Origin of the sequence: Promicromonospora sp. NPDC023987 (assembly GCF_040639055.1) — a bacterium.
Taxonomy (GTDB): domain Bacteria; phylum Actinomycetota; class Actinomycetes; order Actinomycetales; family Cellulomonadaceae; genus Promicromonospora.
Genome location: NZ_JBEZZF010000001.1, coordinates 57277 through 287962 on the forward strand (window position 1 = coordinate 57277; position 230686 = coordinate 287962).

The window sequence follows — 230686 nt, forward strand, 5'->3', positions numbered from 1 at the left end:
TACGCCGAGTCCGAGTCGGCAAAGATCATCAGCCCGAACCCCTGACCATGACACCCTCACGGCCTCCGGCTGGCCCGCCTGCGAGCGAACGAAAGGTGCCCGGGCGCCACCCGCGCGACGAGCGGGGTTCGCTCACGCTGGAGATGGTCGTCGCCATGCCCGCTCTGCTCGGCCTGTTCTTCATCTGTGTGCAGGCCGGGCTGACCTACCACGCCCGACAGGTCGTGATCGCCGCCGCCAACCAGGGCGCGTTCGCCGCCGCAGCCGAATTCGGCACAGGTCCCGATGGCGCGGCGACGGCGACCTCGTTCCTCGACCAGGTCGGCGACAGTGCACTGACCGGATGGACGGTCAACGCGACCCGGGACGCCACGACCGTGAGCGTCCAGATCTCGGCGCAGTCGTACTCCATCGTCCCGGGGTTCGAGCCCGAGGTCTCCGCGGTTGCCTCGGTACCCGCGGAGACCATCACGGGAAGCGTGACGCCATGAACCACATCGAGGCCACGCCCGCTACCAAGAACCGCACTGATGCCGTCCGATCCCGCACGCAGAACGTCGAGGCCGGCTCTGTATCGCTCGAGATGGCCGTGAACGTGGTCGGTTTCGGGCTGCTGCTGGCCCTGATCCTCCTAGCCGGCCGCGTGGTCACGGCACGACAAGTGGTCGAGACCGCCGCCTACGACGCTGCCCGCACCGCCTCCATCACCCGCGACATCGCACTCGCCCCCATTCGCGCCCAAGAGGCCGCAGCAGCCAGCCTGTCCAACCAAGACCTGCGGTGTGTCTCGACCAGCACGCGCGTGGACACCTCTCGCTACTCACAGACGCCGGGCGAGCCGTCACAGATCACCGTCACGGTGTCGTGCGAGGTCAACCTCGCCGACCTCACCCTCGGACCGGTCACTCACACCGTGACCAGGACAGCGACGTCGCCGGTGGACTCGTGGAGGTCGACCTCATGACCAGCACCGAGCAGCATGCATACCCGGCCACGCCAGACCGCCGTGCGCTCCGCGACCAGGCCGGTGAGCAAACGGGGTCGGTGTCGGTGTGGATGGTCACGGCCTGCATCGGCTTGATCCTGATCGTGGGCGTCGTCCTGGACCTCGGCTCCCAGCTACACGCCCAACAGCGCGCCTACACCGTGGCGGCCCAAGCAGCCCGGACCGGCGGGCAGCAGCTCGACGCGGCAAGCGTGCTCGCCGGCGGCGACTTCGCGGTCGACTCAGCCGCAGCTGTCGACGCCGCAAGCGCCTTCCTTGCCGAGTCAGACATGCCCGGCACCGCCTGGGTGGAGGGCGACCAGGTTCGCGTCACCGTGCACGACACGTATACGCCTCAGGTGTTGGGCCGGATTGGTCTGGGTCCGTTCCCTGTCGAGGTCACGGCCTCGGCTCGACTGATCCGTGTCGTGGGAGGAGCAGAACAATGAATCGCGCTATCAGGGCCCAAGCCCCACACACCACGCCCTACCCAGCCGGGCATAGTTCCCGTGTCACCGCCACAGACCGGCTGCGCGGCCTGGCCGCGCTCCTTGGCATCCTGGCCCTCGTCATCGGGCTTCCTGCCGGGCTCTTGGTGGTACAGCCGTTGGTGCTGCCAGCTTGGCTCGATCTGGACACCGCACGCATCGTGCTGCTCGGGGGCGATGTCTCCCGCGTGCTGTTGCTGCTCGGGTACGCCGCGGCGTGGCTCGTGTGGGCGTGGCTGACGTGGAAGGTGCTGGTCGAGGTCGCGCGGCAGTCACGGCGTCTGCGCCGCCCGCACCTGGCACCGTTGCCTGTGGGGGTGGTGGGTCGGGCGATTGCGACAGCGTCTGTGCTGTTCGTGTCGCTGCCTCTGACCCCGGCTCTGGCCGCGCCCTCGGTGGCGGTCAGCGCCCCCTATGCCCCGGACGCTTCCTTTGGGCCCGCTGACGATCGCGCGGTCGAGCGGACCACGGACATGCGGGCCGGAGCGCAGGCGCCGGCGGAAACGCTGCGCGACGAACGGCAGGCCGAGGACCCGGCAGCGGCGGGTTCGGGGCCGCGGGCCGTGCCGTACGTCGTGCGGCGCGGCGACACCCTGTGGGGTCTGGCCGAGTCACGGCTGGGTGATGGGCGCCGCTACACGGAGATCTACGCCCTGAACCGGGACGCCCTCGGACCCAACCCTGGGCTCCTGCCAGCAGGGGCCACGATCATGCTTCCGGCACCCGAACCAGACACACGCGGCGATCAGGCCGAGGTCGCTGACGACACGACGCATACGGTGCGGCCGGGCGAGACGCTGACGGGTATCGCGCAGGAGCACTACGGGGATCCGGCGAAGTACCGCGCTGTCGCTCAGGCGTCCAAGGACACGGAGCAGCCCGGCGGGGGCCGGCTGCTCGACCCGGACCACATCAAGCCCGGCTGGATCCTCACGCTGCCCCATCCTGCACAGCAGCCCGGGGCTGACTTCGCTGCGCACCAGGAGGCCGCCGAAAGCTCGCACGCGACGGAGCCACAGCCGTCTTCGGAGCCACCGAACGATCTGGCGCCCGCTTCTGGCTCAGGGGACGAACCCACTGATCGTGTCGAGGGCGACGCCACGATGCCCGGGTCCACCGGTGTGCGTCCGGACTCTCCGTGGACCACCCTGTCACCGCAGGACAAAGTACAGAGTTTCATCGAGCCGAACGGGGACGGTGCAGGCCAGGCGGATGTGCCGTCGCAGGAAACTAACCAGGACGCGCCAGCGTGGTTGTTGCCTGGTGTCGCGGCCGGCGGCGCACTCCTGGCCGCAGGCCTGCATATGACATTGACGCGCGCACGCAGCCGGCAGGCGCGTCTGCGTCGACCAGGTCGGATGGTTGCGCAGACCCCGCGCGACCTGGTGCCTGTCATCGCGACCGCGAGGTTCGTCGGCGGCGACCGTACGGCGGATGTGCAGCGCCTGGACCGTCTCCTGCGCGCCCTTGCCGGTCCACATCTGACTTCCGGGGATCCACGCCCCCAGCTCGCCGCCGTCGAGCTTGCTGACGACCAGGCGGTGTTGCATCTGGCGGCACCCGCCACTCTGCCTGAGCCGTGGTCCGGGGACGCCACACGGTGGACGGCACCCTTGGCTGCGGCTCCGGACGAGTGCCGAGATCTGGTGCCCTACCCGGTGCTGGTCACCATCGGTACCGACCAGGCCGGCCACGTCTGGCTGCTCGACCTCGAAAATCTGCGGACCGTCGCCGTGACCGGTCAGAGCGAGGACGTGGTCGCGTTCGGCCGGCACGTGGTCGCCGAGCTCGCCGTGAACCCCTGGACGGTCAACCTCACCACTCACACCGTTGGCGTCGGGAAGGGCGCCGCAGGGTTGTCGCAGTACCGCGTCGAGGAGCACGAGGACACCGGGTTCCTCGGCCCGATCACCACCTACGTGCGCCACAGTGCCGACGAGGCGCCCGAGGGCGAGGACCACGAGTGGTTCCACGCCGTCGTAACCACCACAGCAAATGAGGAGCTAAGCGCCCTCAGCGCGGCGATCCATGCCCACCCGGGCCGGCCCAGCACCGTCATCGTCACACTCGGCGTCGCGCCGCGACCTGACGACATCGTCCTGGCGATCCAGGACGGGCGGCTCCGGGTTGAGGTGCCGGAAGCGGGACTGGCCCTGGACCTCGTGCCTGTCGCGATGAGCGCCGAGGAACTGGCGGACTGCGGTCGTCTGGTCGAGCTCACGCGAGATACGGCAGATGTCGCCAACCCGCTTGCCGACGCCATCGCCGGACGAGCACCATTGGCCGACGACCTCAAGCCGGCGATTCAGGTCACGCATCGCCCGGACGACCCCGAAACCCCGGGCGGTCCTGGGTCGATCCTGCCGGGGGCCGACGCGGAGTACCTCACCAAGACCGCGAACACCGCCGAAGACCTCGCCCGACTCGCGCCCATCGTTCAACCAGCAGTCGCCGAGCCCGCCGCCCAGCCCGCCAACGGTGACCGTGACGAGCCAGCCCGCGACCAGGCCACCACGGACGCAACCTTGGACCAGGACCTGGCCGACTGGTGGAACCAGGACACACCCCGGCCCCGCATCGAGGTCCTGGGCCCGGTCTCGATGTGGGGCGCAGGACCGACGATCACGAATCCAAAGCCGTCCGTGGATCAAGCTGTCAAGGCCGTCGCCGAACGTCGGCCGATGTTCGTCCTTCTGGCGGCGTTCATCGCGATGCACCCCCAGGGCGTGACGCTGGAACAGATTGAGCTGGTCAACGGCGGGTACGCCAACGATGCCCGCTTCCGCATCACCACACTGCGCGCCTACTTCGGAGACCGGCCAAACGGGGGGCCCTTTATCCCGCTCGGGAAGCCGGGCAGGCCCAAGGCAGACGCCCCTCCCCGCCGGCACCGGATCGAGGGCGCCCTGGTCGATGCCCATCTGTTCCGCCGCCTGTACCAGCGCGCCATCCAACGCGGTGCCGACGGCCTGCCCGACCTGGTCGCTGCCCTGGAATTGGTCAGCGGGCGCCCGTTTACCTTGCCCAAGGACGACCCCCGCTGGCTATGGGCCACCGGAGACGAGGGCCTGGCCGACCAGTACACCGCCCTCATCGGCGACGTCGCCCACCTGGTCATCACTCGCGCCATCCTCGACAAGGACCTGCCATTAGCACGCCGCGCCTGCCAAACCTGGCGCGCCTGCGACCCTGCCAGCGAAGCGCTCGCCGCCGACGACCGCCTCGTCACCCTCGCCGAAGGGCATCCCGACCAGGCTCAGCAGATCGCTGCCGAGCTCTGGACCCGCAACGACGACGAAACCGGACCCACGGGGCCTGGCGAACGCACGCTGCAGATCCTCGACGCTCACGACCACGGCACCCTGCACGCCACCGCTCGCCAGACCGAAACAGATGCCGACTGAGCCGGGATCAACCGCCGAACCGAAAGCCGTCGCCCGGAGGTCTGGGAACCCAAGTCGCCCACGCGGACAGTTCGCATTACCAAGATCCTCGCCCTGCAGAGGCCACTCCCAGACGGAGCCGGCCCGGACCACACACCGATGCTCACCACGCCACTCGCCCTGCCGTCGAACACGTCGGAGTGACCTGCGCAGCTCATCCGGCAAAACCGCGACGAGAAGGTGTACGGCGGGGACGTTGACGTGCCGCTCCGCCTCGCCTGGACTACGACTACCCACGCCGAGCATGGTGGCGTGCCCGCGGCATTGGCTCGTCGGGAGGTTTCGGTCCGCGAGAAGGCTCGGCGGGCACAGCCCGGGCGACGTCAGTCCGGTGCAGCCATAAGCCTTCTTCGGTCCGGCGGTCGTTCTCGTTCGGCGTGACGTAGACCAGCACGAAGTTCTTGTTCCATCGGTTGGCATGCCCGGGTACCCAGATGGCACGGTCGGGCCAGCACAGCCGCGCCAGCACGGCCACCGGGTCCCAGGAGTAGGACGGCCGCACGGGCACGCCGCCAACCCGGGACGCCGGCCAGTTGTTGATCAGGCCCTCGAGGTCGTACACGACCGCTTCACCCAGCTCGGCGACGGGCCGCGGCGCGGGTAGCGAGCGTGGTAGGTGCGGTGGTGCCGTACCGGGCGACGTCGAAGCGAGAGCCAGCGCCGTCTGCCCGCGAGCGGCGCACCACGCCCAGGTGGGCCTCGCGCAGCCAGTGGTTCCCGCGGTCGGGGCCGCTCCAACTGGTCTGCTCGACGGCGAGCACCAGCGCCGCGTCCTCCCACCGCGCCGGCGACAGGATCGTGGTGGCGCGCTGGCGGGCCCGGGCCAGGAGCCGGCGCCGCTCGCTCGCCGTCGTCGCTGTCCGCGGGCCCACCACGACGATCTCGACGCCGTCCAGAAGCGCGGCCAGGACTGCGGCCGCGTGGCCGCGGACGTCGGGCACGACGACGACGTGCTCCAGGTCGACGCCGGCTTCGGTCAGCGCGACCGGGCTGAGCTCGGGCCAGCCGACCAGTGCCACCCACCGGTCGCGCTGGACGGCGCCCAGCAGCCAGACCATCAGGCTCGCCGAGTCCCGGACGGTCATCGCTGCGCCGATGGGTAGGTCGCCGTCGGGCAGCAGCTCGATCAGCGGAGAAGGCTCCGCCGGGGCGAGCGTGACGATCTGGTCGCGGTGCTCGACCCCGACGCGACGCTCCACCGTCTGGAGCGCGGCACGGGCCCGATCCAACGCCGTCGAAACCGCAATAGAATCGAACATACGTTCTATTGTATGCGTGAACACTGCGGAATCCGCTCGACGGATGTCGGGGGAGGGCCTACTGGGTCAGGGGCGCCGCGGCTGGTAGGTGTCGGCCCGGTCGGGCACCCCGAATCCGCCGACGATCGTCCAGCCCTCAGGGATCTGTTCGACCAGCTCGTCGCGAGCTTGCTCGTAGGTCGGGGCCTCGGCCTCCAGCTCACGCTTCTGGGATTCCTCTTCGCCGCGAGCGGCGGCCTGGGTGTCGATCGTGACCACGACTCTGGTGCTCATGCTGGCGCCCTTTCTGGCTATCTCGCTGAGTCCCATGATGCGGCCGACCACTGACGCCCCGCGGACGGAGCACGCGAAGGGGAGTGGTGATCTGCGCGACACAGAGGATCGGCCGGCATGAGATCACCACTCCCCAGGTGCTGCGACTAGGCGACGCGCGCCTCACGCTCAGCGTCGCCGAGCAGCTGCGCGAGGTCGTCACCGGCGACCATTCGCCACTCGTCGTACCCGGTCAGGTCGTGGTCGCGCGAGCTGGGCGTCGCGAGCCGGGGCACGTCGACGAACGTGACCTCGGCACCGGGGTGGGCGACCTGCGTGATGCGCATCAGGCCGCACATGGCGTGCCGAGGCAGTTCCTGCTTGCTCCACCGCGGGTAAAGCACCTCGAGCGCGTCAGACCTTCACTCCGCGCTCCTGCAGCCAGCGCACGTTGGAGTAGTCGCGCAGGAGCCCGCCGCGCTCCGGCTCGAGCGGGCCGGTCGGTGCGCTAGTGAGCACACCATGAGCGGGGCACGCACTCCGGCACGTTCGATGGCACTGGAAAGAGCGGCTCGTCCAGACAGTCGCCCAGGGGCGGCGGCGAATCATCTGCGGGCGTCCGGCTCGGCGGGCGGTCGGGAGCCTGCCACTCGACGAGGACGCTGATGCTCTGCTCCACCTCATCCGGCGCACGGAAGGCGAACCACAGAGAAACCGCTGCCACGAGAAGAGCCAACCACGTGGCGACTTCCACCCTGACCGCGGATGCCCGACCCCGGGACCCGTCGGCGCGCTGCCCGTCGAGAACCTCCCTGATCGCTGCCAGGTGCCGGTTCATCTCCGCCTGGCCGGCGGCGGTGGCCGCGCCGACGGCCGGCACGTTCCGGTTCGCCGCCGCCGGGCGGGCGGCGGTGTCCGGGCCCCGGGGCGCCTGGGCGACCAGGCTGTCGCTTCCTGCGAGCAGGTCGGGAGCGGGCCGGGTGAGCCCGAAGCACTCGCTCGGCGCGCCCCCGATCCGCGCGGATGGGATAGCCGGCGGCGGCCTCATGGCGGCCACCTTCTTCGCCAGCGCAGCATTGCGCTGAGCAAGGCTTGTGGACCGCGCCAGGTCCGCGGCGAGGCGCTGACAAAGCATGTCGAGGCCGGGCGCCAGCTCGCGCCCGGCCACCTCGACATCGGACAGCACCGTGTAGACGTTCGCCCCCACCACTGCGGCGGCGTACTTCAGGACGATCCCCATGGACCGCTTCATGTCTGCGGCCGCCGGCGACCCCATGAAGCCCTCCAACGCCTGAGACACGCGCTCGACCATCGGGCGCAGTGCCAGGTCCAGGAGCCGGCGGTGCTCGACGGCGGTCGCGTGCAGGGGGTGGTCGACGTCGCGCAGGATGGCCTCTACCTCGCTGCGGGGCAACTGGCCGATGGCGTTGACCCTGGGGTCGTCGCTGCGCGGCTCGGCGTGCAGCCTGTCCATCACAACGTCGCCGATGGTCGGCCGTCCCATTTCTTTCACTTCTTTCATAATGCCTCCTTAGAGCGATAAATAAATGCATTTACTGCACATCCATTATACCATTAAATATCGGCAGGATAGCGCTACTAGGCTTTGTGGTCTGGTCAACGCAATGGTGGGGGTGGAAGCACTCCGCTGGCGGCGCGCCCAGAGCGTGGTCGACGCGAGTCCGAGTAGCCGGTCGGGTAGCCGGCGACGCGGACCCAAGCGCGAGAGAGGGAGCGGTGATCCCTGGAACGGCCGGCCAGCCGTAGTGAGATCACCACTCCCTCACGTGTTGCTGCTACGCGGCGTGGGCCTGGTCCTGGCCGGTGGTGAGCAGCTTCGCGAGGTCGTTGCCTGCCTCCGTGAGCCACGCGTCGTAGACGGTCAGGTCCCGGCCCTTGGAGGTGTGCACCGCGCCGCGGCGCACGTCGACGAAGGTGATCGTCGCCTCGGGGTGGGCCAGCTGCACGATCCGCATGACGCCGAAGGTCGCGTACAGGGGAAGGTCGGCCTTGTTGAACCGGACGTAGAGCACCTCGAGCTCGCCGCCCGGGTGGCGTTCGGCGCACAGCCGGGGCACGACGACGGTCAGGTCACCGACCTGGACGCGCTGGTTATGCAGCCGCTCGTGCTGCAGCCCGTCCCACCACGGAGCGAGCCGGGCCCACCCCTCGGCGGCCAGGGTGTAGTTGGCCTTCCGGCTCGCCGAGGCGCTCTCGGCAAGCTCGGCCAGCTCCTGGCCGTCACGACTGCCGCGCCGGTCACGCAGCAGCCGGTTCTGCACCGGCAGGTACGGGTCCTTCCAGAACTCGTACGGGGTGGCCAGCTGGGTGCGGATCTTCGCGACGGCCCGGTCGGCCGCGCGTGCGGTCGTGGCCGCCAGGTAGTGGGTGAGTTGAGATACGTAGATCTCGGGGGCCTCGGTCACTAGGTTCTTCTCCTTCGGAGAGATCGGGTGACCGTGCGTCTGCCGCTGCGATTATCTTCACAGCACCGGAGAACCGGCCCAGTTCCCCGGGCCGGTTCAGACGTGCGATAGTGACAGAGTTCCTAGCAGAACTACTGACGGCTCGACAGCACGGTCTTCGGTTGTTGAGTTGTTGCACTCGGCCCGGGCGTTGGCGCGCTCGGGCTTTGTGCTACCCGGCTAGTGGCGACCGAAGTCACCGCCAGCCGGGGCCTTGCGAGTCACAGTAACCGCAACCACCGACATCCGCTGCTCTAGTGGTCTAGGTGACCTTGAGCGGGGTGGGCAGAACCGGAAGTGACCGGTTGGTTGGACGAAGTCGTCGCTCTCACCTGGGACTTCGCCTGCCACCAATCAAGATAACCCGGTCGACCGACACCGCCCCGGTCACCCCACGAACTGTGTGGACGACTCACCGGGAAAGTAGGGGTGGCTGTTGCCGCTTGCCCACCCCAGCCGCACCCTGGGCAGGGCGTAGAGAAGCCCCAAACCCGCACTACGCCTTGGGTTGAGCGGTGTCGACGACCGGGCACCCGCCGCCCCTGTGGACAAATCAGCAGTTGGCGACAGATTTCTCACACCTGAAACGGCGTCATAGTAGGTACGGCCTGGTTGTCCATATTCTCGACGAGGTAGTCGCCCGGAGCGACGCCCCGATGATCTTCCTCAGATGCAGGTAATCCCCCGGGCAGTCGGTGGCACACACCGGAGAGCGCCCACTTTTTGTAGCCCAGCCGGAGAGGCCGGCGACGTAAGAGTAGTGACGCCGAGGCAGTTCGCCTGAGGGCCGACAGCGGCTCGCACCACGTGGAACCGAAGCGCGTCGATCACCCACCGCTCCATCTGTGCAGTACACCACCGACTCCCGGACGTTCACGAGCAGGTATGTGGCCAGGGCGCCGACCGCTGCTCGCCGGGCAACCCGTCTTCGTGTCCGTGGACAGCGAGGCCCGCCGAGAGCGAGAAAGTTGGGCGAGCTCGTGCGAGCAAAACTGCGAACCCGAATAATCCAAGCGGGTGCGCACCGAGCGACGAGTACCCCGGAATCCCAGGGCGTGCGACGCCGTCGATGACGTCGGCCGGCACACGCGGAGGTGTGCCGGCCGGGCGGGATGAGCACATGGTGAGCCGAGACGGGCAGAAACGGCCTCGTGCCGTGTGCCTCTCGGGTCGTGGTCGTGCCGGGTAGGGTCGTCCGGGTCAGAACGGCAGGACCTTGCTCAGAGCGCGATCACGATTGCGAGGACCGCAGCGACGGCACCGACGATGCCGCACACGGGACCCACGACGTAGGTCATCCACCACTGGAAACGCTCGAGCCTGCGGGCCCGCACCGCCACGGCGTTGGCCGTCTGGCCAGCGTTCTCGTCGACGCGGATCTCGTGCTGCCGAGGAAAGCGCACCGGCCGGGCGGCGGGGGCCAACGGCAGCACTTGCTTTCGTCGCTCCCTCCTGCGCGCCTCCCAGGCGTGAACCGCCGCGTGGTCGGAGTGGCTCGGGTCGGCCCAGATCTTGTAGCGCCGTGCATCGGTCAGCCGCGCGACCCGCTCGATGTCAGCCTTGCTGGGCGAGGTTGTGGACGGGTCCTGCTGTCGACGGGCCGGCCAGCCGTCGTTCTCGTCGGGGGTGGCGCTCTGCGGCGCACCGGTGGTCATGGCCCCAACGGTACAAAGTGCCACGGACAACGGCGGCAAGGCCCCGTGTGGCCTACTCGTCCGGGAGCCTGAGCGGCCCTGGGCCGGCTCATGATGCGCGCCGCACGAAGCTGAGCGACGGTTGAAGTGACCAGGAGGTCGAACATGGCCGACGGCGACATCGAGGTCTACTACGAGGGCAAGCCGTGGCACGTCCGACGACAGGGCGAAAACGAGCCGCTTTCAGACCATGCCACGAAGGAAGCCGCTCTGAAGATGGGACGCCTGCGCGCTGAGGCCGAGGGCGTCGAGTTCTATGTCAGGAACCGCGACGGGACGATTGCCGAGAAGGACAGTCACGGCAACGACCCCCCTGAGAAACCGGGCTGAGATGGAACTACCCGCCGAGCTAGGGGGACCGGTGGAGGTGGCACTGGCCCGTGCCGTCGAGCAGATACCTGATGCAGGTGCACTGCCCGGCGGGAGCCGGTTCGAGCCGAAGTGGGACGGCTTCCGGACGGTCATTACCCGCGACCAGAGCGGGGCGCGGCTGTGGTCGCGGCGTGGCACGGACCTGACGGCGACGTTCCCCGAGATAGCGGGGACGGCGGAGCGGCAGCTCGGGCCGGGGACGGTGCTCGACGGTGAGCTCGTAGCGTGGGTCGATGGCCGTCTGGCCTTCGCCGTCCTCCAGACGCGCATGGGCCGCGGGCCGCGTGGAGCGGCCAGGCTGGCTCGCACGAGCCCCGCGTCCTACGCCGCGTTCGACGTGCTCGCCGACGACGGGCAGGACGTGCGCCCCTGGGCGTTCGACGACCGACGTCGGCTTCTGGAGCAGCTGGCCACCGGGTGGCGCCCGCCGCTGAATCTCTCGCCGGTCACCGACGACCACGCGACCGCGCTTGAGTGGTTCGAGGCCTACGCCGCGGTGGGCATGGAAGGCCTCGTCGTCAAGGGCGGGGCCGAGCCCTACCCGGCCGGTCGTCGTGCGTGGGTAAAGGTCAAACGGCGCACGTCGGTAGACGTCGTGTGTGGCGCGGTCATCGGCCCGCGGTCAGCCCCGCAGCAGGTAGTGGCCGGCCTACCGATCAACGGGCGGCTCCACGTCGTCGGGCGCACCGGCCCGCTGTCGCAGGCCGCTCGACGAGCCCTGACGCCCTGGCTTGTCTCTCCGGCCGGAGAGCACCCGTGGCCGCAGCGGCTGCCCGCGGCCGCGCTGGGGCGGTTCAGCTCTTCGCGGGATGACGTCGATCTGACACTGGTCGAGCCGCTGGTCGTCGAGGTCAGCGCCGACACCGGTTGGGACGGCTCTGCATTCAGGCACCTCCTGCGCTTCTCTCGGGTACGTCCCGAAATGGACCCCATGGAGATCTCGACATCTTGACCAGCGAGAAGGCGCTGGTGCCCGGATGGCTCTCTCGGGAATGCTCCCTGACGAGGCGCACCGTTGGAAGCTAGAAGAAGGCCGTCCAGAGGGCAACGGCACCAGCGACGAGACCGGTGCCGAGGGCGGTGGCGAGGGTCGCGACGATGATCTGGCCGAGCACGCCGATCGCGCCAGCAGCGGTGCGTTGGGCTTGATTGTCGGGGCCGACAGCTTCTCGTAGGTCCGACGGCCATCTCACGAATGCCGCTACGAGTCCGGTCAGTCCGCGTTCACGCTGTTGCGCTTCCGCAGCTTCTTGGCGAGCTGCACCGATCGCGCCCTCGACAGAACTGACAACCATCTCTGGGGAGAGTTCTTCAGGGCTGCGCAAACTCATCTCCCAGTTCACGACCGGGTTGACGTCACGGCGGATGACGGCGGCGTTGCGCAAGGTGTAGGTGCCGCCGTAGCGCGAGTAGGCGGCGGCAGCAGGCCCGGAGGCGAGAGCGACGTCGCGCCGCAGGATCTGGTACTCCGGCTGCGGAACGGCCGGCACCAGGGTGCTGTACAGCCCGTCGCTTGATGCGCGCGAACTGTTGATGAGGTCGACGTATGCGGAGCGGAACGCAAGGAGTATCTCGGCGTCCGCGGTGCATCGCTTGCTGGGCTTCACGCGTTGAGTATCCCGAACCTGTCCAACGATCTGGGCCTCCGTCAATCACTGGCCACCCCGACGGCGCGGGCTCGTCGCATGGTCGGTACTGCTGGCATTTCGCGCCCGTCGGCGGGACAAGCTGAATGTCGCACTTTGCAGAAGCCAGGCTAGACCCCGCGTCCCCAGGCTGGCCTGGGCAGATGCCGTCCAGCCTGCTGCCCATGACCGGTGTCCAGCGCTTCCGTGCAGCTAATAGTTCTGTAGCTAGATCTCGTTGAGTCGGTCTTCCCAGTACGCCTCCGCATCGGCTTCCATGACGTCGGAGACGTCTGGCATGTCCTCCAGGTCCAGGGCCTCGAGCTGCTCGCCGTCGAGCTGGAGCTCGCACACGGGGCACCACAGCCCGTCCAGGATCGTGTAGGCGTAGTAGGTGAGCTCGCCGTGATCGTCCTCGGCCTCGCCCTCGACGTCCCAGCCAACCGTCGCGGTGTGAGAGCACGCAGGGCAGTCGACTGACGCCTTTAGCTCGCTGGTGATCGGCAATTCTCGGGCCAGGAGCAGTGCCAAGACCTTTGCCCACGTCTCGGGATCACTGAAGGATCTTTGGCGCCCCTCGTACTTCCTACGTGCGGCGTCGACGGCGGCCTTCGCTGCAACAGAGGTTTCCGCCTCGAAGTCACTGATCCGCTGGGCGACATCGCCCGCACGAGTTCCCCAGAAGTCAGCCCGCGACTGTTTCAGAGCGTCGATCACGGCGCCCGCGAAGGCAGTCATGGCCACCACGACGTCGGTGAGCGGCCGCTGGTGAAGAGCGACCGCGAGGTGCACCGCGTCATTGCGTGCGGCGATCACCTTCTTCGCACCGTCCGCACGTGCGTCGATGGAACTGTCCAGCCTTCGCACCAGCTCGACGGCGACGCCGGCTGCGACGGTCTGTTTGCGGACTGCCTTCTTGCCCTCCGAGGCCCGTCCGTCGGGTCGCTCCACGATCGCGTCCATCAGGTGCTGGTGAACAGTAGAGGGGTCCGCGATAAGCCGTTCATCATGGTTGAGCAGGAGCGCCTTCGAGAGCAGCTCGATGGTCGCTCCGGCGCGGTTCGCTACGTCGAGCGCGGCATGCTCGTTCCAGGGCTGATCCAGGAGTTCAAGGGCGGCTCGTGCGTGGTACCTGGCGGCAGCGTATAGCCGCTCCCAGTCCGCCACTGAGGCTGTTAAACGCGTCATGCGTCACACGGTACGAGTACTCCCTGCACCCGCCAGGTCTGGCACTCCCGACCGGTCGTCGAGCAAGCCCTGAGCAGCTAACGATCCCACCACCGGCGGCATCGCCCCTGAGCACGCCCCATCGTGCCCGAACTGCGGCGGGGAGACCTGCCTCAACGTCAACGCAGGTGCCAACTACATCGGCGTCATCGGACACCCCGACGAGCACTTCACCCGCCACCTCCTGCACGCCAGGCTCATCCGCGCCAACCCCCAAGCCCTCGGCGTCCCGAAGGACATCGCCAAGCGCGCTGCGTCGGTACGGCTCGACGCCGCCGCAGTCGTGACGAAGGCGCTGGAGCAAGTCGGATCGAACGCACCGTGACTGACAAGAAGTGCGCCCCAGCGGGAAGGCCGCAGGGCTCCCCGACCTTGACGCCCGTTCCTTGCCGGGAGGAATAGTGACGGTGTCGAGGCGGTGCCAGGTCCCCGCCCCGACACGGAAGTCGGGAGCGTCACTGCGCCGCACAATGTGGGCTGAGGACCACGGCAGCTCACACCGGACTCCCCAATCCTGACGCGCAAGCTAGCGACGATCACGCCTCTGCTATCCCCCGCGCGTTGACCACGCCAGCGCGTTTCTGACCTGCGGGTACTTATCGCGCCAGCAGTCGACGCGATTCGCGCTGGTCGCATTTGACGCCAATCTCGGGTGTCAGCGTGGCTGGCATGAACACGCACCAGCCCACGGTTCTTGACCAACGCACCCGCGCCGTGGTCGAGGCGTTCCGTGCGCCGTCGACCGCGGACGTGGCGCATGCGCTGGCGCGAGCTGGCGTCCCCGTCTTCCCATGTGTCCCGGGCGCCAAGTGCCCCAGGACCAAGCGCGGCTTCCAGGACGCCACGACCGATCCCGGGACGGTGGCGCGCATGTGGCGCCAGCGGCCGGATGCGAACGTGGCCATCCCCACGGGCAGGGTCTCGGGGTTCGATGTCGTGGACGTCGACGCGCATGAAGCTGGCTCCGGGCAGGCTGCATTCGACAACGCGCTACACCACGGCCTCGCCAGCGGATGGGCGTTCACCGTCCACACCCCGCATGCCGGCCTCCACGCCTACTACCCGAACCCCGGTATCGAGCAGCGGTCATGGGCGTTGTCGAAGGTGCATGTCGACTTCCGGTCCGACGGCGGATACATCGTCGTGCCCCCCTCCTACGTCGAGTACGAGGACGGCACGTCCGGGACCTACCGGCTCGCCGCGTTCGCCACGGCCCCGGCGTTTCCGGTCGACGGCGTCGCGCTGCGCGACTTCCTGCAGCCGCCGCGTCCTGACCCGGCCTTCGCCCCGAACCCGAGCGGTGACCCGCGGGCTGCTGCTGAGCGGTTGGCGCGCTATCTGCTGTCCGAGCCGGGGTACCGGCATGCGCGGTTGTTTTGGGCTGCGTGCCGCCTGGCAGAGGCGAGCCACGACTACGAGGTCGCGCTGAGCACGCTCGGCTCGGCGGCGGTCCAGCTCGGTCTGTCGGCCCGGGAGGCCGAACGCACGATCCGGAACGCGTACCGACATGCGCACCCGCATGCCGCACACCCGGCACCGAGCCCGGGTACCAACACGTTCGAGCCGGGCGTGCGGCACCGCGCCGCCCCTCCTTCCCAGGCGGTGATTTCATGAACGCGCAGCACCAGCAGGATCCCTTTCAGCAGCACGTCAAACACGGCACCCGGCAACCCGCTCAGCCGCAACAGTCCCCGCCGGCCGGGCCGAGTCCGTTCGCGGTGCACGGTGACCCTTCTCAGCACCAAGACGAGGCCGCCCACCAGGACGTCGCGGCGTCCCGGCGACTGCAGTGGACGCGACTGGCGGACCTGTACGCCGACCCGCGGGTCGCCCGGCTCGCGGTGCGCGGAGTCGACCTCCACGCGCACCTGCTGCGCGCCATCCGTAACGCCCCGCTCCAGGCCGCTAAGGCCACGCGACGGCACCTGGCCACCCCGAAGTCGGAGCCGGCCCGTCGGCCGGGAGCCGGCCCCGAAGGAATGGAGCTGTCATGACCCTCACCAACACCATGGAAGCACCGACCACAGTCCACCCCGACACCTCCGTCAGCTGGCGTCGCCGCTTCCCGGACCCGGTGGCAACCACGGACGCGAAGCACTCTGTCCGTCACCGGCCGGGGTTCGCGGATTCGCAAGGGCTTCGGCGGCTGCTGGTCGCCGTGTACCGCAACGGCAGTGCTGGGTGGCGGTCCCATCCGGAGGTGTCCGCGCTGCTGGCGTACTGCCAGGACAAGTACGCCGCGCTGGCTCGCCGAAACGGGCAGACCCCGCAGGATGCGGTGACGGCGGCGTTCGAGGTGCTGGCGGTCCCGTCGATCCTGGACGCGGACGACCCGTGGGCCGTGGTCACCACTGCGGTCCAACGAACCCTGCAGGCCCAGGACCGTGCTCATCGGCTGCTGTGCTCCACCGACCAGGCCCGCCGGCTGATGCACTCCGACGACCACGACATCGCAAGGTTCTGCGACCTCGACCCCGAGGTCAACATCCCCGAAACCGTCGAGCGAGCCGCATCAACGAACCCTGCCGACGTGCCGGCGCCGTCGTCCGGTTCCGCGGCTTCCGAGACGGAGGTGGGAGCCTTGGATGTGCGGGTGGGGCTGATCACGGTCCGCACTGTTCTGACCGCGACCGGTTGGGCACCGGAGATCAGCCGGGTAGGTCTGGACTACGTGTGCGAGCGGCTGCGTATCGCTGGCAACCAGGTAACCGCGTTCGAGTACCTGCGCCGCGAGACGACGCCCCTGCAGTTGCTCGGGATGGATCAGCGCAGCTGGGTCCGGCTGTGCCGGGTCCTGCTCGGCGAGCCAGGGCGGCCAGGTCTGCTGGCCCGCGCAGTCCTCGGTGAGCGCCCGGTGGATCTGCTGGCCGACACCAGCCTGGTGGCTGCCCTGAGCAAGCCGCCCATCGAGCCGGGGGTGCGTCATGGGTGAACAGCCGGGCGCGCTGGAGGTAGCGCTGAGCGCGATCACGGTCGGCGTCCGGCACCGCAAGGACGTCGGCGACCTGGAACCGTTGATGGACTCGATCGCCAAGCGCGGGCTGCTGCAGCCCATCACGCTGACGCCCGAGCTGGTGCTGGTGTGCGGGTGGCGGCGGCTGGAGGCGATGCGTCGCCTCGGCTGGACGCACACCCGCCCCTGGTGGCGGCCGGGTCTGTCCGAGGGCGCCACCCAGGTCTTGGCCGAGCACGACGAGAACTTCCTCCAGCAGGCCTACAGCAAGTCCGAGCAGGCCACCCTGTTCCGGGAGCTGAAGTCCGTGCTGCAGCAGGAAGCCGCACGACGCCGGTCCGCGCACTGGTTCACCAGCAACCGCTCTGACGAGCCTTCGGAGCGCCAGCCTGACCCGGGCGGAGCGGACCGGGAGGGCGCTGACGGACCGGTCGAAGCGGACGAATACGGTTCCGGCTCCGGGCCGGGACCGGAGGAACTAGGCAAGTCGGGCGACGCACGCGAACAGGCCGCGCAGCTCGTCGCGGGACGCAAGAGCTATCACGCGCTCGAGCGGATCGGGACGCTGATGGACCTGGCCGTCGACCCCGAACAGCCCGAACCTGTCCGGGTCCTGGCCGCCGATGCCGTCGCCCGGATCGACGAAGGGCACCCGCTCAAGCCCGAGTGGGCACGCATCCAAGCGGCACTGGCCGCACATGCTCCAGACGATGTGTCTGCTGAGCATTCGGCGGGAGCGGCAGGCGGGCCGCGGATCGCTCAGACTCGGTCGTCTGGGCCGGCGGTCTCTCGGGCGGTGCTGCGGGCTTGGGTCATGACGTGGCGCGGCGCCGCGGCTTTGCTGGACGAGCACGACCCGACGGTTCTGGGTCCGGCCCTGCCCGAGGCGGACTGGCACGCGGTCAGTGCCCTGTCCCGGGACCTGACCACCTTCCTGAGCCAGGCGGACACCGCGCGCCACACGGCCGGCCTGCCCACGACCGATGCCGACACCCACAGCCCGTCGGGAGAGCAGCCAGGAGGAGGACTCGACCTGGCGGCCCCCGCTCCCGAGATGAACATGTCCCAGCCCGAAGCGGGATCCAAGCTGGCGTCGGTGATCCCGATCGGAGCGCGATCATGATCCGCGCCTGGATCGCCGGCCACCGGATGCTGGCTGGGTCGTTGCTCGCCCTGGCACTGATCGGCATCGCAGTGACACTCCATCTGTCGACCGATGCGGGCCCGACCAGGTCAGTCCCATCGACCGCGCCCAGCAGCTCTGGCGGTCAACGACCTACGGCAGATCCGCAGCCGGACGAGATCTCGTCGGATCGTGAGGCCGCGGACTTCGCCCGGCACGTTGCCGACCTCATGTTCACCTGGGACACCGCCACCGACGACCGTGACCAGATCGTCGAGCAGGTCCTGGCCTTCGCTGACCCAACCGGCGTCGAGACACCCGGCCTGGTGATCGACCTGGAGGCATACCTTCCCGACGAGCTCTGGTGGGACCAGCTCCGCCAGTATCGAGCCGCACAGTGGTTCGACGTCGACGACGCTGCAGTGCCTCGAGCGTGGACCGCGGCGGAAGCGCGCGGCGACACCGACGACCTGGCGCCTGGTACGACGGCGGTCACCCTTAGCGGCACGCTCCACCGCGCTGGGTACGTCGCCGGCGAGCTGGAAACGGTGACCTCTCCGCTGGAGCTGACGATGTTCGTCGCATGCACAGGCAGAACCTGTGCGGTGTTGCGTCTGGGCAGCCCGGGCAAGGTCCTGGACCACGAACGACTGCTGTGAACCCGGGGGAACGATGCGCAAAGTCCTGCTGCTCCTGACGGTCCTGGCACTGTTGTCCGGACCGGTCCTGATCACGGTCGTCGGCGTGGTCGTGGTGGCCTCGGCAACGGGAAGCTCCGGCTGCGGCCCAACCGTGACCACGGTCCCCGCCGCGCTCACCGCGACCACCGCCGACTCGGCCATAGTCCACCTGGACCGCGTCCAGCTCACCCACGCGGCCACGATCATCAACACGGGCGGACAGATCCAAGGCGTGGGGCACGACGGAATCCTGGTCGCGTTGATGGCAGCGCTGACCGAGTCGCGGATGCGCATGCTGGCCAACACCGGCGCCTACCCGACCTCGGCGAACTACCCGAACGACGGCGATGCCAGTGACCACGACAGCCTAGGTCTGTTCCAGATGCGACCGGCCGCCGGCTGGGGCACCGTCGAGCAGCTCATGGACCCTCGGTACCAAGCCCGCGCCTTCTTCGGCGGCGCGGATGGGCCCAACACAGGGTCACCCCGTGGTCTGCTCGACATACCGAACTGGCAGAACCTGCCCAAGGGCGCGGCAGCCCAAGCCGTCGAAGTCAGCGCCTTCCCCGACCGGTACGCGGCCTACGAACCCGTCGCCCGGACGATCCTGACCAACCTGACCCAGAACACACCGGACGCGCCCACGCCCGACGCCGAAAAGGCGCTCTCCGCCGGGCTGGTGGTATTTCCGCTGCCCGACGGCGTCGGCACGCGGCTGAGCGGGTTCGGGTACCGCATCCACCCGATCTTCGGCGTCGGGCGGCTGCATGCGGGGACCGACTACGCCGCACCGCCGGGGACACCCGTCCTGGCGGTCGCCAGCGGCGTCGTGTCCTTCGCCGGCCCGTACCCCGGTGCCGGCAACATGATCGTCCTCGACCACCGCATCAACGGCCAAGTCATCTCGACCGCGTACTTCCACCTACTGGACGACTCCTTCGCCGTCGCTGATGGCGACCCCGTGCAAGCAGGCCAGCAGATCGCGGGCGTCGGATCCACCGGCGACTCCACAGGACCACACCTGCACCTGGAGGTCCACCCCGGCGGGTTCACGAAGCCAGCCATCGATCCCGAGCCATGGCTAACCCGGCAGGCCGCCAAGTCACTCACCGAGGCCGCTGTAGGTTCTCATCCAACCTGTCGGTTTCTCAATGATTTGTCGGAGTAGTTGTCATTTCCGACATTTCGTTGAGAATCTGCGGCGTGCCTGCCGACGGCGGGAGGACTTGCTGAGGATGATCGTAGGCGTGTCGATGGCCTCCGATCGGTTTGACTCGCTGCAGCTGACGTACTGCGCCGCGAGCGGGGAGCGAGTTGGGACCAGCCTGGGGCGGGTGGCTGTGGAGGAGCTGGTGGCGGCGGGGCCGGTTCGGCAGTTCCGTTGGTACAAGGGCCGCACGTTCTACTCGGGCTGGTACTGGTCGTCCACGACGGGCGCGATGGTCGTCTACGAGAGCCGGCTGGAGCTGGCGCGGATCTTGCTGGCCGACTTCGATCCGAGCGTGCGGGGCATCGTCGCGCAGCCGTTCCTGATGCGAGGACAGGTCGGTGGCCGGGAACGCAGCCACGTCCCTGACCTGCTGCTGTCGCACGCCGACGGCTCTGTGACGGTGGTGGATGTGAAGCCGGCGCACCGGCTGTCGGACCCGAAGGTGGTTGAGGTCTTCGACTGGACGGCGGCAGCGGTCGGTGTGCGCGGCTGGGCGTTCGAGACGTGGTCCGGGACCGACCCGGTGCTGTTGGAGAACATTCGATTCTTGGCGGGGTACCGGCGCCGGAGCGTCATCGATCATCGGCTCAGCGATGCGGTGGTGGGCCTGGTCGGCGAGCAATCCACCCTGGGCGGGGTTGAACGCGCGGTCGAGCCCGCCGGACCGCCGCAGCGAGTTCGGCCGCTGCTGTTGCATCTGCTGTGGGCGGGTGTGCTGGCGACCGACCTGTCGCTGCCGTTGGGAGCCGGCTCGCCGGTCTGGCGGGCGCAGGTGGAGGTCGGCTGATGGGCGGGCCGAGCGGGAATGTGATCGACCTGCGGGTCGGTGCACAGGTGGTGTTCGACGGCGACGTGGTGCAGCTGATGGAGCTGGACGGCGCGGCGGCGCTGATCCGTAACGAGCGCACGGGCCAGTTCACGTCGGTGACCCTGGGGCGGCTCGTGGCCGGCTGCGTCGCCGCGGCGGACCCCTCGAGCGGGACGGTCGCGGCGGTCAGTGTCGGAACGACCTTGGCTGGGCTGTCCGGGCCGCAGCGCGAGCAGGTCAGGCAGCGCGCCGGGCACATTCGGCAGGTGCTGGCCGGCGACGGGTCCTCGCTGCAGGAGCGGATCGGAGCCAAGGCCACCGAGCTTGCGGTCACGACCAGGACTCTCGAAAGGTGGGTCGCTGCGTATCGTCGCGACGGCGAGGCCGGGCTGGTCGATGCCCGCCTGATCCGCGGCCGGGGCAGCAGGGTCGATCCACGCTGGGATGACGCGGCCCGCGCGGTGATGGCCGCGATGGTGGGCGATTCGACGCCGAGTCGGGCTGCGTTGCTGGCCCGCGTGTCGGCTCGCCTGTTGGATGAGCACGGCCAGGGTGTGGTTCCCGAGCCGTCTCGGGCGACCGCGTACCGCCGCCTGGGCGAGCTGGCCAAGGGTACGAACGCGGTCGCGGGCAGTGCGAAGGGCCGCCGGTCGATCGCGGACCGGCCCACCGGGGTCTACGGGCGGCTGCGGGCGACCCGCCCGGGTGAGTACGTGGTGCTCGATACCCAGGACCTGGACGTGTTCGCGATGGAGCCGGTGACCTGTCGGTGGGTGCGGGCCCAGCTCACGGTCGCCCAGGATCTGTTCACGCGGTGCATCGTGGGCCTGCGGGTCACCGCGGTGTCCACGAAAGCAGTCGACGTCGCCGGCGTCCTCTACGAGGCGGTCGCGGGGCGAGAGGCACCGTCGTCCTGGCCGAAAGAGGCGACCTGGCCCTACCACGGGGTCCCGTCCTACGTCATGCTCGACGAGGACGGGCCGGCAATGACCGGCCCGGTCTGCGCGCCGGAGACCTTGGTCGTCGATCACGGCAAGGTGTTCTTGTCGACGCACGTGATCTCGGTCTGCACCCGGTTGGGGATCTCGATCCAGCCCGCCCAGCCGCACAAGCCGACCGACAAGCCGACGGTCGAACGGTTCTTCCGCACCCTGCGCGAGGGCTTGATCCAGCACCTGCCCGCCTACAAGGGGCCTGACGTCCACTCACGCGGGCAGCGTGTCCAGGACGATGCGTTCTTGTTCCTGGACGAGCTGGAGGACGTGATCAGGGAGTGGATCGCGAGCGTCTACCACCTGGCCAAGCACGACGGGCTGACGGTGGCACGCGCTCCGCAGGTGAAGCTGTCCCCGGCGGAGATGTTCGCCATCGGGGTCGCCACCGCCGGAGTGCTCCGCATCCCGTCGACCCCTGACCTGGCGTTGGACTTCCTGCCGGTGGCGGCCCGGACCATCCAACACTACGGGGTCGAGGTGGGCGGGTTGCGCTACAACGGACCGGCACTGGACGGCTACCGCAACGCCACCAGCCCCTACGGTGGTGCCCTGGCCGGCAAGTGGCCGATCCGCGTCAACCCGCAGGACGTGCGTCACGCCTGGTTCCAGGACCCCGGCGACGGTGTCTGGCACCGGCTGGACTGGGAGCACGTTCCGCTGCTTAACACCCCGTTCTCCGCCGACGCCGCCGCGCACGCCCGCCGCCTGGCCACCGCCGACCGGCTCGACCCCGCAAGCGCCCTGGCGAGCCTGCTGCAGCGGTGGGACCGCGGGCTGGTCGCCGATCGCCGGGAACGCCACCTGGCCGTGTGCCTGTCGGCCGAGTATGCGGCGCTGCCGGTTCACGGCGATGCGCCCGTCGGCGACACGCCCGGAGCCGGCCTATCACCCGACGCTCTCGCAATAGTGGACGTCGCTGCGCCGGACGGGTCGGCTGTCGTGGTCGGTGATGACGACGACCTGGACGGGTCGGCGGTCGAGGGGTTCTACGAGGACGCGTTCGAGGTGCTCCCGTGAACGGCCTCTACACCCTTTCCCGCAAGGAGGGTTGGCGGCGGTGGGTCGACGCGCCTGCCCGGGTCCGGCCCGACGCACTGACCAGGGAGCAGATCGGGCGTCTTGGCGCCGGGGCACGGGCGGACTACGAGGAGGTCCGGCATGACTGGCACGCGAACTTCGGCACGATCAAGACCCCGCAGTTGGCCGCGATCCATGACGAGCTGGACCAGGTTGTGGCGACCAACCGGCAGGATCCCGACCGGGTCCGGGGCGCGGTGGTCATCGACGCGTTGCCGGGCCTGGGCAAGACGACGATCGCGAACACGTTCGCGCGGGACTTCGACCGCACCCAGAGGGGCCGGCACGGCGTGCTGACCGACGAGGGCCACGAACACGTCCCCGTGTTCCGGGTCGGGCTGACCTCGCGGACTACGCTGCGCACGCTGAACCGGATGATCTGCGAGTTCTACGGGCACCCCGGCACCGAGCGTGCCAGCGCCGCCGAGCTGACCAGCTTCGCCGTCGACTGCGTGCTGTCCTGCCATACCCGGATCGGGGTGATCGACGACCTGCACTTCGTCGACCCGCACCGCCGCGACGGGATCGACGTGGCCAACCACCTCAAGTGGCTGGCCAACGAGCTGCCGGTCACGTTCCTGTTCGCCGGGGTCGGGCTGTCCGAACGGCGGCTGTTCGCCGAAGGACTGTCCGGTAACAGCGCCGTGATGGCACAGACCGCCCGGCGGTGGACCCGTCTGGAGCTGCCGCCGTTCACCGTGACCGACGAGACCAGCAGACGCCAGTGGCACAGCCTGCTCAAGGCCACCGAACGCCAGCTCGTGCTCGGTGCCGCCCGGCCGGGAATGCTCACCGACCTGAGCGACTACCTGTTCGCGCGCACCAGCGGCCACATCGGCTCGTTCATCACCCTGATCACCCGAGGCTGCTACCGCGCCATCCGCACCGGCACCGAGACACTCACCCAGGACCTGTTCGACGCTGTCCGGATCGATGAGGCATCCGAAACGGCCCGAGCCCAGCTCCACGCCGCATTCACCGGCGGACGGCTGACCTCCCGGCCACGCCAGCCAGTTCCATGACACGTCCCGGACCCGCACAGTTCGATCCGCGGACCCTGCCGCTGCGGGTCCCTCTCGCCGACGGCGAGGCACTGGACTCCTGGCTGCTGCGCCTGGCCTACCGCAACGAGGTTCCCCTGCGTCGGCTCGCGCACCGCCTCGGCCTGGGCGACCGGCTGAGGATCTGGCGCAACTACGCCCTGACCAAGAACCTCCCGCACCAGCTGATGCGCCGCATCGAGACACAGACCGGGCTGGCCCCGGGAAGGCTTGACGCGGCGGTGCTCGACCAGTTCGACGTCCTGGGCTGGACGCCGATCCGCGGGTCCCGGTACTGCCCGCAGTGCCTGACCGAGAACGGCGGCTGGTGGCCGCTGCGCTGGCAGCTGCCGCACTCGTTCGCCTGCCCGACCCACCGGTGCCTGCTGGCGGTGGTCTGCCCCTCCTGCGGGCGCATGCCGCACAGCCGGATCTCACAACGGTCCGGGCTTGAAGGGCCGACGGCCTGCGCGCTGGGCGCCACCCGGCACGCCCGGGCCTGCGCCGCCGACCTGCTGGCCACCGCCCGGCCCGCACCGCTGCCCGGGCGTGATCCCCGGCTGGTAGCGCAGGCCTGGATCGACCAGCGGCTGGACCGTATGGATCCGGCCGCAGTCACCGACCTGCGCGACCTGGACGCCATCACCAGGTGGCTTCCATGGCGTGTCGCTTCGACCGATCTGGAGTACCTGGGCTCGGCGACGGTCACGGCGATCGCTGCCTACCGCGAGAACAACAACGCGCTACGGCAGCACAACCCCGCCGCCGCCCTGGTCGCCGCAGCGATGGCCTGCCACGCCATCGACATCATCAGCCCCGAAACCGTGTGCGCACTGGCCGGCGTCCCTGGTAGCCAGGGCGTCTCGGACCACGAGCGTCGTCGGACGCGGCTGGCGCCATTCACCCGGGGCATCGACAGTTTCTTCCACGACCGAAACGAGCCCGAGACGAGCACGGGCGCGGTGAGGATTCTGTCGGCCAGGAGGCTGACCAGCGTGTCATCGGTGCTGCAACGCACCGTTCTGCACGGGATCGACAAGGACCTGTCGGCCACCGAACGCCTGCGCTACCGCACCCGCACCCCGATGCCACGCCCGCCCGCCCCGGGCCCGGACGCCGCCGACCGTGCTCGACGGGTCCCGCAGTACCTCTGGCCGGACTGGCTCGTCCGGTTTCATCCGCCGGACCCGACCCGTGCTGCCGACGTCGCGGTCACGCTCGCAGCCGCCCTGCTCATCCCGGGCAACCCCACGCGCAACTCCGGCGCCACCGACGAGCTCACCCGGTGGCGGACCGACATGGGTAACACCCTCAGCAGGCTGGCACGATCCCACCCCGACGTCCTGACCGCGATCTGCGAACTGGCCGACTACGTCGACCGTCACGCCCCGCCGATCGACTACCGCAGGCGGCGAACGGTGTTCCCCACCATCGATCTCACGGAGGATCAGTGGCGGGCCATCTGCACCGCTGCAGGACACGTCCGCCTCGGCACCGGTACGAAGGCGCTGCATGCCCGCCGGCACCTGTTCGTCCTGCTCACTGGCGCCAACCTCGCTGATCCCCGACACTCGCTCGCACCCGCGACACCACAGGAACGCAGCCGGCATCAGGGACTCGAGCTGCGCATGCCCGCCGCGCTACGGGCGGCCTTGCACGACCACGCTGCCGAGCTGCTCAGCGCGGCCGGGATCGACGAGCCGGTGACCTGGAGCCCGCCCTCCGGCCTTGCGGCCGGGCTCGAGCTACCCGGCCACGAACCAGACGACATCGACACCACCGCGCTGCGCAAGCTCGTCCTGGACGAACGCGCCCGCCCCGGCACCGCTGCCCGCATCCTCCAGGTCAGCACCCATCACGTCCGCTACACGATCACCCAGCTCGATCTGCCTATGCCCACGCCCCCACCCCGAGATGCGCACCGGGATCCACATCGTCGAACCGAGGTCCGCGCCCGCGCCGAACAGCTCCTCACCGCCGAGTTCTTCGCCCGCGAGCACACCCGAGGCGGCAAGAACATCATCACCATCGCCGCCGAGACCAGCGTGTCGCCCGGCATGGTCCGTGACTATGCCAAGCGCGCGGGCATCCAGCTGCTCACCCGCCCCCTGGGGGATCGGATCGCCAATCCCGAAGCGGTTCGCGACGGTCACATCGACCACGACTGGCTGCGCGAGCAGGTCGGAACGCTGCGCCGCACCAACACCGACGTCGCGGAAGAACTTGGTATCTCTCCAGAGACAATCCGCAAGCTCCGAAGAAAGCTCGGGATCTCACCGATCCGCCAGGGTGCCTACAACGACCGGCGCTACCCCGACCTGCCCGTCGAGATCCGCCGCGCAGTCGAAAGCAGACGCGGCGGCTGGCAGCGGCTACGCCGATTCGAAGAAACCTCTACCCACCACAGCATCAACCTTGCCGCGGCTGTCCTCGGGCACCACACCTCGAACCTCAACCTGCAGATCCAGCGCCTCGAAACCGACATGGGCGGCCCGCTACTGGTCCGCGGGACCAACCGCTACCATCCGATCGCACCCACCGCGCTGGGCCGGCGAGTCCTGAACCAGCTCCGTCAGCCCGAGGTCCGCGCCCTGCTCGACGAACATGCCGCTCCAGGAGCGCACCAGCATCGCGACTCCTCCCGACGCACGCACCAGCCGACCCGCTGACCCTGCCGACCGACCACGCACCCGGGCCACGATCCGGGCCCGGGGCGAACCCGCACGGACGGCGTGGCGACCGACGGCGGCGAGGTTTGCTGAGGATGATTGTGGCGTGTCGACGGCCCCTGGTCGGTTTGGCTCGCTGCAGCTGACGTACCGCGCGGCGAGTGGGGAGCGCATCGTTGCAGCTCCACCACTCGCGTATGGGGTACGGGGGCGTACTGGTGCGCAGGGCCTGGTCCGCGTCAGGTCAGCGGGATAACCGTGCGGTATTTCCCGCCCGTGGTCTGCTGTGGTGGTTCGTCGGCTCGGGTGATGGTGACGTGGTCGAGTCGGTGGTCGGTGAGCAGCCGGGTGAGCTCGGTGTGCACCGCCTGCCAGACCTGTTCGGTGTCGGCGCCGGTGGCGGGGCTCAGGCGAATGCTGAGGCTGGCCGGGGCGGTCTGCACGATCTGGAAGAGCTCGACGCCGGGCAGGCGCTCGAGGGCCAGGCCGATGGCCAGCGGCGCGATCGTGACCGGCTGGCTGCTGCGGCCCGGGAAGGTGAGCAGGTCGGCGGCGCGGCCTTGGGCCTGGAGGGCGGGCAGCGGGTCGCCGCACGGGCAGGGGTCGGGTCGCAGCAGGACGGCGTCGCCGAGGTCGTAGCGCAGGATCGGCTGGGTGCGGTTGGCGAGGTTCGTCAGTAGCGCGGTGTGGGAGCGCTGGCCGGGCGGGACGGGTTGGTGGTCGGCGTCGACCGGTTCGAGGATGGCCCAGTCGCTGTTGAGGTGGAGCCAGCCCTGCGCACAGCTTTGGCTGAGGAAGGGGCATTCGTTCGCCGCGTAGCTGTGGCGCACCTTGGCGCCGAACGCTGTGGCGATGCGGTCGTACTCGCCCGTGGGCAGGCCCTCGGCGGACAGGACCACCAGGGCCGGGTCGATGTGCAGGCGGCCGGCTTCCTGTTCGGTGGCCAGCAACGCGCCCATGCTGGCGTAGGGGGTCAGGAGGGCCGGGCGGAAAACGTTGAGCGCCTCGACCAGCTCAGGCACCGGCGTATCCACCGCGAAGACCCCGATCCGGTTCCGGCGCAACCGGTTCTTGCGCAGCGCGGCGGCGGCAGTGGTGGAGGCGAAGTGGCCGCCGGTGGCGATCACCATGGCGGTGCGCCCGCCGCGAGCCACGATGCGGGCGACGTCGGTGGCGGTGAGCCAGGAGCTGAGCGTGCGCGCACCGATCGCGGCGGTGACGGCGAGGAGACGCTGGTCGGTGAGGAAAATTCCGGGCGTGCCGGTGGTCCCCGAGGTCGTGGAGACCGTGTAGCGGTCCAGGAACTTCTCTCCGATCAGCGCGGGGTCCTGGACAAACGCACGTACTGCGGCGAGCGTGACGGACGGGTCGGTGATCCAGTCGTCGAACCGCGGCATGAGCTCGGCCTTGCTGGTGACCGGCAAGAGCGTCGGGTCGGTGACGCGGCCGGGCAGGCCGCGGTAGTGCTGACGGTAGTAGGGCGAGCGGGCGCGGGCGAAGGTGACCAGGTCGGCGAGCCGGTCACGCTGCCGTCGCGCGATCGCGTCCTTGCCTTGCTTGCGGGCGGTGCGGGCGTCACGTAGTAGCCAGAAGCGGCGTTCCATCGTCATAGCCGGTCCTCAGTCATGCTCGGCAGTGGTACTTGGGTGGTTCCTGTGCAAGCGCGGTCGCTGTGGGCTTGACCGCGAACGGACGAGGCAGATCTCGGACGCTGTTCGCGCCGGCCACCGCGGCTCGGAGGCGCAACGTCTCCTGCTGAGCGGCCAGGCGGACATGACCCGGTGCGACACGTTCGACTCGAAGGTGCACGCCGGCGCGGGTCCGGGTTGGTCTCACCCGGGCGTGAGCCCGGCCTACCCGAACACGGGACGATGTCTTGATCGGGTAGGCGCGGGCCTTGTTACAGCAGGGATGTGATGTGGGTGAGGGTGCCGGACTCGAGCAGGATGAACACGCCCAGCCCGATGAAGACCAAGGGCACGAGCCAGTGCTCGACCTTCTCCAGCGCTTCGGTCACCTTCTCGTTGGTGCCGATCACCTTGGCGAGAAGGCACCACCCAGCGAGCAGGACGAGAAACACCACGATCGTGACCAGAGCATCGGTGGTGGACATGGTGCGGAACACCGGGGTGTAGATCGCGATGTTGTCCCCGCCGTTGGCGATCGTGATCCCGGCGACGCCGAGCAGCCCGACGGCCTTCAGCGCGGACTCGGCCTCATCGTCGTCGTCCTGTCCGCGCAGCGTGCGCACCAGGGCCAGGACACCGATCGCCAGCGGGATCAGGCCGAGCAGCCCGACCCACTCGTCCGGCACGATCGTCAGGCCCAGGGCAGCCAGGAAGCTGACCGCGATCAGGGTGATCAGGCCGAGGTACTGACCGGCCACGATCTGCCACCCGCGTAGCCGGGAGGACCGGGCCGAGGCGGCGAACAGGACCGTCAGGATCACGATGTCGTCGAGGTTGGTCGCGACGAACAACCCGGCCGCGGCCGCGATCGTGCTCAGCATGCCGAGCTCTGCGCGTCCGCGCCGTACGTCGGGCACAGCGCCACGACGCTGCCGGTGGCCGCGAGCAGCGTCTCGGCCGCGGCGAGCAGGTCCAGCAGCTCCGGGCGCGCCAGGGAGTAGAACACCCGCCGCCCGTCCATCCGCCCGGTCACCAGCCCGCAGTCCTTCAAGCACGCCACATGGGCGGACACCGTCGACTGCGCCAGGCCCAGGTCGGTCGTCAGCTCCGCGACCCGCGCTTCACCCGAAGCGAGCCGGCGCATGATCGCCAGTCGCGCGGGATCGCCCAATGATCGGAACAGCGCGACCGCCGGCTCGATGTCCACCGTGCTCGCCGCACGCACTTCCGTCTCGATGATCGTCATAGGGCGATAATACCCGGTCGCAGGCGATCATCAACCGGCAGCATCGCGGCTGAGTCGAGAACGCTTCGTATCGCGGCCGACAGCGGCCGGGCTCGACACGGACTGGCGGCGTCACGGACGCCGCCGCACACCTAAGGCACGACGCAGCAGGCCCCGCTACAGCCAGGCCAGCCAAGGCGCGGAGTCCGAGGGAAGCGACAGATCAGTGAGACGTGATGGCCGACAAGACATTGAGAAAACCCTTCGGGACTCGCGCCACCCGGCCCGTCGACCGGCAGGTGCGACGAGAACCTACAGCCGCGCCGGCGGCCTGCCCAACGGGAGACGCGCCATGACCTCCGCGATGCGATCCGGCGCCCTGACACCCCTAAGCGCTGTACTCGTGGCCCCGGACTTCTCGGCTGTGACTGGCACATCGTTCCCAGAAGTCCTTGGTGCCCTGCTGCCCATCGCACTGATCACCGCAGTCGCGGTACTGGTGGTCTCCGCGTTCGCCTGGGGCGTCGCCGCGGGCCTGGGCAACTGGCAGACCGTGGCCAAGGCCCGCATCGGGGTGCTGGTCGCAATGGGCGGAGCCTTCCTATCGGGGGCGGGGCTCGCATGGCTGAACTGGCTGCTGGAGACCGGCGCACATTTCTGACCCGCACGTCGACTGGCTGCGCGCACAGCCAGCCGGACGGACTGCTACTGGTGACTTTATGGGCATCCCGTCAAACCTGCGATCGCGGCTCTACTCACTAGCAGTATCCGTCAGAAAGGGGGCCTACCAAGCGGAAACCAGGAATGGCCGTGCTCGAGGGCCACATCCCATGTCGCGGGATCGAATTCGGACGGGCGGGTGGGAGGCACGCCGTCGGGATTCCAGAAGCCGCCGGTCGCCGGGGGCCACCTGCGGTGGTCAACCACGACGCCGTGGCCCTTCACTTCTAGACCACGTTCGGTGAGCGCCCATCCGTCAGCAAGTACCTCCAGCAAGGAAGCACCCGAAAGCCAAGCACCATCCTCACTTCGCCTGGCCGCGACCGCGGACTTCAGTGCGTAGCTTAGATTCCGGAGCGCTACGGCAGGCTCGAGCACCTTGGCATCCGGCCCGAATCCTTGACGGATCATCTCCTTATCGAGCCGGACGAATGCCTCACTGGGCGAGTCTTCCGGCGACCAATTGGCAGCCGGAGAATTCCAGACGTCACCCGTTTCAAGCCCGAGCAGGATCGAATAGCGCTCGCTGCCCTGACCGTCAATAAGGTCCCGAGAATCATTTGAAACAGGCGTCCTCTGCCTCGAGAAACTCAGTCGTGGCCCGTCCAACGATCCGGAAGCCGGAACAACAACACCTCGAGCAATAATCGCCCCCATTTCCTCCGCGACGGTGATCGCTTCAAAGACCTTCTCGTATGACACCTCGTCGCCGATGGAAAGTCTCTCATCCTGATCCGCCGCGGCTTGGGAGCGATGAACATCTAGCTGATGCTCCAGTTCGCTGAGCCGTTCGACGAGTGAAGCAGTGGCGGCTTGCGTCTGCGCTGCAGCATCACGTGCTGCGTTGGCGACCGCAGCTGATGTTGCCTCCTGAACCACTTTGCCGGTCTCGCTGACGAACCGGCGCTCGAGGAGGAACAGGAACCCTGCGAGAAGTACGGATGTGCCGAGATTCGCCAGCACGCCTGGCCAGTATTCTGGCTGACCGCCGCGAACAGACAGCCACCAGCCCCACCCAATTGCCGCGCCGCCGACTAACGCGGCGAGCGCGATCCAGCCCCAACGTAGTCTCTGCTTCTCGGACTCGTCCGTGCTCACGCGGGCAACTGTAGAACGTCGACCAACGCTGCTCGACGAAATTGTGGACCTCGCCTTGCGTATCCGGATCAGAGTGACTCTCGTCGGCGCCTGTCGAGCCTCTCGCCGCTTGCGTCACTGCCACTGCAGGGATCTCCGGAGACCTCGCGCGCCGACCTTGCATGTGTCCGGTCAACCGGGGTTACTTGCGCCCCTGCCCTCAGACAGCCGATCTGAGGGAGACCGCCATGTTGCACCACCTCACCACTGCTGGCATGGCCACGGGCCTGATCGGTGGGATCTCGATCGACCCGAACACCAGCGGTTTGCCGGGCATCGACCAACTCAAGAGCATCGTCGGTGCCCTGATGACCGTGGGTCTGATCTGTGCCGTGCTTGGCGTGATTGTCTCGGCGATCGTGTGGGCGCTGGGTGCGAACTCGTCCAACCCGCAGCTCGCCGGGCGCGGCAAGACCGGGGTGCTCGTTGCCCTGGGGGCGGCGATCATCTGCGGGGCGTCGGTCACGGCCGTGAACTTCTTCTGGGACGTCGGCCAGGCCGTCGCGGCCGGGTGAGCCATGTAGGGATCCATCGAAGATGTCGGTCTGACCGGTGTTGTTGTCGGCCAGATGTCGGTTGACCAGGTTCTTGTCGGTTCTCGGCGCGGCTTTCGTTGGTAATTGCCCTGGTTTCGGTACGTTGAGGATTCCGCCGTATCGGCGGTCTCTCGACGGAAGGCCTGGCTATGGGTGCCGGCAGTTCGGTCAGCTTCAGGGACGGCTCCGGCAGGGAGTCGACGACGGATCTCGGGACGGTTGCGGCGAGCGTCCTGGCCGTGGCCGCGCCGTGGCGGGTGTTCCGGTGGCGGCACGGCCAGGCGCACTATTCGGGGTGGTACTGGTCGGCGACCACTGGCGGGCATGTCGTCTATGAGAGCCGGCTGGAGCTGGCTCGCCTGTTGCTGGCCGACTTCGATCCTCGGGTCGTGGCGATCGCGGCGCAGCCGTTCTGCGTGAGCGCTCAGGTCGAGGGTGTGCGTCGTCGGCACGTGCCGGACTTCCTGCTGCTGGACGCCGGGGGCGTCGTGACGATTGTCAATGTCAAGCCGGCCGATCAGCTCGCCAGGCCGAAGGTGGCCGCGGCGCTGGCGTGGGCCGGGGAGGTGTTCGCCGGGCGGGGCTGGCGCCATGAGGTGTGGTCGGAGGCTTCGGCGTCGGTGCTGGCGAACGTCCGGTTCCTGGCCGCGTACCGGTACCCGGATCGTGTCGATACCGCGACGGTGTCGTGGCTGGAGGAACGGGCCGGCACGGACATGTCGCTCGGTGGCCTCGAGGGCAGCAGCGGGCTGGCGGCGGGTGATGTGCGTGCCGCGGCGTTGCATCTGGTCTGGCGGGGCGTGTTTCGGGTCGATCTGGAGGCGCCGCTGTCGGGCGCGACGGTGCTGGAGCGTGCCGCGTGAGCGCGCCTGGCTCGCGGGGCGCAGTGGTCACGGTCGGGACCCGGGTGAGCACCGACGGCGCCTGGTTCACGGTGCTGGGGATCGAGGCCGAACGGTTGCGTCTGCGCGGCTCGGGCGGCCAGACGGTGCTGGTGCACACCGCGACGCTGCTGGCCGACCCGTCGACCACTATCGTGGGCGCGGACACCGAGCCGGTCGAGGCGCTGGGGCCGGCGCTGGCGAACCTCACCCCGGCGCAGCAGGCGCAGCTGGACGAGCGGTTGGCGCAGGTTCGCGAGCTGCTCACCGGCTACACCTCGGGGTCCGCTGATTCTGCGATGGACGGCGAGCCGCGGTCGCAGTACGACCCGACATTGCCGGTGGCCGACCGGTACGCCGCGAAGGCGACCGAGCTGGGTGTCACGATGCGCACCCTGGAGCGGTGGGTCGCGGCGTTCCGTGAGACCGGGCCGGCGGGCCTGCTGGACGGGCGGGGTCTGCGCGTGACCGATCCGCTGGGTGGGGTGGACGAGCGCTGGCTGGCGATGTGCCGGACGGTGCTGGCCGAGCACACCGATGCCGCCCGGCCCACCCAGAACCTTCTCCTGCAGCGGGTCGCCGCGCGCCTGGCCGCGGAGCACGGTCAGGGTGTGGTGCCCGAGCCCGGGCGGCGCAAGGCCCGTGCTGTGCTGGGCGAGATCAGCCGGGGCACGAACGCGTTCACCGGCAGCACGAAGGGGAAGCGGTCGATCGCCAACCGTCCGGGCGGCGCCTATGGGCGGCTGCGTCCGACCCGGCCGGGTGAGTACCTGTTGCTGGACACCACGCCGCTGGACGTGTTCGCGATGGAGCCGGTGACGCTGCGTTGGGTGCGGGTGGAGCTGACGATCGCGATGGATCTGTACTCCCGGTCGATCACCGGATTGCGGCTGTCGCCGATGTCGACCAAGGCGGTGGACGCTGCGCTCGTGTTGTTCGAGTCGCTGCGCCCAGACTCGAGGGCGCGCACCGGCGGCGGCCTGCTGCCCTATGCGGGCCTGCCCGACCTGGTCGTCGTGGCCGACGATCCGCCGACTGACGGCACCGGGAAGGGGCTGGCTGGGGTCGCAGCGGAGACTGTGGTGGTCGATCACGGCAGGATCTACCTGTCGCATCATCTGCTGGGGGTGTGCGCCCGGCTGGGGATCTCGGTGCAGCCGGCCCGCCCGCTGACCCCGACGGACAAGGCCGCGGTCGAGCGGTTCTTCCGCACGGTGCGCGAGCAGCTGCTGGCGGCGCTGCCCGGCTACACCGGCCCGGACGTGCACTCCCGCGGCGCCGACCCCGAGGGCTGCGCCTACTTCTTCATCGACGAGCTGGAGTCGATCCTGCGGGAGTGGGTCGGCGGCGTCTATCACCAGCGCCCGCACGGCGGGCTGGCCGACCCGCACGTGCCTGGCCTGGACCTGTCCCCGGCGGAGATGTTCGCCGGTGGCGTCTCCCGCACGGGCCGGTTGCGGGTCCCGGCCCGGGCTGACCTGGTCTTCGACTTCCTGCCAGTGGCGTGGCGCACGATCCAGCACTACGGGGTCGAGCTGGGCGGGCTGCGCTACAACGGGCCCGTACTGACCCCCTACCGCAACCGCACCAGCGGCTTCACCGGCCCGCACACCGGGAAATGGCCGGTGCGCTACGACAGCGACGACGTATCGCGGATCTACTTCCAGGACCCGGCCGACCAGAGGTGGCACGTCCTGGCCTGGGAGCACCGCGCCGAGGTTGATGCACCGTTCTCGGCCGAGGCGCTGGCCTACGCCCGCCGCCTGGCGCTGGCCTCGGGCCGTCACGTCGACGCGCGGGTGGCGCTGGCCGATCTGCTGGACCGGTGGGATGCCGGGCTGACGCGGCACCCGGCCGAACGGCGGATGGCGGTCCGCGCAAGTCAGCAGCGTCAGGCTCGCCTGGCCGTGGCTGAACCCGATCCCCAGGTCGCGCAGCTTCCCACGGTCCGCGCGATCACCGACCCCGCGCCGGGGAACGACGACCCGACGCCGGGCGGCGCCGCTGGTGACGACGACACCGACGACGAGCTCGACGTCGGTGATGAGGAGTTCTACGCCGACGCGTTCGAGATGCTGACGTGACCCGCCTCGCCGATGTCTCGGCGCCCGATGATGACGAGCGGGACTGGGACCTGTCGACCAAGGCCGGCTGGTTCGCCATGGTCGACGTGGCGCCGCGAGAGCGTCCCGTGACGCGCTGCCTCGAGGAGATCGAGGCCATGGGAGCGGGCGAGCGGCGGCGTTACGACCACGACCGCGGCGTCTGGCACGCGAACCTCGGCCCGATCCGCACCCCGGCGCTGGACGCGGTGTTCGACGGGCTGGACGAGATTGTGGGCTCCAACCTCCAGGACGGGGACAAGGTCAAGCCCGCCGCGGTGCTGGACGCTCTTCCCGGGCTGGGCAAGACCACCGCGGCGGTCGCGTTCGCCCGCAGGTTCCACCGCGACCAGATCGACCTGCACGGGGCCCGCGCCCGCGTCGCAGATGGGTCGTGGCAGCGGATCCCGGTCGCCTACCTCCCGCTGACGTCGAACACCACGATGCGTTCCCTGAACTCGATGCTGTGCCGGTTCTACGGTCTGCCGGGCGCGCACCGGGGCACCGCCACGAGCCTGGCGTATCGGGCCGCTGAGGCCGTCGCGGCCTGCAAGACCCGTTTGATCGTCGTGGACGACGTGCACTTCCTGGACATGAACAGCCGTGACGGGCGCGAGGTCGCCAACCACTTCAAGTGGCTGGCCAACACGTTCCCCGTCACGTTCGTGTTCGTCGGCGTCGGGCTGCGTGCCCGTGGCCTGCTCAACGAGGGCCTGACCGGCGCGGACGCCGCGTTCTCCCAGACCGCGCGCCGTTGGACCGTGCTGGGGCTGGACACGTTCGAGATCGGCACCGAGCAGGGGCGGCGCACCTGGCGGCAGCTGCTGCTGGCGATCGAGCACAACCTCGCCCTCGCCGACGCGCACCGGGGAATGCTGAGCGAGGACTTGTCGGACTACCTGTTCGCCCGCAGCAGCGGGCACTTCGCCTCGCTCATGTCGCTGATCGGCCGCGGCTGCTACCGGGCGATCAAGACCGGCACCGAGACACTGACGGTCGACCTGCTGGACGCCGTACGCATCGACCAGGCCGCCGAGACTGCCCGCAGCCACCTTTCCGCCACGATCGACGCCGGCCTGTTGACGACCGGGGTCCCCACCCCACGGCAACAGCCGGAACCAGGACTCGCGACACGATGACGGTCGGCAGGCTGCCGTTCACCCTGGATCCATTGCCCGGCGAGGCGTTCGAGACCTGGCTGCACACCTACGCCGCCCGCCTGGACGTCACCACCGGCCAGCTGATCGAGTCCCTGGACCTGCCCGGCCTGCGGGCCGACCTGCTCCGCGGGCGGTGGCAGCGTCCCGACCCGACCGAGAACACCATCGCCGCCCTCGGCGCCGCGACCGGGCTGGCCACGCAGGCCGTCCGCGCGATGTTCGACGCGCCCGGTCACACGCCACCGCACGGCACCCTGATCGCGTGGGCGCCGCAACCGGTCAGCCGGTTCTGCCCGGCCTGCCTGGCCGACGGACGCTGGAGACCGGACTGGCGGCTGCGTCTGCAGTTCTTCTGCCACCGCCACCACGCGCCGCTGACCGAACGCTGCCCGGGCTGCCGACGCCCGCCGCCGGCCCTGCCGGTCCGGCCGAGCCTGTGGCCTGGCAGCACACCGCAAGGGGCGAGCCCGTCCGCGGCCAGCGCCGACTGCCGCTGCGGGCACGACCTCGCGGTGATCGCATCGCCGGGCTGTCGAGACCCGGACGCCGCCGCGGCCGCGCAACAGTTCATCGACGATCTCCTGACCGGGATCCGGGATCCGGACCGGACTCCCGGCGCGCGGCAGGACGCCCTGGACACGCTGGGCGACCTCAGCCTGATCGCCGCACACGTTGCCGCCGCCAGGCCCGACAAGCAGATCGCGGTGACCACGACGGTGCTGCGTGCCGACACCCTCATCCCCGCGGTCACCGTCCTGGGCCGCCGTGACGAGACGACACCCGACCCGCTCATCGACCTCGTCGCCACCTGCACCCCCAGCCGCCGGGCCCACAAAGCGGTCCCGCACACCTGGGGCAACGGCAGTCCGACGCTACGCACCCGCATCGCCTACGGCCGCTCCGGCTCCCTGACGGCGATCGACCGGCTCCGCCACGCCACCGCCCTGCCCACCACGCTACGACTTCCGCACCGCGCTCCTGGCCGGGTCGACCCCGCCGTCGAACGAGCGGCCCGGCTGCCCGACCAGATCTGGCCGACCTGGGCGATCCGGCTCGGGCCGGACACCGCCGCCCTACAAGCCACGACCTTCCGCACCTCGGCGTTGGTCGCGCTGCTGCTCCCGCACAGCAACCTGCCACTCAAGAAGCAGATCATCGGACTGGTCAACCCTGAGATCAAGGCGAACACCGTGGCCCACCACATGGTCCGTCTGCTGAGCATGCCCGCCGGTGAGACGGCGCTACGGATCCTCACCGAGCTCGCGTTCGCCATCGATGACCACGACATCCCGATCGACTACCCGCGCCGCCGACGACTGGTCACCAGCACCGAGCTGATCAACGACGGCACCTGGAAGGACATCGCCCGCCCGCGGTCCGGGCGGGGGCGGCACACCGTCAACGCCCGCCGCTACCTCTACGAGCTGCTCACCGGCGGGAACCTCTCCATCGCGCCGCCCCCGCACCAGCACACCAGCGCCGCCATCAAGTCCGACCAGTACCGCACCTTCGTCACCTTGATGACCGCCGACATCCACGACGCGCTCCAGCAGCACGCCCTCCGCCTCCTGGAATCCGCCGGGATCACCGACGAACCCCTCACCTGGGAACCACCGGCCAGCTGGATCACCACCACCGACTGGCCCGGCACCGACCCCGACCACACCGACCCCGCCGCCATCCACCACGCGATCCTCGAGGGCCGCATGCCAGTCCATCAGGTCGCCGCCGACCTCGGCGTCTGCATCGAGCACGTGCATACCGTCCTGCACCGGCACCCCCTGCCCCGGCCAGGCAACCCGCTGCCCACCCAGCTGCGCACCGTCCTCCCGCCCGATACCACCAGCAGCAAGCCCGCCAAAGCGTTCCGCGTCGACCCCGACTGGCTCCGCGAGGAATACCTCACCTGGCGACGCAGCCTGCCCGACATCGCCGACGAGATCGGCTGCGGCCTCTCCACGCTCAGAGCATTCGCGCACGCCCACGACATCCACATCCGCCCCGGCATCGACACACACGACTTCATCGACCGGCACGCAACCGGCGGGCGCCACCCATCGCAGTTCCCGCAACCACTGCGCGACGCGCTCCGCGGATTAGGCGCCCGGCGGCGACTCGAACGCTTCGTGACCCTCGCCAACCAGCCCAGCATCAACCAGGCCGCCCGAGCCCACGGCTGCAGCTCGGCAAACCTGACCACTCAGCTGGCCACGCTCGAGCGCGCCAGCGGAGGACCGCTCATCCAACGACGCCCGAGGCCCCTTCCCGTCGGGCCGCTCACACCTCTCGGACAGGACCTATGCCGTCAAGCACAGGAACACCTCGGGATCTCACCGATCCTCCCGAGCACATGAGAAGAACCGCCCACGATCGAGGAAAAGGACAACTTCGATGCTCGCTCTGCTGCAGCAGTCGTACCAGGGCTGGGCCATCAGCGGCCCGCCGTGGGGACTCGTCCCGGACGTCTCCCACGGGAATTACGCGGTAGCAGGCGGGATCTGACTCCGGTTCGGTAACCAGCCCGCTTGTCCTGGTCGTCGCGCGCCAGCCCGGATTCCGCTGTGGACGTGGCCGGCGGGGACGTCGAGGACGGCGCACCGGGTGCGCGGCTATCGCGGCGGGTTCGGCTCGCCGCTGGCGTGGGCTTACAGGTAGCGGCACACCTGGTCGGGGGAGCACGTGTCGGGTTCGGGGTGCGCGGCCTGGTCGCGGAGCGTGGTGAGGGTGTTTCGGAGCGTGGTGAGTTGTGTGAGCTGGGTGTCCAGGTCGGCGATCCGTTCGGTGAGGAGGTCGCGGACGTGCCCGCAGGGGGCGGCGCCGGTGTCACGGATGGTGAGGATCTGCTTGATCTGGGCCAGCGTCAGGCCGGCGGCCTGACCCCGGTGGATGAAGTCGAGCCGGCCCAGGGCGTTGGGGGTGTAGTCCCGGTAGCCCGCCTGGGTGCGGTCGGCGGGCGGCAGAAGTCCTTGTTCCTCGTAGAACCGCAGTGTCTTGGTGGTGGTGCCGGTCGCGTGCGCGAGCTCACCGATCCTCATGGAGACCGACCCTCCTTAGAACTTGACCTTCCCCTGTACTGGAACCTCCAGTATGGGCTTGTCGGTAGCTCGAACCAAGCCCGGGAGGCTCGCATGCCCAACATTCAGGTCGACCTCGCGATCGTGGGGTCCGGCGGCGCGGCGTTCGCCGCGGCCATCCGCGCGACGAAGCTTGGCAGGTCGGTTGTCATGATCGAGCGCTCGACGATCGGCGGGACGTGCGTGAACACGGGTTGTGTGCCGTCCAAGGCGTTGATCGCGGCCGCCGAGGCCCGGCATACCGCACTGGACGCGGACCGGTTCCCCGGCATCGCCGCCTCCGCCGACGCGGTGGACATGCCCGCCCTTGTCGCGGGCAAGGGCGCGCTGGTCGAGCAGCTGCGGGCCGAGAAGTACGTCGAGGTGGCCGACTCGGTCGGGTGGCGGACCGTGCAGGGCGACGCGGCCTTCGCCGGGACCGCGAATGCCCCGGTCCTGGAGGTGACGTTCCCGGACGGGACCACCGAGGTCGTCCAGGCCGCCCAGTACCTGGTCGCGACCGGGTCGCAGCCCTGGATCCCTCCGGTCGACGGACTGGCCGGCCCGGACGGTGCCGGTGGCGTGGAGTACCTGACCTCGACCACCGCGATGGAGCTCGAGGAAGTGCCCGAGTCACTGCTGGTGCTCGGCGGCGGGTACGTCGCCCTGGAGCAGGCGCAGCTGTTCGCCCGGCTGGGCTCGAAGGTGACAATGCTGGTGCGCTCCCGGCTGGCCTCTCGTGAGGAGCCCGAGGCATCCAAGGCACTGCTGGGAGTGTTCGCGGACGAGGGGATCCGGGTGGTGCGCCGCGCCACCGTCACCGCCGTCACCCAGGACCCTGCGACCGGTGAGGTGGTCGCGAACGCCACCGTCTCCGGCGGGAACCAGGAGTTCCGCGCGGCGCGGCTGTTGGTCGCGCTAGGGCGCCGACCGGTCACCGACGGGCTGAACCTGGACGCGGTCGAGGTCAAGACGGGCGAGGCGGGCGAGATCGTCGTCGACGGGACGCTTGCCACTTCCAACCCGCGGGTCTGGGCCGCCGGGGACGTCACCGGGCATCCGGAGTTCGTCTACGTCGCCGCCGCGCACGGCGCGATGGTGGTCGACAACGCGTTCGCCGACGCCGACCGGGAGGTGGACTACCGGCACCTGCCCCGGGTCACGTTCACCAGCCCCGCGCTCGGGGCGGTGGGGATGACCGACGCCGAGGCGGTGGCCGCCGGCTACCGCTGCGAATGCCGGGTGCTGCCCCTGGAGTACGTGCCACGCGCGCTGGTCAACCGCGACACCCGCGGGTTCATCAAGATCGTCGCGGACGCCGACACCGGCCGGATCCTGGGCCTGACCGCCCTCGCCAAGGACGCCGGCGAGCTCGCAGCGGCCGGGGTCTACCTGCTCGAGGCGGGCATGACGGTGGATCAGGTCGCCCACCAGTGGGCGCCCTATCTGACCATGGCCGAGGGCATCAAGATCGCCTGCCAGTCCTTCACCACCGACGTCTCCCAGCTCTCCTGCTGCGCGTCCTGACCCCACCCCGTATCGACCCCGAAACCCCGTATCGAAACCCCGTATCGACAAGGAGCGAACTGATGACCACTGTCAGCCAAGATCTCGGCAACCGCCTGGTCTCCCCGAAGGAGTCCGGGCTCGACCCAGCCCTGTTCGTGCCGCTGCTGCGGCTACTGGCCGAGGGCGAGCCGGTCGCGCTCGGCGACCTGGCCGTCGCGTCCGGGCACACGATCGAGCAGGTCCGGCTGGCGCTGGCCGCGGTGCCGGACACCGAGTACGACGAGGCCGGTCGGATCGTCGGCCAGGGCCTGACCCTGCGTCCCACCAGGCACCGGTTCACCGTGGACGGTCAGGAGCTGTACACCTGGTGCGCGCTGGACACCCTGATCTTCCCCGCGCTCATCGAGACGACCGCCACCATCGAGTCCGTCTCGCCCGCCAGCGGTGAGACCGTGCGCGTCACCGCGACCCCGACCGCGGTCACGTCGGTCGAGCCGGCCGGTGCCGTGGTCTCCCTGATCAACCCCGAGGACCTGACCTCGATCCGCTCCGCGTTCTGCAACCAGGTCCACTACTTCACCTCGCCCGAGGACGCCCAGGCATGGCTCGCCGACCACCCCGGCGGCGAGGTCGTTCCGGTCGCCGAGGCCTACCGGCTCGCCGCGGACCTGGTCAAGCAGATGCCCGGCAACCTGCGGGTCGGCGCCGCCGCGGGGACCGCGGACGACACTGCTGCGTGCGCGACCCCGCAAAGTGCAGAGCCCTCCGGGACGGCCGGGAGGGCTCACGGGTGCTGCTGACCGAGACCACCGCGGCCGAGGGAACATCGCACGGCAGCCGACAAGGGACCTGATCATGAGCGACGACAAGCAACCCCAACCCCGCCGCCCGGCCGACTCGGGCCCACCCGCGGCGCTCGTCGCGGCCGGCGCGGTCCTGCTCGCGGTGGTCTGCTGCGCCGGGCCCGTGCTCCTGGCGGCCGGAGCGCTCGGCGCTCTCGGCGCCTGGCTGGCCAACCCCTGGATGATCGGCGCCGGCATCACTGTGCTCATGGGGGCGGTGGCCTGGACGATGCAACGTCGCAGCCGCAACCGTGCCGGCACCGGCACCGGCTCTTCCTCAGCGGACTGCTGTGACCCCGACCAGCTTCGCCGGCCTAACCTGCCCCAGCCCGACCGAGAGGACCACTGACGTGCCGCTTCGCCCCACAACCCCCCGTTCGCGACCTGCCCGCCGTGTCCGACGCAACCGGACCGGCGGCGTCGTGGCCGCCGTCTCGATGGCGCTGGCGCTGACGCTGAGCGGCTGTTCCCTGTCAAAGGACCAGCCGCCCGCGCCGGCGGGCCAGGCCGATCCAGGCCCGACGAACCCTGGTACCGCCGCCGGGTTCACCGCCGAGACCATCTCCGGTGATGCGGTCACGATCCCCGACGGCCGGCCCTCGGTGGTGCTGTTCTTCTCCGTCGAGTGCGGCGGCTGCGGACCCACCGCGAACGCACTTGCCCAGGCCCAGGCCGACAACCCGGACGCGGCCGACTACGCCGTGGTCGATGTGGCGGGCTACGAGACCGTGCAGGACATCCAAGGATTCCTCGAGGCCTACGATGCGGGCGCCCTCGGCTACGCCATCGACGCCGAGGGTGACCTGGTCGCCGAATATCAGGTCACCCAGCTCAGCACCGTGCTGATCCTGGACGCCGACAACCAGGTCACCTTCCGCGCGATCGAACCGTCCGCCGACCAGATCCGCGCCGAGCTGGCCAAGGTGACCGGCTCATGAGCGGGCTGCTCGCCCTGGCGTTCGCCGCCGGCCTGCTCGCCCCGGTCAACCCCTGCGGCTTCGCGCTGCTACCAGCCTGGTTTACCTACACGATCGGCGATCCGGACGAGTCACCGGTACCGGTCCGGCTCGCCCGCTCGCTACGCGCCGGCCTAGCCCTGACACTCGGGTTCGCCGGTACGCTCACGGCCGTCGGGATCACGGTCAGCGCCGGAGCCCGCGCCCTGATCGGCGCCGCGCCCTGGCTCGGGCTGGCCATCGGCGTAGCTCTGGTGCTCATCGGTGCGGTCATGCTCGGCGGCCGTACCCTCGGGCTGCGGCTCCCCACGGCACGACAACCCACCAAAGGCAGTGCGCACGGCACCGGCCGCATGATCGCCTTCGGGGCCGGGTACGCCGCCGCGTCGCTGTCGTGCACCTTCGGGGTCCTGCTCGCGGTGATCGCCCAGGCCCAGGCGACCGCGACCTTCACGGGACTGCTCGCCGTGTTCGCCGCCTACGCGCTCGGATCCGCAACGATCCTGCTGCTCGTGGCGATCACCAGCGCCGCGGCGGGAGCCGTCCTCGTCCGGCGAGTGACCGCCCTGGCCCGACACAGCAACCAGATCACCGCCGTGGTCTTGCTCGTCACCGGCACCTACCTGGCCTGGTACTGGTACCCCGCCGCAACCGGCGACCGCAGCCGCACCACGGGGCTGGCCGATGCCACCGCCACCGCCGCCACCTGGCTCCAGGAACACACCACCGCAGTCACACTGTTCGCCGGCGCGGTGGTCCTCACCGTCGCCGTCGTGGCCCTCGCCCACCACCTTCGCGCGCCAGGCCGCCAGGCCGCCCGAACCAGGCCGGCACCCTCCGACGCGGCGCCCTCCCACGCGGTGCCAGCGGACTGCTGCACCCCGGACACAGACCCCGACGACCCGCCAGCCCAACACCAGACCGGCGCACCGGGCACCGGGCACCCCTGAACGCACCGACGCACGCCGGTCTCGCCACACCGACCACGCGTGCGGCGAGACCGGGGCGCACCGGTGCTCGACGGCCAGACATGCTTCCGCGCCCGGGCCGAGGTGGTCGTCAGCGCGACGGCCGTCAGAGCATGGAGCCCAGGTCGGACCCGACCGTCGGGTACGCCGCTGTCGTGGACTTGAGCTGCCGGGTGGTCAGGCCGAGCTTCATCGCCATCCCGAAGGTGTTGATCAGCTCGCCGTACTCCGGTCCGAGCAGGTGCGCGCCCACGATCTGGTCGGTAGCGCGGTCCACGAGGATCTTGCTCGCGGCGGTGGTCTCCCCGGTCCGGTAGTTGGAGTACCAGCCGCTGGTATCGGTGTAGCGGACCTCGAGGTCCAGGCCGCTCGCCCGGGCCTCGTGCTCGAGTAGGCCGACCCGGACCAGCTCGGGAATCGTGAACACGGCGGTCGGGATCCCGGTGTAGTCGGGCACTGTCGTGGCGTTCTTCAGCATGTTCGAGGCCGCGACCTTGCCCTCGATCACCGCGACCGGGGTCAGCGGCATGCCCGGCGTGTCCGCCGAGTCACCGGCCGCGTAGACGGCGGGGTTGGTGGCGCTCCGTAGGTCGCCGGTCACGGTGACGCCGCGTTCGCCCCACGCGACACCGGCCGTGTCCAGACCAAGCCGGGACAGCTCGGGAATGCGCCCAGCGCCGTGCACCACGAGGTCGTACTCGCCCGTCTCTAGGGTGCCGGAGCGCTCAAGCTCGACCTGGTAGCCGGTCAGCGTCTTGTCGATGCGCTTGATCGTGGTGGAGCGCCGTACCTCGACGCCAGCGGTAGCGCCGCGGGTGATGAGGAGCTCGACGAGGTCGGGATCGAAGCCCTTCAACGGGCGTGGCCCGCGGTCGATGATCACCGGACGGCCGCCGGCGCGCGCCACGAGGTGGGCGAACTCGAACGAGACGAACCCGCCCCCGACGAACAGGATCCGTTCCGGCAGCGCCTTGAGGTCCATGAAGCCGGTGCTGTCGACCAGATGTTCCTGGCCGGGGAAGTCGAGCGGTCGCGGCCGGGCCCCGGAAGCGATCAAAAAGCGGGTCGCGTCGTAGGGCCGACCGTCGACCTCGATCCGGTTCCGGTCGACGAACCTGGTCGGGCCGTGCAGCGTGGCCACGCCGTTGCCCGCCAGACCGTCCTCCGCCTTCCGCGGGGCGGGGTCGGTGAACCCGTGCTTGTGCGCCATCAGGTCGCCCCAGTTGATCGCCAGGCCGTCGGCGTCGATGCCCTTGCCGCGCATCAGGCGGGCAGCGTCGATGATCTCGGCGCCGCGCCGCAGGATCTTCTTCGGGTCACAGCCCCGCAGCGCGCAGGTGCCGCCGTAGGGCAGCTCGTCGACGATCGCCACGCTCCAGCCCTGCGACGCGCACTTGTTCGCCGCACCGATCCCGGCCATACCAGCACCGATCACCATCAAGTCGAACTGCGGGCTCATCACATCTCCTTGCCCCAAAGGCTTGCCCCGCGGATCGAGTCGCCCAACGCTCCACGAGCCGAGCCGACCGGGATGGTCGAACACATCTGCCAGACCACGGCTCACGGTGATAACGGGCCATCCAGCGGCAAGATCATGTCAAGCGGCTCCCGCACGACCCACCAGATCCGGTGTCCATCGAAGTACACCAGCCCGGACTTCATGTCGCGACCCCATGCCTCCCCCGCCGACGACATCGGCTGCGGCCCGTTCACGCTCCGAACGTTCACACACACCCACGACATCCCCATCCGCAAGACACCGACTCGCACGACTTCATCGATCGACACACCGCCGACGGGCGCCACCCCTCACAGTTCCCGCAACCGCTACGCGACGCGCCGCTCGAAACCAGCACCCGGCAACACCTCGAACGCTTCGCCACTCTCACCTACCAGCCCAGCATCGACCAGGCCGACCGAGCCCTCGGCTGCAACCCGCCCAACCTGCACACCTAGCTACCCACGCTCGAACGCGCGGTCGGTGGACCGCTCATCCACCAACACCCCGGAGCCCGTCCCGGCGGGCCCCTCACACCTCTCGGACAGGACCGATGCCGCCAAGCCCAAGAACACCTCCGGGGGCTCACCCATCCCCCCGACCACATGAAGAGAAACGCACATGACCGAGGAAAGCGACAACTTCGATGCACGCTCTGCTACAGCAGGCATATCAGAGCTGGGCCATCAGTGGTCACTCACCTAGCAGCCTGCCGACAACTACGCTGCCCGACCGACAACTTGGGGGGATCCCTACAAGCCAGATGGGACTGTGCTCCAACCCCGTCACCGCTGGGGTGTGCCAGCAGGCCGCCGAGGAGGCCACCACCCAGGCAGGCGTCGTTGTCGGGGACCTGATCAACACGTTCGCCGAGGGCATCGGCGAGCTGGCCTCGTTCTTACTGGTCCAGTTGTGGAACCTGATGGCTACCACCACCCTCGTGGACGTCACCCGAGGCGAGTTCACGACCGTCTACAACCTGGTCTTCGGTATCGCAGTGTTCCTCATGCTGGGCTTCTTCCTCCTGCAGCTCACCACCGGGATGCTGCGTCGCGAGCCCGGTGCGCTTGCTCGGGCCGTGTTCGGGCTGGCCAAGAGCGTACTGGGCTCTTTCGTCGTGATCACGCTGACCGCGACCCTGCTGGAGATCACCGACCAGGTCTGCCTCGGAATCGTGCGCGCGTCCGGCACCACCATGGAAGCGATGGGCGCCCAGTTCGCCACCGTCGGTGCCGTCGCAACGACCGGGTCGGTCCTGGCGCCCCTGCCCGGAGCGCTCCTATCCCTGTTCCTCGCTGGCCTGACGGTCGCCGCGGTGGTGATTGTGTGGTTCTCGCTGTTGATCCGCAAAGCGTTGCTGCTGGTCGCGATCGCGCTCGCGCCGCTGGCGCTGGCGGGCGCGTCCTGGGACGCGACCCGTGGGTGGGTCGGCAAGTGGGCGCAGTTCGTGGTCGCGCTGATCGTGTCCAAGCTGGTCCTGGTCGTCGTATTCCTGCTGGCCGTGTCCTTCACGGGGACCCCCGTGGCGGCCGACCTGGCGACGTGGTCAGAGAAGCTCGCCGGGATCGTGCTGCTCCTGGTGGCCAGCTTCGCCCCGTACATGACGTACAAGGCGATCTCGTTCATGGGCTTCGACATGTACCACGCGATGTCCGTCGAACAGGAAGCCAAGTCCGCGCTCAACCGACCGATGCCCGTCACGGCGGGTGGCGCAGCGGCCGGCGGGTTCATGGGCCGCAAGCCACAGAACGTCCTGGGCGCCGACGGGCGACCGACCGGCAACGGCGGCGGGCAGGGCGGTGGCCCGGGGGCGACCGGTGCAGGTACGGGCGGGCCGGGCATTGGCGGCTCGTCGGGTGGTGGTTCGGCCGCTGGAGCCGCTGCACCGAAGGTCATCTCCGCCGGTGCGGGGTCCTCGAGCGGGGCTGCCGCCGGTGCGGGGGCAGCAGGCGCGGGAGCCGCTGCCGCCGGGGTGGCGGCACCGGTGGTGATCGGTGCCCAGCTGGCCAAGGCCGCCGCAACTGCCGGTCCCAAGGCCGGTGCAGCCGTAGCCGGCGCAGCCGGGCAGCAGACCGACGCAGCATCGCCCGGGGCGACAGGCTCCGCTGCCGGTGCTGCCCGTGCGCGTCCGCAGGCCGACGCCGGGTCAGCGTCCGCGCCGGTGCGGGATGTGCCTACAGTGCTCGGCAAGGAGCAGCGATGACCGCCCCGAGCACCACACCGTCGGGTCCGGTGCGGGCAGTGAAGTTCTCCCGGCTGCCCAAGCATGCGCTGCTGTTGGGCCTGACCGCGGCGCAGCTCGCCGCGATCACAGCGGGTGCGCTGCCGCTGATCGTGGCCCTCTACATCGGCGGCACCGCGATCATCTTCGCGGTCCCGTTCACGGTGGTCGGTGTCGGCGTCGCTGTCGTGCCGGTGGGTGGGCGGGCCGTGGTCGACTGGCTGCCTGTCACGGTCGCGTGGGCGTGGCGGTCGCTCACTGGGCAGCTCACCTTCCGGGCACGGGTGGACCGGCCGCGCCCTGCCGGGACGCTCGCCCTGCCCGGACGAGCCGCCGCACTGCGGCGATTCGTCGATCCGGTCACGGGCGCAGCCCTGGTTCACGACCCGCACGCCAGCACGCTGAGCATGTCGATCCCAGTGACCTCCGCCGGGTTCGAGCTTCTCGACCCGGGTGACCAGTCCCGGCGCGTTACCGGGTGGGGGCGAGTCCTGGCGACGGTGTGCCGGTCCGGACGGATCAAGGCGGTGCAGGTCACCCAGCGGACTCTGCCCGGGTCCGGCGCGAGCCTGGTCGAGTGGTGGAACGAGCGCCAGGCTGGTGACAGCGAGTTCGCCTCTCGGATCTACGCGGAGCTGATCGAACGAGCGGGCCCCACGGCCGAGCGCCACCAGAGCGTGATCAGCCTCGCGCTGGACATGCAGGCAGCGGGTCGGGCGATCCGGGCCGCAGGTGGGGGCATGACCGGAGCTGCGGCGGTCCTGCGGCAGGAGGCCGAGACGTTGACCACCGCGCTGCGCTCGGCCGACCTGACCCCAGCAGCACCGCTCGACCCGGCCGGGCTGGCCCTATGGTTGCGCACCGGCTACGACCCGCCGGGCGCCCCGGTTCTGGAGCAGCACGCGGCCACTGGCCGGGACCTTGCTACGGCGGGTCCCGTCGCGGTGGCTGAGTCGTGGGGTGCGCTGCGCTCGGACTCCTCATGGCACGCGGTGCTGTGGATCTCGCAGTGGCCGCAAACCGCTGTCGACCCCGGGTTCCTCGCACCGCTGCTGCTCACCTCCGGTCTCCAGCGCGCGTTGACGATCCGGTACGAGCCCCTACGTGCCGACGTCGCGGCGCGTGACCTGCGGCGCAAGAAGACCGGGCACATCACGGAAGCCGCTCAACGCGCCCGGTTGGGTCAGATCGAGGACGTCACCCAGGTCAATGAGTACGACGACGTCCTGACCCAGGAGGCAGAGCTCGCCGCCGGGCACGGTGTCCTGCGCACCACCGGCTTGATCACAGTCAGCGCCCCCGACCTGGACGCGCTCGAGCACGACGTCGCCGCGATCGAGCAGGCCGCGATCCAGGCCGGGTGCGAGACCCGACGCCTGTGGGGACAGCAATCACTCGCGCTGGCCCGGACCCTGACCGCCTGACACCGGAGGATCATGATGTCCAACTCGCCCACCGAGAAGCGCACCGCACCCGCTCGTGCGTACGCCGAAGACGATCCTGACGTCGACAACGCAGCGCGCGAGCCTTCCCCGGTCGACGTGGCCGGGGCGCTGGAGTCCCCGACCCAGGAAGCGCTCAACGCCTTTCAGGCGCGCTGGGGCCTTCTCCCCGGCAGCGAGCGCTTCGAGCTGCGCGAACCGCAGGCCAGCCGGGACGTGGCCTCGGTCGGGATCGCCCGACCCGGAGCACCGAGCACCCAGGTGGTGCGGGTCTCCGCCCAGGAACACACGACCTGGATCCGGTTGGCGGTCGCCAAGAGCAAGCTGCCCGTGGACATGACCGCCGCATCACGAGTCCTGCAGCTCTCCCTCGACGAGACGAACCATCTCTTGCTGGCAGCGTCGGATGCGCTGTGGCACATGCGGAACGTGGCGCGCTTGGCGACCCAGCTGTATGCCCTCCGCAGCAGCGTCGAGGTCCTGGAGCACAGCCTTGACCTGGAGGCACGCACCGCGGGAGTCGACGCCACCCGGTTGAAGGACACCGTGGCACAGCGTTCCGATGTCACCCGGTGGGAAAGCGAGCGGGACCGCTTCGTGACCAAGCACTGGCCGATGGTGGTTGTCCCGTCCGGAATCCGGGCCAGGAGCGACCTGGCCTTGCGGATCTCGAACCTAATCGTCGAGCAGGACGCCCTGTGGACGGCCCAGGTGACGACGTGGCTCACTGGCGCCGGCACGCCGCACCGCCGCATCAGTGGCGCTGGACGGGTCTTGCGTGCGGTGCCCAGCGCCGTCGTGAACGTCGCAGCGCACGTGAGACGAATTGGACAGGTCAGCCGGGACCTGCGCATCGCGCACGAGTGCGCACGGATCGCGGATGGCCTCGAGGATGCCCGCGAGCGCTGGGCGAATGCCGCGACGCTCCATCGGGCGCAGACCGAGGAGCACCGGCTGGCCGCCCTGGTCGTGGCGGCCGTCCGGGAAGCGTCCACGCCCAAGAACCACCGGGCTCCGCACGCGCCGTACACCACGCGTCCTTCTCGCCAGAGCGCCCGAACGGTCCAGCCGCCCGCCCCTCCAGGCCCGGGTCACGCCCCGCGGCCAGAACCGGGGTCACCGGTCCTTTGACCGCAGGGCCGGGCAGCGACACCGGCCGTCCCGAGCGGCCGGTGTCCGGGCGGGTCCAGACACCTGATGTCCATGGGCATCCCAGGTACGACAGCACAGGAAACGGTTGAGGCCGCCGACACGGTCGGGTCTCCGTTCGAGGAGACGGCCATCGCTTTCGAGGCCCGGTGGGATCTGATCGCTCCCAGGGACGACATCGAGGTGTGGGGACCGGCGGGGTCTGGTGGGGTCTCGATCGGTCTCGCGCTGCGCGGGGCGGCAGAAGAGTCGGTGGTGGACGTCGCTCTCGACGGTCGCCGGGTCCGGTTGTCGGACGCGTTGACCGACGCGCCGCTCGATCTGGCAGCGGTGTCGAGGGTGTTGCAGCTGCCGGCTTTCGAGGTCCGCCGGGTGCTCCAGGCTGCGGTCGAGGCCCTGCATTACGCGCGTGAGGCCTACCGCCTCGTCGACGAGCTCGAACACGCTCTGGCGGCAGTGCGATTTCGGGAACGAGAGCTTGACCGGTCCGCCCGTGCGGGCGGGCATGGCGCGGCCTGGTTGAAGGACGCCCAGGCTCAGTACGAACGCGTGGTCGACCTGGAAGCTCGGCGGGACCGGTTCGCGGTCCGACACGGTCTGGGCGGGGTGACCGCGTCGGACCTGGAGGACCACTACGGCTTGGCCCAGGACGTCAGGCTGCTCACCCAGGAGCGCGAGGACCTGGCCGACGCCGGTCTCATGGGCTGGCTCCAGGCAGCAGACCCGCCCTTCTCACCGGTCCGGGGCCTGCTGCGGCCCGTGACCACGTTGTGGCAGCTCGCGCATGGCATCGCGACGTACCTCCGCTACACCCGGCTCATCTCCCGCGACCTTGCCGTCGCCCAAGAGCGCCGTCAGATCGCCGGTGAGCTCTACGTGGCGTATGAGGCCCTGGCCGACGCTCAGGAACTGCAGGCGGCCCTCGCCGAAGTGACCCGCCTGCGGGAGCAGGTCGCCGCGAACCTGCGGGCCGCGTCCACACCGGTCCACAAGCCCACGGTGCCAACCCCGTACGGCACCCAGCCCACGCTTGGCCCAGCACGCAGCCTCGAGCCTCCCGCCGAACCCCATCAGCCAGGTTCGCCGGGGCGACGCCCCGGGCGGGGCGCGCCGGGCTTGTGATCGTAGTCCGGCTGGTGCTGGTGGCGCCCCTGACCTTCATGGACAACTCACGACCGGACGTGATGACCCGGACCTGCGGCGCTCTTAGGCTCATGGTGCGGTACGACGGGCCCACGCAGGCCGGGCAGTTCGGGTTGCGCCACCAGTGGGCCTACCGGATCCAGGATGCCTCCGACCCGGGTCGTCCTCCTGCCGCGGGCGTGGACCTGTATCCCGCACGCCGCAGTCCGGCCAACGCGCGGGAGGCACTCGCCGCGCTCGTCACGGTCCTGACTGCCGCAGGGCGGGCGTACTCCAGCGCGACTGGAGCGCTGACCGCGGGGGCGGTGAGTCTGGTCCGGTTCCCCGCATGGGTACCCGAAGCCGCGCACCGGAACATACCCGAGCTGACAGTCCTGGGCCGCGAGCTGGCAACGCCAGACCCGCAAGACGTTGATGTGCCCGTCGAGACGGCCCCGACCGACCAGGCACTGTGGCCGCCGGGACAGTGGTACGACATCGTCTTCCTGCAGGACGAGGAGGGCCACCGGCTCGCCAGTCTGATCGACGCACGAGGACCGGAGCGTGCGGTCGACCATCTGTCCGGCTGGGACTACGGAAGCGAGACACGAGACGTGTCGGTATTCCATGACCGCACCTATACCGAGCTCCCGACCGAGCCTGGCGGCCACCATTTCGAGCTCGCGCCGTACGTCCTGGTCTGGCACACAGGCATGGGCCACGTGAAGCTGCTGCGTCAGTTCGAACCGGACCACGAACCACCCATCTGGTGGCTCGACCGCGCGGGACTGCTCAAGCCCGAACCGCCCGTGCCGGACCCCGCACCGACCACCAGACTGTCCGCGGGCGATACGCATCGGCCCTCGCTGTAGCCACGGCACACAGGTCGCCACGCTCACCATTCTCAGAACCGCTGTCCGAGGAGGACTCATGCCGAACGACGCCGACAAGTCTGCGCTGAGCGACGGAGCCCAGGCCGTTCAAGCTCTGCAGGCGCTGGTTGAGTCCACGCGGCAGCTCGACCCCGTAGACAGCTACTACGCGATCCGGGATCTGCTGGCCTGCGCCCGACACCTGTCTCAGGCCGCTCAGCACATCGCCATGGCCCACCGCGACAACGCTGCGCATGCCATCGCCGTGGGCGACCTGATTCCCGACGAACATCGCTTCGACGGATACGGCCTCGCCGGGGCCGTGGGCGCCCAGCTGGACGGGACCCGCCAGCACCTCGACCAGGCACGCACCACCCTGCAGCACGCGGCTGACCGGTCCGTCCACATCGACTGGATCACGCCGTCACGTCCCGCAGCTGCAGAGCCACGGGTCGCCGAGCCTCCACGAGCAACCGGTCATGAGCTGCCGCAGGATGCTGCCGCGCCGGGTTCATCGGCACGCGGGCACCAGCGAGGGCGGTCGCTGTGACCCGCGAGGCGGAGCGCGTGCACGTCACCACTCTGGCCACGCCGCAGCACGAGAGCTGGTCAGTCCGGCGCACCCGTCGACGCGAGCTGCGCGCAGCCCACGCCCAGGCCACAGACCGCACGACGAGCAGAGCCGCAGGTACCAGGGATCGCCGCCTCGGCGGGTCCCGGTACCTGCCCCGCTCGGGCGAGCCGGGGCCAGCCATGCTGCGGTCCCCGATCGGGCTGCGGGTGCCACGCCACCAGGACACCAGCGCGACATGGGCGGGGGCGTACCCGTTCCTGACCGACGCCGGCCCGGACGCCGGCGGGGTGTTCGTCGGCCAGACGCTGCCGTCAGGGTCCTCGTTCGTGTACGACCCGTGGGAGCTATACGCCCGCGGCCACATCACTGCACCGAACGTCTTAGTCGCAGGGATCCTCGGGGCCGGCAAGTCCGCCCTGGCCAAGTCGCTCTACGTGCGCAGCCTCGCGTTCGGGCGCCGGGTCTATGTGGCGTGCGACCCCAAGGGGGAACACACCGTCGTCGCCGAAGCGGTCGGAGGCAAAGCCATCGGCCTCGGCCCCGGGATGCCGACGCGCCTGAACCCGTTGGACGAGGGATATCGCCCCGCGTCGGTGCCTGATGACGTCTGGACCGGCCAGGTCCGCAACCGGCGCCGCACCCTGCTCGGCGCCCTCGCAGAAACCGTGCTCGACCGGCCATTGTCACCGGTGGAGCACACCGCGATCGACGTCGCTCTGACCGGCGCGGTACGCGCCGCCGACGGGGCACCGATCCTGCCCCAGGTCGTCGACCATCTCCTGACCCCGCACCGCGACGACGATCCCGACGGCCGGCTCGCCGAGGACGGCCGGCCCGTAGCCCACGCCCTGCGCCGCCTGGTGGCCGGCGACCTGAGCGGGATGTTCGACGGGCCCAGCACCGTGGCATTTGACCCGTCACTGCCGATGCTCTCCCTGGACCTGTCCCGGGTCGGAGAGAACTCCACCGCGATGAACGTCCTGATGACGTGCAGCTCGGCGTGGATGGAAGCCGCCCTGTCCGATCCTGACGGCGGGCAACGCTGGGTCGTGTACGACGAGGCCTGGCGGCTGATGAGCCAACCCGCACTACTACGCCGCATGGACGCCCAGTGGCGCCTGGCGCGCTACTACGGCATCGCGAACCTGTTCATCATCCACAAGCTCAGCGACCTGGACAATGTCGGAGACTCCGGGTCCGCGGCCCGCGCGATCGCAACCTCACTGCTCGCTTTGGCCGAGACACGAATCATCTACCGCCAGGAAACCGACCAGCTCGGCACGACAGCAGCGGCACTCGGGCTGACCGACACCGAACGCGCTCGGCTCCCCATGCTCGGCCTCGGCCAAGCCCTGTGGCGGATCCGCGAACGCGCCACGCTGGTACAACACCAACTACACGACGCAGAGGCGGCGCTCTACGACAGCACGAGCCGGATGCGCACGAATTCTCCGAAGTTCCCGTGATTTCTGACCGTTCTGCCGGGAACTTGAGCGCAGTCGCCTACCAGGTGTCCTGTGCACGCTCAGGTTCGCGAGATCTGAGCCTTCCACCGCATGGAGGATCCCGACACATGCCATTTCCCCGCGGTCACCTTTGCGCAGTTGCCTCGGTTCGGGCGGTGGTGGGCGCCCGGTTCCCGAGTCGGGTGCGTGCGATGGTCCAGATGATGCCGGCCAGGAGCAGGATGCCGCCGGCGGTGTTCCAAGCGATGTCGTACGGCAGGACCTCGACGCGGTAGCGGATCTGGTGCAGTCGCAGGAGCTTATGGTCGGCGATGCCGTCCCACGGCTGGAACAGTCCGAGACCGACGAGGAACCCGGCCCAGGCTGCGGCGGTCCAGAAGGTGCGTCGTCGTCGCGCGTCGAGCATGAGGAAGAACCTGAAAGAGAAGAAGAGCAGCTCGCCCGCGTTCAGTAGGCCCGTCCGAGACCAGCGCGCTGTCTGGTGTGGCGTAGTCATAGAAGTGGTGCCAGGCGAGGATCCGGTGGAACGCGATCTCGTCGATGGCCGCCATCCTCGAGATCCCGAGCAGGACGCTGCCCAGTACGACCGGTTCGCAACGGTGAGACGCCGTACGGTTCGAATCACCCGTCAGGGTGGTCTTTCCGTTCGTCAGTCCGATCCGTCCGGCCGATTACTCGATCCCGGCTTCACAGCTGTGCCGTTGTCGGCGCAGTGGGCAGTTGTCATCCGTTGGCGCGCTACCACGTGCCCATAACAACAAGATCAACACGAAGTCGGCCAAGTCGCCCGTGGTGAGCCACCAACTGAGCGCCAGTGTGCGCGTCCACGGTGATGACGCCCTGCGGTGTGGAGGTGTTGATCAGCTTCGCCGGCACACCGTACGCAGCCAGCGATGTGACCAGCAGTACCGCGCACGCGGCGAACCCGCCTTCCTTGGCGACCGCCCACAACGAGCCGATCACTTGGTCCGGGCTCGCCAGAGGGCGAACTGGTCGCCGGGCCGGACCGAGAGCGCCGTGTCGTCAAGGCCTGGTCGCAGCCGCTTTCGCTGTTGCTAGCGGCGCCATGGAAGGCTTTCATACGGCGTTAGGTTGGAACGACCATGCACAAGCGCGCTCCGGGACACCCGGGTGCTCGATCGGGTTCAGGGCGCCGTGACTGGTCTGAGTCCGATGAACTTCATGCGGTCCTGGCCGTACTGGCAGGTCTGCAATGCGAGGTCGCCGTCGAGGCCGACGAGATCATCGGTCGTGGCCCAGATCTTCGAGGTGTGACGGATGTCGACGACTTCGTAGACCTGATCGCTGCCTGCGATGCGGATCTGTTCTCCGGTGTCCCACGGCAGGAGGACGTCACCTCCGCAGTTGTTGTGTGCGGCCCACACGGTCGGTACGTCCGCGTGCTCGTAGGAGAGCATCTCGGTGAAAGTGCCGTCGCACTCGTCGAGTTCCGACACACCACCTGCTGCCCCGAGATGCACGGTGGGTATCTGACCGGTGAGTCGCTCGCGTGCCGTGCTGATCACTTCGTTGGTGGTGGTCTTGAGCGTCCCGTAGGAGCGCTCGACGTCCTGCGGCGCAAGAATGTTCCACGCGCCGAGCGTGCCAGCCGCTATGAGCAGCAGGTTCGCGGCAAGATTGACCAGCCGTCCTGACCGGCGGTGATCGCTGGGACGTACATGGCGCGCACCGGTGATTTTGCTGTCCTTGTATCCCGCCTTCATCGGCAGTTCCCCATCTTCGTCAATGTCTGTGGTCAGGCTCTGCCGGGCACACGCAACCTGTGGTCGTGTGAAGTCATGCGCACCCGGTGGCGGCGGCGATGAGGTACGGAACGTGCACCGTGGTGGCCAGGACCATGAGGACAGTGAGGTATGACGTAGCGACGAGTGCGGGCAGCACGCCGGTGATCCCCTTGCGAGGCTGCACGAGGTGACGGATCCGGTCGGGACCGAGCATGTGGAGGGCACCGTCCAGGTGTGCACTGTGCTTGCCGTCGTCATGGGCGTGTTCCCCGAGAGTGAGCAGCGCGGCGGCCAGGGCTGGAGTTCCGACGCGGCGACGGGCGACGTCGTCGGCAGCGATCTCGAGGTAGTGCGCGAGCGCGGTCTCCGCCGCAGCGATCAAAGGTACCCAGCGCAGATGCCGCGCGACGCTGCTGATCGCGGTGGTGATGAGGTGATGACGCTGGTGCAGGTGGGCTTGCTCGTGTGCGAGCACCGCTGTGAGCTCATCGCCGGCCAGGACCTGCAGTGCGCCGGTGGAGACGACGATCCCGCCGTATCGTGTCGGCAGGGTCAGTGCGAACGGGTGAGGGTCGAGGGTGACGAGCACTCGTTGCCCGAGCACTACCCGGGAATCGGCGGTCCGCTGAAGGCGTCGTGCCGTGTCGGCGGTCGAGCGGTGGCGACGCAACGCTTCGACGGTGATCGATGCGGCCAGCAGCCCCGCACCGACAGTAGACGGGATGAGTAACGCCAGGACCGGGACAGCGGTGTCGACGGGTGTGGTGCCGAACGGGTTTGCCGCGGCCAGGCACCGTTGGCAGACCTGGGCAGCGTGGTCAGGTAGCACAGCCGGCCCGGAGATCGCCCAGGCCAGCAGCGGACCAAGCGCTAGCGTGGTCAGCACCCAGGCCAGGACGCTACCCATGAGCAGCGCGACCGCAACCCGTGGGAAGCGGACCAGGGCAGGAGCAGCATGCCGCAGCAGCCATGGACCGGCCAGCGCCGAGACTACTAGTGTCGCGATCAGCAGGACGGCGAAGATCTCCACGGTCACGATGCGTCTCCGGTGCCGCGGCGTGAAAGATAGTCACGCAGCAGGGCGAGGTCGGTGGGCGGGATCGTCTCGACGAAGTGCAGGATGGACGCGGCACGATCTCGGCTGGTCCCCAGGGCGTGCCGCATCACAGCAGCCACGTGCTCCTCGCGGCGAGCACGAGCCTGGTACCACGTGGAGTGGTGCTCCTTGCGCGCCGCGACCATCCCCTTGCGATCGAGGTTGGTCAGCACGGTGGCGATCGTGGTGTAAGCAGGGTCGTGCGGAAGCCGGTCGATGATGCCGCGGACGGTCGCCGGCCCTTGGTCCCACAGGACATCCATGACCTGGGCTTCCAGCGCCCCCAGGCGTGGCGGCTCCTGCGAGGCGCTCGTCGCGGTCATCGAACCATCTCCTGAAGGTGAGGGCGTGCTGGGGACGGGCAAGCGACCTGGCCACGCAGCCGCACGGCAAGCGCGGTGCCTGTCAGGAGCAGCCCACCAACAGCGAGGAACGGCTGCACCGGGGCGAACCACGTGATGGCCCCGGAGTACCCCAGGGCCAGCAGAGCGAGCTTGTTGCACACCGGACACCCCACGGCGAACCAGGCCAGGGCACCTCCTGCGATGCCGAAGCGACTCGTCCGCAGTTCCGGCTCGAGTCCTTCCCCGCCACCCGTTGCGCTGCCGTCCGCGTCGCTCCCAGGCGCGCTGCTGTGCCCGGTCGCGTAGGTGGCCACCAGCATCCCGGAGAACGCCGACGTCAGCAGCCACACCGGATAGTTCCACCACACCGGCGGTATCTCGCGGGCGAACAACGAGTTCGGGATGAGCACCGTCGCGACACCCAACATCAGCCCGAACGCGACGGACGCCCCGACGGCGACCCATACCTGCCGGACCGTCCAGGTGCGCAGCCCGCGCGCCGCCCACACGCCGGCCTGCGGCCATGTGGACGTCAACCGTGTTGCCATCTTGCCCTCCATAAGATTCCAGGTCGACTATTACGCATAGTCGACTATGTGGCATGGTAAACGCCTAGCACGGCGTACTTCTACCCCACAAGCACACTGCCTCGCACAACAAGCCCCGAGGGAGCGATATGACCGACAGCACGATCGGGCCACGCAACGACGTCGTCCTGCATGCCTCCGATGATCCCGAGGACGTAGATCGCGCCACCGCCGCAGGCGCGGCACTCATCCGTGCCGATCCGGCGCTACGGGTGCGGGTCATCGTCAACGGCCCTGCACTGGACAGGCTCATCAGCACCGCCGAACGAGTCGCCCCCGTCGATGGCGTGACTGTCCAGGCCTGTCAGGTCGGGATGCGACGACGCGGCATCGAAGATGGCCTTCAGCCTGGCATCCAGACCGTGGCCTCCGCGGTGGTGTCGATCGTCCAGGCACAGCGCGAGGGTGCGTCATACGTCCGGATCTGACCCGCGCTGCGGCTGCTCTTCCAGCTCGCCGTGTTCGGTGATGGGGAGCGGGACGTCGGCAGGAATGCTGACGAGTCGAGCAAAATGCAGAGACGCCCTTCGCTGGCCGGTCGTCCTCACGAGCCGGGCCTGCCTTCTGCACGACCTCCGGTGGTCGCCAGGAGGTAGCCACGGCCATCTTCGAGCAGGGCGGCCCCCTCAGCGGTGATATCCACCGGCACCGTGATGCGTCCCTGGCCGTCCGGGGCGTAGGCCTGAGCGACGTCGCCCGTGATGACGTTGTGGACCCGGAGCTTGTCTCCGTCACGCAGGTAGAGAAAGACGCCGCCGACGGCGGCGATCGTGGTCCGAGGGCTGACGGTGAGCGACCACAGAGACTGCCTGCGAGCGTCGAACGCGTGCAAGCCGGCCTCGTCAAGGACGACCATGGTGTTGGTTGTCGGGTCGATGGCCGCGTCGTGCACGGTGTTGTTCAGCACCGTCCCGTCGTTCAGGTCGATGAGCGCCCCGGTGGAGTCTGAGGTGCTGATCAGGACGAGTCCGTCGGCCGGCGGGGTCTGCACCGAGGGGCCGAGCGATCTCGGGTCCCAGCCGTGCTTGTCGAGCGGTATGCGCCAGAGTTCTTGCGTGGTGGCCGTGTCCCGCGCGATCAACGAGGTCTGGTCGGCGATCAGCAAGGTGCCGTCGTACTCGCCGATGATCTGCTCGCCCGTTGTTCTGTCCTCCGTGTGGACAAGGTTGCCGGTGGCCGGGTCCAGGGCGGCGCGTGGTCCGGTCTCACCCATGGCGGCCTCTGCCGGTTCGGCGAAGACCAGTCCTGGCCCCTGGTGCGGGCCGGGAAGATCAACCGGGCCCCAGACGTGCTCGCCGGTGGTCAGGTCGTAGGCGGTGGCGGTGGGGTCAGCCAGCGCGTCCGTGGTCGTCTGGACGTCGGTGAGGATCGCGAGTGCCCGTCCGTCGGCGCCGGTGCTGAGGGTGAACCCGGCGCAGCTGATGGGACGCTGCGCAGCCCAGAGGACGTCGCCCTGGAGGTCGACCGCGGTGAACTCCAGCATGCCGTCACGCTCCCCACCGGCGAGAAAGACTCCGTCCGCGTACTGAGGGGTGGTGTCCCAGTCGGGGTCAACCACGCGCGCGTTCTCGTACGGGGCTGGCAGGCGGATCGTGCTGCTGTCGACCTGCGACAACGACGACTCGGGCGGGTGAGGCTCCCGGTCCGGCTCCGGACCGGCTGGCCCGCACCCCGTCACCACGAGGAGCACCGCCGCCACCAAGCCGGGAGCCGTGCGAAGAGCACGCTGGTGGCTCATGGCTTCCCGCTTCCGCGGAGCTCGCCCGGCCGGGCCGCTGTCGCTCCGGCCCGGCGTCGGCGGGCCCAGATCAGTAGCAGCAGGACCGCCAGGACCAGTATGGCGGCGACGTCGAGGACTGGGTTGGCCAGGACCGCGCTGCGTTCCTGCAACCAGGCCTGGGCGTCGACGGGCAAGAGCTCCGGGGCGCCGACGAGTCCGTTGGTGGTCCAGAACACCATTCCGACGCCGACGATCAGCAGACCCGTCAGCACGGTGGTGGTGTGCAGTTCGCGGCCCAGTACGGTGAATGCTCGGCCGCGCAACATCCCTCTGCCTGTGGCGCCGAGCCGGCCCCACAGCGCAGCGATCAACAACAACGGCGCGACCATACCTGCCCCGTAGACCGCGAGGAGCCCGCCTGCAGAGACCATGTCACCCTCCGCGGCGGCGAGCGTGAGCACGGCACCGAGGATCGGACCGGCGCAGAAGCCCGCGACACCGCTGGCCGAGCCCAGCAGCAGTGTCTTGAGCCATCCGGTCGCGGTGGTGGCGCGTGTCTGAAGCCCGGCAGCACCGGGCAGCAGGCGGGCGGGATCGAAACCGAACCCGAGCGCCTGCGCCACCCCGAGGATCACGAGCAGCACCGACGCGACGAGCACGATCGCCTGACGGTGGGTGGCGAACAGCGCCCCGACCGCACCGGCACCGATGCCAAGAGGCACCAGCACCAGCACCAGTCCGACGTAGAAGATGGCGCCGTGCGTCAGCAGGCGAGGGCCTGCGCCGACCGTGGAGGCGAAGAACGCCGGCATGAGCAAGGCGGCGCACGGGCTGAGCAGCGCAAGGACGCCACCGAGGAAGGCACTGAGGAGTCCGATGTCCATCAGGTCACTCGGCCTGGGCAAGAGCTTGCTCGAAGGCGTCGAGGAACACCTGCGACGGTTGCGCACCGACGATCGACTGTCCGCCCATCACGAACACCGGGGTGGAGTAGGCGCCCAGGTCTAGACCGAGCTGAGCGTTCTTCGCGATCTGGTCAGCGGTCTCGGGCGAATCCATGTCGGTGACGAACTGCTCGGTGTCCAGGCCAAGACCTTCGGCCAGCTCCACCAGCGCCTCGTCGCTCAGCTGTGCCTCGGATCGCTTCTCCCCGTCGGCGAACAGCGTGTCGTGGTACTCCCAGAACGCTCCCTGGCGGGCGGCGGCGTACGAGGCGCGGGCGGCGCGTTCGGACGCCGGCCCGAAGACATTCACGTCTCGCCACTCGATGCGAAGGTCACCGGCCTGGACGTGCTCCATCATCAACGGCAGGGTCTCGTGGCTCCAGCGCGCACAGAACGGGCACTGGTAGTCAGAGAAGGCCACAAGCGTCACCGGTGCGTCCACGGGTCCAGCCGCCTGCAAGTCGTCCGGATCGTGCCGTTCGGCCGAGGACAGGTCCGGCTGAGCGGGGCCCTCGACCTCCGTGGGCGCCTCCTCCACCGCGGCGCCCAGCTCCGTCCCTCTCCCCGGGTCCGCCTGCCCCCGGTTGACCATGATCACCAGGCTGATCAGCAAGGCACCGACCACCACGATGAGGACAGGCACCACCCACGTTCGACGTGCTGCTCGGCCGTTGTGCACACCCATGACGCACTGCTCCTTCTCTTGCCCGACATTCAACAGGCCCGACTATCGCACATAGTCGACTATGAGTGATAGTCGATCCCGTGATGGGGCCGTCACAGCGCACTAGGACGCTTCTATGTCTGTCAAGTAGAAGCGTCCTAGTACCCGTGATGGTCGAGTCGATGCGCAGGACGAGTACGGCCACGGAGGACCAGCGGCCAACGCGGCCGCAGTTCCACGCCGGCCGGAAATGCGCTCGCGCCTTCCGGGATGCTGCGGCGCACGCTCGCTCAGGGGTCGGCTCGCCGACAGCGCCGAACCGACCACGTTCACGAACGTCCGGTCGAGACCGAGCAGCATCGGCAAGACCACGGTCGCGGCCGAGGCGCCGTCCGAGCACGCCGGCGACGAGCGAGGCCGTCAGGATCAAGAGGTCGACCAGCTACGGCATCTGGCCTTTCGCACCCGTGCCCGCGATTAGCGAGAGCCGATCTGGCTACGGCCCGGATGCGGACCGACGCCGCAATGCGCGGTCGCAAGGTTGCGACAAAGACAGGCCCGAACCGGAGCCGCGACCGGCCAGGGGCAACGGGTCCCGCCAGCCGCCGCGTGCCGGGACGGGCACCGCCACGTTTCTCCGCGGCCAGGATCGCGCACCGGACCCACAGCTGATAGACAAGGTGCGCAGCACCAGGAGCGTGGAACCGCGCCCCACTCCATCGAGCGGAGGGCCTTCACAGGCCTGCCGGTGGTGACAGGCTCCGGCCAGATCGGCGAACGCCGTGGTGGACAGCCCCGGGGGTAGTGACAGTCGGGGCAATCGGTCCAGCCTGGGGCGAGAGCGCCTACCGCGATACCAGGGGCCTGCCTGGACCTGTCCGACCTGGCCCACCATGGCTCGCGCAGCGCCCCGAGCGCCCACCTTCCGCACATACCCCTGGGAGTATAGTGATGCCTGGAAGGGAGCCTGAGACGAGTGCACCACGCCAAGCACCGCCCTCTTCGCGAGCCGGCGCAGCGAGGAATACGCCGCCCGACACGGGCGTCGGTCCGGCACGCCCGACCGGTACCCCAGTGGCGCCCCCTGTTGCATCCGGTGGAACGCTTTCGCGCACCGTCGGCCGCATTCGCGGAGACATGAGCCCGCAGCATCGCCGCCTGAACGAGCGCTTCGACAGACCAGCTACGGCGCCGTGCGGTTGCTTGAACTTGTCTCGTGCCCCACACCGACCCCCAACCTTCGCGAAGGACTGCCATGCCCACCGAGCCCACCATGCCCACCGATGGCCCCCGGTTGGACTCCACGCCGGACGTGAGGTCTATCCGCGACGACCGTGCCGATCGAGCGTTGCCACATTTCTCCATGCCTGCCGCCGGCGCCCGTTGGCCGCGGCGCCGCATCGCGACTGCGACGCTGCTGGCACCGGCGCTGTTCGCCGGACTCGTGGCCGTCGGTGGCGGTTGGCCGCCTGCACCGGCCCCGGTCTGGGTGACACTCGTCGCGCTCACTGCGGCGGGTAGCGCAGCCACGCTTTCCACCTTCCTGGCAGCATCCGGTGCTGGCTGGCGCGTCGACCTCGGCTGCGCACCGTGCGCCGCGATGCCCGCTCTGAGCGTCCTGGCTGCGTCCTGGCTGCTATCGACAGCCCCGCACCAGTGGTCGATGGCGCTGACCGCGGCAGTCGTGGTCGGGCTCGGCCTCGCGATACGTCTGGTCCAGGCTGGTGCCTCCTGCTCCACCTGATACGTCAGGCGACAGGCAGCGGCGGGAATACGCTAGCTTTGACCGCGTTGTATACCCTGGAGGGTATTTTCTACGAACAGGAGACGACATGGCTACCGTGAACCTGACTGCTGAGACGTTCGCTGACACGATCCACAAGGACGGCATCGTGCTGGTCGACTGGTGGGCCGCGTGGTGCGGCCCGTGTCGGATGTTCGCCCCGGTCTTCGAGCAGGCGTCTACGCAGCACAAGGACATCGCCTTCGCCAAGGTGGATACCGAGACCGAGCAGCAGCTCGCTGCCCAAGCGGCCATCAGTTCGATCCCCACGCTGATGGCATTCCGTGACGGCATTCTGGTGTTCTCCCAGCCTGGCTCCCTGCCTGCCCCAGCTCTCGAACAGGTCATCACCGCGGTGCGGGGCCTGGATATGGACATGGTCCGCACCGAGCTCGCCACCCAACAGTCGTAGGCGACCCATGACGTACGGCATCCCAGTGGCCCGTCGTGCTCCTTCGACCCGGCGGATGCCGCGTCCTGACCAGGACTTCGGGCGTGTGGTCTCAGACCGGGCAGCCCAGGTGTAACCCAGCCGCGGCCCTATCGGTCACCGAGCGTTCGAGCCGACGCTGGGCCAACCGGATCGCCCGTACTTGCCCGGGCGGGTGACCTTCGCCCGAAATATGGTCGCAAGATGACACCGGACCCCCTGAGCGCAGTGGCTGCAGATCCGGCCGGCCTGCTGCCCGCCCGCCCTCAGATGGCGTTCACGTTCGGGTGGCACATCATCCTGGCGTCGTTCGGCGTGGCCTTCCCGGCGATGATCTTCGTGGCGCACTGACGGGACCTGGTGCGCAAGGACGCCGTGGCGGAAACCTTGGCGCAACGGTGGGCCAAAGGTGTCCGCCGTACTGTTCGCGATCGGCGCGGTATCGGGCACGGTGCTCAGCTTCGAGATGGGGCTGTTGTGGCCGGGGCTGATGGGCACGTTCGGCAGCGTCCTCGGACTGCCGTTCGTTCTGGAGGGGCTGTCGTTCTTCGTCGAGGCCATCTCCCTGGGCATCTACCTCTACGGCTGGGGGCGTATGCCGCCACGTCGCCACTTGCTCATGGTGGTGCCGATGGCGATCGCCGGGATCGTCGGCACGTTCTGCGTCATCTCCGTCAACGCGTGGATGAACACCCCTGCCGGGTTTCGCCTCGTCGATGGCGAGGTCACCGACGTCGACCCCTGGGCCGCGATGTTCAACCCCATCGCCGGGCTGCAGTTCGCGCACATGTGGGTCGCGGCATACATGCTCGTCGGCTTCACGATCGCGGGCGTCTACGCCGTCGGCATGCTGCGCGGACGCCGCGATGCCCACCACCGGCTCGGATTCCTCATACCGTTCTCCTTCGCCAGCGTGGCGGCGGTCGTCCAGCCGGTCATCGGGCACCTGCTCGGCGGCGGCCTCGGCGACCGGCAGCCCGCCAAGCTCGCCGCGTTCGAGCTCGCCACGACCACGGAGAGCCCCTCACCGCTGCGCATCGGCGGTCTGCTGATCGACGGCGAAGTGCACTCGGCCCTCGACATCCCGGTCCTCGGCTCGCTCATCGCGCAAAATTCCTTCACCGCGCCCGTTCGCGGACTGGACACCATCTCGCTGCCGGACCAGCCCACGGTGAACATCACCCACTGGGCGTTCCAGACGATGATCGGGATCGGCACGCTCCTGGCACTCGCCGTCGTCGTCTACTGGGCGCTTCGCTGGTGGCGCAAGCACGACCTCCTGGAGCACACCTGGTTCCTCAGGTTCTGCGCCGTGAACGGGCCCCTGGCCGTCATCGCCGTCGAGACAGGCTGGATCGCGACCGAGGTAGGCCGCCAGCCATGGGTGATTTACGACATCATGCGCACCACCGAGGCAGCCGGAAACCACTCCGGCCTGTGGTGGCTGCTGGCCACCACCGTTGTGGTCTACACCAGCATGACCGTCGGCGCGGCGCTCGTGCTGGGGTCCATGGCCGGCCGCTGGCGGCAAGGCCAGCAGGACCTCCCCAGCCCCTACGGGCCGCAGTCCAGACTCCACGACGAGGACCCCGCGAGGGACGCGCCGTGACCGTCGAGCTCGCGGTCGCGATGGCCATGTTCGTCGGCCTGGTGGCCTACGCCGTCTTCGGAGGCGCGGACTTCGGCTCCGGCTTCTACGACCTCACCGCGGGAGGCGACCGCCGAGGCGCGGAGCTGCGCACAGAGATCGACCACAGCATCGGCCCGGTGGGGAGGCCAACCACGTCTGGCTGATCTACGTGCTCGTCATGTGGTGGACCAGCTTCCCGACCGCGTTCGCCGCCGCGATGTCCACCCTGATCCTGCCATTGCTGCTTGCAATGCTCGGCATCGTGCTGCGCGGCGCGGGCTTCGCGTTCCGCAAGTACTCCCCGACGCTCTCGCAGGCGCGTCTCTACGGCGCCCTGTTCGCCGGCTCGTCGCTCGTCGCACCGTTCTTCCTGGGCACGGTCGCCGGTGCGATCGCCTCGGGGCGTGTGCCGGCCGACGGTCAGGGCGACCGCTGGTCGTCCTGGCTGAACCCGACCTCGCTCCTGGTCGGGGCGATCACGGTCGCCTGCTGCGCGTTCCTCGCCGGCATGTTCCTGACCGCCGACGCGACCCGCGCCGGCCACGACGCGCTCGCTGCTCGGCTGCGTCGTCGCACACTGTCGGTCGGGATGGTCTCGGGTGTCCTGGTGCTCGGCTCACTGCCGCCGATCATGCAGGACGCACCCACGTTGGCCGAGGGCCTGACCGGCCGAGCAGCACCCCTCATCGTTACCTCGGTGCTCGGCGAGATCGTTGCGTTGGCGCTTCTGCTGCGGCGCAGGCCTGCCGCCGCACGGGTCAGCGCCGTCGTCGCGGTCGCCTCCGTCATCGTCGGGTGGGGCGCCGCCCAGTACCCCTGGCTGCTCGTCGACCAGGTCACCATCGCCGACGCGGCGGGAGCCCCCGCCACCCTCCGGGCGCTCCTGCTCGTTGCCGCGCTCGCCGGGATCACCGTGATTCCGCCCCTGGTCTAGCTGTTCCGGCTCACCCAGAGCGAGGAATGGGCTCACCACCAGGAGCAAAACTGGCCTCGGTTGCTGATCACCAGCCGCCGGGGGCCGGGCCACTCCGCGCGCGGATTGCTATCGGCGATCACCTTGAGCCCGGATGGTGAGGCGACGTACGGAACGCTCACCGACACGACTCGTCCTGTGGTGGTTCCACCACAGAGGACTTGCGACAGCCTTCTCAGCATCCTTGCGCGGGCGCCCCGGTGGGACAAGCCTGGGCCCTGCGGTCGACTGGATCGATGTAGCCCTCACCGAACGGTTTCCGACACCCCAACTACCGAGCGCCTGCGAGCGAACCACGAGGCATGTACAGCGCAAACCGCCGTGTCCCACGCCCCGACGGACTGCAGGACCGGGGTATCCGATGCGGTGACAGGCTGGCCGTTCGGTGAGGCGCTCGTCGCAGTCAGGGATCGGCTCCAGTCCTGGACACATCCCGGCACGATCAGCTCGCGCCAGGCTGCGCGACCCAGGGGCAGCGGACCCGGGTGAGCCGGCACGTGATTCCGACAGCAGCCACCACCACGGCGACCGCCACCACGACCAGAGCGGCCGCTCCAGGCAGTTCTTGGACCAGCACCACCACGGCCATGACGAGCACGAAGTAGCCGAAGCCTCGTCGCAGCGATTCTTCGGACACTCGGGTCGTGAGACGGGCTCCGAGCAGGGAGCCAGCGACCGCGGCTGCGGTGACAGCGGCTACGAGTACCCAGTCCAGCGACACCGTCGTGAGCCGTCCCGCAAGCCCTGCGAACGAGTTCATGGTGATCACCAGCAGGGACGTCCCCACGGCCGCAGGCATGGGCAGCCCTGCGAGCAGGGCGAGCGCTGGAACGACGAGAAAGCCGCCCCCCGCACCGACCAGACCGGTCACCAGACCGACACCGAGCCCGAACAGGACGATCCGCACCCACGGGCGCGCGCTGGCGTGGACAGCGCGAGACGTGCTGGCGCGGCGACCGCGGATCATGGCGCCTGCCGTGGCGACCATCATGACCGCGAAGGCGATCATCAGGACCGTGCCGGGGATGTGCCCGCCGACCAGACCGCCCGCGAAAGCGCCTGCTGTTCCGGCAGTCCCGAAGATCAGACCGGTCCGCCACTGCACGTTTCCACGTCGGGCGTGGGCGAGCATGCTTGAGATCGATGTCACGCCGACCACCAGGAGGGAAGATGCGATCGCCTCCTTGGGCGGGAACCCGGCCACGTAGGTGAGCAGCGGGACGGTGAGGATGGAGCCACCTCCCCCGAGCAGTCCGAGGGATATGCCCACCGCCACCGCGAGCACCAGCACGGTGATCATGGTGATGTACATGGTCGTCCCGTCTGCTCAGGCGGTCTGTGCCACGACGGCCTGGGGCGTGACTGGGATGAAACGGATGGACCTCTCGTAGGTCGGGCTGGCCGACGTGCGGTTCCACGGCATCCTGGACAGCACCGCGGCCATGACACAAGAGTTCGACAGGGCAGAGTAGGTCAGTCCGGCTCCGATCGCACCGGTGAGGTAGCCAAGGCGGGGATGGATCAGCGTGCTTCCGAGAAACCCGACCAGGACGAGCGACCCGGCGACCATCCGAACCTGGCGGTCCATGGCCCAGCGCTGCGCGCCGCGCACCACAGGGCCGCCTGCGGACTCGAACGCGGTGATCCCGCCGGCGAGCACCTCGCCGCTGGGCAGCCCAACCGACGACAGCCGGACTTGTGCCTGGCCGGCGCGGACTCCGGAGTGGCAGACCAGTACCACGCGGCCGCCGAGCCGATCGGCCAGATCGTGGGTGTGCTCGGACAGCAGCGGCAGGGGGACGTTGTACGAGCCGCGGATGTGGACCGATTCGAACTCTGCGGGTGTCCGGACGTCGATGATGGTCAGCGCGTCGTCAACCAGGCGCTGTTTCAGCTCGTCGGGCTCGATGGTCGTGACGGTGGCGGTGGCGGCCATGCGTGAAGGAGTGCCTTTCGTCGGTGGGATGGGACGTGTCACGCGGAGGTGGCGATGGGCTGGGAGTGCTTCCAGGTGCTCCAGCCGGCGTAGCTGCCCTCGAGCTCGACGACGTCGTAGCCGGCCCGGCGCAGAGCACTGGCGGTCACGGAGTTGCGCACCCCGGACTGGCAGTAGGTCGCGATCGTGCCGTCATCGGGCAGCTGGTCCAGGTGCCACAGCACCCGGCCGCCGCTGAGCTGCTCCGAACCCGGAATGTGGCCCGCGGTGTGCTCGGTCCTGTTGCGGACATCGAGCAGCATCGCGACATCGACGCCCTCGAGCTCGGCCGGAGGGACGACGGCTGGAACCGTGGTCGGCAGGCCGTCGAGATCGGTCGTGTAACCGGCCACGTGGTCGACGCCTACGCGGACCAGGTGATCACGCATCGCCTGGGCGAACCCCTGATCCGGGGCCAGCAGCACTAGCGGACGGGTCTCGGTCTCCGGGTCGTAGACCCAGGCACCATAGCTGGCCGCCTTCGCAAGTCCGGGAACGTTGAGACTGCGGACGACAGTCCCTGCGTGCACGGCGTGCTGGTCGCGGGTGTCGACGAAGATCACCTCGTCCGCCTCGAGGCGGCGTGCAAGGTCGTCGTTCGCCATCTGGACGATCGGGGGCAGCGAGCCAAGCAGCTGAGGCCCGTCCCTGTTCTCCCGCTTCATCCGCCCGAAGTAGGCATGCGCGTCAGGCTGCCCATCAAGCAGCTCATCGACGAAGCCCTGCTCATCGCCGTCGCGCAGGTACGTTGCCCACCAGGCGTTGAGCCGCTCATAGCCGACCGTGGTGGACGGCAGCGCACCCAGAGCCTTGCCGCAGGCGCTCCCGGAACCATGCGCGGGAAAGACCTGAATGTGGTCGTCGAGGCTGAGGAACTCGTCGCGCAGCGAGGCGAAGAGCTGGCGGGCGCCCTCGAACCGGGTGTCGGCACCGCCAGCGGCCTCGTCGAGCAGGTCCGGGCGGCCGAGGTCGCCGGCGAAGACGAAGTCGCCGGTGAGCGCGTACCCAGGCGCGCTGCTGAAGGCGCCGTCGGTCACGAGTAGTACGAGGTGCTCGGGAGTGTGCCCGGGGGTGTGGCGCGCCTCGACAGTGATGTTCCCGATCGTGATCGTGTCACCGTGGCGAAGACGATTCGCCTCAAACCCGTACTGCCAGTGCTGACCACCCTCACCCGAGACATAGATCTGGGCACCGGTAGTGGCAGCGAGCTCCCGCGTGCCGGACAAGTAGTCGGCATGGATGTGGGTTTCGGTGGCCGCCACGATGCGCATACCGTGCCGCCGGGCGAGTTCGAGGTACTCGGCGACGTCGCGCCGGGCATCGACGACGAGTGCCTCACCCGTGGCCTGGCAACCGATGAAATAGCTCGCCTGAGCGAGGTCCTCGTCGTAGATCCGTTCGAGCAGCATGGGTCTCTCCTTGAGGTCGTTCCATGAGGCGTTACAACAGTCTCACCGATACCCCCTGGGGTATGCAAGTCGGGCGTGTGCGGGCGTGCATCAGATTTGCGCAGAGAGCAACTCATGCCACGCGGACGGCATCACGACGCGGGGCAGCTCAGCAGCGGGAAACACCCGCCAGAGAGGCCCGATGCCGACCGTGCTCGAGCGGCGTCGGCCCGGCAGGCCGCTCGAACCTGACCGTCAGAGGACCAGCACGGACGCTCAGGTCGTCGGTCGTTCGCCGCCGGCAGGGTTGGCGGCACCACTCGGTTCCCACCGCCGGTCCAGCGGCGGGAAGATCCCTCGGCCTGCGGTCGGTTGAGAACCGGCACGGATCTAGCATCCGATGACATCTACAGGCGGGCGTGTTTGCCGCCTGGCAGGTCCAGCGTTGCCATCAGCACGATGCCACGATGTCCGCGACGGCCGTTCGTGCGGAGAACCGACTCAGACAGCCTCCCGCGCACCCGCGGAGACCTACACGGGGGAACTTGACACCCGTTCGCCGTCCGGTGAGGCGGTATCACTGTGCGCATAACAGCAAGATGAGCACGAAGTCGACCAGGTCGCCGCCGTAGAACATCAGCTGCGCGCCTGTGTGTGCGTCCGTTGGGGTGGCGCCCGGCGATGGGTAGGCGTAGAGCAGCTTCGCCAGCACACCGTGCGCGGCCAGAGATACCACCAGCACGATCGGGCGCAGGACGAACCCGGTGCGATGCGGAGACGGGTCGACCGGCACCAAGGCGACGGTGGACAGGTAGCCGGCGAGCAGGAAGTGCACCCTCACCAGCACGTGCACCAGCATCCCCTGCTGCATAAGCCCATACAGGGGGCTGCGGTAGAGCGCACACAGGCCACCCACGTTCAACAGCGGCGCCACGACCGGATTGGTCAGTGCTTGCCGACCGGGCCGTGCACCGCCCGGCTCAGCGCCCGCGCCGGCTTCACGTTTTATGACCCGCAGCGCAAGCATGACGGGAGCGTCCAGCACCAGCGGCGCCACCGTCCCCACCAGCAGGTGCTCCCCCATGTGTGCCGCGAAACTGCCGTGGGCAGCCGTCGCGAGGGGCCGAAGAATACCGCCGCAGCGGCCATCACGCCGAGCACCCACACCAGGGGGCGGCGCCACGGCCAGGCGTGTCCGTGGCGGATGTCGCTGGCCACTGCGGCCAGGTAGACATCGGCGGCTAGCAGGAACGGCACGAGGAGGACCCACTACCCGCTGGCCCCGCTCGTGCTACCGCCGTGCAGGTGCTCGTCGACACCGATCAGCACGGGCGCTCCGCACTCTCGACCTAGAGACCATCCGTTGCTCCGATGGCAGCCACTCGCCATCGACAAGCCCGTGGACCCACCGCACCCGCCTCCTGCGCGAGCACAGTCCAGCCCCCTCACGACGCAACTGCGCACCCGCGGCGCACGCCGACCGACACGACAGGCGGAAAATCCACCAGGCTCAACTTGCACCTAATACCCCCTGGGGTATAGTAGGCTCATGCCCAGCGTGTCAAGGATCGAACATGACCATGCCGCGGCGCACCGTCGTGGCGATTGATGTCGCTGGCGGCACGGGCGCGGTTGGCTACATCCGCCGCACAGACAAGAGCGTGGGGATCGCCGTCCTTGAGTAGTCCGAGCACGTACCCGCGTTCTGATACACGCGCGGCTCGGATGCGCACAACCTGTCCGACTACCGACTCAGCCTGCGCGCCACCCGCTTCGGCCCCACCCCGCACCATCGAAGGAGCCCACCCGTGAGCCTGCTCGACACCCTGCGTCGCATCCTCGGGCGCACCGACGACGGAACCCTGCCCTCGACGGTCAACGGACCCACCGCCGTCCAGCTCGTTCGCGACGGAGCGAGCCTCCTGGACGTGCGCGAGCGCGCCGAGTGGAACCAGGGCCACGCACCCCAGGCCGTGCACGTCCCGCTCTCGAACACCTCACAGGCACCGCGCCGCCTCGACCAGGACAAGCCCGTCGTGGTGATGTGCGCCTCCGGGGTGCGCTCCCGCAGCGCAGCCAAGACGCTGCGGACCCTCGGCATGCAGGCCACCAGCCTCTCCGGCGGCATCCGCGCCTGGCAGGCCGCCGGCGGCTCCGTGCGCCGCTGACCCCACCCCCGCCCGCAAGACCCGTAAGGAGAACCACCATGTGTAGCCCCGCCCGTTGCAGCACCTGCGGCAAGGTCACCTGGACCGGCTGCGGCATGCACGTCGACGCCGTCATGGCCGACGTGCCCAAGGACCAGCAGTGCACCTGCCCGTGAGGAGCACCACGAACCACCACCGCCCCTGACCACACCCGGCGATACTGTCAAAGACACCCATACGCTGTCCGTCGACCTGCGGAGCACCCCGCCACCGGTCACACGGTGTGTCCGTCCCGTGCTCGACTGTGGACCCCCACCGGCCGGTGACCCGGCCGGCCCGATACAAGGAGACCGTTATGACCTACGCGATCAGCACCACCGTCGACAACTCCTTCGACGCGACCGTCGATGCGGTCCGCGCCGCCCTCGCCGAGCAGGGCTTCGGCATCCTGACTGAGTTCGACCTGGCCGCGACCCTCAAGAAGAAGCTCGACGTGGACGTCCCCCGCCAGGTTGTCCTGGGCGCGTGCAACCCGCCCCTGGCCCACGCAGCGCTCCAGGTCGAGGACAGCATCGGGCTGCTCCTGCCGTGCAACGTCGTCGTCCGCGAGGACACCAGCAACAGGATCGTCGTGGAGGCGATCGACCCCGCCGTCATGGTCGAGGTCACCACCAACGACGCCCTCCAGGCCGTTGCCGACGACGCCGGCACCCGCCTGCGAACGGCTCTTTCCACGCTCCGCAGCGCCTGAACCACCAGCTGCGCTCACCGACGGTGAGCCGACACCGAAGGAGGACCTGGTGGAACTCGATCCCCAGGAGATGACCAAGGTCAGCAACCGACTCAAAAGGGCACAAGGTCAACTCACCGCCGTCATCCGCATGCTCGACGCAGGCGAGGACTGTGAGGACGTCGTCACACAACTGGCCGCTGTCTCACGAGCGCTCGACCGGGCGGGCTTCGCGATCATCGCGTCCGGCATGAAGCAATGCCTGACCGAGCCGACCACACCCAGCGGGGAACCTGCGCTCGATGTCGCGAAGCTCGAGAAGCTGTTCCTGTCCCTCGCCTGACCATCTCCGCTCTACACAGCGCAAGCTGCCCGCAGGACTGGCTACGGAGGTGAGAACGAGCAGCGTTTGGAGCGCTGTTTGAGCAGCGGTCGCCCGGTGCGGTGTCGCGCCGTGGAGCCGAGTCTCAGCAGCGGCTGTTGGGGCTCCGGGATCCGCCGTGGTTGTCGATGATGGTTCCGTCGCTGCCGGCGTCAAGGCCCTACGGCCCCTGCGGGGTGGCCTGCGGCCAGCCGGGACTCCGCCCGCGCCGTCACAGCTCGCAGGGAGCGGCGAAATCCCTCGCTGAGCGGGTCCGGTCCGGTGCTGCCGGGAGTCATCTCCACAGACTTCCCCAACGAGCTGGTGCCGCTCGCACTCATCTCCAAACGCTGCTCGTTCTCACCTCCGTAGCCACAGGACGCCATTGCGAAGGCTCTGAACTCTGCTCGACCGCTCTGGTGGATGCGTGGCGGCGACTGCCGCGCTCGGACGTCTCCCGCCACTCGAACCCGACGAGCCGCCCGACAGATTCAGCGGGACTCGGGTTCGTGCCCGTGGTTCAGTGGCGCGATCGGCGATGCCTGCGTGACGGTATAGCGGCTGGCGCCCTCCACGCTCATCCCGAACAGGTCGCACAGCCGGCGCACGTCCCCGCCGCTGGCGTGCGCCTCAGCCAGGATGCGGTCCTCCCGAAGAGCTTGCGGACGCAGGGTGGTCCTGTTCCACGGGAACTGCGTGCCCGGGTGGACCAGGCGCGGTGCGCTGCGCTGGGTGACGAACAGGTACGGGTTGATCGTGCTCGGCCACGTCTTCGCACGGTGGTCGAGCCAAGCACGTAGCCGGGGTCGGACCAGGTCGGCCAGGGGGATGCTGCGGTCGCCGACCTGGAGGCGACCGTCGGCGATGTCGGTGAGCTGAACGCGTCGAACCTGGAGGTTGGTCAGGGCATGGAAGACCACCAGGGCCACCGCCAGTGCCACCGCGGGGTCGGACGAAGCCAGCGCGGCGCGGACCGCCGCAGTGTCCAGCGGCAGCGGTGTGCTGCCTGCGGTGCCGGGGTTGGCCAGGGCGCGGGCGGGGTTCTGGAACGTGACCTTGCGGGACTTCAGGATCGAGAAGAGCGACCGCATGCCGGTCACTGTTGTGGCGCGTCGGTGTCCGAAGGCTGGCAGGGCATCGGTGACCATTCCGGGTGTGACGGCGGCCAGGGAGTCGGTGCCCTGGGCGGCCCAGTCGGTGAGGATCGGCGTGAGGGCGTGGATCTGCTGGCGGATGTTGACCGGGGCTCGCCGACGGCGGCGCGGAGCGGTGCTCGACCCGTCGATCATGACGCTCAACCAAGTCTCGAGCTGGGCGCGCATGGGCTGGGGCAGGTGTCGGGTCTTGGTGGTGAAGTAGGTCTGGATGCGTGGGATGCGGTCCTCGACCAGGAGGCCGGCCGCTTCCAGGACGTCCATGGTGGAGACGATGTTGCCGGCGTAGGTCGGCAGGGTTAGCACGTCGGTGACGCGGATCCGCTCCTCGGGGCGGCTGCGGTAGGTCTGCAGCAGTCGGAGCGAGCGGACCACGTCGTTGCGCTGCCGGGTCGACCAGCCGTGCTTGGCCGCGTGCTCGCGCACGATCTGGTGGCAGTGCCGGGTCAGCTCTCCGTCCTCCCACCGGGCGCGCTCGGTCACGATCTGCGGGTCGAGCGTCATGGCGAACAGCGCGCCCTGGATGCCGTCGACCGGGGCGAACGATCGGGTCGGTGCGCTGGGGCGTCGCCTGGGTCGCCGTGGTGGCGGCGGTGGGCGCAGCACCTGCGTGGGCGTGGGCATGTTCGCGAGGAACATCTGCTGGCCGTGCTTGTTCGCTCCGGCCAGGTCGATGCCGTGGCCGGGTTCGTGGAGCATGCGGGCCTGCTCCAGGCACAACCGGCAGGCACCGGCGTCTCCCACCGGGCTGATGCGCCCGCAGTAGTCACACGCGCTGGTCGGGAAATGGGTGGCCCACCACCGGCAGGTCCAGCACATCCAGTTGTGCTGCCGGAACACGCCCCAGGCCAGGCAGCTGGTGCAGGAGGACAGAAACCTCGGCCCGCCGGGATGACACGCCTCGCACAGGCCCTGGCTGAAGTACGCCGTCGAACCGCAGGCCCGGCACGGAGGTGGGGTGAACGGGCCACCGGGCAAGCACGCGTAGCAGTAGTCGACCCGCGGCTTGGACCAGGCGACCTTCGCCGTCTGGCACCCGTTGCACTTAGGTGGCGGGCGCAACGGCGCGCCCGGACCCGGCCTCACCGAATCCGCTTCACAGCGGCGGCTGCGAACGTGGTTTGCCGAACCGCGGGGTCACCACCGTGGCTGCCGGCTGTTCCCCGCCGACCGCCTCGGCCTGGGCCGGGCGCCGTGCAGCGACCTTCTCCGGCTCCGGGATGAGCAGGTCGCCGGGAACGCACTCCAGCACCGCGCACAGCACATCGAGCTCTTCCAGCCGGATCACCGGCGGGCTGGTCGCCCACCAGGAGGACATCTTCCCGGCGCTGATCTCCAGCCCGGCCTCGGCGAGCATGCGCCGCATCTGCGCGGACTTCCAGATTCCGCGTTCGGCTGCGGTCAGCCGCAGGTTCCACTTCATCCTCAGACCTCCCCGAAGCGGGCCGCGACCCGCTGGTTGGCGTTCTTCCATGCCTGCTCGACGTGCTCGCTGCGCACGTGGATGTATCCCGACGTCGTCGCGAGCCACTGGTGCCCCAGCAGTTCCTGCAGCGCCTTGAGGTCCATCCCGGCTCCGTACAGGGACGAGGCGCAGTAGTGCCGCAGCACATGCGGGGTCAACCGACCCGACCACGACGGCAGCCACAGGCCGGTCTGGATGCCGAGCGTGCGGCGCAAGGCGTTCGACCCGACCCGCCCGCATCTGCCCAGCTCGTCATCGAACCGCTCGGACGGCAGCATCGGCGCATCCGGGTTCGACCAGTCGTCGCCGAACTGGTGGCGCACCTCGGCCAGCCACCAGTCGATGAGCTCGTCAGCGCCGTTGATCGCCGGGACCAGTCGCTGCTTCGGTCCACGGCCGCGTGACCCCTTGCCGAACCGGACATGGAGCTTGCCCATCCCACCAAGATCCGGGCGCCAGTCACGGATGTCGAGCATCACCGTCTCGTTGATCCGCAGCCCCAGCCGGCGCCACAACGACGCTGCGAAATAGTCCCTCGCCGCCGGCAGATACTTCCGCGCCTCACCGACCGATGTGCGCCACCCCGCGAACAGCTTGTCGACCTCCACCTCCGACGGCGGGACCCGCACCTTGCCCAGCGACGCCCCGGACTGCCGGTTGAACTCGTCCACCGGCTGCTCGACCACGACACCGGTCAGCCGGTGGACCTGCCCCAGATAACGCCCGATGACGAACTCGTAGAACCGCGCCAGGACACCAGCCTTGCCCGCGCGCGTGGACACGCTTAACCCCCGCCGGCGCTGCTCGGCCAGGAACCGGTCAGCGTCCTGGCACGAAGCCGCCCACAACGGAACGGTCAACGACCGGGCGAACTCCACCACGACCGACCGTGACGAGGCCACGTGCTGATCGCTCAGTCCAGCCGCACTCATGGCCAGCGCGTGCTGGTCCACGATCTCCTGCTCGAAGTCCTCGACATCCTGCGCCGAGCGCAGCGCCTCGTCCATGCCGCTGCCTCCACGCAGCGCGACGAGCGTCACAGAGCACTCAGTTCACCCGGATCGACCATCCGTCGACCCTACGGCGAAACCGTCACTCCTGCTGACCAATGGTCGAAGCCACAGCTCCTGGCAGGCAACCGCGGAAACTCACGGCTCCCAGCCACTCAACGCTCCGGCGTCTCAAACGAACCTGAGCGCCTGGAGATTGCACCTGGTTCCTGACCACCACGCAGGGAACCAGCGCGCTGATTCGGTCGTGCGGCAGGCCAGCCCCAGCAGTCAGGCAGGCCGTGGCGCGTACATGATCACGGCGACCCCGGCCAGGCAGAGCAGGGCGCCGGTCACGTCCCACCGGTCGGGGCGGAAGCCGTCCACGAGCATGCCCCACGCGAGGGACCCGGCGACGAACACGCCACCGTACGCGGCCAGGATGCGCCCGAAGTTCGCGTCGGGTTGCAGGCTGGCGAAGACGCCGTAGATGCCCAGGGCGATGACTCCGGCGCCGATCCAGACCCAGCCCTTGTGTTCGCGGATGCCTTGCCAGACCAGCCAGGCACCGCCGATCTCGAAGAAGGCCGCGGCTGCGAACAGCAGGATGGAACGGACCAGATCGTTCATCGGGGCAGGGTCTCCGTTGGTGTCGCGTGGTGGGTGGGTAGGAGGTCGGCCAGTAGAGGAGCGGCCTCGGGCGGGGCGGTGATCGTCAGGTCGAAGGTTGGTCCGTGCAGGTCGAGTCGGAAGCTGAAGAATGCGCAGCACTCTTGCTCAGCGGCAGCCAGGCTCGTGGTGCGTTCCAGGTCGGCCGTGGGCAGGGTGACCCGCACCCCGCCGGTGACCTCGACGAGGTCTGCTGTACGCAGCAGGTCGTGCCAGTCGGCAACCCGCTTCGCGTAGTCTCCGGCGCCGAGGGTGCACGCCACCGGTGCGGGCGTGGCCTCGACGAGCGGCAGCGGCCGGCGGGGCGGGTCCAGGAACGCACATGATGCGTCGCAGGGTGCATCTCGGTCGGGCAGGGCATCGAGGTAGTCGATCGCCGCGGTGAGTGTCTCGTGCAGACCCTGCAGTGCGGTGAGGCGTTGCGTGGTCTGCTGGATGCGTTCGGCGAGCATGGGCCGGTAGGTCGAGCGCACGCTGTGGCACGATTCGGACTCCCACACGGTGGCCAGCTCGCGGATGTCGGTCAGGGGCAGGTCGAGGTGCTTGGCCTGGGTGATGAACGCCAGCCGGTCCAGCGCCTGCTGCCCGTAGAGCCGATACCCGTTACCTGCCCGTGTGGCGGGCAGCAGGCCCTCAGCCTCGTAGTACCGCAGCGTCGACGCCGGTACCCCGCTGCGTTCGGCCAGCTCGCCGATCTTCAACTCGTCCACGCCACGACGGTAAACCTGCGAGTCAGGTTGAAGGTCAAGACACAGTCGCCGCCATGCGTTCCGCGATGGTCCGCAGACGACGCCTCGCGTTGTGTGGCTACCGGGAAGCGCGGGCAGAGGAAGGGCCGTTCCCCCGAAGGGAACGGCCCTTCTGGACAGCAACCCGGAAACATGATTGGCACGGTTGTGCCTACTGCCCGGCGCCACATTAGTCCGTCTGGGTATGTCATTGCGTTGCGCGCTTCGACGCAGCGGGACCGGCGAACGGAGCCCGCATGGCGACCGGGTGCCCGGCCCTACCTCCCCTGCAGCGGCGGCATACCAAGTGCACGCCACGATCGGGAGGAACTGAGCGATGCCCACTGACGATGAATTGGACCGTGCAGACACCGCGGCCATGAAGCTCCATGACGCGCTCGACACCCGCCCGGCGCATCGCATGCTGGCCCGCCAGATCTGGACCGCGTTGCGCGGCCTGGGCCTGGACCACGGGTGGGTGACATGCATCGGGATGGACGCCGCGACGTTCACCGGCCACATCACACCGCAGGAGTATGGCGATGCCGGTAGCTACGCGGAGTGGACCGGTCCGATCCGCCCTGCGGGCGACGTCTACGACGCCGTGCTGATGCCGCAACTCGACACCGACCCACCGCCGGACGCCATCATCGCCAACCTGCCCTACGCCAATCTCCACATGCGCAGCCCGCGCAGCGCCAAGAGCGTGGACACGGTCCACGAGGAACTGCTGACGGACACGACCGGGCACATTGCCCCGGGCGGATTCCTCGTCGCTCTGACCAGTCGACAACTGATGGATGGCGAACACACCGGTGTCCGTCAGACGTTGGCCCAGGCGATGGACTTGGTCGGTGCGCTGCGGCTGCCCGGGACGGTCTACCACCCCGCCCTGTCGACCGGACAGACCGCACCTACCGATCTGTTGGTGCTACGCCGTCGCCAGCCCGGCGAGCCGAACGGCTCTGCCGTGTGGGCCGCTTCCGGCCCCGTCGTCTTCCCGGGTGGTCAGGCCAGAGTCAACTCGTACTTCACCAACCACTACCCGCACTACGTGCTCGGGGAGGTCGGGTTCATCGACGACCCGGACGGGGACAGCCGCCGGATCGCCGTCCTACCTTCCAGCACACCGCTGGAACCGGCCGTGCGACTGGGGCTGGCCCAGATCGTGCACCAAGCTCGGGCCAACGGACTCACAGCCCGGCCGCTGGCGGCCGGCCCGGAGCCGGCGCCCCCCGGTGGTGGTGAGATCGCCCGGACTCATCGTCGTCTCGGCCGAGGACCCAGCGCAGTCGTGGGCGGGTGACGAGCGGCGGTCGTGACGAGCTTCGACGCGGACGGCCTGAGCCGGACCCGATCGGCACCACCGGGTTCGCCCAACGCTCGGGCTGTGTCGATCGGCTGCACATGTAGTCGTACGGTCACCGGCTGGCTGGTGATGGTACGTCGCATGAGAGGCGTGAATTCTGATGGCACAGGAGTTGCCCGACGCGGCATTGCTGGTCCAGAGCATGCGGGTGCTCAGCGATGGGCTCATGCGGATCGCGCGCACGTACGAGCGCTACGTATACCTGCAAGACGAAGGCGACCCTGAGACGTTTTCGCCGGGGCACTTCGTGCTGTACTCCGAAAGGAGCAACGACGAACTGTTCGCGATCGAGGAGCAGTACACGGGCACCGACTGGTCCGACCCCGATCGCCTGCCGACGTCGTGGGCCTGGCACACCCGACGAGTCGAGCGCCGTGATGGTCAGTATCGGTGGGCGCTCGACTGCGAGGGCGAGGTGACCTCCGCCGACGTTGTGCAGCTGCTTGAGCGCGCCGAGGCATGGGCTCGTCAGCAGAGCGAGATCGCACGCCAGGCCACCGCGCACGAGGGACCTCGCCACTCGGACGGGCCGCACGGCCCGTCCTTGTAGGGCAGTGCGCGAGTGGGTCGAAGCGATAGCGACGCCACGCCATCACGCCCAGCCCGGCCGCCTAGCCCGGGCTCTCGGACGGAGACCCTCACCTGTTTCTCGACCGCCTCTCCCGGCAGGCGGCAGAGGAAAGGGCGGTGACGTCGTGCCGACAGAAGAGGTCTTGAACGTCCTGGACGCGGCAGCGATCTACCGGCACGACCGGTATGCCTCACCGACGGCGCACGCCATCCTGGCCGAGAAGATCTGGGGCGCGCTGCGCGATCTGGGTGTCGCACGCGGGCGGATGCTGGTGACCGGGCCTTACGCGGGAACGCTCGCGGGTGTCCCGGCGCCTCGCCTTGGCGCACCTGGTCGACGGGCTGATGCCGGCTACCGCGAGCTGACCGCGGCGATCCCGCCCGCGCGGTGGCCGCACCAGGCTCTGAGCCCGGCGGAGTACACCACGTATGACCCTGCCCAGCACGACGTCGTCATCGCGAACATCCCGATGGCCGGTCTGCAGCCCCGGTCCGTGCACAGCGCGCGCCGGATCGAGCAGGCGCACCGGGCCCTGTTGGCCCAGGCCGTGGCGCGTACGTTCCCTGGAGGTGTGGCCGTGGCTGTCACCGCCCACCAGATCCTGGATCACCCGGCCTCCGCGACTCGACACTTCTTGTCCACCAGGAAGGCCCGGCTGCTGGGCGCGGTTCGGCTGCCGGGAACAGTGCTGCACCACCACCACCCCGAACAGGCGTCACCGGTCGATCTCCTTGTCCTGCGTCGCCCGCTGCCCCACGAAACCCACGCGCCGGCCAACTATCTGGGTGCTGTGCCGGTCAACCTGCCCGGCGGCGTCGAGCTCGTCAACGAGTGGTACGCCCTGCACCACCCGGATCACGTCATCGGCCGGCCCCGCGCGGTCCCCGACCCAGACCGGGACGGCACCCGGTACACCGTGGAGCACGGCGAGATCCCGTGGGACAACGCCCTGGAAACAGCGCTGGCCAGAATCACCAGCACGGCCCGTGACCAGGGACTGACGGCGGTGTCTGCGTCGTGGAACCCGCCCGTCTCCAGGCTCGCACCGGAAGCGGACTGGTCCGCCCGAGCCACCAGCCCGAACCTCGCCGCAGGACAGCACCCTGACCCGGGTGCGCACGCACGGAACCACCGCCCCGGCCTGTGAATCTCCGCACCGACAGGAGCTGACTGTGAGCCCGTTTGACCTGGACGTCGACACGGTCGACGAGCGCACCGCTCGCGCGCTGCTGACCGTCATCAGCCCGCCCGGCCCCGCTGCCGTGACGGGCGCCTGGGTCTCTGCCCGCGGCCCGATCGAGGCTCTACGGCTCGCCCTGGGGAGCGAGCGCGTCGATATGCACGAGCTCTGGGAAGTGGACTACTGGCGCACCACGATCAGGGAACGCGTGACCCAGCTCGGCGTCGCCGACGCGTTCTCCGCCGCGTGCGAGCCCGACGCCCGAGTGCTGATCCCGTCTGATCCGCAGTGGCCGACCGGGCTGGACGATCTGGGTCACTGGGCTCCCGTGGCGTTGTGGGCCGAGGGCTCCACTGACCTGCTGGCAGCGCCCTACACCGACCGGGTCGCCATCGTGGGTCGTCAGGCCGCGACCGAGTACGGCCTGGTCGTAGCTCAGCAGCTGGCAGGCAAACTGTCCGACCGCGGGCTTCAGGTGGTCTCCGGAGGCGCGCACGGCATCGACACCGAAGCACACCGCGGAGCGTTCGTCGCCGGAGGAGCCACGATCATCGTCATGGCCGGCAGCCTGGAGACCCCGTTTCCGCCGTCGAACATGGACCTCTTCCACCGCATCCGGGACAACGGGGGTGTCCTGCTCACCGAGACACCTCCCGGGATCCTGGCGTCCAATACCGGTGCGCGAGCTCGGCACCGGATCACCGCAGCGCTGTCCGGGGGCGTCGTCGCGATCGAGGCTCGTGACCGCTCCGACATCCCCGACGCATGCGAGGAAGCTCTCGCACTGGGTCGTCCCCTGGGCGCGGTCCCAGGTCCGGTCACCAGCGCGACCTCAGCCGCGTCGAACGGACTGGTCGCCCGCGGGCAGGCGGTCTTGGTCGCGAACGCCGACGACGTCACCCGCATGCTGCGCCATAGTGCTCGAAGCGAGGCACAACACGACGCCTCGGCACGGTCGCAGCGCCCGTCGCCTCCGCACGACCCACCGCTGTGAACGGCGAGCGACAGCGATGGACCTGGTCAACGAGCTCGACCTGCTCGCCTCCCCGGTCCCCGATGCCGCCACCGACGCATGCGTCTTGACCACGTTGCACTGCGGGTGCGGTCGGCTGGCGTTGCACGACGTCGACGACCGGCCCGACTGGGATACACCCGTGCCACCCTACCTGGACGGCACCCCTAAGGCGCGGCGGTCCGCTCGTCCCGTACACCACGACGCCCACCAGCACGGACCGACACACGGATGGCGTGGCGCACAACGCCCCAGCCAGCCCGGACTGCGACCGAGAACGCGGCCCCGGATCCGTATCCCCAGGACCAGCCCAGCCTCCTGCCCACACCTGCAACCGCTGGACGCCGCCAGCCCTGGAGTAGCCGCGGCCTGCGGCTCGGTCCGCGGGCGTGTGCGTGCCCCTGCCTTCCAGACACGTCTGGGAGGCAGAGATGCGCAAGGACAACCGCACCCTCGAACAGAAGATCGCCGACCGCAAGGCCAAAGTCGACGCGCTGCACGAGAAGCTGACCGGCGCCGTCGAGCAGCTCGTCACCGGTGACGACTGGCGTCGGGCGATCCAGTTCGCGGCCCGGTTCCGTAGCCGCTCGTTCAACAACACGCTGTTGATCTGGGTCCAGCACTCCATCGCGCACGCCGAGGGCCGCGTCCCGGATCCGTTTCCGTCGTTCGTGGCCGGCTTCAAGCAGTGGCACGCCCTGGGGCGCCACGTCGACAAGGGCCAGGCCGGGTACCAGATCTTCGCGCCCGTCACGGCGCGGATGGCTGGCCGCGACGACGACCCCATCTCCTGGCATCGCCTCGAACGTGACGAGAAGCCCGCGCCCGGTGAGGTTGTCCGGTCCCGGATGGTCGGCGTCCGACCCACCTACGTGTGGCCGCTTTCGATGACCTCGGGCAAGGACATCCCGTTGCCGCCGGCCCCGCAGCTCCTGCGCGGCCAGGCACCGGGCGGGCTGTGGGACGGAGTCGTCGAGATCATCCAGGCCAAGGGATTCCGTGTCCTGGATGCTCCCGACGCCGCTTACCTGGACGGCGCCAACGGCATGACCCACTGGATCAAGAAGACCGTCCACGTGCGCGCCGACATGGAGCCGGCAGCCCGGGCAAAAACGCTCCTGCACGAGGCCGGCCATGTGCTGCTCCACGACCGTGAAAACGCGGATGCCGTCGTCCACCGTGGCGTCGCCGAGGTGGAGGCGGAGTCGGTGGCTCTCATGGTCGCCGACGCGCACGGTATGGACACCACGGACTACACGATCCCGTACGTCTCCACATGGGCGTCGCGCGTCCAGGGCCAGGACCCGGTGACCACCGTCCAGCAGACAGCCGCCCGCGTCCGCTCCGCGGCGCTGACGATTCTGGACCAGCTCGACACCCAGACGGTGACCGACGGCGCCCTGCCGAGCATCGACCGTGCGCACGGTCTACCCGAGCACAACGAACAGGCCCGGCAGGCCAGCGAGCTCGCCGCCGGCGTCGCCGACACGACCGCCCCGCCCGGTGATCGTGTCGGCGAGCCGGGCCAGCGGGTGGCCGTCGGCACACGCACCGCGCCGACGACGGATGGAGTCGCCCGATGAGCGCGCGGCTGCGCGACGAGGACCGCGCCGACGTCGTCCTCGACATCGACCACGACGGCCACGTCACCGTCACGCTCGACGGCCGGCCCTGGGCACCACCGCCCGGCGGTGCCGGCGGGCTGGGACTCGGCCGCGCCGACGTCCCGTGGATCCTGCAGCAGCTCGTGGTCGACCGCGACACCCCGCTGTGGGTCATCGCCAAGACACGCGGGCGAGTACTCAAGGGCATCGTCGTGCCCGAGCACCTCAAAGAACCCGACCTGCCGTTCCCGGCCGACCCACCAGAACCGCCACGACGACCCGCACACAGCGGCCGGACGCACGGGCTGGGGGCGGCATGACGCCCGCCGCGGGTCGCCCGATGGGCGACGAACTGACCAACCTGGCCCTCGGCGCCCTGGTCGCGCTGCTGACGTTGTCGGCAGCACTGCGGTTCGCCGCGAACCTGGCCGCCCTCGTGACCGGTCACCCGATGCCCGACGGCGGTCCTGCCACGGGGCTGCGCGTCCTGACCGACCCGACCGATCCCGGCCAGGTTGTCGGCGCCGCCGGCCTGAACCCGTTCGTGTACTGGCTGGCCGTCGCTGTCCTGCTCGGTGGGTGCGGGGCGCTGGCCTGGGTCGTGTGGCGTACGGCGGCCAGCTTGCGCACACCGTCGGTGCACTCAGGTCAGCAGGGCTTGGCGACCAAGCGTGACCTGGCGCGTACGGCTTCCCGGCGTGCCCTGCTGAAGCGGTCAAGGACGCTGCGTCCGTCGGTAACCAAGGCCGAGCCGTCCGACGTCGGCTACCTGCTGGGCTCGGCGCACGGGCAGGAGCTGTGGGCGTCGGTGGAGGACTCCATGCTGGTGCTCGGTCCGCCGCGGTCCGGCAAGGGCCTGCATCTGGTCATCAGTGCGGTCCTGGACGCACCGGGTGCTGTCGTCACGACCGCGACCCGGCCGGACACGCTCGCGGTGACGATGGCCGCCCGGTCGCAGGTCGGGCCGGTGATGGTGTTCGACCCGCAGCGTCTGGCCGGGCATCTCCCGGCCGGGGTGCGGTGGTCGCCGATCCGCGGGTGCGAGACCCCACGCCGAGCGATGGTGCGTGCCGCCGGGCTCGCCAAGGAGACCGGGCTCGGTGGTAAGGGTGTGGACAACGGTGGCTTCTGGGAGAACACCACCCGTGGTGCCCTCCAGGCCCTGCTGCATGCCGCGGCCCTGGCAGGTCGCGCTCCGAAAGACCTGTACGTCTGGTCCCTCTCGCCGGCCGCCGCGGCGGACGCCGTGGCGATCCTGCGCGCTCACCCTGGTGCCGCGCACGGGTGGGGCGAGGGATTGGACGGGATGCTCAACGGCGACCCCCGCACCCGGGACAACCTCTGGACTGGCGTCGCCCAGGCCCTGTCCTGCCTGGCCGACCCCGACGTGCTGGACGCTGTCAGCCCTGGCCCGGACGAAGTCTTGGACCCCGAGGCTTTCCTGCGCGAACGCGGCACCCTCTACTTGCTGGCTACCGGGGCCGGAGCGTCGGCATCCGGCGCGCTGATCGCCGCCTTGATCGAGGACATCACCGAGACCGCCCGCCGGCTGGCCGCCGTCTCGCCGCGGCAGCGCCTGGACCCGCCGCTGCTGCTGGCCCTGGACGAGATCGGGAACATTGCCGCTCTGCCGTCGCTGCGGTTCCTGATGGCCGACGGCGGAGGCACCGGCCTGACCACCGTCCCCGTGTTCCAGTCCCTGGCGCAGGCCCGTGATCAGTGGGGTCCGGAGACTGCGGCAGCGATGTGGGACTCCGCGATCGTGAAGATCGTCCTGGGCGGGATCTCCGCCTCCACCGACCTGCGTGACCTGTCCACCCTGATCGGCGAGAAGGACGAGGTCACCGACTCGATCACCATCGGCGCGAACGGCGACCGGAGCATCCAGCGGTCCTTGCGCCGCGTCCCTGTGCTGCCACCTGAGGCGATCCGGACCCTGCCGTTCGGCACCGACTTGGTCCTGCTGCGCTCTGCACCACCGATCATCGCCACCCTGCGCCCCTGGACCAAACGGGCCGACGCTGCCCAGCTCGTAGCGGGCCGAGACGCCTTCGAAGCCGCCGTAGGTGGCAACGCGGACGACGCCGGGGCCAAGGACGTCGACGTCACTGCCAGTGAAGGAGGTGCGGTGACCGATGAGCACGCCGAAGATGCTGACGCCTGAGGTGCTAGTGGAGAACGCCTTCGCGCAGGCCGCGGCCGTGAGCCAGAACATCGCCACGGACCTGGCAACGTTCTGGCACCTGAGCGACTGGGCTGACACGGACTACGCCGAGCACGAAGAGGCGACGGAGAACGCGGTCCGTGCCCTGCGCCTGCTGGAGGAATGGCACGAAACCAACACACCCCAGTGGAGCGAGGTCCTAGCCCAGCTCGTGGTTGCCGACAGCCGCCTGCACACCGTCGCTGAGCTGCGTACCCCCATCCTTGAGCAGTGGGACAAGGTGCGTGCCCATCTGGACGGCTACCGGCCTGTGCTGGATGCGTCAGCTGTGGTTGGCGGGCGACGCGGTATGTACGCGTGGCTCGCCTTTCAGGCCACGTTGGCGGCACGACCTGCCGAGGTCACCGCGATGACTCCGGGGCAGCGGGCCGATCGGTTCAGTCGCACGGCCGACCAGTTGATCGAGCAGATGGGCCAGGGGTGGTCCCGGGACCGGGAAGCACACGACTGGTGGAACATCGACGGAGGTTCGGACCCGGAGAACGAGCCCCGGCTGCGCGCCGAATGGGAGGTCGAGTCCGACGTCCTGCTGTCCGCGCTGCCCAATCAGTTTCAGGACGGCACATTGCCCACCAGCCCCGTGGACCAGTACCTGGTCGCTCGTCATCTGGCGGACTGCGCCCGTCATGTGCCCACGGGCGGCGAGGTCACCCGGGTCGTGGGGTCCGAGTGGCGGATGGTCGCAGAGATGCTGCGTCTGGTAGCCGACAGGCCGGATCGCGCGAGCAGCCGATCGATGACGCGTCTGCGCGGGGAACTCAACGATCTGGCCGTCGACCTGGGCCGTTACCAGCGGCACGTTGAGGACACTCACGGGCCAGGTGGCGTGGTGTCGAACCTGACGCTGACTACGGAGCAGGTCCGGGACATCGTCGAGGAACAGAATCGGCGCCGCCTGACGGCAGAGCCGGGGCCTCGGCGCGACCAGCCTCGGCTCGCACCGCTACGGCTCTGAAACGACCCGAACGGCGAGAGCTGGTCGCGTCTCGGGTGAGCCTCGATGGTTGCGTCGACGGCGGAACCATCCCGCGTCAGGAGTCTGGCTCAATGCCCTGACGGGGAACGCGGTCGGTGCGAGGTGAGGCCCGTCGGGACCAGCGGTGCACCTGTCATTCAGCGCCCCGTCGCACCGGTGGGGTTTGACCGACAGGGAGCCCTCCATGACATCCCCCGCCACACCTTCTTCGTCGATCCCGACGTCCGTCAGCTTGGAAGGTCGTCTGACTGCCGACCCCGTCCTGCAGCACACCCGGAACGGCCGGTCGTTCGTCCGGGTGCGGGTACAGGCCGACCCCGTCCCGGTTCGACTGGACGACGGCCAGTTCGCGGACCTCCCAACGGTGTCGTGCGATCTGGTCGTGTTCGGCACGGCCGCCGACCGAATGACCAGCCAGTTCCGGGTAGGTGACCGGTTCGTCGCTTCCGGCCGTGTGAGGACCACCGCCGACGGGACCTGGTTCGTCGCCCGCCGCATCGGGCACGACGCTGCCCGCACCACCTACCGCGTCACCCGCGCCCGCCGCACAGCACGTCGAGGCACGAGCAGCCGCTCGACCAGCGAGGGTACGGGCGCGGCTCAGCTGGCCGGGCAGAACCAGGCGATCGTCGCCGGCCGCATCGTGCCCACGACCAGGACCGCGTGAAGGGACCCAGCCACGATGGACGAGAACCGCACCACGACACCGGACGACAGCCAGGACCACGACCCGGACACCTCCAGCAGAATCGGAGCGGTAGACGAGGCGATGCTCGATGAGTTCCTGAACAGCGCGTTCGCGCTGCCCAGCGATGTCGAGGCCCTGGACGAGGACTTCGACAGCCCCGACGAGGGCACCGGATCTGACCAGGACAATGGCCTCGCCGACGACGTGGATCCCCTCGCGTTGCCAGCGGGCATTGGCAGTGCACCCGCGTACCGTCCGGGACGGTCGCCTGTGCCGAGCCTGCCGCTGAAGCCGATGAACCTGAACCTCCTGTCCGCGCTGGAAGCGAGCCTGTACTGGCGGGACCTGGACGCCTGGGTGACCTGGCTGCGTCGCGACTACGGCCTCAGCGTCACCGTGATCCCGCCGCTGTGGCACCGGCACGCCGAGCTGCGATGGGAGCTGTCCGCCCTGCACACCGCGTGGCTGTCCGCCTTCGACCCGAAGTCTTCTGCGTCTGCGCCGATCACGTGGCATCGCGAGCTGGTCGAGGCGCAGGTTCGGCTGGCCGACTGGGTCTCCCACAGCGGTACCGGGCTGACCGAGGACCGGCCGACGCCGGTCACGTTGTGGCCTGGCGAAACCGGGTTTGGTTCCCAGGCGACCTGGGATTCCGAGGCTGTCCGCCCTCGCGCCTTCTCGGACCGAGCCGCGGACTTCGAGGCTTGGGTCGCGCAGGACATCGCTGCCCGCCGCGCGGTCGAGGACCAGGTCCGATCGGAGACTCGCCGCCCGGTGCCCGGCAGCACGACATCGCTTCGGACCGGTTCGGGGAGGTCATGATGTTCGACGACGGCGCCGAGCAGTTCCTCGACGACGCGTACGGCGATGACGAGCACGCCAAGGCCGCCGCTCGTGCGGACATCGCGGCGATGCATGATCACGTCGGCGCGGACGCGACCGCCGCCCACGATCTGATCGCGCTCCAGGTCTGGAAGACGCTGCGCGCTCTGGGTATCTCCGAAGGCCGGTTCCTGGCGCTCGGACCGTACCCGGAGGTGCTGGCAGGATTGCCACCTTCCGAACGGCGTCTTGAGCCGGGGCAGGCGAGCGGTTTCACCGGGCAGATCCCCTCCGGGCGCGACCTGTCCACGACCTGGCCGCACCACGGGACCGTCCTGCGGGCCATGGACGAGGACACCTTCCACGACGAGCACGACGTCGTCCTCAGCGTCGCACCCTACGTCGATGTCGCGCTGCACCGCCCGGGCATCACGGACCAGCGTCGACTGGTCCAGACTGTCGGCGTGGTCTCGATGCTCGAGGCCACCGAGCCTGGTGGGTTCGCGGTGGCCTTGGTCTCTCAGGAACTCCTCGACGACCCCGACCCTCAGTTCCGTCAGTACATCGCGCACCTGGGCGAGCTCGCCGGCGCGGTGCGCCTGCCCGCCGGCGCCCTGCGCACCGATCCAGGTAACGACCGCTGCGTCGACCTGCTGGTCCTGCGCCGCCACCTCGGAGCCCCGCACCACCCGCACACCTTCCTGCGGTCCTCGACCTACGAACGTGACGGGCTCCAGACGCATCTCAACGCGTACTACCAGGAGTACCCCGAGCAGATGCTCGGCCAGCCCACCATCCAGCGGACCATCTGGTCACCCGCAGAGCTGACCGTCCGCCCGTCCGACGCCGGGCTGGAACATGATCTGGCCGTGGGCATGGATGCCATCGTCACCTTCGCGCGGGAGATGGGCCTCACCGCGGACACTCTCGAATCACCGCGCGAGGCCTACGAGGTCGACCTCGACGCCCCGATTCCGCTCGTGCCAACGGACCTGCCCCAGGAGGCGTACATCGTCGACCCCGACACGGCCCGGGAGCGTATTGCTGAGCTCCGCGCCGACCGTCGTCCGCCAGACCCTGACGGGCCACCCCGACCGCGTGGCCCCGGGGCCGGTCCAGGCATGTAACTGCTGGCAGGCTGGGGTCGCCGGTCTTCGGCGCGGCTTGGAGACTTGGCTCATGATTCCGTCGGCGAGGGTAGTTCTGCCTGCTCCGTCGTCGCTCGAGGGCCTGACCGATCACTGCACGCCTGACCAAGCCAGGCGGCTTCAGCGTCCGATACTGCAGACCATCATCTCGGCCACATGGCCCCTAGTACTTGCAGCACTGCTGCTGATCGTGGCCACTTTCGTCTACTCAGCCGAGTGGCCGACGGCGATCGTCCTCGGTGTCGTCTACAGCATGCTGGTAGCCGCCTTGTACACACGGATCGTGCAGACCGCAGTCCCGGTACGGCCGCAGCGGCCTCATCCGCGCCGCGCGACGTATGTGCTTGAGGGTGGGTCAGCGGTCATCGGAGCCAGTATCACCGACCGGGCCCAGGGCCTTGTCGAGCTGGTCAACCATGCCAAGGTGCCCGGGACCTCCCCGGACACAGTCCGGGCGATGCGACGAACCGTGATCACCGCGATCCTTCACGCCAACCCACTGGTCACCCTGCGGATCACGACCCGGGTCCCCGCTCTCGCGCGGCTGTACGCACTGGACTTCGACGCCTGCGCCGAGATGCTCGACCTGAACCAGCGCAGCGTCACCCGGCCAGTGCGACTCCGGCAGCGCGTGACCGGGCTGCGGACCGAGGTGCTACTGCTTCCCAGCGAGCAGTCAAGGGCAACCGAGCGACGACGGTAGGTGCTGATCGCGGTGCTGGGTGGACACCTGTCAGTGTCACGTTCACGCCGACACCCAGGAGCCGGTCATGCTGACCATCACCCAGCCGCAGCACACCGCGGAAGATGCCGCAGAGGCCATGCGTAACCTGGTCTTCGCGACCCGCAGCTTCACCGACCCCTGCGACACGTACTGGGTGGTGTCCGACCTGGCAGCCACAGCCCGCCGGATGGGTCAGGTCGTGGTCCAGGTCGCCTCCGCACACCGCGAGAACCTGCACCTGGCCCACGACCACAACGGCTCTGCCGCCGTAGGTGGCGTCAAGGCGCTGACTGCGGCGGCCCACCTGCGGCGAGTCGCCGATCTGCTGCGGCAAGCGCACACGAGCCTGGACCTGGCCGCGAAGCACTCCGCCGCCATCGCTTGGTACGACGGGCAATCGAGTGGGCAAGCCGCTCCTGCGGCCAACGGCAGGCGAGCAACTCACTTTTCGACATCGCCCGACTGATCCGATCAAGCTCAACACTGACAGTGAGACGAGCCGTCACCTCGGGATGAGCTTGGCCTCTCTCCGGGTGTAGGCCGTCGGCCGACGTGGTTCACGATGGCGCCGTCCGTCCAAGTGCGTGGCGGCCTCTCGATGTCGGTGTCGGCGGCCATACTGGCTGAGTTGAACGAACCGCCTAGTTGAGGGGCAGAGTGGCCGAGAACGATCCGGAGCAGCAGGGGAAGGCGGAGCGCCACGTCAAGTTGCGCACGCTTGCTCCCGAGTATGTCGGGAACCAGCACGACATCTACGTGCGGCACCTCGAGGAAGCGATCCGCGAGACGAAAAACCGGAACATAGCCCTCACCGGTCGCTACGGATCTGGCAAGTCCAGTGTGCTGGACGCGTTTGAAAAGAAGCACCAGGGATCAACGGTCCGCATCAGCATCAACACTCTCGGTCCCGACGAGGACGATGAGGACCTCACGAACCGAATCCAGAAGGAGCTGGTCAAACAGCTCGTCTACCGGCTCAAGCCAGGGCAGATCCGTCGCTCCAGGTTCGCCAGGCCCAAACCACTAACCTGGTGGCGAGCATTCTTCCAGGCCTTCGGCGTGAGCGTGATCGGCGTCGGCTTGATGTGGCTATTCGGTGTCCGCCCCGCGAGCAACTGGCCAGGCGCCGCAGCCAGCACGACCTACCAGGCGTGGCTTGGCCTGCTGTTCTTCGTCCTCGTCCTGCTCGCCGTATGGGGAATACGCTGGCTTGTCGGAGACCGGATCGTCTCAGAAGTCACAACCGCCGGCACAAAAATTGCACTCGGAGAAGGACCCACTACCTACTTCGACAGCTTCCTCGATGAGATCGTCGCGTTCTTCGATGCAGTCGAGCCCAAGTACGTAATCTTCGAAGACCTGGACCGCTTTGATGATCCGCAGATCTTCGACTCCCTGCGCGAGCTCAATACGCTCATCAACGCCTCGGCGCGCTGGAGGAGGAAGAAGCAGCCCGTACGGTTCATCTACGCCATCAAGGATAGCCTGTTCGAACAACTCGGCGCGGAGCCTGACCGCGAGTATGAGGGTGCGGACGACGAGGAAGCTGCAGCAGGTGCCGTGGCGGCCACGAAGCCTCGGCTCGATGTGGCCGCCGCCGCCGTGCGGCGCGCGAATAGGACCAAGTTCTTCGAACAGGTCATCCCGATCGTCCCGTTTATTTCACACCGCAACGCGCGCGACCACCTCGTCAATGTACTCAAGTCGCTCAACCTCCGCGAGGACGTTGTATCGCGCCCGCTCGTCGACCTGGTCGCTCGGCACACGACCGACATGCGGCTGATGATCAACATCTGCAACGAGTTCGCGGTATTCGCCGAGCACCTGTTCTGGACAGACAACCCCGCCCCGGGAATGACGACCGACCACCTGTTCGCTCTCGTGGCTTACAAGAACTTTCACCTGGCCGACTTTGAAGCCATCCCGCAGGGCACGAGCACGCTGGACGAGCTCGAACGGCACCACCGCGACCACGTCAGGACCCTGATCGAAGGCCTACAGAAACAACGGCGCGACCGCATGAGGACCGAGGAGCAGCGTGAGCGCAAGGAACGCATTGCCGCGGAACTCGCGACTCGGCTCCGCGACATCCGGGACCTGTTTCCCTCACGGACAGGCCGGACCTACACCTCGGTAACGGTCGACAACCAGAATTACATGTTCGATTACGTCAACACTGTGGATTTCTGGGAGCAGATTGCCAAAATCAAGTCGTTCTCCCTCAATCAGCCGCCAAACAATATGAAGGTGACGCTCACCGCGGAGCAGATCAACCGACTTTTCCCGGAGGTCATGGGCTCGGCGCAGTGGCTCGATCCGGATGCCGCGGAACTCGAACGCCTACTTCGCCAGTATGACGAAGATATCGCTATGTTGAGGGGCGCGGATTTCGCCACCCTAGCCCGCTACGAGCGTTCACCGAAGGAGCAGATCCCGTTCGATCAGCGCATCGCCGACGTACTCGGCTCCGAGCTAGCACGTGACCTGGTACGGCGGGGCTTCCTCACGCGCAACTACGCTGAGTACTCGGCGATCTTCTACGGCAACTTCGTCGGAGTCGACGTCGCCTTCTTCTACAACCACAGCGTCCAACCCAACGAGATGTACCTCGACTACGAGTTCACCTCAAAGAACGCGATCAGCAACCTACTCGAGCAGGTCCCGTCCGACTTCACCAGCAGCGTGAGCGCGCTCAACATCCAGGTCGCGTCCCACCTGCTCCGTGAAAGGCCTGCCGATGCGGTGCGACTCGTTACGTATATCGTCACCCACGACAACCAGGATGTCCGAGCATTCCTGGATGCCTTCCTCAACGAGCCCGAAGCCCCGCGTGATCTTCTCGTCCAGCAACTGACGGAGCACCCCTGGCCAGACGTCCTTGAATACCTCGCGAGTCACCCCGGTCTTCCCGACGAAGAGACCCGGCTGGAGCTGCTCACCACGGCGCTGCTGAACGTGGGGCAGGTCGATTCCTTTGAGATCGGCGAGTCCACACGCGCCCTGCTTAAGGCTTCTTGCCCGGACCTGACAGCCGTCCGCGAGCAGCAGCCCCCACCGCAGACAGAACGAGTCTTCGCGGTCCTAGAGGCGGTCGACCTGCACGTCACAGACCTCGGCGAGCTCAGTGAGCCGCTCCGCGACCGCATCGTGGCGGCACACAGGTACGAAATCACCATGTCGAACCTGCAACTCGCACTCGGCATCGACAACGTGCCCACGCTTGACGAGGTGCGTAAAGATCCAGCCGTATGGGAGTTGTGCAAGGCACGCGTCTCGGACTACCTCACCGCCATGCAGGCGGATGCGCCGACGGAGCCCATCGTTAGCGCGGCGACGGTGCTGATCGACGTCCTCAACGAGCAGCGCCAGTCGTGGACGGAAGACCAACTGCGCGACGTAATCAAGGCGAGCGCTCCTTCGATAGCCATCAAGAGCATCCGGGACGTGCCTCAACCACTTTGGTCTGCCATCGTCGAGGCGGGTTTTATGGTCCCCACCCTCGACAACGTGCACGCATACGTGAACGCTCACGGGTTCGACAGCTATCTTGCGGCCGAGCTCGCGCCGGACGGAGTCGAACCGGTCGAGCTGCTGGAGATCGAGGAAGTCACGGCCGATGCCCGGGAGTACGTGGCAGTCTGCGTGCTCAATGCCGCGGACCTTCTCCCCGCACAGGCACGCGTCCGGCTAGTAAGCCAGATGGATATCGATTCCGGGATCACCCTGTCCGAGGTGACACCCAGACCAGAACAGCTCCTGGCCCGGGCACTGGAAGCAAAGGTACTACCGGACGACGTCGAGACATTCGCCCACTTCGCGCAAGGCGGCTGGCAAGCGGTCTCAGAGGCGTTCACCATCTCCGAGAACGTGCCCGAGTTCATGGAACCGGCACTCGTGGAAGGCTTCGTCGCCGAGTTCCTGGAAAGCCAGGAGACGCCTTTTGCGTTGCGTCGAGCCGTCGTCGAGAGCATCGGCAATTACCTTCCCGACGATGACGCCAGTGCTCTCAGGGCAGCGGGGCGGTTCGCGTCCAGCAACCGGATCTGGCTCTCCCTAGAAGACGTCCGCCGCATCGCCCGCGTCACTAAGACCGCCGACGCCGTCCTGCCCCAGCTCGTACACGCGAGGCACACCAGCCCGATCGACCTGGCAGACGTCCTTGCCTCGCTCGGCGAGCCGTACGATAACCTCGGAGGAGGGGCAGGAACAGAGTTTGACCTGCCCGCAGGCTCGTCGAACGAGACGCTCTTCGGGCGTCTCGAAGCCGCTGGTCGGGTCAAGATCGTCCCGAAGCGGTCGGGGCGTGGGCGGAAGGTCCAGAACCTTGCCTGAGGGCCTGGACGGCTCAATGAATCCTCCCCGCGCTTTTCACCCCTGCCTGCCCTGAGATCGTGACATGGAGGCTCCCGGTGCGGTCAGGCGCCGGGAGCCGAGTGACGGCCGACACGCATCGCCGACGAGTTGCGATGTGAGCGCCGTCGGTCCTGCACAGCGTGTGGGCCGGACGCCGTGTGGGCCGGACACTGCAGCGTCCGGCCCACCCCGTCGACCGTCCCTATGCGGCAGCGGACGCCTGCTCGTCTCCGTCGTCGTCCTCGTCGATGTCGTCGATCTCGTCCAACTCATCCTCCTCCAACTCCGACCCCGGCAGCTCGAGCAAGGACCCGTCGGCACCCTCGGGACGCAACGTGCGGTCCAAGTGCTCCGCCGGCGTGAGGTCCACCTTCTCGTCGGGCTCGATGTAGTAGCCCTCGGTGATGGCCGACGACGCATGACCCAGGTAGGTCGCCGCGACACCCACGCTCATCCCACGAGCGAGGACTGTCGCGCCCGTCCTGCGAGTCCAGCGCAGCGTGATCCCGGATTCCTTCAACTTGGCCAGCACCAGGAACTCGCGGAAGGTCCGCCGCACGTTGAACGGGCTCAACGGCGTCCCCTTTCTGCTCGCGAAGATCGTGCGCTCGGCCTCATCCGGTCCCATCTCAGCGAGCCGCTCCTGCAGCACCCGCGCCGCGAACGGAGCGACCGGAATCCTGCGGATCGAGGTCGGAGTCTTCGCGTGCGACTGCCGGAATACCCCTCGGCCCTTCCGGATCACGACGGTCCCGCGGACATGGACGATCATCCCCTTGCGGGTCGAGACCACGTCCACCGGTCGCAGCGCGAGCAGCTCGCCGATGCGCAGGGAGGTCCCCAGCAGGATCTCGAAGATGTCGCGCACCTTGCCGTCCGGTTTGGGGCCCTTGACGCCCTTGCCGGTCCGCCACGTGTTGGCCGCCAGCCGGATCGCGGCGATCTGCTCCAGCGTCAAGGCCTGCGGCGCGCCCTTCGGACGCGCGAGCGGAGACGTTCCCTCGACAGGGTTGCGGGGGATCGCGTCATGCCGCAGGGCGAAGTTGAACAGCAGGTTCAGCATGGTGCGGGAGTGCTTGGCCCGTGAGTACGACACTGCCGCCTCACGCTGGAGGAACAGCTCCACGCGTCCGGTGGTCATCTCGCCGAGCGTGTAGTGCTCGAACGCCGGGCGTACGTGCAGCCGCAGGTCTTCGAGGTAGTTGTGCTTGGTGCCGTCGTTGATCTTCCGCAGCTCCAGGTCGTCCCGCCACAGTTTCTCCAGAGCCGTGAAGGGGCTTGACGGGTCGAGAACGCCACCGCCGTAGCCGGTGCGCTTCAGCAGCTTCTCCTTGAGTGCTGCCCGTGCCGCCGTGTCAGATCCCGCTGTCGCTTCTACTGGGCGCAGGCCGCCGTCGAGGTCTCGGAACCGGGTCTTGGCGGTGTAGGTGCGGCGGGTCTTGCGGCGGTTCGTGCAGACGCTGATCGCGCCGTAGGTACCGATCGCGGTCCGGGGCCGTCCGCCGCTCATGCGTCCTCCCCGGGGTGCCGGACGGCGTCGGCCTGCTCGAGGCGGTCCAACCACTTCTCCACCTCGGAGACCCGGAAGCGCAGCTGGCGACCGACACGAAAGCCTCGTGGGCCGCGGCCCTGGCTGCGCAGGTCATAGATCGTCTGCGCGCTGCAGCCCAGACGGTCGGCCAGCTCCGTCAGAGAGACCGACTCGATCGACGTGATGCTCGCACCGGTGGCGTCCATGTAGTTCAGGTGAGTCAGTTCCGTCGAACGCTTCCGAGAACCACCGAGACCGTGCATGATCAGGTCGAGGCTCGATGCTGAACTGGCGAGTAAATGGCGAGAGGCCATCCCTTCCTCCTTGTGACAGGATTCCGGAATGGCCTCTGACCAAGTGTTTCGGTGGAGCTGGGGGGACTCGAACCCCCGACCCCCTGCATGCCATGCAGGTGCGCTACCAGCTGCGCCACAGCCCCGAAATTGGTCTCCCCCAGCCATTCCAGCCGGGCGAGCGTCGTTAGTCTATGCAGACCGACGCCAGGGACCAAATCAAAACCCCGTGCGTCCCGTCACTGCCTGGTCACTGCCGCGCTTCGGGCCCGGACTGCCAGGTGTCGAGCGGATATCCGGCGCCCACGTTGTGCGCGACGAGCCGCCAGTCCGGCGTCGCACCCGGGCCGGAGGCACGCAGGTGCGACCAGTGGACGTTGTGCAGGCCGTGCAGCCCCCGCCACGTCGCCGGGTCGAGGCCCAGCAGCCGGGTGATCGCCTGCGTGATGGCCGACCCGTGCGAGACCACGACGAGCGTCTCCCCCGCACCCAGCGCTTCGGCGTGCCGCAGCACCGCCGCCTCCATGCGCCGGGCGACGACGCCCTTTGGCTCGACGCCCTCGATCGGGGGCTCGCCGCCGCTTCGCCAGACCACGTGCTCGTCCGGCCAGCGCTCGGAGATCTCGCTGTCGGTCAGGCCCTCCCAGATGCCGAACGAGCGCTCACGCAGCCCGGCGTCGGTCACGACCTCCAGGCCCACGTGCCGCGCGTACGCGGCGGCCGTGTCCCGTGCCCGCTGCAGGTCGCTGGCCACCACGAGGGAGCCCTTGTGCGACGCCGCCAGCGCCGTGGCGCCCTGCTCAGCCTGCCAGCTCCCGACCTCGTCGAGGGGGATGTCGATCTGGCCCTGCAGGCGCAGTCCCGCGTTGTATGCCGTGCGCGCATGGCGCAGCAGCACGATCGTGCCGGCGGTCACCGGCGGGTGTCCCCGGCCAGGTGGATCGCGCCGTCGTCGGGGTCGCTGTACTCGCCGGTGTCGCCGCCACCCTGCGCGTCCTCGGGGAGAGGGATCGCCGGGCAGTCCTTCCAGAGCCGCTCGAGCGCGTAGTACGTGCGGTCCTCGGCGTGCTGCACGTGCACCACGACGTCGCCGAAGTCGATCAGCACCCAGCGGGCCTCGGACTTGCCCTCCCGGCGGATGGGCTTGACGCCCTCCTTGAAGAGCGACTCCTCGACGGCGTCGACGATCGCCGAGACCTGCCGTTCGCTGGCCCCGGACGCGATGAGGAACACGTCGGTCAGCACGAGCTGCTCGCTCACGTCGAGCGCGATGATCTCCTGCGCCTTGACGCTGCTCGCGGCGCGCGCCGCACGGATCGCGAGCTCTGTAGCGCGGTCTGTCGCGGTCATGCCGCACCACCTCCTGTGAAGCCGCCGGGTAACGCACCCGGCAGTGTGCCCAGCAATGCTGCGGCCTGGTCCTGCGGGAAGGCGCTGTCGCCCTCGAGCACGAGCTTCCAGATCAGGAGGCCCAGCACGAACGCGACGACCACCAGGATGATGTAGTGCAGCCAGGTGTACTGGGGACCCTCGTCCTCCTCCTCGTCCCATTCCTCGTCCGCGTCGCGGCGGGAGGAACGGGACGGAGCGGCCGGACCGGGGCCGAACTGGCCACCGGGACCGCCGGGCTGCTGCTGACCCGGACCACCCGGCTGGCCGGCACCGGGACCACCGGCACCGGGGCGTCCGGGGAACGGGGAAGCGGGGGCCGCTGGGCCACCGCCCGGAGGCAGCGACTGCGGAGCCGCCTGCGCGCCGGCCTCCCACGGGAGGGCAGGTGCGCCGCCCGACATCCCGCTGGGCGGGCCGCCGGCCGGCTGCCCGGGTCCACCCGGTCGCTGCTGACCGAGACCGGACGGCGCGCCGGGCGCGCCCGGGGCACCGGCCCGCGTACCGAACGGTGACGGCGGGCTCGACGGCGGCTGCGTCGGTGCCGGCGGAGGGGCACCCCACTGCGACGTCTGGCCGGGGTCACCAGGCCGGCCGGGAGCACCCGGCCCGCCTGGCATGCCGGGACCGGGGCCCTGCGGCGCGCTCTGGCCACCGAACCGCCCGGACCGGCCCTGCTGGGGCGCGGGCGGCACGGGGGTCGCGGACGGAACGGGGGCGAACGGGCTGGGCGGGCCGCCCTGCGGTCCGGGACCACCCTGCGGTCCGGGGCCGCCCTGCGGCGCCTGGCCGCTCTGGGGGCGGGGGCCCTGCTGACCGGGTCCACCCGGGCCGGGACGCTGACCAAGAGCAGCGGGCCCTTGGCCACCCTGCCCAGGAGCACGGCCACCGGGACCGGACGGCGGACCGCCGGGACCGGACGGCGCGGCGCCGGGCCGGCCCTGCCCGGGCCCACCGGAACCGTACGGCGGCGGGTTGCCACCAGGCTGCTGCACGGGCGTCAGACGGCCGGTCGCGTCCACACCGCGCGAGCCACCCGTCGCCTGCGGTGGCCGAGCCACCGGCGGGTTCTGCGGCGACCAGCCACCCTCGGGCGCGGGCGCGGGCGCGCCACGGTGCGGCTCCTGCTGCCCGCCCTGCGGCGGGTAAGCACCACCACCGGCGCTGCCGGCACCGCCGGCGGCGGCCGCGGCAGCAGCCTCACGCTCGCGGATCTCGCGGCGCGTCATGGGACGACCCTTGTTGTCACTCATCGTGAAGACCTCGATACAGTCCGTGCTTGGCGATGTACTGGACCACGCCGTCAGGCACCAGATACCAGACCGGCAACCCCTCCTCGGCCCGACGACGACAGTCGGTCGAGGAGATAGCTAGCGCGGGAACCTCGAGCGTCGTCACTCCGTCCCGAGGCAGCCCGTCCACGGAGAGCATGTGCCCTGGCCGTGTGACAGCGACGAAGTGTGCCATGTCCCACAGCTTCTCGGCATCCTTCCACCGAAGAATCTGCTGGATGGCGTCAGCACCCGAGATGAAATAGAGGTCCGCCTCCGGACGCTGGTCACGCAGATCCCGGAGGGTGTCCACCGTGTACGTGAGGCCCGCTCGGTCGATGTCGACGCGGCTCACCGTGAAGCGCGGGTTGGACGCCGTGGCGATCACCGTCATGAGATAACGGTGCTCCGCCGGGGTGACCCGCTGCTTCTGCTTGAAGCCCGGCCGGCCCGTGGGGACGAAGACGACTTCGTCCAGCCCCAGGTGGGCGACCGCCTCGCTCGCGGCGACGAGGTGTCCGTGGTGGATGGGATCGAACGTGCCGCCCATCACCCCGATGCGCGGCCTGGTCCCAGTGGGGGCACTCATACGGTGGGTGCGCTCATCTGGTCGTCACGCTCCCGTCTGGCGGATCAGTGCCGGTTGCCGACGTTGCGGAACGCGAACGTGACGAGCAGTGCGGCAAGGAGCGCGCCGAAGGCGATCAGGCCGAGGGCGATCGGGGCGATCGGCTCGGCGGCGTGCTCCGCGGCGGCCTCGGCGGCCAGGACAGCGTTGTGCAGCACGGGTCTTCCTCCCAGTTGGACGTGCTCAGGTGGGCTTTAGTCTCTCACGGACGAATTGCGGCCAGTACATCGTGGCACTAGGCCGCAAGGAGATCCTGCGGAGGTCTCCGGAACGCCCGCCGACCCTCATGGCTTGACGTGCCCGTCGCCCGTGACCACCCACTTGGTGGTGGTGAGCTCGGTCAGTCCCATGGGACCACGCGCATGCAGCTTTTGCGTGGAGATTCCGATCTCCGCACCCAGGCCGAGCTCACCGCCGTCGGTGAACCGGGTCGATGCGTTCACCATCACGGCAGCGGAGTCGACCTCCGCGACGAACCGGTCCGCCGCGGCGATGTCCTTCGTGACGATCGCCTCCGTGTGCCCGGAGGACCAGGTGCGGATGTGCTCGATCGCCGCGTCCAGCGACGGCACCACCCGCACGCCGAGCTCCAGGGCCAGGTACTCCGTTGCCCAGTCCTCGTCCGTCGCTGGAACCATGTCGGCGCCGCCGGGGGCAAAGGACATGGCTTCGGGGTCACCGTGCAGCACCACGCCGGCGTCGGACAGTGCCGCGAGCGCCACCGGCAGGAACGCCGCCGCGGCGTCCGCGTGCACGAGCAGCGTCTCTGCGGCGTTGCACACGCCGACCCGCTGGGTCTTCGCGTTCAGCACGATCGCGACGGCCATGGCGACGTCGGCCGTCGCGTCCACGTAGACGTGCACGTTCCCGACCCCCGTCTCGATGACGGGCACGAGGGACTCGCGGACCACCGTCTGGATGAGGTCGGCGCCGCCCCGCGGGATCAGCACGTCCACCAGGCCGCGGGCGCGCATGAGCGCCACGCCGCCCGCCCGGCCGTACGCGTCGATCGACTGGACCAGGTCGGCGGGGAGCCCGCGGGCCTCGAGGGCGTCCCGCATCACGGCGACGATCACCGCGTTCGACGACGACGCCGCGCTCCCCCCGCGCAGGATCACCGCGTTGCCGGACTTCAGGGCCAGGCCGGCGGCGTCGACCGTGACGTTGGGCCGGGCCTCGTAGATCATGCCGACCACGCCCATGGGCACCCGGACCTGGCGCAGGCGCAGGCCGTTGGGCAGGGTCTGCCCGCGCACCACCTCACCGACCGGGTCGGGCAGCCCGGAGACGTCGCGCAGCGCGTCGGCGATCTGCGCGATCCGCTCCGGGGTGAGGGCGAGCCGGTCCAGGAGGCCGTCCGACATCCCGTTGGCGCGTCCGCGCTCCAGGTCCTCGGCGTTCGCGGCCACGATCCGGTCGGCCGCGGCGACCAGCGCGTCCGCGATCGCGCCGAGCGCGGCGTCCTTCGTCATACGGTTCGCGGTGGCCAGGGTCCGCGACGCGACCTTCGCCCGCCGCGCGACGTCGCGCACCGCGGCGGTGACGTCCGCGGTGCCCGACGACGGAGCCGTGCTCGGGGCCCCCGCGTCGTCCCGCCGCGAAGCCAGGGCGGCGTGGGGCGAGGGCGGCGGCGGTGTGGCTGCTCCGGGGGTGTCGCCTCCGGTACGGGTCGCCTCGTCCTGGCTCGCTGTCGTCATGCGTCGAGAGTACGTCGGGTGGGCCCGGATGCCGAGGGCGAATCCGTGGTGCGGACGCTCACCAGGACGGACGCGCCGCCCGCGGCGGCACGAAGTGGGTGAACGCCGGCTCGTGGTCGGACACCCCGGACACCGGGTCGAAGATCCCGAAGTAGTCGGGCCCCAGCTGCCACGCAGCACGGTTCAGGTGCCGCGGGCTCAGGCTTGGCCAGTGCCCCGTGTCGACCCGCCGTTCGAGCGCACGGAGCGCGACCAGCTCCTCCGCGACGCTGAGCGTCAGGTGTGCACCCCGCTCGACGTAGACGCTGCGGTATCGCTCGCGGTCCCCCACCTCGGCCACGCGGTCGCCGAAGGACCGCTCGTACGACGGCGGCGCCCCGCCGTCACCCGTCGTGTGCAGGGTGAGGACCGGCGACGGCGTGGTGCCCTCTGGCCGGTGCCGCACCAGGTTCGCCTGGGCGTCCGGATCGGCCTCGATGACCGGCTCGGCGGCGAGGGCCGCGAGGTCGGCGGACAGGTCAGCCTCCGACGCCGCTGCGTACGCCGCCCGCACCTCGCGCAGGTCGCCGGAGCGCACGAGCCTGTGCGCCCAGCTGCCGTCGAAGGAGCTGGAGGCGTTCCCGCCGAGCTTCGCCTCCCAGTCCACACGTGCCGTCGGGCCGAGCCCCACCGAGTACGCCCAGATGAGCCACTGCGCCTGGCCGTTGATCCAGTCCTCGAGGTCGTCGGGCTCCGGCTGGGTCACGTCGTACCACCCGCTGATGTTGTTGAGCGAGGCGATGAGCGCGATCCGGGCGCGACCTTCGGGGGTCTCGGCCGCTGCGGTGAGCGCATCCGCCAGCGCGGTGCGGCTCGCCATGGGGTCGCTGGGGTGCACCAGCTCGATGGGCTCGCCGCCGGCGTCCGTACCGTCGGTGAGCAGCACCTTGGTGGCGAGGTTGACGTCGAGGACGGTGTCGAGCATGCCGACGACGTCGATCGCGCCGCCGATCGTGAGAACGCCGTCGATCCGGTCCGGCTCCACCTCGGCGTGCTTGATCGCCGTCACCGCGCCCATCGAGGACCCGGTGGTGAAGGTACGCTCCGGCTCGCCGACGTTCCGTTCGAACCAGTCCAGCAGGCGCGACTGGTCGCCGACGGCGGTCGGGACGGTGAAGTCGAGGCCGCCGCCCTGGAACAGCGACGCCGCAAGGGCATAGCCGCGGTCGGTGAGCGCGGCCTCGGTGGCGGGCTGGTTGGCCAGAAGGTGCGGCACGGGCATCTCGCCGAAGAACTCGGACGGGTAGTTGCCGTGGCTGTAGAGCAGCAGCGTCCCGTTCCAGTCCTCGGGGACCAGGACGCGGTAGTCGGCTCCCTCGATCTCGCCCGTGTATTCAGTGGGCGGGGCATCGGTGGACGAGACGTGGTCCGCTGCCTGGGCGGCGGTCGGACCAACCAGGAGGGGGACGAGCAGGGCGGTCTGGGCGGCGAGCGCCGTCAGGGCCGCGGTGCGGGTGTGTCGCATCAGAACTCCTCGGGTCGTGCGGCCCCGCGTCGGTGCGCAGCCGCCTCACCGAGTTCGACGCGGCGACCCCTATGAACTCATCGGCCGGTCGAGCACCAGGTCGTCCCGGTGCACGACGACGCGGTCGTAGCCCTCCCCCAGCTCCTCGCGCAGCGCGTAGGTCGAGCGACCGAGCAGGGCGGGGAGGTCGCTCGCGTCGAAGGCGACGAGCCCCCTGGCGACGACGGTGCCGTCCGGCGCGACGAGCTCCACGGGGTCGCCGGCGTCGAACTGGCCCTCGGCCCGGGTGATCCCGGCGGGCAGCAGCGAGGCGCGGCCCCCGAGGACGGCTCGCGCGGCGCCGTCGTCCAGGTGGAGGCGGCCCTCGGTGCGCGCGGCGTGCGCTATCCACAGGCGGCGTGCGGACGTGCGGCGTCCCGTGGCGGCGAAGAACGTGCCGACGTCGTCCCCTGCGAGCGCGGCCGCCGCGTTGCCCGCGAGCGTGAGGACGGTGGGGACGCCCGCACCGGTGGCGATCCGCACGGACTCCAGCTTGGTGACCATGCCGCCCGTGCCGACGGCGCTGCCGCGTGCGGTCACCTCGACGCCGGCGATCTCGGCGAGGTCGTCGACCAGCGGGATCCGGCGAGCACCGGGGCGGGACGGCGGCGCGTCGTGCAGGCCGTCGACGTCGGTCAGGAGCAGCAGGGCGTCGGCCCGCACGAGGTGCGACACGAGCGCCGCGAGGCGGTCGTTGTCGCCGAACTTCAGCTCGTCGGTGGTGACGGCGTCGTTCTCGTTGATGACCGGCACGACGCCGAGCGCGAGCAGCCGCTCCAGCGCACGCTGGGCGTTGCGATAGCGGGCGCGGCGAACGGTGTCCTCAGCGGTCAGCAGGATCTGGCCGATCTGGATGCCGAAGGTCGCGAACTCCTCCTGGTACCGGCCGGCGAGCTGGCCCTGGCCGACCGACGCCGCGGCCTGCATCGTGGCGAGGTCGCGCGGCCTCGTCCCGAGCCCGAGCGGGCCGATCCCCGCGGAGATGGCACCCGACGTGACGAGCACGATCTGGGTGCCGTCGGCCTGCCGGGCCGCGAGGACCTCGACGACCCCGCGCAGCGCCCCGACGTCGAGGTGCCCGTCCGGGCCGGTCAGCGACGACGAGCCGATCTTCACCACCACGCGCCGGGCGCCGGCGACGGCGGACCGGGCGCGGGCGGTCACGGCATCCTGGTTCGCGGCGTCCTGGGGACTTGCCGAGGGTTCGAGGGGGCTCACGCCCCCATCCTCGCTGTACCCCGCCCCCGCACGCGCGGTCATTTCACGCTCCGGGACCCACCCCGCCGAAGTAGGGCGGCCTGGCGGGTGGTCAGTCGGCGTCCGGGTCCGTCCAGACGCCGGCCTCACGCTCGGTCCACAGCTCGCGCCGGGCCTCCGTCTTGGCGTCCATGCGCTCGTTGAACTCCCGGCGCTTGTCACCACGCGTGGGCCGCTCGCTCTGCTCGAGCCGCAGGTCGCTACCGCGGCCGCCGAGCAGCTCCGGACCGGTCTGCAGCGTGGGCTCCCAGTCGAAGACGACGGCGTTGTTCGGGTCGCCGATGCGCACCTCGTCGCCCGCGACGGCCCCGGCCTTGAACAGGCCGTCCTCGATGCCGATCTTCGCGAGCCGGTCGGCGAGGAAGCCAACTGCCTCGTCGTTGTTGAAGTCGGTCTGCTTCACCCACCGCTCCGGCTTGGTGCCGCGCACCTCGAACCAGTAGCCGGTCTCGGCGCCACCCAGGCGCCGCACGGTGAACCGCGACTCGTTCACGGCACGCGGGCGCAGCACGACCGGAGCACGCTCCGGGGCGGGCGCCGCCGCACGGGCCTTCTCCACGATCTCGGCCAGGGCGAACTTCAGCTCCCGCAGGCCCTCGTGGCTGGCGGTGGAGATCTCGAAGACGCGCAGCCCGCGTGCCTCGAGGTCGGACTTCACGAACTCCGCGAGCTCGCGCGCCTCTGGCACGTCGATCTTGTTGAGCACCACGAGCCGGGGGCGCTCGGTGAGCGGCACGCGACCGCCATCGATGCCGATGTCGCCCGCGTAGGCGGCGAGCTCGGCCTCGATCAGGTCGAGGTCGCTGATCGGGTCGCGACCGGGCTCCAGCGTGGCGCAGTCGAGCACGTGGACGATCATCGCCGTGCGCTCGATGTGCCGCAGGAACTCCAGCCCCAGGCCCTTGCCCTCGCTCGCGCCAGGGATCAGGCCCGGCACGTCGGCGACGGTGAACCGCGACTGGCCGGCCTGCACGACGCCGAGGTTCGGCACCAGGGTCGTGAACGGGTAGTCCGCGATCTTGGGCCGGGCCGCCGAGATGGCGGCGATCAGCGACGACTTGCCCGCGCTGGGGAAGCCGACGAGCGCCACGTCGGCGATCGTCTTGACCTCGAGCTCGATCTCAGCGGTGTCGCCCTCCTCTCCGAGCAGCGCGAAGCCGGGAGCCTTGCGCTTCTGCGACGCCAGCGCCCGGTTGCCCAGGCCGCCCTTGCCGCCCGCTGCGACGACGTACTCGGCACCGTCACCCACGAGGTCCGCCAGGATGTTGCCGTCCAGGTCCTTCACGACCGTGCCGTCCGGCACCTTCAGGATCAGGTCGCCGCCCTTGGCTCCGTCCTTGTCGTCACCCATCCCCTGGGTGCCCGACGTCGCGCGCCGGTGCGGCGAGTGGTGGTACTCGAGGAGGGTGGTGGTGCTCGCGTCGACGAGCAGCTTGACGGTGCCGCCGTCGCCACCGTTACCGCCGTCGGGCCCCGCGAGGGGCTTGAACTTCTCGCGGCGGATCGAGGCGCAGCCGTTCCCGCCGTTACCCCCGGCGGCGTGGAGAACCACCCGGTCTACGAAGCTGGCCATGTCTCGATCCTCTCAAGTGCTACTCGCAAGCACTGCTAAATGGAGCCGCCCGGGACGGGCCGCTCGCGAAAAAGCGAAGGGAGCGCACCGTCACCGGTGCGCTCCCTTACGCGGATGCAGGAGCTCAGGCAGCGTTGCTCACGCCTGATCCTGCGGTGTGGCTACGGCTCAGGCGTCGACCGTCACGATGTCGATGACCTTGCGGCCACGACGGGCGCCGAACTGCACGGCGCCGGGGGTGAGGGCGAACAGGGTGTCGTCCTTGCCGCGACCCACGTTGACGCCCGGGTGGAAGTGGGTGCCGCGCTGGCGGACGATGATCTCGCCGGCCTTCACGACCTGGCCACCGAAGCGCTTCACGCCGAGGCGCTGGGCGTTGGAGTCACGACCGTTGCGCGAGGAGCTCGCGCCCTTCTTGTGTGCCATCTGCTGGACCTGTTCTTTCGGGACGAAGGAGAAGAAGAAGTATCTGGATCACGCGCGGGTTCTCTCATCAGAGGAGGCCCGCAGCGGAAGTCACTTGATGCCGGTGACCTTGAGCCGGGTCAGCGACTGACGGTGACCCTGACGCTTGCGGTAGCCGGTCTTGTTCTTGTACTTGAGGATCGTGATCTTGGGACCCTTCTCGTCCCGCACGACCTCAGCGGTGACCTTGACCTTCGCCAGCTTCTTCGCGTCGGTGGTCACCTTCTCCCCATCCACGAGCAGGAGTGCCGGGAGCTCAAGGGTCTCACCGGGGGTCGCCTGGACACGGTCCATGACGACGATGCTCCCGACGGACACCTTCTCCTGACGGCCACCGGCCTTGACGATCGCGTACACCACGTTCAACTCATCTCTCTAGTCTTGGCGTGCGCGCACGACGGAATCCACCGGCTTTGCTGTGACTCGCTCCGCCGCGGCGGTCGAGTGCGATGCGCCATGGGCACGCAGGACGGGTGCGCAGACAGCACACCGAAGCACTAGGTTACGCGACGCACCTGACGGGTTCAAACCGGTGGCCACGTGGCCTTGCCCACCATCGCCACGTGCTCACCCGTGTGTCCGGTCGCACAGATCGCCTCGAAATGACCGTGCGTCCCAGTCAGGCAGCCAATTCTCCGACCGTATACATACCGATTCGCTCATTAGATAGCGACGGAACAAAGTTTCGACCACTTCACCTGGTAACGTCCGTGACTGTTTTTTGACCGAGAATTCTTCGCCGCACCGAGAGGAACCTCCGATGGCGAGCCGCAAGAACAACGGCAAACCCACCGACCATCCCGCACTGCTGCCCGGCCTGGGGGTCGAACGCACCGGCAGCAACTTCGGCACCAACTGGGGCGTGTTCGTGTTCGCCGCGGTTCTCGTCGCCGGCGTCATCGCCTGGGGTGTCGTGTCGCCCGAGAGCCTGGCCTCGGCCTCGGCAGCGGGCCTGAGCTGGGTCTCCGGGTCCTTCGGCTGGCTGTTCGGCCTGCTCACGATCTCCGTCTTCATCTTCATGATGTGGCTCGGCTACGGGCGCTACCGCGGCATCCGGCTCGGGCAGGACAACGAGAAGCCCGAGTTCAGCACCGGCTCGTGGCTCGCGATGATGTTCTCCGCCGGGATCGGCGTGGGACTGCTCTTCTTCGGCCCGTACGAGCCCATGACGTACTTCCTGGACCTGCCGCCCGCCTACGAGGGCCTCGCACCCGGCAGCAACCAGGCGATGCACGCCGCGATCGTGCAGACCGTCTTCCACTGGGGCCCCATGGCCTGGGCCTACTACGCCCTGGTCGGCGGCGCGGTGGCCTACGCGTCGTTCCGCAAGGGTCGCCCCGCACTGATCTCCTCACTGCTAGAGCCGATCTTCGGCGAGCGGACCAAGGGGTGGGTCGGCTCCGTGATCGACACCTTCGCGATCATCGTGACCCTGTTCGGCGTCGCCGTGACCCTCGGCATCGGCGCGCTGCAGATCGGCCGTGGCGTGGAGATCGTCTCCGGCATCGGCCCGCTCGGCAACGGCGCGATCATCGTGATCATCGCGATCCTGTCCATGGCGTTCATCGTGTCGGCGGTCTCCGGTGTGAAACGCGGGATCCGCGCCCTGTCGAACATCAACATGGTCGTGGCCGCACTGCTCGGCGTCTTCGTGTTCGTGGTCGGCCCCACGGCATTCCTGCTCAACCTCTTCCAGGGCACGCTGATGGAGTTCGTCGGCGACTCGTTCCGCCTCATGGCGCAGACCGCCGTGACCACCCCGGACGCCCAGCCGTTCATGGACTCGTGGACCACGTACTACTGGGCGTGGTGGGTGTCCTGGACCCCGTTCGTCGGCCTGTTCATCGCCAAGATCAGCCGTGGCCGCACACTGCGCGAGTTCGTCACCACCGTCATCGTGGCACCGAGCCTCGTCTGCCTCGTGTGGTTCACCGTCCTGGGCGGCACGTCCATGTGGGTGGAGCAGGCGAACGGAGCGCTCAGCTCCGCCGAGTCCCCGCAGGACATGCTCTTCGCCCTGCTGCGGGAGCTGCCGTTCGGCACGTTCACGTCGGTGATCGCGATGATCTCCATCGTCATCTTCTTCGTGACGAGCGCCGACTCAGGGGCCATCGTCATGGCGAGCCTGTCGCAGCGCGGCAATCCGACGCCGAGCCCCTGGGTCACCGTCGTGTGGGGCCTCGCCCTGGCCGCGATCGCGTGTGTGCTGCTCGTGGGTGGCGGCTCGCTCGCCCTGAACGGCCTGCAGAGCCTCGTCATCATCACCGCGCTGCCGTTCGCGTTCATCGTGATCCTCGTGATGTTCGCGTGGGCCAAGGATCTGGCCCGCGACCCGCTGACGCTACGCCGCCGCTACGCCCGCGAGGCGATCGTGCAGGGCGTGCGGACGGGCATCCAGGAGCACGGCGACGACTTCGTGGTCGGTGTCGTGCGCACCGAGGGCGCCGACAAGGGCGCGGGCGCTTGGCTGGACTCCGAGGACCCGGCGCTGACCGAGTGGTACCGGCCGGAACATGCCGACATCCCCACCAACGGTTCGGCCGCGCCGACGGCGGACACCGGGGATGCGGAGCCCGTCGGCTCCCGCTGAGCCCAGCCACCCGGAACAGGTCCGGGGTGGGCACCTGGCGACCTTGATCCGCCTGTGCCTACCCTGGAACCGGGTGATCCCGATGGTCTCTGAACTGGCAACCGAGCACGACGACATCGCGCGCGCCATGCGCGCGGTCCCCCGTCGCGAGTTCCTGCCGCGGTCACAGCGACCGCTCGCGCACCAGGACCGGCCGCTGCCGATCGGGCGCGGCCAGACGTCGTCGCAGCCGACGACGGTCGCCGCGATGCTCCGCCTCCTGCGCGTACCGCTGGGCGCACGCGTGCTCGACGTCGGCGCGGGCTCCGGCTGGACCACCGCGCTGCTGGCCTACCTGGTCGGGCCGCACGGTTCGGTGCTCGGTGTCGAGCGGGACGGCCGGCTCGCCTCCTGGGGCGCTGCCAACGTCGGACGCACCGGGATGCAGTGGGCGAGCATCGAGCAGGCGACGCCCGGTGCGCTCGGCCACCCCCGGCCGAACGGCTGGGACCGGATCCTCGTGTCCGCGGCGGCACCGGCCCTCCCGCGTGCGCTGGTGGACCAGGTCGGGTACGGCGGCCGCATGGTCATCCCGATCCGGACGACGCTGCTGCTCATCGAACGGCTGCCCGACGGCAGGACCCGTGCGACCGACCACGGCGGGTACCGGTTCGTCCCGCTCATCGAGGACGTCGCGGAGTGAGTGCACGTGCCCACGTGGTGAAGGCCACTGGCCGGTGCCCGGAAGGCGCATCGGCGCCGCGGGCAGCCCGCTGCCGCTGAGCCAAACCGGTCAATTGGTATTTGACAGACCAAGAACGTGTCGGTCATCACAAGAACTGGTCAACGTACCGTCTGCAACCCTTCGCGAGGCGTCCACAATCGCCCCGCGCGACCGTAACCTACGGTCCCGTAGGCTCGGGCTATCTGCACCATGGGGCGAAATCGTCCGATCCGCGGCTGAGAAGTCGAACCGAGCATGTGAGGACCACATGGCCCAAGCTGCCCCTAACGTCCGCGAGGGCTTCCGCCCGACGAAACCCCGCGACCCCGACGCGCAGCCGGTGACCAGCACCTATTCGTCGCTGGCACGCACCGTGCGCGACGCCGGCCTGCTTCACCGTGCTCACCACTACTACGCTTGGACGCTCGCCGCGCTCACCGTCGCGCTCGGCGGGATCATCACCGGATTCGTCCTGCTGGGCGACTCGTGGCTCCAGCTGCTCATGGCCGGCGCACTCGGCCTGGTGCTGACGCAGTTCGCCTTCGTCGCGCACGAGGCGTCGCACCGCCAGGTCTTCGAGTCCGGCCCCCGTAACGACCGCGTGGGGCGCCTCCTCGCCAACGTGGTGGTCGGCATCAGCTACTCGTGGTGGATGAACAAGCACACGCGGCACCACGCGAACCCGAACAAGGTCGACAAGGACCCGGACATCGCGAACGACACGATCGCGTTCACCGAGGACGGCGTCCGCCAGCACCGCGGGCTCAAGCGGTGGATCAACCGCTACCAGGGCTGGCTGTTCTTCCCGCTGCTCACGCTCGAGGGCCTGAACCTGCACCTCACGTCGATCCAGTCGCTGTTCCGGGGAACGCCCGAGACCCTCCGCGCCCGGGTCCGCGAGCTGGTGCTCATCACGGTCCGCCTCAGCGCCTACATCGCGATCCTGTTCGTGGTGCTGCCGCCCGGGATGGCCTTCGCGTTCCTCGGCGTGCAGATGGCCGTGTTCGGCGTCTACATGGGCGCCTCGTTCGCCCCCAACCACAAGGGCATGGCGATCATCCCCGCCGACAGCCGCCTCGACTTCCTCTCGAAGCAGGTGCTGACCTCCCGCAACATCCGTGGCGGATGGTTCATGAACATCCTCATGGGCGGCCTCAACTTCCAGATCGAGCACCACCTGTTCCCGAGCATGCCGCGGCCGCACCTCATCCGGACCGCCGTGATCGTCCGGGAGCACTGCGCGAACCTCGGTATTCCATACACCGAGACGAGCCTTGCGCAGTCGTACATGATCGTCGTCGAGTACCTGAACCGGGTGGGTCTGGCGGCCCGTGACCCGTTCGACTGCCCGCAGTACAAGTCGCTCCGCAACGTTTGATCCGGGGCGGGCCCCGGCGGGGCGCTCCCCGGGTGTGTTCGTCCCCGGATGTAGTCGGTAGAACGTCAGGTGATCGGTACCTCGGAATGCCGAACACCTGACGTTCTACCGACTACGCGTCCTTGTGCCTCCGGCAGCGCGCCTCGTACGACTCCGACCCGCCCACGTGCGCGGCCACCGGCACGAGCGCGCCGCCCGGGCCGGGGCCATCGGCGTCGGGCACCGGCGGCGCCCCGGGTACCCGGACATGGAACGCGGCGTCCGCGCCGCACACGGAGCACACGGCCGTGAGCTTCTCCACCGACTCGGCGAGCGCCATCAGCTCGGGCAGGGGCGAGAAGGGCTGCCCGTCGAACGTGACGGACAGCCCTGCCACGACCACCACGAGCCCGCGGCCCGCGAGGTCGGAGACCACAGGCACGAGGCCGGCTCCGAAGAACTGCGCCTCGTCGATGGCGACGAGCTCGGTCCCCGGACCCGACTCGAGCAGGCCCGGGATGTCCGCGGCGTCCGACACCGTGCGTGACGGCACGCCCTGTCCCGAGTGCGAGCTCACCCTGCCGACACCCCTGCGGGCGTCGAGCGCATGGCTCACCACCAGCACCCCGCGCTGGGCGATCCTGGCGCGCCGCACCCGGCGCAACAGCTCCTCGGACTTGCCCGCGAACATGGGGCCTGCGATCACTTCGAGGCGTCCGTCGCCCAGACCGTCGTCTTTCATGACTGTCAGTCAAGCATCCCGTGCCGAGGCCACATCCCGGCGGCACGTGACATCGCCGCTGCGGTGCCGGACGCCGAGCTCCGCGTCCTCACGCGCACCGGACGCCTACAGCACCCGCGACACCCCGGGGACCCGCCGCAGCAGGTGGGCGAACCCCCAGCACAGCGGCACCGAGAGCGCGAGCAGGATCAGGAACTTCACGCCTGCCGGTGCGGTCAGGGGTGCGAGGAGCATCGCGACCCCGACGAGCACCAGCGGGTGGATGACGTACACCGCGAACGAGTCTCGTGCGGCGGTCCGCGCCCATGCGGGCTGCGCCGAGAACCGCTCCCGGAACAGCACCAGCAGCGCCAGGACCATGCTCACCGCGAAGACGTTCTCGGCGAGCGAGGCAACCAGCTGGACGAGGACGCCGGCACCCGGCGCGGTCGCGAGTGCGCTGGTGCCGAGCGCCAGGACCAGGCTGACGAGAGCCATGACCAGCGCCAGCCGGCCCTGTCGCACGGTGAGCGCGGTGAGCCACCCGCGGCGCGCGGCCAGCAGCCCGGTCACGAAGAGGATCACGTACTGCGGCAGGTACGCCGGGGAGGGCAGGCCGGCGAGCTGCCAGTAGGTCCCGGCCGGCACCAGGAACCGCCAGAGGAACGTCGCGACCGTCAGCAGGGCGACGAGCCCCGCGACCGCCCGGAAGCGGACCGGCCGCGGCTCGACGTCGGCGGCGGGCAGCACGGCGTCGACCACGCCGGAGCGGGCGGCGAGCCGGGTGCGCAGCGCACGGAACGCCGCGTACACGAGCGACATCACCAGGAGCACCTCGAGGAACCAGAGCGGTCCGGCGTCGCCGACGGTGAACCAGAAGTGCAGCAGGGACTCCCCCTCTGCGCTGCGCTCCGGCCACTCCGGCAGGTGAAGCACGGGCCGCGCCACCAGCCAGAACGCCACCAGGGGAATCCCGAGCCGGACCAGGCGGTCCCGTGCGAAGGCGCCCGGGCCCTTGCGGTCCACGGACCCCGGTACGAACAAGCCGGAGAGCAGGAAGAAGAAGCCCATGAAATAGAGCTGGTTCACGACCACCAGCAGCATCAGCGCGACGCCGGACGGGCTGGTGCTCGGCTCGGTCCAGTACCAGAGCGGGAGTGCGCCGTAGGTCAGGGCGCTGTGGTGCGCCAGGACCAGCACGGTCAGCAGGATCCGCAGGTTGTCGACATACCCGAGCCGGGTCGTGGCCGGCCTTGCGACGGTCGTGGTCATCTCGGTCTCCGAGTCTCGTGGATCGCTGCTTCGTTGGTTCATTACTCCACTAATGAACCACAGAACACGGCCCAACCGCAAGGAAGATCCGGGCACGCAAAAAACGGGGGCCGCCACCTCGCGGTGGCGACCCCCGTGCGGATCAGGTCAGAGGCCGAACAGCCTCGCCCAGAATCCCTTCTTCTGCTCAGGCGACCTCGTCGCCAGCTCCTTTGGGCGGCTCCGGCTGCCCAGTGCCGGAGCCCCCCTCCGGCGCGTCGCTCGCCGGCCGCGCGGCGTCGGCAGGTGAGTCCGCTGAGTCAGGCGAGTCGGGCGAGCCGGAGCTCGCCGACGACGAGGAGGCCGAGCCTCCGGTCGGGAGCTGGATCTGGTCCAGCGTGACCGGGCCCTCCGGGGCGGAGTCCTTCGGTTCGTGCGCGTGCTGTGCGGCTGCGGCGATCGTGGCGAGCGTGGCCTTGACGGCCTCGCGGGCCTCCGACCTCTCCTCGGGCAGGCTGGCGATCGGCGCGGCCTGCTCCGTCACCGGAGCCGCCTTCTCCTTGCCCCGCTTGCGGCGCGAACGCGCGGAGCGCGCACCCTCGTCCGACGACGCCGGCGCGGCGCCGGAGCCCGCTCCGTTGCCCGACTTCTCGATGGGCTCCTCGTGCACGATGAACCCACGGCCCTTGCAGTGCTCGCACGTCTCGGAGAACGCCTCGACGAGGCCCTGGCCGACACGCTTGCGCGTCATCTGGACCAGTCCGAGCGACGTCACCTCCGCCACCTGGTGCTTGGTGCGGTCCCGGCCGAGGCACTCGACCAGACGACGCAGCACCAGGTCACGGTTGGACTCGAGCACCATGTCGATGAAGTCGATGACGATGATGCCGCCGATGTCGCGCAGGCGAAGCTGCCGCACGATCTCCTCTGCCGCCTCGAGGTTGTTCCGCGTCACGGTCTCCTCGAGCGTGCCGCCGACGCCGGTGAACTTGCCGGTGTTGACGTCCACGACGGTCATCGCCTCGGTGCGGTCGATGACCAGCGAGCCGCCGGAGGGCAGCCAGACCTTGCGGTCCATGCCCTTGGCGAGCTGCTCGTCCACGCGGTGCACGTGGAACACGTCGGTGTTCTCGGCCCACTTGGACACGCGCTCGCGCAGGTCGGGCGCGAGCTCCTCGACGTACGTGGCGATCTCGTCCCACGCACCGGCGCCCTGCACCACCAGCGACGAGAAGTCGTCGTTGAAGATGTCGCGGACCACGCGGATCGCCATGTCCGGCTCGCCCTGCAGCAGGGCAGGGGCGTTCGCCTTCTTGGACTTGGCCTGGATGGCGTCCCACTGCCCCTGCAGGCGCTCGACGTCGGCGCGCAGCTCGTCCTCGCTCGCCCCCTCGGCGGCGGTGCGCACGATGACGCCGGCGCCCTCTGGCACGACCTCGCGGAGGATCTTCTTGAGGCGCGACCGCTCGGTGTCGGGCAGCTTGCGGCTGATCCCGGTCATGCCACCGCCCGGCACGAAGACCAGGTACCGGCCGGCGAGCGTGACCTGGCTCGTGAGCCGGGCACCCTTGTGACCGATCGGGTCCTTCGTGACCTGCACCAGGACCGAGTCGCCCGACTTCAGCGCCTGCTCGATCCGGCGCGGCTGGCCCTCGAGCCCCGCGGCGTCCCAGTTGACCTCACCCGCGTACAGCACGGCGTTGCGGCCCTTGCCGACGTCGACGAACGCGGCCTCCATGGAGGGCAGCACGTTCTGGACCCGGCCGAGGTAGACGTTGCCGGCCATCGACGCCTGCGACTGCTGCGAGACGTAGTGCTCCACGAGCACGCCGTCCTCCAGCACCGCGATCTGCGTGCGGCCGTCCTTCTCGCGCACGATCATCGACCGCTGCACCGACTCGCGGCGGGCCAGGAACTCGGCCTCGGTGATGATCTGGCGGCGTCGGCCGTGGTCCCGGCCCTCGCGGCGGCGCTGCTTCTTCGCCTCGAGGCGCGTGGAGCCCTTGAGCGCGGTGACCTCGTCGCTGCGGCTCGAGCGGACTGCGGCCGCCTCGGCGCGCTCACCGCGCGTGCCCCGGCGACGACGGCGACGACGGCGGCTGCCGCCCTCGTCCTCACTTTCACCGTCGCCGGTGTCCTGCGCCGACTCCTGCTCGCTCTCGTCCTCGGCGGACGTCTGTGCGTCGTCCTCGGCGTCGTCGTCCTGCTCCTCGTCCGCCGAGTCGTCCCCGTCGTCCGAGCGGTTCGCGCGGCCGCCACGGCGGCCCCGTCCACCCCGGCGACGACGGCGGCGCGACGGGCGCACCTCCTCGTCGTCGTACTCCTCGAAGTCCGCCGGGGCCAGCTCCTCGAGCGCTACGCCCTCGGCGGCCAGCTCCTCCTCGATCGCGCCGACCTCGTCCACGGCGGCGGCGTCGTCCTCGCTCAGCTCGGCCGCGACGAACTCCGGCGCGGCCGGAGCACTCTCCGCACGGGCGGGCACCTCCGCGGCAGCGTCATCGACCGGCTCGGCCGGCGCGCTCCGCGTGACGTCCTGGGCCTCTGACCCGACGGCCGGCTCGGCACTCGGTCCCGTGCGCCGCACAGCCCGGCGCGAGCCGGAACGGCGCGCCCTCGGCTCGGCCGGGGCCTCTGCCGGAGCCTGGGGCTCCGACCTCGACTCCGTCGGGGCCGCCGTCGTTGCCTCGGCGGACCGCTCCGCGGCGGGCTCGGCCGCGCGCGGGGCGGGCTCCTCGGTGGCCGGCTCGACGGGGCGAGCGACCGGACGCGCGAACTGCGGCGTCAGGTCCTGCGGACGCGGCGGCCCGGCGGGGGCCTGCGCGCGCCGAGAGCGGCGACCCGCCGACTCGTCCGGCGCCTGGAACAGCAGCGCTGTCGTGGCAAGGCGCGGAGCACGGGTGCCCGACGCAGTTCCGGCGGGCGACGTCGCCGGCTGTGCCGGTGCCTCGGCGGCGGGTCCCTGAGCAGCGGGCGCCTCGGCGGCGGGTGCCTGAGCAGCGGGGGTCTCGGCAGCGGGTGCCTCGGCGGCGGCGGGGGCCGGGTTCGGCTCCGACGCCGGACGCCGGCTGCGGCGTGCCCGGGTCCTCGGCGCCGGCTCGACCGGAGCCTCGGCGGCCGGGGTCTCCGCCGGCGCCTGCTCAGCCGGCGCCTGCTCGGCGGGGGCTTCCGCGACCGGTGCGTCCCCGGCCGACGCCGTCTCGGCCACCGGCGTCGTCTCGGCCACGGGCTCCGTCGAGACAGACTTGCGCCGCGACCGGGCGCGCTTGGGTGCCGCGTCCGCGGCGGGCTCGGCGACCGGCTCTGCGGCGGGCTCCGCGACCGGCTCCACCTTCTTGCGGCTACGACGCTTCGGAGCCGTCTTCTCGGGCTCTCCGGCCGGGCCGCCGGGCAGGACGATGTCGTCGAGGCTCCCGACCTCGTGCGCCGGAGCGTCAGCGGGCGTCGCCACGGGTTCCGGCAGCACGATGCCGGCCGGCTCGGACGCCTCGACCGGCTGCTCGACGGCCGCCTCGGGCTCGGGGACCACGGCAGGCTCGGGCGTCTCGGTGGCCCCGGGCTCGGTGATCGGCGCGGTCTCGGAAGTGATCTCTGTCTCGCTCGGGACCGGCTCGGCCGCCGGAGCGGGCTCGACCGCGACCGGCTCGGCCGCCGTCGGCTCGACCGGGGCAGGAGCTGGCGCCGTGGGCGAGGAGACACCACGTACGGCCCGGCGCCTGGGGCGCTTGGCGGCCGGCTCAGCGGTCGCGGAGGTCGCCACGACGGCGGTGCCGCCCGTGGTCACGGGCTGGGCCTCGGCCGGGGGCTCGGACGCGTCCGACGACCCGACGACGATGGGCTCGACAGTGGCCGTCGAGACGACGGACCGGGTGGCCCGACGACGCGGGCGCTTGGCCGGCGTGGCGTCCGCCGGGGCCTCCCCACCAGTGGTGACCTGGGCGTTCGCCTCAGGTGCGTCGTGATCATCCTGTGACCCGATGGTCGAACCGGTGGTGCTGGAAGGCGTCACGTGAGGTGCTCCTGTAGCCGGCGTCCGCTCCACACCATGCGGACCGCCAGGCGGTCGGTCGTCCGGCTATGCATCGCGGCGAAGCGACACACCGGGCGGAAGTCTCGGCTGCGGCCCTGTTCCCACGGTCTTCGCGGACGCCTGCGGCCACGTTCTGTCGTGACAGCGGCACCGCGTGCGGATCGCGGGCAGTGTTGGACTCTGCAGGCCGCGCAGGGGATGTGGGCCCACGCGGCTTCGTCCAGTATCGCACAAGAGACGGGGCCTGCTCTGCGAGCGTCTGACGCCGTGTACAGTAGCTTGTGAAGACATTCACAAGCGACGGACGAGCCCCGTGGCAGCGGCTGGCCTGCTGGATCAGCCTCACGCCCCGAGGGCGGAGCCGTTCGGAGAGACCTCAGGAGCCCGGAGTGGAAGCTCTCGACCTGGCACGCTGGCAGTTCGGCATCACGACCGTCTATCACTTCATCTTCGTGCCGCTCACGATCGGCCTCGCACCCCTGGTGGCCGTGATGCAGACCGCCTGGGTCCGCACGGGGAACGAGCGGTGGCTCAGGCTCACCAAGTTCTTCGGCAAGCTGTTCCTGATCAACTTCGCGCTCGGCGTCGTCACCGGCATCGTGCAGGAGTTCCAGTTCGGGATGAACTGGAGCGAGTACTCCCGGTTCGTCGGCGACGTGTTCGGCGCACCGCTCGCGATGGAGGCCCTCGCCGCGTTCTTCATCGAGTCGGTCTTCCTCGGCCTGTGGATCTTCGGCTGGGACCGGCTGAGCAAGCGCGTCCACCTGGCGTCCATCTGGGCCGTCGCCGTCGCGGTGAACCTGTCGGCGTTCTTCATCCTGGCCGCCAACTCCTGGATGCAGCACCCCGTGGGCGCCCGGTACAACCCGGAGACCGGCCGCGCCGAGATGGAGTCGATCTGGGCGATCCTCGCCAACAGCACGCTGTGGGCGGCCTTCCCGCACGCGGTGGCCGCGGCCTTCCTGACGGCCGGGACGTTCGTGGCCGGGATCGCCGCCTGGTGGATGGTGCGCCTGGCCCGGACCAGACGGCCGGAGTCCGTCGAGCTCGCCCGGAACGTCTACCGCCCGGCCGTGCTCCTCGGCACCGTGGTCATGCTGGTCTCGGGCGCCGGCGTCGCGGTGACGGGCGACGTGCAGGGCAAGCTGATGTTCGAGCAGCAGCCCGGGAAGATGGCGTCGGCAGAGGCGCTGTGCACGGGCGAGGAGGCGGCCGCCTTCTCGATCCTCACCATCGGTGACCTGTCCAACTCGTGCGAGGGCGTCCGCCACGTCCTCGAGGTGCCGGGGCTGTCGAGCTACCTCGGCACCGGCAAGTTCTCCGGCGAGGACAGCTACCTGCCCGGCGTCGAGGACGTCCAGCAGGAGTACGCCGAGCGGTTCGGCGAGACCGACGACGACGGGAACCCCATCTCGTACACGCCCAACCTCGCCGTCACCTACTGGAGCTTCCGGCTCATGATCGGGTTCGCCGCGGGGTCAGCGCTGCTCGCCCTGGCGGCCCTGTGGTTCACCCGCGGCGGCCGGGTCAGCGACAACCCCTGGTTCGCCCGCATAGCGATCGCGGCGATCCCCACCCCGTTCCTCGCCTCGTCGTTCGGCTGGATCTTCACCGAGGTGGGACGCCAGCCCTGGGTGGTCGCCCCGAACCCCACCGGGATCGACCAGATCCGGCTGCTCACGATGCAGGGCGTCTCCACCGTCGTCAGCCCCGGGATGATCCTCACCTCGATGATCGTGTTCACGCTGCTCTACGGCGTGCTCGGCGTGATCTGGTTCCGGCTCATCCACCGGTACGCGACCGAGGGCGTGCCCTCGACGGTGCGCGACGAGTCGCCGGAGGCCGCCGGCGACGAGACGGACCGTCCCCTCTCGTTCGCCTACTGACCACTCCCGGCCTCCCCCACCAGACCTGACCGACCTGCCAGTGAGATTGCCAGAGAGATAAGGACGTGACCGTGGACCTCGCCATCGTGTGGTTCGTCATCATCGCGGTTCTGTGGACCGGGTACTTCGTGCTCGAGGGCTTCGACTTCGGCGTCGGGATGCTGATGTCGCTGCTGCCCCGCGGGGACGCCCCGCACCGGGAGAAGGAGCGACGGGTGCTGGTGAACAGCATCGGCCCGGTCTGGGACGGCAACGAGGTGTGGCTGATCACGGCCGCTGGGGCCACCTTCGCGGCGTTCCCCGAGTGGTACGCCACCCTGTTCTCCGGCTTCTACCTGCCGCTGCTCGCGATCCTGGTGGCGCTCATCGTGCGCGGTGTCGCCTTCGAGTACCGCGGCAAGATCTCCGACGCCGTCTGGGCGCGCCGCTGCGACGTCGCGATCCAGGTGGGCTCCTGGGTCCCGGCCATCCTGTGGGGAGTCATGTTCGCGAACCTGGTGCGCGGTGTCCAGCTCGACGACGCGCACCAGTACGTGGGCGGGCTCGCGGCACTGTTCAACCCGTTCGCGCTGCTCGGGGGCCTGACGACGCTCGTGCTCTTCCTGCTGCACGGCACGGTGTTCGTAGCCCTCAAGACCGACGGCGCGATCCGGGTGCGGGCTCGCCGGTTCGCCGGGGTGCTGACGCTCGTCGCCCTGGCCGTCGCCGGGGTCTGGGCGGCCTGGACGCAGGTCGCGTTCTCGCCCGCCTGGACGTGGGCGGTCGTGCTCGCCGGCGCGCTGGCCCTGGTCGGCGTCCTGCGGACCAACCGGGCCGGACGCGAGGGCTACGCGTTCGCGCTCTCCGCGGTGACGATCATCGCCGCGGTGGCCCTGATCTTCGGGTCCATGTTCCCCGACGTGATGCCGGGCCTGGCCGGAGGCAGCTCGCTCAGCATCGCGGAGGCGGCCTCGACGCCGTACACGCTGACCGTCCTGACGTGGGTCGCCGTGGCGCTGACTCCCGTGGTGATCCTGTACCAGGGATGGACGTACTGGGTCTTCCGGCGCCGGCTGACCGTGGACCATATCCCCGCACCGGCCGGCCTGACCTGGAAGAAGATCAAGGACTCGGCGTTCTGAAGGACAACGGGAGCACGAGCTGATGAGACCCTTCGACCCCCGGCTGCTGCGGCAGGTCCGTGCGGCCCGCTGGTACGTGGCGCTGACGGTCGGGCTCGGCGTGGCAGCCGCCGCCCTCATCGTGGCGCAGGCCCTGCTCATCGCGGACCTGCTGACACCGGTGGTGCGTGGGGACAGCCCGTCCGGGCCGGCGCTGGCGTGGCCCTTCGCGGGGCTGGCGCTCGTGATCGCCGGCCGGGCCTGCGTGGCGTGGGCGCAGGAACGGTACGCGCTGCGCGCCGCCGCCCGGACGATCGCCGAGCTCCGGCGCGCCGTGGTGGAGGCCTGGGCGCTGCGCGGCCCTCGGGCGGTCGGCACGACGGCGGTCGCCGGAGCTGCGGCAGACGGGTCCGCGGCAGGTGTGCCTGCGACAGGCGGGACGACGGCGGTCGGCGGGGCCGGCGCTCCGGCGTCGGGCAGCGGGAGCGGCGCTCCGGCGTCGGGCAGCGCAGGCAGCGGGAGCGGCGCGAGCCCGGAGGCCGAGGTCGCGACCCTGGCGACCCGCGGCCTCGACGCGCTCGAGCCGTACCTCGTGCGGTACGTGCCGCAGCTCGTGCTGACGGCGCTGCTCACGCCCGCGCTGGTCGGCGTCGTGCTGGGGCTGGACTGGGTCTCGGCGGTGATCCTGATCGTGACGCTGCCGCTCGTACCCATGTTCATGGTGCTCGTCGGGCGGCTGACGGCCGGGACGTCCGAGCGGCGCCTCGCCACCGTGGAGCGGCTGGGCACCCAGGTGCTCGACCTGGTCGCCGGGCTGCCGACGCTGCGTGCCTTCGGCCGGTCGTTCGGCCCGGGCGAGCGGGTGCGTGCGCTCGGTGACGCCTCCCGCAAGGCGACCATGGGGACGCTGCGGGTCGCGTTCCTCTCCTCGATGGTGCTCGAGCTGCTCACGACGCTGTCCGTGGCGATCATCGCCGTCGGGGTGGGGCTGCGGCTCGTCGAGGGCGCCATGGAGCTGCAGCCCGCGATCGCGGTGCTCGTGCTGGCGCCCGAGGTGTACCTGCCGCTGCGCCGGGTGGGAGCGGAGTTCCACGCCTCCGTGGACGGGGTCGCCGCGGCGGCGCGGGCGTTCGCACTGGTGGGGCCCGATGGTTCCGGCCCGCCGAAGGGTGCGGACGTCCCCGCGCCGCGGGTGGCGGGCGGCGAGCTCGTGCTGGAGGGGGTGTCCGTGCGGGCCGTCGGCCGCGGGGTCGTCGCGCCTGCCGGGCTGTCGGCGCGGATCCCGCTCGGGGCGAACCCCGGTGCGGGCGGGCGGGTCGTCGCGCTGCGCGGGCCGAGCGGGTCGGGCAAGTCGACCGCCGTGCTCGTGGTGCTCGGGCTGCTGGCGCCCGACGCCGGGCGGGTCGGGCTGGTCGCCCCCGGCGGCGCGTTCCGGGACCTGGCTGATCCGCGGGCGTCCGGGCTGGAGAGCTGGTGGTCGGCGCTGACCTGGGTTCCGCAGCGGCCCTCGCTCCCGCCGGGACGGCTGCGCGAGGTCGTCCTGGACGGCACGTCCAGGGTCAGCGACCGTGCACTCACCGAGGCCGCACGCCTGACCGGGCTCGACGCCGTCGTCGGCTCCCTGCCCGATGGCTGGGACACACGCGTCGGGCTCGGCGGCGTGGGGCTGTCCGTGGGACAGCGGCAGCGGGTGGCGCTCACGTCCGCCCTGCTCGACGACGCGGCGACCAAGCCGCTGGTGATCCTCGACGAGCCGACGGCGCACCTCGACGCGCGCGGCGAGCAGGGCGTCCTCGACACCGTTCGAGCCTGGCGGGACGCCGGTCGCACGGTGCTCGTCGTCGCGCACCGGGCCTCGCTGCTCGGGCTCGCGGACCAGGTGATCGATGTCCGCTCGGTGGCGGAGCCGGAGCCGGTCCCGGATCCGGAGCCGGGTCCGGAGCCGGTCCCGGCCCTGGGCGCGGGCACAGTGCTGGCCTCGGGAACGGGCGCGGCGGCGGGCACCGCGGGCGACGCCGGGAGTCGCGCACCGGCTCCCGCGGGACGTCCCGCGACAGATCGGAAGGGACGATGACCACAACGACTCAACCGTTCGCCCGGCAGGCGACGGCCGACCCGCTGCGGCGCATCCTGCCGCTGCTGGAGGTCCGCCCGGTCAAGGTAGCGGCGGCGATCGGGCTCGGCGTCCTGGCCCTGGCCTGTGCGATCGGGCTCGCGGCGGTGGCGGCCTGGCTCGTCGCCCGCGCGTACCAGATGCCGCCGGTGCTCACGCTTTCGGTGGCCGTGGTGGCGGTGCGGGCATTCGGGATCGGGCGCGGTGTGCTGCGTTACTGCGAGCGCCTCGCCTCGCACGACGTCGCGCTGCGGGGCATGGCGGCTCTCCGCGCCAACCTGTACGACCGGCTCGCCGCGGACGACCGTCCGGTCACGGTGCGACGGGGCGAGCTCCTGGCGCGGATCGGCCAGGACGTGGACGACGTCGGCGACATGGTGGTTCGCGCGCTCGTGCCGGCGGGGGTCGCGGTCGTGACATCGCTCGGTTCGGTGATCCTGCTGGGCGTGCTGCTGCCGGCGGCGGGCGTGGCGCTGGCGCTGTGCCTGGTGCTCGCCGGGATCGTGACGCCGTGGCTCGCGGCACGGGCTGCGGCCCGCACCGAGGCGCGGGGCGCGGCGGTGCGGGGCGAGGTGACCGCGCTGTCCCTCGAGGTCCTCGAAGCATCGGCTCCGCTGCGGGTCTCCGGCCGGTTCGGTGCGCGCCTGGCGGATCTCGACGCGGCCGACGCGCGTCTGACTGCCGTCGCCGACGACGGCGCCCGTACCTCCGGGCTGGCCGCCGCGCTGGGGGCGCTGGCGCAGGGTCTCGCGGTGCTCGCCTCGCTCGCGCTCGGGATCCCGGCTGCGATGTCGGGGTCGCTGTCCGTGGAGGCGCTGTCCGTGATCGTCCTGACGCCGCTCGCCGTGTTCGAGGCGACCGCGGGGCTCCCCGCCGCCGCGGTCCAGCTCCACCGGTCGAGGGAGGCCGCGCGACGGCTGCTGGAGCTGCTGCCGGCAGACCCGAGGCCGGGCGCACGGACCACCGGAGAGCCTGGTTCGCCGGAGAGAGCCACTGCGGGCGGGGAGGCGGACGGGCACGTCCGGTCCGGGGAAACGGACGGGCACGTCCAGTCCGGGGAAACGGACACCGGCGGTAGCGCGGCGCGAGAGGCGGGCGGCGCGCTGCTCGTGCTCGACGACGTCGCAGCCGGCTGGCCCGACGCCGTCGGCAGGCCGCAGACGGCGGTGGAGGGGGTGTCCCTGACGCTGCGGCCGGGCTCGGTCGTGGCGCTGGCGGGGCCGTCCGGCGTCGGAAAGTCGACGCTGCTGATGACCGCAGCCGGTCTGATACCGCCGCTCGGGGGGACCGTGTCCGTGTGGTCGGTAGAACGTCAGATGATCGGCAGCCCGAGTTACCGATCACCTGACGTTCTACCGACCACACCCGCCACCCCGCCCACCCCCACCCCCACCCCAGCCCTGTTCGTCGGCGAGGACGGGCACCTGTTCGACACCACGGTGCTGGAGAACCTGCGGGTGGCACGCGGCGACGTCACGCCGGCCGAGGCCCGGGCCGCGCTCGACGCCGTCGGCCTGGGGGCGTGGCTGACGGCACTCCCCCGGGGGCTGGACACCCTGGTGGGCACGGACGCCGCGGCCGTCTCGGGGGGCGAGCGCCGTCGTCTGCTGGTGGCTCGCGCGCTGCTGAGCCCCGCACGGGTCCTGCTCGTGGACGAGCCAGCGGAGCACCTGGACGGCGGTACCGCGGACGCCCTGGTGCGCACGGTGGCGGCGCACGCACGCGCGACCGGCCGGGCGGTGCTGCTGGCGACGCACCGCCTCACGCCGCTGGCGGCGGTCGACGAGGTGGTGGTGCTCGGGTTCGGCGAGGGTGTCCGGGCGTCGGGCACGCACGCGGACCTGCTGCGTGACGACCGGGACTACGCCTGGTCGGCAGCGCAGGAGGCCGACCTGCTGGACCCGCAGTCGCCCGCCGCCGAACCAGGGTGAGAACCGGGGGCATCCCGGAGCCGCCCCGGCGGCGGGCGGCCTAGCGTCGGCCCCATGATCACCATCTCGGCGCTGACCAAGCGCTATGGGGACCTGACCGCCGTCGACGACGTCTCCTTCACCGCGCGACCCGGCCGGGTCACCGGGTTTCTCGGGCCGAACGGCGCGGGCAAGTCCACGACACTGCGCATCCTCACCGGTCTCGCCGAGGCGACCTCCGGCACCGCCGAGGTGCTCGGCCGCCGGTTCGCGGACCTGCCCAACCCCGGTCGGGAGGTGGGGGTGCTGCTCGACGCGTCGGCCCAGCACGCCGGCCGTACCGGCAGGGAGTCGCTGGTCCTCGCCCAGCGCACCCTCGGGCTGCCCGCCGCCCGCGTGAGCGAGACGCTCGACCGGGTGGGCCTCACCCCCAAGGAGGCCAAGCGGCGGGTGGGGAACTACTCGCTCGGCATGCGGCAGCGGCTGGGCGTCGCGACGGCGCTGATCGGCGAGCCGCAGGTGCTGATCCTCGACGAGCCGGCCAACGGGCTCGATCCAGCGGGCATCCGCTGGATGCGTGACCTGCTGCGCGGCTTCGCGGACGACGGCGGCACCGTGCTGCTCTCGTCCCACCTCCTCGCGGAGATCGAGACCATCGCGGACGACATCGTGGTGATCGGCGGCGGACGGGTGGTGGCGGGCGGCCCCAAGGCGGAGCTCCTCGCGGGCGTCGGCACCCTGGTCCGCGCCGACGACGTCGGCGCGCTCACCGCCGCGCTCGAGGCCGCGGGGCAGACGGCGTCCCCGACCGACGACGGCGCCGTACTCACGGACGCAGACCTGGCCGGTGCGGGACGCGCGGCCTTCTCCGCCGGCGTCCCGGTGACCGAGCTGCGCGCGGCGGACGGCGTGGGCCTCGAGGAGACCTTCCTCGCCCTCACCGCGCCGACCCAGCGTGACGCCGGCGGCACCCGCCCTCCCGTGTCCTCGCACGCACCGACCACGACAGGAGCCGTCGCGTGAGCACTCCCGACCGCACCGCGCAGATCCCGTTCCGCCGGCTCGTCGACGTCGAGCTGCGCAAGCTGGCCGACACCCGGTCGGCGCTGTGGCTCCTGGTGAGCATCGCGCTCATCGCGGTCGGCGCCGTCGCCGTCCTGGTCCTGTTCGCACCCTTCCAGGCGACCTACGCCGACCTGGCCAACGCGGTCGCCTACCCGCTCGGGCTGCTGGTGCCGATGGTCGGGCTGCTCTCGATCACGAGCGAGTGGAGCCAGCGGGGCGCGCTGACCACCTTCACGCTGGTCCCCCGGCGCGGCCGGGTGATCGCCGCCAAGGCGGCGTGCGTCGCCGGGCTCACGGTCGTTGCCACGGCGCTGACGTTCGGGCTGGCGGCCTGCGGGGCACTCCTGAGCGCGGCGGCCGAGGGGACCGCGGCGGTGTGGAACCTGTCCTGGGCCGATCACCTGTACCTGTTCACGTTCCAGGCGATCGGGGTAGCGGTCGGGTTCACGCTCGGCGCGATCCTGCGCCGGTCGTCCGTGGCGCTAGTGGGCTACCTGATGTTCGCGCTGGTCGTGCCCTCGCTCTCCAGCCAGCTCGCCCTCGGCGTGGAGTGGTGGGGCGCCGCAGCCCCGTGGCTCGACCTCACGCACGCCCAGTACGCGCTGCTCGGTGCGACCGTCACGGGCGAGCAGTGGACGCAGCTCGGTATCACGGCGGCGCTGTGGATAGCCGTCCCGTTCGCCCTGGGACTCTGGCAGCTCCGCCGCGTAGAGATCCGCTGATCACGCTGACCAGGTGAGAACGGGGTTGTGTTCCGCTGAGCACCGTTCAGGAACACAACCACGTTCTCGCCTACTTCGTGAGCACCGACATGGCCGCCGCTCGGCCCGGGATGCCGCTCACGCCCCCGCCGCGGCGGGCGCCCGCACCCGCTAGCAGGACCCTCGGGTGCTCGGTCTCGACGCCCCAGCGTCCGGCGTCGGCACCGTCCTCGGCGAAGGGCCAGCTCAGGTCCCGGTGAAAGATGTGTCCGCCCGGCAGCCCGACGTCGCCCTCCAGGTCGACCGGGGAGCGCACCTCGAGGCAGGGGGCGCCGTCGGCGTCGAGCGCGAGGACGTCCTCGACGGGCTCGGCCAGCACGCTGTTCAGGGAGGCGAGCGTGGCCCGGAGCGCCTGGTCGCGAGCGCCGCCGGGATCGGCGCGGAAGAGCCGCGCCGGCATGTGCAGCCCGAACAGCGTGATGGTCTGCGCGTCGGTCCCGGCGAGCGCCGGGCCGAGGATCGTCCGGTCCGTCAGGGTGTGGCAGTAGATCTCGCTCGGCGGCAGCTCAGGGATGTGTCCGGCGGCGGCCTGCGCGTGCGCGGCCTGGAGCTGGGTCAGGGACTCGTTGACGTGCAGGGTGCCGCTGAACGCGGCGACGGGGTCGACGTCGTCGCGCAGCCGGGGCAGGCGCGTGAGCAGCATGTTGACCTTGAGCTGTGCGCCCTCGGGGCCGGGCTCCGGCGCCTCGCCGCCCAGCAGGCGCTCCAGCTCGGCAGGAGCGCACCCGGCGAGGACGTGCCCGGCGGTCGCGCCACGGACCCGCCCGTCGGCGTCGGTCCACGCGACCTCCGCGCCCGAGGAACCCGGGTCGACGGCGGTGACGGTCGCCGAGGTGACGATCGTCGCGCCGGCGGCCACGGCGGCGTCGTGCAGTGCGCCCGAGACGGCGCCCATGCCACCCACCGGCACGTCCCAGTCGCCGGTCCCGTTACCGATGACGTGGTAGAGAAGGCAGCGGTTCTGCCGCAGGGACGGCTCGTCGACGTCGGCGAAGGTGCCGATCAGGCCGTCGGTGGCCGCGACGCCGCGCACGACGTCGTCGGCGAAGGTGCGCCGCAGCACGTCGCCGAGGGGCTCCTCGAAGAGGGCGCGCCAGGCCGCCTCCCCCACGCCGTCGACCACCCGGTCGCGGACCACCGAGCGCGGGAGCAGCGGCTCGGTGAGCGTCGGCGCGAGCCGGCGGGCCACCTCGGCGGTCATGGCGTAGAAGCGTCCCCACGCCTCGAAGTCGGCGTCCGACCCGGTGAGGTGACGGAACGAGGCGCGCGTGGCGGCGTCGTCCTGGCTGTCGACGAGCAGGCCGCCGTCGGCCACCGGTGTGTAGGAGGACCAGCGCCGGCGCTTGAGGGTGATGGGGAGCCCGAGCTCCTCGATCACCTGGCGCGGCAGGAGCGAGACGAGGTAGGAGTAGCGCGACAGCCGCGCGTCCACGCCGGCGAACGGGCGGGCCGAGACGGCCGCGCCGCCCACGTGGTCGGCTCGTTCGAGCACCAGGACGGAGCGGCCGCCACGGGCCGCGTAGGCCGCGGCGGTGAGGCCGTTGTGACCTCCGCCGATGACGACGACGTCGTACCGGGAACGCGGGGAATCAGGCATGCACGTCATAGTCCCATGGGGCACTGATTACCAGGGAGGTTCCATCACAAGTTGGTATGTGACCTAATCGTGACATTTGCGCGACGGGCGGGTACGGTCATGACACCTCGCCAGTAACGGTGGGGTCCTGGTCCGGACGCCGAGCCCTGTCACCGGATCTGAGCAGCTACGACGTGACAGGGGCGGGGGAACCAAGTAGGCCGGGCACGTGAGTGTCCTTGGGGTGAAGCCTCCTTGCGAGGCCGGGTGATCGCTCTCCCCATCCGAACCCGACAGCTCACTTCGTAGGCGTCCGAGGAGATCACTGGTGACCGTACTCACCGACCGTACCCATGACTGGGCGGACGACCAGGCAAACCGTTCCAGCAGCCGAGGCAGGCACCGCGCCGACGGCCCCGCGCTCACCCCCTTCACCGCACTGACCCAGACCGCCGCCGAGAATGCCGCCCGCACCGGCGCCATCGCGGTCGTCACGTCCGGCATGCTGGCGTCGGTCTTCACCCAGACCGCCCACACCGCTCCCGCCGAGACGCACACGCAGACCACGCTCGCGGGTGCGACGCCGGTCAGCAACACCGTCGACTCCACGACCCGGTCCGGCTTCGCCGAGAACCTGGTCACCAAGGTCAAGGTCACGCAGGACGCCGACTTCTGGGCCGAGCGCGGACGGGTGTCGGTGACGCCCTACGCCGAGACCGAGGCCGGCATCGCCGAGGCCAAGGCGAAGGCGGAGGCCGAGGCGCGCGCCAAGGCCGAAGCAGAGGCGAAGGCCAAGGCAGAGGCCGAGGCAGCCGCCGCAGCCGAGGCCGCCGCGGAGGCAGAGGCCGCAGCCGCCGCCGACGCCTCCGGCCTCGGCCAGCAGGCCGTCAACCTGGCCCTCGAGTACGTGGGCGTGCCCTACGTGTGGGGCGGAGCCTCCCCCAGCGGCTTCGACTGCTCCGGGCTCATCCAGTACGTCTACGGCAAGCTCGGGGTGAGCCTCCCGCACAGCTCGAGCGCGATGTCGACCGTCGGGTACCAGGTCTCCGCCGCGGAGGCCCAGCCGGGCGACATCGTGTGGACGCCGGGTCACGTCGCCCTCTACGCGGGCAACGGCACGGTCGTGGAGGCCCAGCAGCAGGGCACTCCCGTGCAGTACGGCGAGATGTGGCAGAACAACCCGGTGTTCATCCGGGTGACGGGCTGACCTCTTCTCGCGTCACCCTCCAGATCGGGTACGGGGTGTGTCCCGCCGGACTTCCGGCGCGGCACACCCCGTACTCGTCCCGTGGACCGGTCAGGTAACGTCCCGGGCGTGAAGATCCTCGCACCGGACGTGCCCTTCGACCTCGACTTCCCGTCCCTCCTGCCCGACGCCGGAGCCTCCTTCGCGCCCGGCGGCACCGACGTCGTCGCGACGTACGTGATGAACGACCCGATCCCCGAGGAGCACACGGACGCCGAGGTGCTGATCACGTGGTCCAACCCGCCCAAGGTGCTCGCGGACGCCGCCCGCCGCCTGACCGGCCTGCGCTGGGTGCAGACCCTCTCGGCCGGCCCCGACGTCGCGCTGCGTTCCGGGTTCGGCGCCGACGTCGTCATCTCGTCCGGCCAGTCCCTGCACGACGACACAGTCGCCGAGCACACCCTCGCGCTGATCCTCGCGTCGGTCCGCCGCATCGACGCGTCGCTGGCCGCGCAGCGCGATCACCACTGGGCAAAGGAGATCGCGTTCGCCCAGGCCGACCCGGTCACCGGCCGGGAGTACACGCTCGACGGCGCACGCGTGACGATCTGGGGCTTCGGGTCGATCGCTCTGCGGCTGGCTCCGCTACTGACCGCACTCGGTGCGCAGGTCACTGGGGTCGCCTCGCGCGCCGGCGAGCGCGCCGGGTATCCGGTGGTGGGGCCCGACGGTCTGGACGCGCTGCTGGCCGAGACCGACCTGCTCATCTCGCTGCTGCCGGCCGGCCCCGCCACCCACCACATCCTTGGCGAACGCCTGCTCGGCCTGCTGCCGCCGACCGCGCGGTTCGTCAACGTCGGTCGCGGAGCGACCGTGGACGAGGTGGCTCTCGCGGACGCGCTGCGGTCCGGGCGGCTCTCGGGCGCGGCGCTCGACGTCATGGAGACCGAGCCGCTGCCGGAGGACTCCCCGCTGTGGGACGTCCCCAACCTGATCCTGACGCCGCACGTGGCGGGCGGGCGTCCGCGCGGTGCGGCCCGGTTCCTCGCCGAGCAGCTCACGGCCTGGCGAAGAGGCACCCCCGTCCGAAACGTAACCCCCCGCTGACCCCTCGTTGAGTGCTGGCTATTTGCGGGCTTTCGCGCCTCACGACAACAAATAGCCAGCACTCAACGGAGGTTACGGGGGGCCGGCTGGCAGACCGGGCAGCTGAATGATGAGCGGTTCATGAACGCGTCGCGGCGCACGAGCGCACCGCAGCGGCGGCATTCCTCGTTCTCCTGCCCGTAGACCGCGAGCGAGCGGTCGAAGTACCCCGACTCCCCGTTCACGTTGACGTACAGCTCGTCGAAGCTGGTGCCGCCCTGGGCCAGCGCCTCACGCATGACCTCGGCCGCCGAGTCGAGCACACGGCGCACGTCGGCGGTCCTCAGCTTGTCGGTCTGCCGCGCCCAGTGCACCTTCGCCCGCCACAGCGCCTCGTCGGCGTAGATGTTGCCCACGCCGGACACGACGGTCTGGTCGAGCAGAGCCCGCTTCACCTGGGTCCGACGTCGGCGGACCCGCCGGATCAGGTCGTCCAGGTCGAGGCCGGGGTCCAGCAGGTCACGGGCGATGTGCGCGACCGGCTCCGGCAGCAGGGGCAGGTCGGAGCCGTACCCGGCCGGGATGCTCCCCGCCACGGGTACCAGGTCCTGGACGCTCAGGTGCCCGAACGTGCGCTGGTCCACGAAGTCCAGGTAGCGCGCCCCGGAGGGGGCGTCGGTGAGGTGCAGGCGGACGCGCAGGTGCGGGTGCTGCCAGTCGTCCGTGCCCGGCGCCGGTTCCGGAACGAGCACGGCGGCAGGCCCCGGGGCATGCGCGATGCTCACCGCGGCGCCGCGGACGAGCAGCTGGCCCGACATGCCGAGGTGCGCCAGGAGGGCGGCGGCCGGGTGGGTCCCGGTCGGCTCGGGCTGGCGGGTGGCAGGGGTCTCGACAGGCTCGACCGACGGGGCCGGCTCGACCAGCGGCGTGGGGGCGGCGTCCTCCAGCGGCAGCCAGAGGAACTTGCCACGTCGGACGGCGGCGCTCAGCCGCCGCCCGACGAGCTGGTCGCGGAACGAGTCCGGGCCGCCGTCGTGCCGGCGGACGCTGTACTCGCGGAACACCTCGACGTCGCGCACGACCGCACCGACCACGAGCCGGTCGAGGCCGTCCCGGACGGTCTCGACCTCGGGCAGCTCAGGCACCGGCGACCGGGGCCTTGCTCTCGGAGCCGTTGCCGGTCGCCGCCGCGCCGTCGTCCCCGGGCTTGGGCAGGGGGAACTTCTCCAGCAGAGCCCGGTAGGTCTCCTCTGCGGCGCCCTGCTCGGCGTGCTTCTTCGCGCTGCCGGAGCCGGAGCCGTAGGTGACGCCGTCGATCACGACCGTCGAGTGGAAGACCCGCGCGTGCTCCGGACCCTCGAACGTCGCGATGTAGTCGGGCGCACCCAGACCACGCTCGGCCGAGGCCTCCTGCAGCGACGTCTTCCAGTCGAGCCCGGCGCCGAGGCCCGCTGCGACGTCGAGCGTCGAGTCGACGAGCCGGTGCACCAGCTCCCGTGACGTCTCCAGGCCGTGCGACAGGTAGGTGGCGCCGATCAGGGCCTCGACCGTGTCGGACAGGATCGAGTCCTTCTCGAAGCCGCGCGTGCGGATCTCGCCCTTGCCGAGCAGCACATACTTGCCCAGCCCGAGGGTCCGCGCGATGGCGGCGAGAGCACGCTGCGACACCGTCGCCGCACGCATGCGCGCCAGGTCACCCTCGGACAGGTCGGGGTGCCGCCGGAACAGCGCCTCCGTGACCACCAGCCCCAGCACCGTGTCGCCCAGGAACTCCAGGCGCTCGTTCGTGGGGATGCCGCCGGCCTCGTGCGCGAACGACCGGTGGGTCAGTGCCAGCACAAGAAGCTCGGGGTCCAGATGGACCCCGAGCTTCTCGAGCAGCGCGGTAGGTTCCGGCCTCGCCGGCGACGTCCCGCCCTTGGCCACGTCAGCCCGCGTGAACGGTCTTCAGGGCGTCGCGGTACGTGCGGCCCTTGTAGGTGCCGCACGTCGGGCACGCCGTGTGCGGCAGCTTGTTGCCCTGGCACTGCGGGCAGGTGGTGAGGGTCGCTGCGGTGGTCTTCCACTGCGAGCGACGCGCACGGGTGTTGCTGCGCGACATCTTGCGCTTCGGAACAGCCACGGCTAGCTCTCTTTCGTCTCGTCCGACACGCTCGTAGATTCGAGCATGCTCTGAAGCGCCGACCAACGAGGGTCGACTACGTCATGTTGATGACCGGGGTCGTCAGCCAGGCGCGCTCCGCACTCGGAGCACAGGCCAGGGCAGTCATCCCGGCACAGCGGTTGAAATGGTAGTGCAGTCACGACCGAATCCCGAAGCACAGGCTCCAGGTCGGCCATGTCGTCGTCGCCGAGGACGGACTCCTCGTCCTCCACGTCGTCGTCCCCCGCCTTGGCCGACGCAGCGGCCTTCTCGGGGTAGGCGAACAGCTCGGTGATGTCGACCGTGAGCTCACGGTTGATGTCGTCGAGGCAGCGGCTGCACTCGCCCTTTGCCGTGCCGCGGACAGTACCGGAGACCAGCACGCCCTCCATCACGGACTCGAGTCGAAGATCCAGCTCGAGGTCGGAACCTTCCGGGATACCGATCACAGCGGTACCGAGATCTGACGGCGCCTGCACGGTCGCGCTGTGCGTACGCATCGATCCGGCACGCCGAGACAGCTCGTGCGTCTCAAGCACGAGCGGCGACTTCGGTTCGCGGGAAATAACGGACTCCGATGAGGGCAGTGGCAGTGCACTATCCGATGAGGATGGTGAAGGGGGCGACCCGGCGCGATGTCTCGCACCATGGGCCAAGAACCAATCCTACGACATGGATGGGACCTGACGCGCGCCCGTACTGGGTGACAGGCCTCACGAGCCGGCGGGTGGCTGCCCCAGCGCGGATCGCAGCGCCTCCGTGACGCCAGCCGGAACCAGGTCGTCGACCGGCCCGCCGTGCCGCACGATGTCCTTCACCAGCGACGACGCGACGTGCGCGTACCGCTGGTCGCCGGGCAGGAAGACCGTCTCGACGCCCGACAGGTGCCGGTTCATGAGCGCCATCGGCTGCTCGGCGTCGAAGTCGCCGCCACCGCGCAGACCCTTCACGACGGCGACCGCCCCGACGTCCCGGCAGAAGTCCACCAGCAGCCCCGGGACGACGGCGACCCGCACCCGCTCCAGCGCGGGCTCTGCCTGAGCCGCGGTCCGCACCGCCGCGCGCACGAGCTCGGCGCGGGTCTCCAGATCGAGCAAGCCGGACTTGCCGGGGTTCTTGGCGACGCCGACCACCACGTCGTCGAACATCGTGGCCGTGCGGCGAACGATGTCGAGGTGGCCGAGGGTGATGGGGTCGAACGACCCGGGGCAGACGACGGTGGTCACGCGCTCACGCTATCCGACGGGTCGGCGGCCGGGCGGCACGGCGTCGGGCGGCACTGCGTCCGGCGGCCGGGCGTCGGAGGGCTCGGCATCCGAGGGCACGGCACCGGAAGGCTCGGCGTAGTACACCGCCGTCTCCCCGTAGTCCTTGCGCGCGAACGCGGCGAGACCGACCGGCCAGTCCGGCTCGGGCGTGCGGATCGAGCGCTCGACGACCACGACGGCGTCGTCGGCCAGGACGCCAGGCGTGGCCAGGTCTGTCAGCACGGTGGCGAGCGTGGTCTCGTCGAGGTCGTAGGGCGGGTCGAGGAAGACCAGGTCCAGCGCCGCCGTCGTGCGGGGGGCCGCACGCGGTCCAGCGCCCGCCAGCGCCGCCGCGAACCGTTCGGCGGTCTCGGTGACCACCCGCACCTCGGCCACCTTCAGCACGGCGACGTTCTTGCGCGCGACGTCGGCCGCTGGACGCGCGCTGTCCACCAGGGTCACCTCCGCGGCACCCCGGCTGGCGGCCTCCAGCCCGAGCGCGCCCGAGCCGGCGTAGAGGTCGAGCACGCGGGCGCCGTCGAGCACGTCGAGGTGGGTCAGCCGGGAGAAGATCGCCTCCCGGACGCGGTCGCTCGTGGGTCGGGTGCCCTTGGCCGGCACGGCGATGGTGCGTCCGCCGAGCGCCCCGGCCACGATCCTGGTCACGCCGCGAGCCTAACGCGGGCCGACCGAACCAGGACACGCCGACCGCCGTGAGGCGCCCGCCGACCGCCCGCAGCTTGTTCGGTACCCCGCCACCGGGCAAGCCTGGCGTCACCCCCGGACTCCCACCCCCGGGCCGAGTGCAGATTTAGTTGCCACCCCGGCGCCCCACTGCAGAGTTCGTCGCGGTTGGAGAGCTCCTCACCGCAACCAACTCTGCAGTCGGCAACTGTGGCCGCGACGAAGTCTGCAGTCGCCGCCGGCGGCCGGGCTGACTTGCTCGACACGCCGGCATCCGGCATCCGGCAGGCCTGGCGTCGCCCCGGACTCCCGCCCCGGGCCGAGTGCAGACATCGTCGCCACCCCATCCGCCCACTGCAGAGTTCGTCGCGGTTAGCGGGCTCCTCACCGCAACCAACTCTGCAGTCGGCAACTGTGGCCGCAACCAAGTCTGCAGTCGCCGCGGGCGGCCAGGGCTGTCGAGGTCCTCGGCTGCTACGGCAACGGCAACGGCGGCAACGGCGGCAGAGGAGGGGGCAGCGGCGGGGAAGACAGCGACGGCGGAGGCGGAGGCGGAGGCAACGATGACGCCAGCCACGACGGCGGCTCTCCCCGTCACGACCAGGGAGTGTCGATGTGCGCTACTACCGGGAGGTGGTCGCTGCCCGTGGTGTCCAGGGCGCGCACCTCCGTCACCGTGGCGCCGCGCGCTAGCACGTGGTCGATCTGAGCGACCGGGAACACCTCGGGATACGTGAACTCGAAGCCGGTGGTCGGGGCCGTGACGAGGTTGGTCAGCGGCGCGAGGGCGCCGTCCGCCAGGACCCCGTTCAGGTCCCCCGAGACGATGACCGTGTCGTGCTGCTCGGCGTTGACGGCGTCCGCGAGCTGGAGCGCGCTCGCGTTCCGCAGCTCCGTCTCGAACCCGCCGCTCCCCAACCGGACGGAGGGCAGGTGTGCCGCGAACAGCGCGACCGCCGCTTCCTCGCGCTGGATCACCACCCGCAGGCAGCGGTCCCAGCTGGCGTCAATACCCTCGGGCCGGATGTCCACGGCCGTCGCTCCCTTGAGCGGGTACCTGGACCAGACGCCGACGGTGCCCTGCGTCTCGTGGTGCGGCAGCACGTCGCCGAACGCCTGCGTGTACTGCTCGGCCGTCGCGTCCGAGACCTCGGTGAGCGTCACGACGTCCGGCTTCGCCGCCAGGAGCACCGCCGCGGTGCCTGTCACATCGGTGTTGACGTCGCTGACGTTGTGCTGGACCACTGTCAGGTCGCCGGGCTCCGGGACGACGGGGCGCACCTGCGGCAGGAACACCCAGATCCACGCGGCGAGCGGGAGCAGGACCGCGAGGATGGCGAGCGCGGACCGGCGCAGCAGCGCCGCGAGGATCCCCAGCGGCACCGCCAGCCCGAGCCAGGGCAGGAACGACTGGACGAGGCTGCCGAGGTTTCCCCAGCGGTTGGGCACAAAATCGTGGGCAACTAGCAATACGGCGACCGCGACGGAACCGAGCGCGAGGAGCCTCCCGCGCTGCCAAGCTGTCTTCGCCGGCGCGCCGGTGTGGATCGCGTGCTTCGCGTCGACCGTCACGGGCCGTGACCCTATCGGTTGTGCCTTTCGGGCGTAAGGCGTGGGTCAGCCCTTTCACCCCGCGTGATTTCACCCTGCCGAATCTTCGCGGCAGCTCACCGGGAGCCGCTCACGCCCGCTCGAGGAACTCCTCCTGGTCCTCGTCGAGCTGGGCACGGATGGCCTTCGCCAGCTCCGGGAACTCCGCCAGGTCGGGCGAAGCCCGCACGACGTCGACGGCGGCGGTGCGCGCCTCCTCGATGAGGCCGGCGTCCTTGACCACTCGCAGCAGGCGCAAGGAGCTGGTCCGGCCGGACTGCGCCGCGCCGAGCACGTCGCCCTCGCTCCGCAGCTCCAGGTCGAGGTTCGCGAGCTTGAAGCCGTCGGTGGTCTGGGTCATCGCCTCCAGCCGGGCGTGGGCCGGTGTACCCGGCTCGGCGTCGGAGACCAGGAGGCACAGGCCCGGGTCGGTGCCACGCCCCACGCGCCCGCGCAGCTGGTGCAGCTGGGAGATGCCGAACCGATCGGCGTCGAAGATGACCATGGCCGTGGCCTCGGGGACGTCGACGCCCACCTCGATCACGGTGGTGGCGACCAGGACCGGCGACTCTCCCGAGGCGAACCGAGCCATGGCCTCCTCCTTCTGGTCGGCCGGCAGCTGCCCGTGCAACGTACCGATGTCGACGCCCGACAGCTCGGGCCGCGAGCGCAGCTCCTCGACCACCTCGAGCACGGCGCGCAGCGGCGGCCGGTCCGCGGCGCCCGCGGCGTCGGGTCCGGAGGGCTCCAGGAACTCCGGTACGTCGTCGAAGTCCTTGGCGGCCGTCCTGGTCTCCTCGTCCGGGTGGATCCGCGCGCACACGACGTAGGCGCGGCGGCCCGCGTCGACCTCCTCGCGGACCCGGGCCCAGGTGCGGTCCGTCCAGCGGATGTTGCGGGCGGGGACGGCGACGGTGGTGATGCCCGCGCGCCCGGCCGGCACCTCGGTGAGGGACGACGTCTCCAGGTCGCCGAAGACCGTCATCGCCACGGTGCGCGGGATGGGCGTCGCCGTCATGACCAGCAGGTGCGGCGACACCCGACCCTTGGCCCGCAGGGCGTCCCGCTGCTCGACGCCGAAGCGGTGCTGCTCGTCCACCACGACGAGGCCCAGGTCGGCGAACTGCACCTGCTCGGACAGGAGCGCGTGCGTGCCGACCACGATCCCGGCCTCGCCGCTGGCCGCCTGCAGCAGTGCCTCCTTGCGGGCCTTCGCGCCGAGCGATCCGGTGAGCAGCGCTATCCGGGTGCTCACGCCGGCGCGCTCGGCCCCGAACAGGGTGCCGCCCTCGGCGAGCGGACCCAGCAGTGCACGCAGGGTCCGAGCGTGCTGGGCGGCGAGCACCTCGGTGGGCGCGAGCAGGGCGGCCTGACCGCCGGCGTCGACCACCTGCAGCATGGCGCGCAGCGCGACCACCGTCTTTCCGCTGCCGACCTCGCCCTGCAGCAGCCGGTGCATCGGGCGCGGGTCGGCGAGCTCGGTGGCTATCTCCTCACCCACCGCACGCTGACCGTCGGTGAGCACGAACGGGAGGGACGCGTCGAAGTCGGCGAGGAGGCTCGGCCGCCCCTCGGGCAGCGGCGGGCGGGCGGTGGCGTCCTCGGCCGCGGTGCGTGCACGGCGCTGCGCGAGTGCCGCCTGCAGCACGAACGCCTCCTCGAACCGCATGCGGTGCTGCGCGCGGTAGGCCTCTTTCAAGGTCGCCGGCCGGTGCAAGCTGCGCAGCGCGACGGCCCGCCCAGGCATCCCCTGGCGTTCCCGCACCTCGTCGGGCACCGGGTCGGGCACGTCCTGGTCGGTCAGCGTGTCGAGGACCACGCGCAACGCACCCTGGATCTTCCAGCTCGGGATGCCGGCGGCCGCCGGGTAGATCGGGATGGGCTTGGTAGCGTGCTCCAGGAGCGCCTCGTCGCTGTCGAGGTCCGACTCCTCCCCCATCAGCGTGAAGTCAGGGTGGGTGAGCTGCCGCGCGCCCCTGTACAGGCCGACGGTTCCCGTGAAGAGGCCCTTCGCTCCGGGGACCAGACGCTTCTCGTGGTTGTAGAGGGAGCCGCGGTGCTTGCCGAAGAACGTGAGGGACAACCGGCTGTTCCCGTCCGTCACCACCACCTCCATGAGCGCGCCCTTGCGGTTGCGCATGTGGCGGACGGTCGCCTGCTCCACCCGGGCCAGGATCGTCACGTGCTCACCCACCTCGAGGGCCGCGATGTCCGTGAGGGCGCCCGGGTCGGCGTACCGGCGCGGGTAGTGGCCCAGCAGGTCGCCGACGGTCCGCAGGCCGAGCTTGCCGAGGGCAGTCGCCGTCCGCTTGTCGAAGGCGCGCTCCAGCCGTTCGTCCACCCGTTCGGTCATGCGTCCTCCTCCGTACCCAGGTACACCCCGTCGCCCGGGCGGCCGGTCGACAGGACGACGAGCTCTGCCTCCGGCGCACGCTCGGCGAGCACGGCGGCGAGCCCGTCGGACAGGCCGTCCGGGACGTCCGCGTCGAGCAGCGCCGTCACCAGGGTGGTCGCCGGGCCCGCCGCGTCCCGCAGGGCATCGATCGCGGCGGCCCCGTCGGTCTCCACCACGGTCAGCGCGGCGAGCGCCTGGTCCACTATCGCGCGGGCGTCGACGGCGGGCGAGGCGGCGGACCCGTCCGGCAGCTCGTCCGGCAGCCCGATCGGCAGCAGCGTCCCGAGGGCGGCCAGCGCAACGACGGCGTGCAGGTCGGTGGGTGTCGGCACGGCGACCAGCTCGTCGACGTCGAGCTGCGCCTCGCCCCCCGCTCCGGCGTCCGGCCCCCCGAGGAGCAGCACCCGGCGGGCTCCGGTCGACGCGGCGGCACGGCCGACGTCGTCGGCCGTCGGGGCCTCGACGGTGCTGCCGAGGCCGCCCGTGAGGAGCACGACGGCGCCCGCGTGCGCGAGCTCGGCCGCCAGGCCGGGGGCCGACGTCGCGGCGACGACGCCCCACTCGTGCTGGTGCACGGCTTCGAGGTGACGCACGTGCACCTGGGCCAGGGAGCCCTCCCGAGCGGCGTCCGCCGCGATCGTGAGCGCCTGGTCGAGGTGGTCGGTGTGGACGTGGGCCTGCCAGACCGCTGTGCCGGTGCCCGCGTCCCCGCCGACCACGACCACCGAGTCGCCGACCTCGCCGAGCGCGGCCCGCAGCTCGGCAGCCACGGTCTCGGCAGTGGCCGAGGCGGGCGCGGCGAGCACGAACATCAGCTCGAGACCGCCCGTGCCGCCCTCGGCACCGTGCGGCCCGACGTCGGGCGTCTCGGTGACGGGCGGCGGCGCGCCGGCGTCGAGCAGCTGGTCCAGGTTCACGGCGTCCATGCTGCCGTCCACCACTGACACTCCCGCCGGCTCACCGGTGGACGCCCCGGCTGCCGTGGCCACGACCAGGGCATCGAGCACGAGGACCAGCCCGAGTGCTCCGGCGTCGAGCACGCCCGCCGCGCGCAGGGCGTCGAGCTCGTCGCGGCTCGCGAGGGCCGCGGTGCGCGCGGCGGCGGCTGCGGCGGTCACGACCGGCAGCGGACCGGCCGCGTCCACCGAGCCCGGTCCCGCGTCGCGCTCCAGGGAGGTCTCGGTGGCCCGCGCCGCAGCGGCCGCGGCGTCGGCCGCCGTGAGGATGGTGCCATCGGCCGGCCGCGCCACTGCCGACCTGGCCGACGTCGCCGCCCGCGTGAGCAGCTCCGCCGTGCCGGCCCCGCCGCGCGCGGCGACCGCCAGGCCGCGCAGCCACTCGCTGAGGATCACGCCGGAGTTGCCCCGCGCGCCCAGCAGAGCCGCCCGGGCGAGCGTCGCCAGCAGCTGTGTCCCGGTCGCCTCTGGAGGTGCGCCGGCGACCGCCCGGTCGCCCTCACGGAACGTCAGGTAGAGGTTGGTGCCGGTGTCGGCGTCCGCCACCGGGAAGACGTTGACCCGGTCGATCGCGGCGCGCTCCCGGCGCAGGGCCGCCGTCGCGCCACGGGTCCAGGCGCGCACCAGGCCCGGGTCCTCGAGACGGACGCCGGTCCGGAACGGCTCCGGTCCGGAACCGGTGGTCCGGCTGCCGCTGTCGACGTCGGTCACGTTCTGCCCTCCTGCACGTGGCTGCACAACTGACCGGGCGCCCGCCCGGACGGATCCACCGTACCGAGCGACCGAGCCGATCGCGTGCGGCCGTCCACAGGCCTGACCAGGCGGCACGGGTGCGTCGACAGCGGTGTGACGCACCACCTGACGGCTACGGTTTGAGGGCCCGGCCTGCGATCGGGTACTCTGTCAAAGTTGCACTGGCCCGCTAAGAAGCGCTGCTTGCTCTGAAGCGTCCAGGCTCCCCCTTTTTGACCATCCATCACGTCGTGCTGTCTTTTCCGCACAGGCGTGCAACGACATTCAGGAGACACCGTGGCTGCCAACTGCGACGTCTGCGGCAAGGGCCCCAGCTTCGGGCACTCTGTTTCGCACTCTCACATCCGCACCAAGCGCCGCTGGAACCCGAACATCCAGCGCGTCCGTGCGATCGTGGGCGGGACTCCGAAGCGCGTCAACGTGTGCACCTCCTGCCTCAAGGCCGGCAAGGTCACGCGCAAGGTCTCGGCCTGACGCTGCCGCAGCCGGGTCGCTGACGCGACCCGTAATGCTTGATGAAGACGCCTGCCGGGTTTGTCCCGGTGGGCGTCTTCAGCGTTCCCGAACCTTCATCTGGGACCAAAGAAGTAGTTGCGCCCAGCACCCGGTGGTGGAAAGGTGAAGTCATGATGGCACCGGAAGACGTGACCATCCGCCCAGCAACGACGGCCGACGCCGAAGCCATCGCTCGTGTCGACATCGCCTCCTGGCGTGGTGCTTACTCAGAGATCCTGCCCGACTCCTACCTGGCCTCGCTCGAGGTCGCCGACCGGGCCGGACACTGGTCCGCGGCCCTGACCGCCCGGGGCACGAAGGTGCTCCTCGCCGAGGACGACGGGGAGACCGTCGGGTTCACCAGCGTCGGCCCGTCCCGTGACGAGGACGCCGAACCCGGCGACCTCGAGATCTACGCCATCTACCTGCATCCGCGCGCGTGGGGTACCGGTGTGGCCCGCGACCTGATGCGGACTGCGCTCGACGACCTCGCGCAGGGCACCGTCGTCAGCCTCTGGATCTTCGCGGGCAACGAGCGCGCCCAGCACTTCTACCGGCGGCACGGGTTCCAGCACGACGGCACCGAGCGCATCGACGACTTCGGCGGCCGCCCGCTCAAGCAGCTCCGCTTCCGCAAGCGCTGAGGCGCTCTGGCAGTTGCCCTCCCACCGCTGTTGCGGGAGCCGTCACGCGCGGAAGTGGTCCCAGCCAGGTTGATCGGCCGGGGGCTCGCCACCGATCGTGACGGCTGGGCCGGCCCCGCCCGGCCCAGCCACCGCAGCCCCGGCCACCTCATGCACTCGCCCGACGGCGGTCCAGCCCGCAGGCAGCTCCGTTCCGGCGGGGAACGTGGCGAGCAGCCCGTGGTCCTCTCCCCCGGCCCAGATCCAGCGCCCGACCAGCCCGTCGATGTCCGCGGTCCCCGGGCCCCAGCCGGGGTCGCCCAGCCCGGTCGCCGCGGCGACGGCTCGTGCCGCCGAGTGCAGTGCCTCCCGGTCCTTGGCGAACGCCCCGGCGTCGAGGTCGAGCCGGACGCCGCTCGCGCGGGCGATCCGCCCGGCGTCCCGCAGCAGGCCGTCGGAGAGGTCGAGCATGGCGGTGGCCCCCGCCTGGGCTGCCGAGACACCGGCGGCCAGCGGCGGGTCCGGCCGCAGGTACGCGGCGACGAGCCGTTCCCAGGCGTCCTCGAGCAGCACGCCGTCGGCGACCTCCAGCGGCGCGGCGGACAGCGGCGTGCGGACCAGGCCCGCCTCCAGGAGCGCCAGCCCGGCGGCCGACCACCCGCGCACCCCGGCGTGCGCGACGACGTCGCCGGGCCGGGCGCCCGACCGCAGCACCGGCGGGCGCCCCTCCAGGTCCCCGTGCACGGTGATGCACACCACCAAGGACGGACCGCCCGACAGGTCCCCGCCCACGGCGCCCGCACCGACGGGCGCACAGCCGTCGGCCAGACCGGTGGCCAGACCGGTCACCCAGTCCAGCTCGGTGTCGCCGGGCACCACCAGGGACGTCACCAGTCCGGTGGGCCGAGCGCCCATCGCGGCGATGTCGGCGAGGTTCTGCGCGGCGGCACGCCGTCCGACGTCGTACCCCGTGGACCAGCGGGTCCGGAAGTGGCGGTCCTCGACCAGCACGTCGGTCGAGACGACGAACCGGCCGTCGGGTGCCGCGAGCACCGCGGCGTCGTCGCCGGGTCCGAGCAGCGTCGCGCTCCCCCGGGGCAGCAGGGGCACTATGCGTTCGAGGATCTGCTCCTCGGAGAGGTCACGGACGCGGGTCACTGCTCGACCCTAAGCGCCAGCCCCGGCCGGGCGTGGCAGGCCGGCCACCGCGCGAGCCGCACACCGGCCGCAGACGGGCATCGGGGACGGGCACCATCCGAGACAGGTAACGTATCTCCGTGCTTCCCGCCCGTTTCGTCACCGCTCTGACCGCCGCCGCCCTCACCGTCGTGGTTCTGGCCGGGTGCGCGCGAACGATCGGGGTGGAGGTGGCGCCGGACGCCGCGGACCCGAAGTGCGCCGAGGTGATGCTCGCCGTGCCGGACGAGCTCGGCGGCGACCTGCCGAAGGTGCCGACGGACTCGCAGGCGACGGCGGCGTGGGGCGAGCCGGGTGCCGCGGTCACCATGCGGTGCGGCGTCGCCCCGATCGGCCCGTCCGCGGACTGCCAGAGCGTCGACTCGGGGGACGGGACGGCCGTCGACTGGATAGTCACCACCGACGGCGCCGACACGTGGCGGTTCGTCACCTACGGCCGCGAGCCCGCAGCCGAGGTGATCGTGCCGCCCGCGGTGACCGAGAACCACTCGACGTCGTTCATCGCCGACCTCGCCGGCGCCGTGACACAGGTACCTGCCACGAAGGAGTGTCAGTGAGCCCGGCCATCTCAGTGCCAGCAGCAACAGAACCCGCCCCCGTGCAGTCGCGGCGCGAACGCCTGCGCGACGAGCTGCGGCGGGAGGTGCTCGACGCCGCGCGCCACCAGCTCGCCGGGCAGCACGGCCTGAGCAAGCTCACGATGGCCGCCGTCGCGAAGGAGGTCGGCGTCACGCCGCCTGCGCTGTACCGACACTTCGAGAACCGGCAGGACGTCATAGCGCAGCTTTGCGTGCTCATCGTCGAGGAGGTGCTGGAGCTGCTCCGCGCCGCGGTCGCCCGGCAGGAGCCCGGCGACATCGCGGCGGCCCTGGTGGCGTCGACCCGCGCCTCGCTCGACTGGGCGGTCCGCAACCCGGCGGAGTTCGACCTCGTCATCGGCTCCGGCATCCGCGCCGAGCTCGCCGACAGCCACGCCCTGCAGCGCCGCATGGCCGAGATGGTCGGGGGCCACTACGTACCGCTCTTCCGCGAGCTGGCGGCGGCGGGCATCCCGCGCCCGGCCGACGACGAGATGGGTCCCGAGCTGGCCGAACAGGTCCGCCGGTACCGCGACGCCGTGGGTGGGCCCGACCTGCCGCTCGACGTCGCCCACCTCATGGTGACGAGCTGGCGCCAGGTCTACGGCCTGCAGTGCATGGCCGTCTACGGGCACCAGGAGTTCGCGTTCGGTGACCACGTGGCGCTCCACGAGGACCTGGTCTCCTCGCTGCTGGTCCAGATGGGCCTGGAGCCGCACCCCACCGTCCGCTGAGACCGCGGCGTCACTCGGGCGGTCTACGCGCCGCCTGGACGGCCGCGGCGATCCCGACCACGAGGAAGACGACGGCGACGGCCCCGACGGCGATGCCCATGGCCACCCAGGGGTCGAACGCCGCGGCGACCGCCGTCGCGATCCCCGCGAGGACGAGGGCGATGCCCGCGTCGCGGTACAGCCGGCCCTGCGCGGCCCTGAACCGCTCGAGCCCTCCGGTGTAGCTGCCGCCCGGCGCGAACAGGGGCGCGGCCACGCCGAGGCAGACGAGGAGCAGGCCACCGGCCGCGGCCATGGCGTTCTCGAGCGGATAGGCATCGCCGGTGTGCAGGGAGAGCAGGCCGAGGTGCAGCACCACCACGACCACGGACAGACCCATGAGCGTCCAGCTGAGCACCTTCCGGACCCGTTCGGGCGAACGGTCCAGCACCGCGGGGGTGCGCTTGAGCAGCTCATGATCCGCACGCAGCCCTACGGAGAACAGGACCGTGAGCCCGAGCAGGGCGCTCGGCGCGGCTACGGCCGTGACCCCACGGTGCGCCACGCTCTCACCGTGCCGCCCGTTGGCCTCGCGGGTGACGATCTCGACCGCCATCTCCGGCCATGCGACGACCGATGCCACGACCATGACCGCGGCGGCGGCCAGTGCCACGGCCGCGCCGGGCCACGGGATCATGACCCACGGGGGCGGCGGCGGGTTCTCGTGCCGAGACACTTCGGTGGAGCCGGTCGCGGTCATGGCGTGCCCTCCTGGTTGGTTGTCTTGTGCACTGTGCCGCTGCCGCTCTGCGACGTCTCGGGCATCGCGCCGGCCACAGCCGTCGACGACCGAGGCCGGCGCAGCTCCGCCAGGGCGACGATCGCCTCGTCCAGCAGGCTCATCTGGAGCCGGTACTGGACCTCGGTCCCGCGGCGCCGGGTCTCGACCAGACCCGCCTGGCGCAGGACCTTGAGATGGCCGGACAGGGTCGACGGAGCGATCCCCAGCGCGGCGCCGATGTCACCGGCCCGGACGTAGTCCTTGTCGCGCAGGTAGCGCAGGATCTCTCGCCTCGCCCCGTGGGCGAGAGCGGAGAAGAGCCCGTCTCCCGATTCTTCGGTATTTCGCGACATACCGAAATAGTAGGCGCACGACGACGCCGCGCACAAGGTCCGGCGGGGGTTCAGCGCACCATCGAGTCCCTGCTGGCCTCCATCGTGTGCAGCGCGTCGGCGTTCGAGATCAGCTGGATGGTCCCGTGGTAGGAGATCGCCGGATCCTTCATCGCCGCGCCCACCAGTGCCGCGAGCGCCGCGAGGTGCCTGGCGTCGTGCGCGCAGATGCGGTGCACGTGCTGCGTCGCGGTGACCAGCTGCAGGGCGAACACCGAGTACTTCCACACCGGCTTCCAGAACTGCGTCTGCTGCCACGCGCGCGCCGCCGGCCACCCGAGACCCGCGCAGGCCGTTGCGAGGGCGGCCTCCCACGGGACGGCGTCGGCCCCCACCATCCGGAGCAGCAGGATGACCACCGCGATGATGCAGAACGGGTAGGCGACCTGGTTCGCCCAGGCGCCGATGGGCTGGGGTCTCGCGACGCTGACCACCTCGACCCGCATGACGTTGCTCAGGGCGAAGGTGGTGAGCCCGATCGTGAGCGCTCCGTTCGCGACCCGCACGTCACGCACGGCGTACCTGTAACGCGGCCCGCCCCACATCCTGCCTCCTCAGAGCCACTTTTTCCCGGCACGGACGACCGGTGACGAGAGGCAGAGTACAGGCGATCAGCGCAGGCCGGTGGGCCGCTCCAGGGCGAGCTGGATCAGCTCGTCGATCAGCTCCGGATAGCTCAGGCCGGAGGCGTCCCACATGCGGGGATACATCGAGAACGGCGTGAATCCCGGCATGGTGTTGATCTCGTTGACCACCACCCGGTCCTCGGGCGTGACGAACACGTCCACGCGCGCCAGGCCCTCGGCGCCCACGGCCTCAAAGGTCCGCACGGCGATCTCCTGGACCTCCTTGATGACGTGGTCCGGCAGGTCGGCGGGGCAGGAGAGCTCCACGGCCGCCTCGTCGAAGTACTTGGCCTCGTAGTCGTAGAAGCCGTTCTTGGTCTCGTCGGTGACCAGGATCTCGCCGGGCAGCGACGCTCGCGGGCGCTCCCCGCCGCGTCCGCCGAGCACCGCACACTCGATCTCCCGGCCGGCGATGCCCGCCTCGACGATCACCTTGGGGTCGTGCCTGTGTGCCTCCTCGACGGCGGCGTCCAGGTCGTCCAGGGAGTCCACCCTGGACACCCCGAGCGACGAGCCGGCGCGGGCCGGCTTGACGAACAGCGGCAGCCCGAGGGGCTCGACGGTCTGCAGCACGACGTCGCGGCGCCGCTCCCAGTCGCCCGGCTTGATCACGGCGTACGGGCCGATGGGCAGTCCCTGCCCGGCGAACACCATCTTCATGAAGTGCTTGTCCATGCCGACGGCGGACGCGAGCACACCGGAGCCGACGTACCGCGCGTCGGCGAGCTCGAGCAGGCCCTGGACGGTCCCGTCCTCACCGTAGGGACCGTGCAGCAGCGGGAACACCACGTCGACGTCGGCGAGCGCCGACGGCACCCGGCCCGGCTCCAGGACCCGCAGCGCGGCGTCGCCGACGGTCAGCGGGAGCACCACCTCGGCGGCGGACGCGGGGACCTCCGCCGCCTTGCCGTCGGTGATGGCCCAGCGCTCTGGCTCGTCGGCGGCGACGACCCACTGCCCGTTCGGGGTGATGCCGATGGGCACCACCTCGTACTTCGATCGGTCGATGGCGCTCATCACGCCACCGGCGGTGGCGACGGAGATCCCGTGCTCGCCGGAGCGTCCGCCGAACAGGATCACGACGCGGGTCTTGGCGGCAGCGTCCGGCGTCGGCGCGGGGCTCGCCCCGGCGGAGGCTGGTTCAGGTGTGCGGTGCGACATCGCGCCCGACCCTACCGGACCTGCCGTCCAGGACCCGCTCGAACGGGACCCGCACGAACAGGCACCTACGGGGCCACCTTGAGATCCTTGCGCAGGATCTTCCCGGAGGCCGACTTCGGCACCGCCTCGATGAACTCGACGCTCCGCACCTTCTTGTAGGGGGCGACCTGTTCGGCGACGTACGCGATGACCTCGGCCGCGCTCAGCGACTCCCCCTGCGCGGTCACGACGAACGCCTTCGGGATCTCGCCGGCCTCGTCGTCCGGCAGGCCGATCACCGCGGCGTCGGCGATCTTGGGGTGGGACAGGAGCAGCGCCTCCAGCTCGGCGGGCGGGACCTGGTAGCCCTTGTACTTGATGAGCTCCTTGAGGCGGTCGACCACCCGGAACACGCCGTCGGCGTCGACGGTGACGATGTCGCCGGTGTGCATGAACCCGTCGGGTTCCAGGGTGTCCGACGTCGCCCCGGGGTTGCCGAGGTAGCCGACCATCACGTTCGGCCCGCGGCACAGCAGCTCACCCGGGGCCGAGACGCCCTCACTGGGCTGCTCGATCTGGGCGCCCGTCGCCGGGTCGACGATCCTGGCCTCCATGCCGGCGACGAGCAGCCCGACGGACCCGGGCGGGATGTCCGTGCGGTCGAACGGGATGCAGTGCGAGACGGGCGACATCTCGGTCATGCCGTACCCCTGCAGGACCCGCACGCTGTCGCCGAGCCGGTCGAGCACCGCCTGGGCGAGCTTGTCGTCGAGCGGCGCGGCCCCCGACAGCACGGCCCGCACGCTGGAGACGTCGTAGGAGTCCACGAGCGGGTGCTTCGCCAGCGCGAGCGCGATGGGCGGCGCCACGAACAGGAACGTCGCCCGGTGCTCCTGGATGACCCCGAGGTACTGCGCCAGGTCGAACCGGGGCAGCGTCACGAGCTTCGCCCGGGTCCGTAGCGCCAGGTTGAGCAGCACGGTCATGCCGTAGATGTGGAAGAAGGGCAAAATGCAGGGCACGACGTCGTCGGGCCCCACGCCGATGGCGAGGGACTGCGCCACGTTCGCCACGAGGTTGGTGTGCGTCAGCATCACGCCCTTGGGCCGGCCCGTCGTGCCGGACGAGTAGGGCAGCACCGCGAGGTGCGTCGCGGGGTCGAACGAGACCTCGGGTGCCGGGCGCGGCTCGGCCAGCAGGTCGGCCAGGGACGGGCAGCCCTCGGTGGCGCCGGAGCCGCCGTCGAGCACGATCATCTGCTCGTCGGTGAGGCCCGCGCCGCGTGCGCCGGCCTCGCCCGCGGCCAGCAGCGCCGACACGGTGATCATGAGCCGTGCACCGGAGTCGGCCAGCTGCTTGGTGATCTCCGGGCCGGTGGCCAGGCCGTTGACCGTGGTCACGGTGACCCCGGCCCGCAGCAGCCCGTGGAACACGGTGACGTAGGCGGGGACGTTGGGGGCGTGCAGCGCGACGACGTCGCCCACCCCGAACCCGCGCGCCGCCATGGCGCCTGCCACCGCGTCGATCTGCGCGAGGAGGGAGCGGAACGTCGTCTCCGCCCCGCTGACGCCGTCGACCACCGCTACGCGGTCCAGGTCGTCGGAGGCGATATCGCCGAACAGGTACTCGTAGACGCTGACGGACGGAATCTCCACGTCGGGCAGCGGGCTCCGGACAACCATCATCGGTCTCCCTCTGTTCGCCGCGCCGGACCCCCGTTGGTCCGGCGCAAGAGCATTGTGCATCCAGACCCCTCCGTCACGCACGGAAGGCCGCGAGCAGGACCGGTACCAGCCGGCGCCACGACGGCGCCGCCGCATAGCGGGTCAGCTGCCGGCCCGTCTCCGTCCCGCTCCGGGAGCCGCTGAACCACGGCGGCTTCGGGAAGAGGGAGAGCTCGCCGTGCAGCACGCTGCGGGGGAACGGGCGGAACGGCCCCGTCACGACGCTGCGCTCAGGTCCGGCCAGCAGGTGCCCGTTGTGCACGACGTCGACCCCGGAGCCGATGTCGGCCACCGTGTGCCCGGGGAACGCGCCCCACGTGGCCCCCGGCAGGAGGAAGCCGACACCCGTCCAGGCGTTGATCGCGATGGTGCCGTAGCGCAGGTCGGCGACCGCTGCGTCGAACGCAGGCCCCAGCGCCGCGCGGTCCTGGGGCCGCACCACCAGGTTGGCGCCCAGCGTCCCGTACAGGGAGTCGTTGGCGAAGCCGACGGCGGCCCGCAGGAACTCGGCGCCCTCTCCGGGCAGCTGCGTCCACGCCAGCACCGGCGCGAAGTACTCGTCGCTGCACGCCGGGTCGCCGGGGGCCACCTCCATCAGGATGCGCCCGCTCACGTGCTCGGCGTCCGGGTGCGCGTCGGAGGCCCGCGCGACCTTGGCATCCGTACCGGGATACCAGGGCGCGCGAGCCGGCAGGGTCGCCAGGGCACGACGCAGCTCGGCGAGGAACGCGTCCTTCTGGTCCCAGTCCGCCGAGAGCACGACGAGCTGCCCCGCGACGCAGTTGTGCCCCGCGTTGTGCAGGCGCATGGAGACCAGGTGCTCGGCCTGGTACCGCAGGTCGGCGGCGCTCCACCGGCCGGGCACCACGATCATCGGCGCGACGCCGCCCAGCTCGCTCGTGATCGGTACGCGCAGCCGGGGATCGTCCGCCGCCCGACGCCGCTCCGCCTCCGCGCCGGTGCCCCACACGATCGCGTCGTGCGTGACGGCGGAGCCGGTGATGTGCACCTTTTCGATGCCGCTGTGCGCCGTGAGGTAGGCGCCGACGGCGCCGTCGCCGTTGACCACCCGGACCACGCCCGCCTCGATCAGGGGCGCCAGCGCCCTGCGGTACACCCCGAGCAGGGCGCCGAACGTCGGGTTGAGCTTCACGAGCGAGGCGCGGTTGTGCGCGACGAGCTCGTAGAAGGCGTCGAGCGGCGCGATGGACGAGATGTTGCCGGCGCCCAGCACCAGCCCGACGCCGCCGTGCTCGCCCACCGTGCCCGCGCCCAGGCCGACGTCATCGCGCACCTGCCGCTCGGTCACGCCCGGCGGCATCCAGACCTCCGCATGGAAGCCGTTGAACAGGATCCGCTCCTTGACCGTGCGCGGCAGGACCCGCACCGCCACCCGTCCACCCGGCGCCGTGCCGACGGCGAGACCGTCGAGCGGCGACCTGCCCGCTGCGAGCGCCTCGTACGACGCGGCGTAGGTGGCGGCGCTCTCCAGCGCTCCGTACGGGCCGGTCATCCACTCCTCGCCCGCGTACGGGGCGGACGGCGCGACGTGCTTGGCCTCGGCGGCGGCCGTCGCCCACTCGTCGGCGACCTCTGCTATCGACGCGTGCACCCTCCGGAACAGCGCTCCCCTGACCGCGACGGGCAGCTGTGCCCAGCGCTCCGCACCGACCTGGAGCTCCTCGACCGCCCGGTCGAGCTCGGGCTCCGTGGTGGCTCGCGCGTCCGTCACGCTCATCAGCTGTCTCCTTCGACCGCTTGGCATCCGACCGTCCGGGACCGGGCTGCCACTGACCCGGACTCCAATAGCCTAGGGGTCCTACCCGGTCCAGCGCGAGACCCAGTACCGGTTGACATTCCGACCTTCGATGCACAGTCGACGCCTCGCCGTTACGCTGCCGGGTATGTCGGACATCGTTGGAGAAGCACGCCCTGACCTCCGCGATGCCCTCGAACTACTGAGCTCGCAGGTGGCCGAAGGCATCCTGCACGCGGAACCGACCTACCAGGAGACCCGGCTCCCAGCGGCCGCCATCCAGCCGCTCGTCCGGGCGAACGTCGCGGAGATCCTCGCAGCACTCGCCGGTGAGACCTCGTCTCTCGCCCCCGCGCGGGAGGCCGGTCAGGTCAGCGCCGCCGAGGGCATGCCGCTGGACCTGCTGCAGCACGCCTACCGGCTGGCCGGGCTGCGGATCTGGGAGGAGGTCGCCCGGCGGCTGCGCTCCGAGACCGATACCGCCGCCCTGCTCCGCGCCTCGTCGCGGGTCTGGTTCGCCATCGACCGCTCGTCGAACGTCGCCGTGCGGGCCCACCTGGAGACTGCCGCCGGCCTGGGCGCGAACATGGCCCGCACCGAGCTGCTGCGCGGCGTCCTCACCGGGGCGGTGCACGACCTCGAGACCGCGCGCCGCGCACTCGGCCTGCCAAGCGACGTGATGCTCGTCGTCGCCGTCACGGCGCCCGGGCTGCCCCCTGCCGCGCTGCCAGGTACGGCGCCCGCCCCGGAGGACGTCGGCGTGGACACCTCCCGGGTGACCACCCGCTGGCTCACGCACGAGGGCGCCCGGCTGACGCTCGTGGCCGCACCCACCTCCGAGGACGCGCACGAAGCCGTCGCCTGCCTCGCGGTGCACGCCCCGACCGGCGCGAGCCGGCCGTTCACGAACCTGGCCGGCGCACCGGCCGCCCTCGCCCAGGCCCGCACCGCCGTGCGCTCCCTGCCCCTGGGGGTGGCCGGGCTCGCCCGCTACGGAGACCGTCCGCTGGACGTCCTGCTGGCGGCCGACGGCGAGCGTGCCGCCGAGCTCGCCAGCGCAGTGCTCAGCGGCCTCCGGGACCGCGACCCGCGGGACGAGGAGCTCCTGCTCACCACCATCGAGGCGTGGTTCGAGCACGGCGGGTCCGGCACCCGGGCCGCCGCCGCGCTGCACTGCCACCGGAACACCGTGCTGAACCGGCTGGCCCGAGTCGCCGACCTGACCGGCCGCGACATCAACGACCCGCGCGCCGCCGCCGAGCTGTACGCGGCGGTGCGGGCGCGCCGGCTCCAGCGGGACGCGGCGTGACATCACCGCCTGGGGCTAGCCTCATCGGGTGACCTCCCTCCTGTCCGACGAGCTGCTCGCCACCTTTCGCCAGCGAGCCGCCGACTACGACCGCGACAACGCCTTCTTCGCCGAGGACCTCGCCGACCTGCACGCCGCGGGCTACCTCGGCGCGATGGTCCCCACCGCACTCGGCGGCGCTGGCCTCTCGCTGCGCGAGACGGCTCGTGCACAGGCCCGGCTTTCGGCGCACGCCCCGGCGACGGCGCTGGCCGTGAACATGCACCACGTGTGGGTCGGCGTCGGGCGCTACCTGCACGAACGCGGCGACTCGTCGCTGGACTGGCTGCTCACGGAGGCGGCGTCGGGCGAGGTGTTCGGCTTCGGCTACTCCGAGCCGGGCAACGACCTGGTGCTGCTGGGCTCGCGCACCGAGGCGCGGCCCGACGGTTCGGGGGGTTTCAGCTTCACGGGCCGCAAGATCTTTACCAGCAACTCGCCCGCCTGGACGCGGCTGGGTGTGCTGGGGCTCGACTCGTCGGGCGGCGAGGAGGATCAGCGGCTGGTGCACGCCTTCATCACCCGCGAGGGCGGCGGCTTCGACATCCTCGACGACTGGGACACGATCGGCATGCGGGCCTCCCAGTCACGCACCACGATGCTCGACGGCGCCCACGCGCCCGCGGACCGGGTCCTGCGCCTGCTGCCGCCCGGGCCCACGGTGGACCCGTACGTCCTGGGCATCTTCACGTCGTTCGAGATCCTGCTCGCCTCCGTGTACGCGGGGATCGCCGACCGGGCGCTGGAGCTCGCCGTCGAGGCGGTGGGCCGCCGCACGTCGATGAAGACGGGCAAGCCGTACTCCCAGGACCCGGACGCGCGCCGCCGCATCGCCGACATGGCGCTGACGCAGGACAGCGTCTGGCTCCAGATCGACGGGATCACCCGCGACCTCGACGCCTCGGCGTCGGACAGCACCCTGGACCGGGGTGCCGGCTGGTTCCGGGCGACGGCGGGCCTGAAGGTGCGGGTCACGGAGGCCGCCCGGGACGTCGTGGACCAGGCGGTCCGCGTGTCCGGCGGCTCCACGTACTTCAACCGTTCCGAGCTGGGCCGGCTCTACCGGGACGTGCTCGCGGGGATCTTCCACCCGTCCAGCGACGACTCGGCCCACGCCACGGTCGCCCAGTCCCTCCTGGGCCCGCTGGAATAACTGGCGGGGGCCCGGGTAGTCGGTAGAACGTCAGGTGATCGGCAGCTCGGGCTACCGATCACCTGACGTTCTACCGACTACTCGGGCGGGCTACCGACCACCCCGGGTTCACGCCCGCAGCGCCCGGTCCAGGTCCGTCCAGAGGTCCTCGACGTCCTCGATGCCGACCGACAGGCGCAGCAGGTCCTCCGGCACCGTCACCGCCTCGGTGCCCCAGCGGCGGCGGCGCTCCAGCATGGACTCCACCCCGCCCAGCGACGTGGCGGGGAGCCACAGCCGCACGGCGTCCACGACGGCGTCGGCCCGCTCCACGGTGCCAGTGCCCGCCCGCCCGACCGGCCGGACGCCGATGATCGCGCCGAAACCGTTCATCTGCGCCCTCGCGCGCCCGTGCCCGGGGTCGCCGGGCAACGACGGGTGCCGCACCTCGGCGACCTCGGGGTGGTCCGCGAGGCGCCGGGCCAGCTCGGCGGCGTTCGCCTGCGCGCGCTCGAAGCGCAGCGCCAGCGTGCGCAGGCCACGCAGGGCGAGCCACACCTCGAACGGCCCCGCGATGGCGCCGTGCAGGGTGCGGTGCTCACGCAGGGTGGCGGCCAGCTCGGCGTCGCGGGTCACGAGCGCGCCGAGCACGACGTCGGAGTGGCCGGCGAGGTACTTGGTCACCGAGTGCAGCACGATGTCGGCGCCGTGCTCCAGCGGCCTCTGGCCCAGCGGTGTCGCGAACGTGTTGTCCACCACCGAGCGCACGCCGCGCGCACGGGCTGCCCCGAGCACGGCGGGCAGGTCGGCGACCTCCAGCATGGGATTGGTGGGCGACTCGACGAGCAGCAGGTCGGCGCCGTCGAGAGCCGCCACCATGGCGTCCGTGTCGGTGATGTCGACGTGCCGGAGGGTCACGCCGTGCCGGTCCCTGACCTGGTCGGCGAGCACCATGCCCGCCTGATAGGCGTGCCGGGGCAGCACTATGGTGCCGCCGTCGGGCACCAGGGAGAAGACGGCGGCGATCGCCGCCATGCCGGAGCCGAAGACGAGGCCCACACCGGGCGACCCGCCGTCGTCCGCCCCGCCCTGGCACTCCAGCGCGGCGAGCGCCTGCTCGAACGGGTGCCAGGCGTCGTTGTCACCGCGCGCGTACGAGAGCTCGCCGGGCGTGATCACGCCGCGCGACACGTACGTCGAGTTGAGCGGGAGGGACGGGTTGATGTGCCCGCCCTGGGTGCGCTCGGGGCGCCCGGCGGAGACGACGACGGTGGCGGGCGCGAGCGCAGACGGCGCGCGGTGCTCAGGGGCAGTGCTCATGGGCGCGAGAATACGTCCGCGCGAGCGCCCGGGCCGCAGCCGTCCGGAGCGTGGCCGAACCTCCCGGGCCTGCGGAATCGACTCCAACACCATGCACGCCACCGTCGGCGTGTCGCGTGCATCGTGCAGGGGTCGTCTCAGGCTCGTCGGCCCTCGGCCTGCCTCGCCCGCCGGAGCACCAGCGACATGAGCGCCGCCCCCGCGCACAGGACGCCCGCGCCGTACCAGACGGCGTCGTACGAGCCGGTGACGTCACGGACCAGGCCGCCGGCGAACGCCACGACGCCAGCCCCGATCTGGTGGGAGGCGAGCACCCACCCGAACACGATCGGCGCGCCGTCGCCGTAGAACTCGCGGCACAGGGCGAGGGTGGGCGGCACGGTCGCCACCCAGTCCAGCCCGTAGAACACGATGAAGAACACCATCGGCAGCTCGACCTGCGGGGCCATGAGCGACGGCAGGAACAGCAGGCCGACACCACGCAGCGTGTAGTAGACCCCCAGCAGCACGCGGGGCGAGTACCGGTCGGTGAGCCAGCCGGACCCGATGGTCCCGATCACGTCGACGACGCCGATCACGGCGAGGAGGCTCGCGGCGACGGTGATCGGCATGCCGTGGTCGTGCGCCCCCGGCACGAAGTGCGTCCGGACCAGCCCGTTCGTCGTCGCGCCGCAGATCGCGAACGCGCCCGCCAGGAGCCAGAACGGACCGGTGCGAGCCGCCGAGAACAGGGCCGTGACGGTGCGTCGCGCCACGTCGCGAACCGGTGCGGGCTTCGGCGTGTACTCGCCGCCGTAGGGTGCCAGGCCCAGGTCTGCCGGATGGTCCCGCAGCAGGAAGAGGACGAGCGGGACCGCCGCGAGCGCGGCGATGGTCACCGTCGCCGACGCCGGCCGCCAGCCCTGGCTCTCGACGATCCAGGCCAGCAGCGGCAGGAACACGAGCTGGCCCGACGCCGTCGCCGCCGTCAGCACGCCGGTGACCAGACCGCGCCGGGCGACGAACCAGCGTCCGGTGATCGTCGCGGTGAAGGCGAGCGCCATGCTGCCGCTGCCGACGCCGACCAGAAGTCCCCAGCCGAGCAGGAACTGCCACGGCTCCGACATCCAGACCGTCGACAGCGCACCGCCCGCGATCACGACCAGCGCGACGGTGACCACCGGCCGCATGCCGAACCGGTCCATCAGGGCGGCGGCGAACGGCGCCGTCAGCCCGTAGAGCACCGACTGCAGGCCGACCGCGAGGCCGATGGTCGCGCGCGACCAGCCGAGCTCGGCGTGCAGCGGGTCCACGAAGAGGCCGGGCACGGCGGTGAACGCGGCGGCGCACATGATCGTCACGAAGCTGACCATGGCCACCCACCAGGCCGGGTGGATGCGCGGGGGTGTGCTGCGGGGAGCCGACGGCTGGGACGTGCTCTCGGCGTCGGGCGCTGGCGTGCTGATCTGCGTCACTGCGCAAGCCTGCTGGAGTGGTCTGGGTTCGGACAGTGGCCGGGTGGTCACTGTTCGATAAGATCAGGCCAAGTACCTGTAGGGCCGTTGCTGTGCTGTCATTAGTTCGGCCCCATCACAGCAACTGCGCTGTTGCTGTGCTTCAATTAAATGTGCCCAACGACAGCAACAGCACGCCAAGCCGTCGTGGCCGACCGAGCCGCCAGGCGGTATTCGAGAGGCTCGACCAGGCGATGGCAGAACTCAAGGAACAGCTCGGAGGCCTGCCCGCCCCGGCACAAGCTCGCGTGATCTGGGACGACATCTGGGTACACGAAGCACACAGCTCGACAGCCATCGAAGGCAACACGTTGGTGCTCTCGCAGGTCGAACAGCTTTTGGTCGAAGGCCGAGCCGTCGGCAACAAAGACCTCGCGGAATACATGGAGGTCAAGGGGTACGGCGATGCAGCCAGATGGGTCTACGACCAGGCGGTCGTTCCAGACCGTATCGGTGATGGCGCACTCGTCACGCTCACTGAGGTTCGCTACATACATGAACTTGCCATGGGACCGGTATGGGGCGTCACACCGCACCCAGACGCAACGCCGGCAGAGGGCCCAGGCAGTTTCCGACAGCACGACATCCGCGCGTTCCCCGAGGGCATGCGGCCCCGTCGCATGCGTTCGTCGATGCAAAGATGCGCGACTGGCTGGAGCAGGTGAACGCGCTCCCAGACGCACCGGGCCATGCGATGGAAGCCCTGGCCAGCGCGCACGTGGCGTTCGAACAGGTCCACCCGTTCCTCGACGGCAACGGCCGGACCGGACGGCTCCTGACCAACCTCGTTCTCGTTCGCCTGGGGTATGCGCCCGCAATCATCCAGAAACGGGAGCGCACGCGATACCTCACGGCACTGCGCCGCGCGGACAAGGGGGCGGTCGGCCCGCTCGCAGAGATCTTCGCGCGTGCCGTGCTCGACAACGTGTACAGGTTCGTCGTTCCGGCCGTTGCGAACCCGGAGGACCTAGTTCCCCTCGCAGCCCTTGCGACGCACGCGATCAGCCGGATCGCCTTGGTCAATGCGGCGCAGCGCGGACGACTCCAAGCACAGCGCGGAGACGACGGACACTGGAGAAGCACTCGGGCATGGGTCGACGAGTACATTGCCAACCGCGGTAGGCGCAGGGCCTGACCCTGCCATCGGACTCGCGCCGAACTCACGGCGGCCGGATCAACGCTTTTGATTAAGATCAGGCCATGACGTCGTCACAGCCAGCGGGAACGCCGACGGTCTCGAACCTCGGACCCGCGCCGCACCGCGTCGCGGTGCTGATCCGGCCCGGCTTCATCCCGTTCGAGCTGGGCATCCCGCACCGGATCTTCGGCACGGCACGGGACTCCGCGCTCGCGCCCCTGTACGAGGTGGTGACCTGCACGCCGGGCGGCCCAGGGCTGGTGCAGTCGGACTCCGACGTCGCGGTCCACGTGGCGCACGGCCCCGAGGCCGTCGAGGACGCGGACACGGTGGTGGTCCCGGCGTCGCACGAGTACGGGCCCGTGTACGAGAAGGGGCTGCTCACGCCGGAGCTCGCTGAGGCGTTCCGCCGGATCCGGCCGGGTACGCGGATCGTGTCTATCTGCACCGGGGCGTTCGCGCTGGCGGCCGCCGGGCTGCTGGACGACCGGCCGGCCACCACGCACTGGGCGACGACGGACCGGTTCCGGAAGCTGTTCCCGCGGGTCCGGCTGGACCCGGAGGTCCTGTTCACCGACGACGGCGACGTGCTCACCTCGGCGGGCGTCGCCTCGGGGATCGATCTGTGCCTGCACCTCATACGCCGCGACCACGGGGCCGCCGTCGCGCAGGACGTCGCTCGCCGCACCGTGGTGCCCCCGCACCGCGAGGGCGGACAGGCGCAGTACATCGAGCGGTTCCTGCCTGACCAGGACGGGCCCGGCACCGGGGCGACGCGGGCCTGGGCGACGGAGCGGCTCGCCGAACCCCTGACGCTGGCCGAGCTGTCGCGGCACGCCGCGATGTCGGTGCGGACGTTCACGCGGCGGTTCCGCGAGGAGACCGGCGAGAGCCCTGGCCAGTGGCTCACCCGGCAACGGGTCGAGCACGCCAGGACCCTGCTGGAGTCCACCGACCTGCCGATGGAGCAGATCGCGCGCGAGTGCGGCTTCGGCACGGCGCAGTCCCTGCGGGCCCACGTGCAGTCGGCGCTCGGCGTCACCCCCACCGCCTACCGCAGGACGTTCCACCGCGCGGCGTGACGGGTGACCGTTGGTCGAGCCTGTCGAGACCTGGTGGGTCTCGACAAGCCCGACCAGCGGTTAGCTCAGTCCTCCGGGACCGGGTAGGGGAACGCGTCCGTGACACCGATCAGGTCATACTCCATCTGGCCGGCATCGAAGCCGTCCTCCCAGTCGGCGTTGGCGACCTCGTTGCACTGGTAGGACTGGTACGACTGGTCGGTCGTCTCGCCCACCTCGATGTTGCTGAACGAGAAGCCACAGCCACCGGCATCCATGTGGATCCCCCGGGTTCCGCTGTCCGGCATCGCACCGGCGGGGTCCGGGATCACGTCACCGATGACCATCTGGTCCACCGTGTTCTTGATCGGGTGGGGCTCCTGGTTCGCGACGCCGTACGTGTAGAACGCACCCATGTCCCCGGAGTCGAGCCCCGCATCCTCGATCTTGATGTACCGGAACGTGTTGTTGTCCGTGTACTGGTCGCCGTCGACAACCTCGGGCCGGGACTCGAGGCTGATCCCGTAGCGCGAGGAGTGCCGCACGTGGACGTGCTCGACGGTGTTGTCGCCGGTACCCATGAGCTCGATACCGGCGGAGTCACCGGGCACCAGCTCACCCACATGGTGGATGTAGAGGTTCCGGAACATGTGGTCATGGGACAGGTCGCCCTCACCGGGCCAGCCGCCCTCGACCTTGATCCCGTCAGCGCCCAGGTTCTCCAGGAGCGAGTTCTCGACCGTGAGGTGGTCGTTGGCGAACAGCGCGTACACGCCGTGGAACCCCGTGTCCCGGATCTGCATGCCGGTCAGGGTGATGCCGCTCGTGTTCTCCAGCGTGATGGCGCCGAACCGATTGCGGGGCATCTCGATCTGCCGGTCGTACTCGGGATACTTGTGCGCGTAGCCCGAGTCGCCAGAACTGATCCAGCCGGAGCGGTACCAGCCGAGGTAGTCGGAGTACTGCACGCCGATCCCGTCGAAGGTGATGTCGTGCGCCCGGTCCTCGGGCGACGCACCCTTGATGTCGATGACCTTCGCGACCGTCGGACGCATGACGCGCAGGTCGTCCATGTCGCCGTGCGGCTTGTAGTACACCTCGCCGGCCTCGTGGTCGAGGTAGTACTCCCCGGCCTGGTCGAGAAAGTCGAGGGAGTTCTGCAGGAAGTAGCGCGACCCGCTGCGGCTGTTGATCATCGCGTACCGCGTCCAGTGGTCCAGGATGATCTTGTTGTCGCTGTCCGCCGTGTCCGCGTTCTTGATCGGCACGGTGTCCGTGAACCAGCTCCACGAGCCACCCGACCAGATGCTCACCTGCGCGGGCCAGCTGGTGTACGAGCCCAGATCGGCCGACTCGTCCCACTCGCCGGGGTTGTAGCCGACCTGGTCACGGACCCCTTCCTTCTCCGGCTCGATGAGCCGCGAGAACAGGTACGGGGCGTGCGTGTCCTCCGACGTCCGGTTCGGGTGACGCGCCGTCGTGGCCCGCTCCTCGTCGACGAAGAGCGTGTAGAAGGGCGTGTCGCCGTCGACCTCGGCCTTATAGATGCCGTCCTGGTGCGGTTCCCAGCCCGTGACCTCCTCGGCGCCGACGAGGTTGGCCTTGCCCGGGCCGTCGGCGCTGCGGTACACGACCTGGTGGCCACCGCCGCCGGAGTCCTGCTCCGTGAACTCGATCGTCTCGGTGACGGGATAGTCACCGGCCGCGAGGTTCACGGTCACGTCGCACTTCATCCGGTTCTCGCTGTTGAGGCCCTTCTCCCGGATGTGGTCACGGGCCTTGGCGACCGTCTTCCACGGGTCGCCCGCCGTTCCCTTGCCCTGGTCGTCCCCTGACGGGGAGACGTAGAGCTCCGGGCACGCGCCGGAGGTCACGACGCTGGTGAGCCGGTCGAAAGCGATCCCTCCGCCGGTCATCGTGGCGACCAGGCTCAGAGCGGCGACCGCCACCGTGCCGTTCCGGATCCATTGTCTGGACATCATTGTCCTCTCGGTTGTCGAATAACGCGGAGGTCCCGCCGCACCGTTGGCCAAGCCCGACCCGTTGGCCGAGCTTGTCGAGACCTTGGTGGGTCTCGACAAGCTCGACCAACGGAGTTCGGTCAGCTCGACCAGCGATGGTCAGTCCTCCGGGACCGGGTACGGGAAGGTGTCGGTGACACCGATCAGGTCGTACTCCATCTGGCCGGCGTCGAAGCCGTCCTCCCAGTTGCCGTTGGTCACCTCGTTGCACTGGTAGGACTGGTACGACTGGTCGGTCGTCTCGCCCACCTCGATGTTGCTGAACGAGAAGCCACAGCCACCGGCGTCCATGTGGACGCCGCGGGTCCCGCTGTCCGGCATCGCCCCAGCCGGGTCGGGGATCACGTCGCCGATGACCATCTGGTCGACGGTGTTCTTGATCGGGTGGGGCTCCTGGTTGGCGACGCCGTAGGTGTAGAACGCACCCATGTCGCCCGAGTCCAGACCGGCCTCCTCGATCTTGATGTACCGGAACGTGTTGTTGTCCGTGTACTGGTCGCCGTCGACAACCTCGGGCCGGGACTCGAGGCTGATGCCGTAGCGCGAGGAGTGCCGCACGTGGACGTGCTCGACGGTGTTGTCGCCGGTACCCATGAGCTCGATCCCGGCGGAGTCACCGGGCACCAGCTCACCCACATGGTGGATGTAGAGGTTCCGGAACATGTGGTCATGGGACAGGTCGCCCTCACCAGGCCACCCGCCCTCGACCTTGATCCCGTCAGCGCCCAGGTTCTCCAGGAGCGAGTTCTCGACCGTGAGGTGATCGTTGGCGAACAGCGCGTACACGCCGTGGAACCCGGTGTCCCGGATCTGCATGCCGGTCAGGGTGATGCCGCTCGTGTTCTCCAGCGTGATGGCACCGAACCGGTTACGGGGCATCTCGATCTGCCGGTCGTACTCCGGGTACTTGTGCACCTCGCCCGAGTCGCCCGCGCTGATCCAGCCGGAGCGGTACCAGTCGACGAAGTCGGAGTACTGGACGCCGATGCCGTCGAACGTGATGTCGTGCGCCTTCTTCTCCGGCGACGCGCCCTTCACGTCGATCACCTTCGCGACGGTGGGCTGCATGATCGTGACGTCAGCGATGTCCCCGCGCGGGATGTAGTACAGCTCACCGGCGTCCTTGTCGATGTAGTACTCGCCCGGCTGGTCGAGGAACGCCATGGCGTTCTGGAGGTAGTAGCGCGACCCGCTCCGGCTGTTCACCATCGCGTAGCGCGTCCAGTGCTGGAGCGTGGCGAAGTTCTTGCGATAGTCCTGGCCGATGATCGGGACGGTGTCGGTGAACCAGCTCCACGAGCCGCCCGACCACACGGTCACCTGGGCGTCCTTGAGGGGGTTGCCCTCGGGGGTGTCATCCCAGGCCGGGTCCCAGTCGCCGTCCTCCCAGTACAGCCACGAGCGCACTGCCTCCTTCTCCGGCTCACCGAGCACGGAGAACAGGTACGGGGCGTGCGTGTCCTCCGACGTCCGGTTCGGGTACCGCGCCATCTCGGACCGCTTGCCGTCCTCGAACAGCGTGTGGAACGACTGACCGGGGTCCACCTTCGCCTTGTAGATGCCGTCCTGGTGCGGTTCCCAGCCGGTGATCTCCTCCGCGCCGACGAGGTTGGCCTTGCCCGGGCCGTCGGCGCTGCGGTACACGACCTGGTGGCCACCGCCGCCGGAGTCCTGCTCGGTGAACTCGATCGTCTCGGTGACGGGATAGTCACCGGCCGCGAGGTTCACGGTCACGTCGCACTTCATCCGGTTCTCGCTGTTGAGGCCCTTCTCCCGGATGTGGTCACGGGCCTTGGCGACCGTCTTCCAGGGATCGTCCTGCGACCCCTTGCCCTGGTCGTTCCCGGTGGGCGAGACGTAGAGCTGGGGGCACGCGCCGGAGGTCACGACGCTGGTGAGCCGGTCGAAGGCGATCCCTCCGCCGGTCATCGTGGCTACCAGGCTCAGAGCGGCGACAGCGACCGTGCTGTTCCGGATCCATTGTCTGGACATCGGTGTCCTTTCGTGGGTGTGGGTCCTGCGGGTGGCCTGAGCTGCCGGTTCGGGTGCCGGCCTCAGCAGGTGGTCAGGGCAGCGGCTCGACCACGTACGTGGCCCCGCGCCGCGTATCGAAGACGGCGAGACCGTCCTCTGGCCGTTCGACGTCGACGGGGCCGCCGGGGCCGGACACGCGAACGGGCAGGTCGGTGCGCAGCCGGATGGTGTTGCCCGCCAGCGACTGGATCCGGGCGGTCTGGAGACGTCCGTCGGTCCAGGTGATGGAGAGCTCGAAGGCGCCACGGGCGCGTAGCCCCCGAACCTTGCCCGCCGGCCAGGCGTCCGGCACGCACGGCAGCAGCCAGACCTCGCCCGAGTGGCTCTGCATGATCGTCTCGTTGATCGCCGACGTTCCCCCGAAGTTCCCGTCGATCTGGAACGGCGGGTGCAGGTCGAACAGGTTCGGCGCGGTGCGACCGGTCGAGAGCAGCTGGGTGAGGTGGGTGTAGACGCCGTCGGCCTGGAGCAGCCGGGCACGGATGTTCATCTTCCAGGCGAGCGACCAGCCGGCCGTCACCGCCGGTCCGCGCAGCTCGAGCGAGCGGTCCGCCGCCACGGCGAGCTCCGGGGTGCGCCGCGGGGTGATCTGGTCGCTGGGGAACACGCCCCACAGGTGCGAGACGTGCCGGCTGATCTCCGTGGCGGCCTCCTCCCAGTCGATCAGCCACTCCTGGAGCTGGCCGAGGTGGCCGATCTGGTTGGGCGGCAGCTGATCGCGCGCGGCGATCGCCTGGGCGGCCATGGCGCGGTCCTGGCCGAGCACGGCGCAGGCCTTGTCGAACGCCGTGAACAGGTCCCGCAGGATCTGCATGTCCATGGTCGGGCCGGCGCAGATGCTCACGCTCTCGTCGTTGATCTCGTGGTGCTTGATCTCCGGGGAGTGCGAGGGGTTCGTCACGAGGTAGCCGGTCGCCTCGTCCTGGACGAGCGTGTCGAGGAAGAACTCCACGGCTCCGCGCAGGACCGGGAAGTACTCGCGCAGCGTGTCCAGGTCGCCGGTGTACTCGTAGTGCTCCCAGAACAGCAGCGACAGCCACGCACCGCCGGTGGGCCAGACGCCGTAGAACGCGAAGTCCACCGGCGCGGAACCGCGCCAGAGGTCCGTGTTGTGGTGCGCCACCCAGCCCTTGGCGCCCCACATCTTCTTGGCGGTCCGGGCGCCGGACTCGGCGAGCTCCTCGATCATCGCGAACAGCGGCTGCCAGCACTCGGCGAGGTTCGCCGGACCGGCGGGCCAGTAGTTCATCTCGCAGTTGATGTTCAGCGTGTACTTGGACTGCCAGGGCGGCAGCATCTTGTCGTTCCACAGCCCCTGGAGGTTGGCCGGCTGGCCAGGGGAACGGGAGCTGGAGATCAGCAGGTAGCGGCCGAACTGGTAGTAGAGCGCCGCGAGCTGCGGGTCCTGCCCGTCCCGGAAGGCGACGACCCGCTCGTCGGTCGGCAGGTCGACGGACGGTGAGGTGCCGAGGTCGATGTCGACCCGGCCGAACATCTCCTGGTAGTCCCGCACGTGCGCCCGCCGCAGGACCCCGTAGCCCTGCACCGGCGTCTGCTCCAGCGGCTCCACCGCCTTGGCGAAGTGGTCGCCGCTGACGTCGAGGTAGTTCCGGTGGCTCGTCCCGATGGAGACGACCAGGGTGACGGCGTCCGCGCCGCGCACCCGCAGCCGCGTGGCGCCGCAGGTGACGCTCCCGCCCTCGGCCACGGCGCGGGCCAGGCTGACGAAGCGCACCTTTCCCTCGAGGCCCTCGGCCTCACCGCTGCGTCCCTCGAGAGCGAGCGTGCGGGTGTCGTGCGCGTGCGTCGACGTCTCCTGGAGCGACTCGTACCGCCCGTCGAAGGAGATCGCCCCCGGTGCGTCGGCGGTGAACCGGGCGACGAGCACCTGGTGGGCGTGGCTGCTGAAGATCTCCCGCGTGTGACGCACGCCGTCGACCACGAAGGTCGTCGTGGTGATGGCCGTGGTCAGGTCGAGTGACCTGCGGTACTCCGTGACGTCGCCGGTCAGGCCGGGAAAGTCGAGGTGCAGGTCCCCGACCGGCTGGTACTGCATCTGCTCCGTCGGCCGGCCCATGAACCGCTCGCCGGCCAGGTTCTGGGCCTCGCCCCACTTCTCCTCGTTGATCAGCCGCCGGATCTCCGGGAGGGCCTCGCTGCCGCGCGGGTCGGCGTAGTCGTGCGGGCCGCCCGCCCACACGGTGTCCTCGTTGAGCATGAGCGTCTCGGCGGCGACCCCGCCGAACACCATGGCGCCGACCCGGCCGTTGCCGACGGCGAGCGCCTCCAGCCATTCGGTCGCCGGGGCGGTGTACCAGAGCCGCATGGGGTTGGTCTCCGGCTCGTCGACGCCGGCGCCCGGGGCGGCCTCCGCGTTCGCCGGAGCGTGACCGGTGAGGGCGATAGCGCCCGCGGTCAGGCCTGTGGTGCGTAGGAGATCTCTTCGCGTGATCGGGTTCATCGCAACCTTCCTCGTTCGGGCTCGTCAGTGAGTCGAACTGCGTGAGTTAAATGTAGTACAACACATATCTTACAAGTCAAGTGTTCGGACTGGATGCATGGGTGCACCGGCAACGGGACCACCGGCCGCCGTCCGGCCGAACCCGCGACCAGCCACCGACCGCGACAGGCTCTACGCTGGAAACATGGGACGAGCCGGACATCGCACAGCCTCGACAGCCGCGGCCCTGGCAGCGGCCGCCGCCTTGCTGCTGGCCGGGTGCACCGGTGGTGCGCCGAGCTCGCAGGAGCCCGGGGTGACCCTGTCCAGCCCGGCGCCCATCGCCTCGGCACCGGCCGACGCCTCGCCGTCAGCGGACGGCGGTTCGGGCGAGGACGGCTCAGGTGACGACGGCGGCTCCGACGACGACTCCCCCGAGCCGGCCACCTCGGCGACCGAGGCCGCGACCGGCCCGCCATTCCCCTCGGACACGAGGCCCGACACCGCCGAGCCCACGGGCGCGGGTGAGACGTTCCTGTCGGTCACGGACATCCGGGTCGCCGAGCACGACGGCTACGACCGCATCGTGTTCGACCTCGACGGCAAGGGCACCGGTGAGCCCGGCTGGCGCGTCGAGTACGTGGACCAGGCGTCCGACGACGGCTCTGGGCACGCCGTCCAGGTCGACGGCGACGCGATCCTACGGGTGTCGCTGTCGGGCACGGCGATGCCGGCGGACAGCGGCGTCGAGGAGTTCTCCCGCGACCGCATCGAGCCCGACGACATGGAGTCGGTGGACGAGATCGTGTACCGCTACTGGTTCGAGGGGTACACGACTGCGTTCGTCGGGGTCGACGAGGGCGAGCAGCCGTTCCGCGTGTTCCTCCTGGATAACCCGACGCGCGTCGTCGTCGACGTCCAGCACTGAACGGTCCAGCACTGAACGGTCCAGCACTGACCGCTCAGCACCGACCGCTCAGCCGGCGACCTCGGACTTCTGGGGCCGCGCGAGCAGCGTCGCCGCGAGCTCGGAGAGGGGCAGCTTCCCGGCCAGCACGTCGACCACGCCCGCGGTGATCGGCATCTCGACGTCGTGCGCCCGCGCGAGCTCCAGCACCGACTGCGACGACTTGACGCCCTCGGCCGTGCCGCCGGTCGCCGCGATGGCCTCCTCGAGCGTGAGCCCCTCGCCGAAGTGCTTGCCGAGCCGGTGGTTGCGCGACAGCGGGGACGCGCACGTCGCCGTCAGGTCGCCCATGCCGGCCAGCCCGGCGAACGTGGCGGCGTCGGCCCCCAGGGCGAGGCCCAGGCGCGTGATCTCGACGAGGCCGCGTGTGATGAGCGTGGCCAGCGTGTTCCAGCCGAACCCGCGGCCCTGGGCCATGCCCGCCGCCAGCGCGATGATGTTCTTCACCGCGCCGCACAGCTCCACGCCGACCACGTCGGTGTTCGTGTAGGGGCGAAAGTAGCCCGTCGCGCACGCGGAGGCGACCAGCTGCGCGGTGGCCTCGCTGCGCGAGGCGACCACGGTCGCCGTCGGCTGCCGTTCCGCGATCTCGGGCGCCAGGTTGGGCCCGGAGACGACGGCGACCCGCTCGTCCGGCAGGTCCAGCACCTCGGCCATGACCTGGCTCATGCGCTTGTCCGTGCCGAGCTCGACGCCCTTCATCAGGGAGACGACGACGGCTTCCGGCGCCGCCAGCTCGTGGACCAGCGTCCTCATCGACTCCAGGGTCGCGCGCGCCACCTGGGACGGCACCGACACCACCACTATCGACGCGCCCTCGAGCGCGACCGCCGGGTCGGTCGTGCCGTGCATGGCGGGCAGCTGCACGCCCGGCAGGTACTTCTCGTTGCGGTGCTTCCGGTCGACGGCTTCGAGCACCTCGGCGTCGCGGCCCCACAGGGTGACGTCGCACCCCGCGTCGGCAAGGACCATCGCGAACGTGGTGCCCATCGAGCCGGCGCCGAGGACGGCGACCTTGGTGGGGGCCGTGGACGTGGCCGCGCTCACGGGCGCTCCACCGGGGGGTAGCTCTTCATCTTCGCCTCGTACTCGGGGTGCTTGCGCAGGTCGAACCGCGGCTTGGGAGCCACCTCGCCACGGATCTGCTCCAGCTCGGTGGTGATTGCGTCCATGATGCGGCTCGTCGCCTCGCGCAGGGTTGCGGTGTCCTGCGGCCGGTCGTACAGGTCACTGAGGTCCACGGGCGGGCCCGTCTGGATCGTCACCTTCTTGCGAGGGTACGGCCAGCGCAGCCGACCGTACCGCGGCATGATCTCGGTGACCCCCCACTGCGCGACCGGGAGCACCGGCAGGCGCGTCGTCAGCGCGATGCGGGCCACGCCGGTCTTGCCCTCCATCGGCCAGTGGTCGGGGTCCCGTGTCAGCGTGCCCTCCGGCAGGATCGCCACGCAGGCGCCGTCACCGAGCTGGTTCGCCGCGTTCTGCAGGGACTCGGTGGCCTTGGCCGACTCGCGGTCCACGGGGATCATCCTGGTGCCCCGCAGGGCCCACCCCGTCAGCGGCGACGTGAACAGGCCGCGCTTGGCCAGGATGCGCGGCTCCCGGCCGTTGTCGAAGAGGTAGTGCGCCAGGGTCAGCGCGTCGAGCTCGGTGACGTGGTTGGCCGCGGCGATGAACCCGCCCTTGGCCGGGAAGTTCTCCCCGCCCTTCCACTCGTACTTGCACAGCGCGAACATGAGGTTCCGCACGATGAACGCGATGAAGCGATACATGCGTGACTCAGGGCGTGGGATGGACACGGTCCGAAACAATACTCGGCTCCGCCGACAACCCCGCCACGCCTGGTCGTGAGCGCGACCGTCGCGCCGGCATGCCTCGCTCCCGGCGCGACGGTCGCGCTCACACCACTGCGGTTCAGCCGCGGGCCACGTCCGCGCCCAGGGCCTCCAGCTTCTCCTGGAAGTTCTCGTAGCCGCGGTCGATCAGGCCGATGCCGCGCACCGTGGACCGGCCGTTTGCCGTGAGCGCCGCGATGAGGTGCGAGAAGCCGCCGCGCAGGTCGGGGACCTCGATGTCGGCGGCGGAGAGCGGCGTCGGGCCGGAGACGACGGCGGAGTGGTGGAAGTTGCGCTGGCCGAACCGGCAGTCGCGGCCGCCCAGGCACTCCTTGTAGACCTGGATCGTCGCACCCATCTTGCGCAGGGCGTCGGTAAAGCCGAAGCGGTTCTCGTACACCGTCTCGTGCACGATCGACAGACCGGTGGCCTGGGTGAGCGCGACGACGAGCGGCTGCTGCCAGTCGGTCATGAACCCGGGATGCACGTCGGTCTCGAGCACGATGGACTTGAGCTGGCCGCCGGCGTGCCAGAAGCGGATGCCGTCGTCCTGCACCTCGAACCGGCCGCCGACCTTCCGGAACGTGTTGAGGAACGTCATCATCTCGGGCTGGGTGGCGCCCTTGACGGTGATGTCTCCGCCGGTGGCGAGGGCGGCCGAGGCCCAGGACGCCGTCTCGATCCGGTCGTTCAGGGCGGTGTGGGTGTAGCCGTCGAGGCGGTCGACGCCCTCGATGCGGATCACGCGGTCGGTGTCGACCGAGATGATGGCGCCCATCTTCTGGAGGACGGCGATGAGGTCCATGATCTCTGGCTCGATCGCCGCGCCCGACAGCTCGGTGATGCCGTCCGCGCGGACGGCCGTGAGCAGCGTCTGCTCCGTGGCGCCCACCGACGGGTACGGCAGGGAGATCTTGGTGCCCTGCAGGCGGCGCGGCGCCCGCAGGTGGATGCCACCTGCCCGCTTGTCGACGACGGCGCCGAACTGGCGCAGGATGTCGAGGTGGTAGTTGATCGGCCGGTCGCCGATGCGGCAGCCGCCCAGGTCGGGGATGAAGGCCTCGCCGAGCCGGTGCAGCAGCGGCCCGCAGAACAGGATCGGGATGCGGCTGGAGCCGGCGTGGGCGTCGATGTCGGCCACGTGGGCCGACTCCACGTTGGACGGGTCGAGGTCCAGGATGCCCGCGTCGGTGTCGTACTTGACGTTCACACCGTGCAGGTCCAGGAGCCCCGAGACGACCTTGACGTCACGGATCTGCGGTACGTTCCGCAGCACGCTAGGGGTCTCCCCCAACAGGGAAGCCACCATGGACTTCGACACGAAGTTCTTTGCGCCTCGAACGGTGATGGTCCCGTTCAGCGGGGTGCCGCCGTTCACATACAGCAGATCGTTCATATGCTCGTCGTCGTCTCGTTCGTTCCGATGATGGTTTTCCGATGGCGGGGCCGGACTCACACTGACTTCAGCGGCGCCCGGTCGATCCTGATCCTGTCCCCCACCGCCGGTCGTGCCAACATGCGCACGGACGGGAGTATTCACCGTTCACTACACCTTCACTCGGGACGCACCCGGTCGCAGCGCGACACGCCCGGCACCCCGCGCTCGCCCGAGGACGCGGTCGGCAGCATACGTCAAGGGCTCGTCCATTGAATGAGACACGCTTCCCGGATCGCGGACAGCCTGCTTAATGTCCCCGCCATGAGCACCTCCGCATCACCAACCGCCGGGACCACCGCCGGCGAGCAGGGCGCGCCACCGGCGGGCAACCCCAGGGGCCGCGTCGTCGTCGCGTCCCTCATCGGTACGTCCATCGAGTTCTACGACTTCTACATCTATGCCACAGCGGCCTCGCTGGTCTTCCCCGCGCTGTTCTTCCCGAACGCCGAGGACCCGACCACCCAGCTCCTGTCGTCCTTCGCCGTGTTCGGCGTCGCGTTCGTGGCGCGGCCGCTCGGTTCGGTGCTGTTCGGCCACTTCGGTGACCGGGTCGGCCGCAAGGCGACCCTCGTGGCGTCGCTGCTCACGATGGGTATCGCGACGGTCCTGATCGGGCTCATCCCCGCGGCGTCGACCCCCGGCTGGGCCCTGGCCGCGCCGGCCGTGCTCGTGCTGTGCCGGTTCTGCCAGGGGCTCGGCCTCGGCGGCGAGTGGAGCGGCGCCGCGCTGCTGGCGACGGAGAACGCGCCCCAGGGCAAGCGGGCCATCTACGGCACCTTCCCGCAGCTGGGCGCACCCATTGGTTTCATCCTTGCCAACACGGTGTTCATCGCCCTGTCGAGCGCCCTGACGACGGAGCAGTTCGCGACCTGGGGCTGGCGCATCCCGTTCCTCGCGTCGGCGATCCTCGTGATCATCGGCCTGTGGGTACGGCTCTCGCTGCTCGAGACGCCGGCCTTCCGCAAGGTCGTCGAGGCGTCCGCGGTCGCGAAGATGCCGGTGGCCCGCGTGTTCCGCACGTCGTCGAGGCAGATCGTGTCCGGCACGTTCATCATGCTCGCCACCTACGCGCTGTTCTACCTGATGACGACGTTCACGCTGAACTACGGCATCGCCCCGACCGACCCCACCGACGGCTCCCCCGCTGGCCTCGGCTACGAGAAGATCGAGTTCCTCTGGATGCTGATCGTCGGCGTCGTGTTCTTCGGCGTCTTCACGCTGGTCTCCGGGCCGATGGCGGAGAAGTTCGGCCGCCGCGCGCACCTCATCTGGGTCACTGTCGCGATCGTGCTGTTCGGCGGCGTGTGGGTGCCGCTGTTCTCGGCGGGCCACATCGGCGTGCAGAGCCTGCTGATCATCGGCTTCACGCTCATGGGCCTCACCTTCGGCCCGATGGCCGCCGTCCTGCCCGAGCTGTTCCCTGCCAACGTGCGGTACACCGGCTCCGCGGTCGCGTACAACCTGTCGTCGGTGCTCGGCGCGGCGCTGGCACCGTTCATCGCGGTGTGGCTCTGGGCGAAGGCCGACGGCTCGCCGGTGCTCGTCGGCGTCTACCTCGCCGCGATGGGCGTCATCACGCTCGTCGCCCTGCTCCTGGAGCGCGAGACCCGCGACGTCGACTACGACGAGAACGTCTCGGCCTGACCTTCCGAGACCGGGGCGTCGAACGTAGGCCCGGTCGCTTCATGAGCGCTGTGAGGGCGACTACGCCTACGTTCGGCCCCTCGTCCACAGGGTCAGAACTTCCACGCGCGAACCGAGCTAGACCTCTCTAGGCTTACGGAGTCGGTACTCCGGAAAGCCAAAGGGCCCGCCGGTGAAAACCGGCGGACCCAGAGGAAAAGCTCGAACGGAGTGACCTGCCTCCGCCTTCGAGATCCACGATATCCGGCCACGGAGGCTTCCACAAGGTGACGACGACCGCTGCTACCGCTCCACCCCTCACCCGTTGGAGCTGCTCGACCCGGCACCTCTGCTGATACGGCTCACGAGGAACGGGCAGGACATTCGCAAGGCTCACGAACACGCGACGACGAGCGCCAGGTCCTGGCAGCCGAGCCGCTCCGTCGCCCATTCCGACGTGCTCGCGCAGCTTTCCCTCGGAACGTGGCGCTACCTGCTCCCCAACAAAGACCCTGGACGACAGCGGCTGTGGAACGAAGCACTTCGTGATGCATTTCCGAAGTTGGCGATGTCATCACGGTCGCTGACCGCGAAGGTGCACGACATTCACCTGCTACGAAACAGAGTCGCTCATCTTGAGCCACTGATCCGGACTGGCGTAGTCCGTCACCGACTCACCGATGTCCTGGACGTCCTTCGCGCTGTCGACACAGTGCCCGAACAATGGGCTGCAGGCCAGCAGCGTGTGACGACCGTGCTGAAAGCTCGACCCCGCTGCCCGTAGCCGTCCACGCAGCGGGATAGCGTGACGGCGTGGAGACCACGGCCCTGATCGCAGCCTGCGCCGCCGTCCTGCTCGGAGCCGGGCTGCAGCGCGTCGCCGGGATGGGCCTCGGGATGGTCGCGGCGCCCGTGCTCACGGTGCTCCTCGGCGCGTCGGTGGGCGTGCTGGTCAGCAACGTGGCGGCGATCGTCACGGCGCTGCTCATCCTGCGGGCCCTGCGGGACCGGGTGGACTGGCGGCGCGTCGGCACGGTCCTGCCGCTCATGCTCGTGGGATCCGCGCTCGGCGCGCTCACGGTGCGGGAGGCCGACTCCGCCTGGCTGGACGTCATCGTCGGCGGGTCGGTGCTGACCGCGCTGGCCGCCTCGGCGGTGCTGCGCCGCCGCGTCCGTATCAAGGGCCGTCCCGTCGCCGTCCTGACCGGCCTCGCGGCGGGGTTCATGAACACCACGTCGGGCGTGGCCGCGCCGGCGTGGACGGCGTACGCGCTGGCCACCCGCTGGGACCACCGCTCGTTCGCCGCGACCCTGCAGCCGCTCCTGATCGTCATGAACACCATGTCGGTCGCGACCAAGCTGGGCCTCGGCGCCATCCCGCCGGGCTCCCTCCCGGCGTGGTGGGTCTGGCCGGTGCTCCTCGCCGGGGTGCTCGCGGGCGTCGGGCTCGGCACCGTGCTGGCGCGCCGCATCCCGACCCGGGTCGCGGCCCGGGTCGCGCTGACGATCGCCGTGGCAGGTGCGGTCACGGCCCTGGCCCGGGGGCTGCTGACGGTCGGCCCCCTGTAAAACCGGGCCAAAACCCTTATCGTGGGACTTGACCTGCAAGTCAGGCACGGGTTGGGGGAGCCGTGATCGACACAGTGAAGCGCGCGGTCCGTGACTACTGGTCGGCCCACAGCGGCGAGCTCGTCACGCAGCTCGGCCTCCAGCTCGTCGTGGGGGTGCTGGTCGGACTCGGGGTCAGGGCCTGGCTGCTCATCTGGCAGACGACGGTCGAGGAGAACCGCGACGAGCATGCGCGGGCCCTCGACGCGGTGCAGGCCGAGCGCACCGAGATGCTGGCCGACGTCGCCTACGTCCGCGAGACGCTGCGCGACGGCGGGCCCAAGGTGTTCCTCAACCTCAACCTCCGGAACGCGAACCTGGCAGGCCTGGACATGGGCTGCGACCTGGCAGGAGTGGACGAGGACACCGGCAGGTTCGTCACGGAGGCCGAGGTCGTCCGGCGCAACTACGCCGACCAGGGAGACGGCTACTTTCGTGAGGAGAACGGTTACGGGCCGACGGAGTACGACACCCGATACCTGTGCGCCGACTTCTCGGGCTCGGACCTGACCGGTGCGGACCTCGACCGGGCCGACCTGACCGGAGCCCGGCTGAGCGAGACGCGCTTCGCCCCCGACACCCTGGACCACGTCATCATGACGGGCGCGAACCTGGACGGGTCGGTCATCGACATCACCGCGCGGGCCTCGGACCTGCGCGACATCAACGTCGATTTCGACAGTCCTAGTGCCGCCCGTGACGTGCAGATCCGGATCACGGCGGGATCGGACCTGTCGGCGGCCTTCCTCGGTGACGGAGTTCCCTGCCCACAGGTCGAGGACTCCTTGGTGGTGGGTCTCCGGGTCGACAGCACGAGCTGCGACCTCGGCCCGGGCGCCGTCGGCTGCGCGTCCCCCGAGGACCTGTGCGACTCCGACGCCGACTACGAGCGCTGGTGGGACAGCGAGTTCACGGGATTTCAGAACAACTACTACCCGCACATGACCAGCGACGCGGCCGACGCCCACTGGGACTGGTGGACCAACGACTTCGTGCCCGACGGCTACGACGCCGAGGGCAGCTGACCGTCCACCCGTTCGTCTCCCCGGGCCGTGCGCGGGTCAGAGCGAGTAGGCAGCGACCGCGACGGCGACCGTGCCGTCGGCCCGGTCGACGGTCTCGATGTCCAGCGTCCAGCCGTTCTCCGGCGCGTCCGGCTCGCCGTAGCTGATCTGAAGGCACCCGTCGACGTCGACGCAGCCCTCGTCCTGCAGCTCGGTCCCGGGGAGCTCCGTCCGGAGCCACGCGTCGACGTCGGCCCGCGGCGCCACGAAGTCGATGGTCACGAACGCGTCCTGGAAACCGCCCGCCGCGCACTCGGGCTCCGCGGCGGCCGGCAGGGTCTCGAGCCCGGCGTCGGCCAGGGCCTTCGCACAGTCGATGACGTCGGGCTCGGCGCCGAACGGGTCGTCGGTCGTCAGGAAGAGCACGACCACGGTGCCGAACGTGAGCATCGCCAGCACGACGGCCAGCACGACCCAGAGCCACACCGTGCGATACAGCGGCCTGCGCTCGACGAGAGGCTGCCCGTAGACCGATTGCTCGTTCATGGCCGCACGCTACCGCGGCCCTCCGACGTCGACGGCGTCCGCCGCCGTCCGCCGCCGTCCGCCGCGAACCAGGGGCACGCCGGTCAGCCTCAATCGTTATGAACGCGACCAGCCGAATCCCGGTCGTCGGCGCATACTTCGAAGAGGCGAACGGACCGTCTCCCGGAGGTGCCACATGGCCGCCACACGCAAGGTCGTCCGAGGGCTGGCCGCTCTCGGTGCCAGCCTGGCTCTCCTGCTCTTCGGGCTCGCCGTCCCTGCGGCCGCCGAGCCCGAGACGCCGGTCGCCTACCCGTCCGGCTCGACGGCCACGCGGGCCGACAGCCTGGGTTTCGACACGTGCACCGCGCCGTCGCTCACAGCTCTGAAGGCGTGGAAGGGGACGTCGCCCTACCAGGTCGTGAACGTGTACTTCGGTGGCAACAACCGCGGCTGCGAGCAGCCGAACCTGACCGCCGCGTGGGTGCGCGACGCCAACATCGCCGGCTGGAAGCTGCTGCCCACCTACTTCGGGTACCAGCCGTACTGCATGCTCGGCAGCAAGACGAACCGCTACACCGCGGACAACGCCACGTCGCGAGGGACGTCGGACGCCACGGACGCCGCCGCGAAGGCCAAGGCCCTGGGCCTGCTGCCGGGGAGCGCCCTGTACGCGGACGTCGAGCACTACGACCGCGGCGACTCGACGTGCCGCACGGCTGTGCGGCGGTACGTCTCCGCCTGGACGAAGAAGCTGCACTCGACGGGGTATCTGGCCGGCGTGTACGTCCACCAGGACTCGGGACTGCGCGACCTCTCCGACTCGTACACCTCCACCACCTACGCCCGTCCGGACGCGGTGTGGATGGCCCGCTGGGACGGCGACAAGTCGCTGACCGGCTGGCCGACGGCGCCCAACTCGCACTGGGCCACCGATCAGCGCGCGAAGCAGTACCGCGGTGACCATGACGAGACCTGGGGCGGAGTGAAGATCAACATCGACTCCGACGCGATCAAGGCACCTGTCGCCTCCGTCGCACGCGCCTACCGGGTGACGAGCAGCAGCTCGCTCAACGCCCGCTCGGGGCCGTCCACCTCCTACCCTGTGGTCCGCGCCCATGCGCCCGGCTCCTCGTTGCCCGTCGTCTGCCAGGGCATCGGACAGCGGGTCGGCACGACCAGGGTGTGGGACCGGCTCACCAGCGGTGCGTGGGTGAGCGACTACTACGTCTCGACGCCGTCGAGCACCAAGTTCACCGCGGCGCTGCCCCGCTGCGTCTATCCCGGACAGGTCACGACGGACTCGCTCAACGCCCGCACCGGTCCGGGGGTGTCGTACCCGACGACCGGTAGCCCGCTGCGGCGCGGCTCGCTGGCCGCCGTGATGTGCCAGAAGGCGGGCAGCCGGGCGGGCACCACCTCGGTATGGAACAAGCTGAGCGACGGGCGCTGGGTCAGCGACTACTACGTGTCGAACCGGTCGAACAGGAGCTGGAGTGCGCCGGTGCCGCGGTGCGTGTGAAGGTCCGTCCCTGACGGCTGACCGGTCCGGGAGCTCTCCGGACCTCCTCGTAGGACCGCCTCGTATCCGGGCGCCGATGAGTTCCCGCCCGGTCCGCCGTCGGACAGGTGGGGGCGCTGCCGCAGCGCCCTACCAGAGACTCTGGAGGACACCATGACCGAGACGTCCGAACGGACCGGCCGACCGGCTCGGCCACCCGTGGTCGACTGGGACACCTGGCAGACCACCCGCGAGGACCTCCTGGCCCAGGAGAAGGCGCACACCCGTGCGGGCGACGCGCTGGCGGCGGCCCGACGCCGTCTGCCGATGGTCGAGATCGACGGCACGGTCGAGGTCGTCGGCGCTGACGGGCCGGTGCCGTTCATCGACCTGTTCCAGGGCCGCGACGAGCTCGTGGTCTACCAGCACATGTGGCACGACGGCGACCCCGTCGCGGGCCAGTGCCCCGGGTGCACCATCAACGCCTGGCACATCCAGCAGGCCGCCCCGTACCTCGCCGTGCGCGGAGTCTCGTTCGCGATGCTGACCGAGGGCCCCTGGGCCGAGGTCGTCCCGTTCCTCGAGTTCATGGGCTACACCGAGCCCTGGTACTCGGTGCGCGGGCTGGCTGCCCCCGTGGGCGTGGACATGGGCCACATCGCCTGCTTCCTGCGTGACGGCGACCGCGTGTACCTCACCTACCGGACCACGGGCCGCGGCAACGAACCGGCCTCCGGCGTGTTCGGGCTGCTCGACATGACGCCCTACGGGCGGGGCGAGACCTGGGAGGACATGCCGGAGGGCTGGCCGGAGGGTCAGGCCTCCTGCTGGTACTGGGCCACGGACGCCGACGGCGGCGCCACCTGGGGGCCGACCCGCCGGCCCGTGCCCCAGTGGACCCGTCCGGGCGCGACGCCGGTCGTACCCGGCACCGGGCACGTGCACCACCACTGAGCCGCGACGGCGCAAGGGCCCGGGCCCCGCGGTCTCCGCGGGTCCCGGCCCCTGGCGACTAGCCGGCACGGGCGTCAGATGATGCTGCGCCCCTCGGCCTTGGCGGCGCGCACCTCACGGTAGAAGGCGCGCCCGATCACGAAGAGCACGCCGGCCACGATCACCGGCCAGATCAGCACGTAGAGCGTGAGCAGGACCGTCATGAGATCTCCCCTCGGGCCGCGACGGGCTCACCCTGGCGCGGCTGGTCGTCCGGGCGGTTGGCGCCCGGTTCCATGTCGAAGTCGCCGGTGCGCTCCTTGATGAGCGCGAAGTCGAAGGTCCCCTTGTTCAGCAGGGTCAGTCCGACGCAGACGATCGTGCTCACCGCGTAGGCGACGAGCGATCCGGACAGCACCGGGTAGATGTGCAGGAACCCGATCGCGAACGGCGCGGCCACCAGGGTCGCGACCGTGCCGACGACGAGCGCGACCCGCTTGCCGAAGAAGCCGAAGGCCATGAGGCCGAGCACGATCCCGACGCCGACGGTGGACAGGACGTCCGAGACGAGCCCCAGCCCGCCGGAGAGGTCGACCCACGAGAAGCGGACCGGCAGGAAGGCGGCGAGGCCCGCCACCACACCGACGCTGAAGGCGAGGTTCGTGACGCGACCCCAGTAGAAGCTCGAGATGACGGGGAACACGAGCGCTCCCCACAGCGCGCCGACGAACACCAGCAGGTCCAGGATGTTCACCTTGAACCCGGCGAAGACGAGTCCCGCCGCTATCGCCACGACCATGGTGAGCCGGCCGATGAGGACCATCGTGCGCGGGTTGGCGCGCTTCTTCCCGGCGATGTTCTGGCCGTAGACGTCCGTCATGACGATCGACGAGAGGGCCGTGAGGTCGGAGTCCGCCGTCGACGACAGCGAGCCGATGATCATCACGAAGAACAGGCACAGGAGTGCGGGGTTCAGATAGGTGGCGGCCAGCTGCGGGATCAGGTTGTTCAGATCGCCGCCCATGGGCTCGACCCCCGCGTACAGGGCGATGACGCCGAGCATCCCGACGCCGATGATCGTCGCCCCGTAACCGAACGTCGCGGTGACGAAGGTCTTCTTGATGAGGTCTTCCCGGACCGCGAAGAGCCGCTGCGCGATCGTCTGGTTGCCGATCGCGTAGGCCAGCACCGCCGCGATGTACGGCGCGCCCTGGTTGAAGAACGCGTCCGAGGAGAAGAAGTCCTGCTGCTGCGGCGTGAGGTTCTCCGCTCCGGTCTCGAACAGGCCCGGCCCGCCGGCGGCGAAGAACACGACCGGGATGATCACCACCACCGCGCCGAGCATGGCGAGCACTTGGGCGAAGTCGGTCAGCACCGAGGCACGGAACCCCGACCAGAGCGTGTACAGGAGCACGCCGGCCGCGATGGCGATGATGCCCTGCGTGAAGGAGTACGGCGTGAGCATGTCGATGAGCGCTCCGCCGGCGATGAGGTTCGACGTCAGGCTGATGACGCTGCCGAGCACGTTGGAGCCGGCGAGCATGAGCTGGCTCGAGCGCCCGTGCCGGGCGAACATGACCTCGGCGATCGTGTGCGCGCGGGGTGCCACCGCGCGGATCCTGCGCCCGAAGGGGTAGATCAGCAGGATCATGAGGGCGCCCCAGAGCCCGTAGTGGATGGGGCCGGAGATCCCGTACGTGTAGCCGGAGGTGGCGGAGGCGTACATCGACGACGCCCAGATCCAGGTGGCGGTCATGGAAGCGGCGGAGATGCCGAACCCGATCTTCCCGCCACCGGTCATGTAGCCGTCCGCGTTCTCCTTCTTCTTGCTGATGCGGACCGACATGTAGAAGCTGCCGCCGAAGAACAGCAGCATGAGGAGGACCACGACGGGTCCGGAGAGTTGTTGCAGGTCGCCCAAGGCGTTCTCACTTTCTCGTCAGGAACCGGGCCGGAATCGGCCCGGATGAACGGGTGCAGTGGGAACGGCAGCTAAGTGGGCGAGACCCGCCGTGGACGTACTGGGCGAGTCCCGCAGGCTCGGGTGGTGCTGTGCTGTGCTGGCCGGCAGGTGCGCACAGAGCTCCTTTCGTTCATCGGCGGTACGGGCCAGGGCGCACGACGGCGCAGGCCAGCGACCTTCGAAAAGCCGGCACAGGTCAGTGCCGGCGAGGCGGTGACGGACCCTGGGGCGCACGCAAGGGCGCGGCGACGACGCGGGGCCGGGGGAGTTCCACCGGTGCAGCTCAGGGGCTGGCGAAGGCGGTCCGTCGGAAATGTTTCTACCATAGAAACGCACTGCGATGCCCAAATCTGGGCATCAGCGATCTTGAGGCCCCAACATGCACCCCTGCGCACTTATCAGTGCCGGCAGATGAGACCGCGGTGCAGATCGCCGGGGAGCGACTCGATCTCGGCGTCGGTGAGGTCCCGGCCGGCGAGGGCCTCACACAGGTGGTCCTGCCAGAGGGTCGGGTCCAGGGGCGTGACGGCGCCGGTGAGGTCCGGAGTGAGGTAGATCATCTGGCTCAGATCCGCCGAGACGTCGAGGAAGGCTCCTCTGCCCTCATCAGCTGCGGGGCTGGTCAACGAGTACGAGTCGGTCAGGGCGCCCTCCTCGATGTCGTAGACGCCGAGCTGGTTACCCGTACCAAGGATGAACACACCCTCGTCGTCCGTGAACCTGGCGACGAAGGGTACGGAGGCGTCCTCGACCAGGCTGGGCAGCGGCCCGATCACCCGCCGCAGCGGATCCGTGCGCCACAGCTCCAGGATGGCTCCGCTCCGCAGGACACCGAGGTACTTGCCGCTCGGGTCGAACTGGACCGCGATCGTGTCGGCCGGCAGGTCGAGGGTCTCGAGCACCTGGCCGGACCGGATGTCCACGATCATGACGCCCTGGTGATCGAAGACGGTCACCGCGATCGTGCCGGCATCTGGTCCCGGGCCTGCTGACACGGTGGCGTCAGGTCCGGAGCGGTCCCCCTCCGGGATGAACCTGGTCAGGTCGAGCTCTGCGAGCTCGGCACCCGTGGCCGCGTCCCAGAGCTGGACGATCAGGTCGGACCTGGTCATGACATCTTCGCCCGAGAAGTGATAGCTGAAGTCCGAGGTGGCGGGCTCGATCACCCGCGGACCCGGGTCCGCGACACCCCCGAGAAGGGATCCGAGGCCCACCTCCAGCTCGGACACCTTCGGTTCGTGCGCCTCGATCGTCGTCAGCACTGCGAGCGTGTCGGCGTCACGGACGGCCACGACGTCCAGGCCGGCCCGCTCCAGCACCACGGTGCCGGCGCGGTTCTCCCTGAGCTTGTCCGCACCTTGGAACTCCCAGTACGGCTCCAGCCGGTGCCTGCTCGCGAGCGGCGGGGTCGTGGCGTCATCCTCCGGGTCGAGCGACCGAGAGACCATCCGGCCGTCGTCCTGCACGACGTACAACCGGGAACCGTCGGCGGAGAGGGTGCTCGCCGACGCCGCCGCGCCGTCCTCCCCGGACCACGGCACCTCTCGGTAGACGTACCCGCCGTCGCTCCGCCCCGTTCCGTACAGGACGCCGCCGTTCTCGAAGAGCCGGTCTCCTGCGACGTCTAGGTCCGGGCTGGACAGAGTCTTCCCGGTCTTGAGGTCGATCAGCTCCGGGGCGTGATACAGGTACCGCCCCGCGCTGTCGATGAGCGGTGATGAGCACTGGAACGCCGCGGCGCGCCGCAACGGGTCGCCCACCGGCTTGCCGTCCGAGGTGCGGAACGTCTCGAAGATCACGTGCTCCTCGCCGTCGGCGCGGCAGGTGACGATCATCGAACCGGTGGTCGAGACCGCGACGTCGTTCACGGTCGGCGACACGTCCCAGGTCTTGCCGGTCGTCACGTTCAACGCCACGAGCCGGGAGAGGTCGTCACCCGCTTCCTCCTTGACCCTGGTGACGAGGCGCTCCGCCTGGTCACCTGCGAACCAGAGGTCCCATGTCATTCCGGGGACCACTGGCGTCTTGTGGATCACCGAGCCGGTGACGAGGTCCCAGACGACCACGCGGTCCCAGACGCGTGCGGCCACATAACGGCCGTCCGGCGAGATCGTCGGGTCCACGTTCACGGACCAGCCCCAGAGGCTCTCCATGGTCGAGCCGTCGAAGAGTTCGGAGTCGATGACTTCCTGATCTGCTTCCGCCGTCTCGGGCACGCCGGCGGGCGCGAGATCGTGCAGCTCGCCCAGGGCATCCGAAGCCGACTGTTCGATGTCGAACCGCGCGGCGCCGCCGTCCTGGTAGAAGACGACGGCGCGGCTCCCGTCCTCGGCGAGGACCACGTGCTTGGTCCGCTTCTCCGTCACGATCGTGTGCCGCGTCGCCGGTCCGGAGACGGCGCGGGTCACGATGTCGATCGAATATCTCGACCGGCGCAGGAAGACTTCACCGTCGGCGCTGGCGACAACCGCCCCGGCCGACAGAGGTGCGGGTGCCGAGACGATGCGGGCGTCCTCGGCGTGCCGCACATAGGTCCGCAGGAGCTGGTTCCGGGACTCCCGCGTCGGTTCCGTCGCGTACGCCGCCAGCGCGGTCATCGCTGACAGCGACGGGTCGGTGAGCGCGAGGTTCTGGGACTCCCGCACCAGGGAGTGCGAGTCCGCGATCACCTGTGCCTCGCGGGCGTTCGCCCAGCCGACCACCGCGGACGTCGCGAACACCGCCGCCACGGCGGTCACCATGGCGAGCCCCGTGGCCGCCAGAGCCCTGGTGCGTGCACGCCGGCGACGCCGACGTCGCCCGGCGGCGAGGTAGTCCCGTGCGTGCCTGTCGAGGAAGTCCTGATCGGTGCTGTCGGGGAACGCATCGAGCTTCCCGTCGGCCTCGTCGAGCGCCTCCCGGCCAGGCGCCCGCTCCACGTCCCGTCCCTGGGCAGCCCATCGTGCAGCGTCACGCTCCAGCCCGGTGCGCCAGATCAGGAACGACGCGTGCTGCTCGATCAGGTCGGCGAGCAGCCCCCACTGCCTCGTGACCGTCTCGTGCACGAGACTCACCACCGGTTGCTCCGTACCTGCGACCGCACCGATGACGAGCAGCCCTTCGGACGCGAGTCGATGAGCGACATCCCGTTGCCCTGGTGGCAGGTCTGCCACCGGCAAGGTCCGGCGGACCGCGTCGGCGTCGCGGTCGTCCTTGCTCACCAGGCGGAGCAGGAGCTGGCGCCCCTGCTGCTCTCTCGCGGCCAGACCCTCCCAGACCTGTCCGGCCCGCTGATCGATCGCCCCCGTGGCGCCGCCGAGCGCGTAGTAGGCGGCTACCGTCAAGGTGAAGGGCGTGCCGTTCGCGCGCGATTCGGCCCAGCAGCTCGACCAGAGCTGGTTCACGACGTAGCTCAGCAGTGGCAGCGGCGCCGCCACCGGCGCCAGGTCCGTCAGAATCCGGCGCACGAGCCCGGCCTCGACCTGCACACCCGGATGGGCCGATGCCGCGTCGAGCATGTCCCCCAGGGCCCCCGTGTCGGGCGGGCTCAGCAGCAGCGGGCCGCTGGTCAGCCGGGAGAGACGATCATCTGCCTGAAGCCGCGCGTAGGTGTCGGGGCGCAGAGTCAGGACCACCCGGAGGCCTGCCGGGACGTCGTCCGAGCAGAGCCGCGCGAGGGCGTCGTCGCCCCCTGGCGTGGCGAGGATCTCCTCGACCTGGTCGAGCACCACGAGGTGGTCACCACGCCGACCACCAGCACGCCGCTCGTCGGTCCCGTCCAGCAGACGGAGGACGTCGTCGACCGGTCTCGCCCCGTGACCCGAGCCGCGGATCACCGAGACGTCGTCGCCGCGTGCCCGCACCCGTGGCACGAGCCCCGCCAGGACGAGGGACGACTTCCCTGCTCCCGACGGGCCGACGACGCTGACCCGGCGCTGGTCGCGGATCCGCTCGAACAGGTCGGCGGACTCGGACTCGCGTCCGTGGAAGTGCGCGCGGTCCGACTCCTCGAACGCGGCAAGCCCCGGGAACGGCGTCCGGGGCCGGACCACGGCTGCCAGGTCCACGCCCAGGCCCTCTTCATCGCACACCCGGGCAAGCGCGTCGAGCACCGCCCGGGTCGGGATCAGCGTGGTGCCCCGCACCGAGAGAACCCCCACGACCCCACCGCCGGCGGCATCCCAGGCGGCGGCCCCGGCGAACCCCTCCCCGAGCCGGTACTCGCCCGCCACCGGGTCGAGCTGAACGCGCCCGGACGCGTCCGCGGCGCGCACCAGCGCCCTGGCCAGTACCCCGTCGTCATAGCCCACGGGAAAGCCGAGCGCCTGGACGTGTCTGCCCCACAGGTCCCCCGCCTCGATGAGGGGCACCGGCGCGGCTCCGGTGATCGGCTCCGTGAGCCGCAGCAGGGCGAGCTCGGTCGCGCCGTCGGACGCGACCGCGCGCCCCACCACGTCCGCCGCCGTCTGCCCGCGCGCGCCCGTGACCGGTTCGAGCATGATCGGGTGGTCCGGAGCCGGACCCTGCTCTGCCGACCAGGTCGCGACGGCCAGGTCCGCGGCCACGAGGACCGCACGGCCGACCGTCGCGCCGGTAGGTCCCGGCTCTCGCACACGGATCAGGGACGACGCGAGCGGGGCGACGAGGGCGTCGTTCATGGTGTCGTGCTCCCCGCAGCGCAGCTCGCCGTCTTCACGCACAGGTCCCGCGTCCAGGCGGCCGGGTCGATCGGCACGTCGATCACGGGCGCGTCGAACTCGTGCCGATAGAGCACGCGATCACCGCCGGGAGAGATCCCGGAGATCGCGCCCTCGCTCGACTCGAGCGCGATCTCCTCGGCCGGCCCGCCGAATCGATAGGTCTCCGGCGCGGGGATCTTCGCCGGTACCTCGGACAGGTCGTAGATCTCCAGGCGGCTGTTCGCGCCGAGCGCGAATCGGCCGTCGTCCAGGAACCGAGCCGTCCATCCGGTCTCGCTACCGACCTCGACCGGTCCGACGACGACGTCGGTGAAGTCCGCCGTACGCACCTCGAGCCGCCAGTCCTGCGACAGGGTCACGACGTACTGTCCCTGCGGATCGAACTGGAGAGCGACGAGGTCCGGCGCTGTCGGCAGGATGCCGGAGTCGCCGCCCGTGCGCAGATCGATCAGCGTGGTACCGGGAACACCGGGGTGGCTCACAGCCAGGTGGCCGGGAGAAGCCGCGGGTGAGACGACCGCAGGGAAGCCCTCGTCGGCCGGGGAACGAGTGGTGGCCAGATCGAACCGTCCGAGCTCCGTACCGTCCGAGGTGTCCCAGAGCTGGGCCAGGTCGTCGGACACCGTGATCAGGTTCCCCGCCGCGTCGAAGAAGAACCGGAAGTTGTCGAGGAAGTGGCCGTGGGTCTCGTCGATCTTGCCCGGCGACCCGGTCAGGTCGCGGGTGACGGCGCGTCCGACGTTCGCCTCCGCGGGCTCGGCGATGTCGACCGTAGAAACCTCGCGGAGCGTCGCGGCGTCGCGAAGGACGACACGGCCTGGCCCCTCATGACTCGCCACCAGCTCGCCCTGGAGGTCCACGCGGAGGCCGTCCTCGCTCTGGAGCGCCCAGTCGTCGGCGAGCACCTCCGCCGTCGCGGTCACCTGCCCGGTGTATCCCACCGAGCGCTGAACCACATGGTCCGCACGCTGCTCGTAGCCGTCGTAGCGGTTGGCGATGGTAAGCACGTCGGCACCGTCGCCGACGTAGACGTGGTCGATGTCCCGGTGGGTGTCCCGACGGACGGTCTCGCCGGACAGCACGACCTCAGCCTGTTGCAGCGGTCCGTCCCCCAGGCCCGGACCGAGCTCGTAGTACCGTCCGCCAGCCTTCGCGAGTACCTGATCGATCGATGACCAGCGGGCAGGGACAGGAGCGGACGCGATCCGCCCTCCCGTGTCCAGGTCGATCACCATGTGGCTGTCCGAGGAAAGCGCGGCGAGCGTCAGGAGCTGACCGGAATGGTCGATACCTTGCAGCAGACAGGCGTACTCCTTGCCGGTCAGGACGAACCGTCCGAGCTCCGCGCCGTCCTTCGCTCGGTACCGCGTCAGCTCGACACCACGCGGCTGCTCCCGGCAGGCCACGAACGAGTCACCGTCACCAGAGAACAGCCAGTCCTGGGCCCCCTGCTCGATGGTGCTCCGGCGGCCCGATTCCAGATCCACGGTCGTGGCGCCCATGACACCCGTCTCATCGGAGAACTCGGTGGGATGCAGCGGATCGACGAGCACCGTCGACCGCAGGCCCTGGGCGTCGAGCCCCGTGGTCCGGTAGAGCGTGTTCGGCGCTGACGCTTCGTGCGTGATCCGGCCGTCCGACAGGTCCCAGCGCACGAAGTGGCCCCAGATCCGCCCGACGACGACGTCGCCGTCCGGGGTGATCGTGGGAATCATCCCGCTCTCCCCAGCATCCGGGTCAGAAGGCTCCGGCACTCGCTCGCGCACGTTCGTCAGCTCGTGCAGGGGTCCGTGCAGGCCCGGCTCCCCCCGGAGCACGTCGAACCAGATCGCAGCGCCGCTCTCAGTACCCACGACGACCCGGGATCCGTCCGCGGCCACGTCGATACCGACGGCCCGCTTGATCTCCGTCACGTCGACGTGCCGGAGATCCGCCGAGGTGACGCCCGTGTAGAGCGTGATCCGGCCGCTCTCGCTCGCCGCCACGACGACATCACCGTCCGCGCTCTGCGCCGCGCTCGCCGGGCTTCCCAGTCCCGCGGGAAGCAGGCGCGTGATCGTGTGCTGGTCCAGATACTCCTCGAGCAGGCGATCACGCGCCTCGTCCGTCGGCGCGGTGCGCCAGGCCGCCAACGCTTCCACGGCTCCCTGGTACGGGTCGAGGGCCGCCGATTCCCGCGACTGGTCCGCGAGCTGCCTGGACTCCCCCAGCCTCACCTGCTCCGCGGCCGCCCGGTCGGTGAGCACGCGCACCGTACCCAGGACGAGCAGCAGCACCAGCGCCGCGGCCCCGGTCACCGTCCAGGCGGTCCGACGTCGGCGCCGACGCCGGAGCCGCGCCCGCCCGGCGGCAAGGTAGTCCCGCTGCTCGGCCGTGAGCCGGTCGCCGTGGTTCGCCTCCCACCGGTCTGCCACCCGGACGTCGGTCACGTCGGGCAGCAGCTCGTCGCGTCGCCCGTCCGAGGCGGCCCAGCGTCCGGCGTCGTACCGGACGCCCTCGAGCCAGCGCAGGAACTCCTCCTCCGACTCGACGAAGTCGCGCAGGCGCTTCCAGGAGACGAACAGCGCATCGTGCGCCAGCTCGACATGGACGGATCCCGTGTCACCGTTCTCCGGTTCCACGTCGCCACGGTCGCGGGTGACGAACAGGCCGACCGAGGTCAGGCCTCGGACGAGCTGCTGCTCCGGGGGTGTCAGGTCCGACCAGCGGGCCGGACGACGTGTCCACCCGCCGCTCTCGGCGGGCCGGTGCCGCACGAGCCGGGTGAACAGGTGCGGGAGATGGTCCTCGACCCCCGGGTCGACCCGGGAGAGCCAGTCGGTCGTGGCCTGGTCGAGCGCTCCACCGACCCCGCCCCTGGCGTCGTAGCCGGCGTGCGTCATGATGCTTCCGGGCGCGCCGTCCCACATGGCGTTCAGCGTGTGGCTCAACAGCGGCAGGGGCGCCGCGCTGCGCCGGGCGTCCGCCAGGATCCGGTCGACGAGCCCTTCCTCGTAGCGTGGTGCCGGGTGGCGGCCGCCGGAGCGTTCCACGACGGCACGCAGCCCGTCGTCGTCGAGCAGCTCGATCTCGTACGTGGCACTGACCGCGCGTCGCAGGTCGGCGTCGACGAGGACGGCCTCGAGGAAGTCGGGTCGCAACGTCGCGAGCACGCGCACGCCGTCGGCCAGGTCGGACCCGAAGAGTGCGTGGGTCATGGCGGCACGGTCCTGGTCGTCGAGGTCGAACACCTCCTCGAGCTGGTCGACGACGACGAGCGTCGGGTGCCGAGGATCGCCGCGCGGCAGGAGCTCGGTACCGGACGGCCACAGCGAAGGCCGCACGGTGACGACGTCGTACCCGGCTTCGCGGAACAACGGCACCACGCCGGCGAGCGCCAGGGACGACTTGCCGTGCCCCGAGGGCCCAAGGATCGTGGTCCGGCGGTACTGCGTGAGCTTCTCGAAGACCGCGGCGGCGTCGGCGTCACGACCGAGAAACTCGGCACGCATGTGCTCCTGGTACGGAGCGAGCCCTGGGAACGGTGACGGACGGGCCAGGCGTGCGCTCTCGTCGTACGGCGCGAGCACGTCCAAGAGGGTCGAGGCCGGGATCGCCGCGGCGGCGGGGACAGAGCCGAGGTCGGCCGCGGTGACCATGCCGACGACTGTCTGTCGCACGGGGTCCCAGACCGGTCCACCGCTGAACCCCTTGTCGATGCGATGTCCGACCGCGGATCCCTGGTTGAGCTGGATCCAGCCGGACGCGACGGCGCCCTCGACCGTGGCGTCGTGCCAGACTCCATCCCCGTGCTGGGCCGTCATCCCGAAGGCACGGACGCGGGCGCCTCGCTCCTGCCATGACGGATGCTCGAGAGGCGCAGGGGCCGTGCCATCGATCACGTGGTCGAGACGGAGGACCGCGATGTCGTCCGCGGCGCTGCGGGGTCTGGTCTCGGCGGCCCAGTGCTCCACCGTAGCCGGAACCGCCGCGCCGGCCCGGTTCACGAACACCGCGCCGAGCTGCACCGACTCGCCCGTGACATCTGCTGACCGTTCCGTCCCGAGCGCCAGGTTGACGACGTGGGAGCAGGTCACCGCCAGGCTCTCCGACACGAGGTACGCCATACCGACGACGTCGTTCCCGCGCCGGACGGTGAGGATCGACCTCAGCAGCGGAGCCATGTCGCGCCCGGCGTCGAGCGGCCTACCGGTCGCCTCGTCAGTCATCGGCACCCTGCGGGTCGGAGCTGATGCACCGCCCCGGATCGTCGTCGCGCCGCCAGGTCAGCGAGACCTGGAAGTTCGCCTCGGCAGCAGCGCGCGACACGACAACATCGGCCTCGGAGCTCAGGCTGACCCCGAACGTCACCTCGATCTCGTCCGGTGCGTCGGTGGCGGACCGGAACGAGCTGACCATCCCTTCGACCACCGGCCGTACGCGTTCGGCCATCGCCCCCAGCGACTCGCTCGCCCGCACGACGATCCGGTCGCCGCGCCCCACGTCCACCATCCCGGCGGGAGCGGGCACCTCGACGAGCACCGTCGGGTCACCAGGGTCATCGCTTGCGCGGACTTCCACGTACGCGGGCATGTGTGGAGGGTAAACGGGACAAAAATCCGCGCATAATCACATGCCCGCCTTGACGTCGGACACGCCGTCTTGAGCCGCTCGAGGAACGGCCGAGCGCGGCGCGGCGGATGTTCGCCTCCGGATGACTACGATCGCGGCGTGCCGCTTCCCCTGCCCCTACCTGGGCTCTCGTTCACCGCGATCGACTTCGAGACAGCCAACCCGAACAAGGCCTCCGTGTGCGCCGTCGGTGTCGCCCGCGTGCGGGACGGTCAGGTCGTCGAGACCCTCGGAACGCTCGTGCGGCCCCCGACCGGCTACGACGAGTTCGGGTACTACAACGTCCGGGCCCACGGGATCCAGGCTCAGCACGTCGCGAGCGCCCCGTCGTGGAGGTCGGTGCACGCGACGATCGTCGACTTCATCGGCGCTGACCCGATCGTCGCCTACAACGTCCCCGCCGACCGGGCCGTGTTCGAGAAGGCGTCCGCCGCCTACCAGCTCGCGGCCCCACGCAACGCGTGGGTGGATGCCCTCCGGCTGGCCCGGCGGCACCTCGTGCTGCCGAAGTACTCGTTGCCGCAGGTCACCAGCGCGCTCGGGCTGCCCTCGTTCACCCACCACGACGCGCTCGCCGACACGATCGCCGCGGCCCACGTGACGGTCGCGCTGTGCCATCAGGCGGGGCTCGCGGCGTTCGCCGGCCCGGACGCGCTCGCCGGCGTCAGCCCCGCTCGTCGTCCGGGCGCAGGTTGGCGAACAGGTCGTTGAAGGCCTCGGTCATGGACGGGTGGGTGTAGATCTCGTCGCGCAGCTGGCTCGCCGTGATGCCGTGGCGCATGGCGAGCGCGACGGTGTTGATCGTCTCGTGGGAGTCGTGGCTGAGCATCGTGACGCCGAGGATCTGGTCGGTCTCGGCGTCGACGACGGCCTTCAGCACGCCGCGGGGATCGTGCACGATCCGTGCGCGCGGGACGGTCGCCATCTCGGCCACCTGGCGCCTCGCGACGAGCAGCGGACGGCCGGATGCGCGGGCCTCGGCCTCCGTGAGGCCGACCCGGGCCAGCGGCGGCGTCATGAAGAGCGCGAAGCCGACGGCCTTGCGGTCCGCCGTCGTGCGCCGCCCATCCCCCACCAGGTGGTCGAGCACGATGCGGTAGTCGTCGAGCGAGACATAGGTGAACTGCGGGCCGCCGTTGACGTCGCCGACCGCGTAGACGTGCGGCTGGGTGGTCCGCAGGTGCTCGTCGACGACGACGGCGCCGCGCGCGTCGGTCTCGATCCCCGCCGCCTCCAGGCCGAGGCCGGTGGTGTGGGGACGGCGTCCGACCGCGGCGAGCACCGTATCCGCCTGGACGGTCTGCTCCGCACCGTCGTGGTCGGTGTACCTGACCAGGGCGGAGGTGCCGTCGTCCTCGATGTGGGTCACGCTGGTACCGGTGCGGATGGTGACGCCCGCCTCGGCGAGGATCTCCGCGGCAGCGGCGGCGATGTCGTCGTCCTCGGTGCGCAGGATGCGCTCCCCGCGTTCGAGGAGGGTCACGTGGGCGCCGAACGCGGCGTGCATGGAGGCGAACTCGACGGCGACGTAGCCGCCGCCGATGACGACCAGGTCGTCGGGGCGTTCGGCGCGAGCGAGCAGCCCGGTGCTCGTGACCACGTGCGCGCTCTCGCGCAGGCCCGGCACGGGCGGGAGCTCCGGGTCGGCGCCGGTGTTGATGACGATGGTCCTGGCGGTGACGTGCAGGGTGTCGTCGCCCGCCTGGACCCGCAGGGTGTGCGGGTCGGCGAAGGTCGCGGTCCCGGTGAGCACGGTGACGGTGTCGCGGGTGTCGAGCATGGCGAAGTTCTTGCCACGCATCATGGTGGTCAGGGCCTCGGTGCGCTGCGCCGCGCGGTGGTACCGGGTGGGCCCGGGCAGGGAGTCCGGGCCGTGCTCCGCGTCGTACACGAGGGCCTTGGTGGGGACGCAGCCGATGTTGATGCAGGTGCCGCCGTACAGCTGGTCCGACTGCTCGATCATGACGACGCGGGAACCCCGTCCGGCCATGGTCGCGGCGAGGGTCTTGCCGCCTTTGCCGAAGCCGATGACGGCGAGGTCGACGTCGAGCTCGGCGGGCTGGGCTGCGGGCTGGGGCGTTGTAGTCGCGTCTGCGGGGTCAGCCATGCGTCGAGTGTGCCGGGCGCGCCAGGTCCCCACCAACGCAGTCGGCTGCTTGCGCGAGCGGCGTCAGGCGTGCTCCGCGTCGTGCGCCATGACGCCGAGGATCTCCCAGACGGTGTGCGCGGCGGCCAGCCCGGTCAGCTGCGCGTGGTCGTAGGCGGGCGCGACCTCCACGAGGTCGGCGCCGACGATGCCGAGCCCCGTGAGCCCGCGAAGGGTGGTGAAGAGCTCCCGCGTGGTCAGGCCGGCGACCTCTGGCGTGCCCGTCCCTGGAGCGTGCGCTGGGTCGAGCACGTCGATGTCGACCGAGAGGTAGACGGGCCCGCCCTGCACCCGCCTGCGGATGCGCTCGATGATCGTGTCGACGCTCTGCCGCTCGTAGTCGTCGGCTCGGACGACCTGGAACCCGAGGGCTTCGTCGGCTTCGAGCTCTGACCGGTCGTAGACGCCGCCGCGCAGACCGACGTGTACGCATCGGCCCAGGTCGAGGAGGCCCTCCTCGGCGGCGCGACGGAACGGCGAGCCGTGCCAGACGGGCGCGCCGTGCAGCGTGTCCCAGGTGTCGAGGTGCGCGTCGAAGTGAATCACCGCGACCGGGCCCTGACGCTTCGCCACCGCGCGCAGGAGGGGCAGCGCGATCGTGTGGTCGCCGCCGAGCGCGATCAGGCGTGTCCCGTTCGCCGCGAACGTGTCGGCTTCTCGCTCGATCGTGGCCACGGCCTCGTCGATGGAGTACGGGGAGACGCCCAGGTCACCGGCGTCGACCACTTGATGCACGGCGAACAGCGAGACGTCGTGGGTCTGGTGGTACGGGTGCAACTGCCGGGAGGCCTCCCGGATGTGGCTCGGGCCGAAGCGGGCACCCGGGCGGAAGCTCGTGCCGGCGTCGAAGGGGATGCCCAGGACGGCGACGTCGGCGTGCGCGACGGAGTCCAGGGTCGGGAGCAGGGCGTACGTCGCGATGCCGGCGTAGCGGGGTATGCCGGGAGTGTCGTTCTGGCCGATCGGCGCTTGGTGGTCGGTCATGTCGGTGAGCCCTTCTGGATCGTCGGGTAGGTCACGACCAGCCAGCCCCAGAGCACGTCTGCCACCTGTGTGGCGTCCAGTCCGGTGGTGTCGATGACCAGGTGGGGGTTCGCCGACTGAGGTGGCCGGCTGTTGTGGAACAGCGAGAGCCCCGCCGGGTGCTGGTGTCGGCGTTGCCTGTCCTCGAGCTCGCTGTCGTCGGTCTTGAGCTCGACGATGGCGACGACTGCCGAACCCTGCCGGTCCAACTCCCCCAGCTGAGCTTCGAGATCGTGGTTTGCCTCGGGCTCGAAGGCCTGCCCGTCCACGATCACGCCCTGGCCGGCCCGCAGCATCGCCGCGATCGCCGCGTTCATCGCGGCCAGCATCAACCTGCCGTCCGGACCTGTCCGGATGCGCCGGACGCCGTCGCGCCCCTCGACGTCCTCGTAGCGAAACCCGAGGTCCGAGTGCCGGGCCTCCGGCAGCCCTCCGCTCCAGTGATCCGGCACCATGCGGAAGAGCTCATCGAGGCCGAACCGCAGGAGCGGGACCTCGGCACGGTCCTGGATCGTCGTCGTCAACGTCGACTTTCCGGCGGCCGACGGGCCGTTGATCACCAGGCACAGTGGTTGTGGGGCGCTCATCGCTGAGACTCTAACCGGCTCGGCTCCGGCGGCGGTGGTGACGTCGTAGGTGATGAGGTGCCGGGTGTGCGAGCCGGAGCGGACCGCTAGACGGACCGCGCTCTTCCTAGACAGGCTGCACTCTCCGCCGGATACGCGTCAGGATGCTCCGGGTCGCGACCCTGTGAATGCGCGAGTCGATCACCAGGAGCCGGTAGACCGCACCGAGCACACCTGGGAAGGTCGCGTCGGTGTGCGCCTCGAGACGGGTGCTGGTGGCGTCGGGCAGATGTGTGCTGGTGCCTGTGCCGTCGGAGATCAGCCGGAAGGTGAGGGTGTAGACCGAGAAACGGTGGACGCCGTCGAGCACGAGGCAGTCCGGCGGGTCCGCCGTCATGACCCGGAACCCCGGGACTACCGAGCCTGGCGCGAGCGGACGAGGGCCTGAGGACCGGCGGTCGCGGCAGCCGATCGTTCGCACGTACCAGGACGGCTGTCCGAGCACCTCGACCTGGTCGAGGACCGCGCGCCACACCGCCTCGGGCGGAGCGCTGATCGTCGTGGAATGCACGTCACGGTAACGCCGCGGACCGACCATGCTGGGACCTTACCGGCGGGGGCGCTCATGGACGGTGCGCCCTCAGTTGAAGATGGCCGTCAGTAGCCTTCCCGCGCCGCGGAATATCCAGACGATCCCTCGTCCCAGGGGCGACGCCGGAGTCGATGAGGTCGCCCACCTTCCAAAGCCATCCGATGCCGCGGCCTGCTGCGCGGAACGGCCGGCCTACCTGGTACCAGAAGCCTTACCGTCTATGCCGCGTCTCGGTCATGGGCGCAGGATGGCACGGGTGCCGGGTGTGGAGGCCGAGGAGTTGGGACGCTGGTCGGCCCAGGACGCCCGGGGCGAAGAGGCTCGCCAGCCTCAGGCGCCCGAGAGAATGATCAAAAGTTGATCATGTGGTTTAGGGGCGCTGAATCGTTGGAATTCTGCGGTTCGTAGTCTAGCTGGGGCGAGGCGTGCCTGCTGCGTGCCACTCCGAGATCAGATGCTGGTATTGCGCCGAGACGCGACGTCGCCGCGCGGCTCCAGCCAGGCCTCCAAGGTTCCCCACGTGTGAAGTCAGGCGACCCACGGGCCGAGCTTTGCCTGCATAGGGTCCATCCGGCCGAACGGCGGCTGATAGGCCTTCTGCACCATCGAGTGCCGGCCCTTCGCAGTGCCGCAGATCGCTGCGGCCATCTTGACGTTCACCTCGGCTCGTAACGGGAGCCCGAGGTCTTTGCGGTCCGCGTATTGAACGCAGTGCTCGCAGCCGCACTCCACGATCACCGTGGGAATGTCAGTACGTGATTCTGCAGTCACCGAGTCCGTCCTCTCGCCACCATCAGGTGCCGTCACACCCTACTTAGCCGATACCTAGCACACGGACCGCAAATGAGTCACAGCCCCTGCACTGTTAGGTCCACCCTGGGCGTGACAGGTGAGTCGGACCACCTGACTCCCCTTCGTTTCGGTCACCACCGGATCTTAGGGGCCCGAATCTGTTGGGTAGCGCTGCCGGCACGATCCAGCGTCTCAGGATCCGGGTCCTCCCAGGACCAGACCTCTGCACTCACAGACCTCAGAGTCCGGCCCACTCTCGCTGCTGGGCAAGCGCGGCCTTCGCAGGCCAAAGCACCGGGTCAGAGGGGAGCCGGATCTTCCTGTCACCGATCTCTCGCTCATACTCGGTGCCTTGCAGACTCGGTGAAAGAAGGACCACCCGGATCGAGTCGTGCACGGCCATCAGCCCCTTGTCCCAAAGCCTGTGCACGTCAGCTCGCAGCAGGAGCCCATTTGCCACGGCGCTGGATTTCGGTCCGCTGTAGGGGCGGATGTGCGCTGCCTCGAGCGCCTCCGGCACGTCACAACCGGTGACAGCGCATCTTCCTTCGTAGGCGGCAAGGACACGGTTCCTAAAAGCTGCCTGCTCCCCACGAATCACAACCTTGCGCAGTGATCGCTTGCGCTCATCGGACAGATCTAGGGGGTCGAACACGGTAGGGTCACCGTCCTCTTCAAAGAGGGCTGTAGTGACTCGGACGGCCGCCGGGCCGTCCGTTAACGAGACTCGCGCCAGGTCGTTCGCCACGATCCCGTCGAGAATGGCCCTCAGCGCCTGATTGGTCACCGTCCCACCATCGAGGTCTGTTTCGTCAGGCCATCTGCCTGTCGTTGCCTCGATGATCGCGGCCAGCAGCAAGTCCTTGCTGGGGAACTGTCGTCGACTCCCATCGAAGCCCAGGCCGTAAGCGACCGCCTCAAGAAAGGGTCGTTCGACGCTTGACCCTTTGGCACAGGTGAAGTGGTCAATCGCTAAGGCATCAGAGATGGCAGACATCAACGGACGCTCGGGTTCACGCGTCCCAGTACCCACAGCCGCTCTCGCCATGCCCGCACTGTAGCGCCTGGGCTGGTACCAGGCAGCTTTCGGAAGCGCCCTTGACCTGGCCCTTCGCCATCGTCGCTTACCTGAGCCCCGCTGGGCGCAGTGACCAAGATAGTCAGAGTAGTACCTGCAGCTGCTAGGCCGTGCTGGCCGTCCGGCTCGTGCCGCCGAGGTCGCCGCCGGCGGCGGCAAGTGGCTCCCAGCGTCCCAGGAAGACGACTGTAGGCCTGACGTTCGCGAGCGCGACTGCCGGTCTCTGACTACCAATTAATAGGCACTCATTCGCAAGACGCCACGGGTGCGGAACGCCCGCGGACACACTTCTCGACTAGGTCAGCCGCTCTTAGGTCCAAGTCGTGCTCCCAGACTCGGATGACCAGCCATCCCAGTTCAGTGAGCGCGCGATCTGTGTCAGCGTCGCGAGCAGCGTTGGCGGCGAGTTTCTCTTGCCACCAGGCGGAGTTCGAACGTGGCTTTGTGCCGTGCTCGGGGCAGCCGTGCCAAAAGCACCCGTCGACGAAGACAGCGACCTTCAACCTGGTGAAGGTGATGTCGATCGTTCTGCGCCGCTGCCCAGGGACCGGGTAGGCCACGCGATAACGCAGTCCCCGAGCGTGGAGTTCTCGCCGCAGTGCGACCTCTGGTGCGGTGTCGCGCCGCCGTGCCCGCGACATCCGTGCAGAGACGCCCGTCGACGATGAGCCCGGGTGGGCCGAAACGTGCTGGGGAACCATCCGCGTAGCTACCTGCTGGTCGGCGGCCACGCGATGGGCCCGCGGCTGGCCGTCAGACATCAGGCGTACGACTCAGCTTTCGACCGCGCCTTCTCCTGGCCTCGGAGCACGGCCTCACGGACCTTCTCCCGAAGATCACCGCCTGTATCGGCAATTGTCTTGCGCACTGCGTCGACCACGAGCTGTCCTCGCTCGTCGAGCTCAAGCAGCCAAGCGTCCCGCTTGATCTGTGCAGCCAACGCCTGGGCGACGATCCCGCTGTTCACCCCGTTGCCCAGCTGCTTCCACGTCGCCGACTCCTTTTGGCCGGCCCACGAGAATTCGCTCGGCAGCCCCTGCAGCAGCGCCCCTTCTTCGATGGTGAGTCGACGCTTGAGAGGTCCGATGATCGGTGTCTGCGAGATCGCCACGAGGGCCGGAAGGTGCGTCAGACGCTTGACCCGCAGTCCGGACGGACGCATCGAGATCACGCAGTTCTTGATCGAGGTTTCCCACTGAGCTTGCCACTCGAGCTTCTGCCGTGACTCCGGAAAGCTTCTTGTGGTGCCGAGCCACGTCGCGGTCCACTCCTTGTCAAAGGCCCGCAGCCGGTCGTAGAGCCTGTAGTTGTTCGTGAGGTGGCTGACCTTCCAGGCCATCCCGGCAGCGTTTCGGAGCTCCTCAGCGCGCTGGGTCACGTCGGTGGTCCACACGTTGGCCCAGATCGGGAAGCCTGGCAGTTCCTTCGCTGGGCGCCCCTCGGCGTCAGCCTCGTGGACGAGCATCTCGCGGGCCTTCTTGACGAAGGCGTCCCAGTGGTCGATCCACTTCCATTCCTCCGGTGAAACGCTCGGCCCACCTTCGAGGTCCCCGTTGAGGGGAAGATCCTTCATCAGGTCCCACTCTCGGGCCATCTTGAGGTCGGCCAACGAGATCGGCTCAACCTCGTCCTTCGCGTCTGGCAGAACAACCTCGCGGTTCGCGATCGCATCGACCACGACCGACGTCGGCCGCTCCGGCTTGACACGCGTGGCGGCGATGAACACTCGATCACGCGTCTGCGGGTGCCCGCCGGCCTCGGGTGCGACGTTCACCGGAGAGAGGATCGCTGGGGTGCTGCTCACCCGGTATCCCCGCTCCCGGAGCTTGTCGATGATGACCTTCCACTCGTGGGTGTGGCGGGGGCCAGCAAGGTTCCTGACGTTCTCCAGCAACACGACCGCGGGCTTGCGGTCTTCGATTATCCGGAGGATGTCGAAGAACAGAGTGCCCCGTGTCTCGTCCATGCCGCGCTGCGCGCCGGACTTGGAGAACGGCTGGCAGGGGAAGCCTGCGACCAGGACGTCGTGCTCAGGAACGTCTACCTCACTGGCGCTCTGAGTGTCGATCGTGATGTCACCCTTGGCGTTGCTACCTAGCGGCTTCGTACCCCAGTTGGCCTCGTAGACGCGCTGTGCTGCGGGGTCGATCTCGACGGCGTACACGCACTCGCCGCCCATCGCGTCGAGTACAGCGTGGAACCCGCCTATGCCGGCGAACAGGTCGATGTACTTGAAGGCCGGCGTACCAGGCTGGTTGTCGCTCACGGGCACTCCGTCGATGGGCTCTTGTTCGAACACGTGTTTAGCTAACCTCATCCAACGCGAGAACGCAAGTACCACGGCGGGGTGTTATGAGGGCAGCGCCAAGTCTCCCACGGTCCGACCCCCGACGCGCCTGTGCCAGGGTGTGCAGGTGACCGAAGCCACGTTCAACCCTGCGACCTCGATCCCTGAGGCGAGTGCGCGCATGTTCGCTCTGACCGCCTCCCCGGACGCCGGGACTCGGGGACCGAAACGATCACTCGTGGCGCTGGCGCAGAGCCTGGGGCTGGACGTGGACCTCGCAGCGGTCAACGCAGAGCTCGGCGGGCAGATCGCTGCCACTCTCGGCACCGACTGGCGGCCCGAAGTCGACTACCGAAGCCTTCAGATCTCGTTGGAGGGTATGAACCGGGTGCTGCGCGCGGCATCCCAGAACCTCGCTGCGCTCTCGCATGCTACGACGGTGTCCTCGGCTGCGACCGCAGCCCAGGTGCTCAAGGCACTCCCAGGATTCAAGCCAGCCCGGCGGAAGCAGGAAGCGGTTGACCGTATATGCGACCTCGCTGGCGTTCCGCACGACAAGCTTGGCCCTGGCGGCAAAGAGCACATCTGGACACTTGAAGACCTCGCCAAGCGTCTCGCGCCCCACCTTCTCGACCGGAAGCAGACCAAGCACCGGCTTGCAGCCGCCTTGTGCGCCGAATTCGGCGTGCCGTGGATCGCCAGCGCAGGATCGACCGGCGCCAGCATCACCCTTGAGGGCCTGAATCTGATTCTTGGCGGTGCCGAACGGCGAGCCAACGTCGCATCGTCTGCATGGGCAACCGCCAGGGAAGAGGGAACCGCACTGGTCGATGTCCTTCGCCAGGGCCTGCCTGAGCACTGGGACGCACGTAACTGCATCGAATGGATGCGTGAGAGCGGCTCCACCCAGTGGCGCCAGATGGAGTGGGCCGGCTTCTACTTCGAGGAGAAGGTCCGCGAACTCCTCAACGAGGCCTACCCCACGCCTCCTGTCGGCGGTCCCCGCGCCCGGTTCGGTAGCACGGTATTCGACTACACCTCTCCCACGCGGGTCTGGGACGCGAAGGCGCACACCGCCAAGACCACGAACATCCCGCCCGACGGACAGCCAGCCAAGCGCGCCAATAGCACGATGTGGCTCAACGACGCCCGCGCGGTCCACGAGTGCGTCGCAGAACAGGGGCTCGGGTTCCTGATCGTCGACGGTCTCGCCGGACTCGACGCACTCGGGGAATTCCGCGCCTGGCACAAGGCGTATGCAGAGTCCGACGGGCGGCCGCTCAGCGGATATGTCGCGAGCACGGGTACCTCGCGCCCGCGCAAGGCCACCTGGGCCCCCTTGAGCCTTCAAGCCATCTGGATCGAGAACGCACTTGAGCTCGATGCCGGCATCGCCGGAGGCTGGCTCGTGCAGAAGGATCAGCCCGACTGGGGCGCTGCCGACGCGAAGCGCAAGCGCAACGACAAGTTCCAGGGAAAGACCGACCTCGCGGGACAGTGGCAGGTCGCGTCATACGCCTGGAGCACCGCGGAGTAACAGTTCACATCACGCCCTTGGGCCCGAGGACCAGTTGTCTACGAATAGATGCAACGACGGGACGGGCGATTGCAACCTCCCGCCCCGTCGTCCTCACGCCATGTTCTTCAGCGCCTTCGCGACCTGGACAGGCCGACTGCGCAGCGTTCGCGCGTCCGTCCAGACCAGGGTCCGCCCGGAGCCGAGAACCTCGGCGGCCACTGCCTCCTGGAACGGACTGTGGTGTGCGTTCCGGCGGCTCCAGAGCGGATGGCCAATGACGACTGCGCGATTGGCGTGTGTCAGGACATGCACACCCTCGATAACCTCGACCTCGTACGGATCGACCATGGCTCCGAAGGCCGAGCCGAACGTGTCGACAGACCGAGGAACCTGGTCAAACCAACGGTCCAGGGTCAGGTCGTTCCCGAGCGCGAGGTCGACGACGTCGAGCGCGAGCCTCCAGTCCAGCACCGAGTGCAAGTGTCGGTTGTCCCAGGACCGGAGGCAGTCCGGGCAAGACCCGTCGCACTCGGTGTGTGCTGGGCTCGACCACCGCGCGAGTGCGAGCTCGTGGATCTGGTCGAGCACCGAGCCGACCCGCGATCCTGCAAGTTCGATCGCGTATCCAGCGCCGTTCTCCAGGGTGTCGGCGACGTACACGGCCGCGGTGTGCGTGCCGTCCTCGTCGCGCCGGGGCTGCAGACCGACCGTGAGCTCGTCAGGGTCGATGTCGAGCTCGGCTTGCGCCCCGCGGCGGAGCGCTTCAGCGAACGAGTACATGGCGGCGATGCCAGCGGGGCAGTCCGCCTGATCGGTGGGCAGGACGGCGCTCGGCAGCGTGTCGGAACGCACCAGAAAGAGCGCCGCGTCGGTCCGGCGGACGTCACCGATCGCACCGGTACCGATCTTCGTCAGTGAACGGTTGCCCGGCTCCTTGTCCGAGACGATCACGGACTTGTTGCCAAGCCGGTAGAGGGAGTACAGCTCCTTACGGTTGTCGTTGATGGTTACGAGGTTCGCGTCATCGAGCTTCCAGATGTCGAGCGCGCCGAACCTGTCCGCCTGCAGATGGTCAAGGTTGGTCCACTCCAGTGTCGGCCGTGTCGCGGTCGCCGCCCGGCTGTCGCCAAAGTCGCCGTCGTTCCTGATCCGGTCCGTGCGGAAGCCGGACGGCTGGTAGACGGTCATCGGTTGGAGCGGGCCGTTGCACACAGCGCACAGCGATGGCAGTTCTGCGCGCGAGGCGGCGAACGAACCCGGAGCCCCCGCGATCGTCGAGGAGCCGCAGGCTCGGCACCGCGCGAGCGCGAACGATGACTCGAGAGGGTTCTTCGACTTGATTGCCCCTGTCCGCTCGCGATACACGTCGGCGAATCCGTCAACCTTGTAGACCCACCCGTCGTTTACCACCTCGGCGCCTGGCGCGAAGAGTGAGATCGCCTGGTTCAGAGGCCGATCGCTGATCTCGTCGTCAGTCAGCGAACCGTCGGGGGCCGTGCGAAAGAGGGACCGCGTACGGGTCGGGAAGCCGAACATGGGGAGCACACCCGCGTTTGCGAGTCGCTCACTGAGAGCTGCCTGCGTGTACACGGGCGAAGCGACGACCTTGTCGATCTCGTTCGCCAGGTCACCGCGGGCCCATTGAGCGACGTCCTCGAGCTGATGACGGGCGAGCCCGGTGAACGCTCCGAGCCGCTCGACGACCTCGTCGACCTCCGGGGCAGATAGGAGCCACTTCTCGACGACATCCCGCATCGGCGGCACACCCTCATCACCAGTCAGCCAAGATGCAACGTGACCGAACTGGCCATGGACGCTCTCCCTAATAGTTGTCGGTCGCTCCGGCACGGTCAGGTAGGCCCGCCTCAGCAGCTCCGCGGCCACGACGCGCTGGAGGATCTTGACGCGGTTCGTGTCGAGGAAGGGCTGCGGCGGCTTGTCGCCCGTGATCCGGCCCGGGTTGGCGAAGTAGAAGTCGTCGTGCGAGCGGTCTCGGCAGAGGGTCGCCGCGAACGAGAACGCCTGTCCCTTGCGGCCCGCGCGCCCGACACGCTGTTGGTAGTTGAATCGCTTGGGCGGCATGTTGCCCATTACGGTCGACCGTAGCGACCCAATGTCGACTCCTACCTCCATGGTCGTGGTCACCGAGAGGACATCCAGTGGCGTCGTCAACGGGTTCTCATGCGGGCTCTGCTTGAGCGCGCCCCGGAAAACCCGCTGGCGCCGGCGTTGCTCCTCCGGCGGCCGGGTCTGGCCCGTCAACTCAGCAGCCGCCAGACGCTGCGGCGTCTGCCTGGTCAGCCAGACGTAGTAGTCGTCCTCAACGAGGTCGGGGCGCGGACGCTTCGCCAAATCACCCTCGCATCCCCTGCGTACACAGGTTCCCGCGGATCCGTGCAGGTGCCGCTGGCCACACCTCCGGCACTCCCAGACAGTGTCGCCGGCGGGAACGACGACGATCGGGACGTCGGCGGCGGCGAAGTCGACGAGTCCGTTCTGGAGCAACGGCTGCAGAGAGTCCGAGACCTCCCGCAGCAGTTCCTCCGCCTGGCGTCCGAGCCGCGCGGCCGCGCGGCCGACGAAGTCCTTGACGTCCTCGGGCATCGTCACTTGGATCCGGCCGTCGTTGTCCTGAGGTGCCCAGAGTCCGCCGCCGACGTAGATCCGTAGCGCAGACCGGAGCACCATCGCGAAGTCGTCCGAGGGCGAGTCCTTCAAGGGCCGCGGCAAGAGGGAGGCGAGCAAATTGTCCTCCGCGTCCCGCTCGCTCCGCGACCCACCGACAAGGGCATCTGCGACCGAGCCGGCCGTCTTCTCGTAGTAGACCGCCTGGAACGCATTGCGCGCGTGCTCGTCACCGAGCGGCGTCCAGAGCCCTGGCTGAGGCGGCTCGAAGGCGCGGTACCAGGGAGTGTCCTGGGAGTCTCGGAGGGTAAGGAGCGAGGCACGCGGGCCACCTGGCGGCACACCCAGCGCGATCAGGTGGTTCATGACGTGACGCACGACGGTCGTCCAGTCCTGGGACCGGTCAGCTCCGAGCGTGGTCTCGAAGGCCTCGACCTCCGCAACCTGCACCGGGCTGGCGTTGCCAGCAGCGATCGCAAAGTAGGCAGGGAGGATCGCGATGTGCTTCTGGGTCAACTGCCCGAACCGGGCCTGGAGCTCGGGGCTCAGCGTGCCTGCCACACCTCCCCTGAGGATGGATGCGACGTCTTCGACGGGCGCTTCGAGCGCCTGACCGACCTCCTGTCGGACCAGGTCGCGGTAGTGGTTGAGCGTCAGCCCGACGGTCATGCGTGCCGCTTCGTCTCGCGAGTCGCTGAATACGATCGTCCTGCTGGAGCCCTGGTCGTCGCCGAGCCTGCGGAAGATCTCCGAGACGAGAAGCTGTGCAGCCTGGGTGGCACCCTGCGTGTGACCGCGGAGGGCCGAGCTCACGCGCCCAGCACGGAACTCGGTCTGGCGCCGGGTGTGGGTGCATCGCGGGCACTGCGATGGAAGAGCTGGCGGCTGCCAGTCCTTGTCTGCGGAATGGACCTGGACCATGGTCCCGGCGCCCGACGGGTCCGGCGTGATGTATCCGCTCTCCGGGTTGAGCGTCGCAGCGACGAACGTGTACGTGACGGGCTTTTCCCTTCCCGTGTGGTTCCATCGTGTGCCGCGTCCAGCCGGCGCTGGTGAGTACCAGACGTACTCGTCCACCCGCCGCTCGAAGACCATGCGGGGGCGCTCGAGCCCGGCGCCGGCCGCGTCGATCCCGAGAAAGTGCTCGTCCTTCCCGAGGTCCGCCACGATGTGACCGCCGAGGCTGGCGTCGCCGCACTTGCCGCAGTAGATGAGCTCGAGAACACGGCCGCCGCAGTCGCATTGGTGCACGGGGCGAGCGAACAGCCGTCCGATCCCGGGCGTCTCACGGGCTTCGTCATGCCGGATCTCACTGCATCCCGGGTTCGAGCACGCCCACATGCCCCTCATGGTGCGCAGGAAGAAGTGAGCCCGGAAAGGGATCGCTCCGGATCCGTCCGCCGTCTCCGCCAGCTTGTGGACCAGCGGCTCCAGGTCCTCGATCGTGGCATCAGGCCCGAGTGCCCGGGTCGCGATCGTCTGCACCGCGGTCGCTCGGACAGCACCTTCCGCGTCACGACACGCTTCGGCAAGAAGCGTCGCCAGCGAGTCGGGGTCGAGTTTGTGAGCACTCGCCGTCGTGGTCGGGAGGTCCATCGCGACGGAACGGGGCTCACCGGCGATCTGCTGGAAGGTGTGCTGCGGGAGACCGAAGAAACGCTCCAGGTACTGCCCTTGATCGTCGTCCAGCGATGCGCTCGTCGCGATGACGCGTACCTGCGATGACTCAGGGTCGAGTCCGAGCCTGAGCAGCAGGTTGCGGAGAATTAGGGCGACCTCCGAACCCTGGGTTCCCCGGTAGAGGTGGAGCTCGTCGACGACGAGCGTGAAGACGTTCGCCGGGTCGGATGCGAGCCACTGCCGGGTCTGCTCAAAGATCGGCGCCTCGAGCGGGCGCATGAGCATGACGTTGAGCATGGAGTAGTTCGTCACGAGCACGTCGGGCGCGTCAGCGATCATGTCCCAACGGGTGACGAGTTCGACGCGGCGGGGGTCGGCGAGGTAGTCCTGGACCTCGGGCTGGTCCGCGAGCGCCTCGTACTCGTCGACGAGCCGCTGCAGGTCCTTTCCGAGCTCCGCGACGCGGGCCCCCTTCTTCGTGGTCGAGGGCACGGACGTGCCGCCCGGTGCCCCGGAGGTGTAGCGGCCGAACCAGAGCGCAGGTCCGCCGTTGTCGTGGATCCGGCGGGCGGTGCGGCGCAGGCGTGACATCTGGTCCTCGACCAGGGCGTTCGTCGGGTACAGGACCATGGCGCGGACTGCGGACGGTCGGGTCTCATCCTTGCGGACCGGCGACCACCGACCTGCGCCATCCCACCAGGCGTTGCCGGTCTGGCGGTCCTTTGCCCATGTTCGAGACTCCATGAGGAGCCTGGCGAGGACCGGAAGCAAGAACGACTCGGTCTTGCCCGAGCCGGTGCCCGACGTGATGACCGGGTTTCCGGGTCCGCTCTTCGACGTGGCAACGCGGAGGGCGTCCGCCTGGTGCTGGCGCAGCCGCACCTCTGTGCCGGCCTCCGTCCCGAAGAGGCCGTGCACAAGCCACTCGGCCTCCTCTTCGGTCAGGCCCGCATCACGGCAGGCTTCGAACGCGTCGACGACGCCGTCGTAGGGAAGCACCGGTTCCAGGAGCGGGTAGGGCAATAACCTGACGTCCTCGGTGAGGAGGCGCCGGCGCTCTCGACGCAGGCCCTCGTCTCGCACGTAGAAGGCGGTGTCGATGTAGCGCAGCACGGTCTCGTTGATCGAGCGGCCGAGGTCGATGGGGTTAGGGGAGCTCATGTCAGTTCTCCAGGAGATAGGTGATCCGACCGGCGACGGCCGCTGAGACGTCTCGGTATGCGTGGTTCTGGCGGCGGACGACCTCTGGGGCGATCCCGGAGTCGAGGACGACGGCGCGCTGGTACATGCCGGGGAGCAGCGCCCCGAGTGGCACGACCAAGGCTGAGTGCTTCTCGGAGTAGGCGATCAAGGGCTTCCCCGTCAACGTGACCGCGGCCCAGTGCTTGGCGAGGTAGGCAGTCGCGACGGCGATGGTCCCGGCAGCGACGTCGTTCTCCGTTCGGATGTAGTAGGTGGAGGCGAACCGGCCAGCGCGATAGGCCCCGACCGTGTCCACACCGAACGCGGACACCCACCGCGCGCTCGGCGGATCGAACACCTGGACCTCTCCGTGCGACGTCACTGGGACTCGTGGCAATGCGGTGATGACGGCGCTGAGCACGGGGAGTTGTGCGGCCAGGTCGTACCCTGCCGACCTGGCGAGCAGGACATCCTCCTGGCACCAGTCGGCCAGTTCGTCTGCGGACGCGTCTGTCGAGGTCCGCGTGAGCAGGCCGCCGGGGCGAGCAGTGCTGACGGTTCGTCGCTGCTGCTCGCAGTGCTCCTCCAGGTCTGCGACGAGGTCGGGCGGCCAGTAGCCGGCTAAGACTCGGTCCGCCCTGGTGTCGACTATGGCGGTCGGCGCGATCTCCCAAGCCTCGGGGACGAGGCGGTCCGCGGACCGCCTGACCTCCAGGTGACCGAGGGCCTCCAGCGTGGCGACGAACTCCGTGAGGAAGAGGCTGCTCGGTTCGATCTGCCGGACGACCCTCTCCAGAGCGCTCATCGGGCCGCCTCCCAGATATCGCAGCGCGTCGAGCGCGACGTCCCAACTGATGCCTTGGTCCGCATCGCCGGCCGGGATCGGCGGGAGCGATCGCACGTCGATCCGAGGCGTCGGCTCGGTTGCCTCATGCCGTCTCGCGTACTGGGTGGCGTTGCGGTAGTAGCTCCCGGAGAACGTCTTCTTCATGCCGCACTGTGTGCACGCGGACACGTACCGCCTCGGGTCGTTGTCACGCCTCGCGTCAGGAAGGTCGAAGCGGTGCGCACCGGTGTAGAAGCACGTCCCGACTTCGGGCGCTCGAAGGTTGAACCCCTTCGGCCGCGCCTGGTCGTTGCGCGGCTTCCACCAAACGGCCGAGGGCGGGGTGGCCGCGGGGACGGGCCCCTCAATCTCCGCTGTCTCGACGAGAACACCCTGGACGAGGCTGGCCCCCTCACCGGGGCGACCCGCACCGAGGACTGCGAGCGGGTCGCCGAGGTCGTGGACGATCGGATCGATGCGCGACCACTGGACCTCGTCGCGTGTCTCGGACGAGTGGAGCGAGAACTCCCGCCGGGCCGTGACGGCGGAACCGACGACCATCTCGACGGCGTAGTGGCCGTCGTCGAGCTGCAGTTCGGCCGAGTCGACGAGGACGGACCCGCTCCCGTCGTCCGTCCACTCGTCGACTACGACGTCGTCGGCTGACAGGTCGCCGCCCAGGTCCAGGAGCCGGACGGTGAACTCGCTCCCGCTGTCCGAGATGGCCCGGACGTGCGGGGGACGGGCAGAGTGCCAGCGGTTTCGCGAGGCTCCCGGGAGCGACAGCCCGCCGGTGAGCTTCAGCTGGCTGCTCGTCAAGGGGATCAGTGCCCTGAGGTCGTTGTGGACACCGCTCTCGTTCGCAGGGCGGGCGAGGATCTCGACGTTCTCGAACAGCGTCCATCCCTCAGGCAGACCCGAGCGTGAGACATCCTCTGTCCAGCCTGGCCGTGCGACGTCGGCGAGCATCTGCCGGAGACGGTCCGTGGAACGGTCCAGCGCCAGGATGACGATGTCATCGCCCATGAGGACCTGTGTCGTCTCGATCCGCAGGCTCGACTGGTCGTCGTCGCGGAAGACGACGACGCCGCGCGGCATCCGGGAGATCTCTCCGCCGGCCGAGTCCCGGACGGTCAGAACACCCCCGAGCAGGCTCGCCGGGTCGACGGCGCCCCCGTCGCCGAGCACCATGGCCCGGTCCACCTCAACAGCCGGGACAAGGTCGACAGCAACGTCACCCGAATCCACCGCGAGTTTAGCGCTGCGAGCCGTGCTCGGCTCCTTCACCAGGAAGAACGGGAACAGTTGCACATGCTGCTTCGGAAAGTTCCGCATCCGGAGGGCAAGCAGCGCACGACCCGCCCGGCTCTGCCCCCCATCACTTTCGTCGGACGTATCAATGCCGTCCCACGACCGAAGTTCGACGGCCGCGACCTCGGCGAAACGTTCCCGAAGGCTCGCCTTCGCCCACAGTTTCCCGAGGTGGGAGGTCTGGTGCTCGCGCCTGAACCACGACGTCAGAAGCGGTTCGATCTCGGCCGCGGGTATGTCGGAGCGAGGAGCGAGGTCAAAGTCGACGAAGAACTGCTCGAGCCGACGACGGTCTGCCTCTCGTACGAGTGCCTGGGACATCGGCAGGCCGACGAACCGCTTCCCGAGCGCGTAGGCTGTCGGCGTCCCCCGGCGCCCGTCGAGCCGGTCCAGCCAGAGGTTGAGCCCGGCCCAGAGCGGCTCCGCCACCTTCATGTAGCTTTGGTGGAGTCGGCCCTTCGAACCGCCCAGGAGGTTCGCGAGCCGTCCATAGTAGTTGCTCGACGAGAGACCGTCACCGCTGGCCATCTGCTCGGCAGCGAGCGAGAAGGTGGCAAGAGCCGCGACCGCCGGATACACGGCCTCCTGCGGCCCGTTCTGCCAGTGCCGGACCCGCTCGATGTGGTCCTTGAACCCACCCGTCACCGAGTTGCGGTCGATCGTGCTCCCCACGACCTCCCCGAGACGTTCGACGACGACGTCTGCATTGACCCCGACTCGTGCACCGATCTCCTCGATCTCGTGGTCCTCGACGTCCAGGTACACGGGCGCCGGCCGGTCGAGCTCCGGGAACAGGACGTCAGCGACCACCGCGTTCCACCGGTCGTACTCCTGCCACGCGGCTCTGTTGGTTGCCATCGTCGCCTAACTCCTTCGTTGCAAGATTTTAGCCATTATGCGAGAGAGAATCGTCCGAGCTTGTCCTAGGCATCGAATTTCGCCCGCTAGTAGTTCTTTCCAGCGCAACGCAGTCGCCTAGCCTGTATCTGACCGACAACTCCTGAGAAAAGCGGGCTACCGAAACGATGTATGACGCGACAGAACATGACGACGCCCGAGCGCCCCTCCGCCTGTTCATCGCTACGTCGCTCGCGTCGCTCGCGGCGACCACGCAACGACCGGAAGGCGTCGCCGAAGTCGAACCGTTCAATGCGGCTAACATCGACTTCGACAGCGACAGCTGGATTGACTACCTCGAGCGGGTCCAAGACTGGCTGCGCCTCGAGCAGCGGATCGAACCGTTCCTGAGCACGACGGCGGTCCTTCGCGACCTGTTCGCGACCCTCGCCAAGGACGGTCTCGCGGGGAAGGTCGAGACCAACGGCATCACGCTCACAACGGCCGGCCTCGAGCCGCTCGCCGACCGGTTGGACCGCGCCGTCGCTCTGCGCGACGCGTTCGGCGCGGACCTGGAGGAGCACAACCTCCGCGCGGCCACCGAACGATGGGTCGAGGCATGGGACGACGCGGCCGAGGACCGGTCGAGCGAACCCATCCGCGCTAAGGCGGACACCTGGCCGATCTTGACGTTCGTCGGACGGGCTACCCGTGGCCAGCTCGACCTGAACCCGACATACCAGCGCGGTGACGTCTGGCCGACGAAGGATGCTCAGCTCCTGATCGAGTCGATCCTCCGCGGCATCCCGCTCCCGTCGATCATCGTGCTGCGACCGGAGTCCATCGCCACCGCGCCCTGGGAGGTCGTCGACGGCAAGCAGCGGCTGACGTCGATCCTCCGGTTCATCGGGGCCCACCCCGCTGCGATCCAGACCGTCCGTGAGATGGAGTCCGCACACCCTGGTGTCCTGTCCGAACGGCTCTATCGGGAGGACTACCCTGCCTTTCGCAAGGCGTGGCGGAAGGCCACCGGCGAGACGCTTACAGCCACCGTCGAGCGCAAGAACTACTTCCCCTTCCCGCTCTCCAAGGACTTCGGGGCCGGGACAGAGCTCGCCCGGCTGGCGGGCCATTACTACGGCGACCTCAAGGGCGAGATTGTTCTCGTCGGTGGTGGCGAGGCGTCCGTCGAGGAAGTGTTCGAAGGCACCTCCGACTACAAGGTGCCTGTCATCGAGTACGTCGAGGCCACACCGAGGCAGATCCACGAGGTCTTCAACCTCTACAACAAGCAGGGCAAGCACCTCAACGCCGAGGAGATCCGCAACGCGGTCTTCCACGACCTCGACATCATGCGGACGCTGGCGTCCATGGCGGGTGATAGTCCTAAATGGACCGAAGTGGCTCCGTTCCTCGCCCCGGTCACTGCAGAGGTCTTCGCAGTCGGCCGCGCTCTCGATGATCTTGGAATTCCCAGCGACCGCTTCAAGCGCACGAAGATCCTCTCGTGGATCGCCTCGCTCCTGCTCACCGACCCCGCTGCTTCCGGCTCTGTCCGCAGGTTGTCCACCGCACAGCAGATCAACAAGTTCCTCGACCGCGTGACCCACCGCAACGACCCGCTGCGGTCCCAGGGCCGGGTGCGTGACGTCGTGGCGCTCTTCGCACAAGCCGTCGCCGCCCACGCCGGTGGTAACTGGTCTCCCGAATTCCGTGGCAAGTCCCGCACAAGCTGGGAGGAACTGCCGCTCGTCGCCTCGCTCTTGGGAATTTCGCTGGCGGTCAGCGTCCTTGGGGAGGGCGCGGCCGCTCGGGTTGCGGAGACAGCCCATGAGTTGCGAAAGCGGTCCACCGAGGACTGGACGCGACCCGTCAAGACGCAGACGGCGCTCCAGTGGTCGTACATCGCCACGACGGCACTCGGAATCCTCGATGTGCTGGGCGTCTCTACGTCCGCGGCCGAGTCCGCCATGCGTGCCGCCTTCGGCCATTCGCCGGTCGCTGCGCTCGTCCAGGTCCGCGACGAGTGGCTCAGCACAGAGAGCGATCGGACCCGAGGGCATCTGGCCGGTCACCCGTAAGCCGTACCATCCGTTGCGTCGAACCCGACGGGAGACAGCAAGCCGGCGAGGTGGTGCCTGCATCGATCGTACCTTCCAGGGCCTAGACGTCGGTTTGACCCAACTCTCGCCCTCCGGCCTGCGCTGCCGCATCACCGGATCGGGTACGTTGCAATACCCGATCGGCGCTCCCCGCCACTGGTAACCGCGCCCTACTGTGTGACCTGTGACAAGCGTGCTCATCGTGGACGACGAGGCATTCGTGCGGACCGCAGTCCGCACGATCCTTACCTCGCACGGACTGGATGTCGTCGGGGAGGCGGACGATGGCGACCAGGTCCTCGCGGCAGTAGCTCGACACCGACCCGATGTCGTCCTCATCGACCTCGAGATGCGGCGTGTCAGCGGGCTTGTGGCCATCAGCCAGATATCTGCGCGCCCGGACGGACCTCCATGTGTGGTCCTGACCACCTATGGTTCCGAAGTGAGCGTTGCGCAGGCCATCGACGCTGGCGCTGCCGGCTTCCTGTCCAAGAACGACCCACCCGACACCTGGGCCGGGCATCTGGTGGCAGTCGCTGCTGGCGGAGGCGCACTCGGCCCTGGAGCCGCTGCGGCAGTCATACGCCGTATGGCAGCCCCCGGTGCCGTCCCGCCAGAGCGTGCGGCGGCAGCCCGCAAGCAACTCCAGGTCCTTACCGAGAAGGAACGCGCAGTAGTCGCTGTCGTCGCAGGCAGGACTTACGCCGAGATCGGCGCCCTGCTCTACATGTCGCCTCACACGGTCAAGGCTCACATCGGCCGCGCCAACGCAAAACTCGGCTACACCGACCGGGCCCAGCTCGCCGTCCTCGCCGCCTTGGCAGGGCTCGACACCTGACAGACGCGTGCCGAGGAAGCGCAAACGCCTCGCGCCTGACCGGCGGCTACTCTCGACCTGTGCCCCAGGTGATCATCCCGTCCGACATCCCGCCGCTGGACGGCAGTATCAGGTCCCAGGCGTACGCGTTCATCGACAAGCTCCGGAAGGACGACACGACACCTGGTCTGCACATCGAGCCGATGGCGCAGGCCGCCGACCCGCGTGCTAGGACCGGCCGAGTCAACCAGTTCTGGCGCGCCGTTCTGATCAAGTTGACAGGCTCGCACGAGGAGCCTCACTACGTCTATCTGGGCACCTTCCCGCACGACGACGCGATCGCCTACGCCCGCAGCGTCGTCTTCCAACGCAATCCCCGCACCAGCGCTGCCGAGGTAATACGCGTCGACTTCGGCGGTGTCCCCAAGCGCACCACAGAGCCGTTGACAAGGCCCGTCCGAGAGGACGACTCGCCAACAATCTCGCCGATCCTGCAGCAACACGGTGTCACGTTCGAGGATCTTGTCGACCTGGGCCTGTCTGCCCAGGTCGCCCACGACGCACTCCACGCCGCCAATCAGGATGGCCTGCTCAACGTCGCCGTGGCGGTATCCGGCTTCCAGTCGGAGGCGCTGCTGCTGCTGGGCACAGGACAAACCGTCGAGCAGGTTCGAACGTCCCTCAAGGTCGAACCCGTTACGGGGGGAACCGAGCACGACACCGACGACGACCTCATCGGCGCCCTCGATCATCCCGTCGCCCGCATGCAGTTCACGTACCTCCAGGACGACGAGGAGTTGCGTGCCGCGATCGAGGACGAGAACTTCGCCCGCTGGCGGACATTCCTGCACCCCGAGCAGAAGGAGCACGTCAGCGCTCGCACTCGGGGCGCATTCAGGCTGTCCGGCGGCGCAGGGACCGGCAAGACGGTCGTCCTGGTGCACCGTGCACGCGCAATGCACAGGAAAAACCCCGACGCCCGTATCGTGCTGTGCACGTTCAACCGGACGCTCGCCAACTTGCTGAAATCGAACCTGCTTCTACTGGACAAGACTGTCCGACTCGCGCGGCAGCCCGGGGACCCAGGGGTCTACGTCGGGACAGTCGACTCTATCGCCCGGTCGGTCATCATCCGGGCGTCCGACCGTGAGCTGGATCTCCAGCGCGCTGTCGCCGAACTTCTAGGACGACCACGTTCCGACGTCGCACGACCAACCCCAGACTCCGTCTGGGAAGCCGCTCTCGGCGACGCCGGCCATGATCTGCCTGCTTCCCTGCGCACCGCCGAGTTCTTCACGGCCGAGTACGGAGCCGTGGTCATCCCCGCGAGGATCACAACTCGGGAGGCGTACCTGCACGTCCGACGTCACGGCAGAGGCGTCGCCCTGGCACGGGCACAACGCAACGGGGTGTGGGACGTGATCGAGGCATACCGGTCCGCTGCCTCAGCACTCGGCACGTTGGACTACGACGAGAAAGCCATGGTCGCAGCAATGGCGCTCGACACGGCCTTCGGAACCCGTGGCCGGCGCGTGACGGATCACGTCCTCGTCGACGAGGCGCAGGACCTCAATCCGGCGCGTCTGGTCCTGGTCCGGGCGCTCGTCGCGTCCGGGCCTGACGATGTCTTCCTCGCCGAGGACTCCCAGCAGCGGATCTACGCACCCCGGACCGTCCTGTCACGGCACGGCCTTCAGGTGACCGGCAGGTCCCGACGGCTGTTGCTGAACTACCGGACCACGGCGCAGAACCTCGACTACGCCGTGAGCATCCTCGCCGGCCACGAAATCGTTGACCTGGAGGACTCGGTCATCGATGGGACCGGCATCCGTTCCGCACGCTCCGGTCCTCCGCCAGCGACCATCGGGTGTGGGTCGCTCGAGGCCGCCTACGAGACCGCGGCCCGCACGCTGCAGGAGTGGCTGGCCGACGGCACCCCTGCGGAAACAATCGCTGTCCTGGTTCGCACTGGCAACGATGGGACCGCCCTGTCCCGCGCCCTCGCACGGCAGGACATTCCCAACCAGTACTACGGCGCGGACACCACCCCAGGAGCGGGCCGGATCTGTGTCCTTACGATGCACCGGTCCAAGGGCATGGAATTTCGCAACGTGATCGTCTTCGGAGCGACGACCAGTGCAGCAAAGTCGTTCGATCACCTGCCCGAAGGAGACCGGCCAGACGTACTACAGCGCGAACGCTCCCTCCTCTACGTTGCTACTACGCGCGCCCGCGACCGCGTCGCTCTCGTCTGGCACGGCGCAAGAAGCGAGCTGCTGCCCGAGCATCGTCCCGCCAGGACGCCCGAGTCCGCCCCTGCCGAGGTCGTCGCCATCGCCATGTCGACACGCGAGGCGGTTGCCCGTGAGATGCACGACGGAATGGGTCACTCCCTCATCCAGATCGCGCTGCAGGCGTCGATGCTGGAGGCGCTGGCGGCAGAGCACCCCGAACTACGTGAGATCGCAGCCATGATCCGGTCATCCGCAAAGAGAGCAGGCGACGAGCTCCGCGACATCCTCACAGCGCTCGAATCTGGCGCAGACGGAGTAATCCACGTCTCGTTCGACGACCTCACTCAGCTTCTGATGAACCTCAAGAACCAGGGCGTCCGCATCACGAGCAGCGTGTCGATCTCCGACGGGCAAACCGCAGACCTCACCCTGACCCGCGCGTGCTACCGGCTGGTGCAGGAGTCCTTGACGAACGCAATGAAACACGCACCTGACCTCCCGATCGACATCGTCCTGCGCGGAAATCCCACGACCGGCGTCACGATCGTCGTTCGCAACGCGCTCTCGACCAGCGCTCTGCCCTCTCTATGGAACTCGGGCACCGGCCTCGCGGGCATGACCGATCGAGCCACGAATCTCGGCGGTTCGCTGGCAGCCGGACCGATCGGAGCGCAATTCGTCGTCGACATCCGGCTCCCCTGGATCGCGGCACGCTGACCGCAGGGACCGGTCACGCCGGCACCGCATGTGCCAGCATTACAGCATGCCAGAGAGCGTGTTCTTCGCCGACCTCGAGACAGCCGACCTCGTGCTGGACCGGATTTACGAGGGCGGGTCGAAGGGCAACGTGGGAGACGACCCGATCGGGAGGCTCCTGCCGGTAGGCAACCAGGGTGGTTTCCGGTTCCAGGGCAGCGTTGACAAGCAGGATGTGCGTCTGGTCGTCCTGTATACCTCGGGCGAGGAGACCGACTGGCCCGACCACTTTGACCCGACCACCGGCGACTTCACGTACTACGGCGATAACCGCAAGCCCGGTCGCGGTCTCCACGAGACGCAAAGGAAGGGCAACCTCTTCCTGCGAGACATCTTCGACTGGTCACGCGGCGACGCCGCCGAGCGCGAAGCAGTGCCGCCGCTCCTTCTGTTCCAGAAGTCGTCGCGCAGGGACGTCGTCTTCCGCGGGCTTCTCGTCCCAGGATCACCTCGCCTGGAGAGTGACGAGGAACTCGTCGCCGTCTGGCGCACGACATGGGACCGGAGGTTCCAGAACTACCGGGCCCACTTCACCGTGTTGGACACACCAGTCGTCACACGTACATGGATCGGCCAGGTCCTCGCCCGTGACCCGCTCGGGGACGCCTGTCCACCCGAGTGGCGCGCCTGGGTGAAGAGCCGGTCCTATCGCGCCCTCGAAGCGCCTCGGACCATGGCGATCCGCACCAAGGACGAGCAGCTCCCGCCGTCTGGCGACCTGTGGATCCTCAGTACCATTTACCGGCACTTCAGCCACGACCCGATCCAGTTCGAGCACTTCGCAGCAAGTGTCTGGGCAAGGTCCGACAACAATGTCGAGGCAGTCGAGGTCACCCGCCCCAGCCGGGACGGCGGCCGCGACGCGCTCGGTACCTACAGGCTGGGTCCAGCAGCAGACCCGGTCAGGCTCCAGTTCGCGCTTGAAGCCAAATGTTACGCGCTCGACACCGGCATCGGCGTGAAAATGATCAGCCGCCTCATCTCACGGCTCAAACACCGAGAGTTCGGCGTCTTCGTCACCACGTCATACATTAACCAGCAGGCATACACGGAAATACGCGAAGATCAGCATCCGGTCGTTTTCATCACCGGGCGGGACATCGTCGAGTCCATGAAGCGCCGCAGCCTTACGCGACCCGAAGCCTTGGAGGCATTCCTCAGGACGGAGTACCCCATCGAGCGCAGCGTCGTCGAGGCAGCCCTACAAGAGCATCTCTTCGCAAAAAAGCCCCCGCCGAACGCCTGATGGCCGCTTCAGTCACCCCAGACCTGGCCCCTTCACCAGGCAGTAGCCGGTCACGTTGTCCGGCGTCGCATGGTCGCCGTCGTCAGGAGCGACAGGCTTCTGGAAGTGCGTAGCGGTGCCCCGCGCTGACCTTACGGATCAACATCGTCACGCGCGACCACGCTGCTCGGGCGTGTTCAGGCAGGTTACCTGGGATACTCGCCGGGTGTAGTTGGCCCATGTCGACGACTCCGGCGATAAATTCGGAGTGACGCTCACCGCGCTCATCATCGAGGACCGGTAATGGTCTGGCCTGCTGGAGGCGTGGCTCGCTGGCCGACGGGACATCCACACGCAGTTCCGGATCGCGAAGAAGAACAAAGAGCTGCACGCCGACAGGCTCTACAGGGACCCTGAAGGGCCGCGAGCTCCCGCCGGTCGGGTCATGCTCACGACGCTCGCGCGGTTCGAGCACTTCGAGATCGTCACGCTCGGATCCTCCAACACCCGAATGCCCGAGGTGAACGCCATGTTCACCGGCTGGCTCAAGGATTGGGCGGCTGAGCGGGATACGACGACGACGGGCAGCAACGTCTCGCGGACCCCGGCCATGAACCGACTCCCGAGCAACAGGCGGAGCTGTGGACCACCGCAGTGCATAACGCCGGCCCCTACCGCCGAGTTCACCGAGCTCTCCCGCGTGAGAGTCGGAGCATCATCATCCAGGACTCCCGGCTCTCCCAGCTTATCCAAGCCGCGGACCCGCTCGCTTACGCCGCCTATCAGAAGCACCGTCAAAACCACCCAGAGATCTGGCGCGGACCGGGCGACCCACGGGAAGCAGCGATCATCGCCTCTGTGAAGACGCATGAGCGCTGGCCCGCCGGCTCCGACGTCGGCATCTATTGGCTGGGCTGACGCAAGAACCTCGGGTTAGCGGCAAGAATGTGTGTCCGCTGACGGGGTCTTGACGCTGGTCAGTTGCCATAAATCGGGGTTCGCAATGCCCGGGGCATGGCTGCGAGGGTGCTGGATCTCGGCGTGGTTGTCGGGTATGCGGCGGACGGGTCAAACGCAATGGACGCACGAGCGAGGGAAGAGCCCGGTGGCAGTGCACCGACTGCGGGTCCTCATCCACGCGGACACAGCCCGACGTCGCCCGGCGGTCCCAGGCTGAGACGTTCGTGGCTTGGTTGACCGGGTACGGCCTCGCAGCGGGCGCTGGACGGCCAGGTTCCAGCCCAGAAGCGGAGGTCCGCGATCGCAGTCAGGTCGATGCCATACCGGGCGTAGACCTTGAGCGTGTTCTCTCCCGTCAACTCCTCGGCGCTATAGCCAAGGAGGCGGGCGACGCGGATCACTTCCTCGGCCGACCCGGCTTCGACCTCGAGATAGGTGGGGATCCGCGGCCAGGTATCGATCTCGACCTCGGCACCATCCAGCACGAAGCTCACGCGTTTGTTCTCCTGGTACGACTTCGGGGTGAAGCCGAGCATCCCGAGCAGCGCGTTCGTCTCGTCGAAGTCGTCGACGACGACTTCGACCTCGTGGGTGCCGTCGATGGCGTCGCTACGGATCTCTTTGACCGTGAGCGTGGTCTCCTGACCGGTGTCGCGCAGCCGGACCCACTTGGACATGTCGCCGGGCACGATGTCGTAGACGTACCGGCGCATGAACTTCTCGCCCACCTTCTGGCCGCCCTTGTCGAGGATCTTCTGTTCGACGTCAGCGGGGTCGATGTCCAGGATCTTGCCCTCATGTTCGATCGGCACAACAGGTCCTTTCTGCGGGGTTTTCGTCTCAACTCGCGGCGCGCGCAGCCAGTTCTCGGTACTCGGCTTCGCGCAGGGCGAGGATCTCGGTCAGTAGGGGCTGGCGAGGAACTGGTCGATGGGCTGGCACAAGTCCATGCGCTGAATGCAGACACCCACCTGGTACTGACCGTCCCGATCGTAGTAAAGCCGCACGCCATCGAACCCTTCCTCACAGTCAGAGCAGTTGATGAATTTGCGCACCGTTCATCCGCTCGAACTTCACCTCCCGCAAAACGCGGTTCTCACCGGTGCCGTCACGATCTCGGTAACCTTCGCCGGGACATCACAACTAACCGGACAGGTTCGTCGCACCGCCTGCTTCAAGCGCTGTCAGCATGGTGAGGACTTCCGAGACCGCCTTCTCCTGATCCCCTCGCAGATCCAGCAATGGCTCGGAGGCACTCGGTCCTGAACTGAGCATCACGCCCCCGGAGGTGTCCTGCTCAGCGAAGGTTGGCCGCGGTGTTGCACCGGTGGCGTGCGAGACAGAGAGAACGGCCGGGTCCACGGAGGGAATCCCGAGGGACTCGAGCGAAGACGCCAGAGCTGCCCAACGGCTCCGTGGATCAGATGCAAATTCGTCGTAGCGGAACACACGCGTGCTCCTGGCTGGCAGCCGGGCGATGTTTCGATAGAAACGGAGCCACAATTCGACACGCTCGAAAATGTCGCTACCAGCCCATTCGAAACCTTGGTCATACGATCTCTTCAAACTCGCTGACACTCCGGACACATCTCGAAAACACAAGATGAACTGCGCCTCCGGGAGGGCCTCCCGAATCTCCTCAACGACAAGAAGATTTAACGGGGAAGAATCACAACTGAAAGGGGCGTCGTGTGCCGTTCTATAGTAGTTGCCAGTAGCATGGGCAAGGAAAAGTTGGTAGTCCCTCTTGTGTGACGCGAGCGCGCGGCCCCAACGCAAGTCCCTCCACACCAGGTAGAAGCCAGCCAGTTCGTCAAGATGGTGAACCTCAGGTGAGCTCCCGAGCACGGCACCCATCATCGAGGTACCAGATCGCGGGCTTCCTAGGACAAAGATCGGTGTAGACGGCCGCATTGCGCTCCTCTTGGACAGACCTACGGGCAATTGCAGGAATGGGCAGTTCTACCGCCAGCCAACCTGTTAAATCACTGAAGTCTTCTCGCCTCAATCGGTGACAGGTCGTTGGCCTCGATTCGTCAACCGGGTGAGTGCCCCTGAAGTGACACATTCGCGTGTCAGGAAAATCGGCCGCGACTCTCGCGCAGCACCTCTGCGATCAGGTCGTGCCCAAGCTGCTCGTACTCCTCATGCTGGATCTGAAATCCCCAGGCCGCCGGGCCGATCGCCTCGCGGACACGGGCGCCGAACCACCCTGCTTCCTGCCGTGGGTCGGAGCCGTATCCGTTGAGGAAGGCTTCTTCGAGACGTCGGTCACGGCTGAAGTACTTGGTGTGGAGGAACCAGAAGTCGGTCCAGGCGGGGCGCAGCATGGCTCGGCCGAAGTCGAGTCCAGCGACCCTCCCCTCCCGGAGGATCCAGTTGCGCGGCTGCCAGTCGCCGTGGGTCGGGACGACCATCACCGGCGAGGTCTCCAAGGTTTCCAGGAGCTCGCGGAGGCGGTCGACGACGTCGGGCGCGATCCGGTGGGGATGGTCGAGCCGCTCGGCGACCATCGCGTTCTCTGTGGCCTCCCAGTCCGGATCGACGGAGGCGTACTGAGCGTGAAGTTCCCGGAGCATTGCGCCGGCCTGCTGGTGGATCGCCGGGTCGTCCTCGTGGGTTGTGTCGAGGATCGGGTCGCCGTCGAGGTATCGGGTGACCAGGAGCTTCGCTCTGACGTCGGCATGCTCGAGCCGGGGTGCGAGGCCCTCGGCCGTCCACGGTGAGGTCCACTCCTGGTGTGCGCGGATCTCGCGACGGACGCTGCGGTCGGCGTCCTTCCCGGCCTTGACCACGAAGGCGTCTTCATCTGTCGCGACTTCGTAGACGACCGAGGCCTTCAGGCCCTCGCTGCGGTCATGCGTGATGACGGCTCCGGGCAGCCACTCGTCGAGCAGTCCCCGTTGATGGACGCTGAGGCCGGCGGCAGCGCGCAGCGCGGTGTCGGACGGGCGCACGAGTTCCATCAGCGTTTCCCTCGATCGGCGTGGGCGACGACGTGTTCGTCGCCGCTCACACAAGACCGTAGGGACCGGGGGTCGGTTGCACGACGTCCTGGCTCCGAACCGCGACCGAACCTGTCCTGAACTCCGACGGTCTGGAGCGGTGGCGGCCCGCGACAACGCCTACTCGTCGTAGACGACGGAGAGCACCTCGATGGACGAGTCAGCGAGCAGCGAGCGGAAGCGGTCGATCGCCTCGTCGATGCGTGCCGTGACGTCGTCGAGGTTGGCGCCGCGCGTCGAGATCGTCGCCTGCATTCGCACGTCGGGTCCGAAGCGCTTGGCGCGGGACTTGAGATAGACGTCAAGACCGGCGTGTGCGGCGTCGAATGCGGCCAGGGTCGCGGAGAGCTCGGACTCGTCGTTCGTCGAGGTCACTATCGTCACGGAGCGGAAGCAACCCGTGCCCAGCACACGCTGAAGGTGCTCGCCCGCGGCGTTCGTCACGATCCACTTCAGTTCCGAGGGCACACCTGGGAGGTTCAGCACGGACAGGCCGGCACCGTCGGGCAGCGTGTGGTCGAGCCAGACGCCGGGTGCCGCACCGACCTGGTTGTCCAGGGCGTGCGCTCCGACGGGCAGCCGTGCCATCTTCGCGCGGGCTTCCTGTGCCGCGGGGCTTGTCGTGTCCGAGACGCGGCCCTCCGTGGCAAGAGTCGCGTACCGGTCGGCCACGATCGCAGCGCCGGCCGCGCTCTCCTCGACCGGCAGTCCGAGATGGACAGCAACGGCCTCTACGGTCAGGTCGTCGCGAGTGGGCCCGAGACCGCCGAGCGTCACGACGAGTCGCGGCCGGGCGGCGAGGAGGAAGTCGAGACCGGCGGCGATCTCCGCACGGTCGTCGGGAACAACGGCGGTGCGCACGACCTGGGAACCGCGGCCCTGGATCTGACGGGCGACCCAACCGCTGTTGGTATCGGTGGTGGAGCCGTCGAGAATCTCGTTGCCGACGATAAGCAGGGCGACGTTCACGTGTCATCTCTCCTGACGAGAAGGTAGGTGGAGGGCTGGTCGGTGTCCTCGCGCAACGCGTTCTGCGCGCCGAGCAGGAGTGTGTCGAGGCCGCTGGTGGTGACGATCGCCTCGCGCAGCATCCGGACCTGGACCCACTCGTTGGCGCGAGCCGTGGTCATGCGGGTCCGCGCGGCTCGGAGGAAGCGCCACCCGTAGGCGTCGGTGACGCCGGGGTCACGACCCTCCTCGGTGGCTTCCTGGATGTGGCGGGCGTAGCACCACATGGTCTGTAGGGAGACCTCGAGCTCTACGAAGCTTCCGACGGTCAGGCTCCGGGCGGGGTCCAGGGGGTGGTAAGCCACTCCCGACCAGGACGAGCATCCCGTCGCGATGCCCGCCAAGCCGATCGAGATCGCGCCTTGGCGTTCGAACCCGGATGCCAACATGTCGTGCTCGACCTCGGGACTCACGGGTCGGATCTCGGTTCCCGTCCGGTCGAGCATCATCGAGAGATGTGCGGTGAGCCGAACGCCGGTGTCCCGGTGCCGCTCCTCCCAGGGGAGCTGGTGCAGCCAGTAGCCGGAGAAGACGTAGCCCGGGCGCAGGCTGGCCAGGTCGGCCTCGCCGAGGAGCTCCGCGAGGGTCCCCGCGACCCAGTCGGGGTCGTTGCGGTGCGAGCGGTGCCTCCAGTGCGCCAGCTCGCCAAGGGAAGAGACCTCGGGCGTCTGGACGAGGTGGACCAGGGCGACACCGCATGCCGATAGGTAGAGCGAGCACGCATCGGCGTCCTCGTGCCAGACCGGGGCGACCGACAGGTCCAGCCATGAGTCCGTCGCCGGCGCGCCGACCAGGTCGACGAGGCGAGCAACTCGCTCGGCTCCGAGGAACACGGGCAGGAACTTGTGCGACTCCACCTGGAGACCACCCGGCGGCTCCAGCGCCGTACCTTCCACCGGGCGCTCGGTCCCGAGCGCTGTGACGAAGCGGGTTCGGGCATCGTCGTCTGCCCGCGCCAGCGCCGTGTCGAGCAGCCCTTGGGTCAGCGACCGTTGCTCGTACTCGCGCCCGCCGCGCTCCCATTTGGCGATGCCGCGCTCGCTGACGTCCAGCAGCTCGGCGAACTGCCGTTGCGTCAGACGCATCGCTGTTCGGAGCAGCCGTGCCTCGTGGCCTGTCCACCGTTGGACGGTATCGCCCACCGTTCCCCCTGCCTGCGTTGTCGGGTCGATCCGAGTCCGGAGTTCAGCACCAGTTCGGTGCGGGTACGGCGATCGTTCCGTATGCCGTGCCTCCGAGACGGGAGCGACACGAACTGTCCGAGATTCGCCATGCGCCCGGTTCTGGCACGCCCTCGTGAGTGCGGGGGAAGTGCGGTCCCGGTTCGTCGTCAGGACGTTCCGCGAAGCGGCTGCCGACGAGACGGTTGAGGGCATCAGCACGGTCCGCCTCAACACCAAGGAGAAGCCCGTGACCGCAGACCTCGATCTCCGCCCGCCCTACGCCGGTTCCGTGCCGGCACCGGACGCTGACGGGGATCTCCGCTCGGTACTCAACGCGATCGCCGTCGGGCGTCCCGTGGGGCCTGCAACGATCGCGACTTCTCTCCGCGCGGTCTTCGCCATGCCCTCGCCCGCACGGGACGTCGCGCTGGGCACCATCATGGCCGAGGCGATGGCCGCCGGCCCCACGGTGGACGTCGCCGCCGAGGCGATCGCCGTCGCCCTCGAACTGGATGGCCCACGTCAACCGGCGCTCGTCACCGCAGAGGGGACCCGCGTCGTTTTGCTCGCCGGGAGCGGCAAGAAGGGCGTGCGCACCCTCAACATCTCGACCCCTGCGGCTCTGGTCGCCGCGGCGGCCGGTGCGACGATCGTCAAGATCGGGTCGGGGGCGACGTCCTCCGCCCTGGGTTCACGCGACCTCGCGCAGGCTCTTGGACTGCGCGAACGCACCACAGTGGACGGGGTGCGCGAAGACGTCGCCACCCACGGCTTCTCCTTCCTCGCCGTCGAGCCGCACATCCCGACCCTCGATCGGCTCTACGGCGGACGCTTCCACGCTCCCAACCTGTTCTCGTTCGGCTTGGCGGCCCTCGCCAGCCCTGTCCGCGGGGACGTCACGCTCTTCGGCCTCGCACACCCTCGGGTCGACGTCGCCGCTCGGGTCCTCGCGAGGCTCGGCGAGAGCCCCGTCGAGGTCATCGGGACTCGGCTTTCCGGCGGCCTCTACCTCGATGAGATCGGGCTGGATGGCGACCTCCTACGTGCCCGCGCGGAACCGGGGGCCGACGAGAGCGTCGAGTCGATTCCGCTGGCGTCGACACCGGGCATGTCCCTGCCGAGGTCCGTCGACGCCGACGAGGCGATCCAGAGGACGCTCGACCTCCTGGCCGGTGCCGGATTGCCCTCGCACCGTGCCCTCGTGGTGCGCAACGCCGCTCACCTCCTCCTGACCAGCGGCGTCACGCGGTCGCGTCGCCGCGCAACGGTCCTTGCCGAAGAAGTCCTCAGCAGCGGCGCAGCGATGCGGTTGACGACGGGAGCCTGACCATGACCCTGGATCCAACCCTCCACTTCCTGCGTTCCGGCTACGAGCAGCGTTTCCCACCGGAGTACTTCACCGATGTCGACGACGACGGCGTCACCTGGCAGCCCGACGTCTACCCCGCGACGCTCGCCCTGGCCAAGGCACACGGGCGGGACACCGTCATCGACCTGGGCTGCGGCCGAGCCGCGAAGCTCGTCGCCCTCACCGCCGCGGACCCCACGATCGAGGTCGTCGGGGTGGACTACGGCTCCAACATCGCCTGGTGCCGCGACAACTACGAGACAGGCCGATGGATCGAGACAGACCTCGAGACGGCCACGAGCCTCGATCTCGCCCCGGAGACCGTGGCCCGGTCCGTGATCGTTTGCTGCGACGTCCTGGAACACCTTGTCGACCCACGTCCCGCGATGCGGCTTATCTACGGACTCCTGAACCAGGGAGCCGCCTTCGCCGTCCTGTCGACCCCTGCCAGGGACCGTCGTTCGGGCACCGGCAACCTCGCGCAGCCGAGGAACACCGCGCACGTACGCGAGTGGGCGCAGGACGAGTTCCGGGCGTTCGTCGAGAGCTTCCCCCTGGACGTCGAGCGCGCGGAGCTGACCCGCAGCGACGACGCGGGTGGCGGGCTCACCACCCAGCTCGTTGTCGTTCGGGATGCTGAGACAGTGCGATGAGCATCCGTGTCGTACACCTCCCCGCGAGCACCCCTTACGCGCGCAAGCTCGATGGCGGAGGCATCGAGGCAGTCAACGGGCAGACGCTGCCCGACGGCGCCACGGTGCCCGCCGCGGTGTCGGCGCGCTGGCTCGTGGAGCACCTGCCGCTGACCTGGGTCGACGTCGTTCACCTGCACCACGTGGAGTTCGAAGCGATCGACGACCTCGAACGGCTCCTCTCCGAAAGCCGTGACGCCGGAGTTCGCGTGGTCCACACGGTGCACGACCTGCGTGCGATGTTCGTGTCGCAGGAGGCGCTGGAAGAGCGCTTCAGGCTGTTGGCGAAGGCCGACGTGGTGTGGGTGACGCTGACCTCCGGGGCCGCATCCGAGGTGGACCGCGTCGTTGGCAGCCCTTGCCGTGCGATCGTGATCCCGCATGGCTTTGTCGTGCACCCCGACGACGTTGTGCCGGCTGCCCGCCCCCACGAGGCACGGACGCGATACCTCCTCTTCGGGGCCACGCGACCCAATCGCGAACAGCTCGCGACCGTCGTGAACTGGTCCCTGGCGGCCCGGCCTGAGGACAGCCTGCACCTGCTGATGCGCGGAATCAGCCCGGCCCACTTCGCAGACCGCGACGACGTGTATCGGCTCATCGACACGACGCGCAACGACTCCCGGATCGACGTCACCATGCGCGGCTACCCGACGGACGCGGAGATCACGTCGGCGGCCCTGGCCGCCGACGCGCTCCTGCTGCCGTACCTGTGGGGTACGCACTCCGGTCAGCTCGAGCTGGCCTTCGACGTCGGACTGCTGCCCGTGGTCTCGCGCGTCGGGTACCTGGACCAGCAGCACGAGCGGTTGCGAGACCTTGTCGAGGAGCCAATCTGGTTCAACTGGACCGATGGCAACCCTTACGCGTTCGGTGAGCGCTTCGTGGAGGCGCTCCAGGCCGTCCCGGATCGGGTCGCGCAACGGTCCCGGTGGGACCGCGAAGCATTCGCCGAGTTCCGGCGCTCCGAGCACGAGGAGATCCTCGCGGCACACGTCGGGGTCTATGAGGTGCCGGCATGAGCGTCCCGAGCGTGACGATCGTCGTCATCAACCACGACTACGAGCGCTACGTCGGCGAGGCGATCCGGTCCGCCATCACGCAGGAACCGGGCGGGTACCGGCTCACCGACGTCGTCGTCGTGGACGACGGCTCGACCGATGGCAGCGAGTACGTCTACGCGACGTTCCCTGCTGCGCGTGTGGTCCGGCAGCCGCATCTCGGCTTCCCTACCGCGCTGACCCGGGCCGTCACGGAGGCCTCCGGCGAGTGGGTGGCGCTGTGCGACGCGGACGACGCTTTCGAGCCGCACAAGCTTCGCACCCTCGCACCTGTCCTGGCCCGTCAGGAGATCTCCTTCATCCAGCATGCTGAGCGCGTCGTCGACTTCAGCGGCCGGCTCTTCGTGAAGGACACGCACCCTGGCGGTGCAACGAGCACGCTCGTCATGCGCACCGCGCATGCCCGAGACCTACTGCCCGTGACGAACGAGCTCTTCTTCCACGTCCTTGCCGACCTCGGGCGCGGTGCCGTCCTGAACGACCCGCTGACCCGATACCGCGTCCACGCCGGGAGCATGACCGACCGCATCACACCCGGCGTCTTCGCCGAGTACATGGCGCATGTCTGCGACGACGTCGCCGCGCGGCTCGATGCGCTCACGAGCAGCCCGCCGGCCTGGGCGCAGGTGGCAGAGCTCGACCGGCTCCGGAACACCTACCGCGACCGAGCCGCCACGTACCGAGCCGATGCCATCAAGCAGATCGAACGAGGAGTCCTGCGATGACGAACGCCGTCCTCTTCTCCGAGCCGTATTACCGCGACGTTGTCGCCGAGCACGGCTACACGACGCTCGACCTCGACCAGTTCGGCTTCGCCCTGGCCGGGCTCGACCCTGCCACGCTGAATGCTCGCTACCTGTGCCACCACCAGGGCGAGCGGTTCGCCGCGACGCCCGTCGAACGCCGGGCCGTGACCACCGGCTTCGGGATGTCCGGCGCCCCGCACATGGCGACCGTCTCGCACATCCTGAAGATGGTCGAACTCCAGCGTGGCGGCGAGACCTGCCAGATCGTCCTGGGCGACCTCGACGCCTACAACGGCAAGGCCCGCACCTTTTCCCGCGTCACCGAACTGGCCACGCAGTTCCGCGAGTACGCCGTGCGGCTCGGTTTCGACCCGCGGCGGGGCACGCTCCGCACCCAGGTCGGGCACCTGCCGACGCTCGAGTCCATGTACCTCCTGGCCCGATACGTCGATCAGTCCGACTTCGACGCTGCCGAGGAGGCCAACCACTCCTACTACGCGTCGCGCGGCCTCGTGGACGACACGATGACGTTCCGCCGCAGCATGTCACTGGCGCTCATGGCCGCCGACTTCATCGTGCTCGGCCAGGAGCACGACGCCGTGCTGGTGCTGCTCGGGCTCGACGAGCACAAGTACGTCCGCTTCGCACAGGAGGCCCGGCAGCGTATCGACCCGGACGCGCCACTACGTGCGGACTTCTCCCTGAGCGCCGTCTACACGCGCATGGTCAACGGATTCGGCGGGCACCCGAAGTTCTCCAAGTCCGTCGCTGGCTCGTCGATCGACGTGGACACACCGAGCATCCAGGTCCGCCGGCTGCTGCAGGACGAACCGCTCCTCCCGGAGGCGAGCGTCACCTACCAGCTCATGTGCCAGCTGCCACGCTACGACGCCGACCGGCTCTCGGTGCTGCACGGACACTGCCTCGAAGGCGGGCCGCGGTGGCAGCGTGAGGTCGACGAGCTGGCCGACTACCTCACGTCCCTCATCGACCTGTGGCCACGGTGACAAGGCTCCCCATGACGCATCTCGAACCGCAACCGAGCCGCCCCACCGATAGGCTCTGCCAGCACGAACTCACCCACAAATTTCAGGAGCAGACGACCATGACCCGCCTCGCCCAGTCCGTCCAGACCGCCACCACGCTGCTGCGCGGAGCGGACCTGGCCGGCTATCAGGCGGTCACCGACCTGCTCACCGAGACAACGGCCCGCCGCACGATGGACCTGTCGGACCTCTCGCCGACCGAGCAGGCCGAGCTGATCGCAGCCCGCACCCAGCAGCTCCAGCCGTCCACGACCGCGCTCACCGAGCGCGTCGCCAAGGCCGCTGCCGAGGACCGGAAGTTCATCGCGAAGTTCGGCATCGACCCGACCGGTTCCGAGGTCCACCTCGGCCATGCCGTGCCCATGATGCTGCTGTCCCGCTTCCAGCGGATGGGCCACCAGGTCGTCTTCATCATCGGCGACGTCACCGCGAAGATCGGCGACCCCTCGGGGCGGTCCGACGAACGCCCGGCGCTGACCGACGAGGACATCGCCCGGAACCTGGCGACCTACAAGGACCAGGTCACCCCGTTCTTCGACTTCTCGCACGCCCAGTTCCGCTACAACGGCGACTGGCTGCGCGACGTGAAGCTTCCGCAGATCATCGAGATCCTCGCGAAGATCCCGGTCTCGATGCCGCTGCAGCGCGAGGACTTCCGCAAGCGGCTCGAGGCTGGCCAGGGACTGTCGATGGCCGAGCTGATCTACTCCGTCGTCATGGCCTTGGACTCGGTCGAGATCAACAGTGACCTGGAGATCGGCGGGATCGACCAGTTCCTCAACATGCAGATGGGTCGCAAGGTCATGGAGATCAGCGGCCAGACCCCCGAGATCGTCGCCGCGACCTCGCTCATCGAAGGCACCGACGGCACGGGCGCGAAGATGTCCAAGTCGCTGGGCAACTACGTGCCTGTCGCGGCCCCCGCCGGCGAGATCTTCGGCAAGCTCATGTCTGTGCCGGACCGGCTGGTCGAGCCGTACTTCCGCGCACTGTCGGAGTGGACCAATGCCGAGCTCACCGCCGTCACCGAGCGGCTCGAGGCCAGGACCCTGCACCCGATGGACCTGAAGAAGATCCTCGCGGGCGAGGTCACCGCTGCGATCCACGGCGTCAACGCCGCGATGAAAGCCCGTGAGGAGTTCACCGCCCAGTTCTCGAAGCGCACCTTCAGCGACGTCTCTGACCTCCCTGTCGTGGCTGACCTCGACCTCCCGATCACCGAGATCGTGAAGGGCCTCGGATTCGCGAAGTCGAACGGCGATGTGCGTCGCGTCGCAGAACAGAATGGACTGCGGATCGTCGTCGAGACCGATGGTGGGCAGGAGCAGACGACGCTGACGCCGGACGACGCCCACAAGAGCCTGACGACGGTGCTCGCGGGGGCCGACAGGACTGCGGGCGCGGTGTTCCTCAAGGTCGGCCGCAAGTTGGCCAAGATAGCCGGCTGAGCCCATGGCCGGCGGCGCCGAGGGGAAATTCCGGGCCGTCGTCTTCGATCTTTTCGGCACTCTGGTCCTGGCGCCGACAGCCGATGACCGTTCCTCGGCGGCAGCCGTTCTCGCGGCTGCCGCCGAGCGACCGGTAGCGGACGTCGTTGGCTACCTCCGAGAGTCCTGGCGGGTTCGTCACGACGGCACCTTGACGACGGTCAAACAGCTCAGTACCCATCTGCTGGCTGAGGTCGGTGGCGACGCGTTCAACCTGGGCGCGGTTATGGGGGCCTGGCGGCACCTTGCTCCTCGACGGCTGCGTGCCGATCAGACCGTGCTCGCTGCCCTCGACGCGCTCTCGGGCGCTGGCCTCGCGATGGGGCTGCTCAGCGACGCGAGCGCGGAGATCGTCGAGGCGTGGGCTCCAACCGACCTCGCATCGCGCTTCGGCAGCGCCGTCTTCTCGTGCGCTGCCGCTGCGATCAAGCCGGATGAGGCTCTTTACCAGCGGACACTGTGCGAGCTCGATGCCGTTGACGCCGACACCGTGCTCTATGTCGGCGACGGTGGCGGCGACGAACTTCGGGGCGCAGAACGTCTCGGGTTGACGGCAGTGCGCGTTCGACGCCGGGGAGGCGAAGCTGCTCTCTCCTTCGGAGAGCACAACGGGTGGAACGGCCAGACCCTCCCGGACGTCGAGGCCGTCCCCTCCTGGATCGGAGAGCAACGATGAGAGCGTGGGAGGTCCACGACGGTGTTCTTGCAGTTCGGGACGTGCCCGACGCCGCCGCGGAAGCCGGAGCGGTCGTCGTCGCGGTAAGTCACGCCGGAGTGTGTGGTTCTGACCTGCCGAAGCTGCGCGCCCCGCGCTCGTTCGACCTTCCGCTGCGGTGGCGGCCCGGCCACGAGATCGTCGGAACGGTCGCCGGTGGAACTCTCGTCGCGGTTGACCCGCTCGTACCGTGCGGGCTGTGCGAGGCCTGCCGCGACGGCCGCACGCACCTGTGCTCGGGCCTTCGGCGGATCGGGTGGGATCTCCCCGGCGGGCTCGCCGAACAGGTCGTGGCCCCGGTGGGGAACCTCCACTCGATCGCTCCCGAGCATGCGTCGGTGGCCGTGCTCGCCGACCCGATGGCCGTCGCGATCCACGGCCTGCGTTGTTCCGGCCTGGGGCGTCCAGGTCGGCTCGCAGTCGTGGGTGCTGGGACGGTCGGGTTGCTAACAGCGGCATACGGCGCGTTGATCGGCTGGGATGTCACCGTCGTTCACCGAGGCGCCAACCTCGATGAACGCGCTGCCGGCGTCGACGCGCGGCTCGCCACTCTCGACGAGGCCACGACGTCGACTCCCTTCGACGTCGTTGTGGATGCCGCTTCCGGATCGTCACCTGCCCCGCTGGCTCTCGCGCTGGACCTCGTACGTGACGGTGGCACCGTCGTCGTCCAGAACGCCTACCATCCGGGCGTTCGTCTCGGGACGCCGCTGCGCGACATCTTCCGACGATCCGTGCGCCTGGTCGGCTCGTTCTCGTTCTGCCGCCGCGACGGGAATGACTTCGGTCTTGCCCTCGCCGCCCTCGGGAGCTCCCGCGCGGCCTTTGGGTCGCTGCTCGTGGACGTTGGAGATCTTGAGGCCCCCGAGTCAACCGTGGATCGTGTCGAGGAACGGCGTCGACTCGTGGTGCACCTACGCGGGGGCGGGACTACAGGCGAATGATCTCGACGGTCGCTCCCGCACGGGCGAAGAAGACTCTCTGCATGCCGTGCCAGGCGGGAGCCCCGATCGCGGGGCTACCGCCCACGCCCAAGAGCACCCTCGTGGCGCCGTGTTGCTGGACCGTACGCAGGAGCGGCCCAAGGGCCAGGACGCGGCCGGTGTCCACGACGTTGTCGACCGGGTCGATTCCCCGTGCCTGCGCCGCCGCACGCAGCGACTCCGCCGAGTGTTCGATTGTCGTAGGGCCGCCGGACGGGACCCATGCCACGACGACCGTCAGGGCGGTGTCGGGTGCGGATCTGCTCGCCAGCGTGGTCATGTCGTCTTTCCGTCGTCGGTCGGTGCGGTGACGAGGAGTTCGAACCCGGCCGGACCGTTGCCCGAGGTGACGCTGCGCCACTGAGCGCGACGTCGGCCTTCATCCCCGCGGGGAAAGGACATGCCCGTCTCCAGCGTGGCGGACTCGATGGCGCGCATCGTGGTCCCGACGCCGGACGGGATTGGCGCGTGCCGTACCCACTGGCCAGCCTGGAGCTTCCAGACCTCACACTGGGACAGGTCGGGTCCGGCGCCGTGCCACACCCTCAGGGCCACCGGGCCCTGTGCAGTCTGCTCGGCCACGGCGATCTGTCGGGCCAGCGACGAGAGCGAACCATCCACGACCGGGACGATCGAGCGCAGCACGGGTATGACGCCGGCCTCGGTGATGTCGTCCGTCGTCTCGTCCGCAGCGCTACGAACGATCGCCGGCGCGTGCCCCATCGCCACGGAGCGACCCGCCCAGACCAGCATGTCCAGATCGTTTACGCCGTCACCCACCGCCACGGTGTGCTCGGACGGGATGTGCAGATGCTCGCGGACGCCGTCGAGCGCGACCGCCTTGTTCACGTCCAACGCGGTGACATCGGCCCAGTCAGGGCCCATCGGAACTACCACGACACCGGTCTCGCCCAGCACGTCGGCGTATCTGCGGATGCCAGGGCCGGAGAGCACGACTCGCGTCGCGGGCTGTGCCGTCAGGTCGGCCAGAGACGCGCGCTTCTGTTGCCCGTTGAGTTCCCTTGGCTCGAAAGCAGTGCTCGTCCGCCAGCCCCATCCGACCTCCTCCACCGCGACCCGCAGGCCGGGGATCAGATCTACCGCACGGCCGATCACGGCACCCGGGTTGAATTCCCGGGCGGTAACGACGTCGTAACCCGACGGTGCTGACCGGTCCAGACGGACGGTCACGGAACCGTTGGAGCACACCGCCATGCCCTCCGGAAGCCCCAGCCGGAGCGCGATCGGCAGCAGTCCGGCCAGCGACCGCCCCGTCGCGAGCACCACCTCGTGCCCGGCGGCACGGACCAGATCCAACGCCTCGACCGTCCCGGACGGGATCCGGCTCTCGCTGTCCACGAGCGTCCCATCGATGTCGAGCGCCACGAGCATCCGAGTGCACGTGGCGACGGCGGCGCTCATCGAGCAACCGTTCGACGCAGCACTGACCGGATCTGGATCTCCAGGCCGTCCCGTTCGCCGGCGCACAACGTGTGCCCGGGTACGAACATGCGGTGATCCAGCGGAAGCTCACATCCCAGGACGTGTGCGATCTGCTCGCCCTGGTTCAAGTCGACCGGCTGCAGGCAGATCCGGTCCCGGGTCAACGTGACGATCTCGATGCGCTCCGGGCCTACCGTCTCGACGGTCTCGAAGGCGATGTCCATCGCAAGGGTCAACGGATCGGGAGCACCCGAAACCTCGTGTCGATGGTGCAGTTGAAGTCCCATCACAGCCCCCTCTACCCACGCGTAGTCAGTCGTCCTTGGTGGCGAGTCCAGATGGGTCGCGGACTGGCCAGGATCAACTTTCAACGCAGGGCAAGGCATCCAGTGCCACATTCATGTGGCACCCGGCACGTGAAACACGCCTTGTCGCGGCCCACACCCGCATCGAGACCCGAGCGCCGGATCCGACCTGGTCCGCAGCCGCGAAGTCAAGGCCCCAGGTGCCACAGTTCTGTGGCACCCTCTCCCTCGTTGTCCATTCGCTCGCAGGCGTAGGGTTTGGACGCCTACTGACTGCTAGCGCGGGGACATTCGATGGACGACGAGCTGATCGGCAAGCGGATCGCGGCGCACCGCAAGCAGCGCGGCATGACTCAGATTGCTCTCGCGCACGATGCGACGATCAGTGTGTCTTTGCTCCGCAAGGTGGAGCAGGGTGAGCGAGATTGCTCCCAGTCCGCGCTGGCCTCCGTCGCGCGTGCTCTGCGGGTCGACGCCGGAGTGCTCACAGGGCAGCCGTACGACACAGAAGAGCCGCAGAAGGACCGCATCCACAAGTACATCCCGGAACTGCGACGCGCCCTCAACTCGTGGGATCTCTCGATCGACCTGGGTCACCGGCCCCGTCCGCTGAGCGATCTGGAGGCGGACGCGAAGGACGTCGCGCACCAGCTTCAGCTCGGGCGCAACCGGCGCCTCGCGGAGATGCTGCCAGCGCTGCTTTCCGAGGCATTCGCGATGGTCCACGCGACCGATGACGAGCAGGAACGCGACACGCTCGGCCGCGTGCTCCTCGCCTACGCGCACGCCGCCCACACCGTCGCGCACCAGACCGGCTACGAGGACCTCGCCGCCAGCGTCGAGGACCGCATCCAGTGGATCGCTTCCTTCACGAACGACCCAGCTGCCAAGGGGTTCGCCGCGTGGATGCGCACGACGTCGATCATGCGCGACGCGCTCTACGAGCCCGGCCTGCGGCTCCTTGACACCGTCCGCGCGCAGATCGAACCAGGCAGCCGGGAGAACGACGCCGCCCTCCTCGCGACCGGGTCACTGCACCTGCGCTCGTCACTGCTCGCCGGACGCGCCGGAGACCTGGCGCTGGCGATGGACCACGTCGAAGAGGCACGACAGATCTCGACACATCTGACCACGGACACGGACAACGACTGGCAGCACATGGCGTTCGGCCCATCGAACGTCGCGATCTACCGGGTCACCTCCGCGGTGGAGTCCGGGGATGGGCCACGAGCACTTTCCCTTGCTGAGGAGACGCGCCTGCCGGACCACATGCTCACCCGGCTACCCACGCGCGTCGCGCATCACAACACCGACCTTGCCCGCGCCTACTTCTGGCAAGGCAAGCACGACAAGGCCTTGCAGAGCCTGATGGTGGCGAAGAAGGCAGCGCCCCAGCAGACCAGGCACCACCCCGCGGTACGCGATGTGACAAACCTCCTCGTTCGCGCACACCGTCGATCCAACGAGCCGCTCGCACGGTTCCGAGCCTGGCTTGGACCCGACCCCGAGTGGTGACCACGTAACGCCGTGCGTACCAACCGGCTCGTGCTGTGCGACCTCACCGGCCAGACCCTCGCCACCGGCCGGGGCGTCCTCGGCGCCCAGGCTTCCTCGAGGATTTGATGTGTCCGTAGCCCGGGCCGCTCTGAACGCCGTCATGCCGACGTTCGGGCTTCGGGTCCGTTGGGACGACCTGGAGCTGCGCCTTCCCGACGACGTCGAGCTGCTCTCGCTCGCCGACCTCGCCTCCGACGGCGTGCACAACCCAGAGGTCGTCTCCTTCATCTGGCCGTGGACCCGTGGCACCGATGACGAGGTCAAGCGGAACGTCCTCGCACACCAGTGGAAGAACCGGGGCCGGACAGCGGCCGACGACTGGGCACTGTCACTTGCCGTGTTCCGGAACGGCGAGATCGTCGGGGAACAACAGATCTCCGCGAAGAACTTTCAGGTCACCCGCTCAGGACTTACGGGATCCTGGCTCGGGCGTCGACACCATGGCCAGGACATCGGCACCCGGATGCGGGTCATGGCGCTCCACCTCGCCTTCGAAGGACTCGACGCGGCAGAGATGATCAGCGAGGCGTACGACGACAACCCTGCCTCGAACGCCGTGTCCCGCCGTCTCGGGTACACGGCAAACGGGTCGCGAATCACCGCCCGCGAAGGACACTCGGTCATCGAGAACAGCTACCGCATGGCCCGAGAGCAATGGGACGCCCGCCCGGACGATCGGCGGGCCGAGATCGCGCTCGAAGGTGTCTCGTCGGTCCGCCAACTTTTCGGGATCGATCAGCCGAAGCCATCGACTCACAGGGGGAACACATGACGCAGACCGATGCGAGGACCACCCGTCAGGCTGAAGCGGAGTCGAGCTCCGAAGTCTTGCGCGAGAGCATGATCGCTGAGCTCATCGAGTCCGGGTTTCTCACCGACCCGGCGATCGAGGCGGCGTTCCGTGCCGTACCACGCGAGGTGTTCGCGCCGGCCGGCACTCCGGCTGAGCTGCCCTACGCGATCAACGACGTCGTCGGCACGAGGTTCACCGATGACGGCAAGACCCTGTCCTCGCTGTCCGCGCCGGTGATGCACGCTGGAAACCTGCACCAGGCCCAGGTCCAGGAAGGCCAGCGCGTGCTGGAGATCGGGTCCGGGGGCCCGAACGCGGCCATGCTCGCCCACCTCGTCGGACCCACCGGCAGCGTGGTGAGCGTCGACATCGACGACGGTGTCATCGTCCGCACCCGCGCGGGTCTCGAACGTCTCGACCTGGCCGGTCGCGTCGAGGTCGTCACAGCCGACGCGTTCGAGCCCCTCGGTCGTGGGGTGTTCGACCGGATCATGGTCACCGTCTCCCCTTGGTCCCTGCCTCAGACCTGGGTTGAGCAGCTCGCGCCCGACGGCATCTTGGTCGTCCCGCTGTCGGTCGCGCCGGGACTGCAGCGCGTGATCGGACTGCGGAAGCGGGACGGGCGGCTGGTCTCGGAGTCGACGGTGCCAGGTGGGTTCGTCCCGCTGCAGGGGGCGGGGCTGTTCGACCCACCCTCGGCTCAGCTGACGGGCCCGTCGGGCAAGCCGGTCACGTTCAGGTTCGCCGACGACGTCCCAGCACGGTTCGGGGTATCGGATGAGGTCCTGGCTTCCGATCCGGTCGAGGCGTGGTCCGGTGTGACCTACGAGAACGGCACCATCTGGCTCGACCTGCTCACCTACCTCTTGGTCCAGCCGGGCGCCTGCGCGATGGAGGCTGAAGATCCGGCAGACCGGGGCTCGGACAAGTCGTTCTACCCCGCTCTGGTCGAGGGAGCGTCGTTCGCAGCGCTGCACCGCCGTCCTGCCACCGAGACGACGGTCGAGGTCGGCGCGATCGGCAAGGGACCCGACGCACCCCGCCTCACCCAGAGGCTCGCGGACACGATCGCCCGCTACGGAGCCCACCACCGCGGCGCCGAACCGCTCTTCCGGTGGTGGCCCGCCGGTACAGAGCCAGACGAGGTCCCACCGTCTGCGGCGGTCCTGCCGCGCCCGCACGGCACGTTGACCATCAGCTGGCCCGTCGCCGGACACTCGTAATGCGTCGTCCGGACGCCCCACGGGCAGAGTGACGATCACCGTGCGCTACTCGAGGTAGCCAAGCGCCTTGTACGCGCGCACTGCAGCTCTAGCGAGCCGCTGACCGACCTGCTCTCAGGTCCCTTCCACGATAACGACGCGGAAGGCCGCACCCTTGAAGCGATGCTCGGCCGCGGCTTGGTACGCAGGGCTGTCGTACCACTTTCGTGCGTCGGCCGTGGTCGGGAACTCGATCACCACCACGCCCTCGGGTGCAGCGCCTTCAAGCACCTGCTGCTCGCCATAGGCGGCGAGGATCTTCGCTGGATGCCCTTCAAACGTCTCTCCGACACTCGCCAGATAGGCGTCAACTTCGGCCTGGTCGTGCGTGCTCTCCTTGAAGAACACAACGTATGCGCTCATGACGGGCTCCTTAGAACTATCTCCAGCGCGGTGCGCGGGTGTGACCAGTTTGGTAACAACCAACTGGTCTTCGGCCCTGAGGATAGCGCCCGGCCCCGGCCTGTATCGGCTGATGCGAACGGTGCCGACACTCCTCGAGCTGGAGA

General features: G+C 69.6%; 202 protein-coding genes, 1 tRNA gene, 2 pseudogenes and 1 riboswitch (2 of these 206 running past the window's edge). Of the genes and pseudogenes, 106 read left to right on the forward strand and 99 right to left on the reverse strand.

Features of this window, described 5'->3' with window-relative positions:
- From AB0F40_RS00255 to AB0F40_RS00280, 6 genes and pseudogenes are all read left to right on the forward strand, one after another.
- Nucleotides 1-45, forward strand: the 3' portion of a protein-coding gene (locus AB0F40_RS00255; RefSeq protein ID WP_357462327.1) for a hypothetical protein. 183 nt of this gene lie to the left of the window's left edge; the window shows 45 of its 228 coding nt (coding positions 184-228); the start codon falls outside the window, past its left edge; its stop codon occupies nucleotides 43-45.
- Nucleotides 46-95: 50 nt separating this feature from the next.
- The gene (locus tag AB0F40_RS00260) at nucleotides 96-491 is read left to right on the forward strand and encodes a TadE family protein (protein ID WP_357462329.1); all 396 of its coding nucleotides are present in this window, start codon (nucleotides 96-98) and stop codon (nucleotides 489-491) included.
- Complete coding sequence (locus AB0F40_RS00265; protein WP_357462331.1) at nucleotides 488-964, forward strand: pilus assembly protein; 477 nt, start codon at nucleotides 488-490, stop codon at nucleotides 962-964. The genes AB0F40_RS00260 and AB0F40_RS00265 overlap by 4 nt, the downstream gene beginning before the upstream one ends.
- A complete protein-coding gene (locus AB0F40_RS00270) occupies nucleotides 961-1434 on the forward strand; it encodes a pilus assembly protein TadG-related protein (protein ID WP_357462333.1) in 474 nt (157 codons plus the stop codon). Before AB0F40_RS00265 ends, AB0F40_RS00270 begins: the two co-directional genes overlap by 4 nt.
- Nucleotides 1435-1946: 512 nt before the next feature.
- A pseudogene (locus tag AB0F40_RS00275) lies at nucleotides 1947-2129 on the forward strand (hypothetical protein); the annotation flags it as partial.
- A 54-nt stretch (nucleotides 2130-2183) separates the two neighbouring features.
- Nucleotides 2184-4877, forward strand: a complete 2694-nt coding sequence (locus tag AB0F40_RS00280; protein WP_357463001.1) for a hypothetical protein — start codon at nucleotides 2184-2186, stop codon at nucleotides 4875-4877.
- A 268-nt stretch (nucleotides 4878-5145) separates the two neighbouring features.
- On the opposite strand, the gene AB0F40_RS00285 is transcribed toward AB0F40_RS00280, so the two are convergent.
- From AB0F40_RS00285 to AB0F40_RS00315, 7 genes are all read right to left on the reverse strand, one after another.
- On the reverse strand, nucleotides 5146-5478 hold the full coding sequence (locus tag AB0F40_RS00285) for a hypothetical protein (RefSeq protein WP_357462336.1): 333 nt from the start codon (nucleotides 5476-5478) through the stop codon (nucleotides 5146-5148).
- Between the two features lie 7 nt (nucleotides 5479-5485).
- Nucleotides 5486-6175: a hypothetical protein gene (locus AB0F40_RS00290; protein WP_357462339.1), complete on the reverse strand. Its 690-nt coding sequence runs from the start codon at nucleotides 6173-6175 to the stop codon at nucleotides 5486-5488.
- A 66-nt stretch (nucleotides 6176-6241) separates the two neighbouring features.
- Complete coding sequence (locus tag AB0F40_RS00295; RefSeq protein ID WP_357462341.1) at nucleotides 6242-6448, reverse strand: hypothetical protein; 207 nt, start codon at nucleotides 6446-6448, stop codon at nucleotides 6242-6244.
- Between the two features lie 146 nt (nucleotides 6449-6594).
- Entirely contained in the window at nucleotides 6595-6774 is a 180-nt protein-coding gene (locus AB0F40_RS00300) for a hypothetical protein (protein WP_357462343.1), read from the reverse strand.
- A gap of 161 nt (nucleotides 6775-6935) precedes the next feature.
- A complete protein-coding gene (locus tag AB0F40_RS00305) occupies nucleotides 6936-7931 on the reverse strand; it encodes a hypothetical protein (RefSeq protein ID WP_357462346.1) in 996 nt (331 codons plus the stop codon).
- Between the two features lie 292 nt (nucleotides 7932-8223).
- Nucleotides 8224-8853, reverse strand: a complete 630-nt coding sequence (locus tag AB0F40_RS00310) for a hypothetical protein (RefSeq protein ID WP_357462349.1) — start codon at nucleotides 8851-8853, stop codon at nucleotides 8224-8226.
- 1259 nt (nucleotides 8854-10112) lie between these two features.
- Nucleotides 10113-10547, reverse strand: coding sequence for a hypothetical protein (locus tag AB0F40_RS00315; protein ID WP_357462352.1), 435 nt, complete (start codon nucleotides 10545-10547; stop codon nucleotides 10113-10115).
- 144 nt (nucleotides 10548-10691) lie between these two features.
- Between AB0F40_RS00315 and AB0F40_RS00320 the strand changes: the two genes are divergently transcribed.
- Nucleotides 10692-10916: a DUF2188 domain-containing protein gene (locus AB0F40_RS00320; RefSeq protein WP_357462354.1), complete on the forward strand. Its 225-nt coding sequence runs from the start codon at nucleotides 10692-10694 to the stop codon at nucleotides 10914-10916.
- Nucleotide 10917: 1 nt separating this feature from the next.
- Nucleotides 10918-11910 (forward strand): ATP-dependent DNA ligase, encoded by a 993-nt coding sequence (locus tag AB0F40_RS00325; protein WP_357462357.1) that lies wholly within the window; start codon nucleotides 10918-10920, stop codon nucleotides 11908-11910.
- Nucleotides 11911-11980: 70 nt separating this feature from the next.
- Here AB0F40_RS00325 and AB0F40_RS00330 read toward each other — a convergent pair whose 3' ends face one another.
- Nucleotides 11981-12565, reverse strand: a complete 585-nt coding sequence (locus AB0F40_RS00330; protein WP_357462360.1) for a hypothetical protein — start codon at nucleotides 12563-12565, stop codon at nucleotides 11981-11983.
- Nucleotides 12566-12811: 246 nt separating this feature from the next.
- A complete protein-coding gene (locus AB0F40_RS00335; RefSeq protein ID WP_357462362.1) occupies nucleotides 12812-13771 on the reverse strand; it encodes a hypothetical protein in 960 nt (319 codons plus the stop codon).
- 708 nt (nucleotides 13772-14479) lie between these two features.
- Between AB0F40_RS00335 and AB0F40_RS00340 the strand changes: the two genes are divergently transcribed.
- The 10 genes from AB0F40_RS00340 to AB0F40_RS00385 all read left to right on the forward strand — a co-directional run bounded on the left by AB0F40_RS00340 (nucleotide 14480) and on the right by AB0F40_RS00385 (nucleotide 26365).
- Nucleotides 14480-15424, forward strand: a complete 945-nt coding sequence (locus AB0F40_RS00340) for a bifunctional DNA primase/polymerase (RefSeq protein ID WP_357462363.1) — start codon at nucleotides 14480-14482, stop codon at nucleotides 15422-15424.
- A complete protein-coding gene (locus tag AB0F40_RS00345; protein ID WP_357462366.1) occupies nucleotides 15421-15804 on the forward strand; it encodes a hypothetical protein in 384 nt (127 codons plus the stop codon). Before AB0F40_RS00340 ends, AB0F40_RS00345 begins: the two co-directional genes overlap by 4 nt.
- A complete protein-coding gene (locus AB0F40_RS00350) occupies nucleotides 15801-16742 on the forward strand; it encodes a hypothetical protein (protein ID WP_357462368.1) in 942 nt (313 codons plus the stop codon). The genes AB0F40_RS00345 and AB0F40_RS00350 overlap by 4 nt, the downstream gene beginning before the upstream one ends.
- On the forward strand, nucleotides 16735-17886 hold the full coding sequence (locus AB0F40_RS00355) for a ParB N-terminal domain-containing protein (RefSeq protein ID WP_357462371.1): 1152 nt from the start codon (nucleotides 16735-16737) through the stop codon (nucleotides 17884-17886). The genes AB0F40_RS00350 and AB0F40_RS00355 overlap by 8 nt, the downstream gene beginning before the upstream one ends.
- The gene (locus AB0F40_RS00360; RefSeq protein WP_357462374.1) at nucleotides 17883-18545 is read left to right on the forward strand and encodes a hypothetical protein; all 663 of its coding nucleotides are present in this window, start codon (nucleotides 17883-17885) and stop codon (nucleotides 18543-18545) included. Before AB0F40_RS00355 ends, AB0F40_RS00360 begins: the two co-directional genes overlap by 4 nt.
- 13 nt (nucleotides 18546-18558) lie before the next feature.
- The gene (locus tag AB0F40_RS00365) at nucleotides 18559-19734 is read left to right on the forward strand and encodes a M23 family metallopeptidase (protein WP_357462376.1); all 1176 of its coding nucleotides are present in this window, start codon (nucleotides 18559-18561) and stop codon (nucleotides 19732-19734) included.
- A 166-nt stretch (nucleotides 19735-19900) separates the two neighbouring features.
- Nucleotides 19901-20563, forward strand: coding sequence for a TnsA-like heteromeric transposase endonuclease subunit (locus AB0F40_RS00370; protein WP_357462378.1), 663 nt, complete (start codon nucleotides 19901-19903; stop codon nucleotides 20561-20563).
- A complete protein-coding gene (locus tag AB0F40_RS00375; RefSeq protein ID WP_357462380.1) occupies nucleotides 20563-22596 on the forward strand; it encodes a Mu transposase C-terminal domain-containing protein in 2034 nt (677 codons plus the stop codon). The genes AB0F40_RS00370 and AB0F40_RS00375 overlap by 1 nt, the downstream gene beginning before the upstream one ends.
- On the forward strand, nucleotides 22593-23678 hold the full coding sequence (locus AB0F40_RS00380; protein WP_357462382.1) for a TniB family NTP-binding protein: 1086 nt from the start codon (nucleotides 22593-22595) through the stop codon (nucleotides 23676-23678). Before AB0F40_RS00375 ends, AB0F40_RS00380 begins: the two co-directional genes overlap by 4 nt.
- On the forward strand, nucleotides 23675-26365 hold the full coding sequence (locus AB0F40_RS00385) for a TniQ family protein (RefSeq protein WP_357462384.1): 2691 nt from the start codon (nucleotides 23675-23677) through the stop codon (nucleotides 26363-26365). Before AB0F40_RS00380 ends, AB0F40_RS00385 begins: the two co-directional genes overlap by 4 nt.
- A gap of 239 nt (nucleotides 26366-26604) precedes the next feature.
- Here the strand turns inward: AB0F40_RS00385 and AB0F40_RS00390 are convergent, their stop codons facing one another.
- The 3 genes from AB0F40_RS00390 to AB0F40_RS00400 all read right to left on the reverse strand — a co-directional run bounded on the left by AB0F40_RS00390 (nucleotide 26605) and on the right by AB0F40_RS00400 (nucleotide 29239).
- Nucleotides 26605-27975, reverse strand: coding sequence for a phenylacetate--CoA ligase family protein (locus AB0F40_RS00390; RefSeq protein WP_357462386.1), 1371 nt, complete (start codon nucleotides 27973-27975; stop codon nucleotides 26605-26607).
- A gap of 290 nt (nucleotides 27976-28265) precedes the next feature.
- Nucleotides 28266-28874 (reverse strand): cadmium resistance transporter, encoded by a 609-nt coding sequence (locus tag AB0F40_RS00395; protein ID WP_357462389.1) that lies wholly within the window; start codon nucleotides 28872-28874, stop codon nucleotides 28266-28268.
- The gene (locus AB0F40_RS00400; protein ID WP_357462392.1) at nucleotides 28868-29239 is read right to left on the reverse strand and encodes a metalloregulator ArsR/SmtB family transcription factor; all 372 of its coding nucleotides are present in this window, start codon (nucleotides 29237-29239) and stop codon (nucleotides 28868-28870) included. The genes AB0F40_RS00395 and AB0F40_RS00400 overlap by 7 nt, the downstream gene beginning before the upstream one ends.
- Nucleotides 29240-29582: 343 nt before the next feature.
- Here AB0F40_RS00400 and AB0F40_RS00405 point away from each other — a divergent pair, with 343 nt between their 5' ends.
- Entirely contained in the window at nucleotides 29583-29879 is a 297-nt protein-coding gene (locus tag AB0F40_RS00405) for a DUF6112 family protein (RefSeq protein ID WP_357462985.1), read from the forward strand.
- 110 nt (nucleotides 29880-29989) lie between these two features.
- On the opposite strand, the gene AB0F40_RS00410 is transcribed toward AB0F40_RS00405, so the two are convergent.
- The gene (locus AB0F40_RS00410; protein WP_357462395.1) at nucleotides 29990-31036 is read right to left on the reverse strand and encodes a hypothetical protein; all 1047 of its coding nucleotides are present in this window, start codon (nucleotides 31034-31036) and stop codon (nucleotides 29990-29992) included.
- A gap of 254 nt (nucleotides 31037-31290) precedes the next feature.
- Between AB0F40_RS00410 and AB0F40_RS00415 the strand changes: the two genes are divergently transcribed.
- From AB0F40_RS00415 to AB0F40_RS00435, 5 genes are all read left to right on the forward strand, one after another.
- Nucleotides 31291-31590: a DUF6112 family protein gene (locus AB0F40_RS00415; RefSeq protein ID WP_357462397.1), complete on the forward strand. Its 300-nt coding sequence runs from the start codon at nucleotides 31291-31293 to the stop codon at nucleotides 31588-31590.
- A gap of 170 nt (nucleotides 31591-31760) precedes the next feature.
- The gene (locus tag AB0F40_RS00420; RefSeq protein ID WP_357462400.1) at nucleotides 31761-32474 is read left to right on the forward strand and encodes a TnsA-like heteromeric transposase endonuclease subunit; all 714 of its coding nucleotides are present in this window, start codon (nucleotides 31761-31763) and stop codon (nucleotides 32472-32474) included.
- Complete coding sequence (locus AB0F40_RS00425; RefSeq protein ID WP_357462404.1) at nucleotides 32471-34576, forward strand: Mu transposase C-terminal domain-containing protein; 2106 nt, start codon at nucleotides 32471-32473, stop codon at nucleotides 34574-34576. Before AB0F40_RS00420 ends, AB0F40_RS00425 begins: the two co-directional genes overlap by 4 nt.
- Nucleotides 34573-35733 carry an ATP-binding protein gene (locus tag AB0F40_RS00430; RefSeq protein WP_357462407.1) on the forward strand — a complete coding sequence of 387 codons (1161 nt, stop codon included), beginning with the start codon at nucleotides 34573-34575 and terminating at the stop codon, nucleotides 35731-35733. The genes AB0F40_RS00425 and AB0F40_RS00430 overlap by 4 nt, the downstream gene beginning before the upstream one ends.
- On the forward strand, nucleotides 35730-38108 hold the full coding sequence (locus AB0F40_RS00435) for a TniQ family protein (protein ID WP_357462410.1): 2379 nt from the start codon (nucleotides 35730-35732) through the stop codon (nucleotides 38106-38108). The genes AB0F40_RS00430 and AB0F40_RS00435 overlap by 4 nt, the downstream gene beginning before the upstream one ends.
- A gap of 291 nt (nucleotides 38109-38399) precedes the next feature.
- On the opposite strand, the gene AB0F40_RS00440 is transcribed toward AB0F40_RS00435, so the two are convergent.
- The gene (locus AB0F40_RS00440) at nucleotides 38400-38789 is read right to left on the reverse strand and encodes a heavy metal-responsive transcriptional regulator (RefSeq protein ID WP_357462413.1); all 390 of its coding nucleotides are present in this window, start codon (nucleotides 38787-38789) and stop codon (nucleotides 38400-38402) included.
- Between the two features lie 93 nt (nucleotides 38790-38882).
- Between AB0F40_RS00440 and merA the strand changes: the two genes are divergently transcribed.
- From merA to AB0F40_RS00465, 5 genes are all read left to right on the forward strand, one after another.
- Nucleotides 38883-40334: a mercury(II) reductase gene (gene merA / locus AB0F40_RS00445; protein WP_357462416.1), complete on the forward strand. Its 1452-nt coding sequence runs from the start codon at nucleotides 38883-38885 to the stop codon at nucleotides 40332-40334.
- A gap of 62 nt (nucleotides 40335-40396) precedes the next feature.
- Nucleotides 40397-41116, forward strand: coding sequence for an organomercurial lyase MerB (gene merB, locus AB0F40_RS00450; RefSeq protein WP_357462419.1), 720 nt, complete (start codon nucleotides 40397-40399; stop codon nucleotides 41114-41116).
- 55 nt (nucleotides 41117-41171) lie between these two features.
- The gene (locus tag AB0F40_RS00455) at nucleotides 41172-41507 is read left to right on the forward strand and encodes a hypothetical protein (protein ID WP_357462422.1); all 336 of its coding nucleotides are present in this window, start codon (nucleotides 41172-41174) and stop codon (nucleotides 41505-41507) included.
- A 73-nt stretch (nucleotides 41508-41580) separates the two neighbouring features.
- Entirely contained in the window at nucleotides 41581-42096 is a 516-nt protein-coding gene (locus AB0F40_RS00460) for an alkyl hydroperoxide reductase (RefSeq protein ID WP_357462424.1), read from the forward strand.
- The gene (locus tag AB0F40_RS00465; RefSeq protein ID WP_357462427.1) at nucleotides 42093-43064 is read left to right on the forward strand and encodes a cytochrome c biogenesis CcdA family protein; all 972 of its coding nucleotides are present in this window, start codon (nucleotides 42093-42095) and stop codon (nucleotides 43062-43064) included. The genes AB0F40_RS00460 and AB0F40_RS00465 overlap by 4 nt, the downstream gene beginning before the upstream one ends.
- A gap of 124 nt (nucleotides 43065-43188) precedes the next feature.
- Here the strand turns inward: AB0F40_RS00465 and AB0F40_RS00470 are convergent, their stop codons facing one another.
- Nucleotides 43189-44541: an NAD(P)/FAD-dependent oxidoreductase gene (locus AB0F40_RS00470; RefSeq protein ID WP_357462430.1), complete on the reverse strand. Its 1353-nt coding sequence runs from the start codon at nucleotides 44539-44541 to the stop codon at nucleotides 43189-43191.
- Nucleotides 44542-45343: 802 nt separating this feature from the next.
- Here AB0F40_RS00470 and AB0F40_RS00475 point away from each other — a divergent pair.
- The 7 genes from AB0F40_RS00475 to AB0F40_RS00505 all read left to right on the forward strand — a co-directional run bounded on the left by AB0F40_RS00475 (nucleotide 45344) and on the right by AB0F40_RS00505 (nucleotide 53426).
- Nucleotides 45344-46783, forward strand: coding sequence for a conjugal transfer protein TrbL (locus tag AB0F40_RS00475; protein WP_357462433.1), 1440 nt, complete (start codon nucleotides 45344-45346; stop codon nucleotides 46781-46783).
- The gene (locus AB0F40_RS00480; RefSeq protein WP_357462436.1) at nucleotides 46780-48225 is read left to right on the forward strand and encodes an SCO6880 family protein; all 1446 of its coding nucleotides are present in this window, start codon (nucleotides 46780-46782) and stop codon (nucleotides 48223-48225) included. Before AB0F40_RS00475 ends, AB0F40_RS00480 begins: the two co-directional genes overlap by 4 nt.
- Nucleotides 48226-48240: 15 nt before the next feature.
- Nucleotides 48241-49374, forward strand: a complete 1134-nt coding sequence (locus AB0F40_RS00485) for a hypothetical protein (protein WP_357462439.1) — start codon at nucleotides 48241-48243, stop codon at nucleotides 49372-49374.
- A gap of 66 nt (nucleotides 49375-49440) precedes the next feature.
- On the forward strand, nucleotides 49441-50514 hold the full coding sequence (locus AB0F40_RS00490) for a hypothetical protein (protein ID WP_357462442.1): 1074 nt from the start codon (nucleotides 49441-49443) through the stop codon (nucleotides 50512-50514).
- Between the two features lie 38 nt (nucleotides 50515-50552).
- Nucleotides 50553-51386 carry a hypothetical protein gene (locus AB0F40_RS00495; protein ID WP_357462445.1) on the forward strand — a complete coding sequence of 278 codons (834 nt, stop codon included), beginning with the start codon at nucleotides 50553-50555 and terminating at the stop codon, nucleotides 51384-51386.
- Nucleotides 51387-51444: 58 nt separating this feature from the next.
- The gene (locus tag AB0F40_RS00500; protein ID WP_357462448.1) at nucleotides 51445-51936 is read left to right on the forward strand and encodes a hypothetical protein; all 492 of its coding nucleotides are present in this window, start codon (nucleotides 51445-51447) and stop codon (nucleotides 51934-51936) included.
- Nucleotides 51933-53426, forward strand: coding sequence for an ATP-binding protein (locus AB0F40_RS00505; protein ID WP_357462451.1), 1494 nt, complete (start codon nucleotides 51933-51935; stop codon nucleotides 53424-53426). Before AB0F40_RS00500 ends, AB0F40_RS00505 begins: the two co-directional genes overlap by 4 nt.
- 124 nt (nucleotides 53427-53550) lie before the next feature.
- Here the strand turns inward: AB0F40_RS00505 and AB0F40_RS00510 are convergent, their stop codons facing one another.
- The 5 genes from AB0F40_RS00510 to AB0F40_RS00530 form a co-directional block, all read right to left on the reverse strand.
- A complete protein-coding gene (locus tag AB0F40_RS00510) occupies nucleotides 53551-53922 on the reverse strand; it encodes a DUF2243 domain-containing protein (protein WP_357462454.1) in 372 nt (123 codons plus the stop codon).
- A gap of 649 nt (nucleotides 53923-54571) precedes the next feature.
- Nucleotides 54572-55150: a hypothetical protein gene (locus tag AB0F40_RS00515; RefSeq protein WP_357462457.1), complete on the reverse strand. Its 579-nt coding sequence runs from the start codon at nucleotides 55148-55150 to the stop codon at nucleotides 54572-54574.
- A 73-nt stretch (nucleotides 55151-55223) separates the two neighbouring features.
- Complete coding sequence (locus tag AB0F40_RS00520) at nucleotides 55224-56207, reverse strand: M56 family metallopeptidase (RefSeq protein WP_357462460.1); 984 nt, start codon at nucleotides 56205-56207, stop codon at nucleotides 55224-55226.
- Complete coding sequence (locus tag AB0F40_RS00525) at nucleotides 56204-56590, reverse strand: BlaI/MecI/CopY family transcriptional regulator (protein WP_357462463.1); 387 nt, start codon at nucleotides 56588-56590, stop codon at nucleotides 56204-56206. The genes AB0F40_RS00520 and AB0F40_RS00525 overlap by 4 nt, the downstream gene beginning before the upstream one ends.
- Nucleotides 56587-57159 (reverse strand): hypothetical protein, encoded by a 573-nt coding sequence (locus AB0F40_RS00530; protein WP_357462466.1) that lies wholly within the window; start codon nucleotides 57157-57159, stop codon nucleotides 56587-56589. Before AB0F40_RS00530 ends, AB0F40_RS00525 begins: the two co-directional genes overlap by 4 nt.
- Before the next feature lie 128 nt (nucleotides 57160-57287).
- Between AB0F40_RS00530 and AB0F40_RS00535 the strand changes: the two genes are divergently transcribed.
- Nucleotides 57288-57626, forward strand: a complete 339-nt coding sequence (locus AB0F40_RS00535; RefSeq protein WP_357462469.1) for a hypothetical protein — start codon at nucleotides 57288-57290, stop codon at nucleotides 57624-57626.
- Between the two features lie 116 nt (nucleotides 57627-57742).
- Here AB0F40_RS00535 and AB0F40_RS00540 read toward each other — a convergent pair whose 3' ends face one another.
- The 3 genes from AB0F40_RS00540 to AB0F40_RS00550 are packed head-to-tail and all read right to left on the reverse strand — an operon-like array spanning nucleotide 57743 to nucleotide 60547.
- Complete coding sequence (locus AB0F40_RS00540) at nucleotides 57743-58936, reverse strand: PQQ-binding-like beta-propeller repeat protein (protein WP_357462472.1); 1194 nt, start codon at nucleotides 58934-58936, stop codon at nucleotides 57743-57745.
- On the reverse strand, nucleotides 58933-59802 hold the full coding sequence (locus AB0F40_RS00545; protein ID WP_357462475.1) for a cytochrome c biogenesis CcdA family protein: 870 nt from the start codon (nucleotides 59800-59802) through the stop codon (nucleotides 58933-58935). The genes AB0F40_RS00540 and AB0F40_RS00545 overlap by 4 nt, the downstream gene beginning before the upstream one ends.
- Nucleotides 59803-59806: 4 nt before the next feature.
- Nucleotides 59807-60547, reverse strand: coding sequence for a thioredoxin domain-containing protein (locus AB0F40_RS00550; RefSeq protein WP_357462478.1), 741 nt, complete (start codon nucleotides 60545-60547; stop codon nucleotides 59807-59809).
- Between the two features lie 1234 nt (nucleotides 60548-61781).
- On the opposite strand from AB0F40_RS00550, the gene AB0F40_RS00555 reads away from it, so the two are divergent.
- From AB0F40_RS00555 to AB0F40_RS00580, 6 genes are all read left to right on the forward strand, one after another.
- Complete coding sequence (locus tag AB0F40_RS00555) at nucleotides 61782-62270, forward strand: hypothetical protein (RefSeq protein ID WP_357462481.1); 489 nt, start codon at nucleotides 61782-61784, stop codon at nucleotides 62268-62270.
- Nucleotides 62271-62358: 88 nt separating this feature from the next.
- Nucleotides 62359-62721 (forward strand): thioredoxin, encoded by a 363-nt coding sequence (gene trxA / locus AB0F40_RS00560; RefSeq protein WP_357462484.1) that lies wholly within the window; start codon nucleotides 62359-62361, stop codon nucleotides 62719-62721.
- Nucleotides 62722-62943: 222 nt separating this feature from the next.
- Nucleotides 62944-63090 carry a hypothetical protein gene (locus tag AB0F40_RS00565; protein ID WP_357462486.1) on the forward strand — a complete coding sequence of 49 codons (147 nt, stop codon included), beginning with the start codon at nucleotides 62944-62946 and terminating at the stop codon, nucleotides 63088-63090.
- Nucleotides 63091-63148: 58 nt separating this feature from the next.
- Nucleotides 63149-64348: a cytochrome ubiquinol oxidase subunit I gene (locus AB0F40_RS00570; protein WP_357462489.1), complete on the forward strand. Its 1200-nt coding sequence runs from the start codon at nucleotides 63149-63151 to the stop codon at nucleotides 64346-64348.
- Complete coding sequence (locus AB0F40_RS00575; protein WP_357462492.1) at nucleotides 64345-64533, forward strand: hypothetical protein; 189 nt, start codon at nucleotides 64345-64347, stop codon at nucleotides 64531-64533. Before AB0F40_RS00570 ends, AB0F40_RS00575 begins: the two co-directional genes overlap by 4 nt.
- A gap of 14 nt (nucleotides 64534-64547) precedes the next feature.
- A complete protein-coding gene (locus AB0F40_RS00580) occupies nucleotides 64548-65303 on the forward strand; it encodes a cytochrome d ubiquinol oxidase subunit II (RefSeq protein ID WP_357462496.1) in 756 nt (251 codons plus the stop codon).
- Nucleotides 65304-65784: 481 nt separating this feature from the next.
- Here AB0F40_RS00580 and AB0F40_RS00585 read toward each other — a convergent pair whose 3' ends face one another.
- The 4 genes from AB0F40_RS00585 to AB0F40_RS00600 all read right to left on the reverse strand — a co-directional run bounded on the left by AB0F40_RS00585 (nucleotide 65785) and on the right by AB0F40_RS00600 (nucleotide 69975).
- Entirely contained in the window at nucleotides 65785-66654 is an 870-nt protein-coding gene (locus tag AB0F40_RS00585; RefSeq protein ID WP_357462499.1) for a sulfite exporter TauE/SafE family protein, read from the reverse strand.
- Nucleotides 66655-66669: 15 nt separating this feature from the next.
- Nucleotides 66670-67278, reverse strand: coding sequence for a rhodanese-like domain-containing protein (locus AB0F40_RS00590; protein WP_357462502.1), 609 nt, complete (start codon nucleotides 67276-67278; stop codon nucleotides 66670-66672).
- Nucleotides 67279-67316: 38 nt separating this feature from the next.
- Nucleotides 67317-68726 carry an MBL fold metallo-hydrolase gene (locus AB0F40_RS00595; RefSeq protein ID WP_357462505.1) on the reverse strand — a complete coding sequence of 470 codons (1410 nt, stop codon included), beginning with the start codon at nucleotides 68724-68726 and terminating at the stop codon, nucleotides 67317-67319.
- Nucleotides 68727-69282: 556 nt separating this feature from the next.
- Nucleotides 69283-69975 (reverse strand): cytochrome c oxidase assembly protein, encoded by a 693-nt coding sequence (locus AB0F40_RS00600; RefSeq protein ID WP_357462508.1) that lies wholly within the window; start codon nucleotides 69973-69975, stop codon nucleotides 69283-69285.
- A gap of 538 nt (nucleotides 69976-70513) precedes the next feature.
- Between AB0F40_RS00600 and AB0F40_RS00605 the strand changes: the two genes are divergently transcribed.
- The 3 genes from AB0F40_RS00605 (at nucleotide 70514) to AB0F40_RS00615 (ending at nucleotide 71925) form a co-directional block, all read left to right on the forward strand.
- Complete coding sequence (locus AB0F40_RS00605; RefSeq protein ID WP_357462511.1) at nucleotides 70514-70873, forward strand: rhodanese-like domain-containing protein; 360 nt, start codon at nucleotides 70514-70516, stop codon at nucleotides 70871-70873.
- A gap of 334 nt (nucleotides 70874-71207) precedes the next feature.
- Nucleotides 71208-71603: a DUF302 domain-containing protein gene (locus tag AB0F40_RS00610; RefSeq protein WP_357462514.1), complete on the forward strand. Its 396-nt coding sequence runs from the start codon at nucleotides 71208-71210 to the stop codon at nucleotides 71601-71603.
- A gap of 49 nt (nucleotides 71604-71652) precedes the next feature.
- A complete protein-coding gene (locus tag AB0F40_RS00615; protein ID WP_357462517.1) occupies nucleotides 71653-71925 on the forward strand; it encodes a metal-sensitive transcriptional regulator in 273 nt (90 codons plus the stop codon).
- 509 nt (nucleotides 71926-72434) lie between these two features.
- Here AB0F40_RS00615 and AB0F40_RS00620 read toward each other — a convergent pair.
- The 5 genes from AB0F40_RS00620 to AB0F40_RS00640 all read right to left on the reverse strand — a co-directional run bounded on the left by AB0F40_RS00620 (nucleotide 72435) and on the right by AB0F40_RS00640 (nucleotide 76930).
- Nucleotides 72435-73796 (reverse strand): hypothetical protein, encoded by a 1362-nt coding sequence (locus tag AB0F40_RS00620; protein ID WP_357462520.1) that lies wholly within the window; start codon nucleotides 73794-73796, stop codon nucleotides 72435-72437.
- Nucleotides 73797-74193: 397 nt separating this feature from the next.
- Nucleotides 74194-74520 (reverse strand): helix-turn-helix transcriptional regulator, encoded by a 327-nt coding sequence (locus AB0F40_RS00625; protein ID WP_357462523.1) that lies wholly within the window; start codon nucleotides 74518-74520, stop codon nucleotides 74194-74196.
- Between the two features lie 2 nt (nucleotides 74521-74522).
- The gene (locus tag AB0F40_RS00630; protein WP_357462526.1) at nucleotides 74523-75602 is read right to left on the reverse strand and encodes a tyrosine-type recombinase/integrase; all 1080 of its coding nucleotides are present in this window, start codon (nucleotides 75600-75602) and stop codon (nucleotides 74523-74525) included.
- A 240-nt stretch (nucleotides 75603-75842) separates the two neighbouring features.
- Nucleotides 75843-76181, reverse strand: a complete 339-nt coding sequence (locus AB0F40_RS00635; RefSeq protein WP_357462529.1) for a YnfA family protein — start codon at nucleotides 76179-76181, stop codon at nucleotides 75843-75845.
- The gene (locus tag AB0F40_RS00640) at nucleotides 76178-76930 is read right to left on the reverse strand and encodes a MerR family transcriptional regulator (protein WP_357462533.1); all 753 of its coding nucleotides are present in this window, start codon (nucleotides 76928-76930) and stop codon (nucleotides 76178-76180) included. The genes AB0F40_RS00635 and AB0F40_RS00640 overlap by 4 nt, the downstream gene beginning before the upstream one ends.
- A gap of 397 nt (nucleotides 76931-77327) precedes the next feature.
- Here AB0F40_RS00640 and AB0F40_RS00645 point away from each other — a divergent pair, with 397 nt between their 5' ends.
- The 14 genes from AB0F40_RS00645 (at nucleotide 77328) to AB0F40_RS00710 (ending at nucleotide 93598) form a co-directional block, all read left to right on the forward strand.
- Nucleotides 77328-78254, forward strand: coding sequence for a hypothetical protein (locus AB0F40_RS00645; protein WP_357462536.1), 927 nt, complete (start codon nucleotides 77328-77330; stop codon nucleotides 78252-78254).
- A 163-nt stretch (nucleotides 78255-78417) separates the two neighbouring features.
- Complete coding sequence (locus AB0F40_RS00650) at nucleotides 78418-78867, forward strand: hypothetical protein (RefSeq protein ID WP_357462539.1); 450 nt, start codon at nucleotides 78418-78420, stop codon at nucleotides 78865-78867.
- Nucleotides 78868-79012: 145 nt separating this feature from the next.
- Complete coding sequence (locus AB0F40_RS00655) at nucleotides 79013-80035, forward strand: hypothetical protein (RefSeq protein WP_357462542.1); 1023 nt, start codon at nucleotides 79013-79015, stop codon at nucleotides 80033-80035.
- Nucleotides 80036-80060: 25 nt separating this feature from the next.
- Entirely contained in the window at nucleotides 80061-81062 is a 1002-nt protein-coding gene (locus tag AB0F40_RS00660; protein WP_357462545.1) for a DNA-processing protein DprA, read from the forward strand.
- Nucleotides 81063-81511: 449 nt separating this feature from the next.
- Nucleotides 81512-82663, forward strand: coding sequence for an ArdC-like ssDNA-binding domain-containing protein (locus AB0F40_RS00665; protein ID WP_357462548.1), 1152 nt, complete (start codon nucleotides 81512-81514; stop codon nucleotides 82661-82663).
- A complete protein-coding gene (locus AB0F40_RS00670) occupies nucleotides 82660-83004 on the forward strand; it encodes a hypothetical protein (protein WP_357462551.1) in 345 nt (114 codons plus the stop codon). Before AB0F40_RS00665 ends, AB0F40_RS00670 begins: the two co-directional genes overlap by 4 nt.
- Nucleotides 83005-83024: 20 nt before the next feature.
- A complete protein-coding gene (locus AB0F40_RS00675; protein ID WP_357462553.1) occupies nucleotides 83025-84848 on the forward strand; it encodes a TraM recognition domain-containing protein in 1824 nt (607 codons plus the stop codon).
- Nucleotides 84820-85863 carry a hypothetical protein gene (locus AB0F40_RS00680; RefSeq protein WP_357462556.1) on the forward strand — a complete coding sequence of 348 codons (1044 nt, stop codon included), beginning with the start codon at nucleotides 84820-84822 and terminating at the stop codon, nucleotides 85861-85863. Before AB0F40_RS00675 ends, AB0F40_RS00680 begins: the two co-directional genes overlap by 29 nt.
- A gap of 205 nt (nucleotides 85864-86068) precedes the next feature.
- The gene (locus AB0F40_RS00685; protein ID WP_357462559.1) at nucleotides 86069-86551 is read left to right on the forward strand and encodes a single-stranded DNA-binding protein; all 483 of its coding nucleotides are present in this window, start codon (nucleotides 86069-86071) and stop codon (nucleotides 86549-86551) included.
- A gap of 15 nt (nucleotides 86552-86566) precedes the next feature.
- Nucleotides 86567-87394 (forward strand): hypothetical protein, encoded by an 828-nt coding sequence (locus AB0F40_RS00690; protein WP_357462562.1) that lies wholly within the window; start codon nucleotides 86567-86569, stop codon nucleotides 87392-87394.
- Nucleotides 87394-88521: a hypothetical protein gene (locus AB0F40_RS00695; protein ID WP_357462565.1), complete on the forward strand. Its 1128-nt coding sequence runs from the start codon at nucleotides 87394-87396 to the stop codon at nucleotides 88519-88521. Before AB0F40_RS00690 ends, AB0F40_RS00695 begins: the two co-directional genes overlap by 1 nt.
- A 52-nt stretch (nucleotides 88522-88573) precedes the next feature.
- Nucleotides 88574-89245 carry a hypothetical protein gene (locus AB0F40_RS00700; RefSeq protein WP_357462568.1) on the forward strand — a complete coding sequence of 224 codons (672 nt, stop codon included), beginning with the start codon at nucleotides 88574-88576 and terminating at the stop codon, nucleotides 89243-89245.
- Between the two features lie 67 nt (nucleotides 89246-89312).
- On the forward strand, nucleotides 89313-89732 hold the full coding sequence (locus AB0F40_RS00705; protein WP_357462572.1) for a hypothetical protein: 420 nt from the start codon (nucleotides 89313-89315) through the stop codon (nucleotides 89730-89732).
- A 191-nt stretch (nucleotides 89733-89923) separates the two neighbouring features.
- The gene (locus AB0F40_RS00710) at nucleotides 89924-93598 is read left to right on the forward strand and encodes a hypothetical protein (protein WP_357462575.1); all 3675 of its coding nucleotides are present in this window, start codon (nucleotides 89924-89926) and stop codon (nucleotides 93596-93598) included.
- 223 nt (nucleotides 93599-93821) lie between these two features.
- Here the strand turns inward: AB0F40_RS00710 and AB0F40_RS00715 are convergent, their stop codons facing one another.
- From AB0F40_RS00715 to rplU, 14 genes are all read right to left on the reverse strand, one after another.
- Entirely contained in the window at nucleotides 93822-95129 is a 1308-nt protein-coding gene (locus tag AB0F40_RS00715; protein ID WP_357462579.1) for a tyrosine-type recombinase/integrase, read from the reverse strand.
- Nucleotides 95126-95356: a helix-turn-helix domain-containing protein gene (locus AB0F40_RS00720; RefSeq protein ID WP_357462582.1), complete on the reverse strand. Its 231-nt coding sequence runs from the start codon at nucleotides 95354-95356 to the stop codon at nucleotides 95126-95128. Before AB0F40_RS00720 ends, AB0F40_RS00715 begins: the two co-directional genes overlap by 4 nt.
- Before the next feature lie 160 nt (nucleotides 95357-95516).
- Nucleotides 95517-95589, reverse strand: a tRNA-Ala gene (locus tag AB0F40_RS00725).
- A 104-nt stretch (nucleotides 95590-95693) separates the two neighbouring features.
- Nucleotides 95694-96359 (reverse strand): histidine phosphatase family protein, encoded by a 666-nt coding sequence (locus tag AB0F40_RS00730; protein ID WP_357462586.1) that lies wholly within the window; start codon nucleotides 96357-96359, stop codon nucleotides 95694-95696.
- On the reverse strand, nucleotides 96356-96793 hold the full coding sequence (gene rsfS / locus AB0F40_RS00735) for a ribosome silencing factor (RefSeq protein WP_357462590.1): 438 nt from the start codon (nucleotides 96791-96793) through the stop codon (nucleotides 96356-96358). The genes AB0F40_RS00730 and rsfS overlap by 4 nt, the downstream gene beginning before the upstream one ends.
- Nucleotides 96790-98085 (reverse strand): hypothetical protein, encoded by a 1296-nt coding sequence (locus AB0F40_RS00740; protein ID WP_357462594.1) that lies wholly within the window; start codon nucleotides 98083-98085, stop codon nucleotides 96790-96792. The genes rsfS and AB0F40_RS00740 overlap by 4 nt, the downstream gene beginning before the upstream one ends.
- The gene (gene nadD, locus AB0F40_RS00745) at nucleotides 98078-98692 is read right to left on the reverse strand and encodes a nicotinate-nucleotide adenylyltransferase (RefSeq protein WP_357462598.1); all 615 of its coding nucleotides are present in this window, start codon (nucleotides 98690-98692) and stop codon (nucleotides 98078-98080) included. The genes AB0F40_RS00740 and nadD overlap by 8 nt, the downstream gene beginning before the upstream one ends.
- Before the next feature lie 44 nt (nucleotides 98693-98736).
- On the reverse strand, nucleotides 98737-98889 hold the full coding sequence (locus AB0F40_RS00750; protein WP_357462601.1) for a hypothetical protein: 153 nt from the start codon (nucleotides 98887-98889) through the stop codon (nucleotides 98737-98739).
- Nucleotides 98890-99015: 126 nt separating this feature from the next.
- On the reverse strand, nucleotides 99016-100428 hold the full coding sequence (locus AB0F40_RS00755) for a glutamate-5-semialdehyde dehydrogenase (RefSeq protein WP_357462604.1): 1413 nt from the start codon (nucleotides 100426-100428) through the stop codon (nucleotides 99016-99018).
- Between the two features lie 58 nt (nucleotides 100429-100486).
- Nucleotides 100487-101932, reverse strand: coding sequence for a hypothetical protein (locus AB0F40_RS00760; protein ID WP_357462607.1), 1446 nt, complete (start codon nucleotides 101930-101932; stop codon nucleotides 100487-100489).
- A 69-nt stretch (nucleotides 101933-102001) separates the two neighbouring features.
- Nucleotides 102002-103135, reverse strand: coding sequence for a glutamate 5-kinase (gene proB, locus AB0F40_RS00765; RefSeq protein WP_357462989.1), 1134 nt, complete (start codon nucleotides 103133-103135; stop codon nucleotides 102002-102004).
- A 145-nt stretch (nucleotides 103136-103280) separates the two neighbouring features.
- A complete protein-coding gene (obgE, locus tag AB0F40_RS00770) occupies nucleotides 103281-104801 on the reverse strand; it encodes a GTPase ObgE (protein WP_357462610.1) in 1521 nt (506 codons plus the stop codon).
- A 168-nt stretch (nucleotides 104802-104969) separates the two neighbouring features.
- The gene (gene rpmA, locus AB0F40_RS00775; RefSeq protein ID WP_357462613.1) at nucleotides 104970-105227 is read right to left on the reverse strand and encodes a 50S ribosomal protein L27; all 258 of its coding nucleotides are present in this window, start codon (nucleotides 105225-105227) and stop codon (nucleotides 104970-104972) included.
- Between the two features lie 90 nt (nucleotides 105228-105317).
- Entirely contained in the window at nucleotides 105318-105626 is a 309-nt protein-coding gene (gene rplU, locus AB0F40_RS00780) for a 50S ribosomal protein L21 (protein ID WP_357462616.1), read from the reverse strand.
- A 400-nt stretch (nucleotides 105627-106026) separates the two neighbouring features.
- Here rplU and AB0F40_RS00785 point away from each other — a divergent pair, with 400 nt between their 5' ends.
- The 3 genes from AB0F40_RS00785 to AB0F40_RS00795 all read left to right on the forward strand — a co-directional run bounded on the left by AB0F40_RS00785 (nucleotide 106027) and on the right by AB0F40_RS00795 (nucleotide 109937).
- Complete coding sequence (locus AB0F40_RS00785; protein ID WP_357462619.1) at nucleotides 106027-107856, forward strand: BCCT family transporter; 1830 nt, start codon at nucleotides 106027-106029, stop codon at nucleotides 107854-107856.
- Nucleotides 107857-107938: 82 nt separating this feature from the next.
- The gene (locus tag AB0F40_RS00790) at nucleotides 107939-108538 is read left to right on the forward strand and encodes a protein-L-isoaspartate O-methyltransferase (protein WP_357462622.1); all 600 of its coding nucleotides are present in this window, start codon (nucleotides 107939-107941) and stop codon (nucleotides 108536-108538) included.
- Between the two features lie 361 nt (nucleotides 108539-108899).
- Complete coding sequence (locus AB0F40_RS00795) at nucleotides 108900-109937, forward strand: acyl-CoA desaturase (protein WP_357462625.1); 1038 nt, start codon at nucleotides 108900-108902, stop codon at nucleotides 109935-109937.
- Between the two features lie 112 nt (nucleotides 109938-110049).
- Here AB0F40_RS00795 and AB0F40_RS00800 read toward each other — a convergent pair whose 3' ends face one another.
- From AB0F40_RS00800 to AB0F40_RS00810, 3 genes are all read right to left on the reverse strand, one after another.
- The gene (locus AB0F40_RS00800) at nucleotides 110050-110658 is read right to left on the reverse strand and encodes a thymidine kinase (RefSeq protein WP_357462628.1); all 609 of its coding nucleotides are present in this window, start codon (nucleotides 110656-110658) and stop codon (nucleotides 110050-110052) included.
- Nucleotides 110659-110763: 105 nt separating this feature from the next.
- The gene (locus AB0F40_RS00805; RefSeq protein ID WP_357462631.1) at nucleotides 110764-111909 is read right to left on the reverse strand and encodes an acyltransferase; all 1146 of its coding nucleotides are present in this window, start codon (nucleotides 111907-111909) and stop codon (nucleotides 110764-110766) included.
- A 187-nt stretch (nucleotides 111910-112096) separates the two neighbouring features.
- Nucleotides 112097-115894 (reverse strand): Rne/Rng family ribonuclease, encoded by a 3798-nt coding sequence (locus AB0F40_RS00810; protein ID WP_357462634.1) that lies wholly within the window; start codon nucleotides 115892-115894, stop codon nucleotides 112097-112099.
- A gap of 410 nt (nucleotides 115895-116304) precedes the next feature.
- Here AB0F40_RS00810 and AB0F40_RS00815 point away from each other — a divergent pair, with 410 nt between their 5' ends.
- The 6 genes from AB0F40_RS00815 (at nucleotide 116305) to AB0F40_RS00840 (ending at nucleotide 124711) form a co-directional block, all read left to right on the forward strand.
- Nucleotides 116305-117801 carry a cytochrome ubiquinol oxidase subunit I gene (locus AB0F40_RS00815; protein WP_357462637.1) on the forward strand — a complete coding sequence of 499 codons (1497 nt, stop codon included), beginning with the start codon at nucleotides 116305-116307 and terminating at the stop codon, nucleotides 117799-117801.
- Between the two features lie 71 nt (nucleotides 117802-117872).
- Nucleotides 117873-118922: a cytochrome d ubiquinol oxidase subunit II gene (cydB, locus tag AB0F40_RS00820; protein WP_357462640.1), complete on the forward strand. Its 1050-nt coding sequence runs from the start codon at nucleotides 117873-117875 to the stop codon at nucleotides 118920-118922.
- Nucleotides 118923-118944: 22 nt separating this feature from the next.
- On the forward strand, nucleotides 118945-120975 hold the full coding sequence (gene cydD, locus AB0F40_RS00825) for a thiol reductant ABC exporter subunit CydD (protein ID WP_357462643.1): 2031 nt from the start codon (nucleotides 118945-118947) through the stop codon (nucleotides 120973-120975).
- Nucleotides 120972-122945, forward strand: coding sequence for a thiol reductant ABC exporter subunit CydC (gene cydC / locus AB0F40_RS00830; protein WP_357462646.1), 1974 nt, complete (start codon nucleotides 120972-120974; stop codon nucleotides 122943-122945). Before cydD ends, cydC begins: the two co-directional genes overlap by 4 nt.
- Before the next feature lie 54 nt (nucleotides 122946-122999).
- Nucleotides 123000-123947, forward strand: a complete 948-nt coding sequence (locus AB0F40_RS00835; RefSeq protein ID WP_357462649.1) for an ATP-binding cassette domain-containing protein — start codon at nucleotides 123000-123002, stop codon at nucleotides 123945-123947.
- Complete coding sequence (locus AB0F40_RS00840) at nucleotides 123944-124711, forward strand: ABC transporter permease (protein WP_357462652.1); 768 nt, start codon at nucleotides 123944-123946, stop codon at nucleotides 124709-124711. Before AB0F40_RS00835 ends, AB0F40_RS00840 begins: the two co-directional genes overlap by 4 nt.
- Nucleotides 124712-124781: 70 nt before the next feature.
- Here AB0F40_RS00840 and AB0F40_RS00845 read toward each other — a convergent pair whose 3' ends face one another.
- Nucleotides 124782-126347, reverse strand: coding sequence for an NAD(P)/FAD-dependent oxidoreductase (locus tag AB0F40_RS00845; RefSeq protein ID WP_357462654.1), 1566 nt, complete (start codon nucleotides 126345-126347; stop codon nucleotides 124782-124784).
- A 127-nt stretch (nucleotides 126348-126474) separates the two neighbouring features.
- A riboswitch (cyclic di-AMP (ydaO/yuaA leader) is annotated at nucleotides 126475-126654 on the forward strand.
- Here AB0F40_RS00845 and AB0F40_RS00850 point away from each other — a divergent pair.
- Both AB0F40_RS00850 and AB0F40_RS00855 read left to right on the forward strand, forming a co-directional pair.
- Nucleotides 126655-127533: a C40 family peptidase gene (locus tag AB0F40_RS00850; RefSeq protein ID WP_357462657.1), complete on the forward strand. Its 879-nt coding sequence runs from the start codon at nucleotides 126655-126657 to the stop codon at nucleotides 127531-127533.
- Between the two features lie 108 nt (nucleotides 127534-127641).
- Nucleotides 127642-128619, forward strand: coding sequence for an NAD(P)-dependent oxidoreductase (locus AB0F40_RS00855; RefSeq protein WP_357462660.1), 978 nt, complete (start codon nucleotides 127642-127644; stop codon nucleotides 128617-128619).
- 62 nt (nucleotides 128620-128681) lie between these two features.
- Here the strand turns inward: AB0F40_RS00855 and mutM are convergent, their stop codons facing one another.
- From mutM to AB0F40_RS00900, 9 genes are all read right to left on the reverse strand, one after another.
- Nucleotides 128682-129743, reverse strand: coding sequence for a bifunctional DNA-formamidopyrimidine glycosylase/DNA-(apurinic or apyrimidinic site) lyase (gene mutM / locus AB0F40_RS00860; RefSeq protein ID WP_357462663.1), 1062 nt, complete (start codon nucleotides 129741-129743; stop codon nucleotides 128682-128684).
- Nucleotides 129736-130524 carry a ribonuclease III gene (gene rnc, locus AB0F40_RS00865; protein ID WP_357462666.1) on the reverse strand — a complete coding sequence of 263 codons (789 nt, stop codon included), beginning with the start codon at nucleotides 130522-130524 and terminating at the stop codon, nucleotides 129736-129738. The genes mutM and rnc overlap by 8 nt, the downstream gene beginning before the upstream one ends.
- Nucleotide 130525: 1 nt before the next feature.
- A complete protein-coding gene (rpmF, locus tag AB0F40_RS00870; protein WP_108495103.1) occupies nucleotides 130526-130720 on the reverse strand; it encodes a 50S ribosomal protein L32 in 195 nt (64 codons plus the stop codon).
- Nucleotides 130721-130722: 2 nt separating this feature from the next.
- A complete protein-coding gene (locus AB0F40_RS00875) occupies nucleotides 130723-131280 on the reverse strand; it encodes a DUF177 domain-containing protein (RefSeq protein ID WP_357462992.1) in 558 nt (185 codons plus the stop codon).
- A gap of 174 nt (nucleotides 131281-131454) precedes the next feature.
- The gene (gene coaD, locus AB0F40_RS00880) at nucleotides 131455-131967 is read right to left on the reverse strand and encodes a pantetheine-phosphate adenylyltransferase (protein WP_357462669.1); all 513 of its coding nucleotides are present in this window, start codon (nucleotides 131965-131967) and stop codon (nucleotides 131455-131457) included.
- A gap of 9 nt (nucleotides 131968-131976) precedes the next feature.
- Nucleotides 131977-132654, reverse strand: a complete 678-nt coding sequence (rsmD, locus tag AB0F40_RS00885) for a 16S rRNA (guanine(966)-N(2))-methyltransferase RsmD (protein ID WP_357462672.1) — start codon at nucleotides 132652-132654, stop codon at nucleotides 131977-131979.
- A 612-nt stretch (nucleotides 132655-133266) separates the two neighbouring features.
- Nucleotides 133267-134244: an endonuclease/exonuclease/phosphatase family protein gene (locus tag AB0F40_RS00890; protein WP_357462675.1), complete on the reverse strand. Its 978-nt coding sequence runs from the start codon at nucleotides 134242-134244 to the stop codon at nucleotides 133267-133269.
- 109 nt (nucleotides 134245-134353) lie between these two features.
- Nucleotides 134354-136615, reverse strand: coding sequence for an ATP-dependent DNA helicase RecG (locus AB0F40_RS00895; RefSeq protein WP_357462678.1), 2262 nt, complete (start codon nucleotides 136613-136615; stop codon nucleotides 134354-134356).
- A complete protein-coding gene (locus AB0F40_RS00900; RefSeq protein WP_357462681.1) occupies nucleotides 136612-138324 on the reverse strand; it encodes a DAK2 domain-containing protein in 1713 nt (570 codons plus the stop codon). The genes AB0F40_RS00895 and AB0F40_RS00900 overlap by 4 nt, the downstream gene beginning before the upstream one ends.
- Nucleotides 138325-138642: 318 nt before the next feature.
- Between AB0F40_RS00900 and rpmB the strand changes: the two genes are divergently transcribed.
- Together rpmB and AB0F40_RS00910 are read left to right on the forward strand one after the other, a co-directional pair.
- On the forward strand, nucleotides 138643-138840 hold the full coding sequence (gene rpmB / locus AB0F40_RS00905) for a 50S ribosomal protein L28 (protein WP_357462684.1): 198 nt from the start codon (nucleotides 138643-138645) through the stop codon (nucleotides 138838-138840).
- A 152-nt stretch (nucleotides 138841-138992) separates the two neighbouring features.
- Nucleotides 138993-139505: an N-acetyltransferase gene (locus AB0F40_RS00910; protein WP_357462687.1), complete on the forward strand. Its 513-nt coding sequence runs from the start codon at nucleotides 138993-138995 to the stop codon at nucleotides 139503-139505.
- 42 nt (nucleotides 139506-139547) lie between these two features.
- Here AB0F40_RS00910 and AB0F40_RS00915 read toward each other — a convergent pair whose 3' ends face one another.
- Nucleotides 139548-140642: a thiamine-phosphate kinase gene (locus AB0F40_RS00915; RefSeq protein ID WP_357462690.1), complete on the reverse strand. Its 1095-nt coding sequence runs from the start codon at nucleotides 140640-140642 to the stop codon at nucleotides 139548-139550.
- A gap of 119 nt (nucleotides 140643-140761) precedes the next feature.
- Between AB0F40_RS00915 and AB0F40_RS00920 the strand changes: the two genes are divergently transcribed.
- Nucleotides 140762-141238 carry a DUF3515 family protein gene (locus AB0F40_RS00920; protein WP_357462693.1) on the forward strand — a complete coding sequence of 159 codons (477 nt, stop codon included), beginning with the start codon at nucleotides 140762-140764 and terminating at the stop codon, nucleotides 141236-141238.
- Nucleotides 141235-141993: a TetR/AcrR family transcriptional regulator gene (locus AB0F40_RS00925; protein ID WP_357462697.1), complete on the forward strand. Its 759-nt coding sequence runs from the start codon at nucleotides 141235-141237 to the stop codon at nucleotides 141991-141993. Before AB0F40_RS00920 ends, AB0F40_RS00925 begins: the two co-directional genes overlap by 4 nt.
- Before the next feature lie 10 nt (nucleotides 141994-142003).
- Here the strand turns inward: AB0F40_RS00925 and AB0F40_RS00930 are convergent, their stop codons facing one another.
- The 6 genes from AB0F40_RS00930 to AB0F40_RS00955 all read right to left on the reverse strand — a co-directional run bounded on the left by AB0F40_RS00930 (nucleotide 142004) and on the right by AB0F40_RS00955 (nucleotide 148373).
- Entirely contained in the window at nucleotides 142004-142732 is a 729-nt protein-coding gene (locus AB0F40_RS00930; protein WP_357462700.1) for a hypothetical protein, read from the reverse strand.
- Complete coding sequence (locus AB0F40_RS00935) at nucleotides 142729-143106, reverse strand: metalloregulator ArsR/SmtB family transcription factor (RefSeq protein WP_357462703.1); 378 nt, start codon at nucleotides 143104-143106, stop codon at nucleotides 142729-142731. The genes AB0F40_RS00930 and AB0F40_RS00935 overlap by 4 nt, the downstream gene beginning before the upstream one ends.
- Nucleotides 143107-143156: 50 nt before the next feature.
- Nucleotides 143157-143660, reverse strand: a complete 504-nt coding sequence (locus tag AB0F40_RS00940; protein WP_357462706.1) for a hypothetical protein — start codon at nucleotides 143658-143660, stop codon at nucleotides 143157-143159.
- Between the two features lie 96 nt (nucleotides 143661-143756).
- Nucleotides 143757-144932, reverse strand: a complete 1176-nt coding sequence (locus AB0F40_RS00945) for a D-alanine--D-alanine ligase family protein (protein ID WP_357462709.1) — start codon at nucleotides 144930-144932, stop codon at nucleotides 143757-143759.
- A 65-nt stretch (nucleotides 144933-144997) separates the two neighbouring features.
- Complete coding sequence (locus AB0F40_RS00950) at nucleotides 144998-146593, reverse strand: AMP-binding protein (protein WP_357462712.1); 1596 nt, start codon at nucleotides 146591-146593, stop codon at nucleotides 144998-145000.
- 76 nt (nucleotides 146594-146669) lie between these two features.
- Nucleotides 146670-148373 carry an aldehyde dehydrogenase family protein gene (locus AB0F40_RS00955; RefSeq protein ID WP_357462715.1) on the reverse strand — a complete coding sequence of 568 codons (1704 nt, stop codon included), beginning with the start codon at nucleotides 148371-148373 and terminating at the stop codon, nucleotides 146670-146672.
- Between the two features lie 166 nt (nucleotides 148374-148539).
- Between AB0F40_RS00955 and AB0F40_RS00960 the strand changes: the two genes are divergently transcribed.
- Together AB0F40_RS00960 and AB0F40_RS00965 are read left to right on the forward strand one after the other, a co-directional pair.
- Entirely contained in the window at nucleotides 148540-149700 is a 1161-nt protein-coding gene (locus tag AB0F40_RS00960) for a helix-turn-helix domain-containing protein (protein WP_357462718.1), read from the forward strand.
- A gap of 28 nt (nucleotides 149701-149728) precedes the next feature.
- Nucleotides 149729-150892, forward strand: a complete 1164-nt coding sequence (locus tag AB0F40_RS00965) for an acyl-CoA dehydrogenase family protein (RefSeq protein WP_357462721.1) — start codon at nucleotides 149729-149731, stop codon at nucleotides 150890-150892.
- Between the two features lie 108 nt (nucleotides 150893-151000).
- Here AB0F40_RS00965 and AB0F40_RS00970 read toward each other — a convergent pair whose 3' ends face one another.
- Together AB0F40_RS00970 and AB0F40_RS00975 are read right to left on the reverse strand one after the other, a co-directional pair.
- Nucleotides 151001-152191: a PLP-dependent transferase gene (locus AB0F40_RS00970; RefSeq protein WP_357462725.1), complete on the reverse strand. Its 1191-nt coding sequence runs from the start codon at nucleotides 152189-152191 to the stop codon at nucleotides 151001-151003.
- Between the two features lie 137 nt (nucleotides 152192-152328).
- A complete protein-coding gene (locus AB0F40_RS00975) occupies nucleotides 152329-153645 on the reverse strand; it encodes an MFS transporter (RefSeq protein ID WP_357462729.1) in 1317 nt (438 codons plus the stop codon).
- A 152-nt stretch (nucleotides 153646-153797) separates the two neighbouring features.
- On the opposite strand from AB0F40_RS00975, the gene AB0F40_RS00980 reads away from it, so the two are divergent.
- From AB0F40_RS00980 to AB0F40_RS00990, 3 genes are all read left to right on the forward strand, one after another.
- Entirely contained in the window at nucleotides 153798-154349 is a 552-nt protein-coding gene (locus AB0F40_RS00980) for a hypothetical protein (protein ID WP_357462731.1), read from the forward strand.
- On the forward strand, nucleotides 154325-154819 hold the full coding sequence (locus AB0F40_RS00985) for a Fic family protein (protein ID WP_357462735.1): 495 nt from the start codon (nucleotides 154325-154327) through the stop codon (nucleotides 154817-154819). Before AB0F40_RS00980 ends, AB0F40_RS00985 begins: the two co-directional genes overlap by 25 nt.
- A gap of 65 nt (nucleotides 154820-154884) precedes the next feature.
- Nucleotides 154885-155904: a helix-turn-helix domain-containing protein gene (locus AB0F40_RS00990; RefSeq protein WP_357462737.1), complete on the forward strand. Its 1020-nt coding sequence runs from the start codon at nucleotides 154885-154887 to the stop codon at nucleotides 155902-155904.
- A gap of 65 nt (nucleotides 155905-155969) precedes the next feature.
- On the opposite strand, the gene AB0F40_RS00995 is transcribed toward AB0F40_RS00990, so the two are convergent.
- The 3 genes from AB0F40_RS00995 to AB0F40_RS01005 all read right to left on the reverse strand — a co-directional run bounded on the left by AB0F40_RS00995 (nucleotide 155970) and on the right by AB0F40_RS01005 (nucleotide 162399).
- The gene (locus AB0F40_RS00995) at nucleotides 155970-157862 is read right to left on the reverse strand and encodes a right-handed parallel beta-helix repeat-containing protein (RefSeq protein WP_357462740.1); all 1893 of its coding nucleotides are present in this window, start codon (nucleotides 157860-157862) and stop codon (nucleotides 155970-155972) included.
- A 141-nt stretch (nucleotides 157863-158003) separates the two neighbouring features.
- On the reverse strand, nucleotides 158004-159896 hold the full coding sequence (locus AB0F40_RS01000) for a right-handed parallel beta-helix repeat-containing protein (RefSeq protein ID WP_357462743.1): 1893 nt from the start codon (nucleotides 159894-159896) through the stop codon (nucleotides 158004-158006).
- 73 nt (nucleotides 159897-159969) lie between these two features.
- Entirely contained in the window at nucleotides 159970-162399 is a 2430-nt protein-coding gene (locus AB0F40_RS01005) for a glycoside hydrolase family 95 protein (RefSeq protein WP_357462746.1), read from the reverse strand.
- 184 nt (nucleotides 162400-162583) lie between these two features.
- Between AB0F40_RS01005 and AB0F40_RS01010 the strand changes: the two genes are divergently transcribed.
- A complete protein-coding gene (locus tag AB0F40_RS01010) occupies nucleotides 162584-163306 on the forward strand; it encodes a hypothetical protein (protein ID WP_357462748.1) in 723 nt (240 codons plus the stop codon).
- 48 nt (nucleotides 163307-163354) lie between these two features.
- Here AB0F40_RS01010 and AB0F40_RS01015 read toward each other — a convergent pair whose 3' ends face one another.
- From AB0F40_RS01015 to murA, 3 genes are all read right to left on the reverse strand, one after another.
- Complete coding sequence (locus AB0F40_RS01015) at nucleotides 163355-164392, reverse strand: NAD(P)H-dependent glycerol-3-phosphate dehydrogenase (RefSeq protein WP_357462751.1); 1038 nt, start codon at nucleotides 164390-164392, stop codon at nucleotides 163355-163357.
- Nucleotides 164389-165144, reverse strand: coding sequence for a lysophospholipid acyltransferase family protein (locus AB0F40_RS01020; protein ID WP_357462754.1), 756 nt, complete (start codon nucleotides 165142-165144; stop codon nucleotides 164389-164391). Before AB0F40_RS01020 ends, AB0F40_RS01015 begins: the two co-directional genes overlap by 4 nt.
- A gap of 115 nt (nucleotides 165145-165259) precedes the next feature.
- The gene (murA, locus tag AB0F40_RS01025; RefSeq protein ID WP_357462758.1) at nucleotides 165260-166576 is read right to left on the reverse strand and encodes a UDP-N-acetylglucosamine 1-carboxyvinyltransferase; all 1317 of its coding nucleotides are present in this window, start codon (nucleotides 166574-166576) and stop codon (nucleotides 165260-165262) included.
- Nucleotides 166577-166879: 303 nt separating this feature from the next.
- Here murA and AB0F40_RS01030 point away from each other — a divergent pair, with 303 nt between their 5' ends.
- The 3 genes from AB0F40_RS01030 to AB0F40_RS01040 all read left to right on the forward strand — a co-directional run bounded on the left by AB0F40_RS01030 (nucleotide 166880) and on the right by AB0F40_RS01040 (nucleotide 170874).
- Complete coding sequence (locus AB0F40_RS01030; protein WP_357462761.1) at nucleotides 166880-168262, forward strand: MFS transporter; 1383 nt, start codon at nucleotides 166880-166882, stop codon at nucleotides 168260-168262.
- Nucleotides 168263-169054: 792 nt separating this feature from the next.
- Nucleotides 169055-169810 (forward strand): sulfite exporter TauE/SafE family protein, encoded by a 756-nt coding sequence (locus tag AB0F40_RS01035; RefSeq protein WP_357462764.1) that lies wholly within the window; start codon nucleotides 169055-169057, stop codon nucleotides 169808-169810.
- Nucleotides 169811-169872: 62 nt separating this feature from the next.
- Nucleotides 169873-170874: a pentapeptide repeat-containing protein gene (locus AB0F40_RS01040; protein ID WP_357462767.1), complete on the forward strand. Its 1002-nt coding sequence runs from the start codon at nucleotides 169873-169875 to the stop codon at nucleotides 170872-170874.
- Between the two features lie 36 nt (nucleotides 170875-170910).
- Here the strand turns inward: AB0F40_RS01040 and AB0F40_RS01045 are convergent, their stop codons facing one another.
- Nucleotides 170911-171399, reverse strand: a complete 489-nt coding sequence (locus AB0F40_RS01045) for a hypothetical protein (RefSeq protein WP_357462769.1) — start codon at nucleotides 171397-171399, stop codon at nucleotides 170911-170913.
- Between the two features lie 175 nt (nucleotides 171400-171574).
- On the opposite strand from AB0F40_RS01045, the gene AB0F40_RS01050 reads away from it, so the two are divergent.
- Nucleotides 171575-172900, forward strand: a complete 1326-nt coding sequence (locus AB0F40_RS01050; RefSeq protein ID WP_357462772.1) for a glycoside hydrolase domain-containing protein — start codon at nucleotides 171575-171577, stop codon at nucleotides 172898-172900.
- 153 nt (nucleotides 172901-173053) lie between these two features.
- Entirely contained in the window at nucleotides 173054-173833 is a 780-nt protein-coding gene (locus AB0F40_RS01055; protein ID WP_357462775.1) for a DUF899 family protein, read from the forward strand.
- A 74-nt stretch (nucleotides 173834-173907) separates the two neighbouring features.
- Here the strand turns inward: AB0F40_RS01055 and AB0F40_RS01060 are convergent, their stop codons facing one another.
- The 5 genes from AB0F40_RS01060 to AB0F40_RS01080 form a co-directional block, all read right to left on the reverse strand.
- Nucleotides 173908-174036 (reverse strand): putative transporter small subunit, encoded by a 129-nt coding sequence (locus AB0F40_RS01060; protein ID WP_357462778.1) that lies wholly within the window; start codon nucleotides 174034-174036, stop codon nucleotides 173908-173910.
- The gene (locus AB0F40_RS01065) at nucleotides 174033-175688 is read right to left on the reverse strand and encodes a sodium:solute symporter family protein (protein ID WP_357462995.1); all 1656 of its coding nucleotides are present in this window, start codon (nucleotides 175686-175688) and stop codon (nucleotides 174033-174035) included. Before AB0F40_RS01065 ends, AB0F40_RS01060 begins: the two co-directional genes overlap by 4 nt.
- A gap of 485 nt (nucleotides 175689-176173) precedes the next feature.
- Nucleotides 176174-180412 (reverse strand): hypothetical protein, encoded by a 4239-nt coding sequence (locus AB0F40_RS01070; protein WP_357462781.1) that lies wholly within the window; start codon nucleotides 180410-180412, stop codon nucleotides 176174-176176.
- The gene (locus tag AB0F40_RS01075; RefSeq protein WP_357462784.1) at nucleotides 180409-184662 is read right to left on the reverse strand and encodes a trypsin-like peptidase domain-containing protein; all 4254 of its coding nucleotides are present in this window, start codon (nucleotides 184660-184662) and stop codon (nucleotides 180409-180411) included. The genes AB0F40_RS01070 and AB0F40_RS01075 overlap by 4 nt, the downstream gene beginning before the upstream one ends.
- Nucleotides 184655-185026: a CU044_2847 family protein gene (locus AB0F40_RS01080; RefSeq protein WP_357462787.1), complete on the reverse strand. Its 372-nt coding sequence runs from the start codon at nucleotides 185024-185026 to the stop codon at nucleotides 184655-184657. Before AB0F40_RS01080 ends, AB0F40_RS01075 begins: the two co-directional genes overlap by 8 nt.
- Before the next feature lie 138 nt (nucleotides 185027-185164).
- Here AB0F40_RS01080 and AB0F40_RS01085 point away from each other — a divergent pair, with 138 nt between their 5' ends.
- A complete protein-coding gene (locus AB0F40_RS01085; protein ID WP_357462790.1) occupies nucleotides 185165-185776 on the forward strand; it encodes an exonuclease domain-containing protein in 612 nt (203 codons plus the stop codon).
- Here the strand turns inward: AB0F40_RS01085 and AB0F40_RS01090 are convergent.
- The 8 genes from AB0F40_RS01090 to dcm form a co-directional block, all read right to left on the reverse strand.
- Entirely contained in the window at nucleotides 185730-187172 is a 1443-nt protein-coding gene (locus AB0F40_RS01090; RefSeq protein ID WP_357462793.1) for an FAD-dependent oxidoreductase, read from the reverse strand. The genes AB0F40_RS01085 and AB0F40_RS01090 overlap by 47 nt on opposite strands.
- Before the next feature lie 63 nt (nucleotides 187173-187235).
- Nucleotides 187236-188195, reverse strand: coding sequence for an agmatinase (speB, locus tag AB0F40_RS01095; RefSeq protein ID WP_357462796.1), 960 nt, complete (start codon nucleotides 188193-188195; stop codon nucleotides 187236-187238).
- Complete coding sequence (locus tag AB0F40_RS01100; RefSeq protein WP_357462799.1) at nucleotides 188192-188821, reverse strand: chloramphenicol phosphotransferase; 630 nt, start codon at nucleotides 188819-188821, stop codon at nucleotides 188192-188194. Before AB0F40_RS01100 ends, speB begins: the two co-directional genes overlap by 4 nt.
- A gap of 106 nt (nucleotides 188822-188927) precedes the next feature.
- The gene (locus AB0F40_RS01105) at nucleotides 188928-189371 is read right to left on the reverse strand and encodes a hypothetical protein (protein ID WP_357462802.1); all 444 of its coding nucleotides are present in this window, start codon (nucleotides 189369-189371) and stop codon (nucleotides 188928-188930) included.
- Nucleotides 189372-189920: 549 nt separating this feature from the next.
- Nucleotides 189921-190163 (reverse strand): hypothetical protein, encoded by a 243-nt coding sequence (locus tag AB0F40_RS01110; RefSeq protein WP_357462805.1) that lies wholly within the window; start codon nucleotides 190161-190163, stop codon nucleotides 189921-189923.
- Between the two features lie 259 nt (nucleotides 190164-190422).
- Nucleotides 190423-191181: an HNH endonuclease gene (locus AB0F40_RS01115; protein WP_357462808.1), complete on the reverse strand. Its 759-nt coding sequence runs from the start codon at nucleotides 191179-191181 to the stop codon at nucleotides 190423-190425.
- Between the two features lie 326 nt (nucleotides 191182-191507).
- Complete coding sequence (locus AB0F40_RS01120; RefSeq protein WP_357462811.1) at nucleotides 191508-192023, reverse strand: very short patch repair endonuclease; 516 nt, start codon at nucleotides 192021-192023, stop codon at nucleotides 191508-191510.
- Entirely contained in the window at nucleotides 192023-193528 is a 1506-nt protein-coding gene (dcm, locus tag AB0F40_RS01125; RefSeq protein ID WP_357462814.1) for a DNA (cytosine-5-)-methyltransferase, read from the reverse strand. The genes AB0F40_RS01120 and dcm overlap by 1 nt, the downstream gene beginning before the upstream one ends.
- 148 nt (nucleotides 193529-193676) lie before the next feature.
- On the opposite strand from dcm, the gene AB0F40_RS01130 reads away from it, so the two are divergent.
- A complete protein-coding gene (locus AB0F40_RS01130) occupies nucleotides 193677-195086 on the forward strand; it encodes a hypothetical protein (protein ID WP_357462817.1) in 1410 nt (469 codons plus the stop codon).
- Nucleotides 195087-195179: 93 nt separating this feature from the next.
- Here AB0F40_RS01130 and AB0F40_RS01135 read toward each other — a convergent pair whose 3' ends face one another.
- Together AB0F40_RS01135 and AB0F40_RS01140 are read right to left on the reverse strand one after the other, a co-directional pair.
- A complete protein-coding gene (locus AB0F40_RS01135; RefSeq protein ID WP_357462820.1) occupies nucleotides 195180-200474 on the reverse strand; it encodes a DEAD/DEAH box helicase in 5295 nt (1764 codons plus the stop codon).
- Between the two features lies 1 nt (nucleotide 200475).
- Entirely contained in the window at nucleotides 200476-203490 is a 3015-nt protein-coding gene (locus AB0F40_RS01140; protein WP_357462823.1) for a hypothetical protein, read from the reverse strand.
- Nucleotides 203491-203657: 167 nt separating this feature from the next.
- Between AB0F40_RS01140 and AB0F40_RS01145 the strand changes: the two genes are divergently transcribed.
- The 5 genes from AB0F40_RS01145 (at nucleotide 203658) to AB0F40_RS01165 (ending at nucleotide 211465) form a co-directional block, all read left to right on the forward strand.
- Nucleotides 203658-205550, forward strand: coding sequence for a DUF262 domain-containing protein (locus tag AB0F40_RS01145; RefSeq protein WP_357462826.1), 1893 nt, complete (start codon nucleotides 203658-203660; stop codon nucleotides 205548-205550).
- 205 nt (nucleotides 205551-205755) lie between these two features.
- Nucleotides 205756-206409 (forward strand): response regulator transcription factor, encoded by a 654-nt coding sequence (locus AB0F40_RS01150; protein WP_357462829.1) that lies wholly within the window; start codon nucleotides 205756-205758, stop codon nucleotides 206407-206409.
- A gap of 59 nt (nucleotides 206410-206468) precedes the next feature.
- Complete coding sequence (locus AB0F40_RS01155) at nucleotides 206469-209339, forward strand: 3'-5' exonuclease (RefSeq protein WP_357462832.1); 2871 nt, start codon at nucleotides 206469-206471, stop codon at nucleotides 209337-209339.
- 46 nt (nucleotides 209340-209385) lie between these two features.
- On the forward strand, nucleotides 209386-210624 hold the full coding sequence (locus AB0F40_RS01160; protein WP_357462835.1) for a restriction endonuclease: 1239 nt from the start codon (nucleotides 209386-209388) through the stop codon (nucleotides 210622-210624).
- A 424-nt stretch (nucleotides 210625-211048) separates the two neighbouring features.
- A complete protein-coding gene (locus AB0F40_RS01165) occupies nucleotides 211049-211465 on the forward strand; it encodes a hypothetical protein (RefSeq protein WP_357462838.1) in 417 nt (138 codons plus the stop codon).
- Between the two features lie 268 nt (nucleotides 211466-211733).
- On the opposite strand, the gene AB0F40_RS01170 is transcribed toward AB0F40_RS01165, so the two are convergent.
- The 5 genes from AB0F40_RS01170 to AB0F40_RS01190 all read right to left on the reverse strand — a co-directional run bounded on the left by AB0F40_RS01170 (nucleotide 211734) and on the right by AB0F40_RS01190 (nucleotide 216952).
- Nucleotides 211734-212375 (reverse strand): CYTH domain-containing protein, encoded by a 642-nt coding sequence (locus tag AB0F40_RS01170; protein WP_357462841.1) that lies wholly within the window; start codon nucleotides 212373-212375, stop codon nucleotides 211734-211736.
- 331 nt (nucleotides 212376-212706) lie between these two features.
- The gene (locus AB0F40_RS01175; protein WP_357462844.1) at nucleotides 212707-213477 is read right to left on the reverse strand and encodes a sulfotransferase; all 771 of its coding nucleotides are present in this window, start codon (nucleotides 213475-213477) and stop codon (nucleotides 212707-212709) included.
- 161 nt (nucleotides 213478-213638) lie between these two features.
- Complete coding sequence (locus tag AB0F40_RS01180; RefSeq protein WP_357462846.1) at nucleotides 213639-214529, reverse strand: phosphotransferase; 891 nt, start codon at nucleotides 214527-214529, stop codon at nucleotides 213639-213641.
- 159 nt (nucleotides 214530-214688) lie between these two features.
- Nucleotides 214689-215537, reverse strand: coding sequence for a molybdopterin-binding protein (locus tag AB0F40_RS01185; protein WP_357462849.1), 849 nt, complete (start codon nucleotides 215535-215537; stop codon nucleotides 214689-214691).
- Entirely contained in the window at nucleotides 215534-216952 is a 1419-nt protein-coding gene (locus tag AB0F40_RS01190; RefSeq protein WP_357462852.1) for a helix-turn-helix domain-containing protein, read from the reverse strand. Before AB0F40_RS01190 ends, AB0F40_RS01185 begins: the two co-directional genes overlap by 4 nt.
- A 34-nt stretch (nucleotides 216953-216986) precedes the next feature.
- On the opposite strand from AB0F40_RS01190, the gene AB0F40_RS01195 reads away from it, so the two are divergent.
- The 9 genes and pseudogenes from AB0F40_RS01195 (at nucleotide 216987) to AB0F40_RS01235 (ending at nucleotide 224778) form a co-directional block, all read left to right on the forward strand.
- Nucleotides 216987-218066 (forward strand): hypothetical protein, encoded by a 1080-nt coding sequence (locus tag AB0F40_RS01195; protein ID WP_357462856.1) that lies wholly within the window; start codon nucleotides 216987-216989, stop codon nucleotides 218064-218066.
- 2 nt (nucleotides 218067-218068) lie between these two features.
- Nucleotides 218069-218740: a class I SAM-dependent methyltransferase gene (locus tag AB0F40_RS01200; RefSeq protein WP_357462859.1), complete on the forward strand. Its 672-nt coding sequence runs from the start codon at nucleotides 218069-218071 to the stop codon at nucleotides 218738-218740.
- Complete coding sequence (locus tag AB0F40_RS01205) at nucleotides 218737-219801, forward strand: hypothetical protein (protein ID WP_357462862.1); 1065 nt, start codon at nucleotides 218737-218739, stop codon at nucleotides 219799-219801. The genes AB0F40_RS01200 and AB0F40_RS01205 overlap by 4 nt, the downstream gene beginning before the upstream one ends.
- Nucleotides 219798-220565 (forward strand): glycosyltransferase family A protein, encoded by a 768-nt coding sequence (locus AB0F40_RS01210; protein WP_357462865.1) that lies wholly within the window; start codon nucleotides 219798-219800, stop codon nucleotides 220563-220565. Before AB0F40_RS01205 ends, AB0F40_RS01210 begins: the two co-directional genes overlap by 4 nt.
- Entirely contained in the window at nucleotides 220562-221593 is a 1032-nt protein-coding gene (locus AB0F40_RS01215; protein ID WP_357462868.1) for a hypothetical protein, read from the forward strand. The genes AB0F40_RS01210 and AB0F40_RS01215 overlap by 4 nt, the downstream gene beginning before the upstream one ends.
- Before the next feature lie 98 nt (nucleotides 221594-221691).
- The gene (gene tyrS, locus AB0F40_RS01220) at nucleotides 221692-223080 is read left to right on the forward strand and encodes a tyrosine--tRNA ligase (protein ID WP_357462871.1); all 1389 of its coding nucleotides are present in this window, start codon (nucleotides 221692-221694) and stop codon (nucleotides 223078-223080) included.
- Between the two features lie 4 nt (nucleotides 223081-223084).
- Nucleotides 223085-223795, forward strand: a complete 711-nt coding sequence (locus AB0F40_RS01225) for an HAD family hydrolase (protein WP_357462874.1) — start codon at nucleotides 223085-223087, stop codon at nucleotides 223793-223795.
- A pseudogene (locus tag AB0F40_RS01230) lies at nucleotides 223792-224139 on the forward strand (alcohol dehydrogenase catalytic domain-containing protein); the annotation flags it as partial. The gene AB0F40_RS01225 and the pseudogene AB0F40_RS01230, both read left to right, overlap by 4 nt.
- 33 nt (nucleotides 224140-224172) lie before the next feature.
- On the forward strand, nucleotides 224173-224778 hold the full coding sequence (locus AB0F40_RS01235; protein ID WP_357463004.1) for a hypothetical protein: 606 nt from the start codon (nucleotides 224173-224175) through the stop codon (nucleotides 224776-224778).
- Here the strand turns inward: AB0F40_RS01235 and AB0F40_RS01240 are convergent.
- Genes AB0F40_RS01240 through AB0F40_RS01250 form a run of 3 tightly spaced genes read right to left on the reverse strand, consistent with a single transcriptional unit; the run spans nucleotide 224765 to nucleotide 226658 of the window.
- Nucleotides 224765-225097, reverse strand: coding sequence for a hypothetical protein (locus AB0F40_RS01240; RefSeq protein WP_357462877.1), 333 nt, complete (start codon nucleotides 225095-225097; stop codon nucleotides 224765-224767). The two genes, AB0F40_RS01235 and AB0F40_RS01240, sit on opposite strands and share 14 nt — an antisense overlap.
- The gene (locus AB0F40_RS01245) at nucleotides 225094-226239 is read right to left on the reverse strand and encodes an HAD family hydrolase (RefSeq protein WP_357462880.1); all 1146 of its coding nucleotides are present in this window, start codon (nucleotides 226237-226239) and stop codon (nucleotides 225094-225096) included. The genes AB0F40_RS01240 and AB0F40_RS01245 overlap by 4 nt, the downstream gene beginning before the upstream one ends.
- Nucleotides 226236-226658 carry a hypothetical protein gene (locus tag AB0F40_RS01250; protein ID WP_357462883.1) on the reverse strand — a complete coding sequence of 141 codons (423 nt, stop codon included), beginning with the start codon at nucleotides 226656-226658 and terminating at the stop codon, nucleotides 226236-226238. Before AB0F40_RS01250 ends, AB0F40_RS01245 begins: the two co-directional genes overlap by 4 nt.
- A 201-nt stretch (nucleotides 226659-226859) precedes the next feature.
- On the opposite strand from AB0F40_RS01250, the gene AB0F40_RS01255 reads away from it, so the two are divergent.
- The 3 genes from AB0F40_RS01255 to fxlM all read left to right on the forward strand — a co-directional run bounded on the left by AB0F40_RS01255 (nucleotide 226860) and on the right by fxlM (nucleotide 230138).
- A complete protein-coding gene (locus AB0F40_RS01255; RefSeq protein ID WP_357462886.1) occupies nucleotides 226860-228080 on the forward strand; it encodes a helix-turn-helix transcriptional regulator in 1221 nt (406 codons plus the stop codon).
- A gap of 109 nt (nucleotides 228081-228189) precedes the next feature.
- Complete coding sequence (locus tag AB0F40_RS01260; RefSeq protein ID WP_357462889.1) at nucleotides 228190-228894, forward strand: GNAT family protein; 705 nt, start codon at nucleotides 228190-228192, stop codon at nucleotides 228892-228894.
- Entirely contained in the window at nucleotides 228891-230138 is a 1248-nt protein-coding gene (fxlM, locus tag AB0F40_RS01265; protein ID WP_357462892.1) for a methyltransferase, FxLD system, read from the forward strand. The genes AB0F40_RS01260 and fxlM overlap by 4 nt, the downstream gene beginning before the upstream one ends.
- 114 nt (nucleotides 230139-230252) lie before the next feature.
- Here fxlM and AB0F40_RS01270 read toward each other — a convergent pair whose 3' ends face one another.
- Nucleotides 230253-230540: a DUF1330 domain-containing protein gene (locus AB0F40_RS01270; RefSeq protein WP_357462895.1), complete on the reverse strand. Its 288-nt coding sequence runs from the start codon at nucleotides 230538-230540 to the stop codon at nucleotides 230253-230255.
- A gap of 112 nt (nucleotides 230541-230652) precedes the next feature.
- On the opposite strand from AB0F40_RS01270, the gene AB0F40_RS01275 reads away from it, so the two are divergent.
- Nucleotides 230653-230686 carry the 5' end (the start) of a hypothetical protein gene (locus tag AB0F40_RS01275; RefSeq protein WP_357462898.1) on the forward strand. 89 nt of this gene lie beyond the right edge of the window, so only the first 34 of its 123 coding nucleotides appear in the window; its start codon is at nucleotides 230653-230655; the stop codon falls past the right edge of the window.

Bases quoted from the DNA above. Each gene is read 5' to 3' on its own strand.
- AB0F40_RS00635 (WP_357462529.1), bottom strand. From the start codon at position 76,181: ATGAACGATCTGGTCCGTTCCATCCTGCTGTTCGCAGCCGCGGCCTTC.
- AB0F40_RS00595 (WP_357462505.1), bottom strand. From the start codon at position 68,726: ATGCTGCTCGAACGGATCTACGACGAGGACCTCGCTCAGGCGAGCTAT.
- AB0F40_RS01250 (WP_357462883.1), bottom strand. From the start codon at position 226,658: ATGTGGCACTGGATGCCTTGCCCTGCGTTGAAAGTTGATCCTGGCCAG.
- AB0F40_RS00485 (WP_357462439.1), top strand. From the start codon at position 48,241: ATGTCCAACTCGCCCACCGAGAAGCGCACCGCACCCGCTCGTGCGTAC.
- AB0F40_RS00490 (WP_357462442.1), top strand. From the start codon at position 49,441: ATGTCCATGGGCATCCCAGGTACGACAGCACAGGAAACGGTTGAGGCC.
- AB0F40_RS00555 (WP_357462481.1), top strand. From the start codon at position 61,782: ATGCCCACCGAGCCCACCATGCCCACCGATGGCCCCCGGTTGGACTCC.
- AB0F40_RS00540 (WP_357462472.1), bottom strand. From the start codon at position 58,936: ATGAGCCACCAGCGTGCTCTTCGCACGGCTCCCGGCTTGGTGGCGGCG.
- AB0F40_RS00790 (WP_357462622.1), top strand. From the start codon at position 107,939: ATGGTCTCTGAACTGGCAACCGAGCACGACGACATCGCGCGCGCCATG.
- AB0F40_RS00495 (WP_357462445.1), top strand. From the start codon at position 50,553: ATGGACAACTCACGACCGGACGTGATGACCCGGACCTGCGGCGCTCTT.
- AB0F40_RS00665 (WP_357462548.1), top strand. From the start codon at position 81,512: ATGCGCAAGGACAACCGCACCCTCGAACAGAAGATCGCCGACCGCAAG.
- AB0F40_RS00545 (WP_357462475.1), bottom strand. From the start codon at position 59,802: ATGGACATCGGACTCCTCAGTGCCTTCCTCGGTGGCGTCCTTGCGCTG.
- AB0F40_RS01225 (WP_357462874.1), top strand. From the start codon at position 223,085: ATGGCCGGCGGCGCCGAGGGGAAATTCCGGGCCGTCGTCTTCGATCTT.
- AB0F40_RS01060 (WP_357462778.1), bottom strand. From the start codon at position 174,036: ATGACGGTCCTGCTCACGCTCTACGTGCTGATCTGGCCGGTGATCGTG.
- AB0F40_RS00440 (WP_357462413.1), bottom strand. From the start codon at position 38,789: ATGAGGATCGGTGAGCTCGCGCACGCGACCGGCACCACCACCAAGACA.
- AB0F40_RS00740 (WP_357462594.1), bottom strand. From the start codon at position 98,085: ATGAGTGACAACAAGGGTCGTCCCATGACGCGCCGCGAGATCCGCGAG.
- AB0F40_RS00910 (WP_357462687.1), top strand. From the start codon at position 138,993: ATGATGGCACCGGAAGACGTGACCATCCGCCCAGCAACGACGGCCGAC.
- AB0F40_RS00480 (WP_357462436.1), top strand. From the start codon at position 46,780: ATGACCGCCCCGAGCACCACACCGTCGGGTCCGGTGCGGGCAGTGAAG.
- AB0F40_RS00550 (WP_357462478.1), bottom strand. From the start codon at position 60,547: ATGGGTGTGCACAACGGCCGAGCAGCACGTCGAACGTGGGTGGTGCCT.
- AB0F40_RS00500 (WP_357462448.1), top strand. From the start codon at position 51,445: ATGCCGAACGACGCCGACAAGTCTGCGCTGAGCGACGGAGCCCAGGCC.
- AB0F40_RS00360 (WP_357462374.1), top strand. From the start codon at position 17,883: ATGATCCGCGCCTGGATCGCCGGCCACCGGATGCTGGCTGGGTCGTTG.
- AB0F40_RS01075 (WP_357462784.1), bottom strand. From the start codon at position 184,662: ATGACTGACGAGGCGACCGGTAGGCCGCTCGACGCCGGGCGCGACATG.
- AB0F40_RS01010 (WP_357462748.1), top strand. From the start codon at position 162,584: ATGGGACGAGCCGGACATCGCACAGCCTCGACAGCCGCGGCCCTGGCA.
- AB0F40_RS00515 (WP_357462457.1), bottom strand. From the start codon at position 55,150: ATGAAGGCGGGATACAAGGACAGCAAAATCACCGGTGCGCGCCATGTA.
- AB0F40_RS00335 (WP_357462362.1), bottom strand. From the start codon at position 13,771: ATGACGCGTTTAACAGCCTCAGTGGCGGACTGGGAGCGGCTATACGCT.
- AB0F40_RS00385 (WP_357462384.1), top strand. From the start codon at position 23,675: ATGACACGTCCCGGACCCGCACAGTTCGATCCGCGGACCCTGCCGCTG.
- AB0F40_RS00590 (WP_357462502.1), bottom strand. From the start codon at position 67,278: ATGGCCGCCACCGCCACCGTCACGACCATCGAGCCCGACGAGCTGAAA.
- AB0F40_RS01135 (WP_357462820.1), bottom strand. From the start codon at position 200,474: ATGAGCTCCCCTAACCCCATCGACCTCGGCCGCTCGATCAACGAGACC.
- AB0F40_RS00475 (WP_357462433.1), top strand. From the start codon at position 45,344: ATGGGACTGTGCTCCAACCCCGTCACCGCTGGGGTGTGCCAGCAGGCC.
- fxlM (WP_357462892.1), top strand. From the start codon at position 228,891: ATGACGCAGACCGATGCGAGGACCACCCGTCAGGCTGAAGCGGAGTCG.
- AB0F40_RS00700 (WP_357462568.1), top strand. From the start codon at position 88,574: ATGATTCCGTCGGCGAGGGTAGTTCTGCCTGCTCCGTCGTCGCTCGAG.
- AB0F40_RS00470 (WP_357462430.1), bottom strand. From the start codon at position 44,541: ATGAGCCCGCAGTTCGACTTGATGGTGATCGGTGCTGGTATGGCCGGG.
- AB0F40_RS00415 (WP_357462397.1), top strand. From the start codon at position 31,291: ATGGCCACGGGCCTGATCGGTGGGATCTCGATCGACCCGAACACCAGC.
- AB0F40_RS00455 (WP_357462422.1), top strand. From the start codon at position 41,172: ATGAGCGACGACAAGCAACCCCAACCCCGCCGCCCGGCCGACTCGGGC.
- AB0F40_RS00265 (WP_357462331.1), top strand. From the start codon at position 488: ATGAACCACATCGAGGCCACGCCCGCTACCAAGAACCGCACTGATGCC.
- AB0F40_RS01080 (WP_357462787.1), bottom strand. From the start codon at position 185,026: ATGCCCGCGTACGTGGAAGTCCGCGCAAGCGATGACCCTGGTGACCCG.
- murA (WP_357462758.1), bottom strand. From the start codon at position 166,576: ATGAACGATCTGCTGTATGTGAACGGCGGCACCCCGCTGAACGGGACC.
- AB0F40_RS01180 (WP_357462846.1), bottom strand. From the start codon at position 214,529: ATGGAACTCGTGCGCCCGTCCGACACCGCGCTGCGCGCTGCCGCCGGC.
- rpmA (WP_357462613.1), bottom strand. From the start codon at position 105,227: ATGGCACACAAGAAGGGCGCGAGCTCCTCGCGCAACGGTCGTGACTCC.
- AB0F40_RS01055 (WP_357462775.1), top strand. From the start codon at position 173,054: ATGACCGAGACGTCCGAACGGACCGGCCGACCGGCTCGGCCACCCGTG.
- AB0F40_RS01210 (WP_357462865.1), top strand. From the start codon at position 219,798: ATGAGCGTCCCGAGCGTGACGATCGTCGTCATCAACCACGACTACGAG.
- AB0F40_RS00950 (WP_357462712.1), bottom strand. From the start codon at position 146,593: ATGGTTGTCCGGAGCCCGCTGCCCGACGTGGAGATTCCGTCCGTCAGC.
- AB0F40_RS00690 (WP_357462562.1), top strand. From the start codon at position 86,567: ATGGACGAGAACCGCACCACGACACCGGACGACAGCCAGGACCACGAC.
- AB0F40_RS00755 (WP_357462604.1), bottom strand. From the start codon at position 100,428: ATGACGACAGCGAGCCAGGACGAGGCGACCCGTACCGGAGGCGACACC.
- AB0F40_RS00995 (WP_357462740.1), bottom strand. From the start codon at position 157,862: ATGTCCAGACAATGGATCCGGAACGGCACGGTGGCGGTCGCCGCTCTG.
- nadD (WP_357462598.1), bottom strand. From the start codon at position 98,692: ATGAGTGCCCCCACTGGGACCAGGCCGCGCATCGGGGTGATGGGCGGC.
- AB0F40_RS00845 (WP_357462654.1), bottom strand. From the start codon at position 126,347: ATGCCTGATTCCCCGCGTTCCCGGTACGACGTCGTCGTCATCGGCGGA.
- AB0F40_RS00680 (WP_357462556.1), top strand. From the start codon at position 84,820: ATGAGCACGCCGAAGATGCTGACGCCTGAGGTGCTAGTGGAGAACGCC.
- AB0F40_RS00280 (WP_357463001.1), top strand. From the start codon at position 2,184: ATGCTTCCGGCACCCGAACCAGACACACGCGGCGATCAGGCCGAGGTC.
- AB0F40_RS00375 (WP_357462380.1), top strand. From the start codon at position 20,563: ATGGGCGGGCCGAGCGGGAATGTGATCGACCTGCGGGTCGGTGCACAG.
- trxA (WP_357462484.1), top strand. From the start codon at position 62,359: ATGGCTACCGTGAACCTGACTGCTGAGACGTTCGCTGACACGATCCAC.
- AB0F40_RS00290 (WP_357462339.1), bottom strand. From the start codon at position 6,175: ATGTTCGATTCTATTGCGGTTTCGACGGCGTTGGATCGGGCCCGTGCC.
- AB0F40_RS01120 (WP_357462811.1), bottom strand. From the start codon at position 192,023: ATGTCTGACGGCCAGCCGCGGGCCCATCGCGTGGCCGCCGACCAGCAG.
- AB0F40_RS00320 (WP_357462354.1), top strand. From the start codon at position 10,692: ATGGCCGACGGCGACATCGAGGTCTACTACGAGGGCAAGCCGTGGCAC.
- AB0F40_RS00350 (WP_357462368.1), top strand. From the start codon at position 15,801: ATGACCCTCACCAACACCATGGAAGCACCGACCACAGTCCACCCCGAC.
- AB0F40_RS00670 (WP_357462551.1), top strand. From the start codon at position 82,660: ATGAGCGCGCGGCTGCGCGACGAGGACCGCGCCGACGTCGTCCTCGAC.
- AB0F40_RS00625 (WP_357462523.1), bottom strand. From the start codon at position 74,520: ATGAAGTGGAACCTGCGGCTGACCGCAGCCGAACGCGGAATCTGGAAG.
- AB0F40_RS01245 (WP_357462880.1), bottom strand. From the start codon at position 226,239: ATGAGCGCCGCCGTCGCCACGTGCACTCGGATGCTCGTGGCGCTCGAC.
- obgE (WP_357462610.1), bottom strand. From the start codon at position 104,801: ATGGCCAGCTTCGTAGACCGGGTGGTTCTCCACGCCGCCGGGGGTAAC.
- AB0F40_RS01270 (WP_357462895.1), bottom strand. From the start codon at position 230,540: ATGAGCGCATACGTTGTGTTCTTCAAGGAGAGCACGCACGACCAGGCC.
- AB0F40_RS01005 (WP_357462746.1), bottom strand. From the start codon at position 162,399: ATGAACCCGATCACGCGAAGAGATCTCCTACGCACCACAGGCCTGACC.
- AB0F40_RS01050 (WP_357462772.1), top strand. From the start codon at position 171,575: ATGGCCGCCACACGCAAGGTCGTCCGAGGGCTGGCCGCTCTCGGTGCC.
- AB0F40_RS00895 (WP_357462678.1), bottom strand. From the start codon at position 136,615: ATGACCGAACGGGTGGACGAACGGCTGGAGCGCGCCTTCGACAAGCGG.
- AB0F40_RS01090 (WP_357462793.1), bottom strand. From the start codon at position 187,172: ATGGCTGACCCCGCAGACGCGACTACAACGCCCCAGCCCGCAGCCCAG.
- AB0F40_RS00650 (WP_357462539.1), top strand. From the start codon at position 78,418: ATGGCACAGGAGTTGCCCGACGCGGCATTGCTGGTCCAGAGCATGCGG.
- AB0F40_RS01100 (WP_357462799.1), bottom strand. From the start codon at position 188,821: ATGAGCGCCCCACAACCACTGTGCCTGGTGATCAACGGCCCGTCGGCC.
- AB0F40_RS01215 (WP_357462868.1), top strand. From the start codon at position 220,562: ATGACGAACGCCGTCCTCTTCTCCGAGCCGTATTACCGCGACGTTGTC.
- AB0F40_RS00800 (WP_357462628.1), bottom strand. From the start codon at position 110,658: ATGAAAGACGACGGTCTGGGCGACGGACGCCTCGAAGTGATCGCAGGC.
- AB0F40_RS01065 (WP_357462995.1), bottom strand. From the start codon at position 175,688: ATGCTGCTGTTCTTCGGCGGCAGCTTCTACATGTCGGTCCGCATCAGC.
- AB0F40_RS00645 (WP_357462536.1), top strand. From the start codon at position 77,328: ATGAAGCTCCATGACGCGCTCGACACCCGCCCGGCGCATCGCATGCTG.
- AB0F40_RS00300 (WP_357462343.1), bottom strand. From the start codon at position 6,774: ATGCGCATCACGCAGGTCGCCCACCCCGGTGCCGAGGTCACGTTCGTC.
- merB (WP_357462419.1), top strand. From the start codon at position 40,397: ATGACCACTGTCAGCCAAGATCTCGGCAACCGCCTGGTCTCCCCGAAG.
- AB0F40_RS00945 (WP_357462709.1), bottom strand. From the start codon at position 144,932: ATGTCGCACCGCACACCTGAACCAGCCTCCGCCGGGGCGAGCCCCGCG.
- speB (WP_357462796.1), bottom strand. From the start codon at position 188,195: ATGACCGACCACCAAGCGCCGATCGGCCAGAACGACACTCCCGGCATA.
- AB0F40_RS00960 (WP_357462718.1), top strand. From the start codon at position 148,540: ATGTCGGACATCGTTGGAGAAGCACGCCCTGACCTCCGCGATGCCCTC.
- AB0F40_RS00345 (WP_357462366.1), top strand. From the start codon at position 15,421: ATGAACGCGCAGCACCAGCAGGATCCCTTTCAGCAGCACGTCAAACAC.
- AB0F40_RS01240 (WP_357462877.1), bottom strand. From the start codon at position 225,097: ATGACCACGCTGGCGAGCAGATCCGCACCCGACACCGCCCTGACGGTC.
- AB0F40_RS01115 (WP_357462808.1), bottom strand. From the start codon at position 191,181: ATGTCTGCCATCTCTGATGCCTTAGCGATTGACCACTTCACCTGTGCC.
- AB0F40_RS00720 (WP_357462582.1), bottom strand. From the start codon at position 95,356: ATGGACGCCACCGGTGCGAGCATCACGTCGATCGAGTCGGTCTCTCTG.
- AB0F40_RS00315 (WP_357462352.1), bottom strand. From the start codon at position 10,547: ATGACCACCGGTGCGCCGCAGAGCGCCACCCCCGACGAGAACGACGGC.
- AB0F40_RS00405 (WP_357462985.1), top strand. From the start codon at position 29,583: ATGCGATCCGGCGCCCTGACACCCCTAAGCGCTGTACTCGTGGCCCCG.
- rsfS (WP_357462590.1), bottom strand. From the start codon at position 96,793: ATGACCGCGACAGACCGCGCTACAGAGCTCGCGATCCGTGCGGCGCGC.
- AB0F40_RS00325 (WP_357462357.1), top strand. From the start codon at position 10,918: ATGGAACTACCCGCCGAGCTAGGGGGACCGGTGGAGGTGGCACTGGCC.
- AB0F40_RS00355 (WP_357462371.1), top strand. From the start codon at position 16,735: ATGGGTGAACAGCCGGGCGCGCTGGAGGTAGCGCTGAGCGCGATCACG.
- AB0F40_RS01030 (WP_357462761.1), top strand. From the start codon at position 166,880: ATGAGCACCTCCGCATCACCAACCGCCGGGACCACCGCCGGCGAGCAG.
- cydC (WP_357462646.1), top strand. From the start codon at position 120,972: ATGACCACAACGACTCAACCGTTCGCCCGGCAGGCGACGGCCGACCCG.
- cydD (WP_357462643.1), top strand. From the start codon at position 118,945: ATGAGACCCTTCGACCCCCGGCTGCTGCGGCAGGTCCGTGCGGCCCGC.
- AB0F40_RS01205 (WP_357462862.1), top strand. From the start codon at position 218,737: ATGAGCATCCGTGTCGTACACCTCCCCGCGAGCACCCCTTACGCGCGC.
- AB0F40_RS00510 (WP_357462454.1), bottom strand. From the start codon at position 53,922: ATGACTACGCCACACCAGACAGCGCGCTGGTCTCGGACGGGCCTACTG.
- AB0F40_RS00295 (WP_357462341.1), bottom strand. From the start codon at position 6,448: ATGAGCACCAGAGTCGTGGTCACGATCGACACCCAGGCCGCCGCTCGC.
- AB0F40_RS00970 (WP_357462725.1), bottom strand. From the start codon at position 152,191: ATGAGCACTGCCCCTGAGCACCGCGCGCCGTCTGCGCTCGCGCCCGCC.
- AB0F40_RS01175 (WP_357462844.1), bottom strand. From the start codon at position 213,477: ATGCGGCCGTCTACACCGATCTTTGTCCTAGGAAGCCCGCGATCTGGT.
- AB0F40_RS01140 (WP_357462823.1), bottom strand. From the start codon at position 203,490: ATGGCAACCAACAGAGCCGCGTGGCAGGAGTACGACCGGTGGAACGCG.
- AB0F40_RS01000 (WP_357462743.1), bottom strand. From the start codon at position 159,896: ATGTCCAGACAATGGATCCGGAACAGCACGGTCGCTGTCGCCGCTCTG.
- AB0F40_RS00525 (WP_357462463.1), bottom strand. From the start codon at position 56,590: ATGACCGCGACGAGCGCCTCGCAGGAGCCGCCACGCCTGGGGGCGCTG.
- AB0F40_RS00610 (WP_357462514.1), top strand. From the start codon at position 71,208: ATGACCTACGCGATCAGCACCACCGTCGACAACTCCTTCGACGCGACC.
- AB0F40_RS01190 (WP_357462852.1), bottom strand. From the start codon at position 216,952: ATGCCCTCAACCGTCTCGTCGGCAGCCGCTTCGCGGAACGTCCTGACG.
- AB0F40_RS00395 (WP_357462389.1), bottom strand. From the start codon at position 28,874: ATGCTGAGCACGATCGCGGCCGCGGCCGGGTTGTTCGTCGCGACCAAC.
- AB0F40_RS00365 (WP_357462376.1), top strand. From the start codon at position 18,559: ATGCGCAAAGTCCTGCTGCTCCTGACGGTCCTGGCACTGTTGTCCGGA.
- AB0F40_RS00465 (WP_357462427.1), top strand. From the start codon at position 42,093: ATGAGCGGGCTGCTCGCCCTGGCGTTCGCCGCCGGCCTGCTCGCCCCG.
- AB0F40_RS00340 (WP_357462363.1), top strand. From the start codon at position 14,480: ATGAACACGCACCAGCCCACGGTTCTTGACCAACGCACCCGCGCCGTG.
- AB0F40_RS01165 (WP_357462838.1), top strand. From the start codon at position 211,049: ATGCTCACGACGCTCGCGCGGTTCGAGCACTTCGAGATCGTCACGCTC.
- AB0F40_RS00715 (WP_357462579.1), bottom strand. From the start codon at position 95,129: ATGAGCGGCGGACGGCCCCGGACCGCGATCGGTACCTACGGCGCGATC.
- AB0F40_RS00695 (WP_357462565.1), top strand. From the start codon at position 87,394: ATGTTCGACGACGGCGCCGAGCAGTTCCTCGACGACGCGTACGGCGAT.
- AB0F40_RS00785 (WP_357462619.1), top strand. From the start codon at position 106,027: ATGGCGAGCCGCAAGAACAACGGCAAACCCACCGACCATCCCGCACTG.
- AB0F40_RS01255 (WP_357462886.1), top strand. From the start codon at position 226,860: ATGGACGACGAGCTGATCGGCAAGCGGATCGCGGCGCACCGCAAGCAG.
- AB0F40_RS00955 (WP_357462715.1), bottom strand. From the start codon at position 148,373: ATGAGCGTGACGGACGCGCGAGCCACCACGGAGCCCGAGCTCGACCGG.
- AB0F40_RS00530 (WP_357462466.1), bottom strand. From the start codon at position 57,159: ATGGCAACACGGTTGACGTCCACATGGCCGCAGGCCGGCGTGTGGGCG.
- AB0F40_RS00435 (WP_357462410.1), top strand. From the start codon at position 35,730: ATGACGGTCGGCAGGCTGCCGTTCACCCTGGATCCATTGCCCGGCGAG.
- AB0F40_RS01160 (WP_357462835.1), top strand. From the start codon at position 209,386: ATGCCAGAGAGCGTGTTCTTCGCCGACCTCGAGACAGCCGACCTCGTG.
- AB0F40_RS00760 (WP_357462607.1), bottom strand. From the start codon at position 101,932: ATGCGACACACCCGCACCGCGGCCCTGACGGCGCTCGCCGCCCAGACC.
- AB0F40_RS00400 (WP_357462392.1), bottom strand. From the start codon at position 29,239: ATGACGATCATCGAGACGGAAGTGCGTGCGGCGAGCACGGTGGACATC.
- AB0F40_RS00835 (WP_357462649.1), top strand. From the start codon at position 123,000: ATGATCACCATCTCGGCGCTGACCAAGCGCTATGGGGACCTGACCGCC.
- AB0F40_RS00585 (WP_357462499.1), bottom strand. From the start codon at position 66,654: ATGTACATCACCATGATCACCGTGCTGGTGCTCGCGGTGGCGGTGGGC.
- AB0F40_RS00620 (WP_357462520.1), bottom strand. From the start codon at position 73,796: ATGCTCCACGAACCCGGCCACGGCATCGACCTGGCCGGAGCGAACAAG.
- AB0F40_RS00305 (WP_357462346.1), bottom strand. From the start codon at position 7,931: ATGGGACGGCCGACCATCGGCGACGTTGTGATGGACAGGCTGCACGCC.
- AB0F40_RS00685 (WP_357462559.1), top strand. From the start codon at position 86,069: ATGACATCCCCCGCCACACCTTCTTCGTCGATCCCGACGTCCGTCAGC.
- AB0F40_RS01200 (WP_357462859.1), top strand. From the start codon at position 218,069: ATGACCCTGGATCCAACCCTCCACTTCCTGCGTTCCGGCTACGAGCAG.
- AB0F40_RS01145 (WP_357462826.1), top strand. From the start codon at position 203,658: ATGTATGACGCGACAGAACATGACGACGCCCGAGCGCCCCTCCGCCTG.
- merA (WP_357462416.1), top strand. From the start codon at position 38,883: ATGCCCAACATTCAGGTCGACCTCGCGATCGTGGGGTCCGGCGGCGCG.
- AB0F40_RS01070 (WP_357462781.1), bottom strand. From the start codon at position 180,412: ATGAACGACGCCCTCGTCGCCCCGCTCGCGTCGTCCCTGATCCGTGTG.
- AB0F40_RS00535 (WP_357462469.1), top strand. From the start codon at position 57,288: ATGACCGACAGCACGATCGGGCCACGCAACGACGTCGTCCTGCATGCC.
- AB0F40_RS00390 (WP_357462386.1), bottom strand. From the start codon at position 27,975: ATGACGATGGAACGCCGCTTCTGGCTACTACGTGACGCCCGCACCGCC.
- AB0F40_RS00565 (WP_357462486.1), top strand. From the start codon at position 62,944: ATGACACCGGACCCCCTGAGCGCAGTGGCTGCAGATCCGGCCGGCCTG.
- AB0F40_RS00935 (WP_357462703.1), bottom strand. From the start codon at position 143,106: ATGTCGCGAAATACCGAAGAATCGGGAGACGGGCTCTTCTCCGCTCTC.
- AB0F40_RS00930 (WP_357462700.1), bottom strand. From the start codon at position 142,732: ATGACCGCGACCGGCTCCACCGAAGTGTCTCGGCACGAGAACCCGCCG.
- AB0F40_RS00990 (WP_357462737.1), top strand. From the start codon at position 154,885: ATGACGTCGTCACAGCCAGCGGGAACGCCGACGGTCTCGAACCTCGGA.
- AB0F40_RS00420 (WP_357462400.1), top strand. From the start codon at position 31,761: ATGGGTGCCGGCAGTTCGGTCAGCTTCAGGGACGGCTCCGGCAGGGAG.
- AB0F40_RS00985 (WP_357462735.1), top strand. From the start codon at position 154,325: ATGCGCGACTGGCTGGAGCAGGTGAACGCGCTCCCAGACGCACCGGGC.
- tyrS (WP_357462871.1), top strand. From the start codon at position 221,692: ATGACCCGCCTCGCCCAGTCCGTCCAGACCGCCACCACGCTGCTGCGC.
- AB0F40_RS00270 (WP_357462333.1), top strand. From the start codon at position 961: ATGACCAGCACCGAGCAGCATGCATACCCGGCCACGCCAGACCGCCGT.
- AB0F40_RS00805 (WP_357462631.1), bottom strand. From the start codon at position 111,909: ATGACCACGACCGTCGCAAGGCCGGCCACGACCCGGCTCGGGTATGTC.
- AB0F40_RS01045 (WP_357462769.1), bottom strand. From the start codon at position 171,399: ATGAACGAGCAATCGGTCTACGGGCAGCCTCTCGTCGAGCGCAGGCCG.
- AB0F40_RS00675 (WP_357462553.1), top strand. From the start codon at position 83,025: ATGGGCGACGAACTGACCAACCTGGCCCTCGGCGCCCTGGTCGCGCTG.
- AB0F40_RS00705 (WP_357462572.1), top strand. From the start codon at position 89,313: ATGCTGACCATCACCCAGCCGCAGCACACCGCGGAAGATGCCGCAGAG.
- AB0F40_RS00580 (WP_357462496.1), top strand. From the start codon at position 64,548: ATGTGGTGGACCAGCTTCCCGACCGCGTTCGCCGCCGCGATGTCCACC.